The 207,182-nt window shown below is 68.8% G+C and carries 175 protein-coding genes and 4 tRNA genes; 126 read left to right on the forward strand and 53 right to left on the reverse strand.

Features of this window, described 5'->3' with window-relative positions:
• On the forward strand, window positions 1-505 hold a 505-nt coding region (locus AWC02_RS21690), incomplete at its 5' end, for a hypothetical protein (protein WP_207568065.1).
• A 95-nt stretch (window positions 506-600) separates the two neighbouring features.
• Here AWC02_RS21690 and AWC02_RS15470 read toward each other — a convergent pair.
• Together AWC02_RS15470 and orn are read right to left on the reverse strand one after the other, a co-directional pair.
• Window positions 601-673 (reverse strand) — tRNA-His (locus AWC02_RS15470).
• 44 nt (window positions 674-717) lie between these two features.
• Window positions 718-1,362 (reverse strand): oligoribonuclease, encoded by a 645-nt coding sequence (gene orn / locus AWC02_RS15475; RefSeq protein WP_085129628.1) that lies wholly within the window; start codon window positions 1,360-1,362, stop codon window positions 718-720.
• A 75-nt stretch (window positions 1,363-1,437) separates the two neighbouring features.
• Here orn and AWC02_RS15480 point away from each other — a divergent pair, with 75 nt between their 5' ends.
• Window positions 1,438-3,003, forward strand: coding sequence for a helicase HerA-like domain-containing protein (locus AWC02_RS15480; protein WP_085129629.1), 1,566 nt, complete (start codon window positions 1,438-1,440; stop codon window positions 3,001-3,003).
• Between the two features lie 4 nt (window positions 3,004-3,007).
• Here the strand turns inward: AWC02_RS15480 and cmrA are convergent, their stop codons facing one another.
• Window positions 3,008-3,814: a mycolate reductase gene (cmrA, locus tag AWC02_RS15485; RefSeq protein ID WP_085129630.1), complete on the reverse strand. Its 807-nt coding sequence runs from the start codon at window positions 3,812-3,814 to the stop codon at window positions 3,008-3,010.
• A gap of 23 nt (window positions 3,815-3,837) precedes the next feature.
• Between cmrA and AWC02_RS15490 the strand changes: the two genes are divergently transcribed.
• The gene (locus AWC02_RS15490) at window positions 3,838-5,151 is read left to right on the forward strand and encodes an MFS transporter (RefSeq protein ID WP_085129631.1); all 1,314 of its coding nucleotides are present in this window, start codon (window positions 3,838-3,840) and stop codon (window positions 5,149-5,151) included.
• Here AWC02_RS15490 and AWC02_RS15495 read toward each other — a convergent pair.
• Both AWC02_RS15495 and AWC02_RS15500 read right to left on the reverse strand, forming a co-directional pair.
• Complete coding sequence (locus tag AWC02_RS15495; protein WP_085129632.1) at window positions 5,126-5,929, reverse strand: MmpS family transport accessory protein; 804 nt, start codon at window positions 5,927-5,929, stop codon at window positions 5,126-5,128. The genes AWC02_RS15490 and AWC02_RS15495 overlap by 26 nt on opposite strands.
• Before the next feature lie 63 nt (window positions 5,930-5,992).
• Window positions 5,993-6,625 carry an SACE_7040 family transcriptional regulator gene (locus AWC02_RS15500; protein WP_085129749.1) on the reverse strand — a complete coding sequence of 211 codons (633 nt, stop codon included), beginning with the start codon at window positions 6,623-6,625 and terminating at the stop codon, window positions 5,993-5,995.
• 103 nt (window positions 6,626-6,728) lie between these two features.
• Here AWC02_RS15500 and AWC02_RS15505 point away from each other — a divergent pair, with 103 nt between their 5' ends.
• The 17 genes from AWC02_RS15505 to AWC02_RS15580 all read left to right on the forward strand — a co-directional run bounded on the left by AWC02_RS15505 (window position 6,729) and on the right by AWC02_RS15580 (window position 25,585).
• The gene (locus AWC02_RS15505; RefSeq protein WP_085129750.1) at window positions 6,729-8,369 is read left to right on the forward strand and encodes an AMP-binding protein; all 1,641 of its coding nucleotides are present in this window, start codon (window positions 6,729-6,731) and stop codon (window positions 8,367-8,369) included.
• A gap of 75 nt (window positions 8,370-8,444) precedes the next feature.
• Entirely contained in the window at window positions 8,445-9,194 is a 750-nt protein-coding gene (locus tag AWC02_RS15510) for a CoA transferase subunit A (protein ID WP_085129633.1), read from the forward strand.
• Window positions 9,191-9,832 carry a 3-oxoacid CoA-transferase subunit B gene (locus AWC02_RS15515; protein WP_085129634.1) on the forward strand — a complete coding sequence of 214 codons (642 nt, stop codon included), beginning with the start codon at window positions 9,191-9,193 and terminating at the stop codon, window positions 9,830-9,832. The genes AWC02_RS15510 and AWC02_RS15515 overlap by 4 nt, the downstream gene beginning before the upstream one ends.
• The gene (locus AWC02_RS15520) at window positions 9,829-11,400 is read left to right on the forward strand and encodes a carboxyl transferase domain-containing protein (RefSeq protein ID WP_085129635.1); all 1,572 of its coding nucleotides are present in this window, start codon (window positions 9,829-9,831) and stop codon (window positions 11,398-11,400) included. Before AWC02_RS15515 ends, AWC02_RS15520 begins: the two co-directional genes overlap by 4 nt.
• Before the next feature lie 5 nt (window positions 11,401-11,405).
• The gene (locus AWC02_RS15525; protein WP_085129751.1) at window positions 11,406-13,418 is read left to right on the forward strand and encodes an acetyl/propionyl/methylcrotonyl-CoA carboxylase subunit alpha; all 2,013 of its coding nucleotides are present in this window, start codon (window positions 11,406-11,408) and stop codon (window positions 13,416-13,418) included.
• The gene (locus AWC02_RS15530; protein WP_085129636.1) at window positions 13,415-14,572 is read left to right on the forward strand and encodes an acyl-CoA dehydrogenase family protein; all 1,158 of its coding nucleotides are present in this window, start codon (window positions 13,415-13,417) and stop codon (window positions 14,570-14,572) included. The genes AWC02_RS15525 and AWC02_RS15530 overlap by 4 nt, the downstream gene beginning before the upstream one ends.
• Window positions 14,573-14,591: 19 nt before the next feature.
• Window positions 14,592-15,116 (forward strand): MaoC family dehydratase, encoded by a 525-nt coding sequence (locus AWC02_RS15535; RefSeq protein WP_109561040.1) that lies wholly within the window; start codon window positions 14,592-14,594, stop codon window positions 15,114-15,116.
• Window positions 15,113-15,913 (forward strand): HpcH/HpaI aldolase/citrate lyase family protein, encoded by an 801-nt coding sequence (locus AWC02_RS15540; protein ID WP_085129638.1) that lies wholly within the window; start codon window positions 15,113-15,115, stop codon window positions 15,911-15,913. The genes AWC02_RS15535 and AWC02_RS15540 overlap by 4 nt, the downstream gene beginning before the upstream one ends.
• Before the next feature lie 23 nt (window positions 15,914-15,936).
• The gene (locus AWC02_RS15545; RefSeq protein ID WP_085129639.1) at window positions 15,937-17,121 is read left to right on the forward strand and encodes an enolase C-terminal domain-like protein; all 1,185 of its coding nucleotides are present in this window, start codon (window positions 15,937-15,939) and stop codon (window positions 17,119-17,121) included.
• A 4-nt stretch (window positions 17,122-17,125) separates the two neighbouring features.
• On the forward strand, window positions 17,126-18,052 hold the full coding sequence (locus AWC02_RS15550) for a ketopantoate reductase family protein (protein WP_085129640.1): 927 nt from the start codon (window positions 17,126-17,128) through the stop codon (window positions 18,050-18,052).
• A gap of 63 nt (window positions 18,053-18,115) precedes the next feature.
• Window positions 18,116-18,937, forward strand: a complete 822-nt coding sequence (locus AWC02_RS15555; RefSeq protein WP_085129641.1) for a class I SAM-dependent methyltransferase — start codon at window positions 18,116-18,118, stop codon at window positions 18,935-18,937.
• A 203-nt stretch (window positions 18,938-19,140) separates the two neighbouring features.
• Window positions 19,141-19,641, forward strand: coding sequence for a ferritin (locus AWC02_RS15560; RefSeq protein WP_085129642.1), 501 nt, complete (start codon window positions 19,141-19,143; stop codon window positions 19,639-19,641).
• 126 nt (window positions 19,642-19,767) lie between these two features.
• Entirely contained in the window at window positions 19,768-19,935 is a 168-nt protein-coding gene (locus AWC02_RS22015) for a hypothetical protein (RefSeq protein WP_165757921.1), read from the forward strand.
• Window positions 19,936-20,034: 99 nt separating this feature from the next.
• Window positions 20,035-20,643 (forward strand): TetR/AcrR family transcriptional regulator, encoded by a 609-nt coding sequence (locus AWC02_RS15565; protein WP_085129643.1) that lies wholly within the window; start codon window positions 20,035-20,037, stop codon window positions 20,641-20,643.
• A complete protein-coding gene (locus AWC02_RS15570; protein WP_085129752.1) occupies window positions 20,636-21,709 on the forward strand; it encodes a DUF1214 domain-containing protein in 1,074 nt (357 codons plus the stop codon). Before AWC02_RS15565 ends, AWC02_RS15570 begins: the two co-directional genes overlap by 8 nt.
• A complete protein-coding gene (locus tag AWC02_RS15575) occupies window positions 21,706-22,932 on the forward strand; it encodes a sulfotransferase family protein (protein ID WP_237160495.1) in 1,227 nt (408 codons plus the stop codon). Before AWC02_RS15570 ends, AWC02_RS15575 begins: the two co-directional genes overlap by 4 nt.
• 49 nt (window positions 22,933-22,981) lie before the next feature.
• Window positions 22,982-25,585 (forward strand): multicopper oxidase domain-containing protein, encoded by a 2,604-nt coding sequence (locus AWC02_RS15580; protein ID WP_085129644.1) that lies wholly within the window; start codon window positions 22,982-22,984, stop codon window positions 25,583-25,585.
• 6 nt (window positions 25,586-25,591) lie between these two features.
• On the opposite strand, the gene AWC02_RS15585 is transcribed toward AWC02_RS15580, so the two are convergent.
• The gene (locus tag AWC02_RS15585) at window positions 25,592-26,281 is read right to left on the reverse strand and encodes a GNAT family N-acetyltransferase (protein WP_237160496.1); all 690 of its coding nucleotides are present in this window, start codon (window positions 26,279-26,281) and stop codon (window positions 25,592-25,594) included.
• Window positions 26,282-26,428: 147 nt separating this feature from the next.
• On the opposite strand from AWC02_RS15585, the gene pdhA reads away from it, so the two are divergent.
• From pdhA to AWC02_RS15600, 3 genes are read left to right on the forward strand one after another with little or no spacing between them, the layout of a single operon-like run.
• Entirely contained in the window at window positions 26,429-27,526 is a 1,098-nt protein-coding gene (gene pdhA, locus AWC02_RS15590) for a pyruvate dehydrogenase (acetyl-transferring) E1 component subunit alpha (RefSeq protein WP_085129645.1), read from the forward strand.
• Window positions 27,523-28,581 (forward strand): alpha-ketoacid dehydrogenase subunit beta, encoded by a 1,059-nt coding sequence (locus AWC02_RS15595; protein WP_085129646.1) that lies wholly within the window; start codon window positions 27,523-27,525, stop codon window positions 28,579-28,581. The genes pdhA and AWC02_RS15595 overlap by 4 nt, the downstream gene beginning before the upstream one ends.
• Window positions 28,578-29,762, forward strand: coding sequence for a dihydrolipoamide acetyltransferase family protein (locus AWC02_RS15600; protein ID WP_085129647.1), 1,185 nt, complete (start codon window positions 28,578-28,580; stop codon window positions 29,760-29,762). The genes AWC02_RS15595 and AWC02_RS15600 overlap by 4 nt, the downstream gene beginning before the upstream one ends.
• 10 nt (window positions 29,763-29,772) lie before the next feature.
• Here the strand turns inward: AWC02_RS15600 and AWC02_RS15605 are convergent, their stop codons facing one another.
• Together AWC02_RS15605 and AWC02_RS15610 are read right to left on the reverse strand one after the other, a co-directional pair.
• Window positions 29,773-30,531: an enoyl-CoA hydratase gene (locus tag AWC02_RS15605; protein WP_085129648.1), complete on the reverse strand. Its 759-nt coding sequence runs from the start codon at window positions 30,529-30,531 to the stop codon at window positions 29,773-29,775.
• A gap of 216 nt (window positions 30,532-30,747) precedes the next feature.
• A tRNA-Arg gene (locus AWC02_RS15610) sits at window positions 30,748-30,821 on the reverse strand.
• Between the two features lie 267 nt (window positions 30,822-31,088).
• On the opposite strand from AWC02_RS15610, the gene AWC02_RS15615 reads away from it, so the two are divergent.
• The 4 genes from AWC02_RS15615 to AWC02_RS15630 all read left to right on the forward strand — a co-directional run bounded on the left by AWC02_RS15615 (window position 31,089) and on the right by AWC02_RS15630 (window position 38,659).
• Window positions 31,089-32,537: a wax ester/triacylglycerol synthase family O-acyltransferase gene (locus tag AWC02_RS15615; RefSeq protein WP_085129649.1), complete on the forward strand. Its 1,449-nt coding sequence runs from the start codon at window positions 31,089-31,091 to the stop codon at window positions 32,535-32,537.
• Window positions 32,534-34,225, forward strand: coding sequence for an HAD-IB family hydrolase/lysophospholipid acyltransferase family protein (locus tag AWC02_RS15620; RefSeq protein WP_085129650.1), 1,692 nt, complete (start codon window positions 32,534-32,536; stop codon window positions 34,223-34,225). The genes AWC02_RS15615 and AWC02_RS15620 overlap by 4 nt, the downstream gene beginning before the upstream one ends.
• Window positions 34,222-36,576, forward strand: coding sequence for a glycerol-3-phosphate 1-O-acyltransferase (locus AWC02_RS15625; protein ID WP_085129651.1), 2,355 nt, complete (start codon window positions 34,222-34,224; stop codon window positions 36,574-36,576). Before AWC02_RS15620 ends, AWC02_RS15625 begins: the two co-directional genes overlap by 4 nt.
• Window positions 36,577-36,646: 70 nt before the next feature.
• Entirely contained in the window at window positions 36,647-38,659 is a 2,013-nt protein-coding gene (locus AWC02_RS15630) for a bifunctional copper resistance protein CopD/cytochrome c oxidase assembly protein (RefSeq protein WP_085129755.1), read from the forward strand.
• An 18-nt stretch (window positions 38,660-38,677) separates the two neighbouring features.
• On the opposite strand, the gene AWC02_RS15635 is transcribed toward AWC02_RS15630, so the two are convergent.
• Window positions 38,678-39,256 (reverse strand): TetR/AcrR family transcriptional regulator, encoded by a 579-nt coding sequence (locus tag AWC02_RS15635; RefSeq protein ID WP_085129652.1) that lies wholly within the window; start codon window positions 39,254-39,256, stop codon window positions 38,678-38,680.
• Between the two features lie 116 nt (window positions 39,257-39,372).
• On the opposite strand from AWC02_RS15635, the gene AWC02_RS15640 reads away from it, so the two are divergent.
• A complete protein-coding gene (locus AWC02_RS15640) occupies window positions 39,373-40,203 on the forward strand; it encodes an SDR family NAD(P)-dependent oxidoreductase (RefSeq protein ID WP_085129653.1) in 831 nt (276 codons plus the stop codon).
• Here AWC02_RS15640 and AWC02_RS15645 read toward each other — a convergent pair.
• Entirely contained in the window at window positions 40,165-40,896 is a 732-nt protein-coding gene (locus AWC02_RS15645) for a nitroreductase family protein (protein WP_237160497.1), read from the reverse strand. The two genes, AWC02_RS15640 and AWC02_RS15645, sit on opposite strands and share 39 nt — an antisense overlap.
• A 131-nt stretch (window positions 40,897-41,027) precedes the next feature.
• Window positions 41,028-42,359: an MFS transporter gene (locus AWC02_RS15650; protein WP_085129756.1), complete on the reverse strand. Its 1,332-nt coding sequence runs from the start codon at window positions 42,357-42,359 to the stop codon at window positions 41,028-41,030.
• Between the two features lie 171 nt (window positions 42,360-42,530).
• On the opposite strand from AWC02_RS15650, the gene AWC02_RS15655 reads away from it, so the two are divergent.
• The 5 genes from AWC02_RS15655 (at window position 42,531) to AWC02_RS15675 (ending at window position 51,048) form a co-directional block, all read left to right on the forward strand.
• A complete protein-coding gene (locus AWC02_RS15655) occupies window positions 42,531-43,319 on the forward strand; it encodes an LppX_LprAFG lipoprotein (RefSeq protein ID WP_085129655.1) in 789 nt (262 codons plus the stop codon).
• Window positions 43,320-43,470: 151 nt separating this feature from the next.
• On the forward strand, window positions 43,471-43,950 hold the full coding sequence (locus tag AWC02_RS15660) for a single-stranded DNA-binding protein (RefSeq protein ID WP_085129656.1): 480 nt from the start codon (window positions 43,471-43,473) through the stop codon (window positions 43,948-43,950).
• 80 nt (window positions 43,951-44,030) lie between these two features.
• Entirely contained in the window at window positions 44,031-45,704 is a 1,674-nt protein-coding gene (ettA, locus tag AWC02_RS15665) for an energy-dependent translational throttle protein EttA (RefSeq protein ID WP_046315073.1), read from the forward strand.
• 53 nt (window positions 45,705-45,757) lie between these two features.
• Window positions 45,758-50,611 carry an NAD-glutamate dehydrogenase gene (locus AWC02_RS15670; protein ID WP_085129657.1) on the forward strand — a complete coding sequence of 1,618 codons (4,854 nt, stop codon included), beginning with the start codon at window positions 45,758-45,760 and terminating at the stop codon, window positions 50,609-50,611.
• Window positions 50,608-51,048, forward strand: coding sequence for an acyl-CoA thioesterase (locus AWC02_RS15675; protein WP_085129658.1), 441 nt, complete (start codon window positions 50,608-50,610; stop codon window positions 51,046-51,048). The genes AWC02_RS15670 and AWC02_RS15675 overlap by 4 nt, the downstream gene beginning before the upstream one ends.
• Window positions 51,049-51,064: 16 nt before the next feature.
• Here the strand turns inward: AWC02_RS15675 and AWC02_RS15680 are convergent, their stop codons facing one another.
• Window positions 51,065-51,730 (reverse strand): TetR/AcrR family transcriptional regulator, encoded by a 666-nt coding sequence (locus AWC02_RS15680; protein WP_085129757.1) that lies wholly within the window; start codon window positions 51,728-51,730, stop codon window positions 51,065-51,067.
• Between AWC02_RS15680 and AWC02_RS15685 the strand changes: the two genes are divergently transcribed.
• Complete coding sequence (locus tag AWC02_RS15685; RefSeq protein WP_085129659.1) at window positions 51,729-52,571, forward strand: alpha/beta fold hydrolase; 843 nt, start codon at window positions 51,729-51,731, stop codon at window positions 52,569-52,571. The two genes, AWC02_RS15680 and AWC02_RS15685, sit on opposite strands and share 2 nt — an antisense overlap.
• A gap of 13 nt (window positions 52,572-52,584) precedes the next feature.
• On the opposite strand, the gene AWC02_RS15690 is transcribed toward AWC02_RS15685, so the two are convergent.
• Together AWC02_RS15690 and AWC02_RS15695 are read right to left on the reverse strand one after the other, a co-directional pair.
• Window positions 52,585-54,162, reverse strand: a complete 1,578-nt coding sequence (locus tag AWC02_RS15690) for a glycoside hydrolase family 13 protein (protein ID WP_085129660.1) — start codon at window positions 54,160-54,162, stop codon at window positions 52,585-52,587.
• The gene (locus AWC02_RS15695; RefSeq protein ID WP_085129661.1) at window positions 54,162-54,560 is read right to left on the reverse strand and encodes a globin; all 399 of its coding nucleotides are present in this window, start codon (window positions 54,558-54,560) and stop codon (window positions 54,162-54,164) included. The genes AWC02_RS15690 and AWC02_RS15695 overlap by 1 nt, the downstream gene beginning before the upstream one ends.
• Window positions 54,561-54,695: 135 nt before the next feature.
• Between AWC02_RS15695 and AWC02_RS15700 the strand changes: the two genes are divergently transcribed.
• From AWC02_RS15700 to AWC02_RS15715, 4 genes are all read left to right on the forward strand, one after another.
• Window positions 54,696-55,325, forward strand: a complete 630-nt coding sequence (locus AWC02_RS15700) for an HNH endonuclease (protein WP_085129662.1) — start codon at window positions 54,696-54,698, stop codon at window positions 55,323-55,325.
• Between the two features lie 75 nt (window positions 55,326-55,400).
• Entirely contained in the window at window positions 55,401-55,625 is a 225-nt protein-coding gene (ctaJ, locus tag AWC02_RS15705) for an aa3-type cytochrome oxidase subunit CtaJ (RefSeq protein ID WP_419179281.1), read from the forward strand.
• Window positions 55,612-56,079, forward strand: a complete 468-nt coding sequence (locus AWC02_RS15710; RefSeq protein WP_085129664.1) for a DUF5130 family protein — start codon at window positions 55,612-55,614, stop codon at window positions 56,077-56,079. Before ctaJ ends, AWC02_RS15710 begins: the two co-directional genes overlap by 14 nt.
• A 29-nt stretch (window positions 56,080-56,108) precedes the next feature.
• Entirely contained in the window at window positions 56,109-56,888 is a 780-nt protein-coding gene (locus AWC02_RS15715; protein ID WP_237160498.1) for a hypothetical protein, read from the forward strand.
• Here the strand turns inward: AWC02_RS15715 and pepN are convergent, their stop codons facing one another.
• Window positions 56,889-59,510, reverse strand: coding sequence for an aminopeptidase N (gene pepN / locus AWC02_RS15720; RefSeq protein WP_085129665.1), 2,622 nt, complete (start codon window positions 59,508-59,510; stop codon window positions 56,889-56,891).
• 61 nt (window positions 59,511-59,571) lie between these two features.
• On the opposite strand from pepN, the gene AWC02_RS15725 reads away from it, so the two are divergent.
• The 4 genes from AWC02_RS15725 to AWC02_RS15740 all read left to right on the forward strand — a co-directional run bounded on the left by AWC02_RS15725 (window position 59,572) and on the right by AWC02_RS15740 (window position 62,042).
• The gene (locus tag AWC02_RS15725) at window positions 59,572-59,952 is read left to right on the forward strand and encodes a DUF1304 domain-containing protein (RefSeq protein WP_085129759.1); all 381 of its coding nucleotides are present in this window, start codon (window positions 59,572-59,574) and stop codon (window positions 59,950-59,952) included.
• Window positions 59,953-60,027: 75 nt separating this feature from the next.
• Window positions 60,028-60,636 carry a DsbA family oxidoreductase gene (locus tag AWC02_RS15730; protein WP_085129666.1) on the forward strand — a complete coding sequence of 203 codons (609 nt, stop codon included), beginning with the start codon at window positions 60,028-60,030 and terminating at the stop codon, window positions 60,634-60,636.
• A 100-nt stretch (window positions 60,637-60,736) separates the two neighbouring features.
• Window positions 60,737-61,216, forward strand: a complete 480-nt coding sequence (locus AWC02_RS15735; RefSeq protein WP_085129667.1) for a ribose-5-phosphate isomerase — start codon at window positions 60,737-60,739, stop codon at window positions 61,214-61,216.
• A gap of 22 nt (window positions 61,217-61,238) precedes the next feature.
• The gene (locus tag AWC02_RS15740) at window positions 61,239-62,042 is read left to right on the forward strand and encodes an Fpg/Nei family DNA glycosylase (protein ID WP_085129668.1); all 804 of its coding nucleotides are present in this window, start codon (window positions 61,239-61,241) and stop codon (window positions 62,040-62,042) included.
• A gap of 20 nt (window positions 62,043-62,062) precedes the next feature.
• Here the strand turns inward: AWC02_RS15740 and AWC02_RS15745 are convergent, their stop codons facing one another.
• A complete protein-coding gene (locus tag AWC02_RS15745; RefSeq protein ID WP_085129669.1) occupies window positions 62,063-63,286 on the reverse strand; it encodes a serine hydrolase domain-containing protein in 1,224 nt (407 codons plus the stop codon).
• A gap of 173 nt (window positions 63,287-63,459) precedes the next feature.
• A tRNA-Gly gene (locus AWC02_RS15750) sits at window positions 63,460-63,530 on the reverse strand.
• Between the two features lie 137 nt (window positions 63,531-63,667).
• On the opposite strand from AWC02_RS15750, the gene AWC02_RS15755 reads away from it, so the two are divergent.
• From AWC02_RS15755 to clpP2, 4 genes are all read left to right on the forward strand, one after another.
• Window positions 63,668-63,744: transfer RNA gene (locus AWC02_RS15755), tRNA-Pro, on the forward strand.
• Window positions 63,745-63,802: 58 nt separating this feature from the next.
• Window positions 63,803-65,230, forward strand: coding sequence for a trigger factor (tig, locus tag AWC02_RS15760; RefSeq protein ID WP_085129670.1), 1,428 nt, complete (start codon window positions 63,803-63,805; stop codon window positions 65,228-65,230).
• Window positions 65,231-65,336: 106 nt separating this feature from the next.
• Window positions 65,337-65,915, forward strand: a complete 579-nt coding sequence (locus AWC02_RS15765) for an ATP-dependent Clp protease proteolytic subunit (protein WP_046315102.1) — start codon at window positions 65,337-65,339, stop codon at window positions 65,913-65,915.
• Window positions 65,912-66,547, forward strand: coding sequence for an ATP-dependent CLP protease proteolytic subunit ClpP2 (clpP2, locus tag AWC02_RS15770; protein ID WP_046315104.1), 636 nt, complete (start codon window positions 65,912-65,914; stop codon window positions 66,545-66,547). Before AWC02_RS15765 ends, clpP2 begins: the two co-directional genes overlap by 4 nt.
• 21 nt (window positions 66,548-66,568) lie before the next feature.
• Here clpP2 and mmuM read toward each other — a convergent pair whose 3' ends face one another.
• Window positions 66,569-67,495, reverse strand: coding sequence for a homocysteine S-methyltransferase (mmuM, locus tag AWC02_RS15775; RefSeq protein ID WP_085129760.1), 927 nt, complete (start codon window positions 67,493-67,495; stop codon window positions 66,569-66,571).
• Window positions 67,496-67,760: 265 nt separating this feature from the next.
• Between mmuM and clpX the strand changes: the two genes are divergently transcribed.
• The 17 genes from clpX to AWC02_RS15860 all read left to right on the forward strand — a co-directional run bounded on the left by clpX (window position 67,761) and on the right by AWC02_RS15860 (window position 88,674).
• Complete coding sequence (gene clpX, locus AWC02_RS15780; RefSeq protein WP_085129671.1) at window positions 67,761-69,044, forward strand: ATP-dependent Clp protease ATP-binding subunit ClpX; 1,284 nt, start codon at window positions 67,761-67,763, stop codon at window positions 69,042-69,044.
• 285 nt (window positions 69,045-69,329) lie between these two features.
• Entirely contained in the window at window positions 69,330-71,270 is a 1,941-nt protein-coding gene (locus tag AWC02_RS15785; protein WP_085129761.1) for a 2-oxoacid:acceptor oxidoreductase subunit alpha, read from the forward strand.
• Window positions 71,267-72,352 (forward strand): 2-oxoacid:ferredoxin oxidoreductase subunit beta, encoded by a 1,086-nt coding sequence (locus tag AWC02_RS15790; RefSeq protein WP_085129672.1) that lies wholly within the window; start codon window positions 71,267-71,269, stop codon window positions 72,350-72,352. The genes AWC02_RS15785 and AWC02_RS15790 overlap by 4 nt, the downstream gene beginning before the upstream one ends.
• Window positions 72,353-72,356: 4 nt before the next feature.
• Window positions 72,357-72,932 (forward strand): molybdenum cofactor guanylyltransferase, encoded by a 576-nt coding sequence (gene mobA / locus AWC02_RS15795; protein WP_085129673.1) that lies wholly within the window; start codon window positions 72,357-72,359, stop codon window positions 72,930-72,932.
• An 834-nt stretch (window positions 72,933-73,766) separates the two neighbouring features.
• On the forward strand, window positions 73,767-74,090 hold the full coding sequence (locus AWC02_RS15800) for a transglycosylase family protein (RefSeq protein WP_109561046.1): 324 nt from the start codon (window positions 73,767-73,769) through the stop codon (window positions 74,088-74,090).
• Between the two features lie 88 nt (window positions 74,091-74,178).
• Window positions 74,179-75,435, forward strand: coding sequence for a saccharopine dehydrogenase family protein (locus AWC02_RS15805; protein ID WP_085129674.1), 1,257 nt, complete (start codon window positions 74,179-74,181; stop codon window positions 75,433-75,435).
• Between the two features lie 100 nt (window positions 75,436-75,535).
• Entirely contained in the window at window positions 75,536-76,126 is a 591-nt protein-coding gene (locus AWC02_RS15810; protein WP_085129675.1) for a DUF937 domain-containing protein, read from the forward strand.
• A gap of 109 nt (window positions 76,127-76,235) precedes the next feature.
• Complete coding sequence (locus AWC02_RS15815) at window positions 76,236-78,884, forward strand: valine--tRNA ligase (RefSeq protein ID WP_085129676.1); 2,649 nt, start codon at window positions 76,236-76,238, stop codon at window positions 78,882-78,884.
• The gene (folC, locus tag AWC02_RS15820) at window positions 78,881-80,299 is read left to right on the forward strand and encodes a bifunctional tetrahydrofolate synthase/dihydrofolate synthase (protein WP_085129677.1); all 1,419 of its coding nucleotides are present in this window, start codon (window positions 78,881-78,883) and stop codon (window positions 80,297-80,299) included. The genes AWC02_RS15815 and folC overlap by 4 nt, the downstream gene beginning before the upstream one ends.
• A 47-nt stretch (window positions 80,300-80,346) precedes the next feature.
• Entirely contained in the window at window positions 80,347-80,697 is a 351-nt protein-coding gene (locus AWC02_RS15825; protein ID WP_085129763.1) for a DUF4233 domain-containing protein, read from the forward strand.
• A gap of 86 nt (window positions 80,698-80,783) precedes the next feature.
• Window positions 80,784-81,230 (forward strand): nucleoside-diphosphate kinase, encoded by a 447-nt coding sequence (ndk, locus tag AWC02_RS15830; protein WP_085129764.1) that lies wholly within the window; start codon window positions 80,784-80,786, stop codon window positions 81,228-81,230.
• 366 nt (window positions 81,231-81,596) lie between these two features.
• Window positions 81,597-84,527 (forward strand): ribonuclease E, encoded by a 2,931-nt coding sequence (gene rne, locus AWC02_RS15835; protein ID WP_237160499.1) that lies wholly within the window; start codon window positions 81,597-81,599, stop codon window positions 84,525-84,527.
• Between the two features lie 152 nt (window positions 84,528-84,679).
• Complete coding sequence (rplU, locus tag AWC02_RS15840; RefSeq protein ID WP_085129679.1) at window positions 84,680-84,991, forward strand: 50S ribosomal protein L21; 312 nt, start codon at window positions 84,680-84,682, stop codon at window positions 84,989-84,991.
• Window positions 84,992-85,038: 47 nt separating this feature from the next.
• On the forward strand, window positions 85,039-85,299 hold the full coding sequence (gene rpmA / locus AWC02_RS15845; RefSeq protein ID WP_046318223.1) for a 50S ribosomal protein L27: 261 nt from the start codon (window positions 85,039-85,041) through the stop codon (window positions 85,297-85,299).
• A 49-nt stretch (window positions 85,300-85,348) separates the two neighbouring features.
• On the forward strand, window positions 85,349-86,794 hold the full coding sequence (obgE, locus tag AWC02_RS15850; protein ID WP_085129680.1) for a GTPase ObgE: 1,446 nt from the start codon (window positions 85,349-85,351) through the stop codon (window positions 86,792-86,794).
• A complete protein-coding gene (proB, locus tag AWC02_RS15855; protein ID WP_085129681.1) occupies window positions 86,791-87,903 on the forward strand; it encodes a glutamate 5-kinase in 1,113 nt (370 codons plus the stop codon). Before obgE ends, proB begins: the two co-directional genes overlap by 4 nt.
• Before the next feature lie 9 nt (window positions 87,904-87,912).
• Entirely contained in the window at window positions 87,913-88,674 is a 762-nt protein-coding gene (locus AWC02_RS15860) for a PE-PPE domain-containing protein (RefSeq protein ID WP_085129682.1), read from the forward strand.
• 7 nt (window positions 88,675-88,681) lie between these two features.
• Here the strand turns inward: AWC02_RS15860 and AWC02_RS15865 are convergent, their stop codons facing one another.
• Complete coding sequence (locus AWC02_RS15865; RefSeq protein ID WP_085129683.1) at window positions 88,682-89,314, reverse strand: TetR/AcrR family transcriptional regulator; 633 nt, start codon at window positions 89,312-89,314, stop codon at window positions 88,682-88,684.
• Between the two features lie 103 nt (window positions 89,315-89,417).
• Here AWC02_RS15865 and AWC02_RS15870 point away from each other — a divergent pair, with 103 nt between their 5' ends.
• Window positions 89,418-90,674 carry a cytochrome P450 gene (locus tag AWC02_RS15870; protein ID WP_085129684.1) on the forward strand — a complete coding sequence of 419 codons (1,257 nt, stop codon included), beginning with the start codon at window positions 89,418-89,420 and terminating at the stop codon, window positions 90,672-90,674.
• Here AWC02_RS15870 and AWC02_RS15875 read toward each other — a convergent pair.
• On the reverse strand, window positions 90,624-91,913 hold the full coding sequence (locus AWC02_RS15875) for an MFS transporter (RefSeq protein ID WP_237160500.1): 1,290 nt from the start codon (window positions 91,911-91,913) through the stop codon (window positions 90,624-90,626). The two genes, AWC02_RS15870 and AWC02_RS15875, sit on opposite strands and share 51 nt — an antisense overlap.
• Before the next feature lie 50 nt (window positions 91,914-91,963).
• Window positions 91,964-92,518 (reverse strand): cysteine hydrolase family protein, encoded by a 555-nt coding sequence (locus AWC02_RS15880; RefSeq protein ID WP_085129686.1) that lies wholly within the window; start codon window positions 92,516-92,518, stop codon window positions 91,964-91,966.
• Between the two features lie 58 nt (window positions 92,519-92,576).
• Between AWC02_RS15880 and AWC02_RS15885 the strand changes: the two genes are divergently transcribed.
• Window positions 92,577-94,631 (forward strand): NAD(+) synthase, encoded by a 2,055-nt coding sequence (locus AWC02_RS15885; protein WP_085129687.1) that lies wholly within the window; start codon window positions 92,577-92,579, stop codon window positions 94,629-94,631.
• 9 nt (window positions 94,632-94,640) lie between these two features.
• On the opposite strand, the gene AWC02_RS15890 is transcribed toward AWC02_RS15885, so the two are convergent.
• Window positions 94,641-95,498, reverse strand: a complete 858-nt coding sequence (locus AWC02_RS15890; protein WP_085129688.1) for a ribokinase — start codon at window positions 95,496-95,498, stop codon at window positions 94,641-94,643.
• Window positions 95,499-95,552: 54 nt separating this feature from the next.
• Here AWC02_RS15890 and AWC02_RS15895 point away from each other — a divergent pair, with 54 nt between their 5' ends.
• Genes AWC02_RS15895 through AWC02_RS15915 form a run of 5 tightly spaced genes read left to right on the forward strand, consistent with a single transcriptional unit; the run spans window position 95,553 to window position 102,746 of the window.
• Complete coding sequence (locus tag AWC02_RS15895) at window positions 95,553-97,736, forward strand: adenylate/guanylate cyclase domain-containing protein (protein WP_085129689.1); 2,184 nt, start codon at window positions 95,553-95,555, stop codon at window positions 97,734-97,736.
• On the forward strand, window positions 97,733-99,112 hold the full coding sequence (locus AWC02_RS15900) for a mechanosensitive ion channel domain-containing protein (protein WP_085129690.1): 1,380 nt from the start codon (window positions 97,733-97,735) through the stop codon (window positions 99,110-99,112). The genes AWC02_RS15895 and AWC02_RS15900 overlap by 4 nt, the downstream gene beginning before the upstream one ends.
• 27 nt (window positions 99,113-99,139) lie before the next feature.
• Window positions 99,140-100,393 carry a glutamate-5-semialdehyde dehydrogenase gene (locus AWC02_RS15905; protein WP_085129691.1) on the forward strand — a complete coding sequence of 418 codons (1,254 nt, stop codon included), beginning with the start codon at window positions 99,140-99,142 and terminating at the stop codon, window positions 100,391-100,393.
• 14 nt (window positions 100,394-100,407) lie between these two features.
• Window positions 100,408-101,307, forward strand: a complete 900-nt coding sequence (locus AWC02_RS15910; RefSeq protein WP_085129692.1) for an AAA family ATPase — start codon at window positions 100,408-100,410, stop codon at window positions 101,305-101,307.
• Complete coding sequence (locus AWC02_RS15915) at window positions 101,304-102,746, forward strand: vWA domain-containing protein (RefSeq protein ID WP_109561047.1); 1,443 nt, start codon at window positions 101,304-101,306, stop codon at window positions 102,744-102,746. The genes AWC02_RS15910 and AWC02_RS15915 overlap by 4 nt, the downstream gene beginning before the upstream one ends.
• Before the next feature lie 666 nt (window positions 102,747-103,412).
• Here AWC02_RS15915 and AWC02_RS15920 read toward each other — a convergent pair.
• Together AWC02_RS15920 and AWC02_RS15925 are read right to left on the reverse strand one after the other, a co-directional pair.
• The gene (locus AWC02_RS15920) at window positions 103,413-106,007 is read right to left on the reverse strand and encodes a LuxR C-terminal-related transcriptional regulator (RefSeq protein ID WP_085129694.1); all 2,595 of its coding nucleotides are present in this window, start codon (window positions 106,005-106,007) and stop codon (window positions 103,413-103,415) included.
• A gap of 239 nt (window positions 106,008-106,246) precedes the next feature.
• On the reverse strand, window positions 106,247-107,239 hold the full coding sequence (locus tag AWC02_RS15925) for a class I SAM-dependent methyltransferase (protein ID WP_109561048.1): 993 nt from the start codon (window positions 107,237-107,239) through the stop codon (window positions 106,247-106,249).
• Between the two features lie 225 nt (window positions 107,240-107,464).
• Between AWC02_RS15925 and nadD the strand changes: the two genes are divergently transcribed.
• The 5 genes from nadD to AWC02_RS15950 are packed head-to-tail and all read left to right on the forward strand — an operon-like array spanning window position 107,465 to window position 110,761.
• On the forward strand, window positions 107,465-108,091 hold the full coding sequence (gene nadD, locus AWC02_RS15930) for a nicotinate-nucleotide adenylyltransferase (RefSeq protein ID WP_419179282.1): 627 nt from the start codon (window positions 107,465-107,467) through the stop codon (window positions 108,089-108,091).
• Window positions 108,088-108,474, forward strand: a complete 387-nt coding sequence (gene rsfS, locus AWC02_RS15935) for a ribosome silencing factor (protein WP_085129697.1) — start codon at window positions 108,088-108,090, stop codon at window positions 108,472-108,474. Before nadD ends, rsfS begins: the two co-directional genes overlap by 4 nt.
• Window positions 108,471-109,148, forward strand: coding sequence for a glucosyl-3-phosphoglycerate phosphatase (gene gpgP / locus AWC02_RS15940; protein ID WP_085129698.1), 678 nt, complete (start codon window positions 108,471-108,473; stop codon window positions 109,146-109,148). Before rsfS ends, gpgP begins: the two co-directional genes overlap by 4 nt.
• On the forward strand, window positions 109,138-109,893 hold the full coding sequence (gene octT, locus AWC02_RS15945) for a diglucosylglycerate octanoyltransferase (protein ID WP_237160501.1): 756 nt from the start codon (window positions 109,138-109,140) through the stop codon (window positions 109,891-109,893). The genes gpgP and octT overlap by 11 nt, the downstream gene beginning before the upstream one ends.
• A 7-nt stretch (window positions 109,894-109,900) precedes the next feature.
• Window positions 109,901-110,761, forward strand: coding sequence for a DegV family protein (locus AWC02_RS15950; protein ID WP_085129699.1), 861 nt, complete (start codon window positions 109,901-109,903; stop codon window positions 110,759-110,761).
• A 4-nt stretch (window positions 110,762-110,765) separates the two neighbouring features.
• Here AWC02_RS15950 and AWC02_RS15955 read toward each other — a convergent pair whose 3' ends face one another.
• Window positions 110,766-113,678, reverse strand: a complete 2,913-nt coding sequence (locus AWC02_RS15955) for an MMPL/RND family transporter (protein WP_085129700.1) — start codon at window positions 113,676-113,678, stop codon at window positions 110,766-110,768.
• Window positions 113,675-114,118, reverse strand: coding sequence for an MmpS family transport accessory protein (locus AWC02_RS15960; RefSeq protein ID WP_085129766.1), 444 nt, complete (start codon window positions 114,116-114,118; stop codon window positions 113,675-113,677). The genes AWC02_RS15955 and AWC02_RS15960 overlap by 4 nt, the downstream gene beginning before the upstream one ends.
• A gap of 224 nt (window positions 114,119-114,342) precedes the next feature.
• Here AWC02_RS15960 and AWC02_RS15965 point away from each other — a divergent pair, with 224 nt between their 5' ends.
• Complete coding sequence (locus tag AWC02_RS15965; RefSeq protein ID WP_085129701.1) at window positions 114,343-114,924, forward strand: PepSY domain-containing protein; 582 nt, start codon at window positions 114,343-114,345, stop codon at window positions 114,922-114,924.
• Here the strand turns inward: AWC02_RS15965 and AWC02_RS15970 are convergent.
• From AWC02_RS15970 to AWC02_RS15980, 3 genes are all read right to left on the reverse strand, one after another.
• Window positions 114,921-116,006, reverse strand: coding sequence for an NAD(P)H-dependent amine dehydrogenase family protein (locus AWC02_RS15970; protein WP_085129702.1), 1,086 nt, complete (start codon window positions 116,004-116,006; stop codon window positions 114,921-114,923). The genes AWC02_RS15965 and AWC02_RS15970 overlap by 4 nt on opposite strands.
• A 69-nt stretch (window positions 116,007-116,075) precedes the next feature.
• On the reverse strand, window positions 116,076-117,185 hold the full coding sequence (locus AWC02_RS15975) for an acyl-CoA dehydrogenase family protein (RefSeq protein WP_085129703.1): 1,110 nt from the start codon (window positions 117,183-117,185) through the stop codon (window positions 116,076-116,078).
• A gap of 13 nt (window positions 117,186-117,198) precedes the next feature.
• Window positions 117,199-118,359: an acyl-CoA dehydrogenase family protein gene (locus tag AWC02_RS15980; RefSeq protein WP_085129704.1), complete on the reverse strand. Its 1,161-nt coding sequence runs from the start codon at window positions 118,357-118,359 to the stop codon at window positions 117,199-117,201.
• Window positions 118,360-118,469: 110 nt separating this feature from the next.
• On the opposite strand from AWC02_RS15980, the gene AWC02_RS15985 reads away from it, so the two are divergent.
• From AWC02_RS15985 to holA, 4 genes are all read left to right on the forward strand, one after another.
• Complete coding sequence (locus AWC02_RS15985) at window positions 118,470-119,003, forward strand: DUF4352 domain-containing protein (protein WP_085129705.1); 534 nt, start codon at window positions 118,470-118,472, stop codon at window positions 119,001-119,003.
• Between the two features lie 116 nt (window positions 119,004-119,119).
• A complete protein-coding gene (locus AWC02_RS15990) occupies window positions 119,120-119,971 on the forward strand; it encodes a ComEA family DNA-binding protein (protein ID WP_085129706.1) in 852 nt (283 codons plus the stop codon).
• A 2-nt stretch (window positions 119,972-119,973) separates the two neighbouring features.
• Window positions 119,974-121,530 carry a ComEC/Rec2 family competence protein gene (locus AWC02_RS15995; RefSeq protein WP_085129707.1) on the forward strand — a complete coding sequence of 519 codons (1,557 nt, stop codon included), beginning with the start codon at window positions 119,974-119,976 and terminating at the stop codon, window positions 121,528-121,530.
• Window positions 121,531-121,542: 12 nt separating this feature from the next.
• Window positions 121,543-122,505, forward strand: a complete 963-nt coding sequence (gene holA, locus AWC02_RS16000; RefSeq protein WP_085129708.1) for a DNA polymerase III subunit delta — start codon at window positions 121,543-121,545, stop codon at window positions 122,503-122,505.
• A gap of 97 nt (window positions 122,506-122,602) precedes the next feature.
• On the opposite strand, the gene rpsT is transcribed toward holA, so the two are convergent.
• Together rpsT and AWC02_RS16010 are read right to left on the reverse strand one after the other, a co-directional pair.
• On the reverse strand, window positions 122,603-122,863 hold the full coding sequence (gene rpsT / locus AWC02_RS16005) for a 30S ribosomal protein S20 (protein ID WP_046320237.1): 261 nt from the start codon (window positions 122,861-122,863) through the stop codon (window positions 122,603-122,605).
• A 100-nt stretch (window positions 122,864-122,963) separates the two neighbouring features.
• Window positions 122,964-123,821 (reverse strand): ribonuclease Z, encoded by an 858-nt coding sequence (locus AWC02_RS16010; protein ID WP_085129709.1) that lies wholly within the window; start codon window positions 123,819-123,821, stop codon window positions 122,964-122,966.
• Between the two features lie 127 nt (window positions 123,822-123,948).
• On the opposite strand from AWC02_RS16010, the gene AWC02_RS16015 reads away from it, so the two are divergent.
• Complete coding sequence (locus AWC02_RS16015; protein ID WP_085129710.1) at window positions 123,949-124,377, forward strand: CBS domain-containing protein; 429 nt, start codon at window positions 123,949-123,951, stop codon at window positions 124,375-124,377.
• Window positions 124,378-124,393: 16 nt separating this feature from the next.
• Here the strand turns inward: AWC02_RS16015 and AWC02_RS16020 are convergent, their stop codons facing one another.
• Window positions 124,394-125,008, reverse strand: coding sequence for a type II toxin-antitoxin system PemK/MazF family toxin (locus AWC02_RS16020; protein ID WP_085129711.1), 615 nt, complete (start codon window positions 125,006-125,008; stop codon window positions 124,394-124,396).
• Between the two features lie 421 nt (window positions 125,009-125,429).
• On the opposite strand from AWC02_RS16020, the gene AWC02_RS16025 reads away from it, so the two are divergent.
• The 3 genes from AWC02_RS16025 (at window position 125,430) to AWC02_RS16035 (ending at window position 128,731) form a co-directional block, all read left to right on the forward strand.
• The gene (locus tag AWC02_RS16025) at window positions 125,430-125,963 is read left to right on the forward strand and encodes a hypothetical protein (protein ID WP_085129712.1); all 534 of its coding nucleotides are present in this window, start codon (window positions 125,430-125,432) and stop codon (window positions 125,961-125,963) included.
• 117 nt (window positions 125,964-126,080) lie between these two features.
• Window positions 126,081-127,970 (forward strand): translation elongation factor 4, encoded by a 1,890-nt coding sequence (gene lepA / locus AWC02_RS16030; RefSeq protein WP_085129713.1) that lies wholly within the window; start codon window positions 126,081-126,083, stop codon window positions 127,968-127,970.
• A complete protein-coding gene (locus AWC02_RS16035) occupies window positions 127,970-128,731 on the forward strand; it encodes a sensor domain-containing protein (RefSeq protein ID WP_207568066.1) in 762 nt (253 codons plus the stop codon). The genes lepA and AWC02_RS16035 overlap by 1 nt, the downstream gene beginning before the upstream one ends.
• A gap of 2 nt (window positions 128,732-128,733) precedes the next feature.
• Here AWC02_RS16035 and AWC02_RS16040 read toward each other — a convergent pair whose 3' ends face one another.
• On the reverse strand, window positions 128,734-130,761 hold the full coding sequence (locus AWC02_RS16040) for a glycoside hydrolase family 15 protein (protein ID WP_085129768.1): 2,028 nt from the start codon (window positions 130,759-130,761) through the stop codon (window positions 128,734-128,736).
• 230 nt (window positions 130,762-130,991) lie between these two features.
• Between AWC02_RS16040 and AWC02_RS16045 the strand changes: the two genes are divergently transcribed.
• The 6 genes from AWC02_RS16045 (at window position 130,992) to AWC02_RS16065 (ending at window position 135,264) form a co-directional block, all read left to right on the forward strand.
• Window positions 130,992-131,189 carry a hypothetical protein gene (locus AWC02_RS16045; protein ID WP_085129769.1) on the forward strand — a complete coding sequence of 66 codons (198 nt, stop codon included), beginning with the start codon at window positions 130,992-130,994 and terminating at the stop codon, window positions 131,187-131,189.
• A gap of 117 nt (window positions 131,190-131,306) precedes the next feature.
• Window positions 131,307-131,405: an Ms4533A family Cys-rich leader peptide gene (locus AWC02_RS23050; RefSeq protein ID WP_419179280.1), complete on the forward strand. Its 99-nt coding sequence runs from the start codon at window positions 131,307-131,309 to the stop codon at window positions 131,403-131,405.
• 127 nt (window positions 131,406-131,532) lie between these two features.
• Window positions 131,533-132,564, forward strand: a complete 1,032-nt coding sequence (locus AWC02_RS16050; RefSeq protein WP_085129714.1) for a sulfate ABC transporter substrate-binding protein — start codon at window positions 131,533-131,535, stop codon at window positions 132,562-132,564.
• Window positions 132,561-133,412: a sulfate ABC transporter permease subunit CysT gene (cysT, locus tag AWC02_RS16055; protein WP_085129715.1), complete on the forward strand. Its 852-nt coding sequence runs from the start codon at window positions 132,561-132,563 to the stop codon at window positions 133,410-133,412. The genes AWC02_RS16050 and cysT overlap by 4 nt, the downstream gene beginning before the upstream one ends.
• Window positions 133,409-134,224, forward strand: coding sequence for a sulfate ABC transporter permease subunit CysW (cysW, locus tag AWC02_RS16060; RefSeq protein ID WP_085129716.1), 816 nt, complete (start codon window positions 133,409-133,411; stop codon window positions 134,222-134,224). The genes cysT and cysW overlap by 4 nt, the downstream gene beginning before the upstream one ends.
• Complete coding sequence (locus AWC02_RS16065) at window positions 134,221-135,264, forward strand: sulfate/molybdate ABC transporter ATP-binding protein (protein WP_085129717.1); 1,044 nt, start codon at window positions 134,221-134,223, stop codon at window positions 135,262-135,264. Before cysW ends, AWC02_RS16065 begins: the two co-directional genes overlap by 4 nt.
• A gap of 57 nt (window positions 135,265-135,321) precedes the next feature.
• On the opposite strand, the gene AWC02_RS16070 is transcribed toward AWC02_RS16065, so the two are convergent.
• From AWC02_RS16070 to AWC02_RS16080, 3 genes are read right to left on the reverse strand one after another with little or no spacing between them, the layout of a single operon-like run.
• Entirely contained in the window at window positions 135,322-136,062 is a 741-nt protein-coding gene (locus AWC02_RS16070; protein ID WP_085129718.1) for a sirohydrochlorin chelatase, read from the reverse strand.
• On the reverse strand, window positions 136,041-136,766 hold the full coding sequence (locus AWC02_RS16075; protein ID WP_085129719.1) for a phosphoadenylyl-sulfate reductase: 726 nt from the start codon (window positions 136,764-136,766) through the stop codon (window positions 136,041-136,043). Before AWC02_RS16075 ends, AWC02_RS16070 begins: the two co-directional genes overlap by 22 nt.
• Window positions 136,763-138,442 carry a nitrite/sulfite reductase gene (locus AWC02_RS16080; RefSeq protein ID WP_085129720.1) on the reverse strand — a complete coding sequence of 560 codons (1,680 nt, stop codon included), beginning with the start codon at window positions 138,440-138,442 and terminating at the stop codon, window positions 136,763-136,765. The genes AWC02_RS16075 and AWC02_RS16080 overlap by 4 nt, the downstream gene beginning before the upstream one ends.
• Before the next feature lie 402 nt (window positions 138,443-138,844).
• Between AWC02_RS16080 and AWC02_RS16085 the strand changes: the two genes are divergently transcribed.
• The 5 genes from AWC02_RS16085 to AWC02_RS16105 all read left to right on the forward strand — a co-directional run bounded on the left by AWC02_RS16085 (window position 138,845) and on the right by AWC02_RS16105 (window position 142,772).
• A complete protein-coding gene (locus AWC02_RS16085; RefSeq protein WP_234806581.1) occupies window positions 138,845-139,384 on the forward strand; it encodes a hypothetical protein in 540 nt (179 codons plus the stop codon).
• The gene (locus AWC02_RS16090; protein ID WP_085129721.1) at window positions 139,381-139,770 is read left to right on the forward strand and encodes a transglycosylase family protein; all 390 of its coding nucleotides are present in this window, start codon (window positions 139,381-139,383) and stop codon (window positions 139,768-139,770) included. Before AWC02_RS16085 ends, AWC02_RS16090 begins: the two co-directional genes overlap by 4 nt.
• Window positions 139,771-139,811: 41 nt before the next feature.
• Window positions 139,812-140,993: a radical SAM family heme chaperone HemW gene (gene hemW, locus AWC02_RS16095; protein WP_085129722.1), complete on the forward strand. Its 1,182-nt coding sequence runs from the start codon at window positions 139,812-139,814 to the stop codon at window positions 140,991-140,993.
• Between the two features lie 93 nt (window positions 140,994-141,086).
• On the forward strand, window positions 141,087-142,433 hold the full coding sequence (locus AWC02_RS16100; RefSeq protein ID WP_076050430.1) for a salicylate synthase: 1,347 nt from the start codon (window positions 141,087-141,089) through the stop codon (window positions 142,431-142,433).
• 69 nt (window positions 142,434-142,502) lie between these two features.
• Window positions 142,503-142,772, forward strand: a complete 270-nt coding sequence (locus AWC02_RS16105; protein ID WP_076050431.1) for a metal-sensitive transcriptional regulator — start codon at window positions 142,503-142,505, stop codon at window positions 142,770-142,772.
• A 24-nt stretch (window positions 142,773-142,796) separates the two neighbouring features.
• Here AWC02_RS16105 and AWC02_RS16110 read toward each other — a convergent pair whose 3' ends face one another.
• The 5 genes from AWC02_RS16110 to AWC02_RS16130 all read right to left on the reverse strand — a co-directional run bounded on the left by AWC02_RS16110 (window position 142,797) and on the right by AWC02_RS16130 (window position 148,026).
• Window positions 142,797-143,693, reverse strand: a complete 897-nt coding sequence (locus AWC02_RS16110; protein WP_085129723.1) for a MerR family transcriptional regulator — start codon at window positions 143,691-143,693, stop codon at window positions 142,797-142,799.
• Entirely contained in the window at window positions 143,690-145,159 is a 1,470-nt protein-coding gene (locus AWC02_RS16115; protein ID WP_076050432.1) for a flavin-containing monooxygenase, read from the reverse strand. The genes AWC02_RS16110 and AWC02_RS16115 overlap by 4 nt, the downstream gene beginning before the upstream one ends.
• 1 nt (window position 145,160) lies before the next feature.
• Window positions 145,161-146,081: a reductase gene (locus AWC02_RS16120; protein WP_076050433.1), complete on the reverse strand. Its 921-nt coding sequence runs from the start codon at window positions 146,079-146,081 to the stop codon at window positions 145,161-145,163.
• Between the two features lie 11 nt (window positions 146,082-146,092).
• Window positions 146,093-146,947 (reverse strand): SDR family NAD(P)-dependent oxidoreductase, encoded by an 855-nt coding sequence (locus AWC02_RS16125; RefSeq protein WP_076050434.1) that lies wholly within the window; start codon window positions 146,945-146,947, stop codon window positions 146,093-146,095.
• A 143-nt stretch (window positions 146,948-147,090) separates the two neighbouring features.
• Window positions 147,091-148,026, reverse strand: a complete 936-nt coding sequence (locus tag AWC02_RS16130; protein ID WP_234784487.1) for a hypothetical protein — start codon at window positions 148,024-148,026, stop codon at window positions 147,091-147,093.
• A 124-nt stretch (window positions 148,027-148,150) separates the two neighbouring features.
• Here AWC02_RS16130 and AWC02_RS16135 point away from each other — a divergent pair, with 124 nt between their 5' ends.
• Genes AWC02_RS16135 through mbtN form a run of 3 tightly spaced genes read left to right on the forward strand, consistent with a single transcriptional unit; the run spans window position 148,151 to window position 151,214 of the window.
• Entirely contained in the window at window positions 148,151-148,459 is a 309-nt protein-coding gene (locus tag AWC02_RS16135; protein WP_272818991.1) for an acyl carrier protein, read from the forward strand.
• The gene (gene mbtM, locus AWC02_RS16140; RefSeq protein ID WP_064998412.1) at window positions 148,456-150,042 is read left to right on the forward strand and encodes a long-chain-fatty acid--ACP ligase MbtM; all 1,587 of its coding nucleotides are present in this window, start codon (window positions 148,456-148,458) and stop codon (window positions 150,040-150,042) included. The genes AWC02_RS16135 and mbtM overlap by 4 nt, the downstream gene beginning before the upstream one ends.
• Window positions 150,039-151,214, forward strand: coding sequence for a mycobactin biosynthesis acyl-ACP dehydrogenase MbtN (gene mbtN / locus AWC02_RS16145; protein WP_064998413.1), 1,176 nt, complete (start codon window positions 150,039-150,041; stop codon window positions 151,212-151,214). Before mbtM ends, mbtN begins: the two co-directional genes overlap by 4 nt.
• Here mbtN and AWC02_RS16150 read toward each other — a convergent pair.
• Complete coding sequence (locus AWC02_RS16150) at window positions 151,175-151,804, reverse strand: GNAT family N-acetyltransferase (RefSeq protein WP_064998414.1); 630 nt, start codon at window positions 151,802-151,804, stop codon at window positions 151,175-151,177. The genes mbtN and AWC02_RS16150 overlap by 40 nt on opposite strands.
• A 127-nt stretch (window positions 151,805-151,931) precedes the next feature.
• Between AWC02_RS16150 and AWC02_RS16155 the strand changes: the two genes are divergently transcribed.
• Genes AWC02_RS16155 through AWC02_RS16165 form a run of 3 tightly spaced genes read left to right on the forward strand, consistent with a single transcriptional unit; the run spans window position 151,932 to window position 156,942 of the window.
• Window positions 151,932-154,532: an ABC transporter ATP-binding protein/permease gene (locus tag AWC02_RS16155; protein WP_064998415.1), complete on the forward strand. Its 2,601-nt coding sequence runs from the start codon at window positions 151,932-151,934 to the stop codon at window positions 154,530-154,532.
• Window positions 154,529-156,268 carry an ABC transporter ATP-binding protein gene (locus tag AWC02_RS16160; protein ID WP_085129724.1) on the forward strand — a complete coding sequence of 580 codons (1,740 nt, stop codon included), beginning with the start codon at window positions 154,529-154,531 and terminating at the stop codon, window positions 156,266-156,268. The genes AWC02_RS16155 and AWC02_RS16160 overlap by 4 nt, the downstream gene beginning before the upstream one ends.
• Before the next feature lie 59 nt (window positions 156,269-156,327).
• Window positions 156,328-156,942 carry a DUF3060 domain-containing protein gene (locus AWC02_RS16165; protein ID WP_064998417.1) on the forward strand — a complete coding sequence of 205 codons (615 nt, stop codon included), beginning with the start codon at window positions 156,328-156,330 and terminating at the stop codon, window positions 156,940-156,942.
• 11 nt (window positions 156,943-156,953) lie between these two features.
• Here the strand turns inward: AWC02_RS16165 and AWC02_RS16170 are convergent, their stop codons facing one another.
• Window positions 156,954-158,492, reverse strand: a complete 1,539-nt coding sequence (locus tag AWC02_RS16170) for a (2,3-dihydroxybenzoyl)adenylate synthase (protein ID WP_085129725.1) — start codon at window positions 158,490-158,492, stop codon at window positions 156,954-156,956.
• 86 nt (window positions 158,493-158,578) lie between these two features.
• Between AWC02_RS16170 and AWC02_RS16175 the strand changes: the two genes are divergently transcribed.
• The 10 genes from AWC02_RS16175 to AWC02_RS16220 all read left to right on the forward strand — a co-directional run bounded on the left by AWC02_RS16175 (window position 158,579) and on the right by AWC02_RS16220 (window position 183,093).
• A complete protein-coding gene (locus AWC02_RS16175) occupies window positions 158,579-162,010 on the forward strand; it encodes a non-ribosomal peptide synthetase (protein WP_085129726.1) in 3,432 nt (1,143 codons plus the stop codon).
• A gap of 272 nt (window positions 162,011-162,282) precedes the next feature.
• The gene (locus AWC02_RS16180; protein ID WP_085129727.1) at window positions 162,283-164,493 is read left to right on the forward strand and encodes a copper-transporting P-type ATPase; all 2,211 of its coding nucleotides are present in this window, start codon (window positions 162,283-162,285) and stop codon (window positions 164,491-164,493) included.
• An 80-nt stretch (window positions 164,494-164,573) separates the two neighbouring features.
• Window positions 164,574-165,263, forward strand: a complete 690-nt coding sequence (locus AWC02_RS16185) for a cutinase family protein (RefSeq protein WP_085129728.1) — start codon at window positions 164,574-164,576, stop codon at window positions 165,261-165,263.
• A 196-nt stretch (window positions 165,264-165,459) separates the two neighbouring features.
• Window positions 165,460-166,206 carry a thioesterase II family protein gene (locus tag AWC02_RS16190; protein WP_085129729.1) on the forward strand — a complete coding sequence of 249 codons (747 nt, stop codon included), beginning with the start codon at window positions 165,460-165,462 and terminating at the stop codon, window positions 166,204-166,206.
• On the forward strand, window positions 166,199-167,524 hold the full coding sequence (locus AWC02_RS16195; protein ID WP_085129730.1) for a beta-ketoacyl [acyl carrier protein] synthase domain-containing protein: 1,326 nt from the start codon (window positions 166,199-166,201) through the stop codon (window positions 167,522-167,524). Before AWC02_RS16190 ends, AWC02_RS16195 begins: the two co-directional genes overlap by 8 nt.
• Window positions 167,518-170,457: an SDR family NAD(P)-dependent oxidoreductase gene (locus tag AWC02_RS16200; protein WP_085129731.1), complete on the forward strand. Its 2,940-nt coding sequence runs from the start codon at window positions 167,518-167,520 to the stop codon at window positions 170,455-170,457. Before AWC02_RS16195 ends, AWC02_RS16200 begins: the two co-directional genes overlap by 7 nt.
• Window positions 170,450-177,097 (forward strand): non-ribosomal peptide synthetase, encoded by a 6,648-nt coding sequence (locus AWC02_RS16205; protein ID WP_085129732.1) that lies wholly within the window; start codon window positions 170,450-170,452, stop codon window positions 177,095-177,097. Before AWC02_RS16200 ends, AWC02_RS16205 begins: the two co-directional genes overlap by 8 nt.
• Window positions 177,079-181,605: a non-ribosomal peptide synthetase gene (locus AWC02_RS16210; protein ID WP_085129733.1), complete on the forward strand. Its 4,527-nt coding sequence runs from the start codon at window positions 177,079-177,081 to the stop codon at window positions 181,603-181,605. The genes AWC02_RS16205 and AWC02_RS16210 overlap by 19 nt, the downstream gene beginning before the upstream one ends.
• Entirely contained in the window at window positions 181,602-182,882 is a 1,281-nt protein-coding gene (gene mbtG, locus AWC02_RS16215) for an NADPH-dependent L-lysine N(6)-monooxygenase MbtG (protein WP_064997469.1), read from the forward strand. The genes AWC02_RS16210 and mbtG overlap by 4 nt, the downstream gene beginning before the upstream one ends.
• Window positions 182,863-183,093 carry an MbtH family protein gene (locus AWC02_RS16220; protein ID WP_064997470.1) on the forward strand — a complete coding sequence of 77 codons (231 nt, stop codon included), beginning with the start codon at window positions 182,863-182,865 and terminating at the stop codon, window positions 183,091-183,093. Before mbtG ends, AWC02_RS16220 begins: the two co-directional genes overlap by 20 nt.
• Before the next feature lie 31 nt (window positions 183,094-183,124).
• On the opposite strand, the gene AWC02_RS16225 is transcribed toward AWC02_RS16220, so the two are convergent.
• Entirely contained in the window at window positions 183,125-184,669 is a 1,545-nt protein-coding gene (locus AWC02_RS16225) for a xylulokinase (RefSeq protein ID WP_064997471.1), read from the reverse strand.
• Window positions 184,666-186,060 carry a pyridoxal phosphate-dependent decarboxylase family protein gene (locus AWC02_RS16230; protein WP_064997472.1) on the reverse strand — a complete coding sequence of 465 codons (1,395 nt, stop codon included), beginning with the start codon at window positions 186,058-186,060 and terminating at the stop codon, window positions 184,666-184,668. Before AWC02_RS16230 ends, AWC02_RS16225 begins: the two co-directional genes overlap by 4 nt.
• 357 nt (window positions 186,061-186,417) lie before the next feature.
• On the opposite strand from AWC02_RS16230, the gene hrcA reads away from it, so the two are divergent.
• Genes hrcA through AWC02_RS16250 form a run of 4 tightly spaced genes read left to right on the forward strand, consistent with a single transcriptional unit; the run spans window position 186,418 to window position 190,099 of the window.
• On the forward strand, window positions 186,418-187,461 hold the full coding sequence (gene hrcA / locus AWC02_RS16235) for a heat-inducible transcriptional repressor HrcA (protein ID WP_064997499.1): 1,044 nt from the start codon (window positions 186,418-186,420) through the stop codon (window positions 187,459-187,461).
• A 32-nt stretch (window positions 187,462-187,493) separates the two neighbouring features.
• Window positions 187,494-188,648, forward strand: coding sequence for a molecular chaperone DnaJ (dnaJ, locus tag AWC02_RS16240; protein WP_064997473.1), 1,155 nt, complete (start codon window positions 187,494-187,496; stop codon window positions 188,646-188,648).
• 7 nt (window positions 188,649-188,655) lie between these two features.
• On the forward strand, window positions 188,656-189,405 hold the full coding sequence (locus AWC02_RS16245) for a 16S rRNA (uracil(1498)-N(3))-methyltransferase (RefSeq protein ID WP_082961044.1): 750 nt from the start codon (window positions 188,656-188,658) through the stop codon (window positions 189,403-189,405).
• Window positions 189,398-190,099, forward strand: a complete 702-nt coding sequence (locus tag AWC02_RS16250; RefSeq protein WP_064997474.1) for a helix-turn-helix domain-containing protein — start codon at window positions 189,398-189,400, stop codon at window positions 190,097-190,099. The genes AWC02_RS16245 and AWC02_RS16250 overlap by 8 nt, the downstream gene beginning before the upstream one ends.
• On the opposite strand, the gene AWC02_RS16255 is transcribed toward AWC02_RS16250, so the two are convergent.
• Complete coding sequence (locus AWC02_RS16255; protein WP_064997501.1) at window positions 190,078-190,752, reverse strand: class I SAM-dependent methyltransferase; 675 nt, start codon at window positions 190,750-190,752, stop codon at window positions 190,078-190,080. The two genes, AWC02_RS16250 and AWC02_RS16255, sit on opposite strands and share 22 nt — an antisense overlap.
• 138 nt (window positions 190,753-190,890) lie before the next feature.
• Between AWC02_RS16255 and AWC02_RS16260 the strand changes: the two genes are divergently transcribed.
• The 6 genes from AWC02_RS16260 to AWC02_RS16285 all read left to right on the forward strand — a co-directional run bounded on the left by AWC02_RS16260 (window position 190,891) and on the right by AWC02_RS16285 (window position 196,982).
• Window positions 190,891-191,940 carry a PhoH family protein gene (locus AWC02_RS16260; protein ID WP_085129734.1) on the forward strand — a complete coding sequence of 350 codons (1,050 nt, stop codon included), beginning with the start codon at window positions 190,891-190,893 and terminating at the stop codon, window positions 191,938-191,940.
• The gene (gene ybeY, locus AWC02_RS16265) at window positions 191,937-192,473 is read left to right on the forward strand and encodes an rRNA maturation RNase YbeY (protein ID WP_046318262.1); all 537 of its coding nucleotides are present in this window, start codon (window positions 191,937-191,939) and stop codon (window positions 192,471-192,473) included. The genes AWC02_RS16260 and ybeY overlap by 4 nt, the downstream gene beginning before the upstream one ends.
• Entirely contained in the window at window positions 192,470-193,768 is a 1,299-nt protein-coding gene (locus tag AWC02_RS16270) for a hemolysin family protein (RefSeq protein ID WP_085129735.1), read from the forward strand. Before ybeY ends, AWC02_RS16270 begins: the two co-directional genes overlap by 4 nt.
• Window positions 193,769-193,858: 90 nt before the next feature.
• Window positions 193,859-194,767 carry a GTPase Era gene (gene era, locus AWC02_RS16275; protein WP_085129736.1) on the forward strand — a complete coding sequence of 303 codons (909 nt, stop codon included), beginning with the start codon at window positions 193,859-193,861 and terminating at the stop codon, window positions 194,765-194,767.
• A 61-nt stretch (window positions 194,768-194,828) separates the two neighbouring features.
• Complete coding sequence (locus AWC02_RS16280) at window positions 194,829-195,503, forward strand: DUF5642 family protein (RefSeq protein ID WP_085129737.1); 675 nt, start codon at window positions 194,829-194,831, stop codon at window positions 195,501-195,503.
• A 21-nt stretch (window positions 195,504-195,524) separates the two neighbouring features.
• Window positions 195,525-196,982: a flavin-containing monooxygenase gene (locus AWC02_RS16285; protein WP_085129738.1), complete on the forward strand. Its 1,458-nt coding sequence runs from the start codon at window positions 195,525-195,527 to the stop codon at window positions 196,980-196,982.
• 6 nt (window positions 196,983-196,988) lie between these two features.
• Here the strand turns inward: AWC02_RS16285 and AWC02_RS16290 are convergent, their stop codons facing one another.
• The 3 genes from AWC02_RS16290 to AWC02_RS16300 form a co-directional block, all read right to left on the reverse strand.
• Window positions 196,989-197,855 carry a sulfurtransferase gene (locus tag AWC02_RS16290; protein ID WP_085129739.1) on the reverse strand — a complete coding sequence of 289 codons (867 nt, stop codon included), beginning with the start codon at window positions 197,853-197,855 and terminating at the stop codon, window positions 196,989-196,991.
• A gap of 13 nt (window positions 197,856-197,868) precedes the next feature.
• Complete coding sequence (locus AWC02_RS16295; RefSeq protein ID WP_085129740.1) at window positions 197,869-198,207, reverse strand: hemophore-related protein; 339 nt, start codon at window positions 198,205-198,207, stop codon at window positions 197,869-197,871.
• 124 nt (window positions 198,208-198,331) lie between these two features.
• A complete protein-coding gene (locus tag AWC02_RS16300; protein ID WP_085129741.1) occupies window positions 198,332-199,780 on the reverse strand; it encodes an amidase in 1,449 nt (482 codons plus the stop codon).
• Between the two features lie 74 nt (window positions 199,781-199,854).
• Between AWC02_RS16300 and recO the strand changes: the two genes are divergently transcribed.
• A complete protein-coding gene (gene recO / locus AWC02_RS16305; RefSeq protein WP_085129742.1) occupies window positions 199,855-200,649 on the forward strand; it encodes a DNA repair protein RecO in 795 nt (264 codons plus the stop codon).
• A 196-nt stretch (window positions 200,650-200,845) separates the two neighbouring features.
• Here recO and AWC02_RS22020 read toward each other — a convergent pair whose 3' ends face one another.
• Entirely contained in the window at window positions 200,846-201,349 is a 504-nt protein-coding gene (locus AWC02_RS22020; protein ID WP_109561043.1) for a hypothetical protein, read from the reverse strand.
• A gap of 100 nt (window positions 201,350-201,449) precedes the next feature.
• On the opposite strand from AWC02_RS22020, the gene AWC02_RS16315 reads away from it, so the two are divergent.
• From AWC02_RS16315 to AWC02_RS16325, 3 genes are all read left to right on the forward strand, one after another.
• On the forward strand, window positions 201,450-202,670 hold the full coding sequence (locus AWC02_RS16315; protein WP_085129743.1) for a class I SAM-dependent methyltransferase: 1,221 nt from the start codon (window positions 201,450-201,452) through the stop codon (window positions 202,668-202,670).
• Between the two features lie 82 nt (window positions 202,671-202,752).
• Entirely contained in the window at window positions 202,753-203,640 is an 888-nt protein-coding gene (locus tag AWC02_RS16320; RefSeq protein WP_085129744.1) for a decaprenyl diphosphate synthase, read from the forward strand.
• Window positions 203,640-204,026: a hypothetical protein gene (locus AWC02_RS16325; RefSeq protein ID WP_085129745.1), complete on the forward strand. Its 387-nt coding sequence runs from the start codon at window positions 203,640-203,642 to the stop codon at window positions 204,024-204,026. Before AWC02_RS16320 ends, AWC02_RS16325 begins: the two co-directional genes overlap by 1 nt.
• A 13-nt stretch (window positions 204,027-204,039) precedes the next feature.
• On the opposite strand, the gene AWC02_RS16330 is transcribed toward AWC02_RS16325, so the two are convergent.
• A complete protein-coding gene (locus AWC02_RS16330) occupies window positions 204,040-204,432 on the reverse strand; it encodes a Fur family transcriptional regulator (protein WP_085129746.1) in 393 nt (130 codons plus the stop codon).
• Entirely contained in the window at window positions 204,429-204,779 is a 351-nt protein-coding gene (locus tag AWC02_RS16335) for an ArsR/SmtB family transcription factor (RefSeq protein WP_085129772.1), read from the reverse strand. The genes AWC02_RS16330 and AWC02_RS16335 overlap by 4 nt, the downstream gene beginning before the upstream one ends.
• Window positions 204,780-204,941: 162 nt before the next feature.
• Between AWC02_RS16335 and AWC02_RS16340 the strand changes: the two genes are divergently transcribed.
• The gene (locus AWC02_RS16340; protein WP_085129747.1) at window positions 204,942-206,324 is read left to right on the forward strand and encodes a glycine--tRNA ligase; all 1,383 of its coding nucleotides are present in this window, start codon (window positions 204,942-204,944) and stop codon (window positions 206,322-206,324) included.
• A 6-nt stretch (window positions 206,325-206,330) separates the two neighbouring features.
• On the opposite strand, the gene AWC02_RS16345 is transcribed toward AWC02_RS16340, so the two are convergent.
• Window positions 206,331-207,080, reverse strand: a complete 750-nt coding sequence (locus AWC02_RS16345) for a hypothetical protein (RefSeq protein WP_085129748.1) — start codon at window positions 207,078-207,080, stop codon at window positions 206,331-206,333.
• Window positions 207,081-207,182 lie beyond the last annotated feature (102 nt).

Consider the following 207,182-nt stretch of genomic DNA (forward strand, 5'->3'; position numbering starts at 1 on the left):
TAGCATCCAGCATGACTCGTTGATCACCACGCGTGACTCACGCCGATCCGAAGTCCACCACCCCACGGGGCACTATCCCTCTGTCGTCGAGGCGCAAGAGCGGCTTGCGCGCAACATGTCGGCCGGTGCAGGCAACATTAACCCTGACGACGTCGCGACTATCGTCCAGGCTGATGGTCCCACAAGACTTGTCGCAGAAGCCCTGCAAAGCAACTCCCCAGTGAAGCAGCGCCAGACTGCAACCGCGTTGCTTCAGCATGGATACATAGCTGCAGCGCTGGATATCGCCTGTCAAATTCCTAACCGAAGTGAGGCGCGTACGGTGGGTATAGCGGTGCTCGACTACATTTCGGGCCTTCCCGCTGAACAGCAGCAAGAAGGTCTGAGTGAGCTTGAACGGCTCCGATTTCGGCTAAGACCTCCTCAGCTCAGAGACATGCGAGATCACGCACAAAAGGTGGGCGTCACCCTTCCAGTTGGCTGGATGGAAGCACCAACGAATTAAACAGCTTCATTTGTTCAACAAGGGCGCGATACAGGGTGCAAGCCGCCCCAGAACGCAGAAGGTGGGAGAGGTTAAAAAACCTCTCCCACCTGCGGGGTGGCTGACGGGACTCGAACCCGCGACACCCAGGATCACAACCTGGTGCTCTACCAACTGAACTACAGCCACCATTGCTGCCGGCGAGGCGAGCCAAGCAAGCAGCGTCGTTGATACTAACCGCTCGGATGCTCAGCGACCGAATCGAGCGCCCCCTGCGGCCCCAGTTCCGCGGCGACGGCGGCAATATCGCTGGTAGAAGGCCCGGGCGGTGCGACGAACGCGGTGCGCCGGTAGTACTTCAATTCCCGGATCGACTCGTGGATGTCGGCCAGCGCGCGGTGCGCCAGGCCCTTCTCCGGCTGGCCGAAGTAAATCCGGGGGTACCAGCGGCGGCACAACTCCTTGATCGAGCTCACGTCGATCATCCGGTAATGCAGGTAGTCGTTGAGGGCGGGCATGTCGCGGGCCAGGAAGCCGCGGTCGGTACCGATCGAGTTGCCGGCCAGCGGTGCCGTCTTGGCCTGCCGCACATGGGTGCGGATGTAGTCGAGCACCATGGCCTCGGCGGTGGCCAGATCCACCGTCGAAGCCCGGACCTCCTCGATCAGGCCGGATCGGGTGTGCATGTCGGTCACCACCGGACTCATCGCGTCCAGATCCGCGTCGTCGGCGTGGATCACCACGTCAACACCGTCGCCCAGGATGTTCAGTTCGCCGTCGGTGACCAGGACGGCGATCTCGATGAGCTTGTCCGAGCCCAGATCCAGGCCGGTCATCTCGCAGTCGATCCAGACGAGTTCGTCTCGTGCAGCACTCACAGTTAGCCAACGTTAGCCGCTGCCCGCGGCCATAGCCGCACAGCGGTGCCGACCGGCCAAGTAGTGTCGTGACCTGTGAGTCCCGACTCGGCGGCTAACGCCGCGCAGCAGATTGCGGCGGGCTACGCCGCCGACGGCCAGGCCCTGGAACTGGGCACGGTGGTCATCGACGGCATCGCCGACGCCTCGGCGCAGGTCCGCATTCCCCTGGCCACCGTCAACCGCCATGGACTGGTGGCCGGCGCCACCGGCACCGGCAAGACCAAGACGCTGCAGGTGATCGCCGAGCAGCTGTCCGCCGCGGGCGTCCCGGTGCTGATGGCCGACGTCAAGGGCGACCTGTCCGGTCTGGCGCGGGCCGGCCAGGCCGGCGACAAGATCACCCAGCGGGCCGCCGAGACCGGCGACGACTGGGCTCCCACGGCGTTCCCCACGGAGTTCCTGTCGCTGGGCACCGGCGGCGCCGGCATCCCGGTGCGGGCCACGATCTCCAGCTTCGGCCCGATTCTGCTGTCGAAGGTGCTGGGCCTGAACAACACCCAGGAGTCGACGCTGGGGTTGATCTTCCGCTGGGCCGACGACAACGGCTACCTGTTGCTGGATCTGAAGGATCTGCGCTCGGTGATCAGCTACCTGATCAGCGATGAGGGCAAGCCGGTGCTCAAGCAGCTGGGCGCGGTTTCGGCGGCGACGGCCGGGGTGATCCTGCGTGCCCTGGCGAACCTGGAGGCCGAAGGCGCCGACACCTTCTTCGGCGAGCCCGAACTGGACCCCAAGGATCTGATCCGGCTGGACCCCCAAGGGCGCGGCATCATCTCGCTGCTCGAACTCGGTGACCAGGCGGCGCGTCCGGTGTTGTTCTCCACGTTCCTGATGTGGGTGCTGGCCGACCTGTTCACCTTCCTGCCCGAGGTGGGCGACCTCGACAAGCCGAAGCTGGTGTTCTTCTTCGACGAGGCCCACCTGCTGTTCACCGGCGCATCCAAGGCGTTTCTGCAGCAGGTCGAGCAGACCGTCAAACTGATCCGCTCCAAGGGCGTCGGGGTGTTCTTCTGCACCCAGCTGCCCACCGATGTGCCCAACAGTGTGCTCTCCCAGTTGGGTGCCCGGATCCAGCACGCGTTGCGGGCCTTTACCCCCGACGATCAGAAGGCGCTGAGCAAGACGGTGCGCACCTACCCGAAGACCAAGGTCTACGACCTGGAGTCCGCGCTGACGTCGCTGGGTATCGGCGAGGCGATCGTCACGGTGCTCTCCGAACGGGGCGCGCCGACCCCGGTGGCGTGGACCCGATTGCGGGCTCCGCGGTCGCTGATGGGGGCCATCGGCGCCGAGGCGATCGGCGCGGCGGCCAAGGCCAGCCCGCTGCACGCCCAATACGGCGAGACCATCGATCGCGAATCGGCCTATGAGATGCTCTCGGCGAAATTGGCAGCCGGGCAGGGCAACCGGCCCCCGGCGGGCCAGGGCAGCGTGCCCCCGCCGGTGCCGGAGCGCCCACCGTGGTGGCGGCGCTTCGGACGCTGGCTGGCCCACTTCCTCACCACCCGAGAAGGCAAGCGGGTGGTGACGGCGGTGACCACCGTTGTGGTGGGCCAGATCTCGCGCGGCGCGATGGGCACCGGCCAGCGCAAGCGCTGAAGGCCTAGCCCCCGCCGAGCTTCTTGTAGACCGCCCCCACGATCGGGGTGACGATGGCGCGCGGCGCGTAGCCACTGGCCATCGACATGGCCTTGGAGGTGATCCCGGGCACCACCCGCATCTTGTTGCGCGCCAGGGCATCCAGCGACAGCTTCGCGGTGTGCTGAGTGGAGATCCACAAGAAGTCCGGGATCAGCCGGTCGACCAATGACGCCTCGGCCGCGTCGGGCATCTCGGCACGCACCGGCCCGGGCGCCAGCAAGGTGACATGGACCCCGGTCTTGAGCAGCTCGCCGCGCAGCGACTCGCTGAACGTGTTGGCGAAGGCCTTGGTGGCCGCGTAGGTGGCGTTGTTGGGAATCGGCGAGTTGCCCGCCGCCGAACCGGAGATCAAGATGCCGCCGGCGCGCCGGCGCAACATGCCCGGCAGCACCGCCAGCACCAGGTCGTGCACCGCTACCGCGTTCAGCTGCACCTGGGCCTTCTCCGCGGCCGGGTCCAAACCGGAGATCGGCCCGAACGTCGCCGTACCGGCGTTGGCGCACAGCACCGAGATCTCTTGCTCGGCCAGCTCGGCGCAGAACGCCTCACGCGCCGGCGGATCGGCCAGGTCGACCGCGCGGACGTCCACGGTGACCCCGTACTTGTCGCGCAGCCGCGCCGCCACGGTGTTGAGAACATCTTCGCGGCGCGCGGTGATGAGCAGCGAGTGGCCGCGGGCGGCCAGCTCGGCGGCCAGCGCCTCACCGATCCCCTGGGAGGCTCCGGTCACAACGGCGCGGGCATCGGGGCTGGGAGCAGGAATGGGCATGCGGCAATCGTAGAGTGCCAGTCATGGGACACCCTGGGGCGGACAAGCCGGGGCTATCCCGGATCGTGGCATGGGCGCTGTGGGACACCGGGGCCGCGGGTATCAGCGCGATCGTCGTCACATTCGTGTACTCGGTGTATCTGACCAGCAGTGTCGGCCGCGACCTGGCCGGGCCGGTGTCACCGGCCAGCTGGCTTGGCCGCACCCTGGCCATCTCCGGGCTGACCGTGGCCGCGGTGGCACCGGTGATCGGGGTCTGGGTTGCCGCGCCGCACCGGCGCCGGGTGACGCTGGCGGTGCTGACCGGAACGGCGGCGGTACTGACCGCGTCGATGAGCCTGATCCGGGACGAGCCCGGCTATCTGGCTCCCGGCCTGGTGCTGCTGGCCCTGACAGCCGCGTGCGGCGACCTGGCCAGCGTGCCCTACAACGCCATGCTGCGGCAGGTGTCGACGCCGCAGAACTCCGGCCGGATCTCTGGCTTCGGTTGGGCAGCAGGCTATGTCGGGAGCGTGCTGTTGCTGTTGCTGGTCTACCTGGGCTGCATCTCCGGCAGTGGTCCCACCCGCGGCCTGCTCGGCCTGTCCACCGAGGGAGGTCAGTATGTGCGGGTCGCCATGCTGGTGGCCGCGGCCTGGCTGACGGTGTTCGCGTTGCCGCTGCTGTTCACCACGCACCGCCTGGGCGGCGAGCCGCAGGCGCCGGCACCGCGGCTGGGGTTCTTCGGCGGTTACCGCCAGCTGTGGCGTGACATCACGGGTGCCTGGCAGCGCGATCGCAACCTGGTCTTCTACCTGGTGGCCAGCGCGATCTTCCGGGACGGCCTGGCCGGGGTGTTCGCCTTCGGTGCGGTGCTGGGGGTCACCGTCTACGGCATCTCGCCCGGCGACGTGATGATCTTCGGGATCGCTGCCAGCGTGGTCGCCGCGGTTGGGGCAGTGGCCGGCGGCCTGCTCGACGACCGGATCGGATCCAAAACGGTCATCGTGGGATCGCTGGTCGCGATGATCGCCGCCGGCACCACCCTGATGGCGCTGAATGGTCCGAAAGCCTTCTGGGCGTGCGGACTGTTGCTGTGTCTGTTCATCGGGCCGACCCAGTCCGCAGCGCGCACCCTGCTGTTGCGGATGGCCGACGACGGCATGGAAGCGGTGGCCTTCGGCCTCTACACCATGACCGGCCGGGCGGTGTCGTTCCTGGCGCCGTGGCTGTTCTCGGTCTTCGTCGACATCTTCCACACCGAACGGGCGGGTATGGGCGGGCTGTGCACCGTATTGCTGCTCGGCCTGCTGGCGCTGCTGCCGATCCGGGTCAGCCGGCCGCTGCGCACACCGTGAGGATCGAACCGGTGCGCTGACGCACCTGGGTGCCGTCCACCGACACCGAGCAGGTGATCTGCTCGCCGAAGTTGACCACGGTGACCGCCGCGGCGGTCGTCGCCGGTGGCGTCAGCGTCACCTGTTTGCTCCACGGCAGCGCCACATTGAATTCGGTCTGCAGGATCCCGCCGGTGTCGATGTAGGCGATGCTGAGCGCCTTGCCCTTACCGCTGACGCTGTAGACGATCGTCTCCGCCGCACCCGCGGTGGTGGACGTCGTCGGAGGCGGCGTTGTCGTCGTGCTGGGCGCCGGTGTCGGTGTCGGGGAGGGTGTGGTGGTCGGAACGCGCTTGGGCACCGGGGTGCTCGGAGCCGTCGGCAACGGGGGCACCGACGTAGCCGTGGCCGAATTGCGCTGGGAGCCATTGACGATCACCAACGCGGCGACCATGCCCACCACCAGCAGTACGGCAGCGCCGGCTACCAGGAACAGCCAGTTCGGCAGCCGCGGGGGCTCCGGCGGTCCACCCTGGCCACCGCCCGCCGGACCACCCGGCGGGGGCGCTTCCCAGTGACCACCGGGCGGGGGCGCTTCCCACTGGCCACCCGGCGGGGGCGCTTCCCAGTGCTGCCGGGGCAGTTGTTCGGTGGGCTGGGGGGCCTGCGGCGGATACATCGGGAGTTGCCCGGCGTAGGCCGGGTCGACGTAGGGCGGAAAGCCGTAAGTCGGCGGTTCGGATCCGCCGCCGCCTTGCCATGGCTGATTGGAGCCCTCCGGCCGGTTCGGATCGGTCATGCCCACCTCATGGCTTGCAGGGTACCTGTGTCGGGCGGTTGCGGCCGGGACCTCTGCGCCCGGCTATGTTTCCGCGGCGCCCAGGGCCCTGATCGTCATCGCCCGCAACACCGCTCGTGAGCGTTCCGGACCGGCCGATTTCGCGCGGGCCTTCATGGAGTGCGGTGTGGAGTTCAACAGGCCGAACGCGGCGTGCGCCATCAGCCGCGCATCGGCTTCGGCCAGGCCGGGGTGCAGCGCACGCAACACCCCCACCCACACCTCGACATACTGCCGCTGGGCGCTGCGCACCTGCCGCTGGGCGGCGGCCGGCAGGTGGGCCAGGTCACGGTCTTGGATCCGGATCAGGTCCGGTTCGCCGAGGGCAAAGTCGAGATGGAAGTCGACCAGGGCGTCCAGCACCTCCCGCGGGCCCGCGCCCTGCGCTTCGACGGCCCGCGCGCCGGCGAGCAGTCGGGTGCTGATGCCGACGAGCAACTCGACCAGCAGAGCCTCTTTGTTGGGGAAGTGCCGGTAGATCGCCGGGCCGCTGACGCCGGCGGCGGCGCCGATGTCCTCCAGCCGCACCGCGGGGTAGCCGCTCTGGGCGAAAAGACGTTCCGCGGCCGCGAGCAACTGGCTGCGCCGGTCGGACTTGAGCCGGCTGCGCCGGCTGGCCGGTTCGTTCTCGCCCGCCGGGGAGAGGGAAGCTGCCATCACGCCTCCGCTCGTGGTGGACATCTTGAGTTAATGGCCACTAACGTAACACCGGATCGCCTCGGAACGCATCCGGCTTCTGGCGGCGCCGGTGGAGGAACCGATGGCAACTGCGGTACCCCCGACGCGAGCCGCTTTGTCCTACGCCCGTGGCGAGGCGCACCCCGCCCTGTTGGAGACGACGATCGGCGCCAATCTCGCTGCCATCGCGAGCACGTTTGGCGATCGCGATGCGTTGGTTGACGTTCCGTCAGGCCGGCGCTGGAGCTACGCCGAGCTCGCGATGGATGTGCGCCGACTGGCAACCGGCCTGCTCCAGGCCGGAATCGGCACCGGAGATCGAGTGGGCATCTGGGCGCCCAACTGTGCCGAATGGGTTATGAACCAGTACGCCACCGCCGAGATCGGCGCCATTCTGGTCAACATCAACCCGGCGTACCGCTCTTACGAATTGGCCTACGCGCTCAAGCAGTCCGGGGTGGCCATGGTCATCTCGGCATCGCGTTTCAAGACCACCGACTACGCCGCACTGCTTGGTGAGGTGGCCCCGCAATGCCCGGACCTGCGCGAGGTGGTGTTCATCGGCAGTTCCCGCTGGCAGGAGCTGGCAAGCGCGCCGATCGACGCGACGGCCCTTGCGCAGGTGGCCGCGACGCTGCACGCCCAGGACCCGATCAACATTCAATACACTTCGGGCACAACGGGTTACCCCAAGGGCGCGACGTTGAGTCACCGCAACATCCTCAACAACGGCTATCTGGTCGGTGAGCTCCTGGGCTACACCGAAGCAGATCGGGTCTGCCTGCCCGTGCCGCTCTACCACTGTTTCGGTCTTGTGATGGGCAACCTGGCGGCCACCAGCCACGGCGCGGCGATCATCCTGCCGGGTCCCGGTTTCGATCCGGCGGCCACACTGCGGGCCGTGCAGGACCAGGCATGCACCAGCCTCTACGGGGTGCCCACGATGTTCATCGCCGAGCTCGGCCTGCCCGACTTCGCCGACTACGACCTGAGCAGCCTGCGCACCGGGATCATGGCGGGCTCGCCGTGCCCGGCTGAGGTCATGCGACAGGTCATCGACGACATGCACATGGCCGGGCTCGCGATCTGCTACGGCATGACCGAGACCTCGCCGGTGTCGACCCAGACCCGCGGAACCGACTCGCTGACGCAGCGGGTCGAGACCGTCGGGCAGGTCTGCCCGCACCTGGAGATCAAGCTGACCGACCCGGTCACCGGTGCGACAGTGCCGCGCGGCGACGTCGGCGAGTTGTGCACCCGCGGCTATTCGGTGATGACCGGTTACTGGAACGACCCGGACAAGACCGCGGCGGCCATCGACGCCGAGGGCTGGATGCACACCGGCGATCTGGCCGTGATGGACGACGACGGTTACCTGCGCATCGCCGGGCGGATCAAGGACATGGTGATCCGCGGCGGGGAGAACATCTATCCGCGCGAGATCGAGGAATTCCTCTACACCCATCCCGACATCCGCGATGCCCAGGTGATCGGCGTGCCCGACGACATCTACGGCGAGGAGCTGATGGCCGTCGTGGTGATGCGCAGCGGGGCGCCGGCACTGACCGCCGAGCGGCTGCGGGAGTTCTGCACCGGGCGGCTCGCGCATTTCAAGGTGCCGCGATACGTGCGTGTCGTGACCGAGTTTCCGATGACGGTCACCGGCAAGGTCCGCAAGGACGAGATGCGCCGGCAGGCGATCGAGCATTTGGCCGGCGGCTGACAGGGGTGTCCGAGAATGGTATTCTCTGACATCAGTTAATGGACATTAACTGAAAATGAGGAGGCGCGCGTGGCGATGGACAAGGTCGTGGCCACGGCAGCAGCGGCCGTCGCCGACATCACCGACGGCGCGTCACTGGCGGTAGGCGGATTCGGGCTGTGCGGCATCCCGGAGGCACTGATCGAGGCCGTGCTGCAGCTGGGCGTCACCGATCTGGAGACGGTGTCGAACAACTGCGGCGTCGACGGTGTGGGCCTGGGCGTGCTGCTGGAACACAAGCGGATCCGCCGCACCATCAGCTCCTATGTGGGCGAGAACAAGGAGTTCGCCCGGCAGTTCCTGTCCGGCGAGCTCGAGGTCGAGTTGACCCCCCAGGGGACGCTCGCCGAGCGCCTGCGTGCCGGCGGCGCCGGAATCCCGGCCTTCTACACGCCCACCGGCGTGGGCACCCAGGTCGCCGACGGCGGCCTGCCGTGGCGCTACGACGGTGCCGGCGGGATTGCGGTGGCCTCACCGCCCAAGGAGACCCGGGAGTTCGACGGACGCACCTACGTTCTGGAACGTGCGATCCGCACCGACTTCGCGCTGGTACATGCCTGGAAAGGGGACCGGCACGGCAACCTGGTCTACCGCGAGGCCGCCGCCAACTTCAACCCGGACTGCGCCACCGCGGGCAGGATCACGATCGCCGAGGTCGAGCATCTGGTGGAGCCGGGCGAGATCGACCCCGCCACCGTGCACACCCAGGGGGTTTTCGTGCACCGCGTGGTGCACGTGCCGGATCCGATCAAGCGAATCGAGCGAGAGACGGTGCGCGCGTCATGACCCTGACCAGAGATGAGGTGGCGGCGCGGGTGGCCGCCGAGCTGCGCGACGGGCAGTACGTCAACCTGGGCATCGGCCTGCCGACCCTGATTCCCAACCACATCCCCGATGGCGTCAACGTGGTGCTGCACTCGGAGAACGGCATCCTCGGGGTCGGCCCATACCCGCTGCCCGGGGACCTCGACGCCGACCTGATCAACGCGGGCAAGGAGACCGTGACCACCTTGCCCGGCGCCTCGTTCTTCTCGTCGTCGGCCTCCTTCGGGGTCATCCGCGGCGGCCACCTGGACGTGGCGGTCCTTGGCGCCATGCAGGTTTCGGCCGCCGGCGACCTGGCCAACTGGATGATCCCCGGCAAGATGATCAAAGGCATGGGCGGGGCGATGGACCTGGTGCACGGCGCGCGCCGGGTGATCGTGATGATGGAGCACGCGGCCAAAGACGGCAGCGCCAAGATCGTCGAACAGTGCACCTTGCCGCTCACCGGGGCCCGCTGCGTCAACCGCATCATCACCGACCTTGCCGTCATCGACGTCACCGAGGCCGGCCTTCAGCTGGTCGAGACCGCTGCGGGTGTCTCCGTGGACGAGGTCGTCGCAAAAACCGACGCGGCGCTGGACCTTTCGGCCCTGTCATGACAGCACCGGCATTCGCTGACGAGCACCGTCGACTGGTTGCCGAGCTCAACGCCAAACTGGCGACGGCCGCCCTGGGCGGCAACGAGCAGTCCCGGCAGCGCCATGTGTCGCGGGGCAAGCTGCTGCCCCGCGACCGGGTCGACCGGCTGCTGGACCCCGGCAGCCCGTTTCTGGAGCTGGCGCCCCTGGCCGCCGACGGGATGTATGACGACGAGTGCCCCGGAGCCGGGATCATCACCGGCATCGGCCGGGTCGCGGGGCGCGAGTGCGTGATCGTCGCCAACGACGCCACGGTCAAAGGCGGCACCTACTACCCGGTGACGGTCAAAAAGCACCTGCGTGCCCAGGAGGTGGCGCTGGCCAACCGGCTGCCGTGCCTGTACCTGGTGGACTCCGGGGGTGCGTTCCTGCCCCGCCAGGACGAAGTCTTCCCCGACCGTGAGCACTTCGGCCGCATCTTCTACAACCAGGCCACCATGAGTGCTGCGGGCATTCCCCAGATCGCGGCGGTGCTCGGGTCGTGTACCGCCGGCGGCGCCTACGTCCCGGCGATGAGCGACGAGGCCGTCATCGTGCGCGAACAGGGCACCATCTTCCTGGGCGGGCCGCCGCTGGTGAAGGCTGCCACCGGCGAAGTGGTGACCGCCGAAGAACTCGGCGGCGGCGACCTGCACTCCAAGGTCTCCGGGGTCACCGATTATCTGGCCGACGACGACGAGCACGCCCTGCGGATGGTGCGCCAGATCGCGGCGACCTTCGGCCCGCGCCCGGAAAGCCCCTGGGAGATCGGAGAAACCGTTGAGCCCCGCCATGATCCGGCGGAGCTCTACGACGTGGTACCCCCGGACTCGCGGGTGCCCTACGACGTGCGGCAGGTGATCGTCCGGCTGGTCGACGGCAGCGAGTTCAGCGAGTTCAAGGCCGAGTACGGCAAAACGCTGGTGACCGCGTTCGCGCGCATCCACGGCCACCCGGTGGGGATCATCGCCAACAACGGCGTGCTGTTCGGTGAGTCCGCGCTCAAGGGGGCGCACTTCATCGAACTGTGCGACAAGCGCTCGATCCCGCTGGTGTTTCTGCAGAACATCGCCGGATTCATGGTCGGCCGCGATTACGAGGCCGGCGGAATCGCCAAGCACGGCGCCAAGATGGTCACCGCGGTGGCCTGCGCGCGGGTGCCCAAGCTGACGGTCGTGATCGGCGGGTCCTACGGGGCGGGCAACTACTCCATGTGCGGCCGGGCCTACTCGCCGCGGTTCCTGTGGATGTGGCCCAACGCCCGCATCTCGGTGATGGGCGGCGAGCAGGCCGCGTCGGTGCTGGCCACCGTGCGCGGCGATCAGCTCGACGCCGCCGGCAAGCCGTGGTCGGCGGCCGACGAGGAGGCCTTCAAGGCCCCGATCCGCGAGCAGTACGAGGTCCAGGGCAACCCGTACTACTCCACCGCCCGATTGTGGGACGACGGGATCATCGACCCCGCTGACACCAGAACAGTGCTGGGCCTTGCGCTTTCGGTCTGCTCGAACGCGCCTCTGGGTCCGGTCTCCTACGGCGTATTCCGGATGTGACCACGATGAGTTCGACGCCTTTCGACACAGTCCTGGTGGCCAACCGCGGCGAGATCGCGGTGCGGGTGATCCGCACCCTGCGCCGGATGGGCATTCGATCGGTAGCCGTCTACAGCGACGCCGACGCCGACGCGCGCCATGTGCGCGAAGCCGACACGGCGGTGCGCCTCGGGCCTGCCCCGGTGCTGCACAGCTATCTGTCGATCCCCAAGGTGCTCGCGGCTGCCGCGGACACCGGTGCCCAGGCCATTCACCCCGGCTACGGGTTCCTCTCCGAGAACGCCGGTTTCGCGGCCGCCTGCGAGCAGGCCGGAGTGGTCTTCATCGGGCCGCCCGCCCGGGCCATCGAGGTGATGGGCGACAAGATCTCGGCGAAGAACACCGTCACCGCTTTCGAGGTGCCGGTTGTGCCCGGTCTGGCCAGGCCCGGCCTGACCGATGACGAACTGGTGGCCGCCGCAGACGAGATCGGCTACCCGGTGCTGATCAAGCCATCGGCCGGCGGGGGCGGCAAAGGCATGCACCTGGTCGACGATCCCGCGCAGCTGCGGTCGGCGCTGGTCACCGCGCGCCGCGAGGCGGCGTCGGCGTTCGGCGACGACACCCTGTTCCTGGAGCGATTCGTGTTGCGGCCCCGGCACATCGAGGTACAGGTGCTCGCCGACACCCAGGGCAACGTGGTGCACCTGGGCGAACGCGAATGCAGCCTGCAACGGCGCCACCAGAAGGTGATCGAAGAGGCGCCGTCGCCGCTCCTGGACGCCGCCACCCGCGACCGGATCGGCGCGGCGGCCTGCAACACCGCCCGCAGCGTGGACTACGTGGGCGCGGGCACCGTGGAGTTCATCGTCTCCGCGGACCGGCCCGACGAGTTCTTCTTCATGGAGATGAACACCCGCCTGCAGGTGGAACATCCGGTGACCGAAGCGATCACCGGCCTGGACCTCGTCGAATGGCAGGTGCGGGTGGCCGCCGGGGAGAAACTGTCCTTCACCCAGGACGACATCACGCTCACCGGCCATGCCGTGGAGGCCCGGGTGTACGCCGAGGACCCGGCTCGCGGCTTCCTGCCCACCGGCGGGCGCGTGCTGGCAGTGCATGAACCCGCCGGCGGTCCGGGTGTGCGGGTGGATTCGTCGTTGCAGGACGGCACCGTCGTCGGCAGCGATTACGACCCGATGCTGTCCAAGGTGATCGCGCACGGCTCCGACCGGGCGCAGGCACTGGCCCGTCTGGATGCGGCGCTGGCCGGCACGGCGGTGTTCGGGGTGCAGACCAACGTGGAGTTCCTGCGGTTCCTGCTGGCCGATTCACGGGTGCAGGCCGGGGACTTGGACACCGAACTGCTGGACTCGCGAGCCGGCGATTTCGCCCCGTTGCCCGCCCCTGACGATGTGTTGGCCGCCGGGGGCCTCTACCGCCAGTGGGCCCTGGCCGGCGGGGATCGGGGGGCCCCGAGGGAGCTGTGGGCGGCCCCGAGCGGATGGCGGATCGGCGCACCCGCACCGGTGCGCACCCAGATGCAGACAGCGCTGCGCACCGAGACCGTGTCGGTGTGGGGCCTGCCGCAGGCCGCACAGGTGCAGGTCGGCGACGGCGAGATCCACAGTGCCGCAGTCGAGGTCGCCGACGATCGGCTGACGGCGACGGTGGCCGGGCGGCGGCGCCGGTACCTGTTCGCCGAAGACGACGGCCACCTGTGGATCGGGGACGAACGCGGAATCTGGCATCTGCGGGAGGCCGACGTGGTGCGGGTGCAGCGCAGCGGCGGGCCCCGCAGCGCCGAGATCGTCAGCCCGATGCCGGGCACCGTGATCGCCGTGGGCGTCACGTCGGAGTCGGCGGTCGCCGAAGGCGATCCGGTGGTGGTGGTGGAGGCCATGAAGATGGAGCACACCCTGGCCGCCCCGATTTCCGGCCGGGTGCAGGTGCTGGTGTCGGTGGGCGAGCAGGTGAAGGTGGATCAGGTGCTGGCGCGGCTGATCCCAGAGGAACAGATCGAGGAAGCGACATCATGACGACCGAGGCGGGAACACTGCCGAGCCACTATCAGGATCTGCGCGACACCGTCGCGGAGTTCGCCCGCACCGTTGTTGCGCCGGTGGCGGCCAAACACGACGAAGAGCACAGCTTCCCCTACGAAGTTGTCGCCAAGATGGGGGAGATGGGGCTGTTCGGGCTGCCGTTCCCCGAAGAGTACGGGGGCATGGGCGGCGACTACTTCGCCCTGGCCCTGGCCCTGGAGGAGCTCGGCAAAGTCGACCAGTCGGTGGCGATGACCCTGGAAGCCGGCGTGGGCCTGGGCGCGATGCCCATCTACCGGTTCGGGTCCGAGGAGCAGAAGCAGACCTGGTTGCCGGACCTGGTGACCGGTCGTGCACTGGCCGGGTTCGGTCTCACCGAGCCGGGTGCCGGTTCGGACGCCGGCGGCACCCGCACCACCGCCCGCCGGGACGGCGACGAGTGGGTCATCAACGGCACCAAGCAGTTCATCACCAACTCGGGAACCGACATCACCTCACTGGTGACCGTCACCGCGGTCACCGGAGCCCGCCCGGACGGTAAGAAGGAGATCTCCACGATCATCGTTCCGTCCGGCACGCCGGGATTCACCGTCGAACCGGCCTACAACAAGGTGGGCTGGAACGCCTCGGACACCCACCCGCTCACCTTCGCCGACGCCCGGGTACCGCAGGGCAATCTGCTCGGTGAGGAGGGCCGGGGTTACGCCAACTTCCTGTCCATCCTCGACGAGGGCCGCATCGCGATCGCGGCCGTGGCGACCGGAGTGGCGCAGGGCTGCGTGGATGAGAGCGTCAAGTACGCCGGCCAGCGCGAGGCGTTCGGCCAGACCATCGGCTCCTATCAGGCGATCAGCTTCAAGATCGCCCGGATGGAGGCCCGCGCCCACGTGGCGCGCACCGCCTACTACGACGCTGCCGCGAAGATGTTGGCGGGCAAGCCGTTCAAGAAGGAGGCGGCGATCGCCAAGATGGTCTCCTCGGAGGCGGCGATGGACAATGCCCGCGATGCCACCCAGATTCACGGCGGCTACGGCTTCATCAACGAATACCCGGTGGCCCGGCACTACCGGGACAGCAAGATCCTGGAGATCGGCGAGGGCACCACCGAGGTGCAGCTGATGCTCATCGCGCGGTCGCTGGGCCTGTGACCACCGGCCAGTGCGCGCAATGCACAACGGCGAGCCAAACGGAGAGGGAAGCGGTATGAGCAAGACGGTCGAGCAGCGGGGCCTGTGGTTCGAGGAGTACGAGATCGGCACGGTCTACGCCCACCGGCCCGGGCGCACCATCACCGAGGCCGACAACGTGCTGTTCACCACCTTGACCATGAACACCCAGTCACTGCACCTGGATGCGGCGTGGGCGGCTCAACAGCCGGGGTTTCGTGGTGAGCGCCTGGTGAACTCGATGTTCACCCTCTCCACGCTGGTCGGTCTGTCGGTGGCCCAGTTGACGCTGGGCACCATCGTGGCCAACCTGGGCTTCTCGGAGGTGTCGTTCCCTCGCCCGGTGTTTCACGGCGACACCCTGTACGCGGAGACGGTCTGTACCGACAAGCGGGAGTCCAAGAGCCGTCCCGGTGAGGGAATCGTGACCTTGGAGCACGTCGGGCGTAACCAGAACGGCGACGTCGTCGCCCGGGCGGTACGCACCACACTGGTGCGCAAGCGTCCCGCGGAGGACGCGCGATGAGCAGCACCGGGCCGGCCTGGCTGTTCTGCCCGGCGGATCGCCCGGAGCGCTACGGCAAAGCGGCCGCGGTGGCCGACGTGGTGATCCTGGACCTGGAAGACGGTGTGGCCGTGGCAGATCGGCCCGCCGCGCGCGAGGCGTTGCGCAGCACCCCCCTCGATCCGGAGCGGACCGTGGTGCGGGTGAACCCCGCCGGAACCGAGGACCAGGCCCGCGATTTGGAGGCCCTCGCCGACACCGCTTACACGACGGTGATGCTGGCCAAGACCGAATCCGCCGCGCAGGTAGACGCCCTGGCGCCTCGCCACGTGGTGGCCCTGATCGAGACCCCGCGCGGCGCAGTGTTCTGCGCGGAGATCGCCGCCGCAGAGCAGTGCGTGGCGATGATGTGGGGAGCGGAGGATCTGGTGGCGGCCATGGGCGGCGGCTCGAGTCGCCACAGTGACGGCCGGTACCGCGATGTGGCCCGGCATGTGCGTTCCAGTGTCCTGTTGGCGGCCTCGACATTCGGCCGGACCGCCTTGGACGCCGTCTATCTGAACATCGGCGACCTGGACGGACTGCGGGCCGAAGCGCTCGATGGCGCCGCGGTCGGATTCGCTGCTACGGTGTGCATCCACCCGAGCCAGGTCGCGGTGGTCCGTGACGCCTACCGGCCGGCCCCGGAGCGGGTCGACTGGGCGCGCCGGGTGCTTGCCGCCGCGCAGAGCGAGCGCGGGGTGTTCGCGTTCGAAGGGCAGATGGTCGACTCGCCGGTGCTGCGCCACGCCGAAGCGATCCTGCGGCGAGCGGAATGATCCACCAGGAGGACTGACCGCGCATGCGCATCACCCAGATCGTCGAGACATCGGTGCCGTTGCGTGGTGCGATCGCCAACGCCCTGGTGGACTTCTCCCGCCATACGGTGTCGCTGGTCGCGGTCGTCAGCGACCAGATCCGCGACGGCAGGCCGGTGACCGGTGTCGCGTTCAACTCGATCGGCCGGTTCGCCCAGGGCGGCATCCTGGCCGATCGGATGATCCCGCGGGTGCTGCGCGCGGCCCCCGATGCGCTGCTCGACGACACCGGCCGGATCGATCCGGCCCGGGTACTGCAGTGTGCGATGGCCGACGAGAAGCCCGGCGGGCACGGCGACCGGGCCGGTGCGGCGGCGGCGCTGGAACTGGCCTGCTGGGACCTCAACGCCAAGCTGGCCGACGAACCCGCCTACCGCACCATCGCCCGGTCGTTCGGCAGGGAGTTGGTCGGAGACCCCGTCCCCGCCGTGCCGGTGTATGCCGCCGGCGGGTACTACTACCCGGGAGACGGCCCGCAGACCGGCCTGGAGCGGCTGCGGACCGAGATCCGCGGCTACCTCGATCAGGGCTACGACGCGGTCAAGATGAAAATCGGTGGCGCCCCGATGAGCGAGGACCTGGCGCGCATCGAGGCCGTGATCGACATCCTCGGCGGCGGTGACCGGGTCGCGGTCGACGCCAACGGCAGGTTCGACGAGGCCGCGGCGGTCCAGTGGGCCAAGGCGCTGCACCCCTATGGGCTGCGCTGGTACGAAGAGCCCGGCGACCCGCTCGACTTCGCGTTGAACGCCGCAGTCATCGCCGGCTACGACGGCGCCGTCGCCACCGGGGAGAACCTCTTCTCGGTGCGCGATGCGACCAACCTGGTCCGCTACGCAGGTATGCGGCCCGGTGTCGACATCTTCCAGATGGACGCCGGGCTCAGCTACGGGCTGACCGAGTACGCCCGGATGATCGAGGTCCTGGAGAACAACGGCTTCGACCGCCGCTGCGCCTTCCCGCACGGCGGACACCTGATCAACCTGCACATCGTGGTCGGGCTCGGCCTGGGCGGCTGCGAGTCCTACCCGGGGGTGTTCGCGCCGTTCGGCGGCTACGCGCCCGGTTGCGTCCTGGAGCGGGGCACCATCGCGCCCACCGACGCCCCGGGTTTCGGTCTGGAACAAAAGCCCGACCTGGCCGCCGTGATCGCCGACCTGGTGGGATGAGCAGATGAAGATCGCGGTCATCGGTTGCGGCGCCATGGGTTCCATCTACGCGGCCAGACTGGCGGCGGCCGGCAACGACGTGCTGGCGGTAGACCGGTCAAGCGCGCACGTCGAAGCCATCGCCGCGCACGGCATGCGGGTCAGCGGACCCCAGCCCGACCAGGTGGTGCCCATGCGCGCGGTCACCACCGCGCCCCACGAGCCGATGGACCTGGTGATTCTGGCGGTCAAGGCCGCCGACGTCGCCGCGGGGGCCGCGCAGGCACTGCCGCTGCTCGGCGAGGACACCCCGGTGCTGACCATCCAGAACGGGCTCGGCTCGGCCGACACCGTCGCCGACATCGTCGGCGCGGGCCGGGTCGCGGTCGGCATCGCCAGCGGATTCGGGGCCTCGCGGCCCGCACCCGGCCATGTGCACCACAACGCGATGCGGGCGGTCCGTTTCGGCGCCTACGCGGGGCTGCCGCTGCCGGTCGTCGACACGATCGCCCAGGTGTGGTCGGAAGCCGGTTTCGACGCCGCCGCCGTCGCCGACATCGCGGCCATGCAATGGGAGAAGCTGATCTGCAACGCCGCCTACAGTGCGCCGTGCGCGCTGACCGGCATGACGGTGGGGCAGGTCATGGACGACGACACGGCCATGGGGCCGGTCAGCCGCGCCACCGCAACCGAGGCGTGGACGGTGGCCCGGGCCGCCGGAATCGCCATCGCGGTGACAGATCCGGTGGCCCACGTCCGGGCATTCGGCGCCCAGATGCCCGATGCCAAACCGTCGGCGCTGCTGGATCACCTGGCCCGCCGGGTCAGCGAGATCGACGTCATCAACGGCGCCGTGGTGCGCACGGCCGCTCAAGTGGGGGTGCAGGCCCCGGTGAACTCCACGCTGACCGCACTGGTCAAAGCCGTTGAGCGGCAGTGGATGGCGCGGTAGCGCTCAAAGCCATCGCACTCGATCTTGCGCCCGGCCTTCACGGCGGCGCTAGCGTGGGGTGCTATGACGCAGGACAAGGTCCGGGTGCAGCTGCGCGGCGCGCCGCAGACCATGCTCGCGACGCTGTACGCCAAAGCCCTGGACGCTGACCGGCCCGACCCCATCCTCGGCGATCGCTACGCCAAGGCAGTGGTCGAACGCATCGACTACGACTGGTCTCAGACGGCTATCACGGCGGCGCGATCCCCGTCGGTGACAACCCGTTCGGCGCACTTCGACAACTGGGCCCGCCGATTTCTGGCGGCCCACCCCGATGCGGTGGTGCTGCATGTCGGCTGTGGGCTCGACGCCCGCTATTTCCGGCTGCAGCCCGGCGACGGAGTCGACTGGTATGACATCGACTATCCGGCGGTGGTCGACCTGCGCCGGCAGCTGCTTCCCGAGCAGCGGCACAACCACGTGGTCGCGGCGTGCGTCACCGACCCGTCCTGGCTCACCGACATCCCCACCGGCCGTCCGGCGTTGATGCTCGGCGAAGGGCTGACCATGTATCTGACCGAGGCCGACGGCGTGGCGTTGCTGCAACGGGTCGTCGAGCATGCCCCGAGCGGGGAGCTGCAGTTCGACGCTTTCAACTGGCTCGGCATCAAGTCCCAGTGGTCCAACGCGGTGGTGCGCAGATCCGGGGCGAGGCTGCACTGGGCGATCAACGAGCCACGCGAGATCCTGGGCGCGGTCCCGGGCGTGCGGCTGTTGGAGTGGGTGCGCTGGTTCGAGTCGGACACCTTCGCGCGACTTCCCCGCCGCTACCGGGCGCTGGGCAAGGCGATGTCGGTGATTCCAGCGGTTGCGAACATGTCGCAGTACCACCGCTATGCCTTCTGAGGCTGTGCGCCCGCATCGTCGCCCTTGCAAGGCGCGGGAAGTCGTGGTGAGGATTTCTTAATTTAGGGATGCCTATCTTTCCCTTTTCTGGGAAATGGTCTCGGGTGTCGATTCAGAATAGGTTTCCTTTACTTAGGAATACCTCTCCTGAGTGAGTATCGCCTTCGTTGTGCACCGTTGTGAGCTGCAGTAACGTGCTCTGCATGAGTAAGAACAACACCCTCAGCACCAAATTTGACGAGCTCCTGCAAGGGCAAATTCGGAGCGAATTCCACGCGGTACAGCAGTACCTCGCAATCGCGGTGTATTTCGACAATGACGACCTGCCACAGTTGGCGAAATTCTTCTACCACCACGCGCATGAGGAGCGCGAGCACGCGATGAAGATCGTGAAGTACTTCATCGACCGCCATTTCGCGGTCGAGATCCCGGGAACCGGCGAGGTGCGCAACAAGTTCGACAGTCCTCGCGACGCGATCGGGCTGGCGCTCGAGTTCGAGCGCACCGTCACCAAGGAATGCATCGCGCTGTCGGCCGCTGCCCGCGACGAGGGCGACTACCTCGGCGAACAGTTGATGTGGTGGTTCCTGGGCGAACAGGTCGAAGAAGAGGCCGTGATGACCACACTGCTGAACGTGGCCGAACGCGCCGGAGACAACCGATTCGATCTCGAGGAATTCGTCGCCCGCGACATCAACTCGTAGTCCCGTTTCGCTTTGCCTGTGAGCACCGTGCTCCTAGCCCCTCGACACCGACGCCGCTGCCTGCGGCGACGACGCTGACCGGAATACCCACGCCGTCAAGAGGACGCGAACATCACCGCGAAGAAGATGACGGCGCAGATCACGTTGCTTTTCGTGCTGATGCCGCTGCTGGAGGTCATCGGCTACATGTCGCGGGCAGCGTTCGTGATGGACCGGGTGATGGCCAGGACCGGACTGATCGCCGAGAGCAACCCGGGCCAACGATGTTCGGCAAGAGGCTGCGGGCACTGCTGATCCGCTGACCGCAGGCGGTACGGCGAACCCTTGCTCTTTTACATTACGTACTGTAACGATATTGATCGTGAGTGGTCGACGCCGGACGTCTACGCCGTGATGACAGAGCCGGGGTCCGCCGCGCCCCGCGGACGCCCGCGCGATCCGCGCACCGAACAGGCCATCACCGAGGCGGCCCGGCGGCTCCTGGCCCGAGACGGCTACGACCAGCTGTCCATCGAGGCGATCGCCCGCGAGGCGGCGGTCAGCCGCCCCACCATCTACCGGCGCTGGCCGTCGAAGACCCACCTGGTGTTCGACGCGGTCTTCGGAGCCGCCGAGGCCGGCGACGTGCTGACCGGCTCGGGGGACTTCGAGGCCGACCTGCGCCACTTCGTCGCCGGGGTGTTCGCGTTCTGGAGCGCACCGGAGGTGGCGGCGGCGGCCCTGGGCATCCTGGCGGATCGGCACCGCGATCCGGAGCTGTTCATCCGCACCCAACAGCTGCTCGACGAAAAGACCCGTGCCGCCTTCGGCGCGCTGGTCCGCACCGGCATCGAACGCGGCGTACTCGACGCCGACGTCGATGCCGAGATCGCCTACGACGCGGTGGTGGGCACCAGCTTCGCGCTGGCCCACGGCTTCGCCGGTGACACCGCCGATGCGCCCGATCGGCTGTGCTCGTTGCTGCTGCGGGCAATGACAACGAAGGAGAACCGTGGTGAGTGACCACGAGTCGCAACTGTCAACGGCGTTCGGCGAGCTGCTCGACGAAGTCCGTGCCGTCGAGCAGCGGCTGCTGAGCGCCGATCCACCGCTGGAGGAGGCAGACCTGCTCGACGGCTACCGATGGGCGCTGAGCCTGCTGCGCGTGGCGGCGGACGCCTACATCTGGGGAGACGCCGACAAGCCCATCCTCACCGACGTGATCGGCCCCTACCTGAAATGGGGCGGCGACAATTCGGACGCCTTCTACCAGCTCGCGCCGATCGACCCGAGCCGCAGCTACCGCGTCACCGGCAACCGCGGCGACGCGGTCTACCTGTCCATGACCGTCTACGGCGGCCCCGACGACGGGCGCTACAGCGACCGCATCATCGACACCATCAACGACCGCGACCTGGGCTGCGACGCCGACGGCAACTTCGACTTCGTCATCAGCGCCACCGAACAGCCGGGCAACTGGCTGAAACTGGAACCCGACGCCGTGTTCGTCCTCACCCGCGACTACGTCACCGAGCCGGGCACCGGCCGGCGGGTCCGCTGGCAGATCGAACCCCTCGACGGCGCCGGGCGCCGTCTCGACAGCCCGGCGGATCTGAGCCGGCGAATGCGGGCCGCCCGCACCTGGATTCGTGAACAGGCCGCCATGGCCCCGGTACGGCTGCCGCCCAACACCCTCCAGGAGCCCTACCCGGTGCCCAGTCGCACCGTCGGTTGGGCTGCCGGCGACGCCGCCTACGCGATGGGCGCCTACGACTTGCAGCCCGGCCAGGCACTGCTCATCGAGGGGACGTCGCCGGAGTGCGTGTTCTGGAACCTGTGCCTGTGGAATCCGTTCCTGCACACCTACGACTACACCCGCGAACGCGTCACCATCAACGGCGCTCAGGTCAGTTACGCCCCGGACGGGTCATGGCAGATCGTGATCAGCGACACCGATCCCGGCCATCCGAACTGGGTGTCGACGGCGGGCCGGTCGAAGGGATTGATCTGGCTGCGCTGGTTCTTGCCCGAGTCCACCCCGGCACCGCTGAGCTGCCGGCTGGTCGACGTGGCGGAGTCGGCCTCGTGAGCGCGATCCGGCTCGACGACCTCGCCGATCCGGTGTTCCCCGAGGCTGCCCGCCCGATGCGCGACGGCCTGGCCGGCTACGGCGCGGTGGTGCGACTGCACCCGGACGCGCTGCTGCAGGCGGCGGCGGAGCGAACCGGCCTGGACAACTGGGGCGACAACGCATTCCGGGAACGCCTCGAGGTGCTCTGCGGGTCGTTGACCGACGAGGCCGAGCTGTCCGGTGTCGGTCGGGCGATGGCGTTCGAACAACTGGTGGGCCATCTGGTCAACCGGCTTCGGCTGGAGGCGCTGATCGCGGCGCACCCGGAGATCGAGAACATCGACATCCGACGACCGATCATCATCGCCGGACTGCCGCGTACCGGCACCACCCATCTGCACAACCTGATCGCCGCCGACCCGGCGCTGCGCCACCTGCCCTATTGGGAGAGCATGGAACCCATTGCCGCTCCCGGTGAGGCCGAGCAGGAGCGGCGGGACCGATGCGCGGTCGGGCTGGACCTGATCAACACCTCGATGCCCGAGTTCAAGCGCATGCACGACATGACCGTCGACCATGCGCACGAAGAGATCCAGCTGCTGGCCAACGACATCTCCGGAATGCTCTTCGAATGCAGCTACTATCTGCCGAGTTTCGCCCAGCACTACAAGTCGCACGATCAGAGCGCGTCGTACGCCTACCTGAAACGCACCCTGCAGGCGCTGCAGTGGCTGCGCGGCGGAACGCGCTGGGTGCTCAAATCGCCCCAACACCTGGAGCAGTTCCCGGCGCTGTATGCGACCTTCCCCGACGCGACCTTCGTTGTCACCCACCGGGACCCGGTCGAGGTGACGCGATCGATGGCCACCATGATCAGCTACGCCGCGCGAATGGGCTGCGACCGTCCCGACCCGGTCAAGATCTCGAAGTACTGGCTGGACCGGGCCGACGACCTGCTGAGCGGGTGCCTGCGCGACCGCGACGTACTACCGGCGGACCAGTCCGTGGACGTGCGATTCGAAGACTTCATGGCCGATGAGGACGGCACCGTCGCCCGCATCTACGAACTGGCCGGTCAGCCGCTCGACACCCAGGCGCGCGCGGCGATGAAGCAGTTCTGTGTCGAGCACCCGCGCGGGCGCCACGGCGCGGTGGACTACCGGCCCGCTGACCTGGGGCTCGACGACGACGAGGTGGCAAACCGCCTGCGCGACTACCACAACCGCTTCATCGCCGACTGATGCCTTAGGACACTTACGGCCGGGCGGAATCCCGCCGTAGCCTGACGCCATGATCCAGTTGGGGCCACCGCCCCCGGTGTCGGCCGGCCCAAGCCGCCGTCGGGGCGGCCCACGCGGGCCGGTCTTCCTCGGCGCCAACCTCGTGGTGCTGGGCTGGCTGGCGCTCGCCGTGGTACTGCTGATCGCGCACCGGGCCCTGGCGCAACCGATGTGGCTGCCGGTGCACGCCCTGCTGCTCGGTGCCGCCAGCACGGCGATCGTGACCTGGTCAGGGCACTTCACCACCACGCTGTGCCGGGTGCCCGATCCGCCGCAGTGGCACCTGGTGGCCAAGCTGGGCGTGCTCAACATCGCCGCGATCGCCAGCGTGCTCGGCGTCGTCACTGGCGCCGGGTTCCTGACCGGGATCGGCGGCGCCGGCGTTGCCCTGCTCGCGGTTGCCCACGGCGCCGAGCTGCTCGCGATGAAGAGATCCGCACTGTCCGCGCGTTTCGACTACCTGGTGGGTTTCTATGTCGCCGCCGCGGCAGCCCTGCTGGCCGGTTCGGCGGCGGGCGCTGCGATGGCCTTCGGCGTCGCCCGGTGGTATGAGCGGCTGTGGACCACCCACGTGCATGTGATGCTCTACGGCTGGATCGGCCTGACGGTGCTGGGAACGCTGTTCACTCTGTGGCCCACCACGATCCGGGACAAGATCAGCGAGCGTCACGCCGCGATGGCCCGGCGGGCGCTGCCGACCCTGGCAGTCGCCCTGATCGTCGTCGCGGCCGGCCTGCTGGGCGGCAGCCCGTTGCTGACCGCGACAGGTCTGCTCGGCTATGCGGCCGGAGTCGTGCTGTGCATGGCCGGGCTGTGGCCGGGCCGCGGCTTCACCGGGCCCGCGGCGTGGATGCTGGCCGGTGCGACGGCCTGGCTCGGTGTCGCCGTGGTGATCGAGGCGGGCGTGCTGATCGCAGGCCGGTCGTTTGACCTGCTGCCCGGCTTCGTAGAGAGCACCCTGCTGCCGATGCTGGCGGTCGGATTCGTCGCGCAGATCCTGTTGGGCGCGTTGAGCCAGCTGCTGCCGATCCTGGTGGCCCACGGCCCGCCGATCCGCAAGGCGGTGATGAGCTATCTGGAACAGGGCTGGCAGGTGCGGGTGTGCGCGATCAACCTGGCCGTGCCGCTGGTCGCCGGGCCCTGGCCGGCCCCGCTGCCGCTGATCGGCTGGGTGCTGGCAGCGGTCTCGACATCCGGCTTCGTGGTGCTGGCCCTGCGGCTCGCGCTTCCGGTGGCGCTGCGCGGTCCGCTGGACGCCGACGCGATCCCGCCGCACCCACGCGCCGTTACGGGGCTGGTTGCCGGGGCCGCCGCGGCCGCGCTCGCGGTGGCGCTGGCGTGGGGAACGGGCGCCCCGGCGCCCCCGGTGGCCGCCGGTGTCGTCGGTGCGGCACGCACGGTCGAGCTCCGGCTCGACAACATGCGGTTCTCCCCGGACGTGATCGACGTGCCGGCCGGAGATCGCCTGGTGCTGCGGGTCACCAACGACGACGGGCTGCCACACGACGTGCACGTCGACACCGGCGAGCGCACCCCCCGGCTCAGCCGCGGTCAGAGCGCTGTCCTGGATCTCGGCGCGGTGCACCAGGACCGGGACGTCTGGTGCGATGTGCCCGGCCACCGAGCCGCCGGGATGACGATGCGGATCCACGCCGTCGGCGCCGCCCCGCGTCATCAGCACTCCGATGCCGGATCGCCCGTACCTGCCGCCCCCGACCCGATGGCCCCGGTCCCCATGCCCCTGGACCTGGCCGCCGAGCCGTCGCCGGGGTGGACGCCGTATGACGCGGCGCTGGCCGCTGCGACCCCGGGTGTGCATCGTGTGGAGTTGCACACCGTGGACCGCGAACTGGAGATCGCGCCCGGCCGCCGCGAGATCCGCTGGACCTTCGCGGGCACGGAGCCGGCTCCCATATTGCGCGGCCGGGTCGGCGACACCTTTGAGATCACCGTGATCAACGACGCGGAGATGGGCCACGGAATCGACTTCCACGCCGGCGCGCTGGCCCCCGATCAGCCGATGCGCACGCTGGCGCCGGGGGAGCGGCTGGTGTACCGGTTCACGGCGCACCGGGCCGGCGCCTGGCTGTACCACTGCAGCACCCCGCCGATGTCCCTGCACATCGCCAACGGCATGTACGGAGCGGTGATCATCGACCCGCCGGGGTTGCCCGCGGTGGACCGGGAGTACGTGCTGGTGGGCGCCGAACTGTATGCCGGCGCACCGGATTCCGACGCCAAGCCCGCCGCGATCCGCGCCGGCCGGCCGGACGGCTGGATGTTCAACGGGACCGCGGGCCAGTACCTGCACTCCCCGCTGCGGGCACGTACCGGCGAGCGGGTACGCATCTGGGTGGTCAACGCCGGGCCCGCAGATGCGATCGCGTTCCACGTCGTCGGTGCCCAGTTCGACACCGTCTACAAGGAGGGCGCCTGGCTGCTGCCTCCTGAACCCACCGGTTCGGCGGGGGGTTCCCAGGTCCTGGACCTGGCACCGGCGCAGGGCGGCTTCGTCGAGCTCAGCTTCGGCGAACCGGGTCACTATCCGTTCATGGACCATGACATGCGGCATGCCGAGAACGGGGCCCACGGCATATTCGAGGTCTCCGGCTAACGCAGGTCAGGCCGTCGCGTCCCGGACTCGCTGCGCGAGTCGCCGGCGCACCTCGGGCCAGTCTTCGGCGGTGATCGAGAACAACACCGAGTCGCGGATGGTGCCGTCGTCGCGGCGGAAGCTGCGGCGCAGGGTGCCCTCGTAGTGGGCGCCCAGCCGAGCGATGGCTTGTTGCGATCGATGGTTGCGGGTATCGGTCTTGAGCTGAATCCGCCCGGCGTGCAGCGTGTCGAAGGCGTAGCCGAACAGCAGCAGCTTGGCTTCGGGATTGACCGCGGTCGCCCACACCGCAGGGGTGTAGAGCGTGAAGCCGACTTCGAGCCAGGCGTCGCGCGGGTGCGCATCCAGGAAGGAGGTCGTCCCGACCACCGCCCCGGCGGCAAGCCCGCCGATGCTGCGGCGGGTGCGGACCACCCAGGGCTGCCAGTCGGCGAGGTCGCATCGTTGCTGCAGAGTTGCGCGGAATTCCGCCAGGCCGGTAGGGCGGCCGGGCACGTGCGCCCACACCGCGTCGTGATCCAGCGTCGCCAGCAACTCCGCGGCATCGGTCTGCGGATCCAGGGCCGATAACCGGATCGCTTCCCCGACCAGTTCCGTACCGGCCGGCACGGGCCAGGTCATCTCCGGCCAGGCGGTGTCGTGCGGGCGCGGATCGGTGACGGGGGTGAACCGCTGGAGTTCGTCGCTGTGCGCCACATCGGGACTATAGGGCCGCCGGCGCCGCCGGGCGACAGCTTTTTCGCCCCTGCGCACGGGCCGACACGCGCACCGTCGAGTGTCGCGGCCGCAGGGGTAGCGGGGTGGGCGCTGGCATAATGAGATCAGCGTCACAAGGAGGCTCGCATGGGCCAGCTGCCAGGGAGTACCGGTCCGCAGGTCGCCCTGGAACCTGTGCAGCTGATCGGGCCGGACGGCGAGCCCACCGGCGAGCGTCGCTACAGCCCAGAACTGCCCGAGACGACTCTCATCCGGCTCTACGAGCTGATGGTGCTGACCCGCGAGATCGACACCGAGCTGGTCAATCTGCAACGCCAGGGAGAGCTGGGGCTCTATGCGTCGTGTCGCGGTCAGGAGGCGGCTCAAGTCGGTGCGGCCGCCTGCCTGCGCGACACCGACTGGCTGTTTCCGCAGTACCGGGAGCTGGGAGTCTTCCTCACCCGGGGGATTCCGCCGTGGCATGTCGCGGCCTCCTGGCGTGGAACCTGGAACGGCGGGCTGGATTTCACCGCGAAACGCTGCGCCCCGATCGCGGTTCCGATCGGCACGCAGGCGCCGCACGCGGTGGGCGCGGCGATGGCGGCCCGCCTGCTGCACGAGGACTCGGTCACCGTCGCCTTCGCCGGCGACGGCGCCACCAGCGAAGGAGACGTACACGAGGCACTGAATTTCGCCGCGGTGTTCACCGCCCCGTGCGTGTTCTATGTGCAGAACAACCAGTGGGCGATCTCGGTGCCGCTGCGCAAGCAGACCGCTGCTGCATCTCTGGCGCACAAGGCGATCGGGTACGGCATGCCGGGCATCCGGGTCGACGGAAACGATCCGCTGGCCTGCTATGCGGTGATGGCCGAGGCAGCCGAACGAGCGCGCAACGGCGGCGGACCGACCCTGATCGAGGCCGTCACCTACCGGCTGGGCCCGCACACCACCTCAGACGATCCGACGCGTTACCGCAGCACTGCCGAACTCGACCAGTGGACGGCGCTCGACCCACTCCCGCGCTATCGCAGCTACCTGCGCACTGTCGGCGTGTGGTCGCAGCGACTGCAGGATCGAGTCGAGGCCGAAGCCGAGCGCGCGCGCACCGAACTGCGCGAGGCCACCGTCGGCGCCCCCGACGCCGACATCGACGAGGTGTTCACCGCCGTCTACGCCGAGACCACCCCGGACCTGCGGCAGCAGCGCGCGGAGCTGCGTGCCGAGTTGGACAGGGGGCAACAGTGACCCAGATTCTCCAACCGGCCTCGCGGCCGGCCGGTACCGGACCCGCCGCAAGCCACCCGGAGCAGCCAGCACCTACCGGCGAGCTGACCATGGTGGCCGCACTCAACCGGGCATTGCGTGACGCGATGGACGCCGACCCCAAAGTCCTGGTCTTCGGCACCGATGTCGGCGTCCAGGGCGGGGTGTTCCGGGTGACCGATGGGCTGACCGAAACCTTCGGGGAGCAAAGGTGTTTCGATACGCCACTGGCTGAGTCGGCGGTGATCGGCATCGCCATCGGCCTGGCCATCCGCGGATTCGTCCCCGTCCCGGAGATTCAGTTCGACGGGTTCAGTTACCCGGCGCTGGATCAGGTGGTCAGTCACCTGGCGAAGTACCGGACCCGGACCCGCGGCGCGCTGTCGATGCCGGTCACCGTTCGTATCCCGTCCTTCGGGGGAATCGGCGCGGCGGAGCATCATTCGGAATCCACCGAAACCTATTGGGCGCACACCGCCGGCCTCAAGGTGGTGGTGCCGGCCGATCCCTCCGACGCCTATTGGCTGCTGCGCCATGCGATCGCCGCGCCCGACCCGGTGATGTTCCTGGAGCCCAAGCGGCGGTATTGGGCCCGGGGCCCTGTCGACACGGCGCACCCAGCGCCGGGCATCGGCAGCGCTGCCGTGCGCCGGCCCGGCTCTGATGTCACGGTGCTCACCTACGGCGGTGGGGTGGCCACCGCGCTGTCGGCGGCCGATATCGCGGCGCACCATCACGGGTGGAGCCTGGAGGTGGTCGACCTGCGCTGCCTGGCCCCGCTGGACTTTGACACCGTCGCGGCGTCGGTGCGGCGCACCGGGCGATGCGTGGTGCTGCACGAGGGGCCGCGCAGCCTGGGCTACGGTGCCGAGCTGGCCGCGCGCCTGCAACAGGAGCTGTTCTACGAGTTGGAGGCACCGGTGTTGCGTGCCACCGGTTTCGACACCCCGTATCCGCCGGCCCGGCTGGAGCGCCTGTGGCTGCCCGGCCCCGACCGGCTGCTGGACTGCGTCCAGCAGGTCCTGGAGGCGCCATGAACCCGCAGACGGTCTCGACCTTCGCCGTACCCGACCTCGGCGAGGGGCTCGAAGAGGTGACGGTGACCAGCTGGAACGTCGCGGTCGGCGAGGTGATCGAACTCAACCAGACGTTGTGCTCGGTGGAGACGGCCAAAGCTGAGGTGGAGATCCCCAGCCCGTACGCCGGCCGGGTCGTGGAACTCGGCGGTGCGGTCGGCGACGTGCTGGCGGTCGGGGCACCGCTGGTGCGCATCGACACCGGCGCCTCGGCCCCGCAGCCCGCGCCCGCCGGCCGAACTCCGGTACTGGTCGGCTACGGCGCCGACGACACCTTCGACACCAGTACCCGCGCCTGCACCTCCACGACCGGGCGGCCCAAGGCCAAACCGGGTGCCCGCAAGCTGGCCGCCGAGTTGGGCGTCGACCTCAGCGCGGTACCGCCCGGCCCGGGCGGCGTGATCACCGCCGACGGTGTGCGCGCCGCCGTCGGGCAGTCGGCGCTCGAGGACGAACTTCGTTCACCGAGCCCGGTACAGGTGGCCATGGCTGAGCGAATGGCCCTGTCGCGCAGCACGATTCCCGACGCACATGCCCGTGTACACGTGGATGCGACGAACCTGCTGGCGTTGCGGGATCGCCTTGCCGCGGCGGGCGGCGCCGAGATCACCCCGTTCGTGTTGATCCTGCGCCTGCTGATCGTCGCCCTGGCCCGCCACCCGGTGCTCAACGCGACCTGGGTGCAAGCGCCCGGCGGCCCGAAGATCCGCACCCACCGCGCGGTGCACCTGGGCTTCGGGGTGGCCACTGCCCGCGGACTGCTGGTCCCGGTGATCTTCGACGCGCACCGCATGACCACGCGCGAGCTCGCCGCCGAAGTGGCCCGGCTGGCCGCCGGGGCCCGGGCCGGCACGCTGCGGCCGGCCGAACTGCAGGGCTCGACGTTCACGGTGTCCAACTTCGGCGCGCTCGGCCTCGACGACGGCGTTCCGGTGATCAACTACCCGGAAGCCGCCGTCGTGGGAATCGGTGCGGTGAAACCGCGGCCGGTCGCGGTCGGCGACAGTGTCGCCGTGCGGCCGCAGCTGAGCGTGACATGCGCGTTTGACCATCGGATCGCCGATGGCGCGCAGGCCGCCCAATTGCTCTGTGCGCTACGGGATCTGATCGAGCAGCCCGAGATCGCGCTGCTGGACCTCTAGGCGGGCGCGGCTACCTGCGCTGGGCCGCTGCCAACCGGGCGGCGAACTCCGGGGACTCCACGGTGGCCGCCTGGGGGCCGAGCTCTGACTGTTTGGCGAACTCGTGCTGCTCGCCTTCGATGGCACCGGGGCTGGCGGTGGTCCGCATAGTGGCCTTGGTCGCCAGGACCACCTGCCGGGGCGCCGAGGCGGGCCCCGCGGCCAGCGCCAACGCCGCGGCCACCGGGTCGTCGTCGAGCTGCAGCGCCAAGCCGTGGCGCATCGCGGCCTGGGCGTCGAACCGCATGCCGAACAACAACGCGGCCCGTGCCACCTGCGGACCCACCGCGCGGTGCAGCATCCAGGTCGCGCCGCCGCCGGGATGCAGACCCAATTGCTGGAAGCGGGCGTCGAACACCGCCGCCGGCCCGGCGACGCGGACGTCGGCGGCCAGTGCCAGGTTCAGGCCCGCGCCCACAGCGGCGCCGTTGACCGCGGCGATCGTGGGCAGCGTGCACTGGGCGACCGCCATGAAACCGTCGTAGAGCGCCAGGAGCCCGGCCTCGGTGGCGGCCCCGAGAGCCGACAGGTCGGCACCGGCGCAGAACGCCCGGCCTGCCCCGGTGACCACCACGGCATGGACCCCGGAGTCGGCTTCGGCCCGCTCGACGGCGGCCCGCAGCTGCGCCGACATCGTGTCGGTGACCGCATTGCGGCGGTCCGGATCGTTGACGGTGATCAGGGCCACCCGGTCGGTGACGCTGTAGAGGACCAGATCGGGACGGGTCATGAGCCGATGAGGTGAGTGCGCCGGATCAGGCGATCAGCGCGACGAGCACTGCGGACAGCACCACCAGCGCGATCATGAACAGGGTGTAGAAGATGATCGTACGTTCGTGGCCCATTGGCCCACCTTTCCGGGATCGCGGCGACTTCGGGGTATCTTCGCCGTTCGCTGACACCATGTCATGTTCTTCGGACTTCTAGCGCTTCAACCCGGCTGACGCGCCCCCGGCAGGACTCGAACCTGCGACCACAAGATTAGAAGTCATGTGCTCTATCCACCTGAGCTACGGAGGCAATACCGGCCCAGTTTATCCGCTGGTCACCGGGGCCCGGAGCCGACCGAGCGCGCCGGCGGACGGCACTGCCAATTGAACCGGCCAACACGGTATTTCGGTCGGGCGGCGACGCTGCGGATCTGCGCCAATCGGCACCCGTCGCCGTCAGCCAGCATTTAGCGTTGAATAGTGCCCGTGACGTGTGTGAATCAGCAGGAGTGTGTGGTGGCGGCCGCCTCGGTTTGTCCAGGAGGGCGGCGCGGAGCGCCAGAGGGGGTGGCGCGGCGTGGGTGAGCTCGTCGACGCCGCGGGCCTGCCCACCGAACTAGGGCCGCTGGACTACCTGCTGCACCGCGGTGAGGCCAACCCGCGCACCCGCTCGGGGATCATGGGCGTGGAGCTGCTCGACACCACCCCGGACTGGGATCGGTTCCGGAACCTGTTCGAAAGCGTCTCCCGCAAAGTCCTGCGACTGCGTCAGAAAGTAGTGGTGCCCACCCTGCCGACCGCTGCCCCGCGCTGGGTGGTGGATCCGGACTTCAACCTCGACTATCACGTCCGGCGGCTCCGGGTGCCCGAGCCCGGCGGCTTACGTCAGGTGCTCGACATGGCAGAGGTGTCGTTGCAGTCACCGATGGACCTCCAGCGCCCGTTGTGGTCGGCCACGCTGGTGGAAGGGCTGACCGGCGGCCGGGCCGCGACCATCATGCACCTGAGCCACGCGGTCACCGACGGCGTCGGGGGTGCGGCGATGTTCGGCAGGATCTATGACCTGGAACGCAATCCGCCGGCCCGGCCGATGCCGCCGCAGCCGGTACCGGAAGACCTGTCGGCCAACGACCTGATGCGCGACGGCATCACCCATCTGCCGCTGTCGCTGCTCGGCGGCACCCGCGACGCGCTGGCGGGGGCGCTGTCGATGGCCACCCGCACGGTGCGCGACCCGTTGTCGGCGGTCACCGGCGCCATCTCCTACGCCCGCTCCGGAGCGCGCGTGGTGCGGCAGGCGGCCGAGCCGTCCCCGCTGCTGCGCCGGCGCAGTCTGAGCAGCCGGACCGAGGCCATCGACATGCGCCTGGCCGACCTGCACCGCGCGGCCAAGGCCGGCGGCGGATCCATCAACGACGCGTATTTGGCAGCGCTGTCGGGTGCGCTGGGCCGATACCACCGGGCGCTGGGCGTGCCGATCGCCGCCTTGCCGATGGCGATCCCGGTGAACCTGCGCGCCGAGGAGGACCCGGCCGGGGGCAACCGGTTCACCGGGGTGAACTTGGCCGCCCCGATCGGGGTCCTCGACCCGGCTGAGCGGATCACACGAATCCGGGCCCAGATGATCGAGCGTCGTGACGAGCCGGCGATGGGCGTGCTCGACTCCATCGCACCGCTGCTCAGCGTCTTTCCGGACCCGGTGCTGGAAAAGATGTCCGAGTCGGTGGTCAACGCCGACGTGCAGGCCAGCAATGTGGCGTTCTATCCGGGCGAGACCTACATTGCGGGAGCAAAGGTGCTGCGGCACTACGGAATCGGTCCCTTGCCGGGCATCGCGATGATGGTGGTGCTGATCTCGCGCGGCGGCGAGTGCACGGTCACGGTCCGCTATGACCGCGCCGCGGTCCGCGACGAGAAGCTGTTCGCCGCATGCCTGGTGCAGGGCTTCGATGAGGTGCTGGCGCTGGCCGGGGACCCGGCGCCGCACTGTGTTCCCGCGTCATTCCAGCTGGGCGGCCAGTCATGAGCGACGGTGCGAAGTCCCGGCCGCCACGCGACATGCGGCTGCCCGGCTCAGTCGCCGAGATAGCCGCCAGTCCGCCGGGTCCCAAGATCGGGGCGTTCTTCGACCTCGACGGCACCCTGGTGGCCGGCTTCACCGCCGTGATCCTCACCAGGGAGCGAGTGCGCAGCCGCGACATGGGGCTGGGGGAGTTGTTCGGCATGATCCAGGCCGGGCTCAACCACCAGCTCGGCCGTATCGAGTTCGAGCAACTCATCACCACGGCCTCGGCGGCACTGCGCGGGCGCTCGATCAGCGACCTCGACGAAATCGGTGAGCGGCTGTTCGTCCAGAAGATCGCCAAGCGCATCTACCCCGAGATGCGCGAACTGGTGCGGGCCCACCAGGCGCGCGGGCACACGGTGGTGCTGAGTTCGTCGGCGCTGACCATTCAGGTGCAACCCGTGGCCCGTTTCCTGGGTATCACCAACACCCTCACGAACGAATTCGTCACCGACGAGAACGGTGTGCTCACCGGCGAAGTGGTCAGGCCGATCCTGTGGGGACCCGGCAAAGCCGCGGCGGTACAGAAGTTCGCCGCCGAGCACGACATCGACCTGCAGGACAGTTACTTCTATGCCGACGGGGACGAGGACGTCGCGCTGATGCACCTGGTCGGAAATCCCCGGCCCACCAACCCGGAGGGTAAGATGGCCGCCGTCGCCCGCAAGCGGGGCTGGCCGATCCTGCGGTTCAGCAGTCGCGGCAGCGGCGTGGTGGGCCAGCTGCGCAATCTGGCCGGGATCGGTTCGATCCTCCCGGTGGGGGCGGGCGCGGTCGGGCTGGGCTTGCTCAGCGGCAGCCGCCGCCGGGGCGTCAACTTCTTCACCACCGTCTTCCCGCAGGTGCTGTTGGCCCTCAACGGTGTGCGCCTCAACGTCATCGGCAAGGAGAACCTCACCGCCCAGCGGCCGGCGGTGTTCATCTTCAACCACCGCAACCAGGTCGATCCGGTGATCACCGCCGCACTGGTCCGCGACAACTGGATCAGTGTCGGCAAGCGGGAACTGGAGAAGGACCCGATCGCGGGGCCGCTGGGCAAGCTGACCGAGATGGTGTTCATCGACCGCGACGACCCGGAATCGGCGGTGGAGTCGTTGCAGCAGGTCGAAGAGCGCGCCAGGCGCGGCCTGTCGGTGATGATCGCCCCCGAGGGAACCCGGGTCGACACCACCGGGGTGGGCCCGTTCAAGAAGGGGCCGTTCCGGCTGGCGATGGCGGCCGGGCTCCCGATCGTGCCGATCGTCATCCGCAATGCCGAGGTGGTCGCGGCCCGGGACTCGATGAGCGCCCACCCGGGCACCGTCGACGTCGCGGTGTTCCCCCCGATCTCCGTCGCAGACTGGACCCTCGACACGCTGCCCGAGCGGATCGCCGAGGTTCGCCAGCTGTATCTGGACACCCTGGCGCACTGGCCGGACGACGGGCTGCCGCCGGCCTCCGAACCGTCGGCCCCCAAGGCCCCCGCCAAGAAGGCGCCCGCCAAGAAGGCGCCCGCCAAGAAGGCGCCCGCCAAGAAGGCGCCCGCCAAGAAGGCGCCCGCCAAGAAAGTGCCCGCCAAGAAAGTGCCGGCCAAAAAAGCGCCGGCCAAAAAAGCGCCGGCCAAGAAGGCACCCGACAACCAGCCGCCGACTCCGAAGGGGGACCTGTGACGACATCGCCGGCCGCGCCGCCCCCGGAGGCCGCGAGCGCCGACACGCTGGTCCTGGCCTACGTGTCGTCGCCGGTGGAGGCCGACCTCGTCCACGAGTGGCTGGAACGCTACCGCGACGGCCGGCCCGGCGCCCGCGTCGAACTCCTGGAGCTCGACCCCGCACAGCGCTCCGGCGGGGCCATGGCCCGGTTGGTCGGGCACCTTCAACAGGACGAACGGCGGTCGATCCTGCCGGTGCGGGTGTTCTGGATGCCACGTGCCGAAGCCTCCGCCCTCAAGCGGGTGGCCGCGTTGCTTCCCGGCCGCAATCCCTACCGGCCCAGCGAACGCCAACAACGGCAGATCCTGCGCACCGAGGCGTCGCTGGCCCGGGTGGTCGTCGGTGAACCCGCCAGCGTCGCCGAGCTGCGCAGCCAGTGGACCGAGCACACCGTCGGTGAGCACCCCCGCGACTTCGCGCACTTCGTCACCCGCCGGGCGAAGCTGGCCCTGGCGCGCGCCGAGAACCGGATCCTGGGGCCGCAGTACAAGTCGCCGCGACTGGTCAAGCCCGAGATTTTGGCGTCCGCGCGCTTCCGGGAGGGCTTGGAGGCCATACCGGGCGCCACCCTCGATGAGGCCGGCACGATGCTCGATGAGCTCTCCACCGGTTGGAGCCGGGTATCGGTGGACCTGGTGGCGGTGCTGACCCGGTTGCTCAGCCGCGGTTTCGACCCGCAGATCGACTACGACGAGTATCAGGTGGCGGCGCTGCGGACCGCGCTGGAGAACCATCCTGCGGTGCTGCTGTTCTCCCACCGGTCCTACATCGACGGCGCGGTCATGCCGGTGGCGATGCAGGAGAACCGGCTGCCGCCCGTGCACGTCTTCGCCGGCATCAATCTGTCGTTCGGCCTGATGGGGCCGTTGCTGCGCCGCGCCGGGGTGATCTTCATCCGGCGCAACATCGGCAACAACCCGCTCTACAAGTACGTGCTCAAGGAGTACGTCGGCTATGTCATGGAGAAACGGTTCAACCTGAGCTGGTCCATCGAGGGAACCCGGTCGCGCACCGGCAAGATGCTGCCCCCCAAGCTCGGGCTGATGACCTACGTGGCCGACGCGTACCTGGACGAGCGCACCGAGGACGTTCTCCTGCAGGGTGTTTCGATCAGCTTCGACCAGCTGCACGAGACCGACGAGTACGCCGCCTACGCCCGCGGCGGCGAGAAGACCCCGGAGGGCGTGCGCTGGCTCTACCGGTTCATCAAGGCGCAGGGCGAACGCAACTACGGCAAGATCTACGTGCGGTTCCCCGAGGCCGTATCGATGCGCCAGTACCTCGGTGCCCCCGACAGTGCCGCGGCCACCGATCCCGACGCCAAGCGGCTGGCCATGCAGAAGATGGCGATCGAGGTGGCCTGGCGGATTCAGCGCGTCACCCCGATCAGCGCCACCGGCCTGGTGTCGGCCCTGCTGCTGACCACGCACGGGCTGGCGCTGACGCTGGAGCAGATTCACCATTCGCTGCAGGCCGGGCTGGACTACCTGGAACGCAAGCAGACCCCGATCTCCACCAGTGCCTTGCGGTTGCGCAGCCGCGACGGGGTACGCGCGGCCGTCGACGCGATGTCCAATGGGCATCCGGTCACCCGCGTCGACGGCGGACGCGAGTCGGTGTGGCGGATCGCCCCGGAAGACGAACACGCCGCGTCGTTCTACCGCAACTCGGTGATCCACGCCTTCCTGGAGACCTCGATCGTCGAGCTGGCCCTAGCCCATGCCGGCAGCAGCGACGGCGACCGGTTGGACGCGTTCTGGACCCAGGCGATGCGGCTGCGGGACCTGCTCAAGTTCGACTTCTACTTCGCCGACTCGGCGGCGTTCCGCGAGAACCTCGCCGAGGAGATGTCGTGGTTCGGCGACTGGCAGACACGGGTCGCCGCCGGCGGCGCCGAGATCGACAAGATCCTGTCCGAGAAGACCCCGGTGACCTCCGACGTGATGTTGCGGGTGTTCTTCGAGTCCTACGCGATCATCGCCGACGTGTTGTGCGACGCACCGGCCGACGTCGGTGAGCACGAATTGATCCAGATGGCGTTGGGCGTCGGCCGCCAGTATGTGGCACAGGGGCGCGTCCGCAGCAGCGAGTCCGTGTCCACGCTGCTGTTCGCCACCGCCTGCCAGGTGGTCGCCGATCAGGGTCTGCTGGAGCCCGCGCCGGACCTGGCCGACCGCCGCAAGGCGTTCCGGGCCGAGCTGCGCCAGATCCTGCACGACTCCGACCGCATCGCCGGCATCGCCCGGGATGCGTTTGCCGCCCGGGACATGGAGGTGCGGCGGCATTGGCGGGGAGTCGGCGGGGGCTGATCAGGTAGCCGCCGGTGCGGTGTTCCGCCTGGTATGCGCCGCGGCGGGCGCGCACCATACCCTGGAAGCCATGACGGCGATTTCGGCGATCCGCGGCCGCGCGGCGATCCTGGTGCCGATGCTGTCCGGATTGGCGCTGCTGGCCGGCGGCACCGCCGCGGGAATCGGGGCGCTGTCGCTGACCGACGCGCTGACGGCGACCGGCCTGCCCGACCCGGGGCCGGTGACCACTCTGGGGCTGCCCTTCGTGCGGGCGGTCGGCGAGTTCGCCGCCGCGCTGGCGGTGGGATCATTCCTGCTCGCGGCGTTTCTGGTGCCGCCGCAGCAAAGTGGGGTGCTCGACGCCGCCGGCTACCGCGCGCTGCGGTTGGGATCTGTCGCGTCGGGCACCTGGGCGGTCTGCACGGCGCTGCTCGTTCCCCTGACCATCTCCGATGTCTCCGGCCACCGGTTCTCGCAGCTGCTGGAACCGTCGACCGTGTGGTCGCTGGCGGGCCTGCTCGACACCGCGTCGGCCTGGCGCTGGACAGCCTTTTTGGCGGCGCTGCTCACCCTGGTGAGCCTGCCGGTGCTGCGCTGGTCGTGGACGCCCGTGCTGCTGGCCGGATCGCTGCTGACCCTGCTGCCGTTGGGGTTGACCGGTCACTCGGCGGCCGGCGGCTCGCACGACCTGGCCACCAACAGCCTGCTCATCCACCTGATCGCCGCGGGCCTGTGGGCCGGCGGTCTGCTGGCGTTGCTGGTCCACGCGCTGCGCGGCGGCGAGCACGCCGACCTGGCGGCACGGCGATTCTCCACGGTGGCGCTGTGGGGTTTCGTGGCGATGGGCCTCTCGGGGATGCTCAACGCTCTGGTGAGGGTGACCCCCGCGGAACTGTTCACCACCCCATACGGCCGGTTGGTGACGGCCAAGTTCGTGGCCCTGTGCGTGCTGGGCGTCATCGGGATCTGGCAGCGGCGCCGCGGCGTGGCGGCGCTGCAGGAAGACCCCGACCAGCGCGCTCCGCTGATCCGGCTGGCCCTGACGGAGGCGGTGGTCTTCGCGGTCACGTTCGGGATCGCGGTGGGGCTGGGGCGCACCCCGCCCCCTCCGCCGGCGGTGCTCGACCCGTCGATCCCGATGGTCAAGATCGGCTACGACTTCGCCGGTCCGCCGACCGTGGCGCGCATCCTGTTCGACTGGCGCTTCGACGTGGTGTTCGGCACGGCCGCGCTGGTGCTGGCGGGTGTGTACCTGGCCGGTGTACTGCGGCTCCGCCGGCGCGGCGACGCCTGGCCCGCGGGCCGCACCACCGCCTGGATGCTGGGCTGTCTGACGCTGCTGTTCGCCACCTCGTCGGGCACCGGCCGCTACATGCCGGCGATGTTCAGCATGCACATGGTCGTGCACATGCTGCTGTCGATGCTGGTGCCGATTCTGCTGGTACTCGGCGGGCCCACCACGCTGGCGTTGCGGGCGTTACCGGTCGCCGGACGCGGCGAGCCGCCCGGTATGCGGGAGTGGCTGCTGGCCGCGCTGCACAGCCGGTTCTCGCGGTTCCTCACCAACCCGATCATTGCGGCGGTGATCTTCGTCGTCGGTTTCTACGGCCTGTACTTCAGCAGTCTGTTCGACTCGATCGTCGGCAGCCACGCCGGGCACCTGGCGATGAACGTGCACTTTCTGCTCAGCGGCTATCTCTTCTACTGGGTGGTGATCGGCGTGGATCCGACGCCCCGGCCCATCTCGCCGCTGGCGAAACTGGCGGTCGTGTTCGCATCGCTGCCCCTGCACGGCTTCTTCGGGGTCTTCCTGATGGGCATGCAGAAAGTGCTGGGGGAGTGGTTCTACGGTTCCCTGGGTCTGCCCTGGCACACCGACCTGGCCGGCGACCAGCATCTCGGGGGCGGAATCGCCTGGGCGGCAGGGGAGCTGCCGCTGCTGATGGTGATGATCGCCCTGTTGGTGCAGTGGCATCGCAGTGATCGCCGCACCGCGAAGCGACTTGACCGCGCCGCCGCCCGCGACGACGACGCCGACCTGGCCGCCTACAACGCGATGCTGGCGCAGATGTCCCGGCGCGACGGCACAGTGCAGCGCTGAGCCGAGCGCGGCGACCGCCTAGGCGATCTGCCCGGCTGTGACAAGCACCGCCGCGCGCACCCGGTCGGCGAGGGCCTGTGCCGAGGAGGTGTCGAGCTTGCCGTCCAGGTACAGGAAGGCCAGGCCGTGCACCAGCCCCCACACGGCGATGGCCATCGCCTCCGGGTCGGAAGAGGGAAAAACCTGCTGCACTATCGAGTTCAGGCGATCCTGGATCGCCGTCACCGCCGCCGATCGCTCCGGGTTGGCCGGATCGCACTTCTCGGCGAACATCACCCGGAAGAGTCCAGGGCGGTTCACGGCGAACTGGACGTAGGCGATCGCGATCGTGGCGAGATCGTCGGCCGTCTTCGGCTCGGGATGTGCCGCGATCAGGTCGGTCGCCAACTCGCGATAACCCACGGCGGCGATCGTCGACAGCAGCGCCTCGCGGTCGGCGAAGTGCCGGTAGGGCGCGGCGGTCGATACCCCGGCGCGGCGGGCCGTGGCACGCAGCGACAGTTCCGAGGCGCCGTTTTCCTCAAGGAGATCCATAGCTGCGCGCAACAGGGTTCCGGGCAGGTCACCGTGGTGGTAGGCCTTGGTCGACGTTGACATCTCTCGACTACCCCGTGTTGACGCCGCTTACATGAGTTCCTAACGTTAGCAGCGCCCGCCGTGTAAGCGCCGCTAACATAAGGCGCTCGGCGGCGTTCACCGAAGGAGACCGTGCAGTGAGCTCACCGCGAACGATCGTGATCACCGGCGCCAGCGACGGCATCGGTGCCGTCGCCGCGCGCGCCCTGGCCGGACCGGAGGTCAACCTCGTCGTCACCGGCCGCTCGGCCCAGAAATTGGCGCCGGTCGCCGCCGACACCGGTGCCACCGCGTTCACCGCTGATTTCGCCGATCTGAACCAGGTTCGCGAACTGGCCGAACAGATCCGCGAACAGGTCGGCCCCATCGACGTCCTACTGAACAACGCGGGTGGAACCTTCGCGCCGAGGCTGCGAACTGCCCAGGACCATGAACCCAACTTCGGGATCAACCACCTCGCGCCGTTCCTGCTGACGAACCTGCTACGCGATCGGCTGGCCGCAGCTGGTGGCGCCTTGGTGCTCAACACTTCCAGCATTGGCAACCGGCTGGGACACGTCGACCTCGATGACCTGGACTATCGCCGCCGGCGCGCCTTTGAGACGCGGGCCTACGGGACAAGCAAGCTGTTGAACATCCTGTTCACCCGGGGCATCGCTGCGCGCTGGGCTGACGACGGGATCGTCTCGGCCGCGGTGCATCCCGGTCCGGTCGCGTCAAGCTTCGGTCGCGACTCATGGTTTGTCGGCCTGCTCTACCGCACTCCGCTGCGCCACCTCGCGGCCATCACGCCGGTCCAGGGGGCCGCGCCGTTGATCGAACTGGCCAACCGCGGCGCCGACCCGGAGATCAACGGCGTCTACTTCGACCGGCACCGGGCGAACGGCCGGGAGAATCGGCAAGCCAGCGACCCCAAGCTCATCGACGGGCTATGGACCATCTCCGCCGAGCTTGTCGGGCTGGACTGATCGCCACGGCTGGTGACCGAAGCGGTCGACGTGCACCACGTCTTCGATCGGTGGACGCTGGGTCGGGCCGTATCGCCCGCGCGCCCAGCCGATCGGGATGACGCACACCGGCACCATCTCGGGCGGCAGCTCCAGCACACGGCGTGTGCGGCGGACCAACCACACGGGCAGCGTCTGCAGTGAGGCGCCCAAGCCCACCGCGCGGCACGCCAGGAGCAGGTTCTGCACCGCGGGAAAGACCGAACCGTGGAACGCCGAGATGGAGATCTGCGGCCAGCCCGCCGGCCGGTGGAGCAGGGTGCGCCGGTAGCAGGCCACCACGAGGGTCGGCAGCTCGTGGTAGTGCTCGCGTTGCCATTCGGACACCCGCAACTGGCGTCGTGTCGCATCATCGGCGGCAGCGCGTCTGGCAAACCACCCGAACAGCTTGAACATGCGTTGGTAGCTGCGCACCAGGCGCCGCTTCTGCTCGGGGTCATTGACGACGACAAATGCCCAGTCTTGACTGTTCGAGCTGGTAGGAGCCTTCAGTGCGAGCGCCAGCACCTCGCGCAGCAGTTCCTGGTCGACGGGGGAGAAGTGCAGCCGGCGGATCGCCCGCTGGGAGCGCATGGCCTCGGCGAGCGGCATGTTCAATCCCGCGAGTGCCTCGGCGGTCTCAGGGGGCGCGAAGGGGTCCGGGGTTGTGCTCACCGCTTCTCCTCCACCACACGACCTTCGATACCGGCGTCGGTGAGTCGGCGCAGGAAGTTGTCGCCACCGGGCGACGTGGCAAGCAATGTTAACAGTGCTTACGGCAGCATCGGCGGCGACGCGTCAGCGCGCTACTCGCGCAGGCCCGCTTCGGCGATCGCCTCAGCTTCGTGCTCGGTGGCTACCGACGGTCCCGATCCCGGGAGTCGTTTACCGGCGACCTCCGGGGTGAACCACACCGTGATCGCTCCCACGACGCCGGCGCCCATCAACAGATAGGCCGGCATCAGCACATTGCCGGTCCCCGCCACCAGCGTCTCGGCGATTAACGGCGTGGTGCCGCCGAACAGCGACACCGAAATGTTGAAACCGATCGCCACCGCGAAGTAGCGCACGGGGGAGGGGAACAGCGCGGGCAGGGTCGACGGTGTGGTGCTGTAGAAGCACAGCAGCCCCAGCCCGATGAGCAGCACACCGAGCAGACGCAGTGGATAGCTGCCGCCCTGGCCGATCAACAAGAATGCCGGAACGGAGCCGAAGATCAGCACAGCGCTGCCGGTCCACAGGATCGGCTTGCGGCCGATCCGGTCGGACAGCCTGGCCAGCGGCACCACCGTGACCAGCATCAGCACCAGCGTCACCACGATCATCCCCAGCCCGCGGCTGCCGCTGATCCGGCCGACCTGCTTGAAGTACGTCGGCAGGTAACCGGTGAGCAGATAGTTGGTGACGTTCTCGGCCAGCACCAGGCCCATGCAGATCAGCAGGCTTCTGCGCAGCCCGAGCACCGTCCGCCAGGCCGGCGCGTTGCCGGGTTCGGTGCCTGCGTCGGCGTGCAGTCGTTCGTAGACCGGTGACTCGTCGATGCGCAAGCGCATGTACAGCGCGACGACGGCCAGCGGGACACCCAGCAGGAAGGGCACCCGCCAGCCCCACCGCAGCATCTCGGCCACCGGCAGCTGCGCCTTGAGGACGGCCACCACCGCCGCGCCCATCACGTAGCCGCCCAGGGTGCCCAACGGCAGGAATCCGGTCAGCGCACCGCGATCGCGATCCGGGGCGTGTTCGCTGATGTGGGTCATGGCGCCCACATACTCGCCGCCGGTGGAGAACCCCTGCATGATGCGGGTGACCAGGAGCAGGACCGGAGCCCAGATCCCGATCTCCTCGAAGGGCGGCAGCAGGCCCGTCACCGTCGTGCCGACCGCCATCAGTGTGACGGTCATGATCAACACGCGTTTGCGGCCGATCCGGTCACCCAGTGCGCCGAAGATGATGCCGCCGAACGGTCGCACCGCGAAGGCCGCCGCCAGGGTCCCGAACGTGGCGATCAGACCGGCCGCGCTGGAGCTGTCGCTGGGGTAGAAGACCTGGGCGATGGTGGTGGCCGAAAAGCCGTAGATGCCGAAGTCGTACCACTCCATGAAGTTGCCGATGGCGGTGCCCGCGATCGAGCGCCGCATGGCTACCGGGTCCGCGACCCGGATATCGTCGCGCGCCCAGGTGCCGCGGCCCGTGTGTTCACCGCTGCCGGTTCGGCCCTTGGTACCCACCGCAAGCAACGTATACCAACTACCCTGCCCCGCCACGGCAACTCCTGCCCGGCCGGCCGGGTGGCCTTTACCATGGCGAATATGCGCAGGCTGCCGGGCGTGCTGACCGTGGCCACCGCTGTCGCGGCCCTGACGGCCGGATGCGCGGTGACGCCGCCGGAAAGCGGTCCGGCGGCCTCGTCGTCAGCGGTCGCGCCGGCGGCGCCCGCCGCACCGCCGGGGTCCTGGGCCAGCGCCGCGCCGCGCCCGACGAAGAAATTCAGCGAGCCGCTGCCCGATGCTGCGGCGATCCTCCAGGAGTCCGGCGTCGCCACCGCGCAATCGGGCAGTGTGCACCTGTCGTTGTCGGTGATCGGTGAGATCGACGACATGGGCGTCACGGCGCTCGATGCGGACGTGACCGAGCAACCGGCCCCGGCGGCCCGGGGCTACGCCAAGATCGGCTACCGGGGCGCGGCGGCCTATGTCGCCGTCGTGGTGTTCGGCGGCCGCCTCTACGTGTCGCAGGAGCCGGGCCGGTGGGTCGATTACGGGCCGGCCGCCAACTTCTATGATCCGGCGCGCATCCTGAGCCCGGACACCGGCCTGGCGGACCTGCTTACCGGCTTCGTGGACCCCGAAGTGGTGCAGCGCGAGATGGTCGGTGACGTGCCCACGGTCCGGATCACCGGCGAGGTCTCGGCCGACGCGGCGAAGAAGATCGTGCCCCAGCTGCAGGCCACCAAGCGGACCGCGTGCACGGCCTGGATCCAGGAGACCGACGCGCATCACCTGGTCGCACTCGAGTTGGCCTCGGGGGACGACGCCGCTGTGCAGCTGGGGTTCTCCAACTGGGGAGCGCCGGTGATCGTCGGGCGGCCGCGCACCTAGCCGGTGCGCGGCGCTATCCCCAGTTCGCCGTTCTTCCACAGATGACCGGTGCGGGTGATCCCCGGCGGGGCTCGTTGTCGGCCCCGACCGGCCCAATGGGTGCAGCACCGGCGGGCTCCTCGGGTTCGCCGCAACCAGGAAGGAAGCACCCATGTTCGAGACAACGCTGACCGTGATCGGCAACATCGTCACCGACCCCATCCGCCGCCGGGTGGGTGAGCACGAGCTGATCAAATTCCGGGTCGCCAGCAACTCGCGCCGGCGCGGCGCCGACGGAAGCTGGGAGACCGGCAACACGCTGTTCATCACCGTCAACTGCTGGGACCGGCTGGTCACCGGAGTGGGTGCGTCGTTGAGCAAGGGATTGCCGGTGATCGTGGTCGGGCACGTCTTCACCAGCGAATACGAGGACAAGGACGGAGTCCGCCGGTCCTCGGTCGAGCTGCGTGCCACGGCGGTGGGCCCCGACCTGGCGCGGTGCGCGGCCCGCGTGGAGAAGATCATCGCCGCCGGACCGGACAGTCCGCTGGTCGCCGCACGCGGTGAGCACGCCGATGGCCCGGACAGCGCGCACACCGACACCGACGCCGATGCCGGAGCCGAGATGGCGGGCATGGCCCTGGCGCCGTGAGCGCAGCCGACAGCGGTGCCGGGTGACCCCCTAGGATGGTCAGCGAGCAATTTCGCGAGACCAGGAGGCGACACCCCGGCATGGCTGAGTTCATCTACACGATGAAGAAGGTGCGCAAAGCACACGGCGACAAAGTCATCCTCGACGATGTCACGCTGAATTTCCTGCCCGGCGCCAAGATCGGTGTGGTCGGCCCCAACGGTGCCGGCAAGTCCAGCGTCCTGCGGATCATGGCCGGCCTGGACAAGGCCAACAACGGCGACGCCTTCCTGGCGCCCGGCGCCACCGTCGGCATCCTGTTGCAGGAGCCGCCCCTGGACGAGACCAAGACGGTCCGGGAGAACGTCGAAGAGGGCGTGCCGATCAAGGCCAAGCTCAACCGGTACAACGAGGTCGCCGAGCTGATGGCCACCGACTACACCGATGAGCTGATGGAGGAGATGGGCAAGCTCCAGGAGGAGCTTGACGCCGCCGACGCCTGGGACATCGACTCGCAGCTCGAACAGGCGATGGACGCTCTGCGCTGCCCGCCGCCCGACGAGCCGGTGACCCACCTCTCGGGGGGCGAGCGGCGGCGGGTGGCGCTGTGCAAGCTGCTGTTGAGCAAGCCCGATCTGCTGCTGCTCGACGAGCCGACCAACCACCTCGACGCCGAGAGCGTGCTGTGGCTGGAGCAGCACCTGGCCTCCTACCCGGGCGCGATCCTCGCGGTCACCCACGACCGGTACTTCCTCGACAACGTGGCGGAGTGGATTCTGGAGCTCGACCGCGGCCGGGCCTACCCCTACGAGGGCAACTACTCCACCTACCTGGAGAAGAAGGCCGAGCGCCTCGAGGTGCAGGGCAAGAAAGACCAGAAGCTGCAGAAGCGGCTCAAGGACGAACTCGCCTGGGTGCGCTCGGGCGCCAAGGCCCGCCAGGCCAAGAACAAGGCCCGGCTGCAGCGCTACGAGGAGATGGCTGCCGAGGCGGAGAAGACCCGCAAGCTCGACTTCGAGGAGATCCAGATCCCGGTCGGCCCGCGCCTGGGCAACCAGGTGGTCGAGGTCGAACACCTCGACAAGGGCTTCGGCGGCCGCCTGCTGATCAAGGACCTGTCGTTCACACTGCCGCGCAACGGCATCGTCGGTGTGATCGGCCCCAACGGCGTCGGCAAGACGACCCTGTTCAAGACCATCGTCGGTCTCGAAGAGCCCGACAGCGGCACGGTCAAGGTCGGCGAGACGGTCAAGCTGAGCTACGTCGACCAGAATCGCGCGGGTATCGACCCGAAGAAGACGGTCTGGGAAGTGGTCTCCGACGGTCTGGACTACATCGAGGTCGGCCAGAACGAGATCCCGTCGCGGGCGTACGTCTCGGCGTTCGGCTTCAAGGGCCCCGACCAGCAGAAGCCTGCCGGTGTGCTCTCCGGTGGTGAGCGCAACCGGCTGAACCTGGCGTTGACGCTCAAGCAGGGCGGCAACCTGATCCTGCTGGACGAGCCGACCAACGACCTCGACGTCGAAACGCTCGGTTCGCTGGAGAACGCCCTCGAGCAGTTCCCCGGGTGCGCGGTGGTCATCAGCCACGACCGCTGGTTCCTCGACCGCACCTGCACGCACATCCTGGCGTGGGAGGGTGACGACAACAACGAGGCCAAGTGGTTCTGGTTCGAAGGAAACTTCGGCGCCTACGAGGAGAACAAGGTGGAACGGCTCGGGGCCGAAGCGGCGCGTCCGCATCGAGTGACCCACCGCAGACTCACCCGCGACTAAGGTTGGTCCGGTAGCGGCGCTGCCGGCACTGACACGGGTCAGGAGGGGTGGGGATGACAAGGTCCACCAAGGAATCGACCGCGTGGACAATATTTCCCGATCCCTCTGAACCGCAAGGCATTCCCGCCTGGGTAACGGCTGCCTACGTCGAGGCCTACCGCGGGTCGCACAGCGACTCGCTGGTCGGTGACGAACTCATCGGTACCGATCCGGCCGGCCGGGCCGCCGCCACCGCCGTGGTGACCCCGGCCCTGGCGGCCGCGCAGGCCCGGCTGGCGTCGCACCGGCTCGCCGGGCAGACCCGGGTTGCGGTGTACCCCGCCGACGACAGGTGGGCATTCGGGCCGGCGCTGCAGGTGGTCACCGAGCACGCCGGCATGCTGATGGACTCGCTGGCGGTGCTGCTGCACCGCCTCGGGGTGGCCTTCGTGGGCATCATGACGCCGGTGTTCGCCGTGCAGCGCGACGCGGCAGGGGAGCTGCTCAGCGTCTCCCCGGCCGAGACGGACGGCGCGGCGGGTGCCGAGGCGTGGATCCATGTCCAGCTGTCACCGACGGTCAACCGGCACACCCTCGCCGAGATCGAACGGCTGCTGCCGGACGTGATGGCCGACGTGCGGCAGGTAGCCGTCGATTCCCACGCGATGCGCAGCGCGCTGACCGAGCTGGCCGCCGAGGTCGAGGCTGACCCCCACGGGCGCTACCGCGCGCCGGATCGCCACGACGTCGCCGCTTTGCTGCACTGGCTGGCCGATGGGCACTTCGTGCTGCTCGGCTACCAGAAAGGCGTGGTGCGCGACGGGCAGGTGCTGGTCGACGACGACGCCCGGCTGGGGGTGCTGCGCCTTCGTAAGTCGTTGCGGCCCAGGCTTACCGGCGACAAGTTGCTGACTCTGGCGCAGGCGACCGTGCCCAGCTTCATGCGGTTCAGTTCGCGTACCTATGTGGTGGTGATTCGTCAGGACACCGGTGACAGCGTCGTCGCGCACCGCTTCGTCGGGTTGTTCACCGCCGGGGCCATGAACGCCGATGTCTTCGAGATCCCCGTCATCTCCCGCACCGTCCGCGAGGCCCTGGCGCTGGCGGACAAGGAGCCCGGCCATCCGGGGCAGCTGCTGCTGGACATCATCCAGACCATCCCCCGTTCAGAGCTTTTCGCGATCGACGCCGAGCAGTTGCTGGCCATGGCGATGGCGGTGTCCGACCTTGGTTCGCGGCGCGGCACCCTGCTGTTCCTCCGCGGCGACCGAACCGGGCGCTTCGTGTCCTGCCTGGTGTATCTGCCCCGCGACCGCTACACCACGCCGGTGCGGGTGCACATGGAGAACATCCTGCTCCACGAGTTGGGTGGGGTAGGGCTGGAATACAGCGCCCGCGTCAGCGAAGCGCCTTGGGCGTTACTGCATTTCATGGTCCGGATGTCGGATGAACCCGACGCCCGCGCGGTCGACTGCGGCGAGGCCACCCGGCTGCGGATCCAGGGGCTGCTGGCTGAGGCCACGCGCACCTGGGGTGACCGGCTGCTCGAGGCGGCGGCGCAGGACTCCATCGACGCCGAACTGGCCGAACACTATGCCGCCGCCTTCGACGAGAGCTACAAGCAGGCCGTCACCCCGGCCGAGGCAGTCGGCGACATCCCAATCGTCGAGCGGCTGACCGATGGCTCGGTCACGTTGGTGTTCTCCGGCTACGGCGAGGCCGACGGAGCGCAGTTGGCCTGGTTTCTCGGCGGGCACGGGGCATCGCTGAGTCGTCTGCTGCCGATGCTGCAGTGCATGGGGGTGGCGGTGCTCGAGGAGCGGCCGTTCACCGTCACCCGCACCGACGGCCTGACGGTGTGGATCTACCGATTCAGGGTGTCGGCGCACCCCACCATCGACATCCCGGCGACCGGCCCCGCGCGCGTCGACGCCGAGCAGCGGTTCGCCGAGGCGGTCACCGCCATCTGGGAGGGCCGGGTCGAAGCCGACCGATTCAACGAATTGGTGCTGCGCGCCGGGCTGACCTGGCAGCAGGTCGTGGTGCTGCGCGGCTACGCCAAATATCTGCGTCAGGCCCGATTCCCCTACAGCGAGAGCCACATCGCCGCGGTGCTCAACGACTACCCCGGCATCGCGCGGGCCCTGGTGGCACTGTTCGAGGCCCTGTTCGACCCGTCCCGCGTGCAGCGCAACACCGACGCGCAAGCCGCGGCCGCCGAGGTCGCCGCCGGAATCGACGCGGTGGTCAGCCTGGACACCGACCGGGTGCTGCGCGCCTTCGCCTCCCTGATTCAGGCCACCCTGCGCACCAATTACTTCGTCACCCGCACCGAGTCGGCACGGGCGCGCAATGTGCTGGCGCTCAAGCTCGATGCCCGCCTGATCGATGAGTTGCCGCTGCCGCGCCCCAAATTCGAGATCTTCGTCTACTCGCCGCGCGTCGAGGGTGTGCACCTGCGATTCGGCTTCGTCTCGCGCGGGGGGCTGCGCTGGTCGGACCGCCGTGAGGACTACCGCACCGAGGTCCTCGGGCTGGTCAAAGCCCAGGAGGTGAAGAACGCCGTCATCGTCCCCACCGGGGCCAAGGGCGGATTCGTGGTCAAAAGCCCGCCGACGCCCACCGGCGACCCGGTCGCCGACCGCGAGGCAGCCCGCCAGGAAGGGATCGCCTGCTACACCCTGTTCATCTCCGGCCTGCTCGACGTCACCGACAACGTCGATCACGCCACCGGGACCATCAGCGCGCCGCCGCAGGTGGTGCGCCGCGACGGCGACGACGCCTACCTGGTGGTCGCCGCCGACAAGGGCACCGCGAGCTTCTCCGACATCGCCAACGGGGTCGCCGAGTCCTACGGCTACTGGCTGGGCGACGCGTTCGCGTCCGGCGGGTCGGTCGGATACGACCACAAGGAGATGGGGATCACCGCCAAGGGCGCCTGGGAATCGGTCAAGCGGCATTTCCGCGAGATGGGCATCGACACCCAGACCCAGGACTTCACCGTCGTCGGCGTCGGGGACATGAGCGGCGACGTGTTCGGCAACGGGATGCTGCGCAGCCGACACATTCGGCTGGTCGCCGCCTTCGACCACCGGCACATCTTCCTCGACCCCGACCCCGATCCGGCCCGCTCCTTCGCCGAGCGGCAGCGGATGTTCGACCTGCCCCGGTCCAGTTGGGACGACTACGACAAGTCCCTGATCAGCGACGGCGGCGGTGTGTATGCGCGCGACCGCAAGTCGGTGCCGGTCAGCCCGCAGGTGGCCGCGGTGCTGGGTCTCGACGCGAACGTCACCGAGCTGACCCCGCCCGCGCTGATCCGGGCGATCCTGCGGGCACCGGTGGACCTGCTGTTCAACGGCGGGATCGGCACCTATGTCAAAGCCGAGTCCGAGTCCGACGCAGACGTGGGTGACCGCGCCAACGACCAGGTGCGGGTCAACGGAAACCAGGTGCGCGCCAAGGTGATCGGTGAGGGCGGAAACCTCGGCGTCACCCCGCTGGGCCGGGTGGAGTTCGACCTGGCCGGCGGCCGGATCAACACCGACGCGCTGGACAACTCCGCCGGAGTGGACTGCTCCGATCACGAGGTCAACATCAAGATCCTCATCGATGCCCTGGTCACCGTCGGCAAGCTCGACGCCGCGGATCGTCCGCAGTTGCTCGCGTCGATGACCGATGAGGTCACCGCTCTGGTCCTGGCCGACAACACCGCCCAGAACGACCTGATGGGCACCAGCCGCGCCAATGCGGCGAGTCTGCTGCCGGTGCATGCCGACCAGATCCGGCATCTGGTGGCCGCCCACGGCCTGCACCGCGAACTGGAGGCACTGCCGTCGGAGAAGGAGATCATGCGGCGGGCCGAGGCCGGGCTGGGTCTGGCCTCCCCGGAACTGGCCACGCTGATGGCGCACGTGAAGCTCACGCTGAAGGCGGCGGTGCTGGCCACCGATCTGCCCGAACAGGACGCGTTCGCCGCCCGGCTGCCGCAGTACTTCCCGCGAATCCTGCAGCAGCGCTTCGGCGCCGAGATCCGCCAGCACCAACTGCGCCGCGAAATCGTCACCACCATGCTGGTCAACGATGTGGTGGACACCGCGGGCATCACCTACGCCTACCGGATCACCGAGGATGTGGGTGTCGACCCGGTCGATGCCGTGCGTGCCTACGTCGCGACCGACGCCATCTTCGGGGTGGGAGAGCTGTGGCGCCGGATTCGCGCGGCCGGGGAGCGCGACGGCCTGCCGGTGGCGGTGACCGACCGGATGACCCTGGACCTGCGCCGGCTCATCGACCGGGCGGGCCGTTGGCTGCTCAACTACCGGCCCCAGCCACTGGCAGTGGGCGCCGAGATCAATCGGTTCGCCGGGCAGGTCGCCGAACTGTCGCCGCGGATGATGGACTGGTTGCGCGGTGACGATGCCGGCATCGTCGCCAAGCACGTCGGCGAGTTCGAAGCCCAGGGCGTGCCCCGTGAGTTGGCCACCGACGTCGCCATGGGCCTGTACCGCTACAGCCTGCTCGACGTCATCGACATCGCCGACATCACCGAACGCGACGCCAACGAGGTGGCGGACACCTACTTTGCGCTGATGGACCGGTTGGGCACCGACGGGCTGCTGACCGCGGTCGCCCAATTGCCCCGCAACGACCGCTGGCATGCCTTGGCGCGGTTGGCCATCCGCGACGACATCTACAATTCGGTGCGGTCGCTGTGCCTGGACGTGCTGGCGGTCGGGGAACCGGATGAGGACGGGATGCAGAAAATCGCCGAATGGGAATCGACCAACGCCTCGCGCGTCGAGCGGGCGCAGCGCACGCTGACCCAGATCTATGAGTCCGACCAGCGAGATCTGGCGACACTGTCGGTGGCGGCGCGCCAGATCCGCAGCATGACGCGCGCCAGCGGGCGAGGAGCGGTGTCGTGACTGCCGCCGGCGAACCCGCCGGGCAGCCCGCGGGTTTTGTGGCATCGGTTCCGGTGCGCTGGTCGGACATCGACATGTACCAGCACATCAACCACGCGACGATGGTGACGATGCTCGAAGAGGCGCGGGTGCCCTTCCTGTCACCGGCCTTCGCCGTCGACATCACCAGCATCGGTCTGCTGATCGCCGAGGTCAAAGTCGCCTACAAGGGGCAACTGCGGCTCACGGACTCGCCGCTGCAGGTGACGATGTGGGTGTCGCGGCTGCGCACGGTGGACTTCACCATCGGCTACGAGGTGCGCTCGGTGCACGCCGCCCCGGATTCCCGGCCGGCGGTGATCGCCGAGACGCAGCTGGCCACGTTCAGCATCGACGAGCAGAAGCTGGTGCGGCTGTCTGCCGACCATCGCGCGTACTTGGAGAAGTTCCTGCGCTGAGTGCGCCGGGGCTGGATCAGTCCTCGGTGAGCATGGCGTCGAGCAGCCGGTGCACGACGATGCCCACGTCGGCGCGTACCTGCTCGGCGTCATCGGCGGTGGCGATCACCATCGCTGCTTCGTCGAGTGCGCCGATGAGTACGTGAGCCAGGACCCTGACCGGCTGGTGGGGTAGTTGGCCCGCCTGCATGGCCGCGCTCAGCAGCTGCTCGGTCATGCCCAAGCTGTAGCGCTGGGCCACATCACGAAAGCCGTCCCAGCCCAGCACCGTGGGCGCGTCGAGCAGGAGCAGCTGGCGCACCTCCGGGTCGTCGGCCACTACCAGCCAGCTCTCGGCCGCCGACCGTAACGCTGCGGCGGGGGTGGTTGCCGCCGAACCGGCCACCGCCTCGGCCAGCCGCGCCATGACGTCGGCCTCCACGGCCTCCACGACCGCCAGGAACAGCGCGGCCTTGTCCGGGAATTGGTGGTACATCGCGCCGCGGGTCACCCCGGCGGCCTCGGCGATCTCGGGGGTCCCGACGGCCGCGTAGCCACGCGCACCCCAGAGTTTGCGGGCCGCGGTCATCAGGGCGGCACGGGTTGCGGCCGAACGCTCCGCTTGCGTCCGACGCTTGATTTCCGTACAGGCTGTCGGTAAGTTATCGGCAGGTTGCACGTAACTATGGTAGGAGCGTCCCATGCCCACCGTTGACATTGACGCCGGAACAATCCACTACGACACCGCGGGCCCGCGCGACGGCCGCCCGGTGCTGTTCGTCCACGGCTACGCGATGGGCGCCTCCATGTGGGGTCCGGTGAGCGATCGGCTGGCGGCGCGCAATCTGCGCTGTATCGCCCCGAACTGGCCGCTGGGCGCCCATCCGACGGCGTTGCGCCCCGGAGCTGACCGGACCTTGCCGGGCATCGCCGCGATGGTGGATGCATTCATGGAAGCGCTCGGCCTGCAAGACGTGGTGCTGGTAGGCAACGACACCGGGGGCTTGGTCAGCCAGTTGGTCGCGGTCAACCACCCGGACCGACTGGGCGCCCTGGTGTTGACCAGCTGCGATGCCTTCGCGCATTTCCCGCCTCCGATCATCAATCCGTACATCGTGGCGGCCAAAACCGCAGTCACCTTTCGGGTTGCGCTGCAACCGATGCGGCTGCGGGCATTTCGTCACTATGCCTACGGGAAGCTGGCACACCGCGACATCGACCACCTGGTGAAAGAGTGGGTCAAACCCCCGCTGCGGGATTCGGCAATTGCCGAGGACCTCCGTCAGCTCACCAAGTCCCTGAACCAGCAGACCTCCCTAGATGCCGGGGCCCGACTTTGGGGCTTCACCAAGCCCGCCCTGGTGGCCTGGTCCGTCGACGATCTGTTCTTTCCCGTCGAGGACGGCAGGCGCCTGGCCGAGGTGCTGCCGGACTCCCGCTTCGAACTCATCGAGGGCGCGCGCACCTATTCGATGATCGATCAGCCGGAACGGCTTGCGGACCTGGTCGCCGAATTCGCCGGCGCCACAAGCGATCGGCGCTGACCCGACTTCCCGCTCAGTCCAGCCACGCGGCGGCGTTGGGCACCAGCCGGCCGTCGGTCGCCGGGGCGCTGGACAGCAGCAGCCGGCCCTCCGGCAGATCCACCGGGCGGTCACCGGCGTTGAGCACACACACCAGGCCGCCGCGCCGGAAGGCCAGCATTCCCGGCGGTGTTTCGAGCCAGTCGAGGTGGCGTCCGGTGAGTTCTTCGCGGCGCCGGCGGATAGCCAGCGCCTGCCGGTACAGCGACAGGGTGGATCCGGCTTCGTGGCGTTGCCGTTCGACCGTGCACTGCGCCCAGTCCGGCGGCATCGGCAGCCAGGTGTGCGGGTTGTCGGAGAATCCGAACGGCGGGGCGTCACCCGACCAGGGCATGGGCACCCGGCAGCCGTCGCGCCCGCGTTCGGTGTGCCCGGAGCGTTCCCAGACCGGGTCCTGCAGGGCGCTGTCGGGCAGCTCGACGTTCGGCAGACCCAACTCCTGGCCGTTGTAGACGAACACCGCCCCGGGCAGGGCCAGCAGCACCAGGGCCATGGCGTGCGCCCGCTGCAGCCCGAGAGCCCCGCCGCCATAGCGGGTGACCGCCCTTTCGACGTCATGGTTCTCCAGCGCCCAGGTGGCGTCGGCGCCCACCGAGGCGACCGCGGCCAGGGAGTTGTCGATCGCGCTGCGGATCTCCGCGGCGTCGAAGTCGGCCTGGAGCAGCCGGAAGTTGAAGGCCAGGTGCAGCTCGTCGGGCCGCAGATATTCGGCGAACGCGGCGTTGTCGTGCACCCACACCTCGCCCACGCTCACCGCGTCCGGGTAGTCGTCCATGACCGCCCGGATCGCCCGGTGGATGGCGTGGACCCCGGGCCGGTTGAACCGCGGGTCGTCGTCGCGATGGGCCAGCAGTTTCAGATCGGCCTCCGGCATGTCCGGCAGGCCCGGAGGCTTGGCCATGCCGTGCGAGACATCGATGCGGAAACCGTCCACGCCGCGGTCCAGCCAGAACCGCAGCGTTGCCTCGAAGTCGGCGAAAACCTCCGGGTTGTCCCAGTTGAGATCCGGTTGTGCGACGTCGAACAGGTGCAGATACCACTGGCCGGGGCCGTCGGACCCGGCGACTCTGGTCCAGGCCGGGCCGCCGAACACCGACACCCAGTTGTTGGGCGGCAACTCGCCGTCGGGGCCGCGACCGTCACGGAAGATGTAGCGATCCCGCTCAGGGCTGGCCGGTTGGGCGGCCAGCGCCTCGACAAACCACGGGTGCGCCGAACTGGTGTGGTTGGGCACCAGGTCCATGGTCACCTTGATGCCGCTAGCATGGGCGGCGGCCACCAGCCGATCCAGCGCCGCCAGGTCGCCGAAGAGGGGATCGATGTTGCGGGGATCGGCCACGTCGTAGCCGTGGTCGGCCATCGGCGACACCGTCACGGGGTTGAGCCACAGCGCGTCGACGCCGAGCCGGCGCAGGTAGTCCAGGTGCGCGGATATGCCGTCGAGGTCGCCCACCCCGTCGCCGTTGCTGTCGGCGAACGAGCGGGGATAGACCTGGTAGAACACGCTGTCGGCCCACCACGGGGCGTGGCCGGAACCCTCGCCTGCGCTCATCAGATGGGTGCGTTGACCATGAAATCGGCGGCCGAGTGCAGGTACTGCAGCAGTTCGGCGCGGTGGGCGTCGTCGAGGGTGTCGCTGTCGATCTCGTCGACGGCGGTCATCATGCAGCGCAGCCAGGCGTCGCGCTGCATGGGTCCGATCCGGTACGGGATGTGGCGCATCCGCAACCGCGGGTGCCCGCGACGCTCGGTGTAGGTGCGCGGCCCGCCCCAGTACTGCTCGAGGAACATCCGCAACCGCTCTTCGGCGCCGGCCATGTCGTCAGCGGGATACATCGGGCGCAGGATCGGATCCTGGGCGACCAGTTGGTAAAACCGCGACACGATGGCCTGAAACGTCTTCGCGCCGCCGACTGCGTCATAAAACGAGGGTTCTTCTATCGGCTGCATCGCCCACCATTGTGGGGCATCGCCGCCGCCTGCCGGTGAACACACAGCAAATAGGCGTGCGACCAGCGTCGAATCGTGGTGAACTGTTCGGCGGAGGTCAATGGTGCGACATCTCAACCGGCTGCAAGACCGGATATGAAACGTCGGGGCCACCGCACCCCCGGTGCCCCACCGGCGAGCCTGAGCGGGCTTGCCAGCGCGCCATGCCTGCACTCGGTCGCCGCCGGGACCACCGAGACCACCTCGATCTGGAACCGCCGCCGGGTCCTGCTGCTGAACTCCACCTTTGAGCCGTTGACGGCGCTGCCGCTGCGGCGCGCCGTGGTGATGCTGATCTGCGGCAAGGCCGACGCGGTGCACGACGACCCGTCCGGCCCGGTCATCCACTCGGCGACCCGGGCGGTGCCGGTCCCGTCGGTGATCCGGCTGCGCAGCTACGTGCGGGTGCCCTACCGGGCCCGGATCCCGCTGACCCGGGCCGCACTGATGCACCGCGACCAGCACAGCTGCGCCTACTGCGGCGGCAAGGCCGACACCGTCGACCACGTGGTGCCGCGCAGCCGTGGTGGAGATCACTCCTGGGAGAACTGCGTGGCCGCCTGCTCGACGTGCAATCACCGCAAGGCGGACCGGTTGCTCAACGAGATCGGCTGGACGCTGCGGCTGGTCCCCACCTCGCCCAAGGGGCAGCATTGGCGGCTGCTGGCGGTGATCAACGACCTCGACCCGGTGTGGATGCGCTATCTGGGCGAGGGCGCCGCCTAAGCCACGCGGGCCCTATCGGGCCGGGTTCTCGCACCGCACCATCGGCCGTGGGATACCGTCTACGGCGTGAGCGTGTTGGAAACCCTCGGCATCTTCATCGGCATCCCGGTGGCATTGTTCGCACTGCTTGCCGCTCGGACCCTGACGCAGAAGGGGCCGCGCGCGGCCACCTATCAGATGGGCGATCGGTGGACGCATCCGCCGATCCTGTGGGCGGCGACCGACGAGGCCGTCGGCGGCGGGCATGGCCATGGCAATTCGGAATTCAGCGTGGGGGGTGGAGCCAGTGGCAACTGGTGAAGTCACGACTATCGACCCGGCGGACCTGCCGTACGGTTCGGTGATCACCACCAGCGGTCGGGTCTCGGGCGTCACCGAGCCCGGCGAGGCGTCGACGCACTACCCGTTCCCGGTCAAGCAGCTGGTGGCCCTCGACGACGCACTGACCTACGCGTCGCGGGGGACCGGTGCCCGGTTCGCCACCTACATCGGCGATCTGGGTGCTGACACCGCCGCCCGGGCCCGCGAGATCCTCGCGAAGGTGCCCACTCCCAACGACGCGGTGCTGATCGCGGTCTCGCCGGATCAGAAGGCCATCGAGGTGGTCTACGGTGCCGGTGTGGCCGGCCGGATCGCCCCGGCCGCGGCCCCGCAGGGCGTGGCGGCGGCGGCTGCGGCATTCCGGGACGGCCACCTGATCGACGGTCTGGTGAGCGCCGTTCAGGTGATCAGCGCCGGAGTCACCCCGGCCTAGCCGCTGGGCGCCCGCAGAGCTGACACCGCGTGCGCGTCCCCGATCGCCCTACCGTGGGGGAGTCCGTCGCTGCGCAGGCCGCTTCGGCGGCGCACCGTGCCTGGCTGGGCAACATCGACCGGCGCGGGGTGGCCCCGCAGGCGGTAGCCGAGATCGTCCGCGAGCGGCGCATCACGCGGGACAGCTTCCGTGCTCTGGACGCGATGGAACGCCTCGTCGATCCGGCGGGCCGCAGCTATTTCGTGATCCCCCCGACGGCCGGCGGCGATGACGCGCGCCGTGCCGTACTGCTGAACTACATTCTCAACGCGGGCACCGGCTACGGCCGGCCCGGTGCTCCCAGCGATTTTCCCGAAACGCCCTACGGCGCCGCCGAAGTGCGACGGATCGCCGATCGGCAGCGCGCGAACCGCTGGAGCTACACCACGGTGTGGAGCATCTCTAACAGCGGCGGTTGTGTAGTCACCACCCCGAACGGGGTGTTGATGGTCGTGGGCGGCAGGATTCACGGCTCGCTGAGCCATCGCGGCGGCACCATGTGGGGCGATCTGTTCCTGGTCAACAGCCAGCGTGTCAGTGACCCGGCCCGCCGGATGCGCGAGATCGTCGAATCCGGCCGGCTCGGCCGGCACGGGCCGGGGCTCGATTCGCTGCTGCATCACGAGGAGATCCACGCCCAGCAGTGGGCTGACCTGGGGCCGCTGCGGATGCCCGCGCGCTACCTCGCCGAGGAGGCCAGGGCGCGAATCCGGGGCGGCGTCAACCGTTTCGAGGAAGAGGCCGGCCTGCGCGACGGCGGCTACCGCTGATCAGGCGCTATCAAGGGCGCGTGCCCGCAGCGACCGCTCCACCCCGGCCCGGCCCTCCAGCACCAACCGGCGCAGCGCCGGCGGCACCTGTGGGTCGGCGAGGAAGGCATCGGCGGCGTCCAGGCCGGCCTGACTGACCTCCCAGCCCGGGTACAGACCCACCACCACGGTTTGCGCCACCTCACTGGATCGGCGCTCCCACACGCCCAGGATCGCCTCGAAGTAGCGGGCGGTGAACGGCGCCAGCAACGCACCCTGTCCGGGCTGCACGATCCCGGCGATGATCGACCGGCCGGTGATGTTGGCCAGCGTGTCGTCCTCGATCACCTGCCGCCAGGCCGCTTCCTTGACGGCGGCCTGCGGCCGGGCCGCCGAGGCCTGGGCGCCCTGGCGCTTTCCGGCCGCGGTGGGGTCACGCTGGATCTCGGCGTCGATCTCCGCGGCGTCCACCACACCACTTCGGGCCAGCGCCACCATGATTCGCCACCGCAGGTCGGTGTCGACGGCCAGTCCGGCCAGCCCCTGGCCGGCCGGATCGGCGTCCAGCAGCGCGGCCAGCACCGCGGTGTGCCGTTCGGCGAGCACCGAGGTGCACAGGGCGTTGAGGAAGGCCAGCTGATGATCCGAGCCGGGCTCGGCGGCGCGGGCCAGCTCCAGCAGCCGGTCGGCGAACGCCGGCCAGCCCTGCTCGGCGGCCCATGCCGGTTCGGCGTAGAACCCCAGTGCGGTCTGCGCCTGCAACAGCAGCCGTTGCGCCACACCGACTTCGGTCTCGGCGCCGATACCCTGTTGCACCAGCGCCAGAAAGTCACGGGCGCGCATCTCGGCCTCGCGGGTCATCTCCCAGGCCGCCGACCACACCAGGGTGCGGGGCAGCGGGTCGGCGATGTCGGCGATACGTTCGGTTGCCGCGGCAAGGGACTGCGGGTCCAGCCGCAGCGCGCAATAGGTCAGATCGTCGTCGTTGACCAGGATCAGCTTGCCGCGGGAGACGCCGACCAGGCCCGGCACCGGCGTGCTGGGACCCTCGATGTCCAGCTCCTCGCGGTGTACGCGCACCAACCGGCCCGAGCCGGCTGTGTCATGCGCCGGTCCCAGCTTCCCCTCTCCTCCGTCGAGACTCGCTGAACCGGCGGGGTCATCGTCATAGATGCCGATCGCCAGCCGGTGCACCCGGGTCTCGCCGGCGCCGGGGGCGGCCCCGCTCTGCGACACCGCGAACCGGCTGAACCGCCCCTCGGCGTCGACATCGAAGTCCGCCCGCAGGGTGTTCAGGCCGGTGGTCTTGAGCCACTGCCGGCCCCAGTCGGACAGGTCCCGTCCGGAAGCCTTCTCCAGCGCGGCCAGCAGATCGTCGAAGGTGGCGTTGCCGAACGCGTGCGCGGCGAAGTAGTCGCGCAGGCCGGCCAGAAAGTGATCCAGGCCGACGTAGGCCACCAACTGCTTGAGCACCGATGCGCCTTTGGCGTAGGTGATCCCGTCGAAGTTGACCTCCACCGCGGCCAGGTCGGGGATATCCGCGGCGATCGGGTGCGTCGACGGCAGCTGATCCTGGCGGTAGGCCCAGGACTTCTCGGCGTTCGCGAATGTGGTCCAGGCGCTGGTGTATTCGGTTGCCTCGCTTTGGCACAGCACCGACGCGAACGTCGCGAACGACTCGTTGAGCCACAGGTCGTCCCACCAGCGCATGGTGACCAGGTCGCCGAACCACATGTGCGCCATCTCGTGCAGCACGGTCTCGGCGCGCCGCTCGTAGGACGCCCGGGTCACTTTGCTGCGAAAGACGTAGTCCTCCAGGAACGTCACCGCGCCGGCGTTCTCCATGGCGCCGGCGTTGAACTCCGGTACGAACAGCTGGTCGTACTTGCCGAACGCGTAAGGCACGCCGAAATTGCTGTGGTAGAACCCGAATCCCTGTTTGGTCTCGGTGAAAAGCCGCTCGGCGTCCATGTGTTCGGCCAGCGAGGCCCGGCAGAACAGGCCCAGCGGAATCTCGCCGTGCTCGTCGCGGTAGACGTCGTCCCATCGGGCGTACGGACCGGCGATCAGGGCCACCAGGTAGGTGCTCATCTTCGGGGTGGTGGCGAAGGTGTGCACGCCGTCGCGCACGTCGACCGTGGCGCCGTTGGACACCACCTGCCAGTGCGGTGGCGCGGTGACCGTGATGTCGAAGGTGGCCTTGAGGTCCGGTTGGTCGAAGCAGGCGAACATCCGCTTGGCGTCGGCGGTTTCGAACTGCGAGTACAGGTACACCTCGTCGTCGACCGGGTCGACGAACCGGTGCAGGCCTTCCCCGGTGTTGGAGTAGAAGCACTGCGCGTCGACCTCGACGGTGTTGTGCTCGGCCAGGCCGTCCAGCGCGATGCCGACCGACTCGTCGTAGCCCGACACGTCGAGGGCGCGGCCGTTGAGGGTGGCGCTGTGGATCGTCTCTGCGGCGATGTCGATGACGGTGTCGCTGCCGGCCAGCGCGTCGAAGGTGACGGTCGTGGTGGAGCGGAAGGTGCGCTCGCCCGGGGCGCCGCTGCCGTCGGTCAGGTCCAGGGCGATCCGGTAGTTGACGGCGCTGACGAGCGCGGCCCGTTCGGCGGCCTGGTCGCGGGTGAGATTAGGAAGTGCCACGCCCGCCTACAGTAGCCGCCAAACACCGTGAGCGGACGCCGGACGGCGTTTAATGGAGACCATGCTCATCGCCGGTGTGACGTTCGCCGCGCTGGCGGCCGCGCTGCATGTCTACATCTTCGTGCTGGAGTCGCTGAGCTGGACGGCGCCGCGTACCCGGGCGGTGTTCGGCACCACCGCCGAGGAGGCCGAGACCACCAAGGCGCTGGCCTTCAACCAGGGCTTCTACAACCTGTTTCTGGCGATCGTGACGGCTGTCGGGATCGGTGCCGTCGCCGGTGGTCACTGCGCGGTGGGCCTGGCGCTGATCTTCGCGGGCGTGGGATCGATGCTGGCGGCGGCGCTGGTACTGGTGGCGTCGTCGCCGGAGCGGGCGCGCGCCGCGATCGTCCAGGGTGCTTTCCCGGCTGTCGCGGTGGTACTGCTGGTACTGGGCCGGTAGATGCGGGGGAGGGCATAGATGTGCCCGGTGCCGCGTTAGACCCGGACGTAACCGTTGTAGGCCGAGAGGATTCCCATGCCCGAGAAGTCGCACGCCGAGTTCTGGTTCGACCCCCTGTGCCCGTGGTGCTGGATCACCTCCCGATGGATCCTTGAGGTCGAGAAGGTCCGGGATATCGACGTCACCTTCCACGTGATGAGCCTGGCCGTGCTCAACGAGGGACGCGACCTGCCCGAGCAGTACCGCGAGCGGCTCAAGGACGCGTGGGGGCCGGTGCGGGTGGCGATCGCCGCCGAACAACTGCGCGGCAACGAGATTCTGCGGCCGCTGTACACCGCGATGGGCACCCGGATCCACAATCAGAACAACAAGGACTTCCCCGACGTCATCGCCGGGTCGCTGGCCGAGGTCGGGCTACCGGCCGAACTGGCCGAAGCCGCCACCACCGACACCTACGACGACGCGGTGCGTGCCAGCCACCACGCCGGGATGGACGCGGTCGGCGACGACGTCGGCACCCCCACCATCCATGTCAACGGGGTGGCGTTCTTCGGGCCGGTGCTGTCGCGCATTCCCCGCGGGGAGCAGGCGGGCAAGCTGTGGGACGCGTCGGTGACCTTCGCGTCCTACCCGCACTTCTGGGAACTCAAGCGCTCCCGCACCGAGGCGCCGGAGTTCGACTGACCCCGGCCGACCCGGCGATCCCCGCGGCGCCCTGCCGCGGGGTCGCCGCGGGGCGCAGGCTCGTCAGAAGCCGGCGGCCGACTCTGAGACAATGACGTCCATGCGCGTCTACCTCGGCTGCGATCACGCCGGCTACGAACTCAAAGAGCAGATCATCGAGCACCTGCGCCAGGGCGGCCATGAGCCGGTCGACTGCGGGGCTTTCGCCTACGACGCCGAAGACGACTACCCGGCGTTCTGCATCGCGGCGGCCACCCGCACGGTTGCCGACCCGGGCAGCCTGGGCATCGTGATCGGCGGCTCGGGCAACGGCGAACAGATCGCGGCCAACAAGGTGCCCGGGGCGCGCTGCGCGCTGGCCTGGAGCACCGAGACCGCGCAGCTGGCGCGCGAGCACAACAACGCCCAGCTGATCGGCATCGGCGGACGGATGCACACCACCTCCGAAGCGCTGGCGATCGTCGACGCGTTCCTGAGCACGCCCTGGTCGCAGGCCGAACGGCACCAGCGTCGTATCGACATCCTGGCCGCCTACGAACGCGACCACCAGGCGCCTCCGGTACCCGGCGCGCCGGCCTGACCCCCGGTTTCCGCGGCCTGACATGCCGGAGGGGCACATCCTGCACCGGCTGGCCCGGCTGCATCAGCGCCGCTTCGCCGGTGCACCGGTCGCGGTGTCGAGCCCGCAGGGCCGGTTCGAATCCGGTGCCGCAGCCGTCGACGGGCGGCCGCTGCGGCGCGCCGAGGCCTGGGGCAAGCACCTGTTCCACCGTTACGCGCACGGGCCGATCGTGCACGTGCACCTGGGGATCTATGGCCACTTCACCGAGTTCGACCTGGCTGACGGTGGCCTGCCCGAACCGGTCGGCCAGGTTCGGATGCGCATGGTGGGCACCGGGTACGGCACCGATCTGCGCGGACCGGCCGCCTGCGAGCTGGTCGACGAGGCACAGGTCGCCGACGTGATTGCGCGGTTAGGGCCCGACCCGCTGCGCAGCGAGGCCGACCCGGGGCTGGCCTTCAAGCGAATAGCCAAGTCCCGCAAGACGATCGCAGCGTTGCTGATGGACCAGTCGGTGATGGCCGGGGTGGGCAACGTCTACCGCAGCGAGGTGCTGTTCCGGCACCGGATCGACCCGTATCGGCCCGGCGTGCAGATCGATGAAGCAGTATTCGCCGCGATCTGGACGGATCTGGTGGCGCTGATGAAGGTCGGCCTGCGGCGCGGCAGCATCGTGGTGGTGCGGCCCGAGGACGACCACGGAGCACCGGCGTATGCGCCCGGCAAGCCGCGTACCTATGTCTATCGCCGCGCCGGCGAGCCCTGCCGGCTGTGCGGTACCGCCGTGCGCACCGCGCAACTGGAGGGCCGCAACGTGTTCTGGTGCCCGTCGTGCCAGGCGTGACGTCCGGCCGGTAGGGGCCGTCAGTCGTCGTAGACCGATTCGCGCCGGGGCCGGATCGGCACGCCGAGCGCCCGGTAGATCTCGTTGGACAGCACCACGCTGCGCGGATCGGCATTGGCCTGGGTGTGGTCGAACCGGTTCATCACGTAGCCGTAACCGATCCGGTGCTCAAGGTCGACAAAGGCGAACGACCCGCCGAGGCCGCCGTGCCCGAAGATCCGGCGGTTGGGCCCGTTGACGCCCTGCGCGTTGAGCATGTATCCCAGGCCCCAGCCGTGCTCGGCGACCCGGGGTCCGAGCACCAGATCGGTCTCGGTGCCGCCCTGCAGCACCCGCAGGCGGTCCATCGCGGCACGGCTGAGCAGCTTCTCCTGCAGCAGCGCGTTGTAGAACGTGGCCATGCCCAGGGCGGAGACCTGGGCGTTGGTGCCGGGGAACTCCAGTTGGCGCCACAGGGTGAGGTCGTTGGTGGCGATCTCGTCGTCGGGGGCGAACCCCATCGCCACCGCCAGCCCCGCCTTCGGGTGGTCGTCCAGCGAGGTCGGGCGCTTGGGCGCCCCGGCCGAGGCCAGCATCTCCCGAATCGTCGGCTTGCCCACCGGGTCGGCGCAGCGGTACGGCTGCTGCTCGGCCGGAACCCCGATGTGCACCTCGGCGCCCAGCGGACCGGCGACCTCATTGCGCAGGTACTCACCGACTGTCATGCCGGTGACCCGCCGGACCACTTCACCGATGATGAAGCCGTAGCTGGTCATGTGATAGCCCTGCGCGCTGCCGGGACGCCACCAGGGTTCGGCGGCGGCCAGGCGCTCGCAGACCAGGCCCCAGTCGGTGACGTCGCGCCAGTGCATCGGTTCGCGCGGCCCGATGGCCCCGGAGCGGTGTGCCAGCACCATGGCCAAGGAGATGTCGCCCTTGCCGGCCTGGCCGAACTCGGGCCAGTAGTGCGCCACCGGCACCCGCAGGTCGAGCACGCCGGCTTCGGCGAGGCGGTGGACACACGTGCTGGTCAGGCCCTTGCTGCCGGACAACACGGTGCTCAGGGTGTCTTCCTGCCAGGGGCGCCGGCCCTCGACGTCGGCGGAGCCGGCCCACAGGTTGACGACGAGTTCGCCGTCGACATAGGCCGCGACGGCGGCGCCGAGCTCGTCGCGCAGCGTGAAGTTGCGCTCGAACTCGTACCGCACCTTCTCAAAGCGCGGGGAGCACGTTCCATGGATTTGGACGTGCCGTGTGCCGCCCATCGAGTGCCTTCCTGCTAGGGAGAATCCCCTTCCGCGGGGGCGACGGGGCGATCGGACCCGCGTTCGAAGGATAAGTCGCGGGCCGGGTGCGCGTACAGCGGCCCCGGCCCCGGCTCACGGCCCAGATCGACCGTGGCGGAGACCGCCGAACCGCTGTTCGGCGGCCCTTGCAGAGCGGGCGACGGGAATCGAACCCGCGTAGCTAGTTTGGAAGACTAGGGCTCTACCATTGAGCTACGCCCGCATGAATAGCTAGAGCGAAACTGTACCGGCGTGGCGGACTCGAAATCCAATTGCCCCGCCGCGGGGCCATTTGTGGGGCGCTGACAGCAGGTCTTTGCGACTGCCGATCTACCGGGCCGTAGGATCGCCTGGTCAGTGCGGGGTGTAGCGCAGCTTGGTAGCGCATCCGCTTTGGGAGCGGAAGGCCGCAGGTTCAAATCCTGTCACCCCGACCAGCAGCGCGCGCCGCACCGGCACACGACTGACCACGTCAACCATATCGAGGAGTAACCCGTGAAGAGCACCGTCGAGCAGCTGACCCCGACCCGGGTTCGCATCAACGTTGAGGTGCCGTTCACCGAGCTTCAGCCGGATTTCGAGCGGACCTACAAGGAGCTGGCCAAGCAGGTGCGGTTGCCGGGTTTCCGGCCGGGCAAGGCGCCGGCCAAGCTCATCGAGGCCCGCTTCGGCCGGGCAGCGGTGCTGCAGCAGGTCGTCAACGAGGCGCTGCCGAGTCGCTACAGCGAGGCGGTGACCACCTCGGACCTCAAGCCGCTCGGTCAGCCCGACATCGAGGTCACCAAGCTCGACGACGGTGAGCAGATCGCCTTCACCGCCGAGGTCGACGTGCGTCCGGCGATCACCCTGCCCGAGTTGGAGCAGCTCGCGGTCACCGTCGACCCCATCGAGATCAAAGACGAAGAGGTCGACGCCGAACTCGACTCGCTGCGCGCCCGCTTCGGCACCCTGACCGGTGTCGACCGCCCGGCCGCCGAGGGCGACTTCGTCTCGATCGACCTCGACGCCACCATCGACGGGGAAGCGGTCGAAGGGGCCGCCACCGAGGGCCTGTCGCATGAGGTCGGATCGGGGCAGCTCATCGACGGACTCGACGACGCGATCGTGGGGCTGTCCGCCGGTGAGAGCAAGTCCTTCACCGCCAAGCTGGCGGCCGGCCCGCAGGCCGGCAAGGAGGCCGAGGTCACCGTTACGGTCCAGTCCGTCAAGGAACGCGAGCTGCCGGAGGCCGACGACGAATTCGCGCAGCTGGCCAGCGAATACGACACCATCGGGGAGCTGCGCGAGAACCTCAGCGAGCAGGTGAGCCGGACCAAGCGCATCCAGCAGGCCGAGAAGGTCCGCGAGCTGACGCTGGAGGCCCTGGTCGAGCAGGTCGAGATGCCGCTTCCCGAGGCCGTCGTGCAGGCGCACATCGACAACGCGCTGCACAACGCCCTGCACGCGGTCGACCACGACGAGAACAAGTTCAACGAGTCGCTGGTCGACAAGGGCTCCTCGCGGGCCGAGTTCGACGCCGAGACCCGCAGCGAGGCCGAGAAGTCGGTGAAGACCCAGCTGCTGCTCGACGCGCTCGGCGACAAGCTCGAGGTCAAGGTGGGCCAGAACGACCTGACCCAGCACCTGGTGCTGATGGCGCGCCAGTACGGCGTCGCCCCCCAGCAGCTGATCCAGTTCCTGCAGGAGAACAACCAGCTGCCCGCGGTGCTGGCCGATGTGCGCCGCGGTATGGCGCTGGCTGCGGCGGTGCGCGCCGCCACGGTCAAGGACACCGACGGCAACGAGGTCGACACCGCTGAGTTCTTCGGCACCGACGAATCCGCCGACGAGGGCGACGAGGCCGCGGTGGCCGAGGCTTCCGCCGACGAGACCGAGGTGGCCGAGGAATCCGCCGACGAGGCCGCGCCGGCGTCCGACGAGTGACGCTGTAAGCGAACGAACCCAGTTTGGGACGCCCTCGGCCGCGCCGGTTGGTTAGGGTCTTAAACATGTCTCGGCATATGAATCTCGAGAAAGCAGGTACCCCACTGTGAGCCAGCCTGGTCTGAATCTCGTCGACTCGGTTTACGAGCGGCTACTGCGAGAACGCATCATTTTCCTGGGGTCGCAGGTGGACGACGACATCGCCAACCGGCTGTGCGCCCAGATCCTGCTGTTGGCGGCCGAGGACCCGACCAAGGACATCTCGCTCTACATCAACTCTCCGGGCGGTTCGATCAGCGCCGGGATGGCGATCTACGACACCATGGTGCTGGCACCGTGCGACGTCGCCACCTATGCGATGGGGATGGCCGCCTCGATGGGCGAGTTCCTGCTGGCGGCGGGCACCAAGGGCAAGCGCTACGCCCTTCCGCACGCCCGCATCCTGATGCACCAGCCGTTGGGCGGCGTGACCGGCAGTGCGGCCGACATCGCCATCCAGGCCGAGCAGTTCGCGGTCATCAAGAAGGAGATGTTCCGGCTCAACGCGGAGTTCACCGGTCAGCCCATCGAGCGCATCGAGGCCGACTCGGACCGCGACCGCTGGTTCACCGCCCAGGAAGCCCTGGAGTACGGCTTCGTCGACCACATCATCACTCGCGCCCACACCAACGGAGCCGCATCATGAACCCGCACATCCAGCCGCAGGCGCGCTACATCCTGCCGTCGTTCGTGGAGCACTCCAGCTGGGGCGTCAAGGAGTCCAACCCGTACAACAAGCTGTTCGAGGAGCGCATCATCTTCCTCGGCGTGCAGGTCGACGACGCCTCGGCCAACGACATCATGGCCCAGTTGCTGGTCCTGGAGTCGCTGGACCCCGACCGCGACATCACCATGTACATCAACTCCCCGGGTGGCTCCTTCACCTCGCTGATGGCGATCTACGACACCATGCAGTACGTGCGGGCCGACATCCAGACCGTGTGCCTGGGCCAGGCCGCCTCGGCGGCCGCGGTGCTGCTGGCGGCGGGAACGCCCGGTAAGCGGATGGCGCTGCCCAACGCGCGGGTGCTCATCCACCAGCCGTCGCTGTCCGGCGTGATCCAGGGGCAGTTCTCCGACCTGGAGATCCAGGCGGCCGAGATCGAGCGGATGCGGACGCTGATGGAGGCCACCCTGGCGCGGCACACCGGCAAGGACGCCGACGTGATCCGCAAGGACACCGACCGCGACAAGATCCTCACCGCCCCCGAGGCCAAGGACTACGGGATCATCGACACCGTCCTGGAGTACCGCAAGCTCTCGGCGCAGACGGCGTAAGTCTTCGCACCGAGCGTGCATTCAGGGCGAATTTCCGGTGGGATTTTCGCCCTGAGTGCACGCTCGGCGTAACCCGGCGACCACTTCGGCCACCGCGCCGATGTCCGCCGGCGACACCCGGCAGCACCCGCCCACGATGCGCGCGCCCGCGGCGACCCACTGCGGAACCAGCGCGGGGGAGAACCCCCTCGGTCCGGTCCAGGCGCCCTGTTCCCAGCGCTCGCCGCTGTTGGGATAGACGATCACCGGCTTACCGGTGACCGCGCGGGCGATCTCTATCGCCGGCAGGACGTCGGCGGGCGCACAGCAGTTCACCCCCACCGCGACAAGCTGTCGCACCCCGGCGGCCACCGCGAAGGCCTCGGCGAGCGGCTGCCCGGCGCGGGTCGCCGTGCCGTCGATGGTGTAGCTGAGCCAGGCCGGCACATCGGCCTCGCGGATCAACTCCACCAGCGCCGCGGCTTCGTCGAGGTCCGGGACGGTCTCCACGGCCAGCAGGTCGGCGCCGGCGTCGGCCAGCACCTCCAGTCGCTCCCGGTGCCACGCCGCTAACCGGGCCACCGAAAGCCCGTACCGGCCGCGGTATTCCGAACCGTCGGCGCGGGCGGCGCCGTAGGGACCGATCGACGCCGCCACCCAGCGCCCGGGCACCGGGCCGCAGGCCTGCCGCGCCAGGTCCACGCTGCGCCGCAACAGGTCCTCGGCGTCGTGGCGGCCGATCCCGCGGGCGGCGAAACCGTCGAAGCTCGCCTGATAGCTGGCGGTGGTCGCGATCTGGGCGCCGGCGGCGAAGAAGGCGCTGTGGGCGCCCACGATGGCGCGCGGGTCGTCGATGAGCAGGCGGGCCGACCACAGGGGATCGGACAGGTCGGCTCCGCGGGCCGCCAGCTCGCTCGCCAGCCCCCCATCGGCGACGAGCACGGTATCGTCGGGCACGGCGAACCCCACGGTCGCCACTGTAGGGTCCCGATGCTCTGCTGTGTCTCACAGTCGGGTAACACCCCCGAATCGCTCACGCCACGCCAGCGCGTCACACCGCCGGGAGCGGCGTCCCGGGCGATATCTTCTTGGGCAGGCAGACGGGCTAGTGATGAATACCAACGACGCGATTCGGCCTTATCGGTCGCCTCGCACCGGAATGAACGGGTAGCGTCGGAGCAGACATCGGCTCCCCGACGACAGACGGCGAACAGGAAGTAGGTCCTAACGCACTATGGCGCGCATTGGAGATGGCGGGGACTTGCTGAAGTGTTCGTTCTGCGGGAAGAGCCAGAAGCAGGTCAAGAAGCTCATCGCAGGACCGGGCGTCTACATCTGCGATGAGTGCATCGACCTGTGCAACGAGATCATCGAAGAGGAGCTGGCCGACGCCGACGACGTCAAGCTCGACGAGCTGCCCAAGCCCGCGGAGATCCGGGAGTTCCTGGAGGGCTACGTCATCGGTCAGGACACTGCCAAGCGCACCCTGGCGGTGGCGGTCTACAACCACTACAAGCGGATCCAGGCCGGCGAGAAGAGCCGGGATTCCCGCTCCGGTGAGGCAGTCGAACTGACCAAGTCCAACATCTTGATGCTCGGGCCCACCGGCTGCGGCAAGACCTACCTGGCCCAGACGCTGGCCAAGATGCTCAATGTGCCGTTCGCGATCGCCGACGCCACCGCGCTGACCGAGGCGGGCTACGTCGGTGAGGATGTCGAGAACATTCTGCTCAAGCTGATTCAGGCGGCCGACTACGACGTCAAGCGCGCCGAGACCGGCATCGTCTACATCGACGAGGTGGACAAGATCGCCCGTAAGAGCGAGAACCCGTCGATCACCCGGGACGTCTCCGGTGAGGGCGTGCAGCAGGCGCTGCTGAAGATTCTGGAGGGCACGCAGGCCTCGGTTCCGCCGCAGGGTGGCCGCAAGCACCCGCACCAGGAGTTCATCCAGATCGACACGACCAACGTGCTGTTCATCGTGGCCGGGGCCTTCGCCGGACTGGAGAAGATCGTCTCGGACCGGGTTGGCAAGCGCGGCTTGGGTTTCGGCGCCGAAGTCCGGTCCAAGGCGGAGATCGACACCACCGACCACTTCGCGGAGGTCATGCCCGAGGACCTGATCAAGTTCGGGCTCATCCCCGAGTTCATCGGCCGGTTGCCGGTGGTGGCCTCGGTGACCAACCTGGACATGGAGTCGTTGGTCAAGATCCTCTCGGAGCCCAAGAACGCCCTCGTCAAGCAGTACACCCGGCTGTTCGAGATGGACGGGGTGGAGCTGGAGTTCACCCAGGACGCCCTGGAGGCCATCGCGGATCAGGCGATCCATCGGGGCACCGGTGCGCGTGGTCTGCGGGCGATCATGGAGGAAGTCCTGCTGCCGGTGATGTACGACATCCCCAGCCGCAACGACGTCGCCAAGGTCGTGGTGACCAAGGAAACGGTGCAGGACAACGTGTTGCCGACCATCGTTCCGCGCAAGGCGTCGCGCAGCGAGCGTCGCGACAAGAGCGCCTAGAACACCGCGCCGACCGCTCGGCGGCGGGTTTTCGAACAGTACGGGCGTTTTCTTAGACTTGGCCCGTGGGCAGACGTGATGAAAACCACATTTACGCCCCAACTTGTCCGTGAACCCCGCTGTGACATCGACATTTAACACTGAGTAACCCGAAATTCGACACGGTGTGGCGTCGTATGGTCTATAAGAGCGGTGCAATAATCGGTACTGCTAGTGACAGAAAAACTTGTGGGTGCGCCGGACGTGCTGCGCGGGCCCGGGTCGGACACGAGGGAAGGCGGGGCCGTGGGGCCGAGTGGTAACGGAGTCGGATCGGCACCGGGACGCCAAAAACTCGAGAAGGTCGTCATCCGTTTCGCCGGGGACTCCGGCGACGGCATGCAGCTGACCGGCGATCGCTTCACCTCCGAGGCGGCCCTGTTCGGCAATGACCTGGCCACCCAGCCGAACTATCCGGCCGAGATCCGCGCACCTCAGGGCACCCTGCCCGGTGTGTCGTCGTTCCAGATCCAGATCGCCGACTTCGACATCCTGACCGCCGGTGACCGCCCCGACGTCCTGGTGGCGATGAACCCCGCGGCGCTCAAGGCCAACATCGGCGACCTGCCGCGTGGCGGCATGGTGATCGTGAACTCCGACGAGTTCACCAAGCGCAACCTGGCCAAGATCGGCTACGAGACCAACCCGCTGGAGACCGAAGAGCTCTCCGACTACGTCGTGGTCCCGGTCGCCATGACCTCCCTGACGCTGGGTGCGGTCGAGGCGATCGGCGCCACCAAGAAGGACGGCGCCCGCGCCAAGAACATGTTCGCCCTGGGCCTGCTGTCGTGGATGTACGGCCGCGAGCTTTCGAGCAGTGAGCGCTTCATCCGGGAGAAGTTCGCCAAGAAGCCCGATGTGGCCGACGCCAACGTACTGGCGCTCAAGGCGGGCTGGAACTACGGCGAGACCACCGAGGCCTTCGGCACCACTTATGAGATCGCCCCGGCCAAGTTGCCGGCCGGCGAGTACCGCCAGATCTCGGGCAACACCGCGATGGCCTACGGCGTGATCGTCGCCGGCCAGCTGGCCAACACCCAAGTGGTGCTGGGGACTTACCCGATCACCCCCGCCTCGGACATCCTGCACGAGCTGTCCAAGTACAAGAACTTCAACGTGCTCACCTTCCAGGCCGAAGACGAGATCGCCGGTATCGGCGCGGCCATCGGCGCCTCCTACGGTGGCGCACTGGGTGTCACCAGCACCTCCGGTCCCGGTTTGGCGCTCAAGGCCGAGGCGCTGGGCCTGGCTGTGATGACCGAGCTGCCGCTGCTGCTGATCAACGTCCAGCGCGGCGGCCCGTCCACGGGTCTGCCCACCAAGACCGAGCAGGCCGACCTGCTGCAGGCGCTGTACGGACGCAACGGCGAGTCGCCGGTTGCGGTGCTGGCGCCGTGCACCCCGTCGGACTGCTTCGACGCGGCCGTCGAGGCCGTTCGGATCGCGGTGACCTACCGCACCCCGGTGGTGCTGCTCTCCGACGGCGCGATCGCCAACGGTTCCGAGCCGTGGCGCATCCCGGATGTGGCCTCCATGGAGCCGATCGATCAGAACCTGGCCAAGGCCGGCGAGGACTTCGCGCCCTACGCGCGTGACCCGGAGACCCTGGCCCGGCAGTTCGCCATCCCCGGAACCCCGGGCCTGGAACACCGGATCGGTGGGCTGGAGAAGGCCAACGGCTCCGGGGCGATCTCCTACGAGCCCGCCAACCACGACCTGATGGTGCGGCTGCGGCAGGCCAAGGTCGACGGCATCAAGGTCCCCGACCTGGTCGTCGACGACCCGTCCGGGGAGGCCGAGCTGCTGATGCTGGGCTGGGGCAGTTCCTACGGCCCGATCGCCGAAGCCTGCCGGCGGGTCCGGCGCAGCGGTATCAAGGTCGCTCAGGCCCACCTGCGCAACCTCAACCCGCTGCCGGCCAACCTGGGCGAGGTGCTGCGACGCTACCCCAAGGTGGTGCTGCCGGAGATGAACCTGGGCCAGCTGGCGCTGCTGCTGCGCGGTCGCTACCTGGTCGACATCCAGTCGGTCACCAAGGTGACCGGCCAGGCGTTCCTGGCCGATGAGATCGAGGGAATCATCGACGACGCGCTGGCCGGCACGCTGGCCGATCGGGAGAACGAGAAGGCGTCGCTGGCCAGGGCCGCGGCGGTCACCATTGCGGGTACAGCAGGAGCGAATTCATGACCACCACCGAACCTGTCGGCACGCTCGTCGGTACCGAGCTGGGACTGACCGCGCTGAGCGGGGTGCCCACCACCGACGAGCCGCAGAAGGCCAAGGACTACACCTCCGACCAGGAGGTGCGGTGGTGCCCGGGCTGCGGTGACTACGTCATTCTCAACACGATCCGTGGCTTCCTTCCCGAGCTGGGGCTGCGCCGGGAGAACGTGGTGTTCGTCAGCGGTATCGGCTGCTCGAGCCGGTTCCCGTACTACATGAACACCTACGGCGTGCACTCGATCCACGGCCGTGGCCCGACGTTCGCCACCGGTCTGGCGACCGCCCGCGAAGACCTGAAGGTGTTCCTGATCACCGGTGACGGCGACGCGCTGTCGATCGGCGGCAACCACCTGATCCACACGCTGCGACGCAACGTCAACATCACCATCCTGCTGTTCAACAACCGGATCTATGGCCTGACCAAGGGCCAGTACTCGCCGACGTCGGAGACCGGCAAGGTCACCAAGTCGACACCCTTCGGTTCGCTGGACAACCCGTTCAACCCGATCTCGCTGGCTCTGGGCGCCGAGGCGACGTTCGTCGGTCGCGCCTTGGACTCCGACCGCAAGGGCCTCACCGAGGTCCTGCAAGGGGCGATGGAGCACCGCGGTTCGGCGCTGGTGGAGATCCTGCAGGACTGCCCGGTGTTCAACGACGGCTCCTTCGACCTGCTGCGCAAGGAAGGTGCGGAGAGCCGCATCATCAATGTCCGGCACGGTGAACCCATCGTGTTCGGTGCCGAGGGGGAGTACTGCGTCATCAAGTCCGGTTTCGGGCTCGAGGTCGCCAAGACCGCCGACGTCTCGGCCGAGCAGATCGTGGTGCACGACGCCACGCTGGCCGACTCCTCGTATGCCTTCGCGCTGTCGCGGCTTGCCGAGCAGGATCTGTCGCACTTCCCGATGGGCATCTTCCGCAAGGTCGCCAAGCCCACCTACGACGACCTGGCACGCGCGCAGGTGGCTGAGGCCCGGCAGTCGACCCCTAACGACACCGCCGCACTCCAGGCGCTGCTGCGTGGTCGCGACACCTGGACCGTCGACTGACGCGATGACCGCTGGTCGGTTGGCCGGCGTGGTACTGGCGGGCGGCGATTCCCGCCGGATGGGCCGTGACAAGGCCACCCTGACGGTGCCGGGCCGATTCGCCGGCCGGACCCTGGTGCAGCATCTGGTCTCGGTGCTGGCGCAGCGCTGCGATCCGGTGTTCGTGGTGGCCGCCCAGGGCCAAGTGCTGCCGACCGTGCCCGCGCGGGTGCTGCGCGACGAAGTTCCCGGGTTGGGGCCGTTGCCGGCCATCGGGCTGGGGCTGCGCGCCGCCGAGCTCGAGGGTGCCCCCAGGGCATTTGTCTGCGCCGTCGACATGCCTTACCTGACAACGGAATTGATCGACCTGCTCGCCGGGGCCGCAGCGGCGGACATCGTGTTGCCGCGCGCCGGCCGGGACCACTATCTGGCCGGGGTGTACCGCACCGGCCTGGCCCCGACGGTCCAGACCCTGGTGGCTGCCGGCCAACGACGGGTGGGCGCCCTGATCGATGCCGTCGACGTCCGCCGGGTCGTGCTGGCCGACGCGTCCCCGCTGGTCAATCTCAACTCCCCGGACGACATCGCCGGGCTGCCCTGAGGCCTACCGGCAGCAAATTCGGCTATTTCCCTGGAAATAAAGCGCAATTCCCGTACTCGAGAGGGCGGGGGTTACCGCCGAATTATCCGACCGATATACAACGACTATTGGGTGGTACCGGATCGGGGCTTTGTCGAGGTGGTCGTGCGTGCCGGAATCACCTTGCGGTGCAACCTGATTCACACACCCGATGGACGGCGCGGCAAAAATGGCGGCGCAGCGGCGGGGGCGGGGGGAAACCGCACGCCGCAACGCACGCGCCCAGTGCGGTGGTGCGCCGAGCAGCGTGATGGCCGGCCGAGCGGTACCGACTCGATGACCTGTGCCTTTTGGGGCCAAAGATGCTGCTGAGACCCCTGTGGGGGCGCTGCTGCGCCCGCGGACGGCCGTTCGAACGGCCCCAATAGGCGCATTTGCCGTGGTCTGGGCCACAAAATCACCGTGATCTGACTCACGAATCCCGTCGGCGTGCCAGCGCTGGTGCGGTCCGGGTGAATTCGCCCTGACCTGCTTAAACCCACGGTGATGTCAGGGTGATTGTTTCGTTATCGGACCGAAATATTCGCGCCATGCAATTCGACGCGGCGTCCTGACATTTCGTAAGTTCCCTTCGCCCTCATGTGAGGCAAACAAATTGAATCCCTCCAAACGCGTGCGAGCGGGGGAGGCGGGCGGCCGATGCAACGCCTCCCGCGGGCGCCGGGTGCCTCCCGGCCTGCCCGGTTGCCCCTGCTGTCGTGCCTGACCTAGACGGCACGTCTCGAAGACCACCCTCGCCCGGAATCCGGGCCGTCTTTCGTGAGCTTCGGAGTGCGCGCCGCGAAAGGAACGAAGTTGAAGAACGTCCGCAAGCCCCTCACCATGGCCGCGATCGCCGGAGCCATGATCACCGGCGCGGTCGCCCTGTCCGACGCCACCGCCAAGGCGGACAGCGTCAACTGGGACGCCATCGCGGCCTGCGAGTCGGGCGGCAACTGGTCGATCAACACCGGCAACGGCTACTACGGCGGACTGCAGTTCAACCCCGGCACCTGGCGCGCCAACGGCGGCACCGGTATGCCGCACACCGCCAGTCGTGCCGAGCAGATCCGGGTTGCCGAGAACGTTCTGCGCAGCCAGGGCATCGGCGCGTGGCCGGTCTGCGGCCGTCGCGGCTGACCACCGATGGTGACGACGGCGCCGGGCGAGCAGCCCGGCGCCGTCGCCGTCGCAACCGGCTTTCCAGGCGGCGAGTAACGTCGGGCGGGTGCCAGACACGCCACGCGAGCTCGACATCATCCTCTACGGAGCGACCGGTTTCGCCGGAAAGCTGACCGCGCAATACCTCGCCCGCGCCGGCGGTGCCGCCCGGATCGGGCTGGCGGGCCGCTCCGAGGAGCGGTTGCGCAGGGTCCGCGCCGAACTGGGCGCGGCTGCCCAGGACTGGCCGCTGGTGGTGGCCGACGCCGACCGGCCCGCATCGCTGGAGGCGATGGCGCAGCGCACCCGGGTGGTGATCACCACCGTCGGCCCCTACACCCGCTACGGATTGCCCCTGGTCGCCGCATGCGCGGCGGCGGGCACCGATTACGTCGACCTCACCGGCGAGGCGATGTTCGTGCGGCAGAGCATCGACCTGTACCACAAGCAGGCCGCCGACAACGGGGCCCGCATCGTGCACGCCTGCGGCTTTGACTCCATCCCCTCGGATATGAGCGTGTACGCCCTCTACCGGGCCGCCCGCGAGGACGGCACCGGCGAGCTGCTGGCCACCGACCTGGTGGTGCGGGGCTTCTCCGGCGGGGCATCCGGCGGCACCCTGGCGTCGATGATCGAAGTGCTGACGACCGCTGCCAACGACCCGGAGGCCCGGCGCCAGCTGTTGGATCCCTACACGCTCAGCTCTGATCGGCCCGCCGAGCCGCAGCTGGGCCCCGAGCCGGACCTGTCCTGGCGACGGGGTCGTGACATCGCGCCGGAGCTGAACGGTATCTGGACCGCCGGCTTTGCCATGGCGCCCTACAACACGCGGGTCGTGCGGCGCAGCAACGGCCTGTTGGACTGGGCCTACGGTCGGCGCTTCCGCTACGCCGAGCACATGAGTTGCGGCTCGTCGGCCGCGGCGCCGGTGCTGTCGGGGTTGGTGACCGGCATCGGCAAGGTGACCATCGACCTGGGCGGCCAACTCTTCCGGCTGCTGCCGGCCGGCCTGCTGGAGCGGGTGTTGCCCAAGCCGGGAACCGGTCCCAGCCGCAGCGTTCGGGAGAACGGCTTCTACTGCCTGGAGACCTACACGACCACCAGCAGCGGCGCCCGCTACCGGGCGGACATGGCGCAGCGCGGCGACCCCGGCTACCAGGCCACCTCGGTGATGTTGGGGGAGAGCGGGTTGGCCCTGGCACTGGACCGCGACGCACTGCCCGACCGCTACGGCGTGCTCACCCCGGCGGCTGCCATGGGCGACGTGCTGCTGGAGCGACTGCCCGCGGCCGGAGTGACGCTGACGGTTACCCGGCTGCGCTGATCGCGGCCGGAATTTGCCGGTGTCGGCCGCCGGTGTTTGGGCTAGTGTCGATTTCGACCGCTGCCCCCGGCAGCACCCAGCAACGGAGGTGGAAACTCTTATGGCCGGCCTCGACGACCTCTTCGCTTCGATCCCAGTTCAGGACATTGCCAACCAGCTCGGCGCCGACTCGGCCGACGTGGACAGCGCTATTCACACCTTGGTGCCGGTGCTTGTCGGCGGGCTGAGCCAAAAGGCTCAGGAACCCGGGGAGGCCGACAGCATCGTCAACACCGCCGCCACCTTCGCCTCCCAGGGCCTGCTGGACAACGCCCTGGGCGCCAGCCAGGCCCAAGGCCAACAGGTGGTCTCCACCCTCTTCGGCGGCAACGACACCAGCCAGGTGGCTTCGGCGCTTTCGGGTGCCGGCGCGGGAAACAGCGACCTGCTGCAGAAGCTGCTGCCGATCATCACGCCCATCGTGCTGGCCTACATCGGCAAGCAGCTGAGCGGCCAGAAGGCCGAGCCGGCCCAGGAGCAGGCCTCCGGTGGCGGCCTCGGCGATGTGCTGGGCGGCATCCTGGGCGGACTGGCCGGGGGCGGCAACGCCAAGAACCAGTCGATGGGCAGCATCCTGGGCAACATGCTCGGCGGCAAGACCGGCGGCGCCATCGGCGACATCCTCGGCGGCCTGCTGGGCGGCAAGAAGTAGCCCACCAGCGCATCGCGTCAAGCCCCCGGATCAGTGCTGATCCGGGGGCTTTTCTCGACGACACCTCCCTCGGCGGGGATGGCCCGCCGGTCGTTCCTAGAATTGACCGGTGACTGACACCTCCAACGCCGCCGACGCCAACCTGCCCAAGTCCTGGGAGCCGGGCGCGGTCGAGGGCGCGATCTACCAGCGTTGGGTGGACGCCGGTTACTTCACCGCGGACCCCACCAGCGACAAACCCGGCTATTCGATCGTGCTGCCGCCGCCCAACGTCACCGGCAGCCTGCACATGGGCCACGCGCTCGACCACACCCTGATGGACGTGCTGACCCGGCGTAAGCGGATGCAGGGCTACGAGGTGCTGTGGCTGCCGGGCATGGACCACGCCGGCATCGCCACCCAGAGCGTGGTGGAACGCCAGCTCGCGGTCGACGGTAAGACCAAAGAAGACTTCGGCCGCGAACTGTTCGTCGACAAGGTGTGGGACTGGAAGCGGGAGTCCGGCGGCACCATCGGGGGCCAGATGCGCCGGCTCGGCGACGGCGTGGACTGGAGCCGCGAACGGTTCACCATGGACGAGGGCCTGTCGCGGGCGGTCCGCACCATCTTCAAGCGGCTCTACGACGCCGGGCTGATCTACCAGGCGGAACGGCTGGTCAACTGGTCGCCCGTCCTGCAGACCGCGATCAGCGACCTCGAGGTCAAATACGAGGACATCGAGGGCGAGCTGGTGTCGTTCCGGTACGGCTCGATGAACGACTCCGAGCCGCACATCGTGGTGGCCACCACCCGGCTGGAGACCATGCTCGGCGACACCGCGATCGCGGTGCACCCCGACGACGACCGTTACCGCGACCTGGTGGGCACCACGTTGGCGCACCCCTTCGCCGATCGCGAGATCGTGGTGGTCGCCGACACCCACGTCGACCCGGAATTCGGCACCGGTGCGGTCAAAGTCACCCCCGCCCACGATCCCAACGACTTCGAGATCGGGCTGCGCCATCAGCTCGACATGCCGACGATCCTCGACGAACGCGCCCGGATCACCGGCACCGGCACCCAGTTCGACGGCATGGACCGCTTCGAGGCGCGCGTCGCGGTGCGCGAAGCACTGGCAGCGCAAGGCCGCATCGTCGCCGAGAAGCGGCCCTACCTGCACAGCGTCGGGCATTCCGAGCGCAGCGGCGAAGTCATCGAGCCCCGGCTGTCCATGCAGTGGTGGGTCGACGTCTCCTCGCTGGCCAAGGCCGCCGGGGATGCGGTCCGCGACGGCGACACCGTCATCCATCCCAAGAGCCTGGAGCCGCGCTGGTTCGCCTGGGTCGACGACATGCACGACTGGTGCATCTCCCGGCAGCTGTGGTGGGGACATCGGATCCCGATCTGGCACGGGCCGAACGGCGAGAAGGTCTGCGTCGGGCCGGACGAGACCCCGCCGGAGGGCTGGGAGCAGGACCCCGACGTGCTCGACACCTGGTTCTCCTCGGCGTTGTGGCCGTTCTCCACGCTGGGCTGGCCGGACGCCACGCCGGAGCTGAAGAAGTTCTACCCGACCAGCGTCCTGGTGACCGGCTACGACATCCTGTTCTTCTGGGTGGCGCGGATGATGATGTTCGGCACCTTCGTCGGCGGCGACGCCGCACTGCCCGACGCCGATGTTCCGTTCCGCGACGTGTTCCTGCACGGCCTGATCCGCGACGAGCACGGCCGCAAGATGAGCAAATCCCGCGGCAACGGGATCGACCCGCTGGACTGGGTGGAGAAGTTCGGCGCCGACGCCCTGCGGTTCACCCTGGCGCGCGGGTCGAGTCCCGGTAGCGACCTGTCGATCGGGGAGGACCACGCCCGCGCCTCCCGCAACTTCGTCACCAAGCTGTTCAACGCCACCCGCTTCGCCCTGCTCAACGGCGCCGCCCCGGCACCGTTGCCGGCGATCGAGGAACTGACCGACGCCGACCGGTGGATTCTCGGGCGGCTGGAGGAGGTTCGCGCTGAAGTCGATTCGGCGTTCGACGCCTACGAGTTCGGGCGGGCATGTGAGGCGCTGTACCACTTCGCCTGGGACGAATTCTGCGACTGGTACGTCGAGCTGGCCAAAACCCAGCTGGGACAAGGGCTTGCACACACCACCGCGGTGTTGGCGGCGGTGCTCGACACGCTGTTGCGGCTGTTGCACCCGGTGATCCCGTTCGTCACCGAAACGCTGTGGCAGGAACTCACCGGCGCGGAGTCGCTGGTCGTCGCGGACTGGCCGGTGCCGTCGGGAATCGCCGTGGACCAGGTTGCCGCGCAGCGGATCGCCGACATGCAGAAGCTGGTGACCGAGGTGCGCCGATTCCGCAGCGACCAGGGCCTGCGGGACCGGCAGAAGGTGCCGGCCCGGCTGACCGGTATCGACGACGCCGACCTGGCTTCCCAGGTGGCCGCGGTGGCCTCCCAGGCCTGGCTGACCGAGCCCGGCGAGGGATTCACGCCGTCGGCCACCGTCGAGGTGCGGCTCGGTGCCGGCGCCAAGACCAGCACGGTCGTGGTCGAACTCGACACCTCCGGAACCGTCGACGTCGTCGCCGAGCGCCGGCGGCTGGAGAAGGATCTGGCCGCCGCCCACAAGGAACTCGAGGCCACGTCGGCGAAGCTGGGCAACGAGGCGTTCTTGGCCAAGGCGCCCGAGGCGGTGGTCGACAAGATCCGGGGCCGCCAGCAGCTGGCCCGCGACGAGGTGGACCGGATCACCGCACGTCTCGCGGCCCTGGCATGAACCCCGAACCGGCCGCCGGCTCCGAACCGACACCGGACGAGATCGCGGCCTTGCTGCAGGTGGAACACCTTCTCGATCAGCGGTGGGGCGAAACCCAGATCGAGCCGAGCCTGGCCCGGATCAACGCGCTGCTGGACCTGCTCGGCTCCCCGCAGCGCAGTTATCCGGCCATTCACGTCGCCGGGACCAACGGCAAGACCTCGGTGGCGCGGATGATCGATGCGTTGCTGACCGCCTTCTCCCGCCGTACCGGGCGCACCACCAGCCCGCACCTGCAGTCGGCGGTCGAGCGCATCGCCATCGACGGCGAGCCGATCAGCCCGGCACGATACGTGCAGACCTACACCGAGATCGAGCCCTTCGTTCAGATGGTCGACGCGTCCTCCCAAGCTGACGGGGGACCGGCCATGAGCAAGTTCGAGGTGCTGACCGGCATGGCGTTCGCGGCCTTCGCCGACGCACCGGTCGACGTCGCGGTGGTCGAGGTCGGCATGGGCGGTCGCTGGGACGCCACCAACGTGGTGCAGGCCCCGGTGGCCGTCATCACCCCGATCGGCATCGACCACGTCGACTACCTCGGTGCGGACATCGCCGGGATAGCAGCCGAGAAGGCCGGCATCATTCACCGCTCGCCGGACGAACTGACCGACACCGTGGCGGTGATCGCCCGTCAGACGCCCGAGGCGATGGAGGTGCTGCTCGCCGAGTCGGTGCGCGCGGATGCCGCCGTGGCACGGGAGAACTCCGAGTTCGCGGTACGCAGCCGTCAACTCGCGGTCGGCGGGCAGGTGCTGGAACTGCAGGGCCTCGGCGGGGTGTACTCCGAGATCTTTCTGCCGCTGCACGGCGAGCACCAGGCCCACAACGCCGTGCTGGCGCTGGCGGCGGTGGAGGCATTCTTCGGTGCCGGCGCCGACCGTCAACTCGACGTCGAGACGGTCCGGGCGGGCTTCGCGGCGGTGCGCAGCCCCGGCCGCCTGGAGCGGATGCGCAGCTCGCCCACCGTCTTCATCGATGCGGCCCACAACCCGGCCGGGGCCGCCGTGCTGGCCCAGGCCCTGACCGACGATTTCGACTTCCGCTATCTCGTCGGTGTGGTCAGCGTGATGCGGGACAAGGACGTGGACGGCATACTGGCGGCGCTGGAGCCGGTGTGCGATCGGATTGTGGTGACGCACAACGGTTCCGAGCGGGCGTTGGATGTCGAGCGGCTTACCGTGGCAGCAGCGCGGTGGTTCGGTGACGACCGGGTGGTCACCACCGAAACGCTCGAGGACGCGATCGACGCCGCCACCGCTTTGGTCGACGAATTCGACTCGGCGGAGCAGGGCGGGTCGGGGGCCGGGATCGTGATCACCGGCTCGGTGGTCACCGCCGGCGCCGCGCGTTCGCTGTTCGGCAAGGACCCGGCATGACCGGAGACGACGAGGTGCAGCGCAGCGACGAGGAGAAGGCGGCCCACATGACCCAGCGTCCAGACGCTCCCGACCCGTGGCGGGGCTTTCGCGGCGTGATGTCCGCGACGCTGATCCTGGAGGCCATCACGGTGCTGCTGGCCCTGCCGGTGGTCAGCGTCGTCGGGGGCGGCCTGACCCCGTTCTCGCTGGCCTACCTGCTCGGCCTGGCGCTGGTGCTGCTGGCGTTCGCCGGCATCCAGGGCCGGAGTTGGGCGATCTGGGCCAATCTGGCACTGCAAGCGGTGCTGGTGGCCGGATTTGTGGTCTACCCCGGCGTGGGGGTGATGGGCCTGGTGTTCACCGCGGTGTGGGTGCTGATCGCCTACTTCCGTGCCGTGGTCATGCGACGCTCGTGAGGTCATCCGGCCTTCGGGCCGGTACGCTGTCGGCCGTGCCGCTGGCGACGATGCAGGGCGGGGCGAGGGATGAGGAGCGGCGCTTCATGACTGAGCGGACTTTGGTACTGATCAAGCCGGACGGTGTGAACCGGCGGCTGGTGGGCGAGATCATCAGCCGGATCGAGAAGAAGGGCCTGACGTTGGCGGCCCTGGAGCTGCGGCCGGTGCAGCAGGCGGTGGCCCGGCAGCACTACGCCGAACACGACGGCAAGGCGTTCTTCGCGTCGCTGCTGGACTTCATCACCTCGGGACCCGTGGTCGCCGCCGTGGTAGAGGGCCCGCGCGCGATCGAGGCGTTCCGGCAGCTCGCCGGTGGCACCGACCCGGTGGCCAAGGCCACCCCGGGCACCATTCGGGGCGATTTCGGCCTGGAGACCCAGTACAACCTGGTACACGGCTCGGACTCGCCGGAGTCCGCCGAGCGGGAAATCGCACTGTGGTTCCCCGACCTGAAGCCGTCGGCGCCGACGTCGCCGATGACACTGGCCTGACCACGCCAGTTAGCGCCTTTTGTCCGGCGCCTGTGGGTTGTGTGGGATACTGGCTAACGGGTGAACGTGACCGGACCGGTTTCCGACACCCGAATGAAGATTTCGGCGAGTGCGACGGTCGCGATACGTGATGCGGCGCCGATCGCCGGTCGTCATTCAGCCAGGCACCGAGTCGGTTCAACCAGAGCCCCTCGGAGCGAGACCACCACAAGCCCGGGATAGTGAGTCGGGCCCATAACGAGAAGTCCTCGCGTGGCCGCGTCGCAACGACGCGCCCGGGGGCTTGAGGAGACGTACGTGGTAGATCCCTCCCTTTTTAGAGGCACGGAATCCGCACCGTCGGGACCGCCGACCGAGCATGAGGACTTGCCCGATCGCCTGCGCGTGCACTCGCTGGCGCGGGTGCTCGGCACCACCAGCCGCCGGGTGCTGGAGGCATTGACCGAGCTGGACGGCCGGACGCGCAGCGCCCACTCCAGCGTGGACCGGGTCGAGGCCGTACGGGTCCGCGACCTTTTGGGTGCGGCCGCCGAACCCGCGTCTGCCGGCCTGTTCCAGCAGGCCGGGCAGGCCGAGGCGCCCGACGACGTTCCAGACGAGCCCGAGTCCCGGCTGCTGCTGGAGACCGCTGCCGAACCGGTGACCGTCCGCGCCGACTACATGCCGCTGTTCGTCGCGCCGCAGCCCGTTGCCTTCGAGCGCACCGTGCTGCGCGACGACGATGACGAGGACGAGGACGACGACGAGGACCTCGGTGGTGCTGAGGCCGACGCTGAGGACGACAGCGGCGACCGGCCCGCCAACCGGCGCCGCCGCCGTGGTCGCCGGGGTCGCGGCAGGGGCCGCGGGTCCGAGGGCGCGGTCGCCGAGGACGCCGAGGACGACAACGACGACGAGGACCCCGCCGTGGAGGCGGAGGAGTCCGGGGACGCCGAGGACGCCACCGAGGAGGAGGACGGCGGCTCGGCCGAGGAAGCCGGCAGCCGCCGTCGCCGGCGTCGCCGTCGTCGCAAGGCGGGAACGGGCGAGGAAGAGGACACCAGCTCCTCCGACGACCCGCCCAACACCGTCGTGCACGAACGCGCCCCGCGTGCCAAGAACGGCCGGGCCGCCAAGAGTGAGCGGGGTACCGGCGACGACGAGATCCAGGGCATCACCGGCTCGACACGGCTGGAGGCCAAGCGGCAGCGTCGCCGCGACGGCCGCGACGCCGGGCGCCGCCGCCCGCCGATCCTGAGCGAAGCCGAGTTCCTGGCCCGCCGCGAGGCGGTGGAGCGCCGGATGGTGGTGCGCGACCGGGTCCGGACCGAGCCGCCGCATCCCGGTGCCCGATACACCCAGATCGCTGTGCTCGAAGACGGCGTGATGGTCGAACATTTCGTGACCTCTGCGGCGTCGACCTCCTTGGTGGGCAACGTCTACCTGGGCATTGTGCAGAATGTGCTGCCGTCGATGGAGGCCGCCTTCGTCGACATCGGGCGCGGCCGCAACGGCGTGCTCTACGCCGGCGAGGTGAACTGGGAAGCCGCCGGGCTCGGGGGCGCCAACCGCAAGATCGAGCAGGCGCTCAAGCCCGGCGACTACGTCGTCGTGCAGGTCAGCAAAGACCCCATCGGGCACAAGGGCGCCCGCCTGACCACCCAGATCTCGCTGGCCGGCCGCTACCTGGTCTATGTCCCGGGTGCGTCGTCGACCGGTATCAGCCGCAAGCTGCCCGACACCGAGCGTCAGCGGCTCAAGGAGATCCTGCGCGAGGTGGTGCCCGCCGACGCCGGCGTGATCATTCGCACCGCCTCCGAGGGGGTCAAGGAAGCCGACATCCGGGCCGACGTCGAGCGCCTGCAAGAGCGCTGGACTCAGATCGAGGCCACCGCCGCCGAGGTCAAGCAGAAAGCGGCCGGTGCCGCCGTGGCGCTCTACGAGGAGCCCGACGTCCTGGTCAAGGTGATCCGGGATCTGTTCAACGAGGACTTCACCGAACTGGTGGTCTCCGGTGACGCGGCCTGGGACACGATCAACGACTATGTGGGTTCGGTCGCCCCCGAACTGGTGCCCAAGCTGACCCGCTATCAGCCGCCCACCGGCCCGGACGGTCAGCCCGGTCCGGACGTGTTCGCTGTGCACCGGATCGACGAACAGCTGGCCAAGGCGCTGGACCGTAAGGTCTGGCTGCCCTCGGGCGGCACGCTGGTGATCGACCGGACCGAGGCGATGACGGTGGTCGACGTCAACACCGGCAAGTTCACCGGCTCCGGGGGCAACCTCGAGGAGACGGTGACCAAGAACAACTTGGAGGCCGCCGAGGAGATCGTGCGGCAGCTTCGCCTCCGGGACATCGGCGGCATCATCGTCATCGACTTCATCGACATGGTGCTGGAGTCCAACCGGGATTTGGTGCTGCGCCGTCTGACCGAGGCGCTGGGCCGCGACCGAACCCGCCACCAGGTCTCCGAGGTGACGTCGCTGGGCCTGGTCCAGCTGACCCGCAAGCGCTTGGGCACCGGGCTCATCGAGGCGTTCTCGACGTCGTGTCAGCACTGCGCCGGGCGTGGCATCGTGCTGCACGCCGACCCGGTGGACTCGGCCGCACCGGGACGCAAGTCCGAGCCGGGTACCGCCAGCAGCCGCCGCAGCAAGCGCTCGAAGAAGCCGAAAGTCGACGAACCGGCAGTCGCCAAGGTCCCGGTGCACACCCCCGGTGACCATCCGATGTTCAAGGCGATGGCTGCGGCCAGCGACCGGCATGAGGACGCGCCGGACGAGGACGGTGCCGAACCCGGCGCCGATGAGCTGGCGGTGGACGTCGCCGTGCAGGTCGAGGGCGACGAGCTCGCTGTCGATGGCGAGGCCGCCGCGGTGCACGTGGAGCCGGACGCCGAGGCCGTGGCCGAGGATGGCGATGAGACGGCCGAGGACCTGGTCGACGATGTCGCCGACGACGAGTCCGACGATGACGAGTCCGACGACGATGACGAAGTCGATCTCGACGACGATGACGACGAGGACTTCGACGAGGACCTGGACGTCATCGATGACGCCGACGAGTCCGATGACGCCGACGAGGACGACGACTCCGACGAAGACGACGACTCCGACGACGACTCCGACGACGACTCCGACGACGACGACGATGACGACGATGACGACGACTCCGAGGATGACGACGACGATGACGACGACGACGACGACGATGACGAGGATTCCGACGAGTCGGACTTCGAGGAGCCCGAGGTGGCGGTGGTCGAGCGTCCGCGTCGGCGGCGTGCGGCAGCCCGGCCAGCGGGGCCACCGATGTAACGTCGTGCCGGTTTGACCCCTTAGACGCTGGTCACGTACCCTTGACCAGTTGTCGCCAGGCGGGAATAACCACAGCTCGGCGGACAGAACCCCAGACACCTGCGCAAGTCCCGATGGCGTGCGCGCCCGAGAAGCAGAGGTAGAAACCAACGATGGCGACGTACGCAATCGTCAAGACCGGCGGCAAGCAGTACAAGGTTGCCGTTGGTGACGTGCTCAAGGTCGAGAAGATCGAGTCCGAGCCGGGATCGTCGGTCTCGCTGCCGGTCGCGCTGGTCGTGGACGGTGCGACCGTCACCACCGACGCGGCCAAGCTGGCGAAGGTATCGGTCACCGGTGAGGTGCTCGAGCACACCAAGGGTCCCAAGATCCGCATCCACAAGTTCAAGAACAAGACCGGCTACCACAAGCGGCAGGGGCACCGTCAGCAGCTGACCGTGCTCAAGGTCACCGGAATCGCGTGATGAGCCGTCCGGCGAAGAACAGATAACACTGAGCAGGAGACAACCACATGGCACACAAGAAGGGCGCTTCCAGCTCACGTAACGGGCGCGACTCCAATGCCCAGCGGCTCGGCGTCAAGCGGTTCGGCGGCCAGGTCGTCAAGGCCGGCGAGATCCTGGTCCGTCAGCGCGGCACCCACTTCCACCCCGGCATCAACGTCGGGCGCGGCGGCGACGACACCCTGTTCGCCACGGCACCCGGTTCGGTCGAGTTCGGGCTGAAGCGCGGCCGCAAGACCGTCAACATCGTGCCTGTCGCCCGCGACTAGTCGCCGGGCGTGATTGGGCGCCTTCGCGCGCCGGATAGGTAGTAACGCCATGTCCCGGTTCGTCGACCGCGTTGTCATCCATGTGCGCGCCGGCGACGGGGGCAACGGCTGCGCGTCGATCCACCGGGAGAAGTTCAAGCCGCTCGGCGGCCCCGACGGTGGAAACGGCGGCCGCGGCGGCAGCGTCGTGCTGGTCGTCGATCCCGGCGTGCACACGCTGCTGGACTTTCACTTCCGGCCGCACATCTCCGCGGCGTCCGGCAAGCAGGGACAGGGCAACAACAAGGTCGGCGCCGCCGGCGCGGACCTGGAAATCAAGGTTCCCGACGGCACCGTCGTCCTCGACGAACACGGCCGTCTGCTGGCCGACCTGGTGGGCGCGGGCGCGCGTTTCGAGGCGGCGGCCGGCGGGCGTGGCGGGCTGGGCAACGCCGCTCTGGTGTCGCGGGCCCGCAAGGCGCCCGGCTTCGCGCTGTTGGGGGAGAAGGGCGAAACCCGCGACCTCACCCTGGAACTCAAGACCGTCGCCGACGTCGGCCTGATCGGGTTCCCCTCCGCGGGCAAATCCGCGCTGGTATCGGTGATCTCGGCGGCAAAGCCGAAGATCGCCGACTATCCCTTCACCACCCTGGCGCCGAACCTGGGCGTGGTCTCGGCCGGTGAGGACACCTACACCGTCGCCGATGTCCCCGGCCTTATCCCGGGTGCCTCCACCGGGCGCGGCCTGGGTTTGGATTTTCTGCGGCACATCGAACGCTGCGCGGTGCTGGTGCACGTCGTGGACTGCGCGACTGCCGAGCCCGGTCGGGATCCGCTGTCCGACATCGAGGCGATCGAGGCCGAACTCGCCGCCTACACCCCCACCATGCAGGGGGATTCGGTGCTCGGCGATCTGATCGATCGGCCGCGGGCGGTGGTGCTCAACAAGATCGACGTGCCTGAGGCGCTCGAGATGGCGGAGTTCGTCCGCGACGACATCGTGGCCGAGCGCGGCTGGCCGGTGTTCATGGTCTCCACGGTGAGCCGGGTTGGCCTGCGGCCGTTGACGTTTGCACTGGCCGAGATGGTGCGCGACTACCGCGCCGCGCAACCGGAGCCGGTGGCGCGCCGGCCGGTGATCCGCCCGGTGGTCGCGGGGGAGACCGGCTTCAGTGTCGAACCCGACGGCGACGGTGGCTTCGTCGTGCGGGGCACCCGTCCCGAGCGCTGGGTGCACCAGACCAACTTCGACAACGACGAGGCGGTCGGCTACCTGGGCGACCGGCTGGCCCGGCTCGGGGTCGAGGAAGAGCTGCTGCGGCTGGGCGCCCGCCCGGGGTGTGCGGTGACCATCGGGGACATGACCTTCGACTGGGAGCCGGCCACACCGGCGGGGGTGGACGTCACGCTGTCGGGCCGGGGTACCGACAGCAGGCTGGAACGCACCGACCGCGTGGGGGCCGCCGAGCGCAAGGTCGCGCGCAAGCAACGGCGCGAGCACTCGGAGGATTCATGAGCCGCGTGCCCTCGGATGCGCGCGAGGCGGTCCGGACTGCGCGCAGTGTGGTGGTCAAGATCGGCACCACCGCGCTGACCACCGACAACGGCAGGTTCGACGCGGCCCGGCTGGCGGGACTCGCCGAGGCCATCGAGGCTCGGATGAAGGCCGGCTCGGACGTGGTGATCGTGTCCTCGGGGGCCATCGCCGCCGGCCTGGACCCACTCGGGTTGAGCCGGCGGCCCACCGACCTGGCGACCAAGCAGGCCGCGGCCAGCGTGGGCCAGGTGGCGCTGGTCAACGCCTGGAGTGCCGCCTTCGGCCGATTCGGCCGCACCGTCGGGCAGGTGCTGCTGACCGCCCAGGATGTCTCGATGCGGGTGTCGCACACCAACGCCGCGCGCACCCTGGACCGGCTGCGCGCTTTGCACGCGGTGGCCATCGTCAACGAGAACGACACGGTGGCCACCAACGAGATTCGCTTCGGCGACAATGACCGGTTGTCCGCCCTGGTGGCGCATCTGGTCGGCGCCGACGCGCTGGTGCTGCTCTCCGACATCGACGGCCTCTACGACTCCGATCCGCGTAAGGGCCCGGCCCGACTGGTCCCGGAGGTGTCCGGACCCGACGACCTCGCCGGCGTGGTCGCCAGCGAAGGCAGTCACCTGGGCACCGGCGGCATGGTCTCGAAGCTGTCGTCGGCGCTGCTGGCCGCCGACGCAGGCGTGCCGGTACTGCTGGCCGCGGCCGACGATGCCGCTGCGGCGCTGTCGGAGGCATCGGTCGGCACCGTCTTCGCCCCCCGGGCTCAGCGGCTTTCGGCACGCAAATTCTGGGTGCGGCACGCCGCCGACGCGGCCGGGCTGCTGACGCTGGACGCCGGGGCGGTCGAGGCGGTGCTGGCGCGCCGCCGGTCGCTGTTGCCCGCCGGCATCGTCGCGGTGTCGGGCAGGTTCTACGGCGGCGACGTCGTCGAACTGTGCGGCCCGGACGGTTCGGTGGTCGCTCGCGGCGTTGTCGGCTACGACGCCGCGGAGCTGGACGCCATGATCGGCCGTTCCACCGCCGACCTGGCACCCGATGCGCGGCGCCCGGTGGTCCACGCCGACGATCTGGTGGCGCTGTAGGTACCGGCCATGAGCACGGTATTCACCATCGACGGCGCGGGTTGGAGCGGCTTTTTGCGGTTCATGTGCCGCGGCGCGGTCACCAGGGGCAAGACCATCCGTCGCGTCGCCTACCCCAACGCCTACCGCGACGGCCTGCGCTACGTCCCTGCGGTACGGGCGGTGCAGCGCGGCGCTGCCGCCCTCGACGAGATGCTGACCGGCCACTTCGCCGCCGCGCCCGATGCCGACGACGTGCTGGTCTACGGGGTGAGCATGGGGGCCCAGGTCGCCTGCAAATGGCTGCGCGAGCGGGGGCCGGCATCGCCGGTGCCCACCGACAAGGTGTCGTTTGTGCTGCTGGCCAACCCGGAACAGCCGTTCCACGGCATCTATCGGGCCGACCCCAAGCTGGTCACGTTCATGACCCTGCCCGATTACGGCGGCGTCGGGGTTCCGCCGGACACCCGATACCCGGTGACCGATCTGTGCCGGCAGTACGACGGCATGGCCGACTTTCCCAACCTCCCGGCCGCGCAGGTCCCCGCCGTGGCCGTCGTCAACGCCCTGGCGGGCCTGGTGACGATCCACAACAACTACTTCCGCGTCGATATCGACAGCCCCGACAACCTCCGTACCCGCCGCGGCAATGTCACCTACGTCATGGCCCCGACGCGCCGGCCGCCGGCCTGCGCTCTGGGTGCGCTGTCGCCGGCCCGGCGGGAAAGGCGGCGCCGGAAGATCGAGAACTCCTACGATCGCTCGGCCTGGGCCCGTCCCGTCGCGAACTAGTCGGGTACTACTGTGCCGGTGTCAGATACAATGCGCCCCATACGATTTCGGTGATCGTCCGGGCGATCTCGGCGTCGTGCTGCGGGTCCCGGGACGGCAGGTCCTGCTGGCAGACCCGCTCCACCATCCAGGTCAGCGCACTGGCGGTGGCGGCGGCCGGTAGCGCGCGGCGAATGGCGCCGTCGGCCTGGCCGGCTTCGATGACCCCGGTCAGCCGGCCGGCGATCGACGTCAGCAGCTCTCGGTAGGTGTTGCCCACCAGCGGGTCGTAGGCGGCCATTTCGTTCAGCGCGATGAGCAGCGGTTGATGGCGCCGATAGCTGGCGATGATGGCGGCCATCGCCGCGCCGACATCGGCTGGATCATGGCGGTGCGCCACGTCCCACCATCGCTGTGCGCTCGAGGCGAGGTCGCCGAAGACCTGACCGGCCAGCCGGCGCAGCAGGTGGCCCTTGTCCTCGAAGTAGATGTAGAAGCTGGCGCGTGAGATGCCGGCCGCAGTGGCCAACCGGTCCACGCTGAGCTCGGTGAAACTGGCGCCGGCGCCCATCAGCCGTTCGGTGGCGTCGAGCAGGCGGCGCTCGATGTCCTGGCGCCGCTGTTGCCGGCCGCCGGGAGGCTTGCGGGTCACAGAAGCCACAACGCCGAGGTTACCGAGGAAAAGACGCCTTGACTAGACAAGATGTCTAGACCTATCGTCGGAGAATCCCGCTGTGACCGGGGTCATATCCCCAGGAGGCCTCGTGACCGCACCGCCCGCCGCACGCACCTACGACAACGTGGACCTGTCCTCCCGCGCGTTCTGGTCTGCCACCGCCGCGCATCGGGAGCGATCCTTCGCCGCCCTGCGCGCCGAGCGTCCGGTGAGCTGGCATCCGCCGGTCGAGGACGCCATGCTCAACGATCCCGACGATCCCGGCTTCTGGGCGATCACCCGCCACGCCGACATCGTCACGGTGAGTCGCGCCAACGATGTGTTCGTGTCGGGCAAGGGCGTCATGTTCGAGAACTTTCCCGAAGAGACGCTGGAGACCACGCAGTCCTTCCTGGCCATGGACCCGCCCCGGCACACGAAGTTGCGCAAGCTGGCCACGGCGGCATTCACGCCCCGACAGATCAGGCGCATCGAGGACTCGATCAAGGCGAACGCCAAGGCGATCGTCGAAGAACTCACCGCCGCCGGCAGCGGAGCCGACTTCGTCGAGCACTGCGCCAAGGAACTGCCGCTGCGCACGCTGGCCGACATGGTCGGCGTCCCGGACTCCGAGCGCGAGCAGGTGGCCCACGCCGCCGATGCGTTGGTGTCCACCAACGACCCGGTGTTTCTCGCCGGGCGCGACCCGCTGGCGGTGATGGGTGAAAACATCATGTACCTGCACCAGGTCGCCGGCGCACTGGCCGCGCAGCGCCGGGAGTCGCCCGGCGACGATCTGTTCAGCGGCCTGGTCAACGCCGAGGTCGACGGCGATCGGCTCACCGACGCCGAAGTGTCGGCCTACTTCGTGCTGCTGGCGGTGGCCGGCAACGACACCACCCGCCAGGCCACCAGTCACGCCCTGCGGGCGCTCACCGATTTCCCCGACCAACGCCGGTGGCTGCTGGCGGACTTCGACCGTCGGATCGGGACCGCCGTCGAGGAGTTCGTCCGCTACGCCACGCCGGTGATGACCTTCCGGCGCACCGCGGCAACCGATTACGAGCTGGGCGGCCAGACGATTCGGGCCGGTGACAAGGTGGCGATGTTCTACTCCTCGGGTAACCGGGATGAGCAGGTGTTCGACCAGCCGGATCGCCTGGACCTGAGCCGCGACCCGAATCCGCACGTGGGCTTCGGCGGTGGCGGCCAGCACTACTGCCTGGGAACCCATGTGGCGCGGGCCCAGCTGCGGGCCATATTCGGCGAGCTGCTTGTGCAGCTGCCGAACATCGAGGCCGGTGAGCCGGAGTACCTAGCGGGCAGCTTCATCCACGGGATCCGGGCTATGCCCTGCACCTTCTGAGTTGGCTGAGACCGCCGGCTGCCCGAATCGCCGGCCGGTGGCGTCCTTGCCGATCGCGGTGAGCACGATGACGGCGATCAGCGTCGGCACCAGGGTGACGACCAGGGCGAAGGGATAGCCGCGGCTGGCCGCGATGTGCTCCTGGATCGGAAGGTTGAACGCCGCGAACAGATTGCCCAGCTGGTAGGTCACCCCGGGATAGAAGCCGCGGATCGCATCGGGCGACATCTCGGTCAGGTGTGCCGGGATGACACCCCAGGCGCCCTGCACGCAGATCTGGATCAGGAAGGAGCCGAGGCACAGCATGCCCGCGGTCTGCGACAAGGCGAACAGCGGCACGATCGGCAAACCCATCACCGCGGCAAAGATGATCGCGTGGCGCCGGCCCACTCGTTGCGACAGCGAGCCGAAGAACAGCCCGCCGATGATCCCGCCGATGTTGTAGATCACCGCGATCCACTTGGCCGTGACGTGGGACAGGCCCGCGCCGTCGGCCGACGTCAGAAAGGTCGGGTAGATGTCGTGGGTGCCGTGGCTCATCCAGTTGAACGCGGTCATCAGCAGGACCAGATAGCAGAACCGGCGCAGCACCTTGCCTTCGGTGAAGACGTCACGGATCTTGGTGCTGGTCAACCGCATCCGGTCTTGGGTGGCCTGCCACACCTCGGACTCGGTCACCCGGTAGCGAATCAGCAGACTCACCAACGCCGGCAGGATGGAAAGCCCGAACAGCCAGCGCCAGGACAGTCCCAGGACGTCGTTGACCAGCAGCGAGGCCAAGGTGGCTGCCAGGTAGCCGAACAGATACCCCTCCTGCAACAACCCGGAGAAGAACCCGCGCCGCTCCGGGGGGATCTTCTCCATGGCCAGCGCCGCGCCGAGCCCCCACTCGCCGCCCATCCCGATTCCGTACAGCAGGCGCAGAATCACCAGCACGGTGAAGGTGGGCGCGAAGGCGCACAGGAATCCCACCGTCGAGTAGAAGATCACGTTGACCATCAGCGGTATCCGCCTGCCGACCCGGTCGGCCCACAGGCCGAACAGCAGCGCGCCCAGCGGGCGCATCATCAGGGTGGCGGTGGTCAGAAACGCGACCTCGGTCTTGGTGTGGCCGAAGGTCTTGGCGATGTCGGCGTAGACGAACACCACGATGAAATAGTCGAAGGCGTCCATCGACCAGCCCAGCACCGCTGCGAGGAAGGAATTGCGCTGGTCGGGAGTGAGTCGCTGCTTCGCCACCCGAGCATAGTGCCGGATTTCGGGCGCGATTGTGGGCGACTGACGCCGATTTAACGCGACGAAATCTCACCGATCAGTTCGGCGGTGCTGGACTCCTCGACCCCCATGTTGCGGCGCATCATCTCGCACGCCGCCGCACCCAGTTCCGCATCGATGTGCGCGATCGCGTCAACGGGGATCACCACCGGCAGGTGCCGGACATAGGCGTCCAGTGCCGTATAGAGGATGCACTGTTCGGTGACCTGGCCGGTCAGGATCAGCCGCCGGGCGCCCAGCCGGCCCAGCAGATACTCCAGCGGGCTGGCGTAGAACGCGCTGTGCCGCACCTTGGTCATCGTCTGGTCGCCGCGCTGCGGCACCAGCGGGCGGACCAGGTCCGGGCGGGCGCCGTCCAGCGCCGAGGCGACGATATCGGCGAATCCGCCGGTGAAGTCACCGTAGTTGTCGTTGACGTAGATCAGGTCGACCGCGTCGGTGGCCCGGGCATGTTCGACCAGTTCGGCCAGGGAATGCACCATCGTGGCGACGTTGGCTGCCAGGGGCTCGGCGTCGGGGTGCCGATAGCTGTTGAGCATGTCGACGACCACCAATGCGGTATCGGTCATGGCCCTGGAGATACCCGAAAGCTGCGAATCGACACAACGGGGGCGACAATGACAGGCGATGAACTCTTCTGGAGCCTTCTACAACGCCTACCGGCACGGGTTCGCGCGGGTCGCCGCGTGCACCCACCACACCACGCTGGCCGAACCGGCTGCCAATGCCGCCTCGGTGCTACGGCTGGCCCGCGACTGCCATGACGACGGTGTCGCCCTGGCCGTGTTCCCCGAGCTCACCCTGTCGGGGTACTCCATCGACGACATCCTGCTGCAGGACACGCTGCTCGACGCCGTCGAGGCGGCACTGCTGCAGATCGTCGCCGAGTCGGCGCAGCTGCTGCCGGTGCTGGTGGTGGGCGCACCGCTGCGCTACACCCACCGCGTCTACAACACCGCGGTCGTGATCCACCGCGGGCGCATCCTCGGGGTGGCACCCAAGTCCTACCTGCCGACGTATCGGGAGTTCTACGAGAGCCGCCAGATGGCGGCCGGCGCCGGTGAGCGCGGCACGGTGCAACTGGGCGGGGTGCCGGTGCCGTTCGGGCCCGACCTGCTGTTCGCCGCCACCGATCTGCCGGGTTTCGTGGTGCACGCCGAGGTGTGCGAGGACATGTTCGTCCCGGTCCCGCCCAGCGCGCAGGCCGCCCTGGCCGGAGCGACGGTCCTGGTCAACCTGTCCGGCAGTCCCATCACCGTCGGCCGGGCCGATGACCGCCGCCTGCTGGCCAGGTCGGCGTCGGCGCGATGCCTGGCCGCCTACGTCTATGCCGCCGCCGGAGAGGGCGAGTCGACCACCGATCTGGCCTGGGACGGCCAGACGATGATCTGGGAGAACGGCAACCTGCTGGCCGATACCGAGCGGTTCCCCAGCGGAGCGCGCCGGTCGGTCGCCGATGTGGACCTCGGGCTGCTGCGGGCCGAGCGGTTGCGCATGGGGACCTTCGACGACAACCGCCGCCAGCAGCCCGAGGCGGTGCGGCAGTTCCGCACCGTTGAGTTCCGGCTGGAGCCGCCCGCCGGCGACATCGGCCTGCGCCGGGTGGTCGAGCGGTTCCCGTTCGTTCCCGCGAATCCCCAGCGGCTGCAGCAGGATTGCTACGAGGCCTACAACATTCAGGTGTCGGGCCTGGAGCAGCGACTGCGCGCACTCGGTCATCCCAAGGTGGTCCTGGGGGTGTCGGGTGGGTTGGACTCCACGCACGCCCTGATCGTCGCCGCGCGCGCGATGGACCGGCAGAACCGGCCGCGCAGCGACATCCTGGCCTTCACGCTGCCCGGTTTCGCCACCGGGGAACGCACCAAGGCCAACGCCGCCGCCCTGAGCAAGGCGCTGGGGGTGACCTTCGCGGAGATCGACATTCGCGAGACCGCGTCACTGATGCTGCGCGAGCTTGAGCACCCGTTCGCCCGGGGGGAAGCGGTCTACGACGTCACCTTCGAGAATGTGCAGGCGGGGCTGCGCACCGATTACCTGTTCCGGATCGCCAACCAGAACGGCGGCATCGTGCTGGGCACCGGTGACCTGTCGGAGCTGGCGCTGGGCTGGTCCACCTACGGGGTGGGCGATCAGATGTCGCACTACAACGTTAACGGCGGAGTGCCGAAAACGCTGATCCAGCACCTGATTCGCTGGGTGATCAACGCGGGCGAGTTCGACGCCGACGTGTGCGCGGTGCTGGCGTCGGTGCTCAACACCGAGATCAGTCCGGAGCTGGTCCCGGCCGGCGAGGGGGAGGAGATCCAGCGCAGCGAGGACACCGTGGGGCCCTATGCGCTGCAGGACTTCGCCTTGTTCTCGGTGCTGCGTTTCGGATTCCCGCCGGACAAGATCGCCTTCCTGGCGTGGCACGCCTGGCATGACGTCGAGGGCGGCTCCTGGCCCCCGGGTTACCCCGCGGACAAACGGCAGGCGTACTCGCTGGCGGAGATCCGCCGTTGGCTGAAGGTGTTCGCCCAGCGGTTCTATTCCTTCAGCCAGTTCAAGCGGTCCGCACTGCCCAACGGGCCCAAGGTGTCCCATGGCGGAGCGTTGTCGCCGAGGGGTGACTGGCGGGCTCCGTCGGACATGTCGGCGCAGGTCTGGCTCGACGCGATCGAACGCGACATCCCGCAGGGGTAGGGCGAGGGTTCAACCCGGCAGTGCCGCGGTGATGGCATCCGCACTCGGCGCGCAGTCCCCGGCACCGGGCACCAGGGTCGCCAGCGCCCCCGCCACGCACGCACGGCGCAGCGCATGCTCGACGCCGCCGGGCCACCCGGCGGCCAGCACGCCCGCGAAGACGTCGCCCGCGCCGGTGGTGTCGACCGGCCGCACCACCGGCGGGGCAGCGCTGATGGCGCCCTGGAGTCCGCGGTAACGGGCCCCCCGGGCGCCGAGGGTGACCACCCGGTGCGGAACCCGGTGATGCAGCTGCGCGGACTCCGACTCGTTGACCACGGCGACATCGGTCAGGGCGGCCAGCCGGGTCAGCTCGGCCGAGTCGGCGGGCGGGGGAGACACGTTGAGGATCACCGTCGCCCCGCCCGTGCGGGCCAGCCCGGCGGCCGCGGCCGCCACCGCCAGCGGAATCTCCAACTGCAGCAACAGCACCTCGCAGTCGGCGATCAGGTTGCGCTGGCCGGAATCCAGCGCCCACGAGCCGTTGGCGCCGGGCGCCACCACCACGGTGTTCTCCCCGGCCGGATCGACGGTGATGAATGCTGCGCCACTGGGTTCCGGCAGCGTCCGCAGCCCGCCGGTTCCCACCCCGTTGTCGCGCAGGTGCCCGCGCAGTCGCAGTCCGGCGTCGTCGTCGCCGACCGCGCCCACGAACTGCACCCGTGCCCCGGCCCGCGCCGCTGCCACCGCCTGATTGGCGCCCTTGCCGCCGGGGTAGGTGCGCGGCATCTCGGCCAGCACCGTCTCGCCCGGACGGGGCAGGGCGGCAACGCGGAACACGGTGTCGGTGTTGACACTGCCCACCACACACACGCGCGCCGCCGCCATGAGATCCAGCTTCGCATTTGCAGCCGCGTCATGCCGGGCATCCCCTAGGGTGAGATGCCATTCGACAACCGGGAAGGGAGCCGCTGCGTGGACTCGGCACCGTCGACACCGGCCACGGCCACCGAACAGCGCCTGTACCGGCGCCTGGCGGCCAGGCTGAGTATCAAGACGAAGCTGGTGATCATCTTGCTGCTGACCAGCATCGGCTCGGTCGCCGTGGTTGGGTTCGTCGAGCTTCAGTATGGCGCAACGCAACTGCAGCACGCGGCTACCAAAATGCTGGTGCAGGCCCGGGAGTCGCAGCGCCGCGCGGTCACGGCGTTGTTCGCCGACATGACCGATTCGCTGGTGCTGTTCAGCGGGGGAGCGACGGCGGCCACCGCGCTCAAGGCGTTCACCGCGGGGTTCGACGAACTCGCCAGCGCCGTGGTCACTCCCGAGCAGCAACGCGCCATCGTGGCCCACTATCGGGACGACTTCACCAAGGCGCTGGCGCAGCGGACCGGCGAGCAGGCCGACGTCCCGGCGCTGCTGCCCGGCTCCAACGCACAGCGTTACCTGCAGGCGCACTACACCGCACGATTCGCCGGGGACGCGACGAAACCCGCCGACGCCGGCGACGGCAGTGCCTGGTCGGCGGCGAACGCCCAATTCAACGAGGCGTTCTCCGAAGTCGTCGAACTCAACGCCTACCGCGACGCCTTACTGCTGGACTCCCGGGGCAACGTGGTCTACTCGGTCAACAAGGGCGTGGACCTGGGCACCAACGTGCTCACCGGCCCCTACCGCGAGTCCGGGTTGCGCGAGGCCTACCGCAAAGCGCTGGGCGCCAACGCGGTCAACTTCGTGTGGATCACCGATTTCCAGCAGTACCAGCCCGCCCTGGACGAACCCATCGCCTGGCTGGTGTCGCCGGTCGGTACCAACGGCACCGTCGAGGGCGTGCTGGCCCTGGCCCTGCCCAGTGCCAAGATCTCCCGGATCATGACCGCCGACCGCGACTGGGAAGCCGCCGGGCTGGGGCATACGACCGAGACCTACCTGGCCGGTCCGGATGATCTGATGCGTTCGGATTCCCGCATGTTCCTCGAGGACCCCGACCGGTACCGCCGGGAGGCGGTGGCAGCGGGGACCTCGGAGTCGACGGTGGACCGCGCGCTGCGACTGGGGACCACCACCATCGTCCAACCCGTCGGGGGTCCGGGATTGCAGGCCGCCCACCGGGGCCAGACCGGCACGCTCACCGCCGGATACGACTATCTGGGGAACCGGGAGTTGACCGCCTACGCGCCGCTGACGGTGCCCAATTCCGACCTGCAGTGGTCGATCCTGGCGACGCGGGAGTATTCCGAGGCGTACTCCGCTGTGACCGCGTTCAGCAGGAGAGTGGTGCTGGCGACCACCGCGGTCATCTTCGCCATCTGTGTGCTGGCGATGGTGTTCGCCCGGCTTCTGCTGCGACCGATCCGGCGGCTGCAGGAAGCCGCACAGCGGATCAGCGCCGGTGATTACAGTGCCGTGGTGCCGGTCCGGACGGCAGATGAGATCGGAGATCTGACCAGGGCGTTCAACGACATGAGCCACAGCCTGCGTACCAAGGAGGAGATGCTCACCGCCCAGCGCAGGCAGAACGACGAACTCATGTTGTCGCTGATGCCCGAACCCCTGGTGCGGCGTTACCGTGGCGGTGAGCAGGCCATCGCCGACGAGCATCACAACGTCAGCATCGTCTACGCCGAGTTGCAGGGTATCGAGCAGTTGTCCGCCGAGGTCGGTGCGAGCGAGCTGGTGACGATCGTCGACGACCTGGTGCGGCAGTTCGATGCCGCGGCCGAAGCCGTTGGCGTCGAGCGAATCCGGACCATGTACAACGGCTATCTCGCCGGCTGCGGGCTGACCACCCCCCGGCTGGACGGTGTGCACCGCATCGTCGAATTCGCCTGCGAGATGCAGCGCATCGTGGATCGGTTCGCCATCGAATCCGGTTACCGGCTGAGCCTCTGGGCCGGCGTCACCTCCGGGGAGGTCGTCAGTGGCCTGGTGGGCCGCTCCGGCGTCACCTACGACCTGTGGGGATCGGCAGTCAACGACGCCTACCAGCTGCGCAGGCAAACACCGGAATCCGGGATCTTCGTGACCGCCGCGGTGCGTGACATGCTCGGCGACACCGAGGAGTTCGTGCTGGAGGGCAGCGGTGATGGCGGGCAGCGGATCTGGAGATTGTCGGCGGCGACGTGAACGTCTTCGGTCCGTGGCTGTATTGGGCGATCGGGGTCGGCATCGGCTTCCCCGCGGGCCTGATCCTGCTCACCGAATGGCATGGGGCTCTGGCCCGAAGAGACAGCTTTTTGGCCCGGCCCGTGGCGCTGGCCCGCAACTATCTGCTGCCGCTGGCCGCGCTGCTGGTGCTGCTGGCGAATGTGGCCGGGGTACCGGAACAGGATCCGACGTTACGGGTCATCTACACCGCGTTCGGCCTGGTGCTGCTGGTCCTGGTGCTCTCGGTGCTCGACGTCACGGTCTTCCAGAGCGCCCCCACAAGTTCCTGGCGAGGCCGGATACCGACCATTTTCATCGATGTGGCCCGGTTCCTGCTGATCGGTGCGGGGCTGGCCCTGACGCTGTCGCTGGTCTGGGGGGCCAAGATCGGCGGGCTGTTCACCGCGCTGGGCGTGACGTCGGTGGTCATCGGCCTGATGCTGCAGAACTCGGTCGGCCAGATCGTCTCCGGCCTGTTCATGCTCTTCGAGCAGCCGTTCCGGATCGGGGACTGGTTGTCCACGCCCGCCGCGCGCGGCCGCGTCGTCGAGGTGAACTGGCGCGCTGTGCACATCAGCACGGCTGAGGGGCTGCAGGTCACACCCAACTCCGTGCTGGCGGCCACTTCATTCACCAATATCAGCCGTTCGGGCGGCGAGCACCGGGTGTCGATCACCACGACGTTCGCCGTGGGCGACCCGCCGGACCGGGTATGTGCACTGCTGTCGCGCGTTGCCGACGAACTGCCGCTGAGCATCGGAGCGGCGGATTCGGCGGCCCTGGGTGGCGGCCAGTACCGCACCACGATCGCGGTGGACTCCCCGCGCGACGACAGCGCGGTGCAGGCCACCTTCCTGCGGTGGTTGTGGTACGCCTCCCGCCGGGAGGGACTGCACCTCGACGACGCCGACGACGACTTCGGCACACCCGAGCGCGTCGCCGAGGCGCTGCGCATGGTCGTGGCGCCGGTGCTGCGGCTGACCGACGCCGACCAGCAGGCTCTGGTGCCGCACGCCCGGATGGTCCGCTACGCCGGCGACGAACCGCTGCAGCGGGCCGGTCAGGTGCCGACCGCCATGACATTCCTGACCGACGGCACAGTCCGGCTCACCGCCGCAGATCCGGCCGTGCCGGACACCACGCTGCGCCAGGGCGGGTTCCTCGGCGTCACCACGCTGACCCGCCAGCCCAGTCAGTTCGACGCGCGCGCCCTGCAGGAAGTGACCGCGGTGGTCATCGACCGCGAGCACATCGAGGATCTGGTGACGGCCAAGCCGCTGCTGTTGCAGGAACTGGGCCGCATCATCGATCAGCGACGGCGGGTGCCGGCCGAAGACCGGGGCCGTTTTACCTGATCGGGCGTTCGCCGATACTCTGGCACGATGAGCGTCCCCGTGCTTCCCGACCTGCGCCAAGAGGTCCATGACGCCGCCCGGCGGGCAAGGATCGCCTCGCGCTCCCTCACGGCGTTGTCCACCGCGGCCAAGAACAGTGCGCTGAACGCCGCAGCGGATGCGCTGCTGGCCCATGCCGATGACATCCTGGCCGCCAACGAGCGTGACGTCGCCGCCGCCCGGGCCGCGGGCACTCCCGAGGCCATGCTGGACCGGCTCGCCCTGTCGAAGTCCCGAGTCGACGGGATCGCCGCGGGGCTGCGCCAGGTCGCCGGTCTGCCCGATCCGGTCGGTGAGGTGTTGCGCGGCTACACCCTGCCCAACGGCCTGCTCCTGCGTCAGCAGCGCGTCCCACTCGGTGTGGTGGGCATGGTCTACGAGGGCCGGCCCAACGTCACAGTCGACGCATTCGGGCTGACGCTGAAGTCCGGCAACGCCGCGCTGCTGCGCGGCAGTTCCTCGGCGGCCCATTCCAACCAGGCCCTGGTGGATGTGCTGCGCGGCGCGTTGGTGGATGAGGACCTGCCCGCCGACGCCGTGCAGCTGCTGTCGTCGGTCGACCGCGCCACCGTCACCCACCTGATCCAGGCCCGCGGACTGGTCGACGTGGTGATCCCGCGCGGCGGCGCGGGCCTGATCGAAGCCGTGGTGCGCGACGCGTTGGTGCCGACCATCGAGACCGGCGTCGGCAACTGCCACGTCTACATCCATGAGGCCGCCGACCTCGACGTCGCCGAACAGGTGTTGCTCAACTCCAAGACCCGCCGGCCCAGCGTCTGCAACGCCGCCGAGACACTGCTGATCGACCAGGCCATCGCCGCCGAGGCGGTGCCCCGGCTGGTGGATGCGCTCAGTGCCGCCGGGGTGGCGGTGCACGGCGACGCCGACGCCGCCGCCGCCGAAGACCACCTGCGGCGCGAATACCTCGCGATGGACATCGCCCTGTCGGTGGTCGACGGGCTTGAGGACGCCATCGACCACATCAACGAGTACGGCACCGGCCACACCGAGGCCATCGTCACCACCAACATGGCCGCGGCGCAGCGATTCAGCGAGCAGGTCGACGCCGCCGCCGTCATGGTCAACGCCTCGACGGCCTTCACCGACGGCGAACAGTTCGGCTTCGGCGCCGAGATCGGCATCTCCACCCAGAAACTGCACGCCCGTGGCCCGATGGGGCTGCCGGAGCTGACGTCGACCAAATGGATCGTGTGGGGTGACGGCCACACCCGTCCCGCCTAAGGAGCCCGCACCGCATGGACAACCCCACCACCCCCGCGCAACACGCCTCGCTGTTCTCCGACATCGACGACGTGGCGCGCCGGCTGGCCGAGACCGGCTACCTGGCCGACACCGCCACCACCACCGCGGTGTTCCTCGCCGACCGGCTGGGCAAGCCCCTGCTGGTGGAGGGCCCGGCCGGGGTCGGCAAAACCGAACTGGCGCGTGCGGTGGCCGCGGCCACCGGCGCCGGGCTGGTGCGCCTGCAGTGCTACGAGGGTGTCGACGAGGCCCGGGCGCTCTATGAGTGGAACCACGCCAAGCAGATTCTCCGCATCCAGTCCGGCAACGCCGCCGGTACGGGCGGCGACTGGGACGACACCAAGTTGGACGTGTTCTCCGAGGAGTTCTTGTTGTCGCGTCCGCTGCTGACGGCGATCCGGCGAACCGATCCGACGGTGCTGCTGGTGGACGAGACCGACAAGGCCGACATCGAGATCGAGGGCCTGCTGCTGGAGGTGTTGTCCGACTTCGCGGTCACCGTGCCGGAACTGGGCACCATCACCGCCACGCGCACCCCGTTCACGGTGCTGACCTCCAACGCCACCCGGGAACTGTCCGAGGCGCTCAAGCGCCGCTGCCTGTTCCTGCACATCGACTTCCCCGACCCCGACCTGGAACGCCGCATCCTGCTGTCGCGGGTGCCGGAGTTGCCCGAGCACCTGGCGGCCGAGTTGGTGCGCATCATCGGGGTGCTGCGCGGCATGCAGCTCAAGAAGCTGCCGTCGGTTGCCGAAACCATCGACTGGGGCCGCACCATCCTGGCCCTGGGCATGGACACCATCGACGACGCCACCGTCGCGGCGACCCTGGGAGTGGTGCTCAAGCACCAGTCCGATCAGGTGCGGGCATCCGGAGAATTGCGACTGAACTGATGGTGCGCCGCATCCACCCAGCGCAGCCGCTCGCCCCGCACGGGATTCCGGGCCATCTGGTGGGGTTCGTGGAAGCCCTGCGGGCGCAGGGGATTTCGGTGGGGCCCTCGGAGACCGTCGACGCCGGCCGGGTGCTCACCGTGATCGGGCTGGGGGACCGGGAGGTGCTGCGGGAGGGTTTGGCCTGCGCGGTGCTGCGCCGGCCGGATCACCGCGACACCTACGACGCCATGTTCGACCTGTGGTTTCCCGCAGCCCTGGGCGGGCGCACCGTGGTGACCTCCGACGATCCGCAGTCGGTCGACGACCTGCCGCTGCCAGAGGACGCCGAGGACATGCGGGCAATGCTGGTCGACCTGCTGACGGCGAATCCCGACCTCGCCGACACCGATCCGCGGCTGTCGGCCATGATCGCCGCGATCGTCGGGGCCTACGGGCAGTACCGTTCGAGCCGCGGACCGTCCTACTCGGCCTACCAGGCACTCAAGGCGCTGGCGCTCGACGAGCTGGAGGGCAAGCTGCTGGCAGGGCTGCTGGCCCCCTACGGCGAGGAGCCCAGCCCCACCCAGGAACAGATCGCCAAGGCGATGGCCGCGCAGCGGATCGCCGCGTTGCGCAAGCTCGTCGACGCCGAGACCAAGCGGCGTACCGCCGAACAGCTGGGCCGCGAACACGTGCAGATGTACGGCATCCCGCAACTGAGCGAGAACGTCGAGTTCCTCCGCGCGTCCGGGGAGCAGCTGCGCCAGATGCGCCGAGTGGTGGCGCCGCTGGCGCGGACCCTGGCAACGCGGCTGGCCGCACGGCGGCGGCGCTCCCGCGCCGGCACCATCGACCTGCGCAAGACATTGCGCAAGTCGATGTCCACCGGCGGGGTTCCGATCGACGTGGTGCTGCGCAAGCCGCGCCCCGCCCGCCCCGAACTGGTGGTGCTGTGCGACGTGTCCGGCTCGGTCGCCGGGTTCAGCCACTTCACCCTGCTGCTGGTTCACGCACTGCGCCAACAGTTTTCCCGGGTCCGGGTCTTTGCCTTCATCGACACCACCGACGAGGTCACGCACCTGTTCGGCCCGGACGCCGACCTGGCGGTGGCCATCCAGCGGATCACCCGGGAGTCCGGGGTCTACACCCGCGACGGCCACTCCGATTACGGCAACGCCTTCGTCTCGTTCGCCGAGAACTATCCCAACGTGGTGTCGCCGCGCAGCGCGCTGCTGGTGCTCGGGGACGGACGGACGAACTACCGCGATCCCGGGGTGCAGGTGCTGTCGCATCTGGTGACCGCCAGCAGGCACGCGCACTGGCTCAACCCCGAGCCCGAGCATCTTTGGGGCAGTGGCGATTCGGCGATTCCGCGTTACCGCGAGGTGATCGCCATGCATGAGTGCCGCTCGGCCAAGCAGCTCGCCGGGGTCATCGACGCCCTGCTGCCGGTTTAGCCCGATCTGCCGGCCGGGCCGCGGTCGTAGCAAGTTGTCCGGCGCAAAGGCGGGCCGTCCACTGCCCTCCCCGGCGGGTGGAGTAGGCATGACGCCGATTCGAGTAGACGGGCCGGTTTTCGCCGGAAAACTAGGGTAGTTCGTTGCTCTATGAACCCACGCCGCCGGCGAAATAACCTAAGGCGTCTTAGCGTGTTTTAAGCATCCGGGCAACGGGGAGGTCGTGTGATGGCTGGGAGCCACCGCGTTGCGAAGCGGAATTTCTCACGCAGGGCAAAGGTGCGTTGCGGTCGCCGGGTCTCCGGTGACCGTTTCCCCATCGGCGGCAATTGTGGTGCCGCCGGCATCGGGGATGACGGGGGCACCGGTGGCCCGGTCGCGGCTGGGACCGGCTTCGCCGGCGACGGTGCCAAGGGGGGCGCCGGCGGAATCGCCGGGTTCGGCACCGGGGGCCCGGGGGGAACGGTGGCACCGGCGGCGCCGGCGTCAACGCCGCTGCTAGCGGCGCTGGCGGCGATGGCGGCGCCGGTGCCACCGGCGGGTCCAGCGGCAAGGGGGGCGCCGGCGCGCGGCAACGGCATATCGCCGGCATAGCAGCCGGTTGCATACGACCACGGTCGTCGGAGATCTGAATCCGGCGGCCGTGGTCGCCGTCGTGGTAGGGGCCTAGGTTCCCGCTTGGGGCCGGCTGAGCAGCCGGACCAGCTCGTCTCGACGCTCGATACCGAGTTTGGCGAATATCCGGTAGAGATGCCCGTCCACCGTACGCACCGAGACGGAGAGCCGATCGGCGATCTTGCGGTTGGACAGGCCGGCGGCGACCAGGGCAGCGATCTCTCGCTCACGGTCGGTGATCGGTAACGGCTGACTCACCGCCTCGACTGCGGGAGTGTGAATGTCGCCCTGTCCGGCCAACCGCCGGGCCCGCGTCGCCGACTCCAACTGCTTGCCCCGTTCACCTGCGTGGCCGTACTCCAGGGAAGCCTGGGCTGCCGCATCGGCGGCCAGGGCGGAGGCTCCCATTGCCGCGAATCTGTCCGAGGTGGTGCTGAGCAGGTCGGCGTCGCGGTTGGCGAGGCCACGCGCATGCGCAGCGACCGCATCGGGCAACGGAGCGTCCAATGCCTGGGCGAGTTCAGTCAGTCGGTCGGCCTGGGTGCGGTCGCCGAACCGGACGGCGGTGTGCAGCGCCCGCATCTCAACAGCGAGCATCCCGGAGCGGCGCGCGACCTGGGCGGCCCGCAGGGCGTGCACCCGGCCGTCGGAGGTCTGGCCGTGCGCCACTCTTTCCCAGGCGCGGGCCAGCTCCAGTTCCGGGAGGAATGCGGCGATCTGTGGGCCGTAGACCTCTTCACAGCGTCGCAGTGCGGCCGAGGCCGCCGTTGCGGCATTGCCCCGCGCCGCTTGGGCATGGGTGGCCCAGGCGTTGGCAAGCATCGGCCACAGCTTCGGGGCGGCACTCGACAACACCCGCGCTGAGTCCTGAAACAGCGAGCACGCCAGCGGAAGTCGCCCGCCGGCCAGGTGGACCAAACCGGACAGCAGCTTGGCCATCGCATCGGGTTCGGGGATGCCGGCGGCCATCGTGGTGTAGCGCTCGGCGACCCGCTCGGCGGTCGGAAGGTCACCGGCGGTGACCAGTGCCATGACCTCGGCGATACCGATGCCGAATCGGACCATTCCCGCGTGACTGTTTGCCGCGGCCTGCAATCCGGCTTGGGCGATTGTGGCGGTCGCGCCGAACTGTCCCGCTTTGGCCAGCGCGTGCGCGGTCGGGAGAGCGGTCAGGGCGGTGGCGATCGCTGGTACGTGCGCCTCACACAGCGGCGGCCCGCTGCGGATCGTCGCGGTGATGTCCCCGGTGAAGAACGCGAAAGCCAATTCGAGCGCCTCGACCGTCGCGGCGCTCGCCCCGCGGGCGCGGTCCCGGACCTCGGCCAGGATGCGGCGGCCGGATTCGGTTTCGCCGCAGTTCCAGAACAGGTTCAGCGCCCGCGTGCACGCCCATAGGACAAGCGAGGTGTCGTCGGCACCGTCCAGGTTGACTTGGGCGAGAACCGCCTCGGCGTCCTGGCCTCGGCCCTGCCAGACCAGGACTTCGCCGAGGACCAGCGCGGCCGGCAGACCCCCGCCACGGTCGAAGGCGAACCGTGCCAGTTCCTCGGCGTGGCTGAGGTTCGACATGGCCGCGGCGTCCACTGCCGCGTTGAGAATCAGGTCCAGGTCGGGTTTCAGATCGCTGTGAATCATGAACTGGGCCATCCGGATTCTTCCGCGCAGGTCGGGTATCTGCAGACGGCTCCCGCTTTCCTGTAGGTATTTGTTGAACGCCTGGCACAGCACGCCGTTGAGCTGGCGCGAACGCGCCATCCCGGCACGTTCGAGCACCGCCTCGCCGAGCAGGGGGTAGGTCACCTGGGCCACGGTCCCCGCGCCGTCGGAAACCAGCCGGATCAATCGATGGTGCTCCAGGGCGGAAACCGCCTCGACCGAGCACAGCTCGCGGAAGACCTCCCAGTCCAGCAGTTCTGCGGTCGCCAGAATCTGCAGCGCCTCGAGTTCTTTGGGGTTCAGCGCCTGCAGCCGAAACTCGATGAGGTCGGACAGTTCCTGGTCGGCCTGCAGTGCGCCCTTGATCTGCCAGCCGTCGTCGTCGTGCACCAGGAGGCCGCTTTCCCGGCCGGCCCGCAGAATTCCACTCAAGTACAACGGATTTCCCGCACTTCGGTTATGTAAATCGCTGATCATCGCCGGGCTGACGACACCGCCGAGCACGCGGCAGGTCAGTTCGGCGGTCTGTTCTCGGGTGAACCGGCCGATGTGCAGGTTCAACAGCAGCCGTTCTTTGAACAATGCAGTCACGGCATCCAGCAGTGTCGCGCCGGACGGGACCACCACGATCAGTTGCGCGGTGCGTTCGGCCGCCATCTGATAGACCAGCGTGGCCGACAGCGGATCGAGCAGGTGAGCGTCATCGACAATGACCACCGGGTTGTTCATCGCGGCAATGTTCTTGTGCGCCACCTGTAACATCGCTGCCGGTTCGGGGGCCATATCGACGGTCACCGATCGGGAGAACGCCCCCAGTGGTACATCGCGGCCCGTCTGGGTGCCCAGCACAGACCGCACATTGCGCCCGGCTTCGGCGAGCCGGGCACCGAGCGCGCGGGCCAGAGTCGATTTGCCCACTCCGCTTTCGCCGACCAACCCGATGCCCCGATACTCCGAATCGGGACCGAGTGTCGCCATTCCCAGGCGCATTTCATCGTCGCGGCCGACCAGTGGCCACGCAGAACCGCCATCCCCCCGTGCACGCAAAAGTTTCCCGACCTCCCCCCGGACAACCGCGTGCATCCGAATCTACGCCGAGGTACCAGGGGGTGTATACGTTACCGGCCTGTCGAACAAAGGTTGACGATCACGTAAAAAGGCTTGTGGGACAGCCGGAAAGCGGGTCTGTGAGCTCCGCCACGAGTGCGCATCCGGGCGCCGGCCGGACCTCAGCGCGTCCGCTCGTAGATCAGCCAGCGCAGTTCCATCGGGCACTCTTCCCGCGTCGTGCGGAAAGCGTCGAGTCCGCTGGTCCAGTCGCTGTACCAGTGGGTGGGCGGCCAGGCGCCCTCGGGAAGATGAGCCTTCTCGTATTCGTAGACGGACTCGTCGGAACGCAGCACCAGCGGTAGTCCAGCCGACGCGGCGGCCATTTCGGCACGAGTGAACAGACCCGAGTAGACCTGCTGGCAGAACTCCCGGACCGCGCTGTCGGGCTCGAAGCCCTCGTGGGCCAGGAAGCTGTTGAACACCAGCAGCCCGCCGGGGGCCAGGCAACGAGCGGCCAACTCGAACAGCTTGCGCACCTCGGTGGTGGACCGGAAATCGGTCAAGACCTCCGAGAGCACCATCAGCTGGTAGTCGTCGCGCAGATCGTCGGCGTCGGCGAACACGTCGCGCACGATGACGCGCACGTCCAGGGACTCGGCCCGGGCGTCGGCGACGAGCATCTCGGCGAATTTCGGGGTCATCTCCACCACATCGACCGGATGGCCGCGTCGTGCCAGCGCCAGGGCGTTACGGCCGGTGCCGCCGCCGATTTCGAGCACCCGGTGACTGGCCGGATCAGCGGCCTCACCGGCCAGGTGCCACACCCGTGCGTCGGGTTCGGTGCCGAACAACGGCGGCTTGCGCTCGTTCAGCCAGGCTTCGTACGCCTGGGCGACCGAACTCCACTGAGCCCGCACCGTGTAGTTCAGCGTCGGGCCGACCGGGGCGTTGTAGGAGATGATGATGTGCGAACGCACCGAGTGCGAGTACGCCTCGGCGAGTTGGCCCCGCAGCACCTCCCGGAGTCGCTCGCGCTCGTCGTCGCTGAAGGGCTTGCCCAGTCCCGCGAAAACATCCGAGCACATTGCCACATACTCCTCGAGCATGCTCGGCACGGCCGGCAGCCGGATGTCACCGCTGATCTGGGCACGGGTGTGAAATCGCTTCACCATGGCGGCTTTGGCCGCCTCGAGGCGATCGAGTGAGCTCAACGGAAAATCTTCCACAAATATCTTTTACACGATGGGTATCCGGTTCGCGGTACCAATCCCGCGTTGGCCCGGCCGGTAAGTTAACGTCGGCGTCAAAATCGGCTGGCCGCAGCGGCCGAACCGGTTGTCGCCTGCGGTGCCCCCGGCACACGCTCGCACGGGCGGGCACCCCAAGTAAGCTGGCCTATCGTGCGAAAACGGCGGCTGGGAGTCATGGGTGGGACATTCGATCCCATCCACCACGGGCACCTGGTCGCCGCCAGCGAGGTGGCCGACCTGTTCGGGCTCGACGAGGTGGTTTTCGTGCCGACCGGCCAGCCCTGGCTCAAAGGGCGCCGGGTCACCGCCGCCGAGGACCGCTACCTGATGACGGTGATCGCCACCGCGTCCAATCCCCGGTTCTCGGTCAGCCGCGCCGACATCGACCGCGGCGGACCCACCTACACCAAGGACACGCTGCGCGACCTGCACGAGCAGCACCCCGACGCCGAGCTGTACTTCATCACCGGTGCGGATGCACTGGCCACGATCCTGACCTGGCAGGATTGGCCGGAGATGTTCGAGATGGCGCGGTTTGTGGGGGTCAGTCGGCCCGGTTATGAGCTCAACGGCGACCACCTCGCCGAGGCGCTCGGCTCCCTGCCGGAGCACGCGCTGACGCTGGTGGAAGTGCCGGCGCTGGCGATCTCGTCGACCGACTGCCGGCGGCGTGCAGCCCAATCCCGCCCGATCTGGTACCTGGTCCCCGACGGTGTGGTCCAGTACGTGTCTAAACGCCGGCTCTACCAACCGACCCCCGGAGACCCACAATGACCGCGACACCCGAGGCTCTGCGAATGGCCGCCGTGGCGGCCGGCGCCGCCGAGAACAAACTGGCCGACGATGTCGTCGTCATCGACGTCTCGGCCCAGCTGGTGATCACCGACTGCTTCGTGATCGCCTCGGCGTCCAACGAACGGCAGGTCAACGCCATCGTCGACGAGATCGAGGAGAAGATGCGCCTGGCCGGGTACAAACCGGCGCGCCGCGAGGGCACCCGGGAGGGGCGCTGGACGCTGCTGGACTACGTCGACATCGTCGTGCACGTCCAGCACCAGGACGAACGGGACTTCTACGCGCTGGACCGGCTGTGGAAGGACTGTCCGGTCGTGCCGATCGACGCGGCCGGTGCCGCGGCGCCCGAGGACGCGTCGTGAGGGTCCGCAGGCTGATCCTGCTGCGCCACGGCCAGACGGAGTTCAACGCCGGCAGCCGCATGCAGGGCCAGCTGGACACCGTCCTCAGTGACCTGGGCCGCGCGCAGGCGGGGGCGGCCGCCGAAGTGCTGCGCAAGCGGCATCCGCTGCTGATCGTGTCGTCGGACCTGTGGCGGGCCTACGACACCGCCACCGTGCTGGCCGAGCACAACGGGCTGAACGTCCGGGTGGACACGCGGCTGCGGGAGACCCACCTGGGGGACTGGCAGGGCCTGACCCACGAAGAGGTCGACGCCGCCGCGCCCGGTGCCCGGCTGGCCTGGCGCGACGACGCCCGATGGGCACCCCACGGGGGAGAGAGCCGCATTGACGTCGCCGAGCGCAGCGTCCCGCTGGTGCGCGAGCTGGTGGCCGGGGAGCCGGAGTGGGGCAGAGCCGACCACGCCGACCAGCCGGTGGTGCTGGTGGCCCACGGCGGGCTGATCGCCGCGCTGACCGCGGCCCTGCTGCGCCTTCCGGTGGAGAACTGGCCGATCCTGGGCGGCATGGCCAACGCCAGCTGGACCCAGCTCAGCGGCTATTCCGACGATCAGGGGCCCGACGACTTCGACGCCGTACGCTGGCGTCTCGATGTCTGGAATGCCTCAGCACAGGTGGCCGATTGTGAACTCTAAGTCTTCTGACGGGCAGGCGCGCGAAGCCCGGCCCACGCTGCTGATCTTCGCCGACTCGCTGTCCTATTACGGGCCGACCGGCGGCCTGCCTGCCGACCACCCGCGGATCTGGCCGAACCTGGTCGCCGGCGAGCTGGGCTGGGATGTCGAACTCATCGGCCGCATCGGCTGGACCAGCCGCGACGTGTGGTGGGCGTCGACCCAGGACCCGCGGGCGTGGGCCGCACTGCCCCGGGCGGGCGCGGTCATCTTCGCCACCAGCGGGATGGACTCGTTGCCGTCGGTGTGGCCGACGGCGCTGCGTGAGTTGATCCGCTACGTGCGTCCCTCCGGTCTGCGGCGTTGGGTCCGCGACTTCTACGGCTGGCTGCAACCGCGGTTCTCGCCCTTCGCGCGGGCGGCCCTGCCGCCGCACCTCACCGTGAGTTATCTCGAGATGACCAGGGGTGCCATCGATTTCAATCGTCCGGGAATTCCCATCGTCGCCTCGCTGCCGTCGGTGCACATCGCCGACACCTACGGCAGAGCCCACCAGGGACGCGAACCCACGGTGCGGGCCATCACGGCCTGGGCGCGCGAACACGACGTCCCGCTGGTGGACCTCAAGGCCGCGGTGGCCGATGAAGTCCTGAGCGGGCGCGCCAATCCCGACGGCATCCACTGGAACTTCGAAGCGCACCGGGCGGTCGCCGACCTGATGCTCAAAGCCCTCAGCGAGGCCGGCGTCCCCAGCCCGCCGGTATGAGCATCCGATGAGCGTTGTCGTCGTCACCGATTCGTCGGCCTGCCTGCCTGCCGAGTTGCGGGACCGCTGGGGCATCCGCACGGTGCCGCTGCACATCCTGCTCGACGGGGCCGACCTGCGCGACGGCGTCGACGACGTGCCCGACGATCTCTATCTGCGCGAGCGGGTCACCACGGCCGGTGCGGCGCCGGAGGACCTGGCCGAGACCTACCGCACCGCGCTCGCCCACAGCGCCGGCTCAGGTGTGCTGGCGGTACACATCTCCGCAGCCCTGTCGGGAACCGTCGCCACCGCCGGGCAGGCCGCCCAACAGATCGGCCCCGCCGTGCAGGTGGTCGATTCGAAGTCCGCGGCGATGGGCACCGGTTTCGTGGCGCTGGCCGCCGCCCGGGCCGCCGCGGGCGGCGCCGACCTGCAGCAGGTCGCGGCGGCGGCCGATGCCGCCGTGCGGCGCGGCCACGCCTACATGGTGGTGCAGCGGCTGGACAACCTGCGGCGCAGCGGCCGGATCGGCAGCGCAGCGGCGTGGCTGGGAACCGCCCTGTCCCTGAAGCCGCTGCTGGCAGTCGATGAGGGAAAGCTCGTGCTGGCACAGCGGGTGCGCACCGTCGGTAAGGCGGTCGCGTCGATGATCGACCGGGTCTGTGAGGTGGTCGGGGACGGCCCGGCGTCCCTTGCCGTGCATCACGTCGCCAATAGGGCGGGGGCCGAGGAGGTGGCCGCTGCGCTGGCCGAGCGGTTGCCGGGCTGTGAGCCCGCGGTGATCACCAGCCTGTGCCCGACGCTTGCCCTGCATGTCGGCGCCGGGGCGGTCGCGGTGTGTGCCGATGTCGCTGCGGCGCAACCGGATTCCTCGGCTCACAGTTGAGGGATCAGGGCGTGGCCGCTGCCTCGCCGGCGACCTGCTGCTGCGCACCGGAGTGGGCCGCGATGCCGCGGATGTTGGTGTTGGGTCCCCACGGCCGGACCACCTGCGGCCACCAGAACCATTTGCCCAGCAAGGTCGCGATCGACGGCATGAAGAACGCCCGGACCACGAAGGTGTCCAGCAGCAGTCCGATCGCCACGGTGGTGCCGTACATGCCGATGGCCTTGAGGTCGCTGAAGAACATGATGCCCATGGTGGCGGCGAAGACCATGCCGGCCGAGGTCACCACGCCACCACTGCCGGCCATCGCCCGGATGTAGCCGGTCTTGAGCCCGGCGTGGATCTCCTCCTCGAAGCGGGAGACCAGTAGCAGGTTGTAGTCCGAGCCGACGGCCAGCAGCACGATGACCGCCAGCACCAGCGTCACCCAGTAGATGTGCTGGCCGAAGATGTGCTGCCAGATCAACACCGAGATGCCGAACGACGCGGCGATCGAACTGGATGCGGTGCCGACGATGACGACGGCGGCCACCAGGGAACGGGTGATCATCATCATGATCAGGAAAATCAGGGTCAGCGACGCCACGACCGCGATCATCAGGTCGTACTTGGCGCCGTTCTGCATGTCCTCGTAGAGCGCCGCCATACCGCCGATGTAGACCTTGGCGTCGGCCAGCGACGACTGTTTCAGGGCCTCCTGCGCAGCGATCCGCTCCGGCTCGACCCGCTTGATGCCCTCGGCCGTGGCCGGATACGTCTGATGAGTGACGAAGAACCGGGCCGATTTTCCGTCCGGCGACATGAACAGGCGCAGGCCGGTTTGAAAGTCCTTGTTGTCGAACGCCTCGGCGGGCAGGTAGAAGAAGTCGTCGTTCTTGGAGTCGTCGAAGCTCTGACCCATCATGATCTGGGTGTTGCTCAGGTCTTCCATCTGGTCGATGAACGCCGAGAACGTGGAATGCACGGTCAGCACCAGAGCCCGCATGATCCGCATGGTGTCGACCACCGCCGGCAGCAGTTCGACCGCCTGGGGTAACAGACGCGCGGTCTTGGTGATGTCGTCGGACAGGTAGTGCAGTTGCTCGGCGAGCTGGTCGATGCCGTCGGTCGCGTCGAAGGTGTTGCGCAGCGCGTTGCACATCGGGATGTCGAAACAGTGCGGCTCCCAGTAGAAATAGCTGCGCAGCGGCCGGAACTGGTCGTCGAACTCGGCGATGTGGTCGCGGATCCGGTCGGAGACGTCCACGGTGTTGCGGGTCACTTCGGCGGTGTCGTCGAAGGTCCGGTCGACCTCCTGCAGATATCCGTACATCTGGATCAGCAGCTCGATGTCCTTGTCGAGTTGCTGGGAGATGGTGTCGATGTCTTTGATCCGGTCCTTGAGCGACTTCATGTTCTGGATCATCAGCTGGTTGGAGACACTGATCTGGAACGGAATCGAGCTGTGCTGCAGCGGAATTCCCAGTGGACGGGTGATGTCCTGAATCATCCCGATCCCGACCACCCGCATGATGTTCCTGGCGACCCGGTCCAGCACCAGCATGTCGGCCGGATTGCGCATGTCGTGGTCGGATTCCACCATGGTGATATCGGGTGCCATCCGGGCTGCCGAGAAATGGCGCTCCGCGGCGGCGTAGGCCACATTGACCGGGGTGTCGGCGGGCAGATACTTACGGTCGTCGTAGCCGGGTCTGAATCCCGGCAGCGCCACCAGGCCGATCATGATGATCGCCAGGCTGGCCACCGCGATCGGTCCCGGCCAGCGCACCACCGAGACCCCGGCCCGGCGCCAGAACCCGCCCGGCTTGGCGGGTTTGGGGTCCAGCAGGCCGAAGCTGCTGACCACCACCAGCATGGCCGGTCCCAGAGTGAGCGCCGCCGCCACCACCACGAGCATGCCCACCGAGACCGGGATGCCCATGGTGTGGAAGTAGGGCAGCCGGGTGAAGTACAGCATGGCCGACGCTCCGGCGATGGTCAGTCCCGACCCCAGCACCACCGGGGTGACACTGCGAACGGTGGTGTAGTACGCCTCGACCCGGTCCTCGCCGCCCAGCCGGGCCTCCCGGTAGCGGCCGATCAGGAAGATGCCGTAGTCGGTGCCGGCGGCGATCGCGAGCATCACCATGATGTTGACCGCGAACGTCGTCAGGCCCATGACGTCGTGAAAACCGAGGACCGCCACGACGCCGCGGGCGCAGATCAGCTCCAGCAGGGTCAGGAACAGCTGCGTCAACATCGCGGCCACCGACCGGAACACGATGAGCAGCATGATCGCGATCGCCGCGATGGTGAACAGCGTGATCTTGACCAGGCTGGCATCGCCGATCTGACGAAGGTCTGCGGTCAACGCGGCCGGCCCGGCCACATAGGCCTGGACGCCGGGCGGCGCAGGGGTGTCGTCGATGGCCTTGCGCACCGCGACCACCGAGTCATTCGCCTCGGTCATGCCCTGGTTGCCCACCAGGTTGAGCATGATGTAAGCGGCTTTGGCGTCGGAACTTTGAACGCCGGCGGCGGTCAGCCGGTCACGCCAGAAGTCTTGGGCGTGTTCGACATGGGCGGTGTCGGCGACCAGCTTCGCGACGATCTCGTCGTAGTAGTGGTGGGCGGCCTCGCCGAGTTCTTCCTCGCCGACCACCACCATCATCACGGTGCTGTTGGACTGGTATTCCTCGAAGTTCTCGCCCACCAGCTTGCTGGCGATCATCGAGGGGGCGTCGATGGGCGCCAGCGGTGCGGAGTGTTCTTCGGAGATGACTTCCAGCTGGGGCACAAGGACATTCACCAGCACGGTGAGCACGATCCAGACAATGATGATCGGCACCGCGAAAATACGCAGCAGGTGGGCGAAGAACGGCCGCTTGGCGGGCCGCTCGTTCGGGTGCTCGGGCTGCGCGGTGATCCGTTTGATCATCCGGACTTCACCAGGCAGAAGGTCTGGGCGTTGAGTCCGGTGGCGCGGCGCTCGTCGAGCAACCGGTCGTCGATTTTGATCCGGCAACCGATTTCACCGGTATTGCCCTGCACGACCATGTTCGCCATGACGGCAGGCAGCACGGTGACCACGGTGTAGGTCCACGGCAGCGGGACGCTGTTGAGCTGGTGGACGTTGGCCTCGGCGTCCCAGTAGTTGATGTCGGCGACGGTGCCCGGCGGCCCGAAGGCCTCGTAGGCGACGTATTTCGGGTTGAACTGCACGATTTCGATGCCCGTGCCGGCATGGGGATTGAGGTCCTGGGAGGCGAACACCTTGTGCAGTCGGGTGACGACGACCGTCGAAATCGCGATGACCACGATGAAGACCAGCGGAATCCAATACCGCTTGAGCACGGCGGTGACCGATGTTCGCCCCATCTCACCGCCTTCCGCCTGCCGCGCGGTTGAACGTCGGCGGCCGGCGGTCTGCCCCCCGGTTTCGCGGGAAGCATCGATGGTTCCGCGAATCGCGCCTGGGGGCAGCATAACCTTCGACTAGCTAAGGAACGCAACCCACGTTTTTCCGGCGCAGTGGGGCCCGGATGCCCGCAGGGCCCCTCGGACTGAGCGCCGATGCCGGGACTTCAGTAGCATGGCCGCTGATGCACGCTCTGGGAAATGTCGTCCGATTCGGTGCGGTCGTCCTCGTGGTGACGCTGGCGCTGTCCGGGTGCAGCGGGAAGGGCTTGTCCGGCGCGTCGTCGCAGGCATCGGCGGCCCCGGACGCGTCGTGGACGCGCCCCGACGCGCCGCCCGACCCCCGAACCCTGCTACGCGCCGGTGACCTCGCGGTTTCGCAGCTGCCCGCCGGCGTGCTGATCTTCATCGAGAGTCAGGAAAGCGGCACCTGGAAGGCCGGGCTTGTCACCCCCGATGGCACCGAACACCAGCTCAAGGTCGCATCCGACGGCCTGACGGTGCTTGTCGGTCCCACCGCGACCGAGGACAGCGACGCCGACAAGGCCAAGCGGCGCGCCAACGTCGACGGGGCCCACCTGGACTATCACGGCGCTGTGGGCCGGGTTTTACAGGCCGTGCCGAACGGTTCCATCACCGAGCTGAGCCTGCTCGACATGAACGGCACGGTGGTGTGGGAAGCCGACGTGTGGGACGACCAGCTCGCCGAACACGACGTGATCGTGGACGCGGCTTCTGGAACGGTCACCGCCAACCGGCAGGTCTAGTCGCTGGGCGCGGCGACGCGCCCGGTGATCGGTGGCAGGTCAGCCAGGGTCACGATGCCCGGCTCGGCGGCCACCACCGCCGGCACCGCGTTGGTCACCGGCATGGCCGTGTAGATCGAACCCAGCCCGTTGAGGTTCGGCTCACTCCAGTCCTTCGGGGGCAGGCAGTGGATCACGGTGCGCATGTTGGGCCGCCCGAACACCTGGATGACGTGGCCGTGCGCCACCGGCTTGGGCGGGGTGACCTGGTCGCCCATGATCCAGTTGAAGCCCACACTGACCACGTTGCGGCTGCCCACCCAACCGCGGTGATAACCCAGGACACTGCCCACCGTGCCGGCCGGGATCTGCATGAAGCCCAGGTCGCTGTCGCCGGTTGCCGCGGTGAACTCGACGTCGAACGTGATGCGGTCGAGTTTCGCCCCGATCGCACCGGCCATCATCGCCGCGGACTCGGCGAACACCTCGCTCTCCCGGCGCACGCTTTCGGCCAGGCCGGGGGTCTGCGGATCCTGGCCGAAGCCCATCGCCGCCATGGTGGCCGCCGATTCATACGTCGAGCAGTCCACCGACTCGGTGATCCGGATCTCGTCGACCCGCTCGCACGAACCGGAGAGCACCATGCCCACCATGTTGGTCAGTCCCGGGTGAGCACCGCCGCCGAACATGGTGGCGTTTCCGGCCCGACAGGCGTCTTCGATGCGCTGCCGGTCCTGCGCGCTCTGCTTGCCACCGGTGATCCAGGCCGCGCTCGAGCAGACGTTGACCCCGGCCTCCAGCAGCCGGACCAGCTCGTCGATGCTGGGCCACAGCGGGTTGTAACAGCACGCGTCCGGGCGCAGTGCCAGCAGGGCGTCGATGTCGTCGGTGGCGGTGATCCCGGTGGGTTCGGGCCAGCCGGCCAGCTCGGCTGCGTCCACCCCGACCTTGTCCTTGCCGTGGGCGTAGACGCCGACCAGCTCCATGTCGGGCCGGCCGATGATGGCGTGCAACGAGCGCTGGCCGATGTTGCCGGTGGTCCACTGGATGACGCGCAGTGGGCGCGTCGCCGGGGTGTCGGAAACAGACCCGGAAACAGACATCGTGCTCCTCGGTAGCGGGTGCGGGCAGTGGCCGCGCCGGCGGCGCGGCCGGCGGCGGCTGCTGGCGGGCTAGAGCTTGGCCAGGTCGTAGCCGCCGAGGTTGTCGATCAACACATGCAGCTGATCCTGCGACGAACCCAGGGTGTGCTCGATCGCGGTGAGCCGGGCCGCGTAGTGGCTGACCGGGTACTCCCAGGTCACCCCGATCCCACCGTGCAACTGGATGGACTCCTGCGCGATGTGGCGCCCCGACCGTCCGATCTGCAGCTTGGCGCGCGCGGCGATCAGCGGGTCGACGTTGTCGTCGGCCAGCGACATCGCCGCGTACATGCTCATGCTGCGTGCCAACTCCAGCGACACGTACATGTCGGCGGCCCGCTGGGTCAGTGTCTGGAAGTTGTTGAGCGTCACACCGAACTGCTTGCGCGTCTTGAGGTATTCGGTGGTCAGCCGCAGGGACTCTTCCATGGCGCCGAGGGCCTCGGCGCACAATGCCGAGGAGATGCCGATGAGCGCGCGCTCGATGGCGTCGGTGGCGTCGGTCGCCTCGCCGAGGGCGGTGGCCGGGGTGTCGGCGAAGTCGATCTGGGCGCCGCGCTGGCCGTCGAAGGTCCGGTAGGGCTGCCGGTTGAGGCCGTCGGCGCCTGCGTCGACCAGGAACAGTCCGGTCCCACCGTCCGGCAGGGCGGCGCTGACCACCAGGGTGTCGGCGCGGTCGCCGGTCAGCACCGGGTTCTTGCGCCCGTTCAGCCGCCACGAATCACCCTGCGCGGCGGCGGTGGTGTTCACCGTGCCTGCCGTACCGCGCCAGCCGGGCTCGGTGTGGGCGAACGCGAGGATCTGCTCGCCGCCGGCGACGGCATCGAGCAACGCGCGCTGCTGCGCATCTCCGCGTGCGGCGATCAGTGCGCCCGGCCCGAGCGCGCCGTGCACGATCGGCTCGGGTGCCAGCCGGCGCCCGACCTCGGTGAGCACCACCATGATCTCCAGCGGGCCGGATTCCTGCGGGTCGAACCCGAGCCCGAGAATCCCGATCTCGGCGAGTTGCTGCCACACCTCGGGGTTGAAACCGGGTTCGGTCTCGATGGCCTTGTTGCGGGTCTCGGTGTCATAGCCCGACAACATCGACCGGGTGGTGTCGCGCAGCAGAACCTGCTCGTCGCTGAGTTGAAAGTCCATGCCGTCATGCCTCCTAAAGGCCGAGAATGGTCGACGCGATGATGGTGCGCTGCACCTCGTTGCTGCCGCCGTAGATCGAGGTCTTGCGGTAGTTCAGGTAGGTCGGCGCGGCCTCCTGGGCCCAGGCCGGCGTAGCGATGCCATCGCCTGCCTCGAAAGGCAGGGCGTCGGGGCCCGCCAATTCCACGAACAGCTCGGTGACGGCCTGCTGCAGCTGGCTGCCGCGGAGCTTGAGCACCGACGACGCCGGGTTCGGCTTGCCGTCCGCGGAGTCGCTCGACACGCGCATCTGGGTGAGCTCCAGTGCCAGCAGATCGTTCTCCAGCTCGGCGACCCGAGCGGCGAACAGCGGATCGTCGAGCGCGCCGAGGTCCTTGGCGCGCTGCTTGAGCTCGGCTACCCGCACCTTGCTGCGAGTCACTCCGGCGATGCCGGTCCGCTCGTTGCCCAGCAGGAACTTCGCGTAGGTCCAGCCGTGGTTCTCCTGGCCGACCAGCTGGTCGGCGGGCACCCGGACGTCGGAGAAGAACACCTCGTTGACCTCATAGCCGCCGTCGATCATCTTGATCGGGCGCATGGTCACGCCGGGCGTCGACACCTCGAACAGCAGGAAGGAGATCCCCGCCTGCTTCTTGGGCGCCTGCGGGTCGGTGCGCACCAGGCAGAAGATCCAGTCCGCGTACTGGCCGAGCGTGGTCCACGTCTTCTGCCCGTTGACGATGTAGCTGTCGCCGTCGCGAACCGCCGTGGTGCGAAGGCTGGCCAGGTCGGAGCCGGCGTCGGGCTCGGAAAAGCCCTGGCACCACCAGATGTCGAGGTTGGCGGTGGCGGGCAGGAAGCGCTCCTTGATCGCCTGGGAGCCGAACTCCGCGATCACCGGGCCGACCATCTTGGCGTTGAAGGTCAGGGGCTCGGGCACCGATGCGAGCGACATCTCGTCGTGCCAGATCTGGTGCTGGGTGTCCGTCCAGTCCTTGCCGCCCCACTCGACCGGCCAGTTGGGTACCGCGAGGCCGTTGGCGTTGAGGATGCGCTGCGTGGTGACGATGTCGTCGGGAAAGATCGAGTGTCCCAGCCGACTGCGTTCGCGGATGTCGGCGGGAATCTCGGTGGTGAAGAAGGTGCGCATTTCATCGCGGAATGCTGCCTCCTCCGCGGTCAATGCCAGTCTCACGTCGGCCTCCCGATCAGGTGGGTGAAGTCACGGTTGGTATGAACCCTAATCGGCGCGCTCCCGGTCGCTGCGGGGGAGGGCTTGGCGTGCACCTTTGTAGTCTGGACCTCATGAGACGGTGGGGCGTCGCGCTCGGTGTGCTGGCCTTGTCGGTGGTCTCGTGTTCGCCGGAGCCGGCCCCCAAGCCCCAGCCGGAGCCCGCGGATGCCCGGCCTGCGGCGGCGCCACGGCCGGCCGCCCATACCGGCCAGACGCTGGAGCTGATGCGCATCGGCGGGCAGCAGATCGCGGTGACCCTGACCGAGGTGATCGCCCCGGCGACCGTCCCGAACGGCTGGGGGGCGGCCGGCAAGACCTATCTGGCCACCAAACTGCGGATCGAGAACACCGGGACCACGACCATCGTCGGCAACAGCAACAGCGATGTCACGGTGGTCGGTTCCGACGGCCAGGATTACCACGCCGATTTCGCCACGGTGACCGAGTGCGACGACTTCGCCTACGGCTGGTTTCTGATCGCCGCCGGGTCATCGAAGGCCGGCTGCGTGGTCTTCGCACTGCCCACCGGTGTCACCGCGGCCAAGGTGCGCTATACGCCGTCGTCGGGGATCTCCCACGATGTCGGGGAGTGGCTGAACCCCTGAACCCGTAGCGGCGACCGCATCGGCGTTGTGCACAGCTGGCGTTGCATCCACAGCGCCGTCGGTATCCGGGCCGTGAGCGCAGTGCGCTGCCGGGGCCCGCACCTACCGTCGGCGCTATGGCATCAGAACTACCGGGTGAACGGCTGCAGCGCCGGCTGGGCCTGCTGGCCGAACCCGACCCTGACGAGTGCGGCTCCGAAGCCGACGATGCATCCGGCGCCGCCGCGTCGCTGCCGCGCTGGCTGCCCGACGGCGCCACCGAAGCGGGCTGGCTCGCCAAGGTACGGGCCGACCCGGGCCGGGCCGGGGTGATCGCCACGGCGGTGATTGCCGCGGTGGCGGTGCTGATCACGGTGTTCACCATGCTGCGGGACCGGCCCGCGCCGGTAGTCAGTGCCAAACTGCCTCCGGTGGAGGCGGTTTCGCCGGCCGGCCCGCCCTCCGACCAGCCGGCAGCGGGCACCGGGGCGCCGCCCGCCGAGCAGGTGGTGGTCAGCGTGGTCGGACTGGTGCGCAAGCCCGGCCTGGCGACGTTGTCGCCGGGATCACGCATCGCCGACGCGCTGACCGCGGCCGGCGGGGCTCTCGACGGTGCCGACACACTCGGGCTGAACCTGGCCCGTCCCTTGGTCGACGGCGAACAGATCGTGGTCGGTCTGGCGCCGCCCGCCGGGCTGCCGGTGCTGGGCAGTTCGGCCGGTGCGGCTCCGGCGGTGCCGGACACGCCGCGTACCAGCACCGCGCCGACAGCAACCGGGCCCGAGCCGCGCCGGGGCGAGCCGGTCAACCTCAACACCGCGACGGCCGAGCAGCTCGACGCGCTGCCGGGCGTGGGGCCGGTGACCGCGGCCGCCATCGTCGCCTGGCGGGACACCCACGGCAAGTTCGCCAGCGTCGATCAGCTCGGCGAGGTCGACGGGATCGGCCCGGCGCGCCTGGAGAAGTTGCGTGCCCTGGTCCGTGTCTGACCGTGACGCAGGCAGCGGCCGCGCCGGCGGCCCGGCTCGATGTCCGGCTGGTGCCCGCAGCGGCGGCCGGCTGGTTGGTGGCGGCGGCCGGCATTCAGTGGCGGATCGGCGGGGTGCTGGCGGTGCTGTGTGCGCTGCTGGCGGTGGCTGCCGGAGCGCTTTGGCGGTACGCCGGGCGGCGCCGGCACCCCGGCTGGCGACTGGCGGGCGCGGCGGCGGCCGTGGCGGCGCTGACCGGCGGGGGATTCGGCTGGGCTGTTGCGCTGCGCAGCGACGCGGTTGAGCATCACCCGATCGCCGCGGCGGTCGGCACCACCGCGTCGGTGACGGTGACCGCCAGCGAGAGCGCGCTGCCCGTCGGTGCCCGCCGGGTGATGTTTCGGGCCACGTTGCAGCGGCTCAACGATGCCGTCGCGTCCGGCCGGGTGGTGGTATTCGCGTCGAGCGCCGACTTCGACGAGGTGATGGTCGGCCAGCCGATGGCGTTTCGCGCCAAGGTCTCCCACCCGGCCCGGCGCGACCTGTCGGTCGCGGTGCTCACGGCCGCCGGCCCGCCGGTGCGGGGCAGGCCCGGCCCGGTTGCCCGGACGGCACACCGGGTCCGGGTCCGCTTCGCCGCCGCCGCCGCGCGCGTGCTGCCCGACGAGCAGGCCCGGATGCTGCCGGCTTTGGTGCTCGGCGACACCGCGGCGATCACCGCGGCGACCGGCCGAGACTTCCGGGCCGCCGGGCTGACTCACCTGATGGCGGTTTCCGGGGCCAACGTGACCATCGTGTGCGGCGCGGTGTTGTTCTCGGCGCGCCTCGTCGGTCCGCGGCCGGCGGCGCTGCTGGCCGCGGTGGCACTGGTGGCCTTCGTGATCGTGGTGCAGCCGACGGCCAGCGTGCTGCGCGCGGCGGTCATGGGAGCCATCGCGCTGCTGGGTGTGCTCTCGGCCCGCAGCCGCCAGGCCGTGCCGAGTCTGGCCGCGGCTGTGCTGGTGCTGCTGGCGCTGGCCCCACACCTGGCTGTTGACATCGGGTTCGCGCTGTCGGTGGTGGCCACCGCGGCGTTGGTGCTCATCGCCCCGGTGTGGACGGCACGACTGGTGGAACGCGGATGGCCGCGGTCGTTGGCCGCCGCCGTCTGCGTGGCATGGGCGGCGAACCTGGTGACCGCGCCGTTGATCGCCGGCATCTCCGGGCGGCTGAGCCTGGTCAGCACGGTCGCCAACCTGGCGGTGGCGGTGCTGGTCGCGCCGATCACCGTGCTGGGCAGCGCGGCGGCGGTGCTGTGCGGGTGGTGGCCCACCGGCGCCGACCTGCTGATCCGCTTCACCGGGCCGGAGCTGTGGTGGGTGTGTGCCGTCGCCCGCTGGGCCGGTGGACTTCCCGCGGCGGCCGTGCCGGTGCCCGGGGGAGTGGGCGGAGTCGTCGGAGTCGGCGCCGCAGCGGTGCTGGTGGTGGTGTGCTGGCGGTGGCGGTGGTGCCGGTGGGGGCTGACGGCGTTGATGCTGGGCGTGCTGGCGTGGTCGGTCACCGAGGTGTTGACCGGATGGGCCGCTGTCGGGCCACCGTGACACGATTGCTGGGTGAGGCAACCGGTTGCGCCGCTGCACCTGATCCTCGGGGATGAGGAACTGCTGGTCGAACGCGCCGTCGGTCAGGTGCTGGCCGGGGTGCGCGCACAAGCCGGCAGCACCGACATCCCGGTTGACCGGTTGCGCGCCGGCGAGGTTGAGGCCGGCGAGCTCGCCGAACTGCTGAGTCCGTCGCTGTTCGCCGACGAGCGGGTGGTGGTGCTCGAGGCAGCGGCCGAGGCGGGCAAGGACGCGGTGACGCTGATCGCCGCCACCGCGGAGGACGTCCCGCCGGGCACCATCCTGGTGGTCGTACATACCGGTGGGGGGCGGGCCAAAGCGCTGGCCGGGCGGTTACAGGAGCTCGGCGCACAGGTTCATCCCTGCGCCCGCATCACCAAGGCCGGCGAACGGGCCGACTTCGTCCGAGCCGAGTTCCGCCGACTCAAGGTGCGCGTCGACGACGACACCGTCACGGCGCTGCTCGACGCGGTGGGCTCGGACATCCGCGAACTGGCGTCGGCGTGCTCACAGCTGGTCGCCGACACCGGCGGGCATGTCGACGCCGCCGCCGTGCGCCGCTACCACAGCGGGAAAGCCGAGGTGAAGGGGTTCGACATCGCCGAGCGGGCCGTGGTCGGCGATGTCGCCGGTGCCACCGAGGCGCTGCGCTGGGCGATGATCCGGGGGGAGCCGCACGTGGTGCTGGCCGACGCCCTGGCCGAGGCGATCCACACCATTGCCCGGGTCGGGCCCAGGTCCGGTGACCCCTATCGGTTGGCCGGCGAACTGGGCATGCCGCCCTGGCGGGTGCAGAAGGCGCAGAAGCAGGCCCGGTACTGGTCGAGGGATTCCCTCGCGGCAGCAGTGCGGATGGTGGCCGCGCTCAACGCTGACGTCAAAGGGGCCGCCGCGGATGCCGATCACGCTCTGGAAAGCGCCGTCCGCGGGGTCGCCGAGTTGGCCGCTCGCTGATCCCTTCCCAACACGAAGGCCCCAAAACGAAGGCACGAAAACGAAGGCCCCTGTTCCGCGAGGAATCAGGGGCCTACGCCGACGGCGCTCGGGGCTATCAGAGCTTGTTGAGCGCCTTGGCCAGTGCCGACTTCTTGTTGGCGGCCTGGTTCTTGTGGATGACGCCCTTGCTGGCGGCCTTGTCCAGCTTGCGGCTGGTGGCGACCAGCAGCTCGCCGGCCTTGTCCTTGTCACCGGTGGCGGCGGCCTCGCGGAATGCGCGGATCGCGGTGCGCACCGCGGACTTCACCGACTGGTTGCGCAGCCGGGCTTGCTCGTTGGTCCGGTTGCGCTTGACCTGCGACTTAATGTTGGCCACGGAGTAATTCCTTCGCAAAAGCTTGAGTTGGGTTGGCCTCCCGACGCGGGAGCAACAGCTGTTCAGGGTAGCAGCTGGCCCGGCAAGTCCCCAACTCGACTCATCCGCGCGCGCTCACCTCGACTCGATGCAGGTCATTGCCGAGCTCGATCGGCCCGTCGAACTCCGCGGCCGCCAACGCCCGCCACTGGTCCTCCTGCCCGGGCACCAGGGCCGGCACATAGTGGGTCAGCACCAGCGTGCCCACGCCCGCCCGCTTGGCGGTCGCGGCTGCCTGCGCCACCGAGGAGTGGTAGTCGCAGATGTCGCGGATCCGCTGCTGGGGCAGCACCTCGACGATGTCGTCGCGGATCACCGTGTGCACCAGCGCGTCGGCCCCGGCCGCCAGCTCGTCGAGGCCCTCGCAGGGCACCGTGTCGCCGGCCATCACCACCGAGGCGGTCCCGTCTTCGTCGCGGTGCTCGATCCGGAAGCCGATGGTGGGAGTCACCGGCCGGTGGTCGGTGGGCCCCACGGTGATGCTCACGCCGTCGCGGTCCCACACCTGCCCGGTGGTGTGTTCCCGCACGTCGACTCCCGGCGGCGCGGTCAGATCATCGTGGTGGGCAATGCGGTAGCCGATGTCGTGGCCGAAGGCGCGCAGCGTCGCCTCCACGACCTCGGCGGTGCCGGGCGGCCCGATGATCGGCAACGGCGGGGCGTCCGGGGTGAAGGTGGTGACCCAGCGGGTGATCAGCAGATCGCCCAGGTCGGCGATGTGGTCACTGTGCAGATGGGTCAGCAGCAGCGCGGAGAGCGTATTGGCCCCGGCGCCGACGGCCGCCAACCGCTGCAGCACTCCGCGTCCACAGTCGACCAGCAGTTGCTGGCCGCCGGCGCAGATCAGGGTCGACGGGCCGGCGCGGTTCGCGTCGGGGATGGGGCTTCCGGTGCCCAGCAGGGTGATCTCGATCGTCATGACGTCACATATGCCACACAAATGTCTCTGCCGTCATGCCTTCGGTGCAGTTTCTTTATCGCCGCCCCGCGATTTGGGCAGATGGCCTAGCCTGGTGTGAAGCAGATCACTGCGGCGGGAGGCTTCGATGCGGATCGCGGACGTATTGCGGAACAAGGGTGCGGCGGTGGTGACCATCCATCCGGAGGCCACCGTCATGGAGTTGCTGGCGGGCCTGGCGGAGCACAACATCGGCGCCATGGTCGTGATCGGAAGCGAGGGGCTCGAGGGGGTGGCATCCGAGCGTGACGTGGTACGCCAGCTGCACGTGCACGGCGCCAGTCTGCTGGCCCGGCCGGTGTCGGCGATCATGACCCGCGTCGTGGCGACCTGCACCAAGGCGGATACCGCCGACGACGTCAGCATGTTGATGACCGAGCATCGGGCCCGTCACATTCCGGTACTCGACAACGGCCGGCTGGCCGGCATCGTCAGCATCGGTGACGTGGTGAAGTCCCGGATGGAGGAGCTGCAGGCCGAACAAGCGGCGCTGCGTTCCTACATCAGCCAGGGCTAGGCGCCGCGCCCAGGTTTCAGCTCCACGAGTAGTCGCTGCGCAGCCGGGCGGCCACCGTCTCGAACACCGCACGCGCCAGGATGGCGCCTTCGCGCCGGATCGATTCCTCGGGAACGTCGAGCACCCGGTCGAGCCGCACCCAGCTGAGCCGGCGGGACTCATCCCAGCTGCCGGCCCCGATGCCGATCCAGTTCGTGTCCTCGGCATGCCGTTGTTGGCTCGACACCATCAGTCCCAGCAGCACGTCCCGGTCGCGGCCGACGACCAGCACCGGCCGGTCCTTACCGCGGTCCGGCTCGTCCTCGTAGGCCACCCACGTCCAGACGATCTCTCCCGGATCGGCGCGTCCGTTGAGGTTCGGGGCGTACACCAGCCGGCGGGCGCGCTGCGCGGTGGGGACACTGCTGTTGGTCACCGGGCGTCCGGAGGGGACCGCCGTGGGCGATTCTGCGGTCGCGCCGCCGAGAATCTCCAGGCCGATCCTGATGCCCTGCTCGATACCGCGCTGGACGCGCTGCTGTACCAGCGGTGCCTGCTCGAGCTGGCGGATGAACCGTGGAGCTTCGTTGAACACCAGGTTCTCCGCGAATCGCTGCATCGTCTGCCATCGGGTCTTCCGCGGGGAAGCCATGCTCGCAGCATAGGCGGAAAACCGATTGGGCACCCGGCGCCGGCACCCCTGCACGGATCGGACCCGGCTGCCGGCCGCCCGCCAGGCGGACTTCCGGCCTGGGTATTCACTTAATGAATCGGCAGGCGCCACCAGCGGAACGGGTCTCCCTGCGCGCGTCTTCAGGTGCTCGCGGCGCGCCGTCGAAGATGCCTGGTGGCGCACCGTTGCCGCCCGCTCTGCTGGGAAAACGCCCCGCTCGCGGCAAGGGCACGGGACCGCCGGAGGTGATGCGGTGCACAAGGGGCAAGCATTCACTTGTATTGATCACAGGTGCTTGTTAGATTTAACGCGGCTTGCAGCAATGGTGCTGGGGGGCCGGCGTTTGGTTGGGGAATCAGTCGCCGGAAGGGCCAACGTGAATGACGTGGGGGGATCAACAATGCGCAAACTGGGCGTGGTGGGCAGCTTCGCTGCGGGTCTGGCACTGGCGTTGGCGCCGGTGGCGGCGGCCGAGGAGTCCGACGTTGTGGACTTCGGCCCGTTGCTGGACTTCCAGATCGGCTCGATGAATTTCCTGTTCGAGTCGCAGGCCATTCTGGCCGGCGTCGGCGACAAGGTCATCGACGCCACTGACGCCAACCCGTTTCTCACCATCGATCCCGAGGACGTGAACGCCGCCTTGGGCACCTTGCTCTACGGCTTCAACTGGGAGGACGAGATCTCCTCTGACCCCGGCTCCTACAGCTTGTTCAACGGCGCGGTGACCCAGTTCGTCGACGCCAACAACGTGCTGCTTTTCGCGATCCTCAACGGGGGAGACCAGATCGAGTTCGAGGATGCCGCCGACTACCTGTTCGGCTCCGACGCCGCGATCGCGGCCGGTCTGGCAGGCGACACCGCCTGGGAAGACGCCGCAAACTTCTTCATGGCCGGCATCGCGGACATCGGTGGTTACTTGGCGATCGACCTGTGATTGCCGCCGCGAAACGCGAAGCCCCTGGAGATGCGTCTCCGGGGGTTTCGTTTTGCGGCCTCCGCCTCGCTACCCTGACTAGGCAGAAAGCATCACCGCCCCCCGGTTCACCAGGAGATTCCCATCAGCAGTTTCGCCGACCAGACCTTCACCGCGCCGGCGCAGATACGGAACTTCTGCATCATCGCCCACATCGACCATGGCAAATCGACCCTGGCCGACCGGATGCTGCAGCTCACCGGCGTCGTCGACGACCGATCGATGCGGGCCCAGTACCTGGACCGGATGGACATCGAGCGGGAGCGCGGCATCACCATCAAGGCGCAGAACGTTCGGCTGCCCTGGACGGTCACCGAGGACGCAGAGCGGGGCCCGGAAGGGCCGGCGGCCGGCGACTACGTGTTGCACCTGATCGACACGCCCGGCCACGTCGATTTCACCTATGAGGTGTCCCGCGCGCTGGAGGCCTGCGAGGGCGCGATCCTGCTGGTCGACGCCGCCCAGGGCATCGAGGCCCAGACCCTGGCCAACCTGTACCTGGCACTGGACCGGGACCTGACGATCATCCCGGTGCTCAACAAGATCGACCTGCCCGCCGCCGACCCGGAGCGCTACGCCGCCGAGCTGGCCCACATCATCGGGTGCGAGCCCGAAGACGTCCTGAAGGTGTCGGGAAAGACCGGCGAGGGCGTGGCCGAGCTGCTCAACGAGGTGGTCCGGCAGGTACCCCCGCCCACCGGCGACGCCGACGCGCCGACCCGGGCGATGATCTTCGACTCCGTCTACGACATCTACCGCGGCGTGGTCACCTACGTCCGGGTCGTCGACGGCAAGATCCTGCCGCGCGAGAAGATCGCGATGATGTCCACCGGTGCCACCCACGAGCTCCTCGAAGTCGGCATCGTCTCCCCGGAACCCAAGCCCGCCAAGGGGCTGGGCGTCGGCGAGGTGGGCTATCTGATCACCGGCGTCAAGGATGTGCGGCAGTCCAAGGTGGGCGACACCGTCACCACCGCGCGGGGCGGGGCCACCGAGGCCCTCACCGGATACCGCGAGCCCAAGCCGATGGTCTATTCCGGGCTGTACCCGGTGGACGGTTCGGACTATCCCAACCTGCGTGACGCCCTGGACAAACTGCAGCTCAACGACGCCGCCTTGACCTACGAACCGGAGACCTCGGTGGCGCTGGGCTTCGGTTTCCGCTGCGGCTTCCTGGGGCTGCTGCACATGGAGATCACCCGGGAACGTCTGGAACGCGAATTCGACCTGGATCTGATCTCCACCTCGCCCAACGTGGTCTACCGCGTGATCGCCGAGGACAACAGCGAGATCATCGTCACCAACCCGTCGGACTGGCCGGAAGGAAAGATCCGCACGGTTTTCGAGCCGGTCGTCAAAACCACGGTGATCGCGCCGAGCGAATTCGTCGGCACCATCATGGAACTGTGCCAGTCCCGCCGCGGCGAACTCGGCGGAATGGACTACCTCTCGCCGGAGCGTGTCGAGCTGCGCTACACGATGCCGTTGGGCGAGATCATCTTCGACTTCTTCGACTCGCTGAAGTCACGCACCCGCGGCTACGCCAGCCTGGACTACGAGGAGGCCGGCGAGCAGGAGGCCGACCTGGTCAAGGTCGACATTCTGCTGCAGGGCGAAGCGGTGGACGCGTTCAGTGCGATCGTGCACAAAGACGCGGCCTCGGCCTACGGCAACAAGATGACGACCAAGCTCAAGGAGCTGATCCCGCGCCAGCAGTTCGAAGTGCCCGTGCAGGCGGCCATCGGCTCGAGAATCATTGCCCGCGAGAATATCCGGGCTATCCGCAAAGACGTGTTGTCCAAGTGCTACGGCGGCGACATCAGCCGCAAGCGCAAGCTGCTGGAAAAGCAGAAAGAGGGCAAGAAGCGGATGAAGACCATCGGCCGGGTGGATGTGCCGCAGGAGGCGTTCGTCGCGGCGCTGTCCACCGACAGTGGCGGCTCGACCGGCGACAAGGCCAAGAAGTAGTGACCGCCCGGGCACGCACGATCCTGGGCGCCGCGGCGCTCGTGCTGCTGTCCAGCGGGTGCACCACGGTGGTCTCCGGGACTGTCCGGCCCGCAGCGGATCTGGCGCCCACCCCAGTCACCGGGATAGCGGTCCGGGAGGTGCTGCTCGACGATTCCGAGCTCACCAAGCTGACCGGTCAGCCCTTCCGCAGCGACCCCTCCCTGCCGCCGCGGTACGGCGGTCTCGACGAGCTGCCCGACGCCTGGGAGTCGGCCGCGCCGCAGGACTGCGTCGGTGCCGCGGTGGGCGGTCAGCGCAGCGTGTATAGCTCCGCGAACGTGCGCGACGCCGCCCATGAGTTCTGGGACAGTTCCGCCGCCGAGGACTCGCCGCTGACCGGAGTGGGTGAGGCGGTGATCGCGCTGGACAGCGCCACCGAAGCCGACGCGCTGGTGGAGAAGTTCGCCCAGCAGTGGCGCAGCTGCGACGGGGTGGTGGTGACCCGTGACAGCGGCACCGACAGCGAGGCCAGCGGGGAGATCACCGACGTCTCCGACGAGGACGCGGTCCTGGTCGCCGTCGTGCGCACCAGCGTGGACGGCGAAGCCGGACTGCGGGTTTCCCGCGCACTCGGATCGCGGGTGAACTGCATCGTCGACGTCGACGTGTTCTGGTTCGCCGGCGAAGACGACGACTCCGACGTTCCGCCCGCCGGCGACACCACCGCCGCCGACATGGTGCGGGCAATGCTGGACAAGGTCCGCAACCTCAGCGGCTGAGGTTACATCGGCGCGTTCGCGGGCTGGAAGCCTCCGGTGGAGTCGGCCTCCTCCTCGGCGCGGATCACGTGCACAACGGCGTTGATCAGCGCCAGGTGGGTGAAGGCCTGCGGGAAGTTGCCCAGGTGCCTGCCGGTGCGGGGCTCGATCTCCTCGGCGTAGAGGTGCAGCGGGCTGGCAAACGACAACAGCCGCTCGCACAGGTGCTTGGCGCGGCTGACCTCGCCGATCTCCACCAGCGCCGACACCAGCCAGAACGAGCAGATGGTGAAGGTGCCCTCGGCCCCGGACAGGCCGTCGTCGGTCTCCTCGGTCCGATACCGCAGCACCAGACCGTCTTCGGTGAGTTCCTCGGCGATCGCCATCACGGTGGCGCGCACCCGCGGGTCGTCGGCCGGCAGAAACCGGGTCAGCACCACCAGCAGCAGGGACGCGTCCAGCGCCGTGCTGCCGTATGTCTGGGTCAGCACACCCCGGGAATCCACCCCGTTGGCCAGTACATCGGCCTTGATCTCCTCGGCGATCGCCCGCCACTGCTTGGCATAGGACACCGCGCCCTGCAGTTCGGCCAGCTTCGACCCACGATCCAGCGCCACCCAGCACATCACCTTCGAGGAGGTGAAGTGCTGCGGTTCGCCCCGCACCTCCCAGATGCCCCGGTCGGGTTCGCGCCAATGCTTGATGGCTTCCTCCACCTGGCGTTTGAGCACCGGCCACAGGGTCTCGGGGATCTGCTCGCGAGACTTGGCGTGCAGGTAGACCGAGTCGAGCATGGTGCCCCAGATGTCGTGCTGTTGCTGGTTGTAGGCACCGTTTCCGATCCGCACCGGACGGGCGTTGTCGTAACCGGACAGGTGGTCCAGCTCCTCCTCGACCAGCTCGTGCTCCCCGCCGACGCCGTACATCACCTGCAACGGATGCTGCTGGCCGTTGTTGACACCGGACACATCGGCGATGAAGGAGAAGAAGTCGTCGGCTTCCCGGTCCAGGCCCAGCGTGTACAGGCCCCACAGGGTGAACGCCGAGTCCCGCACCCAGCTGTAGCGGTAGTCCCAATTTCGTTCGCCCTGAGGCGTTTCGGGCAGCGACGTCGTCGGCGCGGCCAGCAGGGCCCCGGTCGGGGAGTAGGTCAGGCCCTTGAGTGTGAGCGCACTGCGCTGCAGATAGGAACGCCAGGGGTGGTCGGGGAAGTTGCCGACGTTGATCCACTGGCGCCAGCACTCGGTGGTGTTCCACATCTTGTCGGCGGCTTCGGCGTAGCTCTGCGGTGCAGGGTGTTTCGACCAGCTCAAGGCGACGAACACGTCATCGCCCTCGGTCAGCCGGGTCCGGGCGCGGGCCTCGCGGCCCTCCAACCCCAGCCGCAGGTTCGTCGTCAGGCGCAGGGTGGGATGGGCGTCGGGATTCTGCCGGGCCCGCGCTATGGCCTCACCGTAGGCGTTCGACGAGTACTCCCAGGTGGCGCTGGTGCGGTGATAGTCGAACGCCGGCTCGCAGCTCATGGTCAGTTCGACGGTGCCGCTGACACAGCGCACCGTGCGCAGCAGGATGTGTTCTGCGTCCCAATCGGTGGGGGTCCGGCGGTGGGTCTGCGACCGGGCCTCGATGTCGTGCCACTTACCCATCACCAGCGCGTCCCGCACGATCAGCCAGCCGGTGTGGGTCTGCCAGGTGGTCTCCATGATCGGACTGCCGGGCAGGTAGCGCCGCGCCGCGGGCACCGACACCCCGTAGGGGCCGAGCCGAAAGTGCCCCGCGCTGCGGTCCAGCAGAGCGCCGAAGACGCTGGGGGAGTCCGGACGCGGCAGGCACATCCACTCCACCGAACCGGCCGCCGAGATCAGGCAGGTGTTCTCGCAGTCCGACAGGAAGGCGTAGTCCGCGATCGGCGGAAAAGGGTTGCGGACCTGGCTCTGTGACGCCGCATAGGGCACCGGTGCGGTGGCCGACAGGGGCGGCGTGGCCACCGTGCCGGCGGCCTCGGGAGCGGCGGGAGCGGGTGCATCGCCCGGCGGGGTGTGCAGGTCCATGCGGTCATCATCGCTGGCGGCCTGCCGCACGTCTACCCGGGCGGACCGGGGCCCGGGGCTGCGGTGATCCGCTTCGCCCGGCTTCGCCGCGCTCGCGATCACCGCGGTGCTGGTGGGCGGTGATCCGCTTCGCCCGGCTTCGCCGCGCTCGCGATCACCGCGGTGCTGATCGGCGGTGACCCGCTTCGCCCGGCTTCGCCGCGCTCGCGATCACCGCTAAGGTGGGCTGGGTGGTGGGCTTCCTGAGCTGGTGGGACGGCGTCGAGCTCTGGCTGTCCGGCCTGGGCTTCGTGGTCCAGACCGCCGTGGTGATGCCGGTGGTGTTGTTGTTGGCCTACGGTCTGGCGTCGCTGCTGGATGCGCTGTTGGGGGAGGGAATCCGGGTGCTCGAACGTGTCCGGCACGGTCGTGACGGCGGGACCCGCTGATGCCGCGCTCACAAGTGACCCTGGTGCTGGTCAGTCTCATCCTGCTGGTGATCGTCAGCTGGTTGCTGACCCGCTGACCAACTGGTGAGAAGCTGAGCCTCTGTTATGCTTCCCGGCATGTTCGCAGCGACCGGTGACCGGCGGCGCCAGGTTGTGGCGTTCCCGATGCTCGCCGTGATCACTTCCGCTGTGGCCGACCTGCACTGTTGTCGCTGACATCGCCACCCGTCGGCGCACGGTGTCGTCATTGCTGACGCACAAAAACTCCAGCGAATGCCTTTTCGCGATCCGACGGACAAGCACTTCTGCTGAGGTTCGTACGGATCGCCGAGAAAGGTCACCAATGCCCAGAACCATCGCGCGCAGTGCCGCATTGGCGCTGGCAGCCGCCTTGGCCTTCACCACGCTCACCGGCTGTGGCGGCGGTCCCAGCGACGTGGTCGGCGGCGGCGGGCGGTCGGAGGCCCACACCACCTTGACCCTGGTGGCCTACGCGGTCCCCGAGCCGGGCTGGAGCAAGGTGATTCCGGCCTTCTACGCCACCGAACAGGGGGCTGACGTCCAGGTCGTCACCTCCTACGGCGCATCGGGGGACCAGTCCCGCGGCGTGGTCAGCGGCAAACCCGCGGACCTGGTGAACTTCTCGGTGGAACCCGACATCACCCGGCTGGTCAAGGCCGGCAAAATCGCCGAGGACTGGAACGCCGACGTCACCAGGGGCATCCCGTTCGGGTCGGTGGTCACGCTGGTGGTGCGGCAGGGCAATCCCAAGCACATCAAGGACTGGGACGACCTGCTGCGCCCCGAGGTGGAGGTGATCAGCCCCAGTCCGCTGAGCTCGGGGTCGGCGAAGTGGAATCTGTTGGCCCCCTATGCGGTCAAAAGCGAAGGCGGCAAGAACCCGCAGGCCGGTCTGGACTTCGTCGATCAACTGGTCAGCAACCACGTCAAGCTGCGTCCCGGCTCAGGCCGCGAGGCCACCGACGTCTTCCTGCAGGGCAGCGGGGACGTGCTGATCAGCTACGAGAACGAGGCGATCGCCGTCGAGCGCAAGGGCAAGCCGGTGGAGCACGTCAACCCGCCGCAGACCTTCAAGATCGAGAATCCCCTGGCGGTGGTGAGTTCGAGCAGGCACCTGGAAGCCGCCACCGCGTTCAAGAACTTCCAGTACACCCCCGCCGCGCAACGCCTGTGGGCCGAAGCCGGCTTCCGCCCGGCCGACCCGAGCGTCGCCGCGGAGTTCAGCGGCTCGTTCCCGGCTCCCGACCAACTCTGGACCGTCGCCGACCTGGGCGGCTGGAGCGTTGTCGACAGTGCGCTGTTCGACAAGGAGAGCGGATCCATCACCAAGATCTACACCCAGGCCACCGGATGAGTGCGCCCGTGGTCGACGACGAGGCGTCGCCGCCGGCGACGCGGGGCTCCTCGGGGCTGCGGCGCGAGGCCGTCTCCCTGCGGGTGGGCGCCGCGGTGGTGTGGCTGTCACTGATCGTGCTGGCACCGCTGGCGGCCATCGCCTGGCAGTCCGCCGGCGGCGGCTGGCGGGCTTTCGAGCAGGCGGTGACCTCGCACGCCGCACTGGAGTCGTTCCGGGTGACGTTGACGATCGCGGCCGGCGTCACGGCCGTCAACGTGGTTTTCGGGCTCCTGATCGCCTGGATGCTGGTGCGGGACGACTTCATCGGCAAACGCTTCATCGACGTGCTCATCGACCTGCCGTTCGCGCTGCCGACCATTGTCGCCAGCCTGGTGATGCTGGCACTGTACGGTCCGGCCAGCCCGGTGAACCTGCACCTGCAGCACACCGCGGCCGGCGTCGGCCTGGCGCTGGCGTTCGTCACGCTGCCGTTCGTGGTGCGGTCCGTGCAGCCGGTGCTGTTGGAGATCGATCGCGAAGTCGAGGAGGCGGCCGCATCCCTGGGGGCCTCCGGGTTCACCATCTTCCGCGTGGTGGTGCTGCCCTCGCTGGCACCGGCGCTGCTGACCGGAGCGGGACTGGCGTTCTCGCGGGCGATCGGTGAATTCGGCTCGGTGGTGCTGATCGGCGGTGCGGTGCCCGGGAAGACCGAAGTGTCCTCGCAGTGGATCCGCACTCTGATCGAGAACGACGACCGGACCGGCGCGGCGGCCATCTCGTTGGTGCTGCTGGGGATCTCCTTCCTGGTGCTGCTCGCGCTGCGAGTGCTGGGAGCCCGGGTGACCAAGCGGCAGGAGCGGTCATGACGTCGTCGCCGAAAGTCCGGTACCTGATTCGCTTCGTCTCGCTGAGCTATATCGGCCTGCTGCTGATCGTCCCGGTGTCGTTGATCCTGTGGCGCAGCTTCGCCCCGGGTTTCGGACAGTTCTTCGCCTACATCTCGACTCCGGCCGCGATCTCGGCGCTGCAGCTGTCGCTGCTGGTGGTGGCGATCGTGGTTCCGCTGAACGTCATCTTCGGGATACCCACGGCGCTGGTCTTGGCCCGCAACAGGTTCCGGGGCAAGGGCGTGCTCCAGGCGGTGATCGATCTGCCGTTCGCCGTGTCGCCGGTGATCGTCGGCGTTGCGCTCGTCGTGCTGTGGGGATCGTCGGGGCTGCTGGGCTTCGTCGAGAACGACTGGGGCTTCAAGATCATCTTCGGTCTGCCCGGCATCGTGTTGGCCAGCATCTTCGTCACGCTGCCGTTTGTGATCCGGGAAGTCGAACCGGTGTTGCACGAGCTGGGCACCGACATGGAGGAGGCCGCGGCGACGCTGGGGTCCAGCGGGTGGCAGACGTTCTGGCGTATCACCCTGCCCTCCATCCGGTGGGGCCTGACCTACGGGATCGTGCTGACCGTCGCACGCACCCTCGGCGAGTACGGCGCGGTGCTGATCGTGTCGTCGAACCTGCCCGGCAAGTCCCAGACGCTCACGCTTCTGGTGTCCGACCGCTACAACCGCGGCGCCGAATACGGCGCCTACGCCCTGTCCACACTGCTGATGGCGGTGTCGGTGCTGGTGTTGATCGTTCAGGTGGTGCTCGACATGCGCCGGGCCGGAAAGGTGAGCAAATGAGCAACGCAATCACGGTGCAGGGGGCGAACAAGCGCTACGGCGACTTCGTGGCACTGGACAACGTCGACTTCGCGGTCCCGGCCGGTTCGCTCACGGCGCTGCTCGGCCCCAGCGGCTCGGGTAAGTCGACTCTGCTGCGGGCGATCGCCGGCCTGGACCACCCGGACAGCGGCACCATCACCATCAACGGCGCCGACGTCACCGGGGTCCCGCCGCAGCGCCGCGGTATCGGGTTCGTCTTTCAGCACTACGCGGCGTTCAAACACATGACGGTCCGCGACAATGTGGCGTTCGGGCTCAAGATTCGCAAGCGGCCCAAAGCCGAAGTCAAGGAGAAGGTGGACAACCTGCTGGAAGTGGTGGGGCTCAGCGGTTTCCAGAATCGCTATCCCAACCAGCTCTCCGGCGGTCAGCGTCAGCGGATGGCTCTGGCCAGGGCCCTGGCGGTGGACCCGCAGGTGCTGCTGCTCGACGAGCCGTTCGGCGCGCTGGACGCCAAGGTCCGCGAGGACCTGCGGGCGTGGCTGCGCCGCCTGCACGACGAGGTGCACGTCACGACCGTGTTGGTCACGCACGACCAGGCTGAGGCGCTGGACGTCGCGGACCGGATCGCCGTGCTGAACCAGGGGCGCATCGAGCAGCTCGGCAGTCCCACCGAGGTTTACGACGCCCCGGCGAACGCGTTCGTCATGTCGTTTCTGGGGGCGGTGTCCTCGCTCAACGGAGCCCTGGTCCGGCCGCACGACATTCGGGTCGGCCGTACTCCGGACATGGCGGTCCCGCCGGCGGGCGTCGACGGGACCGACGGAGTCGGGGTGGTGCGCGCCATCGTCGACCGTGTGGTGGTCCTGGGCTTCGAGGTTCGGGTGGAATTGACCAACGCGGCCACGAACATGCCGTTCACCGCGCAGATCACCCGGGGGGATGCCGAAGCGCTCGCGCTGGCCGAGGGAGACACCGTCTACGCGCGGGCCACCCGGGTACCCCCGCTCAGTGACGTGGCTACCGCCGACGCGGCTGTGGCGACAACCGGGAGCTGAGAATCCCCGGCGGAAACGCGGTATGCAACAGGCTTTTTCGCCCAGGCGCTCGCCGGATCAGGCGGCGCTGCGTGCGTTGAGCACACCTTCGACGCGGTCGAGGACGGTGGCGGCCACCAGGCGGTGCGCGCCCAGCGGCTCGGCCATCGGGATGCCGGCCCGGGCGGCATAGGCCGCGACCCGGTCGGTGATCTGGCCGTGGGCTAAGAACCACGGCGCGATCATCACCGTGGTGGCGCCACGCTCGCGCAGCCGTTCGACCGCTTCGGGCACCGACGGCTGCGGTCCGCTGGTGGCGAAGGCGACTTCGACTCCCGCCCACCGTGTTCCGCGAGCCAGCGGGTTAGCGATCGTGGCGGTTTGGGCGTTGGCCGTGGCATGCGAGGAGCCCACGGCGACCACCACCACACCCAGGCCGGGGTCGAACCGCGACGCGCCGGCGGCGGTCAGGCGTTGCCCGAGGACCTGGACCAGGCGGCTGTCCTCGCCCAGTGTGGGCGCAACCCGAACGGCGGCACCGGACTGCGCGATCATCGCCGGAATATCGACGCGGGCATGGTAGGCGCTGGCCAGCAGCAAGGGCACCACGACGGTGTCGGAACCCTCGGTGGGGCGCTCGCCCAGCACGTCCGGCAGCTTCGGGGAGTTGTGCTCGCAGAACGCCACCCGCACGGCGTATTCGGGCGCCACCCGCCGCAAGTGGCCGGCGATCGCATGGGTGTTGGCCGCCGAGCGCGGATCGCGGCTGCCGTGGGCGGTCAACACCAGCGTGGTGGTCACGAGACGTGCAGCCCGCATTCGGTTTTGGCCAGGCCGGCCCAGCGCCCGCTGCGCGGGTCGGCGCCGGCTTCGGGTTTCCTGGTGCACGGTGCACAGCCGATCGAGGGATAGCCCTCCTCGATCAACGGGTTGACCAGCACGTTGTTGGCCACGATGTAGGCGTCCATCTCCGCATCGGTCCACGCCGCCAGGGGGTTGACCTTCACCAGGCCGAACTGTTCGTCGAAACTGATCAACGGTGCGTTGGCGCGGGTCGGGGCCTCCACCCGGCGCAGCCCGGTCACCCACGCCGAGTAGCCGCGCAGGGTGCGAGCCAGCGGCTCGACCTTGCGCAGCCGGCAACACGTCGCCGGATCGGACGCGAACAGGTCTTTGCCGCGGGTGCTGTCCTGCTCGGCGACCGTCTGCTCCGGGGTGACATTGACCAGCGCGATGTCATGCACCGACTCCACCGCATCGCGGGTGCCGATGGTCTCGGCGAAGTGGTAGCCGGTGTCGAGGAACAGCACCGGCACACCGGTGCGGACCTTGGCCGCCAAGTCCACCAGCACGGCGTCGGCCATGTTCGACGCCACGACATAGTTGCAGTCGGCGGCCGAACCGCCGGGCCCGCCGAAGTGGGTATCGGTCCACTCCAGCAACTCCCGGGCCGAAGCGCCGTCGAGCTCGGCCGCACCCTTGGCGGCCAGCTCGCGCAGCTCCGCTTCGCTATGGGGCCTCACCGCAGATCATCTTCTTCCGCACGCACCGCCCACTGCGCGAACCGTTCGCCAGGGTTGCGCTGCTTGATGAAGTTGCGCACCACCCGCTCGATGTAGTCGCCCAGGTCGTCGCTGTAAACCTTGTGCTGGCGCAGCTTGCGCCCGAATCCGCTGTCGGCGCCCAGGCTGCCGCCGAGGTGCACCTGGAAGCCGGGGACCGAATTGCCGTTGCCGTCGTCGATCATCTGGCCCTTGAAGCCGATGTCGGCCACCTGGATGCGGGCACACGAGTTCGGGCATCCGTTGATGTTGACCGTGATCGGCACGTCCAGCACGGCGTTGAGGTCGTCGAGTCGCTGTTCGAGTTCGGGGACCAGGCTCTGGGCCCGCACCCGGGTCTCAACGAACGAGAGCTTGCAGAACTCCAGGCCGGTGCAGGCCATCAGGTTGCGCCGCCACGGCGACGGGTTGGCCGGCAGTCCCAGGGCATCCAGCTCCGCGACCAGGTCGTCGACCTTCTCGTCGGGAACGTCGAGGATGACCAGCTTCTGGTACGGCGTGAACCGGGCCCGGTCGGAACCGACCTGCTCCATCAATTCCGCAACCTTGAGCAGCGTGGCGCCGTTCACCCGGCCGGAGATCGGGGCCACCCCGATCGCGTTGAGGCCATTGCGCGTCTTCTGCACCCCGACGTGGTCGACGGTCGCGGTGTGCTGCGGCGTGGGCGGCCCGTCGATCAGCGGGCGCTTGAGGTACTCGGTCTCGAGGACTTCGCGGAACTTCTCGACTCCCCAGTCCTTGACCAGGAACTTCAGCCGCGCCTTGGAACGCAGCCGGCGGTAGCCGTAGTCACGGAACAGGCTGGTGACGCCCTCCCAGACATCGGGCACCTCGTCCAGCGGCACCCACGCGCCCAGGCGCTGAGCCAGCATCGGGTTGGTGGACAGGCCGCCGCCGACCCACAGGTCGAAACCGGGCCCATGCTCGGGGTGGTTGACGCCGATGAACGAGATGTCGTTGATCTCGTGGGCGACATCCGGCAGGCCCGAGACCGCGGTCTTGAACTTGCGCGGCAGGTTGGCGAACTCCGGGTTGCCGATGTAACGGCGGACGATCTCGTCGAGCGCGGGCGTGGCGTCGAGCACCTCGTCGAGCGATTCACCGGCCAGCGGCGACCCGAGCAGGCCACGCGGACAGTCGCCGCAGGCCTCGATGGTCTGCAGTCCGACCGCGTCCAGCCGGTCCCAGATCTCCGGGACCTTCTCGATCTCGATCCAGTGGTACTGCAGGTTGTTGCGGTCGGAGATGTCCGCGGTGTTGCGGGCGTAGTCGACCGAGATCTGGCCCAGCGTCCGCATCGCGGCGGCCGACAGCGCCTTGCCGTCGCAACGCACCCGAAGCATGAAGTACTTGGCCTCGAGCAGGTCGGCGTTCTCGTCGCCGGTGAAGGTGCCGTCATAGCCCTGCTCACGCTGGGTGTAGAGGCCCATCCAGCGGAAGCGCCCCCGCAGGTCGTCCTTGGTGATGGAGTCGAACCCCTGCTTGGAGTACACATCGATGATCCGGGCCTGTACGTTCAGCGCCGGGTCTTCCTGCTTGAACTGCTCGTTGTGGTTGACCGGTTCGGTCTCGCCGAGCGCCCACTGGGCCTCACTGCGCTTGGGCCGGCTCGGTGGAGCAGTCGGAGTGGCGGTCATCGATTCTCCTTAAAAGGGGAGCCGGCGGGATCGAGCGCGGTCTGCCGGCAACTGTCTCCGGCGGCGCAGATCCGACGGCCAGCTGGCAAAAACAGGTGGGGCGGTTCTACGACATCAAGGCAGACAGCGACAGCTGCATACACGCTTGAGATCGATATGCCGCCGAGCCACCAAGGCAACCCCGGACGAGGTGCAGTAGGCGGCGGTCACACGGGCGATTATGCCATGGATGCCAAAAATCTTCCTTACCGGCGCAAAGTTGTGATCGTCGTGAGCAAAACTCATTTGGGGCCCGATGCTGAGGCGGTGGGGCGGGGAGCGGGTCGGAACGGTTCGGGGGTGAGGAAACTCCGGGGCCGGGCCACCGCAGCGGGACAGCCGATCGGAAGGCGGGTGGGACAGGTGAGTGTCGACTTCGGATGGGAACCGGCGTGGGATCCACCGCCGGCCGCCGACCCGCCGTCGCGTACGAGCGGCCGGGCTCAGCTGCGCCGCTGGCTGGCCGTGGCGACATTGGCGGCCACCGTCGGGTGCGGCGGATGGCTGGCCGTCCAGCATTACCAAACTCACCTCGCCGGTGAACAGGCATTGGCGGCAGCCGAAGCATATGTGTTGCGGCTCAGCAGTTTCGACGCCGACAACATCGATCGCAACTTCGCCGACATCACCGATGGCTCGACCGGTCAGTTCCAGACCATGCACACCCGCTCCAGCGTGCGGTTGCGCCAGCAACTGATCGACAATCAGGCGACGGCGCGCGGCCACGTCGCCGAGGCAGTGCTGAAGTCCGCCGACCGCACCCACGCCGTCGTGGTGTTGTTGGTCGACCAGGCCGTGCGCAACGCCGACAACCCCGAACCCGTGCTCGACCACACCCGGATCCGGATGACCCTGGACAAGGTCGACGGTCGCTGGCTGGCCAGCAGGGTGGAGTTGGTATGAGGAAGTTCACAGCGCTTGCGGCCGGTGTGCTGGTGGCAGGCGCGGCCGAATTGTCCGGTGCGGCCAGCGCCGACCCCATTGACTGGGAGGCCATCGCGCTGTGCGAGTCCGGCGGGAACTGGTCGGCCGCCACCGGCGCCGGTTACGGCGGGCTGCAGATCAGTGCGGCGGATTGGGACGCCAACGGTGTGGGACTGCCCTCGCAGGCCACCCGGCAACAGCAGATCGTCGTCGCCAAGCGCATCATGGCCGCCCGGGGTCCCGGGGCATGGGCGGGATGTGTGTCGCGCGGAAGTACTGCGGCGGGCGCGCCGGTCGGCTCGCTGACCCACTATGTGACGACGCTCTACGCAGACACCCCTGGGACCGGCGCGCCGACCGACTGACTGACGGCACCGTCCCGCACTCCATGGGATGATCGGGCCCCATGACACCGACCCCGACTGCCGTAGAGCTGCCCGAGGTGGCGACGGCCCGACGCGGCGACGATGGCCCGTTCGGGGTGTATGTGCACGTGCCGTTCTGTTTCTCGCGGTGCGGCTACTGCGACTTCAACACCTACACCCCGGCGGAGCTCGGCGGCGCGAACCCGGATGCCTGGGTGACGGCGTTGGACAAGGAGCTGGAACTGGCCGCTGCCCGGCTGGGCACGCCGGCTGTCGACACGGTGTTCGTCGGAGGCGGAACGCCGTCGCTGCTGGGCGGGGTCCGGTTGGCGCGCGTGCTCGATCGCGTCCGCGCACACTTCAGGCTGGCCGACGGCGCCGAGGTCACCACCGAGGCGAATCCGGAGTCGACGTCGCCGGAGTTCTTCGAGACGATTCTGGCCGCCGGCTACACCCGGGTGTCGTTGGGCATGCAATCGGTGTCGCCGTTTGTGTTGGCCACCCTGGACCGTATTCATTTGCCGGGTCGGCCGGTGGCGGCCGCACGGGAGGCCCGCGCCGCGGGGTTCGAGCACCTCAACATGGACCTGATCTACGGCACCCCCGGCGAGACCGATGACGACCTGCTGCGTTCGGTGGACGCCGCGCTCGAGGCCGGCGTTGATCACGTGTCGGCCTACAGCCTGATTGTGGAAGACGGCACCGCGCTGGCACGTCGGGTGCGAAGTGGAGAGCTGCCCGCCCCCGAGGGCGACGTGGCGGCGCACCGCTACGAGCTGGTCGACCGGCAGCTGCGGGCGGCCGGCATGGACTGGTACGAGGTGTCCAACTGGAGCCGGCCCGGCGCGGCCTGCCGGCACAACCTGGGTTACTGGAACGGCGGCCGATGGTGGGGCGCGGGCCCGGGCGCGCACAGTTACGACGGCGCGCTGCGCTGGTGGAACGTCAAACACCCCAACACCTACGCGCAACTGCTGGAGCGCAACACGCTGCCGGTGGCCGGCTTCGAGGAGCTCTCCGACACCGACCGGCACACCGAGGATGTGATGCTGCGACTGCGGATGCGTGAGGGGCTGGCGCTGGCGGTTCTGGATGAGAGCGAGCGCGAGCGCGCCGCAACCGCGGTCCGCGACGGACTGCTGAACGACGACGGTCAGCGGCTGGTGCTGACCGACCGCGGTCGGCTCCTGGCCGATGCGGTGGTGCGTTCCCTGCTGGGCTAGCGGGGGCCTCGACCAGCGGCAAAAGCCCTGCTCACCGACGGATCGGTGGGGTGGGGTGCGCATCTCGTGGTAGGTAAGGCTACATTTACTAACGTGTCCGAGGTCGGTGTCGAAACAGTCGTCAAAGCTGCGTCGTCGGTGCCGTTGCCGCCGGGCATCGAGCCGGCCGAGCTGGCGGCCGCGCTGGCCGCGGAACTGCCGGAACGCGACGGTCAGGACTACCTGCTCTATGAGCGGGCCGGAAGCTGGACCCTGGCCGCCGGGGTGCGTGCGGCCGTCGAACTGGACAGCGACGAGCTGCGCACGGTGCGCGACGGGGTGGTACGTCGCGAACACTGGCGGGGTCGGCCCGCCGCGGTTCTCGGCGAGGCAGTGGACCGGTTGCTGCTCGAGGCGGCTGAGGTATTCGGCTGGGTGGCTTTCGAATTCGGCACCTACCGCTTCGGGCTGCAGGATCGGCTGGCGCCGGGGACCGCGCTGGCGCGAGTGTTCTGGCCGCAGACCCGCATCGTGATCACCGCTGAGCAGGTCGAGATGTTCGGCCCCACCGACCACGCGGTCGAGGTGGTGGAGCGGCTGTTGGCCGACGGGATTCCCGCGCTGGCCGAGCCGTCACCGATAGTGGTCGACGCCGACGGTGCCGACTACCGCGGCCGGGTGGCGAACGCGGTCGAGGAGATTCGCGCCGGCGGCTACCGCAAGGTGATCCTGTCCCGCTGCGTCGACGTGCCGTTCGCACTCGACTTCCCCTCGACCTACCGATTGGGCCGGCGGCACAACACTCCGGCGCGCTCATTCTTGTTGCGGCTGGGCGGGATCCGGGCGCTCGGGTACAGCCCGGAGCTGGTGGCTCAGGTGCGCGGCGATGGTGTGGTGGTCACCGAGCCCCTGGCCGGGACACGGGCACGTACCGGGAATCCCGCGATCGACGCAGCGGTGCGAGCCGAGCTGGAATCCGACGCCAAAGAGATCGTGGAGCACGCGATCTCGGTCCGCACCTCGGTGGACGAGGTCACTGAGATCGCCGAGCCCGCCACAACCGTCGTCGCCGACTTCATGACCGTTCGGGAGCGGGGGAGCGTTCAGCATCTGGGGTCGACGGTGCGGGGTCGCCTGGATCCTGCCCGCGATCGGATGGATGCTCTCGAAGCGCTGTTCCCGGCGGTGACCGCGTCGGGGATTCCCAAATCGGCGGGAATCGACGCCATCCTGCGGCTCGACGAGTGCCCACGCGGTCTGTACTCCGGTGCGGTGGTGACGTTCTCGGCCGACGGCGGCCTCGATGCCGCGCTGACCCTGCGGGCCGCCTACGACGACGGTACGCGCTGCTGGTTGCGGGCCGGAGCGGGTGTCATTGCCGAGTCGCGGCCGGAGCGGGAATTCGAGGAGACCTGCGAGAAGCTGGCCACCCTGGCGCCGTATCTGATCGCCGACCGCTGAGACCGCCGCATCACACGCGGAGTGCTATACCCTAGAGGGTATAGAAGGCGGCTCGGGGAAGGACCTCACGTGCTCGATGACGAAGACAGCGTCAAGTCGGTGTTGAACCGGCTGCGCCGGGCCCACGGCCAGCTCGCCGGAGTGATCGCGATGATCGAAGCCGGCCGCGACTGCAAGGACGTGGTGACCCAGCTTGCCGCGGTCTCGCGGGCGCTGGACCGGGCGGGCTTCAAAATCGTCGCGAGCGGGCTTCGCGAATGCCTGGCCGGTGAATCCGCCAGCGGCAGACCGCCGATCTCCGAAGAGGAGCTCGAGAAGCTGTTCCTCGCCCTGGCCTAGGGCGAGCCGGCGCGCGCCGAGCGGTCAGTGCAGTAGGGAGTCGGCGAGCAGGCCGCTGACCATCGACTCGATGGTCGATTCGATCGATGAGGCCAGGGTGGCGGTGACCGATGCCACGGCCTGGGTGCGCAGCCGCACCAGCATGCCGATCAGCTCAGCGATCTCGGTGTCGGCCGGCAGGGGCGCGCCGGGCTGGATCCGGGTCAGGACATGCTCGGCTCCGGCGCGCACCAGCATCTGGCTGATCGCATCGATGTGCGGCAGGGACTGCTCGTAGAGGTCGATGAGCTTGTCGATGGCGATCCCGTAGCCGCGGACCTCATTGAACGCATCGATGAGTTTGGGCCGGGTGATGGTGGCAACGGAGCCGGCCTCGTTGAGTCGGATCACCCCGAGCGCCACCAGTCGCCGCATCGCCGGCGGGTCGCCGATCCGGCGCTCGGCCTCCGCCCGTGGCATGGTCTCGGGCCGTTCGGTGGTCCAGCTGCCGGCGAGCGCGCTTTCCAATCCCAGGATGTCGCCGAGATCCTTGCCCTGCTCCCAGGCGCCGATCATCTCCTTGACGTGCGCGAGGGTGTAGCCGCGGTCGAGCATCGAGGTGATCAGCCGGAGCCGGGTCAGGTGGGTGTCGTTGTACAACGCGATCCGACCGACCCGCCGCGGCGGCGGCAGCAGATCCCGGTCCCGGTATACCCGCACGTTGCGGGAGGTAGTGCCGCCCAATCGGGCTAGCTCGTCGATCCGGTACTCCCGAGATGCCGTGCTGCCGCCCGGATGACGGACCACGATCTCGAAGAGCTGGGTGACCGCGGCCTCGATCACCCCGCGGGACTCGCGCCGCACCCGGCGGGGAACCCGCCGGAGGTTGGCCAGCACCCCGGCGATGGAGTCCGGCTTGGCGGGGCGATCCGCGGCGGTCATGCCACTGCGTGGTAGTCGGCGAGACGGAAACTACGCATCTGCCGAAGGTACTGGGTCGCGAACCCCGGGTACATAGACGCGTTGAAGCCGTCCTCGGTCAGATACCAGCTGCGACACCCCGACATCCAGGTTGTCTTGCGCAGTCGCTGTTGGATCTGCTCGTTGTGACGACGCTGCACGTCCGCACGTACGTCGAGGTAGCGCAGACTCCTGGTGCGGATCGCGTTGACGGCACGCACCACGTAGTCGATCTGTCCTTCGACGTACACCAGCAGTGAGTTGTGGCCGGGACCGGAGTTGGGGCCGGTCATGAAGAACAGGTTCGGGTAGCCGTGGGTCTGAATGCTCTTGAAGGCCTGGGCGCCACCGCTCCAGTCCGTGGCCAGCGACCGACCGCCCAGCCCGGTGACCGGGAACGGCGGGCCGGTCAGGTGCACGTCGTAGCCGGTCGCGAACACGATGGCGTCCAGCTGGTGTTCCACGCCGTCGCTGGTGCGGATGCCTGACGGGCTGAGCGTGGCGATCGGCCAGGAGATCAGCTTGCAGTTGTCGCGCTGCAGGGCGGGGTAGTAGTCGCTGGAGACCAGCATGCGCTTGCAGCCGGGGGTGAAGTCCGGGGTGAGCTGACGGCGCAGCCACGGGTCTTTGACCGTTGCCCGCAGGTGCGCCTTGCCCAGCTGGGCCACCAGGCCGCTGAGCGGGGTGTTCCACACCAGCGCGGTGGCGCTGGCCTCATGTCCCCAGAACAGTGCTTGGCGAGCAAGCTGTTGGGCCGCCGGCACTTTGGCGAACAGGCCCTGCACTGCGGCGGGCATCGCCACGTCCAGACGGGGGATCACCCAGCCCGGAGTGCGTTGAAAGACTTTGACGAAACCGGCTCGGTCGACCAGTTCCGGGATGATCTGTACCGCGCTGGCTCCGGTGCCGACGACCGCGACCTTCTTACCGGTGAAGTCGTAGTCGGGGTCCCACCGGGCGCTGTGGATCTTGCGTCCGGTGTAGGAGTCCAGGCCGCGGATGGCAGGAAAGCTGGAGTCCGGCAACGGGCCCGAGGCGAGCACCACGGTGCGGGCCCGAAATTTCGTGCGCCCGGCGGACACCGTCCACACGCCTTCGTCGTCATCGAACGTCAGCCTGGTGACCTCGGTGCGGAATCGAATGTGGCGGCGCAGGTCGAAGCGATCCACCATGTCCTCGATGTGCGCACAGATCTCGCCGGCCGACGGATAGGCCCGCGACCAGTCCGGGTTGGCGACGAACGAGAACGAATACAGCAGCGACGGAATGTCGCATGTGGCACCCGGATAGCGGGTGTCGCGCCAGGTTCCCCCGACCCGATCGCTGCGCTCCAGGATGATGATCTCGCCCGTGTCTGCCAGGCCGGCCTCCGCCAGTTTGATCGCCGCACCGATCCCGCTGAAGCCGGCGCCCACGATCAGGGTCTGGTAGACGTGTGCGCGTGCCATATCAGGCGGCCGGCTCGTGGGTGAGCTCTTTGAACCAGCTCGGGATCGGTTTGAGCAGCCGTCTGGGGTAGAAGCCGGACAGCCAGACCGCGGGATTGGCCACGAGGTGATATGGGCTGTTCGGGTTGGCCATCCAGCCGGAGTAGCGCTTGACCACCTGGTAGGCCGGCACCCGCCGGGTATGTTCGCCGCGCTCACCGAACTGCGTGAAGCGAGACAGGGCGGCGTAGAGGCGCTGGGGATCCAAGCCCATGCCGATCACCTCGTTGCGGATCCGATTGAGCAACGGGATCGAGATCAGCGCACCGACGATCAGCGACGGGGAGGCGACGGTGCCGACGAACTCGATGGCCAGCCTGCGGGCGTCGGCGTGGCCGATCATCTCCAGGACCTCGAAATCAACGGCGATGTGCCGAGATTCGTCGTTGTTGATCTTCTCGAACACCTGGTGGCAGACCGGGTCGTCGACCTCGTCGAGCAGGAACTTCAGCAGCGCCCCGTCGAGGGCGACTTCCAGCATCGGGATCACGGTGCCCAGTACCGACAGCGGCATGTCGTCGGAGTAGTCGTCGAGCCATTGCATCGCCAGCCGGATATTCACATTGGGTTCGGGCATCTCGCCGTCTTCGAGCATGCCCCAACGCTTCATCAGCGCCAGCTCGGCGTTGGCGTGGCGCTGCTCCTCAGCGTGGAAGTACCGGTAGATCTCGGCCAGCGTCGCGGTTGGGGCCTTGCGTGCCATGGCCGCGAAGCCGCGGGCGCCGATGTTCTCGATCCAGCACAGGTCGGCCATGAACTTCTTGAGCTTGGGCACCATCTCAGGGCGGATCAGCTCGGCTCCCGGTGCGTCCCAGTCGATATCGGCCAGTGCCCACTGCCGGTCCTTGATCTTGGTGAGCATGACGTCCATGTCGAGAGCCATTGTGATCTCCTTCAGTCGGACCGACCTGGCAATGCCGCACTGGCCCGGAATGCCAGCCCGATGGTTCGGGTGAATGTCTCCGGCGCGAAACGCTTGACACTCCAACCGATCTTGGCGTCCAGCTGCGGCATGCAGTACAGACCGCCGCGGTCGTAGGTGTCCAGGCAGTCGCGGGCAACGCGTTCCGCGGAGAAGCCGAAGCGCATCAGCCGGTTGGCGGCCTCGCCGGACTGGGCGGTGACCCGGCCCGATTCGACGATGTTGGTCTTGACGAACGTCGGGCACAGCACGGTGACGCCGATTCCGGTACCGGACAATTCGGCCGCCAGCGTCTCCGACAGCGACAGCACGCCGGCCTTGCTGACGTTATAGGCCGCCATCTCCGGGGCGGCGCCGAACGATGCGGCGGAGGCGACGTTGATGATGCCGCGGGGTCGGTCGGAGCCGGCCTCGCGCAGCAGCGGCGTGAAGACATGGCAGCCGTGGATCGGGCCCCAGAGGTTGATGCCCAGCGTCCAGTTCCAGTCGTCCAGCGCCATCTCGCCGATCGGCAGCCCGCCGGCGCCGACACCGGCGTTGTTGATCACCAGGGTGGGCGAGTGGCCGAACCAGGACTGCGCGGCCTCGGCCAGCGCGGCGACCTCATCGATGGCCGAGACGTCACAGTGCACGGCGGTGGCGCGACCGCCTGCGCCGGCGATGGCCTCGACGGTGCGTGCAGCGGCCTCGTCGTCGATGTCGCTGCAGACCACGGCGCTGCCGCGGCGCGCGAGCTCGACGGCGAAGGCCGCTCCGATACCGCTTCCGGCGCCGGTGACGACGGCGGAGGCCCCATGGCTGCGTTTGGGAGATCGGCCAAGGATCATGTGACCGAGTCAACAATCAATGGTGCCATTAGTCAATGGCAATGTTTTAGAGCCTGGTGCGGGCCGGTCCGGCCCGCACCAGGCTCTGATTCCGCGCGAGCGCTGGAGTTTCCAGCTCTCGCGCGGGACGCTTGGCCCAGCGACTAGCTGAACAGATCAGTCAGCCAAGTCCAGTCGAATAGGCTGGCGTCTGCCAGCGCGCCACCCACGCCGCTGTCGATCGAAACATCGACGTCCGGTACCGGCAGTTCCTTGGTCAACGCTTCCGCGATCAGGGAGGGGAATGCATCGAAGAAGTAGTTGAAACTGCCCGTCGGGGAGATCAGGCCGATGAATGCGGCATGGGGCTCTTCGGCCGTGGAGCCGTCGGGAACACCCCAGGGAACGTAGCCGTTGAGCAAGGCGTCAAAGGGGTTCTGCGCTATGTGGTCACCGGTGTCGGTGAAATTGTCCGCCAGAGCGAACTGGAAGCCGGCGAGCGGCTCGATGATGTAGCGCGAGGCGTCTTTCCAGAAGCTGAAGTCGCTGAATACATCCAAAACGTTTGCCCACACCTGAGCCAGTTCGCTACCCATGCTGAGGATGCCGGGAATCTCCTCGGTGCCCCCGCGCGGGATGTGGTTGAACAACGGCTGGAAGATGTTCTGAGTGTTGAACAACATGTCGTTGTTGAGCAGGTTGTAGGCGTTGGAGAAGTCGCCTTCTTCAATCTGCTCGATGATCAAGGGGATGATGGTTTCGAGGCCTTTTGAACCGCCCAAGCCCGACCAGATGCCTTCGACGCCCGCCCATGCCTGCTCGAAGCTGTCGTTGGCGACTTGACCGTAGTAGCTACCGAGTTCGCCGAGGGCCGAAAAGATCGGATTCGGGCCGGTGATCAGGTCGAATACGTGCTCGAGGTTGTCCGAGGTGCTGGTGAGCTGCACGTCGGCCTGGTTGACCGTCGTCAGTGGAGCGGCCGGGTTCACGGCGATCACGCCGGCGCCGGCCAGGGCGACACCCGCGGCCAAAATGCCCGTGGCACGGGTGTTCAAAGGGGTGCCGCGGTCGGTTGAACCGGCGGCAAGGGCGAGCTGCATCGCTTCTCCTTATCGTGACCTCATCTGACGTGAGGTTTTTATCTACCTACAACGCGGGCTCACTTAACCAAAGCGGAAGTTATCAGGCAAGCCTTACCTTACCAAACGTGGCGCGAGTCACAGGATAGGGCAAGCTAACCTTAGTTTCGAATCTGGTGTAGCGTCCCTCACCATGAGCGCTTCATCCCCCGATGTCATCACCGCTGCGCTGCGTGAGATCTTGCGAGACGACCTGCAGGTCGACCTCAACCGCGTGACTCCGGAATCACGGCTGGTGGACGACGTCGGCCTCGACTCGGTGGCCTTCGCCATCGGCATGGTCGCCATTGAGGATCGGCTGGGTGTAGCGCTGTCTGAGGAAGACCTGTTGACTTGCGACACGGTCGGGGACCTGGAGGCCGCCATCCGGGCGAAAGCCCCCGCCGACGCGTGAGTGTGCTGGCCAGCACCCTGACCCGGGCGATGACCGGGTCGCAACACGACCTGGTGGTCTTCGACCCCGACGCGGGCGTCTGGAACCGCCATCCGTGGCAGCAGGTGCACGCCCGGGCCGAAAGCGTGGCCGCCCGAATTCTGGACGGCGATAACGCCGGGGCGGTCGGGCTGGTCGGGGAGCCGACCGCAGATCTGGTCGCCGCGATTCAGGGGGCGTGGTTGGCTGGTCGCAGCGTGTCGGTACTGCCCGGGCCGGTGCGCGGCGCCGACCCCCGGCAATGGGCGCAGGCCACGCTGGATCGCTTCCACGGAATCGGGGTCAGCACCGTGTTGAGCCACGGACCCGTGTTGGACCTGCTACGCGCCGAGGAGAGCGGTCGCAGCCTGGCGGTGGATGACGTTGCCGCAGCTGCCGGCACCGGTCGCTCGGTCAATCCGGTCACTCCCAACACCGACGTGCCCGCGGTATTGCAGGGCACGGCCGGGTCCACCGGCACCCCGCGCACCGCCCAGCTGTCACCGGCTGCGGTGCTGGCGAACGTCTCCGGCTTGAGCATGCATGTCGGCGTCGATCCGGCGGACGATGTCGGCTGCAGCTGGCTGCCGCTCTACCACGACATGGGGCTGACCTTCCTGCTCAGCGCGGCGCTGACCGGCTCGGAACAGTGGTTGGCCCCCACCGCGGCATTCGCCGCATCGCCATTTCGGTGGCTGAGCTGGCTGCACGACAGCCGCGCCACCATGACGGCCGCGCCCAACTTCGCCTACGCCGTGATCGGCAAATACGCCCGGCGCGTCCCCGAGGTGGATCTGGGCCGGCTGCGGGTCGCCATCAACGGCGGCGAACCCGTCGACTGCGCGGGGCTGGAGCGATTCGTCACCGAGCTCGCCAAATTCGGTCTGGATCCCGGTGCCCTCATGCCATCCTACGGCCTGGCCGAAGCCACCTGCGCGGTGACCGCGCCGCTGCCTGGCGTCGGTCTTCAGTGCGACGAAATCGTCGGCGTGCCAAGCAATGACACCGCGGCCATGCGAAGGCACGCGGTACTCGGTGAACCGATCCCCGGGATGCAGGTCCGGATCCGCCCGGTGACCGATGACCACGAGGAACTGGTCGGGCGTGAGGTCGGCGAGATCGAAATCCGCGGCACGTCGATGATGTCGGGTTACCTCGGTCAGTCGGCGCTGGACCCGGATGGCTGGTTTGCCACTGGTGACCTCGGCTACTTCACCGATGCCGGGCTGGTGGTCTGTGGCCGGGCCAAGGAGATCATCTCGATCGCCGGACGCAACGTGTTTCCCACCGAGATCGAACGCGTAGCCGCCGAGGTGCGAGGGGTCCGTGAGGGCGCAGTGGTGGCGGTCGGCACGGACGGGCTCCGCCCGGGACTGGTGATCGCCGCGGAGTTCCGCGGCCGCGATGAGACCGGCGCACGGGCCGACCTGATCTCCCGGGTGGCGTCGCACTGCGGGGTGGTGCCGGCAGCTGTGGTGTTTCTGGCTCCGGGATCGCTGCCCCGGACGTCGTCGGGGAAGCTCCGGCGGCTCGAGGTCAAACGCAACATGGAGGTTATGAAATGACTCAGGTGATTGCGGAGTCGGATATCGACGCTTACCGCGGTCTGCTCAACGAAGCGTTCGATCAGCAGGTGCAGAATTGGACGGCCGAAGCCGAGGTCAGTGGGCGCTTTCCGCGCAAACTGATCGAGCACCTCGGCCGGGCGGGAGTCTTCACTCGGAAATGGGCTGGAGCACAGCCTACCGACGTGGCCAAGCTTCTGGAGTTGGCCTACGCACTGGGGCAGCTCGGGTCTGCCGGCATCGGAGTCGGTGTGAGCCTGCAGGATTCGTCGATCTCGATTCTGCACCGCTTCGGCCGATCCGATTATCTCAAGGACATCTGTCAGCGGGCCATCCGTGGCGAAGCGGTGTTGTGTATCGGTGCTTCGGAGGAGTCGGGGGGATCGGACCTGCAGCGTGTGCAGACCGAGGCCCGCTCCGTGCGCGACGGTTTCGAGGTGCGTGGCCGCAAGAAGTTCGTATCGCTGTCGCCCATCTCCGACCACATACTGGTGCTGGCGCGCAGCATGGACCACGATGAGAGCAGTGGGCACGGCAACGTCATGATGATCGCGGTACCGACCGATCAGGTGCAGGTGCAGGAGCCGTTCAGCAAGGTGGGCGCGGGGCCGCTGGATACCGCACCTGTCGACATCGACACTTGGGTGCCCGCCGATGCTTTGATCGCCCGCGCGGGCACCGGGCTGGCCGCCATCTCCTGGGGCTTGGCTCATGAGCGTATGTCGATCGCCGGGCAGGTCGCTTCGTCCACGCAGAAAGTTCTCGGCATCACCCACGCGCGGATGATGCACCGCACCCAGTTCGGCGCCACCTTGTTCGAACATCAGGCGTTGCGGCTGCGAATGGCCGACATGCAGGCGCGAGTCGATCTGCTTCGCCACGGGCTCAACGGATTCGCGTCGGGGGGCAAGCTCGACTTGCGAACCTCCGCGGCGATGAAGGTCACCGCGGCGCGACTGGGCGAAGAGGTGATCGCCGAGTGCATGCATATCTTCGGCGGGGCCGGTTACCTGGTCGACGAGACGCCGCTGGGGCGCTGGTGGCGGGACATGAAGCTGGCTCGAGTGGGTGGCGGCACCGACGAGGTGCTCTGGGAGTTGGTCGCAGCCGGGATGCGACCCGACTACGAAGGCTACGCTGAGCTGTTCGACAGCGGATCGTCGTCGGGATAGCGCAGCACCGCGTAGAGCGCCATCTTGCGATAACCCATGTCGTGCTCGCCGAGGAAGACGCCGCCGACATATTCGGCCAGCCGGCGCATGGCCGTGTTGCGGTACTCGGGTTCGAACATCATCCGCCGGCACTGCGGTTCGAGCTCGAAGACGTAGTTCATGATGCGCGGCAACAGGATTGCTGCGAACCCACGATTGACCACCGCGGTATCGGCGACGGCGGCATGAATGCCCAAGTCATGCGGGTCGGCCTCGTAGTATTTGGCGATGGAATCCTTTGCAGCCCGGTAAATTTCGATATAGCCGCCGTCTTGCCCGTTCCGACTGAGGATCAGTGGCCGCGAATAGCTCCCAGTGACCTGGGCGGACAGATAGGCGCGCCAGCGGGCGGATGGCCAGGCGGACTCCCAGGTCTGGGCGAGGTGCGGTCGGTTCATCCATTCAGAGATCATCTCCGCGTCGGAGTCCGGGTCGGCCACCCGGATCTCGTAGGGCGCGGCCAGCGCCGGAATCGGGGGCGGCGGGACGCGGCGTACTTCGTCGGAAAGATCTGTCAGCTCGCGGTGCAGGATGGTTGCCGGGTCAGTCATAACGAGCAGCGAGCCTACCCCGAGCAGCCATCCCGACAACTGAGGGTAGGGTAACCTAGGTTCGGCTCGGGGGCGGGTCGTCGAGCCCGACTCCGCGGGGTGGGCCACCGTTGGCGAAAGGACCGGGATGGCGCGCGGCTTGCAGGGTGCGATTCTGCGGGGGTTCGGCGCTCGCGACCACATCGTCACGGTGCTCGAGACCAGCTGGATCGCTCCACACTGCATCCGGGTCTGGATGCATTCACCCACCCTGTTCACCGACGCGGCCGTCGAACCCAGTGCCTGGCTGCGATTCTGGTTCCCGGACCCGGACGGATCGGACACCGAATTCCAGCGTGCCTACACCATCGCCGAGGGCGACGCCGAGAGCGGGCGCTTCGCGGTCGACATGATGCTGCACGAACCCGCCGGGCCGGCCACCCGCTGGGCCCGCACCGTCGAACCCGGAGCCACTATCGCGGCGGTGTCGCTGATGGGCTCGTCGCGCTTCGAGGTGCCCGACGCCGACGCGCAGCCCGCCGGCTACCTACTGATGGGGGACTCGGCATCGATTCCGGGCATCAACGGAATCATCGACACCATCGCGCCCGACGTACCGATCGAGCTCTACCTCGAGCAGCACACCGACGATGATCTGTTGATCCCGCTGCGCGAGCACCCCCGGCTGCGGGTGCACTGGGTACCCCGCCGCGACGCGAATTCGCTGGCCGCGGCGATCGAGGCCCGGGACTGGTCGGACTGGTATGCCTGGGCCACCCCGGAGGCCGCGACGCTCAAGGCGCTGCGGACGCGGCTGCGCGACGAGTTCGGATTCCCCAAATCCGAGATCCACGCGCAGGCCTACTGGACCGCCGGACGCGCCATGGGCACCCAGCGCGGACCCGAGAAAGCCGAGGCCACCCCGCAGACGCCGTTGACTCTGCCGGCACCTGACACACATGCGAGTGAGGCGCCCGGTGAACGCAGAGTCAACGCCAAGGGGGCGTGGCGGGCCCAGGCGGCGGGTCGGCTGCTCGGTCGGCTGCGGGTACCGCTGATCGTCTCCGGTGTCCTGCAGGCCCTGATCACGCTGCTGCAGTTGGCGCCGTTTGTGCTGCTGGTTGAGCTGGCCCGGCTACTGGTCGCCGGCGCCGACGAGTCACGGCTGTGGACGGTCGGAGTCGCCGCGCTCTCCCTGCTGGGGCTGGGCACCCTGCTGGGCGCCGGGTTGACGTTGTGGCTGCACGTCGTCGACGCCCGCTTCGCCAGCGAGCTGCGGACACGACTGCTGAGCAAGCTCTCGCGGCTGCCGCTGGGCTGGTTCACCGCTCGCGGATCCGGCTCTATCAAGCAACTGGTCGCCGACGACACCTTGTCCCTGCACTATCTGGTCACCCACGCCATCCCCGACGCCGTCGCCGCCGTGGTGGCACCGGTCGCGGTGCTGGTCTACCTGTTCGTGGTGGACTGGCGGGTGGCCCTGGTGCTCTTCCTGCCGGTGCTGGTCTACCTGGTGCTGACGTCGATGATGATGACCCAGTCCGGCCCCAAGATCAGTCAGGCGCAACGCTGGGCCGAGCGGATGAACGGCGAGGCCGGCACCTACCTCGAGGGTCAGCCGGTGATCCGGGTGTTCGGCGGCGCCGCCGCCTCCACCTTCCGCCGCCGCCTCGACGGCTACATCAACTTTCTCGTGGACTGGCAGCGGCCCTTCGTCGGCAAGAAGACCCTGATGGACCTGGTGACCCGCCCGTCGACCTTCCTGTGGCTGATCATGCTGGCCGGCGCCCCGCTGATCATCGCCGGCCGAATGAACCCGGTGAACCTGTTGCCGTTCCTGCTGCTGGGCACCACCTTCGGAGCGCGACTCCTGGGTATCGGCCTGGGCGTCGGCGGCATCCGCGGCGGCATGCTCGCCGCGCGGCGGCTACAGATCGCCCTCGACGAACCCGAACTCGCGGTCGAGCAGCACGCCACTGCGGTGCCGACGGCAGAGGTCGGAACGGTGCGCTTTGAAGCGGTCTCCTTCGGCTATCGCCCCGGCGTCCCGGTGATCCGCGATGTGTCCCTGACGTTGCAGCCGGGCACGGTGACCGCACTGGTCGGCCCCTCCGGCTCGGGAAAGTCGACCCTGGCCGCGCTGCTGGCCCGGTTTCACGACGTCGAGGCCGGCTCGATATCGGTTGATGGACAAGACATCCGGTCGCTGACAGCCGAGGAGCTCTACCAGCGGGTGGGATTCGTCCTGCAGGAAACCCAGCTGGTGCACGGCAGCGTGCGGGACAACATCGCGCTGGCCGTCCCCGACGCCACCGACGAGCAGGTACACGCCGCCGCCCGCGAAGCCCAGATCCACGACCGGATTCTGCGGCTGCCCGACGGCTACGACACCGTGCTCGGCGCCGCGGCGGCGCTTTCCGGTGGGGAGCGTCAGCGGCTCACCATCGCTCGCGCCATCCTCGCCGACACACCCGTGCTCATCCTGGACGAGGCCACCGCGTTCGCCGATCCGGAATCGGAATACCTGGTGCAGCAAGCGCTGAACAGATTGACCCGGGACCGCACCGTGCTCGTGATCGCCCACCGGTTGCACACCATCACCGGAGCCGATCAGATCGTCGTGCTCGACGACGGTCGGATCGTCGAACAGGGCAACCACGACCAGTTGCTGGCAGCAGGCGGTCGCTACCTGCAGTTGTGGCAGACCGGCCGTGCCGCGGCCACCGTCGGCGCGGAGGCAGGCCGATGATTCGCACCCTGATCCAGCTGATCCCGCGCGAGCGCCGCGGCCAGATGTCCCGCTACGTCGCACTGACGTTGGCGTCGGTGGCGGTGCGGGCAGCCGGGACTGTGCTGCTGGTCCCGCTGGTGAGCGCACTCTTCTCCGGCACCCCGAGTTCGGCGGTGGTATGGCTGGGGTGGCTGACCGTCGCCACCGCCGCGGGTTGGCTGATCGACTTCGCTTGCGCCCGAATCGGATTCGACCTGGGTTTCGCCGTCCTCGATCGCACTCAACATGACGTGGCCGACCGGCTGCCGGGCGTCCGGCTGGGCTGGTTCACGCCCGCCAACACCGCCGACGCGCGACAGGCGATCGCCGCCACCGGCCCCGAACTGGTCAGCCTGGTGGTCAATCTGCTGACCCCCCTGATCAGTGCCATCCTGCTGCCGCCGGCGATCGCACTGGCCCTGCTCGGGGTGTCCTGGCAGCTCGGTCTGGCGGCGCTGGGCGGTGTCCCGCTGCTGCTGGGGGCGCTGTGGGCGTCCAACCGGCTCAGCGCCCGCGCGGACGCCGCGGCCGGCGAGGCCAACACCGCCCTGACCGAACGGATCATCGAGTTCGCCCGCACCCAGCAGGCGCTGCGCGCGGCACGGCGCGTCGAGCCCGAGCGCAGCACCGTCGGGCAGGCGCTGAGCGCCCAGCACGGCGCGGCGATGCGGCTGCTGCTCATGCAGATTCCCGGGCAACTGCTGTTCAGCCTGGCCAGCCAGGGTGCCCTGATCCTGCTCGCCGGCAGCACCACCGCGTTGACCGTGACCGGCACACTGAGCGTGCCCGAGGCCATCGCCTTGATCGTGGTGGCGGCTCGCTACCTGGAACCGTTCACCGCCATCAGCGAGCTGGCGCCGGCCCTGGAGTCGACACGGGCTTCTCTTGCGCGGATCCGCGCCGTGCTCACCGCACCGGAGGTCACGGTCGGCCCCCGCCGGGCATCGGAGGACAGCGGCGCGGTGCGTATCGAGTTCGACGACGTCACGTTCGGCTACGACCCGGCCGGCCCCCCGGTGCTCGACCGGGTCAGCTTCGCCCTGCAGCCCGGCACCACCACGGCTATCGTCGGGCCGTCCGGCTCGGGCAAGAGCACCATCTTGTCGCTGATCGCCGGACTGCACGAGCCCACCGGCGGCCGGGTGATGCTCGACGGTGGGAACGCGGCCGAGCTGGACGCTCCGTCGCGGCGGGCCGTCACCAGTGTGGTGTTCCAGCATCCCTACCTGCTCGACGGCACGATCCGCGACAACATCCTGGTCGGAGACCCCGACGCCGATCAGGCATCAGTCGAGCGGGCCACCGAACTGGCCCGTGTCGACGAGCTGGTCGCCCGGTTGCCCGACGGCCCTGACACCAGAGTGGGGGAAGCCGGCGCGGCGCTGTCCGGCGGTGAGCGCCAACGGGTCAGCATTGCTCGGGCGCTGCTCAAACCCGCCCCGGTGCTGCTCGTCGATGAGGCGACCAGCGCCCTGGACACCGAGAACGAGGTAGCGATCGTCGCCGCCCTGAGCTCCGAACCGCGACCGCGCACCCGGGTGATCGTTGCGCACCGGTTGGCCAGCATCTCCCAGGCCGACCGCGTGCTGTTCATTGACGACGGTCGGGTCATCGAGGACGGGACCATCGATGAATTGCGCGCGGCCGGTGGACGTTTCGCCGAGTTCTGGCGGCAGCAACACGATGCCGCCGGATGGCAGATCCACGCCGGGTAGCCGAACCCAACCGGACGCAACAGGGCTCGTCGTCGCGTCAGCTGTGCGATCATTCAGTCGTGAACGCCGACGATGACCCGGAGGCCCGCATACGGGAGTTGGAGCGCCCGGTGTCGGTCTCCGCCCGTCCGGTGGAACTGACCGTCTCATCGGGCTCCATCGACGGGAGGCCGCCGGGGTCGGGCAACGGCAGGATTCTCGCCGTCGTCGTCAGTGTGATCGCAGCGGCCTTGGTGATAGCAGGCTCGATCGCTGTTTTCGTGGCCGCTCGCGGCTTCACCACCTCCGCTGGGCACCCCACTGTGCCCAGCGGTTTCATCCCGATACCGTCCGCGGTACCGCCGGTCGTCGCCCCAACCCTGCCGCCGATCCCGAACCCGGTGGTGTCGGCCGAACCGGCGCCGGACGGCAACGTCACGCTGAGCATCACCGGGGCCGGGGAGAACAAGACGCTGGACTGCGCCGGCCGCTACGTTTCGATCAGCGGGGTCAGCAACACGGTGGAGCTCACCGGTCAGTGCGCCGGTCTGACCGTGTCGGGCATCGGCAACATCATCACCGTCGAATCGACGCCCACGGTCACGGCATCTGGTCTCAACAACCGGGTCACCTACCACTCGGGGAACCCGGAAGTCAGCACCTCGGGACTCGACAACGTGGTTGAGGCGGGCTAGGTCACCTCGCGTCACCCGAGCTGGTTGATCAACGCCTTCTTGTCGATCTTGCCGACCGCCGTGGTGGGCAGTGCCGGTAGCGCCGCCAGCTGATCGATCCGGATGTGGGTTGCGACCCCGGACTCGTCGAGGTGGCGGTTGAGCTCTGCCAAGGTCAGCGGTGAGCCGTTGAAGACCACTGCGGCGCAGATCTTTTCGCCCAGATATTGATCCGGCAAGCCGACCGCTGCGGCCGAGCGAACCGCCGGATGCTGCAGCAGGTGCGACTCCAGCTCGTCGGCAGCGATGTTCTCGCCGCCGCGGACGATCACGTCCTTGATCCGGCCGGTCACCTCCAGGTAGCCATTCGCCAACCGGCGGACCCGGTCACCGCTGCGGTAGAAGCCGTCCGGGCTGAAGGATCGCTCATTCGCCTCGGCCGCGTTGAAATAGCCGTTGATCGTGTAGGGCCCGCGCACCATCAGCTCGCCCTCGGATGCCTCGGCGCCGGTCTCGTCGACCACCCGCACCTCGTCGGCGGGGCACAGTGGCCGGCCCTGCGTGGTGTCGAGCAACTCCGCTGAGTCGCCGGGCCGGGTGTAGCAGAGCAACCCCTCGGCCATGCCGAACACCTGCTGCAGGCCCGGCGTCAGAACCTCCCGAATCCGGCGGGCGTCGCCCGGGGCCAGCTTGGCGCCGCCGACCTGCAGCAGTCGCAGGGTCGTCGGCCTCTGAGGCTCCCAGTCGCAGGCCTGCGCCCACAGCGTGGCCAACGCCGGCACCAGCGCGGTGACCGTCACCCGGTGCCGGGCGATGGTGGCGAATGCCGCCTCCGGGCTGGGGTCGGCGCCGAAGACGGTGGCCGCGCCCACCGACATGGCTCCCAGCAACCCCGGGCAGGCCAGCGGAAAATTGTGGGCGGCCGGCAGTGCCGCGAGGTAGACGTCATCGGCGGTCAGCTGGCACAGCTGCGCACTGGCGGTGGCGTTGTAGACGTAGTCGTCGTGGGTGCGGGGGATCAGCTTGGGCATCCCGGTGGTCCCACCGGAGACCAGCAGCAGCGCCGGCGCGGCGGGGTCGGGGGCGACCCGCGGCGCGGGGGCGCTCTCGCCCGCCTGGTCGAGGATGAGTCGTCTGAGCCCCAGCTCGGCGGCCATCGCCGGGTAGTCGAATCCCGCAGTGGCGTCGGGGATCACGATCCCGACAGCATCGCTGACCTCGGCCAGATGCCCGATCTCGGCAGCACGGTGTCCGGGTAGGCACAGCACCGGAACAGCGCCCAGCCGCAGCAGCCCGAACAGGGTGACCGCGAACGCGCAACTGTTGGGCAACTGCAGCAACACCCGGTCGCCGGCGCCGACACCCAGCCGGTGCAGACTGCCCGCCGCACGATCGGCGGCCGCATCCAACTGCGCATACGACAGCGTCGTGCCGTCATCGATCACCGCGCGCCGCTCGGGCCAACGCGTCGCGGCGTCGTCGAGCAGCGACGTCAAGGGCCGCCCGTTCCAGTAGCCGGCCGCACGATAGGCGGCGGCCCGCTCGTCGGGAAACGGTACGAACCCGTGCATGTGTACTCCCTGGCGTGCCGACGACCGAACCTGGATAGAGTAGCTTCGAGAAATTAGGGCAGCCTAACGAAGGGTGGAGTCGCGTCGTGGGGCCGGACGAGATACGCGCACAGGTCGCTGACCTGCTCGGCGCGGACGCCAGCGCCGTCGATCCCGAGGCAGATCTGGTGGGACAGGGTCTGGACTCGATCCGGATGATGAGCCTGGCCGGTCGCTGGCGCAAGCAGGGCATCGACGTCGACTTCGCCACGCTGGCCGCCGATCCCCGCATCACCGCGTGGCAGGACCTGTTGGGCCGGGGCGAACCGGCGCCGGAGACCGCCCCGATGGTCGATCCCGCTGATGCCTGCGCACCCTTTCCGCTGGCTCCCATGCAGCACGCCATGTGGGTGGGCCGCGACGACGACGTCGCGCTCGGCGGGGTGGCCGGGCACCTGTATGTGGAGTTCCACACCCGCCCCGGGGACCCGGGAATCGATCCGGGCCGGCTGGCCGCCGCAGCGAGTGCACTGGCCGCGCGCCACCCGATGCTGCGGGTGCAGTTCTCACCTGATGGCACCCAGCACATCCGGCCCGATGCCGAACTGCCCGTCGCCGTGCAGGATCTACGGGAACTCGATGCCACCGCGGTGGCCCAGCGGCTGGACGCCACCCGCGTGGCGAAATCGCACCAGCAGCTCGACGACGCGGTCTTCGAGCTCACGGTGTCGTTGCTGCCGGACGGAACCACGCGCCTCCACGTCGACCTGGACATGCAGGCCGCCGACGCCATGAGCTACCGAACCCTGATGGCGGATCTGGCCGCGGCCTACCGGGGGGAGACGTTGCCCGAGCTGGGCTACACCTACCGGCAGTACCGCCAGGCCACCGCCGAACACCAGCCCGACGAGAGCCATGCTCAGTGGTGGGCGCAGCGCATCCCCGACCTGCCCGACCCACCCAAGCTGCCCCCGCCCGCAGGCGCCCCCGCCGACCCGCGACGCAGTACTCGGCGGTGGCATTGGCTGGACCAGGACACCCGCGACGCGCTGTACGGTCAGGCCCGCGCCCACGGCGTCACACCGGCCATGACCTTGGCCGCCTCGTTCTCCCACACCCTGGCCAATTGGTCGGACGCACCCCGGTTCCTGCTCAATGTGCCGTTGTTCGGCCGGGAACCGCTGCACGACGACGTCGACAAACTGGTCGGGGATTTCACCTCATCACTGCTGCTGGATGTGGACCTGAGTCAGGCCGGCACCGGCGCTCAGCGCGCGCACGCCCTGCAGGACGCCATGCGCACCGCCGCCGCCCACGCCGACTACCCCGGCCTGGCGGTGCTGCGTGACCTGAGCCGCCACCGCGGCACGCAGGTGCTGGCGCCGGTGGTGTTCACCAGCGCGCTGGGTCTCGGGGAGCTGTTCGCAGATGAGGTCACCGGGGCGTTCGGCGCCCCGGTCTGGATCATCTCCCAGGGCCCGCAAGTGCTGCTCGACGCGCAGGTCACCGAGCTCGACGGTGGAGTCCTGGTCAATTGGGATGTGCGTGAAGACATGTTCGCGCCGGGCGTGATCGACGCCATGTTCGCTCACCACATCGCCGACCTGACCCGGCTGGCCGGCGGCGAGGGTTGGGCGGAGCCGGCGCCGGCAGCGCTGCCGGTCGACCAGGCCCAGGTGCGCAACTCGGTGAACTCGGGTACCGCTGAGCCCAGCGGAGAAGCGCTGCAGGACGGCTTCTTTCGCCAAGCCGACCGCGATCCCGATGCCGTCGCGCTGCTGCACGCCTCGGGGCAGTCGAGCTACGGACAGCTGCGCGATCAGGCATTGGCGGTGGCCGCCGCGCTGCGAGAGCGGGGCGTGCGACCCGGTGCCACAGTGGCTCTGCTGGGCCCCAAGGGTGCCGAGCAGATCCCGGCCCTGTTGGGAATCCTGGCCGCCGGTGCGGTCTATCTGCCGATCGCCGCCGATCAGCCGCCCGAGCGCAGACAACGAATTCTGGCTCTGGGCGGTGCTGCGCTGGCCCTGGTGACCGGGGATGCGGTGCCCGCCCTGCAGATTCCGGCGCTGGCGGTCTCCGAAGCACTGCAGCACTCCGCTGCGGTGGAACCGGTTCGCACCGATCCGGCCGAATTGGCCTATGTGGTGTTCACCTCCGGCTCCACCGGCGAGCCCAAGGGCGTCGAGGTCACCCATGACGCCGCGATGAACACCGTCGAAACCCTCAGCGCTCGCTTCGGATTCGCTCCGAGCGATCGCAGCTTGGCGCTGCTGACCCTGGACGCCGACATGTCGGTGCTCGACGTGTTCGCGATGCTTCGTGCCGGCGCGGCGATCGTGATGGTCGACGAGGCTGACCGGCGCAGCCCCGACGTGTGGGCGCAACTGGTGGCGCGGCACCGGGTCAGCGTGCTCAATCTGATGCCGGGGGCGTTGGAGATGTTGGCCGCCACCGGCGGTGAACTGTCTTCGGTGCGGGCGGTATTGACCGGTGGCGACTGGGTGCGCCCGCAATTGGCTCGACGGTTCGCCGAGGTGGCCCCCGGTGTGCGGTTCGCCGGACTTGGCGGGGCCACCGAAACCGCTATCCACGCCACGCTGTGCGAGGTCGAGGGTGAACCACCGGCGCACTGGGCCGCGGTCCCCTACGGCACCCCGCTGCCCAACATCGCCTGCCGGGTCGTCGGCGCCGAAGGAGCCGACCGCCCGGACTGGGTGGCCGGCGAGCTGTGGGTCGCCGGGCGCGGCATCGCCTCGGGTTACCGCGGCCGGCCCGATCTGACCGCCGAGAAGTTCGTCGAGCACGCCGGCCGAACCTGGTATCGCACCGGCGATCTGGCCCGCTACCTTCCCGACGGCACCTTGGAGTTCGTCGGCCGGGCCGATCACCGTGTCAAGGTCAGCGGCTATCGCATCGAGCTCGGCGAGGTCGAATCCGCGCTGCGCCGGCTGCCCGGGGTTGCCGAGGCGGTCGTGGTGGCGCTGACCGACGCCGGCGGGCGTGAGGTGCTGGCAGCCGCGGTGCGCACCGGTGATCCAGCGGTGAGCGTCGCCGAATTGCAGGCCGGGTTGGCCGAGTCGTTGCCTGAGCACATGATTCCCCGACAGCTGCGCCTGGTTGCGGCGATTCCCTACACGGTTTCCGGCAAGATCGACCGGCGGGCGGTGACGGCGGAGCTGGCCGCGGACATGGCGGCAGGCGATGGCTACCGCGAGCCGGCCGGCCCGCTGCAGCGCGCCCTGGCCGCGATCATCGCCGAGGTGCTCGGCGTCGCCCGGGTGGGGGCCGACGACGACTTCTTCGCGCTGGGAGGGGATTCGGTACTGGCCACGGCCGCTGTGTCCCGTATTCGCACCTGGCTGGACGCCCCGGGCGCCGTGGTGGCCGATATCTTCGCCACCCGAACCGTCGCAGGGCTGGCCGCCCGGCTGGCTGCTGCGGAGGACGCACCGAGACGGTTGGACGCGGTCGCCGAGGTGTATCTGGAAGTGGCGCAGCTCGATGCCGCCGACGTGCTGGCGGCAATCGGAAAGGAATGAGTTCCGGGCAACCGTGCCCGGTCGCCATGAGCCTCTAATTCTTTGTCACCCAACATCTCCCGGTGATCGGCGATCCCTTGTATGTGGTGGCACCGATAGGCCGGGTCGCACGATCTTGCCGAATTCACCGAGGGACCAGCGCATGGCGGGCAAGATGGGCTGCGACGATCAGTCATTCGCTTGTGCGGAGGTGAGCTCACCGTGCTGACCACGATCGACGGCCCGCCCGCCCCGGCTCGGGTGGGGCGCCCGGCAATGGGGGATTGCCGACCATGACGGCCCACATCGGCCACGAAGGGCACGACCACGGCCGCCCCAGCGTGGGTGTCGAGCACTCGGGCGCGGCGGAGATCGCGGAATACACCTGCCCGATGCACCCCGAGATTCGTCGGCCGGGCCCGGGTTCCTGTCCGATCTGTGGCATGGCGCTGGAACCGGTATTTGTCACCGCCGACACCGGCCCCAGCCACGAGCTGGCCGATATGACTCGCCGATTCTGGGTGGGCCTCGCCCTGGCGCTGCCGGTCTTCGTGCTGTCGATGGGCGGTCACCTGATCGGATTGGTGCCGGGTGTCATCTCGGCGCCGGTGTCGGCCTGGATTCAGCTGGTGTTGGCCACGCCGGTCGTGTTGTGGGCGGGGTGGCCGTTCTTCGTCCGCGGCTGGGACTCGGTACGCACCGGGAACTTGAACATGTTCACTCTCATCGCGATGGGTACCGGGGTGGCCTGGGGCTACAGTGTCGTCGCCACCGTCGCGCCCGATGTCTTCCCCGACTCGTTTCGCGAGATGGGCGTCGTCGACGTCTATTTCGAGGCAGCAGCGGTCATCACCGTCTTGGTGTTGCTCGGCCAAGTGCTGGAACTGCGGGCGCGCGAACAGACATCGGGTGCCATCAAGGCCCTGCTCAATCTGACTCCCAAGACTGCCCGGCGTATCCGTCCCGACGGCGCCGACGAGGAGATCGCCCTCGAGAACGTACAGATCGGGGATCGGCTACGCGTACGGCCCGGCGAGCGGGTGCCGGTCGACGGCGCCGTTGAGGAGGGCAGCTCCACCGTCGACGAGTCGGTCGTGACCGGAGAATCGATGCCGGTCACCAAGACCGCCGGTGACACCGTCATCGGCGGCACCATCAACCAGTCCGGCGGGCTGGTCATGCGTGCGGAAAAGATCGGCCGCGACACGATGCTGGCGCGGATCGTCGCCATGGTGGCCGAGGCGCAACGCTCTCGCGCACCGATCCAGCGGATCGCCGACCGTGTCGCCGGGGTGTTCGTCCCCGCGGTGATCGCCGTCGCGGTGATCGCGTTCATCGTCTGGGCCCTGGTGGGCCCCGACCCCAAACTGGCGCACGCCCTGATCGTCGCGGTCACCGTGTTGATCATCGCCTGCCCCTGTGCGCTGGGACTGGCCACGCCCATGTCGATCATGGTCGGAGTGGGTCGCGGGGCCAGGCTGGGTGTCTTGATCAAGAACGCCGAGGCGCTGGAACGCATGGAGAAGGTCGACACCCTGGTCGTCGACAAGACCGGCACCTTGACCCAGGGCCGTCCCGCGGTGACCGACACCCTTGCGGCATCGGGCTTCGACCCCGACGAGATCCTGCGATGGGCCGCCGGTGTCGAGCGGGCCTCTGAGCACCCGCTGGCGCAGGCCATCGTGGCGGCGGCGACCGAACGCGGCGTCGGCGTTCCCGACGTCGACAGCTTCGAGGCGCCGGCCGGCCGGGGTGTTGTCGGAGTTGTCGATGGACGTCACGTGGTTGCCGGCAACGCGGAATTCCTGACCTCGCAGCGGATCGACGTCAGTGCGCTGGAGTCCGAGGCCGACCGGCTCCGCTCGGATGGAGCCACCGCCATCTACCTCGGCGTCGATGGACGGGCAGCCGGCATCTTCGCCATCGCCGATCCGGTCAAGCCGACCACGCCGGCAGCACTGGCCGCATTGCGCCGCGAAGGCATCGACATCGTCATGCTGACCGGTGACAACCGCGTGACCGCGCAGGCGGTCGGGCGCCGTCTGGGCATCGACCGCATCGAAGCCGATGTGCTCCCCGATCAGAAGAGTGACGTGGTCACCAGGCTGCGTGACGAGGGCCGGGTGGTGGCGATGGCCGGTGACGGCGTCAACGATGCTCCCGCGCTGGCGGCCGCGGACGTCGGCCTGGCCATGGGCGGCGGAACCGATGTGGCGATGGAAAGTGCCGGCGTCACCCTGCTCAACGGTGACCTCACCGGCATCCTGCGTGCCCGCGAGCTCTCCAAGATGACCGTGGCCAACATCCGGCAGAACCTGTTCTTTGCCTTCGGCTACAACGCGGTGGGCATCCCGATCGCCGCCGGGATCCTGTACCCGGCATTCGGCCTGCTGCTGTCTCCGCTGATCGCCGCGGCCGCTATGTCGTTGTCCTCGATCAGCGTGATCGGCAATGCACTGCGGTTGCGCACCCAGCGGCTCACCGAGCCCGAGTCCGATACGTGACCCGGTGGTCTCAAACCGACAGACAAATGTCGGGTTGAGGGGCTGGTGCCCGGCTGGCTCGGTGTGCCAGCATCGATGACATGAAGGCGCCCGGGGTGGTCGCGCTGTTTGCTGCTGTGGGGGCATCCGCCCTGGTGGCCGTGCCCGGTGTCCCGGTCGTGGTTCCGGCCGCGTCCGCAGCCGACTGTCCCGACATCGAGGTGACCTTTGCCCGCGGGACCGCCGAACCGCCCGGTGTCGGCGAAGTCGGCCAGAAGTTCATCGACGCGTTGGATTCGCAGGTCAAAGGGCGCACCGTCGGTGTGTATGCGGTCAATTACCCGGCCGGCGAGGACTGGCCGCCTTCGGCGTCCGACGGCGCCCGCGACGCCAGCACGCACGTGCAGTCCATGGCGGCGACCTGCCCCGATACCAAGCTGGTGCTCGGCGGCTACTCCCAAGGCGCCATGGTCATCGACCTGGTCACCATCGCGCGGGCATCGGTGGCGGGCTTCAACGCCGCGACCCTGTCTGCCGAGGATGCCGAGCACGTAGCTGCGGTGGCAGTTTTCGGGAATCCCACCGACCGTTACCTGGGCGGACCGATCAGTGAGATCAGCCCCTGGTACGGAGCCAAAGCCATTGATCTGTGTGTCGACGGTGATCCGATCTGCACTCCGGGAGCCCTGGCGCTGCCTTCGCACGACGAGATGTTCTCCGCGCCCCACCTGTCCTACGCGCAGTCGCCGATGCCCGCTCAGGCCGCGGCCTTCGTCGCCGGTCTGCTCTGATCCGACGCCCGCCTTTCGCCGAACGTGCATTCAGCGCGATAAACCGAGGGCAGAAACCCGGTCTCAAATCACGCTCGGCGCGGGGGAGGGCCTCGATGGGGCCCACGGACGCCCCAGTTTCCGGCCCGCCCCCGGTAGGGGTAACCTAACGCGAGGAAATTAGGGCAGCCTTTACTAATACTTGCGAGGGGATCGAATGGCCGTCGACGACACCTCGGCCGTCGCGGAGTTCCCCTCCTGGATGGGCCGCTTTCCGGGGCCCGGCGCCCCCGTCCTGGTCTTCCCACACGCCGGCGGGACCGCGGTCAACTACCGCCCGCTGGCGCTGGCCCTGGCCGCCGGTGCCGACACCTACGTGATGCAGTATCCCCAGCGTGCCGACCGTTTCCGCGAGCCGGCCGTCGAGACCCTGCCGGAATTGGCGCGCAGCCTTTTCGATGCCGCGCCCTGGCACCAGCTCGGGCCGCTGCGCCTGTTCGGCCACAGCATGGGCGCGCTGGTCGCGTTCGAGTTCGCCCGGCTCGCCGAGGAGCGGGGGATCGAGATCCCGCGGCTATGGGCCTCGGCCGCGCCCGCACCCGGCCTGGTGGCCGGGCTGCGCAAGGTGCCCACCGGCGATGCCGACCTCCGCGCCGAACTCGCCCAGCTGGGCGGCACCGACCCGCGAATTCTGGCCGACGAGGAGTTTCTGACCCTGCTGCTGACCCCGGTGCGCTCGGATTACCTGGCGTTCAACCGTTACTCGTGTGCACCCGATGCCACCATCGGTGCCGACATCACGGTGCTGGGTGGCCGCTCCGACGACCGGATCGGCACCGACCTGCTGGAACGCTGGGCCGACCACACCACCGGCGCCTGGTCGATGTCGCTGTATGACGGCGGGCACTTCTATCACTACGAGCACATCGAGACCCTGGCGAAGCGGATCATCGCCGATGAATGATCGGCGCGAGGACCCGGTCGTCATCACCGGCCTCGCCCTCGAGGCTCCCGGTGGGATCGACACCGCCGAGCAGTATTGGTCACTTCTTGCCGACGGTCGAGAGGCGCTGAGCGCCATCCCCGAGGACCGTGACTGGGCGGTGCGCGAACTCCTCGAGGGGTCTCGCCGCGACGGTTTCAAGCCGATCTGCAACGCAGGCGGATTCCTCTCCGGTGCCGCCGAATTCGACCCAGGCTTCTTCGGTATCGCACCCCGCGAGGCGGTCGCGATGGACCCGCAGCAGCGGGTCGCACTGCGGGTGGCCTGGCGCGCACTGGAAGACGCCGGCATCAATCCCGACGAGCTCAACGGGCACGACGTCGGCGTATACCTCGGCGCGTCGGTCACCGGCTACGGCCCGGACATGACGCAGTTCAGCGCACACAGCGGCCACCTGCTGCCCGGCACCGCACTGTCGGTGATCTCCGGCCGGATCGCCTACACCCTGGGCCTGGCCGGCCCGGCGATCACCGTCGACACCTCGTGCTCGTCGGCGCTGTCCGCGTTGCACCTGGCGGTGCAGGCGATTTCGACCGGTGACACCGACATGGCGCTCGCCGGTGGGGTGTGCGTGATGGGTTCGCCCGGATTCTTCGTCGAGTTCTCCAAGCAGCACGCGCTCTCCGACGACGGCCACTGCCGGCCCTACAGTGCCGCCGCCACCGGAACGGTGTGGGCTGAAGGCGCTGGAATCTTTGTGCTGCAACGAAAATCAGCTGCCCTGCGCGATCGCCGTCACATCTACGGCGAGATCCTGGCCAGTCGGCTCAACCAAGACGGTCACACCGCCGGCCTGCTCACCCCCAGCGAGCAGGCCCAGCAGCGGCTTTACCGGCACGCCCTGGCCGACGCCGGCGTGCATCCCGGCCAGGTCGGGATGATCGAGGGCCACGGAACCGGGACCCGGGTCGGAGATCCCGTGGAGCTGCGCTCGCTGATCAGCGTCTACGGCGCCGACACCACCGGGGGCGCCGGTCCGCGGTTGGGCTCGGTCAAATCCAACATCGGGCATAGCCAGGCCGCGGCCGGGGCACTCGGACTGACCAAGGTGCTCCTGGCCGCCGAGCATCAGGCGATCCCACCCACCCTGCATGTCCGCGAGGGCTGGCACGACGGCATCGACTGGGACGGCCACGCAATCACGCTGGCCGAGACCATCACCCCCTGGCCGGCAAGCGACGGGCGACGGATCGGCTCGGTGTCGGCGTTCGGAATGAGCGGCACCAACGCACATCTGATCGTCGGGGTGGACGACGTTGTTGAGGCGGCCCCATGCTGAGCAGCCACCCGACTGTCCTGCCCGACGGCCGGACCCCCGTGCTGATCTCGGCGCACGCCCGCGACCTGGTGGCAGCCGAGGCCGGTGGCCTGGCGCGCTACCTGCAGTCCCGTCCCGCCTCGGTCGAGGCGGTCGCCCAGACTCTGCGATCCACCCGCCCGGTGCGCCGCTACCGTGCGGTGATCCGGGCCCGCGACACCGCCGAGCTCGCCGCGGGCCTCGACGCCGTCTACCGGGGCGCCGAACACCCGTTGGTGGCTCAGTCGCATCAACCTGAGGCCGCTCGCACCGCCTTCGTGTTCCCCGGCCAGGGCAATCAATGGCCCGGAATGGGATCCGAGCTGCTCGGCATAGCCGCGTACCGCGCCGAGGCGGACCGCTGCGATGACGCCTTCCGGCGCGCTGGTCACCCGTCGCCGCTGGGCTACCTGCGGGGTGCTGAAGACACCAATCCCGTGGTGGTCCAGGCCGCCCAGTTCACCCACGCCGCGGCGCTGGCAGCCACCTGGCGGCATTTCGGTGTGCTGCCCGACATCACCGTCGGCCACAGCCTGGGGGAGTTGGCCGCCGCCTACACCGCCGGCGTGGTGGACTTGGATGCCGCCGTGGCAGTGGTGGCCGCGCGGGCGCAGCTGACCGACCAGCTGGCCGCCGGCGCACCGACCCGATTCCGCATGGCCATGATCGCGGTGAACGCCGACGCCGCCAGCGAGCTGATCGCCGCAACCCCCGGCTGGCTGGAACTGTCGGTGGTCAACGGGCCGGAATCGGTGGTCGTCTCGGGAGAACTGGCGGCAATACAACAGATTCTGGAGTCCGCCGGCCGGTGTGGAGTCTTCGCTCGCGAACTGCCGGTGCGCTACCCGGCGCACACAAGCGCCCTGGAGCCGCTGCGAGACCAGCTGACCGGGCAAATTCCCGAAGCGCAATTCCACAGCGCCCCGGTGGAATTCATCGGATCGGTGTACGGCGGCCCGATTCCGCCCGCCACCACGTTCCGAAAGTACTGGTTCGACAATCTGCGCCGCCAAGTCCGATTCGATATGGCCGCGGCTGCCGCGGTCGGGCGCGGCGTCACGACATTCATCGAGATGTCGGCGCACCCGACCCTGCTGGTGGCACTCGGCGACTCCGTCGGTGCGGCCCAGGTGCTGGGCAGCACCGACCGTGACCAGCCGGCCGGTGAGGCACTGGCAGCCAACATCGCCGCCGCGGCCATCGCCGATCCCGGTTACCGCTGGCGCGATTTCGCCCCGCCGGACGCTCCCGCGCTGCTGCGGCACTTTCCGCACGCACCGATGCACACCAACCGGCTGTGGGCCGGCACGGAATCATCTCCGCCGCGCCCGCACATCCCGGTCGTCATGACTGAGAAATGGCTGCCGGTCACCGAACCCGAGCAGCGGTCCGCCCCGGTGGCTGTGGTCGACTATGCCGGGCAATCGGCCGAGCTGACCGCGCAACTGCGGGCGGCGCTGGACGTCGAAGCGGTGGACCCGGCCGACGCCGAATTCCTGGTTCTGGTGGCTCCGCTCGCCGACGATACCGATATCGCCTCGGCGACAGCCGAGTTCGCCGCGCACGCGGCCGCCCAGACCGCCATTGCTCCAGGACCCGGCTGCCGGCGGGTATGGCTGCTGACCCGTGGTGCCGAGCAGCTCGACGGTGACCCACCGCCGAACCCGGGCGGCGCCGCACTGGCCGCGCTGCATCGCAGCGCCGGGTTCGACTACCCCGATCACACGTTCGCGCATCTGGATCTACCGGCGCACCCCACCGCCGCAGATCTGCGCGCCGCCGGCGCCGCACTGTCACTGACTGAGACCGAGGTGGCGGTGCGGGCGGGGCGCCTGACAACGCGACGATTCGTCGAATCCACCACCGCGGCAACGCCGCCTACCGTCCCGCAGACCGTGGTGATCAGCGGCGGAACCGGTGCCATCGGGTTGGCCTACGCGGCGTTCTGCGCCGACCACGGTGCGCGCGACATCGTCCTGCTCAGCCGCAGCGGGGCCGGCGATGCGACGACGCCGCAGTTGGATGCGCTGCGCGCGCGCACCGGGGCGCGCATCCGTGCGGTGTGCTGTGACATCACCGATGAGGCCGCAGTCGCAGCGGTCATCGAGCAGTATCGACCCGCGCCGGCAGGGCTGCTGGTCCACACGGCGTCGGCAGAGGCCGTGGCCACATCCAAGGTCACCGACGATGCGGTCCGGGCCGCGTTCGGGGCCAAGGTGATCGGACTGGAAAACCTGGCACGCCGGTGGCCACTGACCGCAGACGCACGCGTGCTGGTCAGCTCCTCGGTGCTGGCGCTGTGGGGCGGGTCGGGACACGGACTCTACGCGGCGGCCAACCGGATGGCTGACACGCTGGTGGGTCAGCTGCGGGCACAGGGGCGCAACGCCAACTCCATCCGCTGGGGACTGTGGCGCAGCGTGGCGGTGGTCAGCGGCGAGGAGAAGGACCGGATCGCGCGGACCGGCCTCACGCCGATGGCCCCGGAAGCCGCGATCACCGCAGGACTTCGTGCCGCCCTCGACGACCCGGCGATCCTGGCCGCCGATTTCGACCGACTGGCGGTGTTCTTCGACAGCCAGGGCGTGCCCTCGCCGTTCGACGAATCACTGACCGCCGCAAGGTCTGATGGGCGGGCCGACCGCCCGATCGGGGAGGTGGTCGCCGACGAACTGGTGACCGTGTTGGGCCTGGAAGGCCCGGACGACATCGACATGCACCGGGCCCTGGTCGACCTCGGCCTGGATTCACTTCTCGCACTGGACCTGCGCAAGCGCCTGGGGCGGGCCACTGGCCTGCGCGTGGCGCTCGGTCCGCTGCTGGCCGGAATGACCGGAGCCCAGCTGACGGCGACGCTGACCGATGACGCAGCGCCGGCCGCGGCTACGGAAAGGACTGTGTTCACCCATGACTGATGCCGTCGACCAGGCGACTGACGCAGACGAGCTGCGGCTCGAACTGCTGCGCCGCCGCCTCGCCGAACGCGGGCTGGCCGCATCGACACCGGCGCAGCCGCAGTCCCCGCCGGACCATGAATCGCAGCCCCTGACCATGAGCGACGGGCAGCGCCGCATGTGGTTCGTGCAGGCGCTCGACCCGGACGGCGCCCTGGCCAACATCTCGGTCTCCTACCGCCTCACCGGGCCGCTGGACGGCACCCGGCTGCAGGCCGCGCTGGCCGCAGTGGCTGCCCGCCATCCGGTGCTGCGCACCGTCTATCCCGTCGACGAGGCGGGCGAGCCGAACCCGGTGATCGCCGAGGTCACGCCCGGCTTTGCCACACACGACCTGTCCGACCTCGCCGAGCAGGCCCGGGCGCTGCGCCTGGAAGTGCTTGCCCAGCGAGAATTCGCCACCCCGTTCCGGCTGGAATCCGATGCCCCGCTGCGGCTCACCCTGGTCCGGATCGCGCCGGACGAACACATTCTGCTGCTGGTGGCCCACCACATCGCCTGGGACGACGACTCCTGGGCGGTCTTCTTCGCCGACCTCACCGCCGCCTATACCGACCCGGAGCAGTTCGCCACCCGTGCGCCGGTGCCGCACCCCGTCCCGGCGACGGGCTTCGGCCACGAAGCGGAGCTGGACTACTGGAGGACCCTGCTGGCCGACCCACCGGACCCGTTGGAGCTGCCCGGCCCGCACGGCTCGGCGATACCCAGCAGGCTGCGCGCCGGATTGTGCACCCACGCCCTGCCCGCCGAGTTGATGTCCGACATCGCCGAGCTGGCCCGCAGCAACGGCGCCACGCCCTACATGGTGATCGCCGCGGCGTTGTCCGCCCTGATCCACCGCTACACCGCCACCGATGACTTCCTCATCGCCTCACCGGTGCTCAACCGCACCGCCGGCACCGAAGGGGCCATCGGCTACTTCGGCAACACCGTGGTGCTACGCGCGAAAGTTGACGCTGCTACCCGGTTCAGCGATCTGCTGGCGCGTACCCGCGACGCCGCACTGGGGGCATTCGGCCACCAGGGCATCAACCTCGACCGGGTGGTGCGTGAACTCAACCCGGACCGTCGGCACGGGGGAGTGGAACGACTCACCCGACTCAGCTTCGGCTTCCGATCGACCCAGGGCGGCGGCTTCCAGCCGGACGGGATCACCTGCACCCGTGCCGATTACCGCGGCAAGGTGGCCCAGCTTCCGCTGGGAATCATGGTGGAGGCCGACGCCGACGGTGCACTGATCGAGGCCGAATATCTGCACGACGTGCTCGACGGGCCGTTGGTCGAGCAGTTGCTGCGGCACCTGGTTCAGCTGCTGTCCGCCGCGGTGGCAAAGCCGGAGACGACCGTCGGCGAGCTGGACATGCTCGGCAATGACGACCGCGCCTGGCTGGAAGCGATATCCCGCGGACCGGACTTCATCCCGGCTCCCGAGGCGCCGGCCACCCTCGGTGCGCTGGTGGCCGCCCGGGCAGCGGCCACCCCGAACGCCATCGCCGTCGTCGACGACCACGGCAGGTACAGCTACGCCGAGATCAACGCGCGCGCCAATCGAGTCGCGCACCACCTGATCGCCGCGGGAATCGGCACCGAGGACAAGGTCGCGGTGCTGTTCGGCCGCTGCACGGAATTGGTGGTCACCGCCCTGGGCATCGCCAAAGCGGGCGCCGCCTACGTTCCCGTCGACCCCGAATATCCGCCGGACCGTATCGAATTCATCCTCGGTGACGCCCGGCCGTCGATCGTGCTGCGTGAACCCTTGACCACCGACGAGCTGGCCGGGCGGCCCGACACCGACCCGACCGACGCCGACCGGGTGCGCCCCCTGCGCCCGGAGAATCTGGCCTACCTCATCTACACCTCGGGTTCGACCGGGTTGCCCAAGGGCGTCGAGGTATCGCACGCCCCGATCACCGAATATCTGCTCTGGTTCGGTGCCGAATACGGTGTCGACGACACCGACGTGCTGCTGCAGGTCGCATCGCCGAGCTTCGACGTGTCGATCGGGGAACTGTTCGGAACCCTGGGAAGCGGTGCCCGGCTGGTGATTCCGCGCCCGGACGGACTGCGCGACATCGGCTACCTGACCGACCTGCTGCAGCGCGAAGGCGTCACCGCCATGCACTTCGTGCCGTCGCTGCTGGGACTGTTCCTCTCGCTGCCCGGCGTCAACCAATGGCGCACCCTGCGGCGCATCCCGATCGGTGGCGAACCGTTGCCGGGCGAACTCGCAGACAAGTTCCACGCCACTTTCGATGCCCTGCTGCACAACTTCTACGGCCCCACCGAGACCGTGGTGAACTCTTCCCGGCACAAGGTGGAAGGCCCGCAGGGCAACCGGATCGTGCCGATCGGCAGCCCGAACATCAACACCACCATGTGGCTGCTCGACGGTGCCCTGCAGCCGGTGCCGGTCGGGGTGATCGGCGAGATCTACATCGGCGGAACACATATGGCCCGCGGCTACTTCGACCGCCCCGGTCTGACCGCCGAGCGGTTCGTCGCCGACCCGTGGACGCCCGGCCAGCGGCTGTACCGCACCGGTGATCTGGCCCGGCGCAATGCCGCCGGCGACCTGGAGTTCATCGGCCGCGCCGACGACCAGGTCAAGGTCCGTGGTTTCCGGATCGAACTCGGGGAGGTTGCCTCTGCCATCTCGGTGGACCCCAGCGTCGGCCAGTGCGTGGTGGTGGTGTCGGACCTTCCCGGGTTGGGCCGCAGCCTGGTCGCCTACCTGACCCCCGGCGCCGGCGCAGCCGAAGACACGGTGGAGGTAGCTCGGATCCGGGCCCGGGTGGCCGCGGCATTGCCGGAGTACATGGCGCCGGCAGCGTACGTGGTGGTCGACGACATCCCGATCACCGCGCACGGCAAGATCGACCGCGCTGCGCTGCCCGATCCGCAGCCGATCGAGAGCACGCCCTACCGGGAGCCCCAGACCGACACCGAACACGTGGTGGCGCAGCTGTTCGCCCAGCTGCTCTCCCGCGACAAAGTGGGTGCCGACGACTCGTTCTTCGATCTCGGCGGTCACTCGTTGCTGGCCACGAAACTGGTCGCGGCGATCCGCGCCCGCTGCGAGGTGGAGATCGGTATCCGGGAGATCTTCGAAGCCGGCACGGTTTCCCGACTGGCGGCCGCGATCGACCGGGCGCCGGCGGCGCAGCTCGGCGAGACCGGGGCCGGGCGACCGGAGCTGGTCGCCGTACCGCGCTCCGGTGACCTTCCGGTCTCGGCGTCGCAGCTGCGAACCTGGTTCGCCTACCGACTGGACCCGACCGCCACCGGCGACAACATTCCGCTGACGGCCCGGCTCACCGGCCCGTGCGACACGGCCGCCCTGACCGCCGCGATCGGCGACGTGGTGGCCCGCCACGACAGTCTGCGCACCACGTTCCGCGAGATCGACGGCGTGCCCCACCAAGTCATCAACGCACCCGCGGCGGTGCCGGTGACCGAACTGCAGTGCCCCGAAACCGATCCGGATGTCGTTGCGGCGTGGACTCAAGCCCGGCTCGACGAGCAGCGCGGCGTCGCATTCGACCTGGAACGGGATTGGCCGATCCGGGCGGCGCTGCTGCACCTGCCCGGCGACGAACGGGTGTTGTCCCTGGTGGTGCACCACATTGCCGCCGACCACTGGTCGGTCGAGGTGCTCTTCACCGACCTGCTGATCGCCTACCGGTCCCGCGCGGTCGGCTCCGCGCCGGCATGGGAGCCGCCGCCGTTGCAGTACGCGGACTTCGCGCACTGGCAGGGCGAACTGCTGCGTGATGAGTCCGGGCTGATCGAGGCGCAGCGCCGCTACTGGATCGAGCAACTGACCGGCCTGGCCGACGACACCGGGCCGCGGCCGGACTATCCCCGTCCCGCCACCGCCAACGGCTCCGGCGACTCGGTCGCATTCACCGTCCCCCCGCAGGTGCGAGCAGGACTGGCGGCACTGGCCCGCGAGACCGGTGCCACCGAGTTCATGGTGGTGCAGTCCGCGGTCGCGGTGCTGCTGCATCTGGCCGGCAGCGGCGACGACATCCCGCTCGGCGTGCCGATCGCCGGACGAACCGACAGCGCACTGGACCACCTGGTCGGCTTCTTCGTCAACATCGTGGTTCTGCGAAACCGATTGGCGGGCAACCCGACACTGCGCGAAGTGGTATCGCGGGCGCGGGAAGTCGCGCTGGGCGCCTACGCCCATGCCGACCTTCCGTTCGACCGGCTGGTCGAGGCGCTCAACCCGGTCCGGACGCTGTCGCGTAACCCGCTGTTCCAGGTGGTGGTCCACGTACGCGAGGCGGCCGACGTCACCCACGTGATCGACAGCGGCCCCGACGGCGACCTGGTCTTCCGCACCGTGATGCCGACGTTCGACATCGCGCACGCGGACCTGTCGGTGAATCTTTTCGCCACAGCGGACGCCGACGGAGCGGGCTATGACGGACACCTGATCTACCGCACCGACCTCTACGAGCGTGCCACCGTGCAGCGGCTGGCCGATTGGCTGGGCCGGGTGCTGGCAGCCATGGCAGGTGATCCGGGACAGACGCTGCGCGACATCAGCCTGGTCGATGATGACCAACGGAGGCGCATCCTGCAGCAGTGGAGCTGCGGTGCAAAGATTCCCGCCGGCGATCCGAAGACCATCGCCGACGTGCTGGCACCCAGCCGCAGCTTTGAGGGCGTCGCCGTGCGATGCGCCGGAGCCGAGCTCACCTACCCACAGCTGCACAGCCGGTCCGACCGGCTGGCCGAGCTGTTGATCGACGCCGGCGTGCAACCCGGAACCCTGGTGGGTCTGTCGGTGCGACGCGACCTGGATCTGCCGGTGGCGCTGGTCGGCATCATGAAGGCCGGCGCCGGCTACTTTCCGCTGGACCCGAGCTATCCGCGTCAGCGCCTCGAGTTCATGATCGGCGACGTCTTGTCCGACACCGTCTTGTCCGACACCGTCTTGTCCGACACCGATTTCGCGCCCGGAGCGGCCAGGGTGATTCTGGTCAGCACGACCACCCGGGAAGCGATTCCGGCACCGGACGGTGTCACGCTGCTGTGCCTGGATGACGCCGATGTCCAGGCGGAGCTGACAAACGACGTTGCCGGGCTGAACCTTCCGGTGCCGCACCCCGATGACCCGATGTTCCTGGTGTTCACCTCCGGGTCCACCGGTGTGCCCAAGGGCGTGCTGGGCACCCACCGCTCGATGAGCGCACGCCTGAACTGGCAGATCGCTCACTACCCGGTCACCGGTGCGGACATCCGGCTGGCCCAGTCGTCGATGACGTTCCTGGAAGGCGGCATGGAGATGCTGGCCGGGCTGGCCGCCGGGGCGACCCTGATTCTGGCCGACGACAACGAGTTCCGTAACCCCGAAGCGCTGGCTCGGCTGATCGTGGACGAACGAGTGGCGCAGGTGACCGCGGTGGCCAGCCTGATCTCGGTGCTGGCAGAGTCCGGCGGTTCAGCGAGGCTCGACGGAGGAGAGCCGAAGCTGGGACCGCCGCATGAACCAGACGCTACGTTGCGCGGCCTCCGCCGACTGGTGTGCAGCGGTGAACCCGTCTCGGCGGACCTGCTGGCCCGCCTCGGCGACGCGCTCGACCCGAATGCTCAACTGCTCAACAACTTCGGCGCCACCGAGACCTCGGGTGCGGTGGTGCGCGGCGAACTGGAGCCACCCACACCCAAACTGGGCCGGCCCACGCCCGGGGCGCAGGCTTACCTGCTCGACGACGCGCTGCAGCCGGTTCCGCCCGGGGTGGTGGGCGAGGTCTACTACGCGGGCCCACAGGTCGTCCGCGGGTACTGGAAGCGGCCGGGCCTGACCTCGACCCGGTTGGTCGCCAACCCCTTCTCCGACACGCCCGGCGACCGGCTCTACCGCAGCGGCGACCGAGCCCGTTGGACCGTGGACGGGGTGTTGGAATTCGTCGGTCGCACCGATCACCAGGTCAAGGTGCGTGGCTTCCGGGTGGAGCTGGCCGAGGTTGAGGCCGCGCTGCGCGGTGCGCCGGGTGTGGCTACCGCCGCCGCCCGCACCTGGGAACAGCGCGGTGTCACCACCCTGGCCGGTTACCTGGTGCCTGCCGGCCCCGTCTCCGACGCGGCAGAATTCATCGCCTCGGTGCGCGCTGCCGTGGCCGCGAGCCTGCCCGGCTACATGGTCCCCTCGTCGTTGACGGTGCTCGACGCCATGCCGCTGACGGACTCCGGGAAACTGAACCGGCCCGCACTGCCGCAGCCCGCGGTGGCCACCCGCGGGGCATCGGACCCCCCGGTCACCGCCACCGAAGAGACCCTGGTCGGAATCTGCGCCGAGCTGCTGGGAGTCGCGGCGATCGGTCGTAGCGACGGCTTCTTCGAACTCGGCGGTGACAGCATCCTGTCGGTGCAGCTTGCCGCTCGGGCGCGCGCGGCGGGCCTGGACGTCGACCCGCGGATGATCTTCGAGCACCCGACGTTCGCCGAACTGGCCGCCGCCGTCGACCTTCAGGCCGCGGCCGGCGGCACCGTCGAATCCGCCGACACGGCATTCGAGCCGATGAGCGTCTCAGGGCTGAGTAACGACGCGCTGGCCAATCTGACCGCGGCATGGGGCGATTCGCCGTGACCGAGACCGCATCCGCGCGCAGCGCTGCGCCCGCTGCGGCGATCGAGGACGTGCTGGCACTCTCCCCGCTGCAGCAGGGGCTGTTCTCGCTGGCGAAGCTGGTCACCGATGACGGTGGGGAGCGCGACGGCGTCGACGTCTACACCGTGCAGTTCGTCATCGACATTGTCGGTGCCGTCGATCCCGGGCTGTTGCGCCGCAGCGCCGAGGCGATGCTGGCCCGGCATGCGAACCTGCGAGCGTCATTCTGGGACGTCGACCTGCCGCACCCGGTGCAGATCATACCGGCGAAGGTGGTCCTTCCCTGGCGCGAGATCGAAGCCTCCACAAGTGAATTCGATGAAATTGCCCGCATCGAACGCACCACGAACTTTGACTTGGGTCGCGGACCGCTGCTGCGCTTCGTACTGGTCCAGTCGGCCCCCAAGCAGTACCGGCTGATTCTCACCGTGCACCACCTGCTGATCGACGGGTGGTCGATGGCGGTGTTCTTCGACGAAATGGTGGCGATCTACCGCGCCGGCGGCGTCGACCCGCTGCCCGCCCCGCGGCCCTACCGCGACTACATCGGCTGGCTGACCCGACAAGACAGCGCCGCAGCCACACAGCGGTGGCGTGAGTACCTGGATCCGGTGAGCGCCCCGACCATGCTGGCCGGCGGCAACCGAGCCGCCGTGGGCAGTGCCATCCCGCAGACCTCCGAGATTGCGCTGGACACCGACGCCACCGCGCGTCTGACCGAGTGGGCCCGCCGGCACGGTCTGACGCTCAACACCGTGCTGCAGTTCGCCTGGGCGGTGCTGCTCGGCCGGCTCACCGACCGGACCGACACGGTGTTCGGTGCGGTGGTGTCGGGCCGCCCGCAACAGCTCACCGGCGTCGAAACCATGGTCGGGCTGTTCATCAACACCGTCCCGGTGGCCGCGTCGACACCGCCGCGCGCCGAGGTGGTCGCCACCTGCCAAGCGCTGCAACGCGATGCCGCTGCGATGCGCGACCTGGGGTACCTGAGCCTGTCGGCGGTGCAGCGGGCCAGCGGCAACGCGGTGTTCGACACCCTGCTGGTATTCGAGAATGCGCCCATCGGCTCGGCCACCGCCGGGGTCACCACCGATGACGGGGTGCGTTTCATCCCGGTGACGGTGGAAAGCCTCACGCACTATCCGCTGACCCTGGTCAGCTACCCGCCCCGCGACGGCCGGCTCACCGTCCTGCTCGAGGCCATCCCAGATGCGCTGGGAGAATTGTCGGTTCCCGATCTCGGCCAGCGACTGTTGCAGGTGCTGCGCCAGCTTCCCGATCCGGCACGGTCCCGGGTCGCCGATTTGGACGTGCTGCTGCCCGGTGAGCGGGCCCGCATCAATCCGGCGCCCCAGGCAGGTTCGGCGAATCAGAGCGGGGACGACCCGGCCTTGTCGGTGCCCGCGCTGTTCGCTGCGGCAGCCGCGGCTCACCCGCACGCGCCGGCGCTCACCGGCGAGGACCGCAGCCTGACCTACGCCGAATTGGCGGTCGAATCCGCCGGATTGGCGCGGGCGCTCGCCGGGCGGGGGATCGGTCCCGAAGACCGGGTCGCGATAGCGTTGCCGCGCTCGCTGGACTCGGTGATCGCGATTCTGGCGGTGCTGCAGGCCGGGGCTGGCTACGTGCCTATCGATATCGACCTGCCCAATGCGCGCATCGAATCGATTCTGCGCCAAGCTGAGCCGAAGCTGACGCTGACCGGCGAACTACTGGCCGAACTGCGCTCCGACGATGCGGTGCAGATCCCGACGCCGGAAGCGATCCACCCGGACTCGGCCGCCTATGTGATCTTCACCTCCGGTTCCACCGGCGAACCCAAGGGGGTCATCGGCACGCACCGTGCGCTGGCGTCGTACTTCGCCGATCATCAGCAGCGCATGTACGCACCTGCAATCGCGCGGCTGGGAAGGCCACTGCGAGTCGCGCATGCCTGGTCACTGAGCTTCGATGCGAGCTGGCAACCGCTGGTCGGGCTGCTGGGCGGCCAGAGTGTGCACCTGTTTTCCGCCGAGGAGATGCGTGATGCCGAGGCGATCATCAATGGCATTCGCCGGCACCGCCTGGACATGATCGATACCTCGCCGTCGATGTTCACCCAACTCTTCGATGCCGGCCTGCTGGATGCCGGCTCCGAGCACCGGCTCACCGTGCTGGCGCTTGGTGGGGAGGCGATCGCCCCGCATACGTGGGCGCGACTGCGCGCGGCCCCCGCGACGGCCGTCCATAACTGCTACGGGCCTACCGAGACCACGGTGGAGGCCGTCGTCGCCGACGTTGCCGACGCTGATGTCCCAGTCATCGGAGAAGCAGTGCGGGGCATGATCGCCCGCGTGCTGGACTCCTCTCTGCGCGAAGTGCCCGACGGCGTTGCTGGCGAGCTATACCTGGCAGGCGCTCAGGTCACGCGCGGTTACTTGGGCCGTTCCGGGGAGACCGCCGCCCGCTACGTCGCGGATCCGTTTCTCGCAGGCGGCCGGATGTATCGCACTGGGGACCTGGTTCGGCGCCGTGCCGACGGGCAGCTCAGTTTCCTGGGGCGTCGCGACGACCAGGTCAAGGTGCGCGGATTTCGAGTGGAGATCGCTGAGATCGAAGCCGCACTGTCGGCGCTCCCAGGCGTAGCGGCGGCGGCGGTTCTGCCCCTGCGAAGTGACAGTGGTACTCGGCTGGTCGGCTTCGTTGCGGGCCCAGCCGGCGCGGACCTGTCTCGGGTAAGGGCCGACGTCGGTGCCCGCCTACCGGTCTATATGTTGCCATCAAGGCTTATCGCGGTAGCCGCTATGCCGTTGACGGCCAACGGAAAACTAGATGTTGAGGCGTTACTCGCTCGGGCCGGCGACGTCGCGTCCGACGACGCAGGTCGGGCGCCGGGCACCGACACTGAACGGATGTTGGCGGCTGCGCTGGCCGAGCTGTTCGACGGCGCCGCGCCCGGCGTCACCCAGGACCTGTTCGAGCTGGGTATGGACAGCATTGTGGCGATTTCCCTGGCGAACAAGCTGCGCGGGTTAGCGGTGACACCGCGCATGGTTCTGGCAAACCCCACTATTGAATTACTCTCTGCCGCAATTGATCTTGCAGAGGAAACACCCGGATTGCCCGTAACCGAGGGTGCAGAGCGGTTCGGCGAGGTGGTGCCGGTGCCGATCGTCTCGTGGCTCTACGAATACGGTAACTTTCGCCGACTGGCCCAGACGATGTTGATCAGGTTGCCGCCGGGCATCGAAGAGGCGCAACTGAAATCGACGCTGCAGGCGGTAGTGGACCGGCACGATATGCTGCGATCCCGTCTGGATTTCGTCGACGGGGACTACCGGCTAGTCACCAGACCGCCGGGTGCGGTGGCCGTGGTCGACGTGCTGACTCGGGTGAGCGGGCGGGCGGCCGACGCCTTAGCCGTCCATGCCCGTGAGGTGGTGGACGGTATTGACCCGTTTGCCGGGGCCATGATCCGGGCGCTGTGGTGTGACTCTGAAGCGGAGGGTCGTCTGCTGCTCGTGGTGCACCACCTGGCTACCGATGTGGTTTCCTGGTATGTGCTGCTGTCGGGGTTGGCTGCGGCATGGGCGCAAGTCGGCGCTTCCGAACCGCCCTGTTTGCCTGGGGAGTACAACACGTACCGGCAGTGGACGCAGGCATTGAAGCAGCGCGCGGCGAGCGCGGAGGTGACTGCGCAACGCGACTACTGGCTGGAGCAGTTGCGCGGGGCCGAACTCCCGCTGGGTGCTCGGTTGCCTGATCCGCGTCGCGATACCTGGGCCTCACTGCGAACCACAGAGGCGTTGAGTGAGGTGCGCGACACGACGGTGATGCTGGACAAGGTGGCCGCAGCCGGTGTCGGGGTCCGCGAATTCCTGCTGACTGCGCTGACGATGACGCTGACGGCGTGGCGGGTCCAGCGCGGTGAACCGACCGAGAACGGGATTCTGGTGGCCCTAGAGGGCCATGGACGCGAAGATGCTCTGCTGCCGGGGTTGGACTCCTCGGCCACGGTGGGGTGGTTCACCAACGTGTTCCCGGTGAGGCTCGGCGGAGCGGCGCCGGTGGACATTGCGGCGGCGCGCAACGAGCCGGCCGCCGCGCGTGCCCTGCTGCGCGCGGTGGTGGAGCACCTCGCCACGGTGCCCGGCAACGGGCTGGATTACGGGTTGCTGCGTTACCAGCGCCGCGATCCCGAACTGGTCGCCGCGCCGCACCCACAGGTGGAGTTCAACTACGTCGGACGGCTCGACCTGACTCCGCATGCGGCGCCATGGACACTGTGCTCAGATCCGGAATTGAACGCGCTGCTGCCGCTGGTGTCCGAACCCGATCTCCCGCTGCGCTATACGTTCGATGTGATCGCTGCGGTGCACATTGGCGCGGCTGGTCCGCAGCTGCGGACCACCTGGTGCTGGAGTGAGCAGCTGACCACCGCGTCGGAAGCCGCTGATCTGGCGGCGCTGTGGTGTGACGCGGTAACGGCACTCGGGGAGGCTCTGTGAGCACACTTGCGGTGGTGGGCGCCGGGGCCAAGGCCGTCGCGGTGGCCGCGAAGGCCGCCGTGCTGCGCGAGATGGGCGTTGCCGCACCGGACGTGGTCGCCGTCGAACGCACCGAGGTCGCCGCGAACTGGCGAGCCTCCGGGGGCTGGACCGACGGCGCGCACCGGCTGGGCACCAGTCCGGAGAAGGACGTCGGCTTCCCGTACCGCTCCGCCCTGGTGGCCGGCCGCAACGCCGAGCTCGACGAGCGAATGACTCGTTATGGCTGGCAGTCCTATCTGATCGCCACCGGTCAGTTCGCCGAGTGGGTCGACCGCGGCCGGCCGGCGCCCACGCACCTGCGGTGGAGCCAGTACCTGCGCTGGGTGGCCGACGCGGTGGCACTCAGCGTGATTCCCGGTGAGGTGGAGCGGCTGGGGGTGAGTGGCGCCGGTTGGGTGCTGCGCACCCGGGAGACCACGGTCGCCGCGGACGCGGTGATGATCACCGGGCCGGGCCAGGCCGAGAAGTCGATTCTGCCGGGCAACCCGCTGGTGCTCTCCATTGCGCAGTTCTGGCACCGGGCCGCAGCCGACCGGATCAGCGCGGAGCGTGTCGCCGTGATCGGGGGCGGCGAGACCGCCGCGTCGATGCTCAATGAGTTGTTCCGCCATCGCGTTTCGACGATCACGGTGATCTCCCCACAGGTGACCCTGTTCACCCGGGGCGAGAGCTTCTTCGAGAACACGCTGTTCTCCGATCCCGTGGACTGGGCTGCTCTGACCCTGGCTGAGCGTCGAGATGCGCTGGCCCGCACCGATCGTGGGGTGTTCTCGGCCCGGGTACAGGATGCGCTGTTGGCCGACGACCGGATCCGCCACCTGCGGGGCCGGGTGGCGCACGCCGTGGCTCGCGACGGCCGAATCCGGTTGACCCTGAGCACCAACCGCGCCGGTGAGAACTTCGAAACCGTGCACGGCTTTGACCTGGTCATCGATGGTTCCGGTGCCGACCCTCTGTGGTTCGTGTCGCTGTTCGGCCAGGACACGCTGGACCTGCTCGAGTTGGGCCTGGGCGGGCCGCTGTCCGGTGACCGGCTGGCCGAGGCGATCGGACATGACCTGGCCGTCGCCGACGTCGCGCCGAAACTCTTCCTGCCGAACCTGGCCGGGCTCACCCAGGGACCCGGTTTTCCCAACCTGAGCTGCTTGGGCCTGCTGTCCGACCGGGTGCTGGGCGCCCACCTTTCTGCTACGCCACCGATACCGAGGAGATCCGATGAGCACCAATCCCTTTGACGACGAGAACGGCAGCTTCTACGTGCTGGTCAACGACGAGGAGCAGTACAGTCTCTGGCCGACGTTCGCCGATGTTCCCGCCGGGTGGCGAGTGGTCTACGGAGCTGAACACGGCGCCGATCGGGCGGCCTGTTTGGAGTATGTCGAGCAGCACTGGAACGACCTGCGGCCCAAGAGTCTTCGTGAGGCCATGGCGGCCGAGCGCGGGTAGCCGGGCTGCATCGTTCGAAGGAGTCGGCGGGTCAGCGGTTGAGCCGGCCGAACATGCCCTTCTGCGACTTGTAGAGCCTGGGGAACTCGGCAAAGAGCCGGTCGTAGACCGCCTGATTGGCCGCCACCGGCTCGAATACACCGTCGAGCGGGATCAGGTCGCGCAACGCGTCGCGATCCAACTCGCCCATCCCGATCCCGGCGAACAGTGCCGCGCCGCGCAACTGTGCGTTGAGCGGGTCGGCCACCCGCTCGCAGGTCCGACCGGTGACGTCGGCCATGATCTGGCACCACAGATCTGAACGTGCCCCGCCGCCGACGATCCGGATCGGTCCGGCGTTGGGGGTGAACCGGTTCACGCAGTCGAGCAGCCAGCGGCTGTTGTAGGCGACCCCTTCGAGCACTGCGCGCACCAGGTCGGCCCGGGTGGTGGCCAGCGACAGGTTATGGAATCCGCCGCGGGCGCGGCGGTCATCGACGGGGGAGTGCTCGCCTTTGAGCCAGGGCGTGAAGATCACCCCGTTCGAGCCGGCTGGTGCGCCCGCCGCCACCGCGGTCAGCGTGTCGTAGTCCAGATCGTCGAACACGGTGTCGCGCAACCACTGCAGCGCCCGGCCGGCGGTGTCTTGGTTGTTGACCAGTAGATAGGAGGTCGGGTCGAGGCCGGCAACGGTGGCCAGTTGGTGCAACGCATCGGTCTTCTTGAACGCCATCGGGCAGCTGATCCACGATGTGGTGGAGATGGTTATGTGCAGCTCACCATGGCGCACCGCACCAGAACCCACCGCCGCGCTGTGCAGGTCCGGGATACCGGTGACCACCTGGGCCGCAGGCGATATGCCGAGTTCGGCGGCGACTGCCGGTGCCACCGGACCGATGATGGAGCCGATCGGCACCAGCGGGGGAAGTTTCGCCGGGTCCAGACCGGTCAGTCGCACCAGAACGTCGTCGTAGTCGAGCACGTCCAGGTTGCGGTTGTTGGTGAGCCAGGTGCCCATCATCGAGGCCCGCGACGCGGCCGCGCGGCCGGTGAAACGCATGCTGAGGTAGTCGACCGGCTCCAGCAGCCAGCGGGTGGCCGCGAATACCTGTGGGTCGCCGTGCTGCAGGTACAACATGTGCCCGACCGGGTCGTCGCCGCTGGGTGAGGGCACCCCGCCATTGCGACGAAGCCAGCTGGCCAGGGCCCGTGGCCGGTAGCCGGCCAGCCAGCCCCCGAATGCCTTGCGGCTGTAGGGCGCACCTCGAGTGTCCATCCACATGACGCACGGGCCCACCGGATGTCCGTCGGCGTCGACGGGAACGGTGCTGGCCCACTGTCCGGTGATCGACACGCCGGCCACCTGTTCGCCGCGCACGCCGCTCTCGGTCAGGCCGCGTCTGGTGGCTTCGCGGACGATCTCCCACCACAGACCGGCGTCCTGAATGGCGGTTCCGTTCGGCCCATACTCGGTCGAGACCGAGATGAGGTCCGACCACAGCACGGTGCCGTCCAACGACACGAAACCGACCTTGGGTCCCCCAGTGCCGAGGTCGACGGCCAGAACGACGCGCTCTACACGCTCCGCTCCGCTCATAGGGGCGGCAGGGACTGCTGGGTGTCGAGGATCTGTTCCATAAGACTTTCGATGAACTGAGCCGCCTCATCGGTCATCCCGCCGGGGACACCGCCGTAGACCGCGGCGCTGATCGGTGACTCACCGGCGGCGGTCTTCTTCTTGGCGTACTCGATCGCCTCGTCGAGGTCGGCGGCGAAGGCTTCGACCACACCGGGTTGGGTCTGCGGCCGGGTCACCGCCATGTGGATGGCGTTGGGGTACTGCTGGCCGTTGAACCGCCAGCCTTTGGGCTTCATGGCATCGGCGACGTGGTAGATGTCGAATTCGTCGGACCGGAAGCTGAAGCAGAATGTGGGCGAACCGATGATCGTCAGCTCGGGGTGGCTGCGGACCGCATCCTGCATCGCCGAGGCGGTCTCCAGGATCGCCTTGGCGTAGCGCAGGTATCCCTCGCGGCCAAGCTGCACCATCGACGCCCATGCGGCAGCGATGAGTCCGCCCGAGCGCGATCCTTCGATGCCGGGGGACATGTACTTGCCGCCGGTCCAGTCCGGCAGGTAGAAGTACTGGGCGTTGCGGTACGCCTTGTCGCGGAACAGCAGCGTGGAGGCGCCCTTCAGGGCGTAGCCGTACTTGTGGTTGTCGGCGGAGATGCTGGTGACGCCGGGCACGCGGAAGTCGAAAATTGGTACGTCATAACCTAACTCGTTCGCGAAGGGCAGGACGAAACCGCCCAGGCAGGCGTCGACGTGCAGCCCCACCCCGCGCTCTGCGGCCACCTGTCCCAGCTCCGGGATCGGGTCGACGGTGCCGTAGCCGTAGTTGCACGCCGAGCCCATGATCGCGATGGTGTTCTCGTCGATGTTGTTGGCCACCCAGTCGACATCGGCCTGGGCGGTCTTCGGATCGATGGGAGCCTTGCGCAGTTCGATGCCGAACAGGTGGCAGCCCTTGTCGAACGCCGGGTGACCGGTTTCGGGTTTGATGAAGTTCGGCCGGGTGATGCCCCGGTGCTTGGCGGCGTGTTCCCGGTAGGCCAGCAGCGCGTGGATGATGCTGCCGGTGCCGCCGGTGGTGACCATGCCGACCGGCTCGCCGTCGGTGACGGCCTCGGCGTGCATCAGATCCAGTGCCATGGCGATCACTTCGCCCTCGAACTTGGTCGCCGACGGGCAGATGTCGCGCTGCAGCACGTTGACATGGGCGAACAGTCCGAACGCCTCATCGAGGAAGCGGTAGTGCTCGTGGTCGCCGCAGTACATGGTTCCGGACACCTTGCCGGTCTCCCAGGTGGGATCCTCGGCCTGCGCCATCTCACGCAGCTCCGCCAGCACTTCCTCACGCGGTCTGCCCTGCTCGGGCAGCGTGCGGTTGACGGTGAAGCGGTCCGTGTAGGGGAAGTCGGACATGGTGAGAGCAGATCCTCCATCTTGAAGATCCCTGATGGTCACAGACCTGAGGAATCGTCATGTCGTTGTTCGCACGCGCAATACCTGAGCTAACCATGAGCGACCGACGCGGCGTCACAGCGCATCGCGCCCCACCGTGGGTATCACCCCTGCTGACCTACCGTGGCCGGAGGTGGAATACCTGAATTCAGCGAAGGCGAGACGAGCCGTCGCCGCCCGCCGCTTGTTTCGTCGAGGTTGCCTGGGTGGGGCGAGATCGCGCGCCTGGCATCGTGCACAGCATCGAACACCGGCTGTTTGCGGCTTCACCGTAAAATCGAGGACGGCCGTAGCTGTGCGAATCAGGAGGTGAGCTCCATGGGCGTGGCAGATGATCGACGCTTCGAGGTATTGCGTGCCATCGTCGCCGACTTCGTCGCCACCAAGGAGCCCATCGGCTCCAAGGCCCTCGTCGAACGGCACAACCTGGGAGTCTCACCGGCCACCGTGCGCAATGACATGGCGGTACTGGAGGCCGAGGGGTACATCGCCCAACCGCACACCAGTTCCGGCCGGGTACCCACCGAGAAGGGGTACCGGGAGTTCGTCGACCGAATCGACGAGGTCAAGCCGCTGTCAGCCGCGGAGCGCCGGGCGATCCTGTCGTTCCTGGACTCCGGTGTCGACCTCGACGATGTGCTTCGCCGGGCGGTGCGCACCCTGGCGCAACTGACCCGCCAGGTGGCCGTTGTGCAGTACCCGACGCTGTCGGTGTCGACGGTGCGGCGCCTCGAAGTGATCGCGCTGAACCCGGCGCGGCTGCTGCTGGTGGTCATCACAGACTCCGGCCGGGTCGATCAGCGCATCGTCGAGTTGGGCGAGCCCATCGACGACCACCAGCTCAGCCAGCTGCGGGAGATGCTCGGCGCCGCGCTGGACGGCAAGCGGATCTCGGCGGCCTCCACCGCCGTCGCCGAACTCGCCGGGCATCTCGACGGCCGCAGTGGGCTGGCTCCCGGCCTGGCCAACGCGGTGGGGCGCTCGGCCACCGTGCTGCTGGAGTCGTTGGTCGATCACCGCGAGGAACGCCTGCTGCTGGGCGGTACCGCCAACCTGACCCGCAATGCCGCCGACTTCGGCAATTCGCTGCGATCGGTCCTGGAAGTGCTCGAAGAGCAGGTTGTGGTGCTGCGGCTGCTCGCGGTGCAGCAGGAAGCCGGTAAAGTCACGGTGCGCATCGGTCACGAGACCGAGGCGGAGGAGATGGCCGGCGCCTCGGTGGTGTCCACCGCCTACGGGTCACAGGGCACCGTGTACGGGGGTATGGGGGTGCTTGGTCCCACCCGGATGGACTATCCGGGAACCATCGCCAGTGTTGCAGCAGTTGCTATGTACATCGGTGAAGTGCTCGGGGCTCGCTGATCCCCGGCGACAGAAGTTTGGGAAGGTCAGGCGTGGCACGCGACTATTACGGCTTGTTGGGCGTCGATAAGGGCGCCACCGACACCGAGCTCAAGCGCGCCTATCGCAAGCTGGCGCGCACCTACCACCCCGACGTCAACCCCGACGAGGCGGCGCAGGCCAAGTTCAAAGAGATCACCGCCGCCTACGAGGTGCTGTCCGACCCGGAGAAGCGCCGCATCGTCGACCTCGGTGGCGACCCGCTGGAGAGTGGCGGCGGCAACGGGTTCGGCGGATTCGGAGGCGCCTCGGGATTCGGGGGCCTGGGGGATGTGTTCGAGGCATTCTTCGGCGGCGGAGCGGCCTCCCGGGGCCCGACCGGCCGGGTGCGGCCGGGGTCGGACTCCCTGCTGCGCATGCGCTTGGACCTCACCGAGTGCGCCACCGGTGTGACCAAGCGCGTCACAGTCGACACCGCAGTGCTCTGCGACCGTTGCCAGGGCCGCGGTACCCACGGCGACTCGGCCCCAGCGACCTGTGACACCTGCCACGGACGCGGCGAGGTGCAGAGCGTGCAGCGTTCGTTGCTGGGCCAGGTCATGACCTCGCGGCCGTGCCCCACCTGCCGCGGCGTGGGCGAAGTGATCCCGGACCCGTGTCATCAGTGCGGCGGCGACGGCCGGGTGCGCGCGCGCCGTGAGATCAGCGTCAAGATCCCGGCCGGAGTCGGTGACGGTATGCGCGTCCGGTTGGCCGCCCAGGGCGAGGTCGGCCCGGGCGGCGGACCGGCCGGTGACCTCTACGTCGAGGTACACGAACAACCCCACGAGATCTTCGCCCGCGACGGCGACGACCTGCACTGCCACATCTCGGTGCCGATGGTCGACGCAGCACTGGGCACCACCGTGACCGTGGACGCGATCCTCGACGGCGCCACCGACATCACCATCCCGGCCGGCACCCAGCCCGGTGCGACCATCGTGCTGCGCGGCCACGGTATGCCGCAGGTCCGCACCGGGGTCCGCGGTGACCTGCACGCTCACATCGAGGTGGTGGTCCCCGAACGCCTCGACAACCACGACACCGAGCTGCTGCGCAAGTTCAAAGAGCACCGTGACCGCGAGACCGCCGAGGTTCGCTCGGCGAACACGCCACACAACGGCGGCGGCCTGTTCAGCCGACTGCGCGAAACCTTCAGCGGGCGCTGAGCCCGCAGTGGCAGGGCTGTTCTACGTCGACACGCTGCCCGAAGTGGGAGCGCTGGCGATGCTCGACGGCGACGCCGGGTTTCATGCCGCGACGGTGCGCCGGATCCGGCCCGGAGAGCGGCTGACCCTCGGTGACGGTGCGGGGGTGGTCGCGCAATGCCAGGTCGAGGACGCCGACCGCGGCGGGCTGCGAGCCCGAGTGCTGGAGCGCTCTGAAGTCGAGCCCCCCAGTCCGTCGGTCACCGTGGTGCAGGCGCTGCCCAAATCCGAACGATCCGAGCTGGCGATCGAGCTGGCCACCGAGGCCGGCGCCGACGCCTTCGTGCCCTGGCAGGCCGACCGATGCGTGGCCCGCTGGGAAGGCCAGCGCGCAGACAAGGGCGTGCGGCGCTGGCAGGCGGTCGCCAGGGCGGCCGCCGGGCAGTCGCGCCGGGCCCACATTCCACCGGTGGCCGGGGTGCGCACCGGCGCTGAGCTGGTCTCGTGGGTCCGCGAACAGGCGGCCGCCGGGGTGACGGTGCTGGTCCTGCACGACGCAGCGGGAGCTGGGTTGGCCGACGCGGTCGGGCCTTCGGCGTCGGCCCTGGCCCTGATCGTGGGGCCCGAGGGCGGAATCACCGAGGCTGAGCTGGCGGCGTTGACCGGCGCCGGCGCGGTGGCCACGCGGCTCGGGCCGACCGTGCTGCGCACCTCGACCGCGGCGGCCGTCGCGCTGGGCGCGCTCGGGGTGCTGACCCCACGCTGGGAGCGTGAATAGCCGGGCGGGTTCGGCGCCGTCGCTGAGCATCAGCGACGGTTACGCGGTGTATCGCGGGCCGGTGGGCGGGGGCGGCCCGATTCACCGCCACGGCGCCTTCCAGATCGTCGTCGCCGGGCACCACGAAGTGGCGATGGTGGACCTCGCCGGCACCCGCCATCAGGCCACCGCGCTGGTCGTGGCACCGATGGCGCCGCATCGCATCCTGGCCATTCGCGACCTGGTCACCTACTTCATCGAGCCGCACTGCCTGTTCGCCGATGACCTGCGGCAGCGCTATGGCGCAGGCTTCGCCGCCGCCCCCGAGCTGGCGCACCTGTGCGAGCCCCAGGTCGCAGCGGCCTGCCGCGGGCAGTCCGAAGAGCTGGATCCGCGCCTGGTGGCGGCGCTGGCCATGCTGGCCGACACCAACATCACGATGCCGAGCCTGGCCGCCGAGGTCGGCCTCTCGCCGCAGCGCCTGCGCGCGCTGGCGCGCCGGGAGCTGGGGATGCCGCTTGCCCGCTGGCGCGTCTGGTCACGGTTGCGCAGGGCCGTCGAAGCCCTGCAGTCGGGTACGCCGCTGACGCAGGCCGCGATCACCGCCGGTTTCGCCGACCAGGCCCACTTCACCCGGCAGATGCGCGAAATGATGGGCCTGACGCCGTCGGTGGTGCGCTACGCGCTGGGCGATCAGCGCTTGCGGCCGACATAGATCGACATCGACCCGGTGATGGTGGGAATCACTTCCGCCTCGCGCACATCGACGAAGCCAGCCGCCGAAATCAGCTCCGGGAGAACACCATCGGCGTTGGGCTGGGTGTCGGTCTTGCCGTCGGCGAACTGGACGAACCGAAAAGCCAGGCGCATCAGCGCGGTCCGCTGCAGTCCGTAGTCGGCGATCACCAGTCGACCGCCCGGTCGCAGCACCGCGAACATCGACGCCAGGATGGCGCGTTTGACCGCCAGTGGGCACTGATGCAACACCAGGCTGGACATCACCGCGTCGATCGACTCCGCGCCCACCGACTCCACCAGGGTGTCGCCCATCCCCGTCAGCCAACGGACGCGGCCGGCCGAACCGGACGCCGCGGCCTTGCGCTGCGCCACCGCCAAGATCTTGGGGTCGGGGTCCAGGCCGACGATCTTCGCCTGCGGCTGGACCCGCGCGGCCAGCAGCGCCAACGATCCGGTGCCGCAGCCCACGTCCAGGATCTGCTCGTCGGCGCGCGGCGCCAGGTGCATGACGGTCAGGCCTCGCCACAGCCGCTCGCGTGTCATCGCCACCACGGTGTCGAACAGGCGGGCGTCGACGAACCGGGCCGGGGCAAAGCGGCCCAGGGCCGGGGTGAAGGCTTCCTCGTTCATACCCGGCAGTTTCACCCGCGGGCCACCCTCCCGTCTTGAACGAACCGCTCATCGGTCACGGCAGGCGGTAGACTCAAGCGTCCGACCCATCGCCGTACCCACGGCACAAACTCCCAGGAAGCAGGCATCGGAAGCCCCGTGACGCCCCGCGATACCCCCGCTGCAGGGCCGGCCTCGCAGGTTCGCAGCAGCGTCGATATTCCACCCGACCTGGTCATGGGTCTGCTGGGTTCTGCGGATGAGAACCTGCGCGCCATCGAACGCCTGCTCACCGCCGACCTGCATGTACGCGGTAATGCCGTCACCATTTCCGGAGCGCCGGCCGATGTCGCGCTTGCTGAGCGGGTGCTCTCCGAGCTGGTGGCGATCGTGGCAGGCGGGCAGTCTCTGACGCCGGAAACGGTGCGGCACAGCGTCGGGATACTGGTGGGCACCGGCAACGAGTCACCCGCCGAAATCCTCAGCCTCGACATCCTGTCGCGGCGCGGCAAGACCATCCGGCCCAAAACGCTCAACCAGAAGCGCTACGTCGACGCCATCGACGCTCACACCATCGTGTTCGGTATCGGCCCGGCCGGTACCGGCAAGACGTATCTGGCGATGGCCAAGGCGGTCAAAGCGCTGCAGACCAAGCAGGTGACCCGCATCATCCTCACCCGCCCGGCGGTGGAAGCCGGTGAGCGGCTGGGGTTTCTGCCCGGCACCCTGAGCGAGAAGATCGACCCGTACCTGCGCCCGCTCTATGACGCGTTGCACGACATGATGGACCCGGAGCTGATTCCCAAGCTGATGAGTTCCGGTGTCATCGAGGTGGCGCCATTGGCCTACATGCGCGGGCGGACACTCAATGACGCGTTCATCATTCTCGACGAGGCGCAGAACACCACGGCCGAACAGATGAAGATGTTCCTCACCCGGCTGGGCTTCGGGGCCAAGATCGTGGTCACCGGTGACGTCACCCAGATCGACCTGCCCGGCGGGGCGAGGTCCGGGCTGCGGGCCGCCGTGGACATCCTCGACGACGTCGACGACATCTACGTCGCCGAGCTCACCAGCGTCGACGTCGTCCGGCACCGGCTGGTGTCCGAGATCGTCGACGCCTACGCACGCCACGAATCCGAACAGGTCCAGCCGGGACTGGCCATGAACCGCGCGTCGCGGCGCGCATCGGGCAGGTCACGCCGATGAGCATCGAGGTCTCCAACGAGTCGGGCCTGGACGTCTCCGAGGTCGAGCTGATCAGCGTCGCCAAGTTCGTGCTGGCCAAGATGGACGTCAATCCCGGTGCCGAACTGTCGATGGTGCTGCTGGACAAAGCCGCGATGGCCGACCTGCACATGCGCTGGATGGACCTGCCCGGGCCCACCGACGTCATGAGCTTCCCGATGGACGAGCTGGAGCCCGGCGGCCGGCCGGATGCGCCCGAGCCCGGCCCGTCGATGCTCGGCGACATCGCGCTGTGCCCGGAGTTCGCCGCCGAGCAGGCCGCGGCGGCCGGACATTCGCTCGGCCAGGAACTGGCGCTGCTCACCGTGCACGGCGTGCTGCACCTGCTGGGCTACGACCACGCCGAGCCGGACGAGGAAAAAGAGATGTTCGCGCTGCAGCGCCGCCTGCTCGAAGAGTGGGTCGCCGACCAGGTGGAGGCCTATCGGGCCGAGACCCAGAGCGAGAAGGACCGTCGCCTGCTCGACAAGACGCGGTACTTCGACGAACCGTGACCGAGACACCGCTGCTCCTCGGCGTGATCGCGCTGATCGGCCTGGGTGGTCTGTTCGCGGCGATCGATGCCGCGGTCAGCACCGTGTCCCAGGCGCGCGTCGAGGAGCTGGTGCGCGCGAAGCGGCCCGGCGCCGTCTGGCTGGTCAAGCTGATGGCCGAGCGTCCGCGCTACATCAACCTCGTGGTGTTGTTGCGCATCACCTGCGAGGTCACCGCGACCGCGCTTTTGGTGTTCCTGCTCAGCGCCGTGCTCGGACTGGACTGGGGCCTGTTCGCCGCCGCGGCGATCATGGTGGTGGTCAGCTTCGTGGTCATCGGGGTGGGGCCGCGGACCCTGGGCCGCCAGAACGCGTATTCGATCGCGCTGGCCGCCGCGCTTCCGCTGCAGGTCCTGTCGGTGCTGCTCGCCCCCATCAGCCGGCTGCTGGTGGTGCTCGGCAACGCGGTGACGCCCGGGCGCGGGTTCCGCAACGGGCCGTTCGCCTCCGAGATCGAGCTGCGCGAAGTGGTCGATATGGCGCAGCAGCGCGGGGTGGTGGCGGCCGACGAGCGCCGGATGATCCAGTCGGTCTTCGAACTCGCCGACACCCCGGCCCGCGAGGTGATGGTGCCGCGCACCGAGATGGTGTGGATCGAGCACGACAAAACCGCCGGCCAGGCCACCGCGCTGGCGGTGCGCAGCGGGCATTCCCGCATTCCGGTGATCGGCGAGAACGTCGACGACATTCTCGGCGTGGTCTATCTGAAAGACCTTGTCCAGCAAACCTATTACTCCACCAACGGGGGGCGCGACACCACGGTGGCGCAGGTGATGCGCCCGGCGGTCTTCATGCCCGACTCCAAGGCGCTCAACGCGCTGCTGGAAGACATGCAGCGCAGCCGGTATCACATGGCGCTGCTGGTCGACGAATACGGCGCGATCGCCGGACTGGTCACCATCGAGGACGTCTTGGAGGAGATCGTCGGCGAGATCGCCGACGAGTACGACCAGGGTGAAGTCGCCCCGGTGGAGGAGTTGGGCGACAACAGGTTCCGGGTCTCGGCGCGGTTGCCCATCGAAGACGTCGGGGAGCTCTACGGCGTTCAGTTCGATCCGGGCCTCGACGTCGACACGGTCGGCGGGCTGCTCGCCTTAGAGCTGGGCCGGGTTCCGCTGCCCGGCGCCGAGGTGATCTCGCACGGCCTGCGCCTGCGGGCCGAGGGCAGTCGCGACTCCCGCGGGCGGGTGCGGATCAGCACGGTTCTGGTCAGCCAGGTCCAGCCCGCCGGTGAAGAGGCCGCAGTTGAGCGGTGAGCGACCCGCGGTGTGCGCACCGAACGTGTACTCAGTGCGACAATGCACCCGAATTCTCGCGCTGAGAACACGTTCGGCGAAAGGCGGCTCGTGACCGAGTCTGATTCCGGGTTCCATTCGGGCTTCGTGTGTCTGGTCGGCCGGCCCAACACGGGCAAGTCGACGCTCACCAACGCCCTGGTGGGCGCCAAGGTGGCGATCACCTCGAACCGCCCGCAGACCACCCGGCACACCATTCGCGGCATCGTGCACCGCGACGACTTCCAGATCATCCTGGTCGACACACCCGGCCTGCACCGGCCGCGGACCCTGCTGGGCAAACGGCTCAACGACCTGGTCCGCGACACCTACTCGCAGGTCGACGTGATCTGCCTGTGCATCCCGGCCGACGAACCGATCGGCCCCGGCGACCGCTGGATCGTCGAGCAGATCCGCGCCGTCGCACCCAAGACCACCCTGGTGGTCGTGGTCACCAAGATCGACAAGACCACTCGCGACAAGGTCGCCGCGCAGCTGGTCGCGGTCGGCGAGCTGGCTCCGGAAGCCGAGATCGTCCCGGTGTCGGCGGTCAGCGGCGAGCAGGTTGACGTGCTCATTTCCGTGCTGGCCGCCGCGCTGCCCGTCGGTCCGGCCTTCTATCCGGACGGCGAGCTGACCGACGAGCCCGAAGAGACCCTGATGGCCGAGTTCATCCGGGAGGCGGCCCTGGAGGGCGTGCGCGACGAACTGCCGCATTCGCTGGCGGTGGTGATCGAGGAAGTGCGCTCGCGGGAGGATCGCGACGATCTGATCGAGGTCTACGCGGTTCTCTACGTCGAACGCGACAGCCAGAAGGGCATCGTGATCGGCCGGGGCGGATCCCGGCTGCGCGAAGTGGGCACCTCCGCGCGTACGCAGATCGAGAAGTTGTTGGGTACCAAGGTATTTCTCGATCTACGGGTGAAGGTGGCCAAGAACTGGCAACGGGACCCCAAGCAGCTCGGACGGCTCGGTTTTTAGGCGGACGGGCCGGGGATGCCACCGCCCGCGCCCGCCGAAACGGCATTGGTAGATTCCAGGGATGTCCGTACGCAAGTCGTTGCTCGTGTCCTCGGTCGGCCTGCTGGTGTGTGCACAAGCACTGGCCGGCTGCGGGGGCGCGCAGAAGCCGATCGATACCACCAAGCTGTTCAACGTCCAGTCGACGTTCGGCTCCGACTACAAGACCCAGACCAAGGGTCCCGACAACATCGACCCCAAGATTCTGGGACCGCAGAAGATGCCTCCCGGCGTGACGTTCGACCCCGCCGACTGCGCCGACTACGCCGCCAACACCGGCCGGCCGCCCAAGGGCATCGAGGGCAAGATGTCGATGGTGTCGATCGTCGGCGAGGGTAACCAGCTGGTCGCGATCGCCATGCAGTCCGATCAGGACCTGCCCTACGACGACACCGACGCCGAGAAGTGCAGCCACGTCTCGTTCAACGCCGGCAAGCTCACCGGCTACCTCGACGAGGTCGACGCCCCGGAGATCGAGAACGCCAAGACGGTGGGATCGCACTCCGAGATCGAGATCACCGGCAAGGACGGCCAGCAGCAGTCCCGCGAGTCCTACACCTTCACCGCCTACCTGGGCACCGCACTGGTGCAGGTCACGGCCAACCCGCAGGCGGTCCGCGGCCAGGCGCCGGCGATGGTCGACGCCGACCGGGCGCGGCAGTTGTTGGTCGACGCGGTGGCAGCGCTGCGCGACTAGCAGTGCCGGGAAAGCCGCCACGTGACCGAGCGCGAGCCCCGCGTCCTGGTCGTCGGGGCGGGCATCGCCGGGATCACCACCGCGCACGTCCTGCGTGAACAGGGCTTCACCGACGTCACCGTGCTCGAGAAGGGCTCCGACGTCGGCGGGGTCTGGTACTGGAACCGCTATCCGGGCCTGCGATGCGACGTGCCGTCGCAGATCTACCAGTTCGGGTTCGCCCCCAAACCCGACTGGCAGCACGCCTGGGCGACCGGCGCGGCCATCCAGCGCTACCACCGCGATGTCGTCGACGGGCTGGGGCTGGCCCCGCTGATCCGGCTGAACACCGAGGTGAGCGAGGCGCGCTGGGACGAGCACCGGCACTGGATCGTCACCACCGCCGCCGGGGAGGAGCTGGACGCCGATTTCCTGATCTGTGCGACCGGCGTCCTGCACCACCCGTTCGTCCCGGAGATCCCCGGACTCGCCGATTTCGCCGGACCGGTGGTCCACACGGCCCGCTGGGACGACGAGCTGGACACCGGCGGCAAGCGGATCGCGGTGATCGGCACCGGATCCACCGGGGTGCAGGTGGTCTCCGCGCTGGCGCCGCAGGCCGCGTCGATCGACCACTACGTGCGGTCGGCGCAGTGGATTCTGTGGGCGCCCACGTCGCTGCGGCAGCTGCCCGGCGTCGCCGCGGTGCTGCGGCGGTTCCCGGCGTTGCACCGAGCGCTGCACCGGCTGCTGACGTTCGGCGGCTCGCGCCTGCTGACCGATGTCACCACCCGTCCGACGTGGCGTCGCCGGGCCGTGCAGGCCTACGCCCGGGCGTGCCTGCGGATTCAGGTGCGCGACAAAGCGTTGCGGGCCAGACTTCGTCCGGACTACGAGCCGCTGTGCAAACGCCAGGTGGTGTCGGGAAGCTACTACCGGTCCGTCCGGGCCGGCAACGTCGACGTGGTCACCCAGGACATCACCGAGATCACCCCGACCGGCGTCCGCACCGCCGACGGTACCCACCGCGACACCGACGTCATCGTGCTGGCGACCGGCTTTCACGCCCACAACTACATGCGGCCGATGCGCCTGTGCGGCCGCGACCGGATCAGCATCGACGATGCCTGGGCCAAGGGCCCGCGCGCCTACCGGATGACCGCCATCCCCGGTTTCCCCAACCTGTTCACGGTGTTGGGGCCCAATTCGCCCACCGGGTCCATCTCACTGCAGTACACCTCGGAGCTCACCGCCGGCTACATCGCGCAGTGGTTGGCCAAGTTCCGGAACGGCGAGCTGACCACGGTGGAGGTCACCGAGCAGGCCACCACCCGATTCAACGACGACGTCGCCGCCGCGATGGTCCCGACGGTGTGGAACACCGGGTGCAACTCCTGGTACCTGACCGGCAGCGGCGCGATCGATCTGTGGCCGTTCGACCGCGCGACGCTGAAGAAGATGCTCGCCAGCCCCGATCCGGCGGATTTCCACCTCGGCTGAGGCGGCTCAGTGCGCGCCGCGGGCCACCGGCCGGGACGCATCCGAGCTCCACTGCGACCACGATCCCGGGAACATCGCCGCCGAGCGGCCGACGGCGGCCAAGGCCGCGACGATCACCGTGGCACTGATCCCCGAACCGCAGTAGGTCCCCACCGTGGCGTCGTCTCCGATGCCGCGCTCGGCCAGCAGCCCGATGATCTGCTCGTCGGACAGCAGCGTTCCGTCGGCGCCCAGCAGTGCGGTGAACGGCAGGTTCTTCGCGCCGGGGATGTGACCGGCGGCGGCGTCGACCGGCTCCACCTCGGCGCGGAACCGTTCGGGGGCGCGGGCGTCGAGCAACGCGATCGAACCGGTCCGGGCCCCTTCGCCGGCCTCGTCGGCGGTCAGCGTGGGCCGAAGGCCCTCATACAGGTCCTCCGGCAGCAGGGTGACGTTGCCCGGCTCGGGGCAGACCTCGCCGGTGTGCAATTCGCCGCCGGCCTGCGTCCAGGCCGCCAGGCCGCCGTCGAGGATGCGCACGTCGGCGACCCCCGAGGTGGTCAGCAGCCACCACAACCGCCCCGAACCGGCCCGGTGCCAGTCGTCGTAGACCACCACCGGCACGTTGCGCCGCACCCCCCACCGGCGGGCAGCGGCTTCCAGATCGCGGCCGGTGGGCAACGGGTGCCGGCCCCGGTCGGGCACGGTGTGGTCGGACAGCTCGTCCTCGAGCGAGACGTAGACCGCGCCCGGTAGATGGCCGCCCAGGTACGCCGGACGCCCGTCGGGTGCCTCCAGGCTCCAGCGGACGTCGAGGACGGTTACCGGTTTGCCGGCACGCAGCAGCTCAGCGAACTCCGCGGCGGTGATAAAGATCTTGCTGCGCGGATCCACCGCACGGACCAGCTCAGTAGTTGTTGCAGCTGTTGGCGACCTGGACGATCGTCCCCACGTACTGCTGCGCCTCGGGCATGCCCTGCACCATGTTGGCCAGCTGCTGGCGCTTGGCGGGCGGAGCGTTCAGGAACATCTGCAGCATGCCCTGGCCATTCGGGCTGGCGTCGAACTCCGCTGCCGCGGCCGGGTTCTCCGCGGCCAGCGCCGCGTGCACCTGCGAGTAGGTGCAGGTGGTGTTGATTATCGGGCCGAGGTCGGGGCTGGCGGACGCGATCCCGGATCCGGCGCAGAACGCCAAAGCCAGACTGCCGGCTGCGACAGTGATCCTGGTCAACGACAGAGAGGCCATTTTGCGGACGCCTTTCACCAGTGCATCTTTTACGGGGATTTGAAGACCTAACTCAAAGACTGGCCAAGCTTAACCGAACTGCGCGCGGCGCGCTGAAGTCGCAGCTGGGGCCGGTTGGCGCGGATCAGGAGCTGTGACCGGGCTCGGTGCGCCACCACGGCGTGGGCTGGCGCGCCGCCCACCCGCTGACGCCCTCCAGTTCGGCGGCCAGCGACACCAACAGGCCGTCGCTGTTGGCCGGCCCCATCAGCTGCACCCCGATCGGGAGTCCGTCGGAGGTGAACCCGGCGGGGACATTGATCGACGGCCAGCCCAAGAGGTTCCACGGCCAGGTCACCGGGCAGGCCGCGATCATCGCGCGGTCGGTCTCCCAGCTGTTCAGGTCGTCGAAGGTGTTGACCAGCGGCGGTGGCTGAGCGGTGGTGGGCGCCAGCACCACGTCGACGATGCGGAAGATCGAGCCCACCCGGCGGTGGTCCTTGGCCTCGTGGGCGCGGGCCTTGCGCAGCACGGCCTGCGACAGCAGCCGTCCGGTGCGCATGTTGGCATGCGTCCGCGGGTCGAGGTTGACCCCGTTGCCCAGCGCGTTTGCCGCGGTCAGGATCCCGGCGGTGGACCGGGACAGGAAGTTCCACGACAGTCGCAGCCCGTAATCGGGGTTGCCCGGGACCACGGTGTGCCCGAGCAGGCGCAGCTGTTCGGCCGTGCGCTCCAGGGCGGCCCGGATCTCCGGGTGCAACCGGGCCGCGAACCCCGTGTAGGGGAAGCGGGTCGACAGCGCGATACGCAGCTGCCCCGGTGCGGTCCGCACGTAGTCCGAGACCGTCATCGGCGGCGGTTTGTGCAGGTCGCCGTCGGCGTTGCCGGAGACCGCGTCGAGCACCAGCGCGGCGTCTTCGACGGTGCGGGCCAGCACCCCGTTGACGGTGAGCCCGTTGAAGGCCTCCGGCAGCGGCCATGTCGAGATGCGGCCGCGCTGCGGCTTGATGCCGACCAGATGCGTCCAGGCCGCGGGAATACGCACACTGCCGGCGCCGTCGGATCCGATGGCCGCGGTCACCAGGCCGGCGGCCACCGCGGCGGCACTGCCGCCCGAGGATCCGCCGGGGGTGTGCCGGCGCGACCAGGGGTTGCGAGTGTGGCCGAAACCGGGACCGCTGGTGAACGGCCACTGGCCCAATTCGCAGGTATTGGTCTTGCCGACGATCACCGCGCCGGCGGCCCGCAGCCGGCGTACCACCTCGGAGTCGTGGCCGGCCGGTTCGACGTATCCGGAGGCGCCGAACGAGGTCGCCACCCCCGCGATGTCGGTGTCGTCTTTGACCGCGATCGGGATGCCCAGCAGCGGGGCGCGGTGCCCGGCCGCCCGGAGCCGGTCGGCTTCTGAGGCGCTGACCAGTGCCGACTCGGTGAAGACCACCCGGAAGGCGTTCAGGGTGGACTGACTGGCGTCGATGGCGTGCAGCGACCGGCGCACCAGGTCCACCGAGGTGGCCTCACCGCTGGCCAGCTGGTAGAGCTGCTCGGTGAGGGTGGGGAAGCGGGTTGCAGACGTCGCGGACGGGTGGCTCATCGGTGACGAGAGTATCGGCGTGCCACGCCGGTGGGGGTCCTCGAAACGCCCGCATCCGATGCGAAACTGGTCCGATGCGGCTGTACCGGGACCGGGCGGTGGTGCTGCGCCAGCACAAGCTCGGCGAGGCCGACCGGATCGTCACTTTGCTCACCCGCGACCACGGGCTGGTCCGCGCGGTGGCCAAAGGAGTGCGTCGTACCCGCAGCAAGTTCGGGGCCCGGCTGGAGCCGTTCGCCCACATCGATGTGCAGCTGCATCCCGGCCGCAACCTCGACATCGTCACCCAGGTGGTGTCGGTCGACGCGTTCGCCACCGACATCGTCAGCGACTACGGCCGCTACACCTGCGCCTGCGTGATCTTGGAGACCGCGGAACGCCTGGCCGGTGCCGAGCGGGCCCCGGCGACGGCACTGCACCGGCTCACCGTCGGTGCGCTGCGCGCGGTGGCCGACGGCCGCCGCCCCCGCGAGCTGGTGCTGGACGCCTACCTGCTGCGGGCCATGTCGGTGGCGGGGTGGGCACCGGCGCTGACCGAGTGCGCCCGGTGTGCCACCCCGGGCCCGCATCGGGCATTCCACGTCGCGGCCGGTGGCAGCGTCTGCGCGCACTGCCGCCCGGCGGGGGCGACCACCCCGCCGATGGGGGTGCTGGATCTGATGTCGGCGTTGCACGACGGTGACTGGGAAGCCGCTGAGCTGTCCACGACGGCGCATCGCAGCCACGCCAGCGGATTGGTGGCCGCGCACCTGCAGTGGCACCTGGAGCGGCGCCTGCGGACCTTGCCCTTGGTGGAGCGGGTCTCCCAGCAGCCGGCGCAGCGCGGCGCCGACGACGCGGATGCGCAGTCCCGCGCCACCGGCAGCTGACACATCGGGGTCCCCGAACCCGAAATCTGTCCGTTTCGGTGGACTGTCCGGTGCTCGGCGGTAGGCTGATGCGACTTCACGATCCGCATGTTCAACCAGGAAGGCAGGCCGAATGTTTCACGACACCGGGTGGGGGCGCTGGGCGCACAGAACGATGCCGGGATACGGAGCCGGTTTCGGTGTGGCGGCCGGAGCGCTACTCGTCGTGGGAATGATGCCGGCCGTGGCTTCCTGCGCGCGGGCCGCCGAGCCCGGCCCGGCGGCCGGGATCACGGCACCGCTGCCGGTGAACGGCCCCGGCGCTGACGGGGCGGACGGCGCCGACGGCGCTCCCGGGGCGGACGGCGCTCCCGGAGCCGACGGGGCCCCCGGCGCCGGTGGCCTGGGCGGCCAGGGCGGCAAGGGCGGCCAAGGCGGCAAGGGCGGCCAGGGCGGTAAGGGCGGTGCCGGCGGCCAGGGCGGCCAGGGCGGTAAGGGCGGCCAGGGTGGCCGCGGCGGCGACGGCGGTAACGGTGGGGCCGGCGGGGCCGGTGGCGCCGGTGGCGCTTCGGGACCCGGCGGTCAGCCCGGTGAGGGCGGTGCCGGTGGTCTGGGCGGTGCGCCCGGACCGGGTGGAACCCCAGGCCAGCCCGGTCAGCCCGGTGAGCCCGGTCGGGCCGGCTGACCCTGCCCCACTGACTCGTTCCGGCGCGTCGGACACTGCGTTTGCAGTCGCCTCCGGGCGCGCCGACCCAACAAGCCCCCGCTAAAGTCTGATCCGATCCGGCGGGGGGTTAATTCGACAAGGAGCCACAACAAAAGTGACCGAGAATCCACGTGCAGACGTCGTCTCCCGGCAGTACGAGCGGTGGACGTACCCGCCGCCCATCCATGACCTGCAGGCCTGGACGACCACAAACTGGGAGTGGTTCGACCCGAGCCACGCGCACCGGGTGCTGTGGCCGGATCGTGAATACCGTCCCGACCTCGACATCCTGATCGCGGGCTGTGGTACCAACCAGGCGGCGGTATTCGCCTACAACAACCCGCAGGCCAAGGTTGTGGCCGTCGACATCAGCGCATCGTCGTTGGGGCACCAGCAGTACCTCAAGGACAAGCACGGTCTGTGGAACCTGGAGCTGCACCAGCTGCCCATTGAGGAGCTTTCCACGCTCGACCGGGAATTCGACCTGGCGATCTCGACGGGCGTGCTGCACCACATGGCCGACCCGGAGACGGGCATGAAGGCGATCGCCGAGCGGCTGCGGCCCGACGGCGTGGCCGGCATCATGCTCTACGCGCGCTACGGCCGCATCGGTATCGAAATCCTGGAGTCGGTCTTCCGGGACCTCGGGTTGGAGCAGAACGACGAGTCGATTCAGACCGTCCGCCAGGCCGTCCGCGTGCTGTCGCCGGAGCACCCGGTGCAGCCGTACATCAAGATCGCCGGCGACCTGCACTCGGATTCGGGCCTGGTGGACACGTTCTTGCACGGTCGGGCGAAGAGCTACGACGTCGACGGTTGCATCGAGCTGGCCAAGTCGGCCGGCCTGGAGTTCCAGGACTGGCTGCTCAAGGCGCCGTACTACGCGCACGATGTGGTGGTGCCATCGGCCGGCTTCTACGACAGGATCAACGCCCTGCCGGAGGAGAAGATCTGGTCGGTGATGGAGCGCATCCACACCCTCAACGCGCGGCACTTCTTCATCGCCACTCGGTCCGATCGGCCCAAGAGCAGCTACAAGATCGACTTCTCCACGCCGGAGAGCCTCGACTACGTACCGCTGTTCCGCTGGAAGTGTGGCTTGAACAACGACGAGATCTACCGTTCGGGCTGGCGTATGCCGTTGAACCCGGCGCAGCTGCCGTTCGTTCAGAGCATCGACGGTCGGCGTAGCATTCGTCAGATCGCCGCGGACCTGGCGCAGGCCAGCGGCCCCTCGCGCGGCAGCCTCGCGGACCTGGAGAAGTTCGGGCGGAAGCTGTTCCAGTCGCTGTGGCGGCTGGACTTCGTCGCGGTCGATCTGAGTGCCCGTTCCTGATCGTCGGCATGGTCGGTAAGCCGTCGCGGCGGCCGTATGGTCGCCGCGGGCGGCGCCGGCACGGTCGGGCAGGATAAGGCGCATGGTGTTGAACCGGGCAAATCGGAAGGCGGGCTTCCCGCAGCTGCCCGCGGCGCCTGCGGATTATCCGGTATTCCCGGACAAATCCACCTGGCCGGTGGTCTTCCCGCAGTTGCCGTCGCCGCCAGGCGGGGGGCCGTGCCGCCCCCCGCAGCACCCGTCCAAGGCCGTGGCGCCGCAGATCCCCGCCGAGGCGCTGCCGAACCACGTCGCGGTCGTGATGGACGGCAACGGCCGCTGGGCGACCCAGCGCGGGCTGGGCCGCACCGAGGGGCACAAGATGGGCGAGGCGGTGCTCATCGACATCACCTGCGGTGCCATCGAACTGGGCATCAAGTGGCTGACGGTGTATGCGTTCTCCACCGAGAACTGGAAGCGCTCCCCTGAGGAGGTGCGCTTCCTGATGGGGTTCAACCGCGAGGTGGTGCGCCGGCGGCGCGAGAACCTCAACGCGATGGGCGTGCGGATGCGCTGGGTGGGCTCACGTCCGAAGATGTGGCGCAGTGTGATCAAGGAATTCGAGATCGCCGAGGCCATGACCGTGGACAACGACGTCATCACGATCAATTACTGCGTCAACTACGGCGGGCGCACCGAGATCGCCGAAGCCGCCAAGGCCATCGCCGAGGAGGCCGTGGCGGGCAAGCTGAACCCGAGCCGGATCAACGAGGCCACCATCGCGCGGCACCTGCACCGGCCGGACATGCCCGACGTCGACCTGCTGATCCGCACCTCCGGCGAGCAGCGGTCGTCCAACTTCATGCTGTGGCAGGCGGCCTACGCCGAGTACATCTTCCAAGAGAAGCTGTGGCCGGACTACGACCGCCGCGATCTGTGGGAGGCCTGCGAGCAGTACGCCTCGCGGCAGCGCCGGTTCGGAACGGCCTGATGTCCACGCTGGCCGACCGGCTCGCCGCGGCGCTCGCCGAGGTGCTGGCGGTCGACACCGAACCCGACGGTGCGCTGACCGTCCGGCACGACGGAATGCTGGCGTCGTTGCGGGTGGTGCCGATCGCCGAGGACCTGGAGCTGGTGTCGCTCACCGCGATCCTGGCGTGGGATCTGCCGTTGACCGAGCAGCTGCGCATCCGTGCCGCCGAACAGGCCGACCTCAGTCAGCTGGGCACCGTGTCCCTCGTCGGTAAGGACGCGTCCGCGGACGTGATCCTGCGGTACAACTTTCCCGGATCGGGGCTGAGCGATGGCGCACTGCGCACCCTGGTCCTGATGGTGCTGGCCAAGGGCGTCGACATCCGGGACGCACTGACCGCCTGATGGCGGGCGGGGCTCAGTTCCGGCAGGCGGGGCAGGTGCCGAAGATCTCGATGGTGTGGCCGACGTCGGAGTAGTCGTGCTCGGCGGCGATGCGCGCCGCCCACTCTTCGACTTCGCGGTCGCCCACCTCGACGGTGGCCCCGCAGCCCCGGCACACCAGATGGTGGTGGTGGTGATCCGAGCATCGCCGGTACACCGATTCGCCGGTGTCCGAACGCAGCGTGTCGACCTGTCCGGCCGTGGCCATCGCCTGCAATGTGCGGTAGACGGTGGTCAGCCCGATGTTCTCGCCGCGCTCACGCAGCGCGTCGTGCAGTTCCTGGGCCGACCGGAAATCCTCGACGGTCTCCAGCAGCGCCGCGATCGCCGCCCGCTGCCGGGTGGAGCGCACCCCGGGGGCGCTCAACGGTCCTCACCGGCATGCGCCACCGCGTCAATGGCGATGTGCGCCAGGTGATGGTCGGCCAGTCGGTAGAGCACTTCGCGACCAGACCTTTCCCCGGCGACGACTCCGGCGGACTTGAGGATCTTCAGGTGCTGGCTGACCAGCGGCTGCGGCACGCCGAGCGCGTCGACGAGCTCGTGCACGCAGCGCTGTGACTCCTGCAGCTGCAGCACGATCGCGATGCGAACCGGGGCGGCCAGCGCGCGCAGCAGCTCTCCGGCCGCGTCGAGGATCTCCCGCGGCGGTGTCGCGGGAAAGGCTGGGCCGGCGTGTCGGTGGCCCACCAGGCCCGATGCTGAGGAGGCCATGACACCACCTCCGGACACGTTGGAAATCATTTTCAGCTGGCATCCACTGTTCCATGCGTGATGACGCATGTCAAAGAACGCGGACGGTATCGATACGATGACTGATGTTTTGCGCGTCGGCGTTGCCGGCGCGGTTCCGTCAAGACAGGAGTGCACCCCCTCGTGGCGTCCATCATCGACACCGTTGCCAACCTGGCCAAGCGACGTGGCCTGGTCTTCCAGTCGGGCGAAATCTACGGCGGCACAAAGTCGGCGTGGGACTACGGGCCACTCGGAGTGGAGCTCAAGGAGAACATCAAGCGGCAGTGGTGGCGCTCGGTCGTGACCTCCCGGGACGACGTCGTCGGCCTGGACAGCGCGATCATCCTGCCCCGTCAGGTGTGGGTGGCCTCCGGACACGTCGCGGTGTTCAACGACCCGCTGGTGGAGTGCCTGAGCTGCCACAAGCGGCACCGGCAGGACCACATGCAGGAAGCGGTGGCACTGAAAAAGGGCGGCAACCCCGATGACGTGCCGATGAGCGAGATCGCGTGCCCGGACTGCGGCACCAAGGGGCAGTGGACCGAGCCCCGGGACTTCAACATGATGCTCAAGACCTACCTGGGTCCCATCGAGTCCGAAGAGGGGCTGCACTATCTGCGGCCCGAGACCGCGCAGGGCATCTTCGTCAACTTCGCCAACGTGGTGACCACGGCACGCCGCAAGCCGCCGTTCGGAATCGGCCAGATCGGCAAGAGCTTCCGCAACGAGATCACCCCCGGCAACTTCATCTTCCGGACCCGCGAGTTCGAGCAGATGGAGATGGAGTTCTTCGTCGAGCCGTCCACGGCCAAGGAGTGGCACCAGTACTGGATCGACGCGCGCCTGCAGTGGTACGTCGACCTGGGCATCAACCGTGAGAACCTGCGCCTCTACGAACACCCGCTCGAGAAGCTGTCGCACTACTCCGCCGGCACCACCGACATCGAGTACAAGTTCGGTTTCGCCGGCAACCCGTGGGGGGAGCTGGAGGGCATCGCCAACCGCACCAACTTCGACCTGACTACGCACTCCGAGCATTCCGGGGTGGACCTGTCGTTCTACGACCAGGCATCCGACACCCGCTACGTGCCCTACGTGATCGAACCGGCAGCCGGCCTGACCCGCTCCCTGATGGCCTTCCTGGTCGACGCCTACCACGAGGACGAGGCGCCCAACGCCAAGGGCGGCGTGGACAAGCGCACCGTGCTGCGGCTGGACCCGCGACTGGCGCCGGTCAAGGCGGCGGTGCTGCCGCTGTCGCGCAACGCCGACCTGTCGCCCAAGGCCCGGGACTTGGCGGCCGAGCTGCGTCAGTCCTGGAACGTGGAATTCGACGACGCCGGGGCGGTCGGCCGGCGGTACCGCCGCCAGGACGAGATCGGCACCCCGTACTGCATCACGGTCGACTTCGACTCGCTGGAAGACCACGCCGTCACCGTCCGCGAGCGCGACACGATGGCTCAGGAACGGGTGGCCATCGACGCGGTCTCCGACTACCTGGCCGTGCGCCTCAAGGGCTGCTGATCGAGGTCAGTCTTCGGCGACTTCCGGGGTTTTCGGCGTGACGGGCTTGAACCAGTCGGTGCGGCTGCGCCAGGACAGCGCGGCAGCATAGGCGAAGGCGGAGCTGCTGATGCCTGCGCAGATCCAGGTGGGCAGGGTGACCGCGCTGCCGAGCAGCACACTGGCCAGCTGTGTGACGATCGCCGCGAGTTTGAAGGCGACCCAGACCAGGTAGAACCGCACCGTCGTCTTCGAGCGCGGATCGCTGCGCAGGGCCAGCAGCACCCGGCCGGTGAACCCGAACAGCGGCAGCGCCAAGACGCCGACCAGCGCCCAGTACACCGCGAACCACGGCCCGCGGGGCGCGAAAGCATCCAGATACTGCGGCTGTCCGCGATCGGCGATGCAGAACACGATCACCACCAGTGGCAGGCCCAGCTTCAGCGGCGCCATGATCTGCCGGCGTTGCAGGCGCCGGGCGTGGTCTTCGTCGTCCAACCGCGTCACCAGGTGCTCGAACATCAGCGCTACCGCACCGAACATGCACAGCACCGCCAACAGCCCGGCGACGTTGAACAACCCGAACACGCGGTGCACGAGCGGGTCGAGGCGCAGTGACCCCACCGGAGACAGCAGCAGGCCCGCGCAGCACATCAGGACCAGGACGCGGGAGGGGTTGGTGTCCCAGCGCGAACCCCAGGTGTGCCGGCGGGCCCACAGCGCCCACCCGCACGCCGCCAGCACCCCCACCAGGGCGACATCGATGAGCACCGACATCGTTCCGGTGGGCTAGAACCGGCCGCCGCCGCCGAAGAAGCCGCCACCGGACGAGGAGCCGCCAAACGAGGTCGGACTCCACCCGCCCCCACCTCTGCGGTT

The sequence above is a fragment of the Mycolicibacter engbaekii genome (assembly GCF_002101585.1).
Taxonomy (GTDB): domain Bacteria; phylum Actinomycetota; class Actinomycetes; order Mycobacteriales; family Mycobacteriaceae; genus Mycobacterium; species Mycobacterium engbaekii.

Excerpts from the sequence above, each read along its gene's own strand:
- hrcA (WP_064997499.1), top strand. The coding sequence starts at position 186,418 with ATGGGCGTGGCAGATGATCGACGCTTCGAGGTATTGCGTGCCATCGTC.
- AWC02_RS15685 (WP_085129659.1), top strand. The coding sequence starts at position 51,729 with ATGCCCACCGTTGACATTGACGCCGGAACAATCCACTACGACACCGCG.
- AWC02_RS15495 (WP_085129632.1), bottom strand. The coding sequence starts at position 5,929 with ATGACCGATCCGAACCGGCCGGAGGGCTCCAATCAGCCATGGCAAGGC.
- mbtN (WP_064998413.1), top strand. The coding sequence starts at position 150,039 with ATGACTCAGGTGATTGCGGAGTCGGATATCGACGCTTACCGCGGTCTG.
- AWC02_RS15655 (WP_085129655.1), top strand. The coding sequence starts at position 42,531 with ATGCGCAGGCTGCCGGGCGTGCTGACCGTGGCCACCGCTGTCGCGGCC.
- AWC02_RS16115 (WP_076050432.1), bottom strand. The coding sequence starts at position 145,159 with ATGGCACGCGCACACGTCTACCAGACCCTGATCGTGGGCGCCGGCTTC.
- cmrA (WP_085129630.1), bottom strand. The coding sequence starts at position 3,814 with ATGCCCATTCCTGCTCCCAGCCCCGATGCCCGCGCCGTTGTGACCGGA.
- AWC02_RS16125 (WP_076050434.1), bottom strand. The coding sequence starts at position 146,947 with ATGATCCTTGGCCGATCTCCCAAACGCAGCCATGGGGCCTCCGCCGTC.
- AWC02_RS15660 (WP_085129656.1), top strand. The coding sequence starts at position 43,471 with ATGTTCGAGACAACGCTGACCGTGATCGGCAACATCGTCACCGACCCC.
- AWC02_RS16010 (WP_085129709.1), bottom strand. The coding sequence starts at position 123,821 with ATGACGATCGAGATCACCCTGCTGGGCACCGGAAGCCCCATCCCCGAC.
- proB (WP_085129681.1), top strand. The coding sequence starts at position 86,791 with ATGAGCCGCGTGCCCTCGGATGCGCGCGAGGCGGTCCGGACTGCGCGC.
- AWC02_RS15515 (WP_085129634.1), top strand. The coding sequence starts at position 9,191 with ATGACCCTGACCAGAGATGAGGTGGCGGCGCGGGTGGCCGCCGAGCTG.
- AWC02_RS16185 (WP_085129728.1), top strand. The coding sequence starts at position 164,574 with ATGAAGGCGCCCGGGGTGGTCGCGCTGTTTGCTGCTGTGGGGGCATCC.
- AWC02_RS15825 (WP_085129763.1), top strand. The coding sequence starts at position 80,347 with ATGACCCAGCGTCCAGACGCTCCCGACCCGTGGCGGGGCTTTCGCGGC.
- AWC02_RS15540 (WP_085129638.1), top strand. The coding sequence starts at position 15,113 with ATGAGCAGCACCGGGCCGGCCTGGCTGTTCTGCCCGGCGGATCGCCCG.
- AWC02_RS15630 (WP_085129755.1), top strand. The coding sequence starts at position 36,647 with ATGACGGCGATTTCGGCGATCCGCGGCCGCGCGGCGATCCTGGTGCCG.
- AWC02_RS15525 (WP_085129751.1), top strand. The coding sequence starts at position 11,406 with ATGAGTTCGACGCCTTTCGACACAGTCCTGGTGGCCAACCGCGGCGAG.
- AWC02_RS16300 (WP_085129741.1), bottom strand. The coding sequence starts at position 199,780 with ATGAGCCACCCGTCCGCGACGTCTGCAACCCGCTTCCCCACCCTCACC.
- AWC02_RS16050 (WP_085129714.1), top strand. The coding sequence starts at position 131,533 with ATGCCCAGAACCATCGCGCGCAGTGCCGCATTGGCGCTGGCAGCCGCC.
- AWC02_RS15650 (WP_085129756.1), bottom strand. The coding sequence starts at position 42,359 with ATGCGGCGCTCGATCGCGGGCACCGCCATCGGCAACTTCATGGAGTGG.
- AWC02_RS15730 (WP_085129666.1), top strand. The coding sequence starts at position 60,028 with ATGCCCGAGAAGTCGCACGCCGAGTTCTGGTTCGACCCCCTGTGCCCG.
- AWC02_RS16025 (WP_085129712.1), top strand. The coding sequence starts at position 125,430 with ATGCGCAAACTGGGCGTGGTGGGCAGCTTCGCTGCGGGTCTGGCACTG.
- AWC02_RS16195 (WP_085129730.1), top strand. The coding sequence starts at position 166,199 with ATGAATGATCGGCGCGAGGACCCGGTCGTCATCACCGGCCTCGCCCTC.
- AWC02_RS16015 (WP_085129710.1), top strand. The coding sequence starts at position 123,949 with ATGCGGATCGCGGACGTATTGCGGAACAAGGGTGCGGCGGTGGTGACC.
- AWC02_RS15605 (WP_085129648.1), bottom strand. The coding sequence starts at position 30,531 with ATGACCCGTCCCGATCTGGTCCTCTACAGCGTCACCGACCGGGTGGCC.
- AWC02_RS15670 (WP_085129657.1), top strand. The coding sequence starts at position 45,758 with ATGACAAGGTCCACCAAGGAATCGACCGCGTGGACAATATTTCCCGAT.
- AWC02_RS15895 (WP_085129689.1), top strand. The coding sequence starts at position 95,553 with ATGCCATTCGACAACCGGGAAGGGAGCCGCTGCGTGGACTCGGCACCG.
- folC (WP_085129677.1), top strand. The coding sequence starts at position 78,881 with ATGAACCCCGAACCGGCCGCCGGCTCCGAACCGACACCGGACGAGATC.
- AWC02_RS15970 (WP_085129702.1), bottom strand. The coding sequence starts at position 116,006 with ATGTCTGTTTCCGGGTCTGTTTCCGACACCCCGGCGACGCGCCCACTG.
- rpmA (WP_046318223.1), top strand. The coding sequence starts at position 85,039 with ATGGCACACAAGAAGGGCGCTTCCAGCTCACGTAACGGGCGCGACTCC.
- AWC02_RS16130 (WP_234784487.1), bottom strand. The coding sequence starts at position 148,026 with ATGCAGCTCGCCCTTGCCGCCGGTTCAACCGACCGCGGCACCCCTTTG.
- pdhA (WP_085129645.1), top strand. The coding sequence starts at position 26,429 with ATGGGCCAGCTGCCAGGGAGTACCGGTCCGCAGGTCGCCCTGGAACCT.
- AWC02_RS15745 (WP_085129669.1), bottom strand. The coding sequence starts at position 63,286 with ATGGGCGGCACACGGCACGTCCAAATCCATGGAACGTGCTCCCCGCGC.
- AWC02_RS15985 (WP_085129705.1), top strand. The coding sequence starts at position 118,470 with ATGAGACGGTGGGGCGTCGCGCTCGGTGTGCTGGCCTTGTCGGTGGTC.
- AWC02_RS15925 (WP_109561048.1), bottom strand. The coding sequence starts at position 107,239 with ATGGTGAAGCGATTTCACACCCGTGCCCAGATCAGCGGTGACATCCGG.
- AWC02_RS15490 (WP_085129631.1), top strand. The coding sequence starts at position 3,838 with ATGGGACACCCTGGGGCGGACAAGCCGGGGCTATCCCGGATCGTGGCA.
- AWC02_RS15725 (WP_085129759.1), top strand. The coding sequence starts at position 59,572 with ATGCTCATCGCCGGTGTGACGTTCGCCGCGCTGGCGGCCGCGCTGCAT.
- AWC02_RS15535 (WP_109561040.1), top strand. The coding sequence starts at position 14,592 with ATGCACAACGGCGAGCCAAACGGAGAGGGAAGCGGTATGAGCAAGACG.
- AWC02_RS16225 (WP_064997471.1), bottom strand. The coding sequence starts at position 184,669 with ATGAGCGGAGCGGAGCGTGTAGAGCGCGTCGTTCTGGCCGTCGACCTC.
- AWC02_RS15555 (WP_085129641.1), top strand. The coding sequence starts at position 18,116 with ATGACGCAGGACAAGGTCCGGGTGCAGCTGCGCGGCGCGCCGCAGACC.
- ndk (WP_085129764.1), top strand. The coding sequence starts at position 80,784 with ATGACTGAGCGGACTTTGGTACTGATCAAGCCGGACGGTGTGAACCGG.
- AWC02_RS15690 (WP_085129660.1), bottom strand. The coding sequence starts at position 54,162 with ATGAGCGCAGGCGAGGGTTCCGGCCACGCCCCGTGGTGGGCCGACAGC.
- hemW (WP_085129722.1), top strand. The coding sequence starts at position 139,812 with ATGACACCGACCCCGACTGCCGTAGAGCTGCCCGAGGTGGCGACGGCC.
- AWC02_RS16220 (WP_064997470.1), top strand. The coding sequence starts at position 182,863 with ATGAGCACCAATCCCTTTGACGACGAGAACGGCAGCTTCTACGTGCTG.
- AWC02_RS16190 (WP_085129729.1), top strand. The coding sequence starts at position 165,460 with ATGGCCGTCGACGACACCTCGGCCGTCGCGGAGTTCCCCTCCTGGATG.
- AWC02_RS15860 (WP_085129682.1), top strand. The coding sequence starts at position 87,913 with ATGAGCACGGTATTCACCATCGACGGCGCGGGTTGGAGCGGCTTTTTG.
- AWC02_RS15950 (WP_085129699.1), top strand. The coding sequence starts at position 109,901 with ATGAGCGTTGTCGTCGTCACCGATTCGTCGGCCTGCCTGCCTGCCGAG.
- AWC02_RS15505 (WP_085129750.1), top strand. The coding sequence starts at position 6,729 with ATGGCAACTGCGGTACCCCCGACGCGAGCCGCTTTGTCCTACGCCCGT.
- AWC02_RS16345 (WP_085129748.1), bottom strand. The coding sequence starts at position 207,080 with ATGTCGGTGCTCATCGATGTCGCCCTGGTGGGGGTGCTGGCGGCGTGC.
- rsfS (WP_085129697.1), top strand. The coding sequence starts at position 108,088 with ATGACCGCGACACCCGAGGCTCTGCGAATGGCCGCCGTGGCGGCCGGC.
- AWC02_RS16080 (WP_085129720.1), bottom strand. The coding sequence starts at position 138,442 with ATGACCGCCACTCCGACTGCTCCACCGAGCCGGCCCAAGCGCAGTGAG.
- AWC02_RS16320 (WP_085129744.1), top strand. The coding sequence starts at position 202,753 with ATGGTGTTGAACCGGGCAAATCGGAAGGCGGGCTTCCCGCAGCTGCCC.
- AWC02_RS16110 (WP_085129723.1), bottom strand. The coding sequence starts at position 143,693 with ATGACCGCCGCGGATCGCCCCGCCAAGCCGGACTCCATCGCCGGGGTG.
- AWC02_RS15790 (WP_085129672.1), top strand. The coding sequence starts at position 71,267 with ATGACCACCACCGAACCTGTCGGCACGCTCGTCGGTACCGAGCTGGGA.
- AWC02_RS16120 (WP_076050433.1), bottom strand. The coding sequence starts at position 146,081 with ATGGCTCTCGACATGGACGTCATGCTCACCAAGATCAAGGACCGGCAG.
- AWC02_RS16280 (WP_085129737.1), top strand. The coding sequence starts at position 194,829 with ATGTCCGTACGCAAGTCGTTGCTCGTGTCCTCGGTCGGCCTGCTGGTG.
- AWC02_RS15520 (WP_085129635.1), top strand. The coding sequence starts at position 9,829 with ATGACAGCACCGGCATTCGCTGACGAGCACCGTCGACTGGTTGCCGAG.
- AWC02_RS15700 (WP_085129662.1), top strand. The coding sequence starts at position 54,696 with ATGAAACGTCGGGGCCACCGCACCCCCGGTGCCCCACCGGCGAGCCTG.
- AWC02_RS15635 (WP_085129652.1), bottom strand. The coding sequence starts at position 39,256 with ATGTCAACGTCGACCAAGGCCTACCACCACGGTGACCTGCCCGGAACC.
- AWC02_RS16040 (WP_085129768.1), bottom strand. The coding sequence starts at position 130,761 with ATGGACCTGCACACCCCGCCGGGCGATGCACCCGCTCCCGCCGCTCCC.
- AWC02_RS16160 (WP_085129724.1), top strand. The coding sequence starts at position 154,529 with ATGATTCGCACCCTGATCCAGCTGATCCCGCGCGAGCGCCGCGGCCAG.
- AWC02_RS15560 (WP_085129642.1), top strand. The coding sequence starts at position 19,141 with ATGAGTAAGAACAACACCCTCAGCACCAAATTTGACGAGCTCCTGCAA.
- AWC02_RS16180 (WP_085129727.1), top strand. The coding sequence starts at position 162,283 with ATGACGGCCCACATCGGCCACGAAGGGCACGACCACGGCCGCCCCAGC.
- AWC02_RS15965 (WP_085129701.1), top strand. The coding sequence starts at position 114,343 with ATGCACGCTCTGGGAAATGTCGTCCGATTCGGTGCGGTCGTCCTCGTG.
- AWC02_RS15530 (WP_085129636.1), top strand. The coding sequence starts at position 13,415 with ATGACGACCGAGGCGGGAACACTGCCGAGCCACTATCAGGATCTGCGC.
- AWC02_RS15910 (WP_085129692.1), top strand. The coding sequence starts at position 100,408 with ATGGACAACCCCACCACCCCCGCGCAACACGCCTCGCTGTTCTCCGAC.
- AWC02_RS15880 (WP_085129686.1), bottom strand. The coding sequence starts at position 92,518 with ATGACCGATACCGCATTGGTGGTCGTCGACATGCTCAACAGCTATCGG.
- AWC02_RS16210 (WP_085129733.1), top strand. The coding sequence starts at position 177,079 with ATGGGGCGATTCGCCGTGACCGAGACCGCATCCGCGCGCAGCGCTGCG.
- AWC02_RS16065 (WP_085129717.1), top strand. The coding sequence starts at position 134,221 with ATGAGCAACGCAATCACGGTGCAGGGGGCGAACAAGCGCTACGGCGAC.
- obgE (WP_085129680.1), top strand. The coding sequence starts at position 85,349 with ATGTCCCGGTTCGTCGACCGCGTTGTCATCCATGTGCGCGCCGGCGAC.
- AWC02_RS16155 (WP_064998415.1), top strand. The coding sequence starts at position 151,932 with ATGGCGCGCGGCTTGCAGGGTGCGATTCTGCGGGGGTTCGGCGCTCGC.
- clpP2 (WP_046315104.1), top strand. The coding sequence starts at position 65,912 with ATGAACCCGCACATCCAGCCGCAGGCGCGCTACATCCTGCCGTCGTTC.
- AWC02_RS15960 (WP_085129766.1), bottom strand. The coding sequence starts at position 114,118 with ATGGGGCGAACATCGGTCACCGCCGTGCTCAAGCGGTATTGGATTCCG.
- AWC02_RS15885 (WP_085129687.1), top strand. The coding sequence starts at position 92,577 with ATGAACTCTTCTGGAGCCTTCTACAACGCCTACCGGCACGGGTTCGCG.
- AWC02_RS15890 (WP_085129688.1), bottom strand. The coding sequence starts at position 95,498 with ATGGCGGCGGCGCGCGTGTGTGTGGTGGGCAGTGTCAACACCGACACC.
- AWC02_RS16205 (WP_085129732.1), top strand. The coding sequence starts at position 170,450 with ATGACTGATGCCGTCGACCAGGCGACTGACGCAGACGAGCTGCGGCTC.
- AWC02_RS16295 (WP_085129740.1), bottom strand. The coding sequence starts at position 198,207 with ATGGCCTCTCTGTCGTTGACCAGGATCACTGTCGCAGCCGGCAGTCTG.
- AWC02_RS16070 (WP_085129718.1), bottom strand. The coding sequence starts at position 136,062 with ATGCGGGCTGCACGTCTCGTGACCACCACGCTGGTGTTGACCGCCCAC.
- AWC02_RS16090 (WP_085129721.1), top strand. The coding sequence starts at position 139,381 with ATGAGGAAGTTCACAGCGCTTGCGGCCGGTGTGCTGGTGGCAGGCGCG.
- AWC02_RS15695 (WP_085129661.1), bottom strand. The coding sequence starts at position 54,560 with ATGCAGCCGATAGAAGAACCCTCGTTTTATGACGCAGTCGGCGGCGCG.
- AWC02_RS16335 (WP_085129772.1), bottom strand. The coding sequence starts at position 204,779 with ATGGCCTCCTCAGCATCGGGCCTGGTGGGCCACCGACACGCCGGCCCA.
- AWC02_RS15550 (WP_085129640.1), top strand. The coding sequence starts at position 17,126 with ATGAAGATCGCGGTCATCGGTTGCGGCGCCATGGGTTCCATCTACGCG.
- AWC02_RS15740 (WP_085129668.1), top strand. The coding sequence starts at position 61,239 with ATGCCGGAGGGGCACATCCTGCACCGGCTGGCCCGGCTGCATCAGCGC.
- AWC02_RS15975 (WP_085129703.1), bottom strand. The coding sequence starts at position 117,185 with ATGGACTTTCAACTCAGCGACGAGCAGGTTCTGCTGCGCGACACCACC.
- AWC02_RS16255 (WP_064997501.1), bottom strand. The coding sequence starts at position 190,752 with ATGAACGAGGAAGCCTTCACCCCGGCCCTGGGCCGCTTTGCCCCGGCC.
- AWC02_RS15565 (WP_085129643.1), top strand. The coding sequence starts at position 20,035 with ATGACAGAGCCGGGGTCCGCCGCGCCCCGCGGACGCCCGCGCGATCCG.
- AWC02_RS15600 (WP_085129647.1), top strand. The coding sequence starts at position 28,578 with ATGAACCCGCAGACGGTCTCGACCTTCGCCGTACCCGACCTCGGCGAG.
- AWC02_RS15620 (WP_085129650.1), top strand. The coding sequence starts at position 32,534 with ATGAGCGACGGTGCGAAGTCCCGGCCGCCACGCGACATGCGGCTGCCC.
- mobA (WP_085129673.1), top strand. The coding sequence starts at position 72,357 with ATGACCGCTGGTCGGTTGGCCGGCGTGGTACTGGCGGGCGGCGATTCC.
- clpX (WP_085129671.1), top strand. The coding sequence starts at position 67,761 with ATGGCGCGCATTGGAGATGGCGGGGACTTGCTGAAGTGTTCGTTCTGC.
- AWC02_RS22015 (WP_165757921.1), top strand. The coding sequence starts at position 19,768 with ATGACGGCGCAGATCACGTTGCTTTTCGTGCTGATGCCGCTGCTGGAG.
- AWC02_RS15510 (WP_085129633.1), top strand. The coding sequence starts at position 8,445 with ATGGACAAGGTCGTGGCCACGGCAGCAGCGGCCGTCGCCGACATCACC.
- AWC02_RS16230 (WP_064997472.1), bottom strand. The coding sequence starts at position 186,060 with ATGTCCGACTTCCCCTACACGGACCGCTTCACCGTCAACCGCACGCTG.
- cysT (WP_085129715.1), top strand. The coding sequence starts at position 132,561 with ATGAGTGCGCCCGTGGTCGACGACGAGGCGTCGCCGCCGGCGACGCGG.
- AWC02_RS16200 (WP_085129731.1), top strand. The coding sequence starts at position 167,518 with ATGCTGAGCAGCCACCCGACTGTCCTGCCCGACGGCCGGACCCCCGTG.
- AWC02_RS15580 (WP_085129644.1), top strand. The coding sequence starts at position 22,982 with ATGATCCAGTTGGGGCCACCGCCCCCGGTGTCGGCCGGCCCAAGCCGC.
- cysW (WP_085129716.1), top strand. The coding sequence starts at position 133,409 with ATGACGTCGTCGCCGAAAGTCCGGTACCTGATTCGCTTCGTCTCGCTG.
- AWC02_RS15920 (WP_085129694.1), bottom strand. The coding sequence starts at position 106,007 with ATGCGCCTGGGAATGGCGACACTCGGTCCCGATTCGGAGTATCGGGGC.
- AWC02_RS15955 (WP_085129700.1), bottom strand. The coding sequence starts at position 113,678 with ATGATCAAACGGATCACCGCGCAGCCCGAGCACCCGAACGAGCGGCCC.
- AWC02_RS15810 (WP_085129675.1), top strand. The coding sequence starts at position 75,536 with ATGGCCGGCCTCGACGACCTCTTCGCTTCGATCCCAGTTCAGGACATT.
- AWC02_RS15500 (WP_085129749.1), bottom strand. The coding sequence starts at position 6,625 with ATGGCAGCTTCCCTCTCCCCGGCGGGCGAGAACGAACCGGCCAGCCGG.
- AWC02_RS16020 (WP_085129711.1), bottom strand. The coding sequence starts at position 125,008 with ATGGCTTCCCCGCGGAAGACCCGATGGCAGACGATGCAGCGATTCGCG.
- ybeY (WP_046318262.1), top strand. The coding sequence starts at position 191,937 with ATGAGCATCGAGGTCTCCAACGAGTCGGGCCTGGACGTCTCCGAGGTC.
- AWC02_RS15735 (WP_085129667.1), top strand. The coding sequence starts at position 60,737 with ATGCGCGTCTACCTCGGCTGCGATCACGCCGGCTACGAACTCAAAGAG.
- AWC02_RS23050 (WP_419179280.1), top strand. The coding sequence starts at position 131,307 with ATGTTCGCAGCGACCGGTGACCGGCGGCGCCAGGTTGTGGCGTTCCCG.
- AWC02_RS16170 (WP_085129725.1), bottom strand. The coding sequence starts at position 158,492 with ATGCACGGGTTCGTACCGTTTCCCGACGAGCGGGCCGCCGCCTATCGT.
- recO (WP_085129742.1), top strand. The coding sequence starts at position 199,855 with ATGCGGCTGTACCGGGACCGGGCGGTGGTGCTGCGCCAGCACAAGCTC.
- AWC02_RS15990 (WP_085129706.1), top strand. The coding sequence starts at position 119,120 with ATGGCATCAGAACTACCGGGTGAACGGCTGCAGCGCCGGCTGGGCCTG.
- AWC02_RS16325 (WP_085129745.1), top strand. The coding sequence starts at position 203,640 with ATGTCCACGCTGGCCGACCGGCTCGCCGCGGCGCTCGCCGAGGTGCTG.
- AWC02_RS15545 (WP_085129639.1), top strand. The coding sequence starts at position 15,937 with ATGCGCATCACCCAGATCGTCGAGACATCGGTGCCGTTGCGTGGTGCG.
- AWC02_RS15680 (WP_085129757.1), bottom strand. The coding sequence starts at position 51,730 with ATGGGACGCTCCTACCATAGTTACGTGCAACCTGCCGATAACTTACCG.
- ettA (WP_046315073.1), top strand. The coding sequence starts at position 44,031 with ATGGCTGAGTTCATCTACACGATGAAGAAGGTGCGCAAAGCACACGGC.
- AWC02_RS15905 (WP_085129691.1), top strand. The coding sequence starts at position 99,140 with ATGAGCGTCCCCGTGCTTCCCGACCTGCGCCAAGAGGTCCATGACGCC.
- AWC02_RS16150 (WP_064998414.1), bottom strand. The coding sequence starts at position 151,804 with ATGACTGACCCGGCAACCATCCTGCACCGCGAGCTGACAGATCTTTCC.
- rplU (WP_085129679.1), top strand. The coding sequence starts at position 84,680 with ATGGCGACGTACGCAATCGTCAAGACCGGCGGCAAGCAGTACAAGGTT.